Origin of the sequence: Martelella sp. NC20, from assembly GCF_013459645.1 — a bacterium.
In the GTDB taxonomy this organism is placed as follows: domain Bacteria; phylum Pseudomonadota; class Alphaproteobacteria; order Rhizobiales; family Rhizobiaceae; genus Martelella.
In genome coordinates this window covers 346,441-574,175 of the sequence record NZ_CP054861.1, presented here as the reverse complement: position 1 = coordinate 574,175, position 227,735 = coordinate 346,441, and the positions used below count along the sequence as shown (strand labels likewise).

The window sequence follows — 227,735 nt, the reverse complement described above, 5'->3', positions numbered from 1 at the left end:
CTCTTGTAGAGCATCCTCAACAAGCAAGAATGCGGCAGACGAAAAAAAGTTCCCGATTCAGGGAACATTTTATTTGCGGACGCGTTTTCGGCATGAATGGATTGAAGTGCAATGAGGCAAAAACTGGTGAAAAACAATAGCGGCCTTCAGCAAGGCTCGAACATGCCCGGTACGGCCAAGAGCCCCGAGGAGGCGATCAGCAGACGCCTCAAAGCTCTCTACAATGCTGTCGAACAGGAGGAAATTCCGGATCGGTTTCTCGATCTGCTCGAGCGTCTGGACGCGGCCGAGGCCGCATCCACGGCCAAAGCGAAGGGGTAATCGCCGTGACCACAGACGACAAATCGAGTTTCAAGCGGGATATGCTGAAGACCGTGCCAAGCCTGCGCGCCTTTGCGGTGTCGCTTTGCGGCCATCAGGATCTCGCCGACGATCTGGTCCAGGACACGATCATGAAGGCCTGGGCCAAGCAGGACAGCTTTGCCGCGGGCACCAATATCAAGGCCTGGCTGTTCACGATCCTGCGCAATGAGTTCTACAGCCAGATGCGCAAGAGCGGGCGTGAAATCCAGGATACCGACAACGTCTTCACCGAGCGGCTTTCCACCCATCCCGCGCAGTATGGCGCGATGGATCTGAAGGATTTCCGCGAGGCGCTGAACAAATTGCCGAGCGACCAGCGCGAGGCCATCATTCTGGTCGGCGCATCGGGTTTTTCCTACGAGGAGGCGGCCGAAATCTGCCATTGCGCGATCGGCACGATCAAAAGCCGGATCGCCCGCGCCCGCGGAAAGCTGCAGGAATTGCTGGATATTACCGGCGACACCGAGTTCGGCCCCGACGCCAATTCGGCAAGCGTGGTCAGCCGCTCCTTCGTATCGCGCCCGGGCTGATCAAGACAGAAAAAAGTAGTGTTTTCTATTGCCATGGGGCCGGTCTTTGACCGGCCCTTTCGGTTATTTCTCTCGGGCTTATATATAAGCCGCAGCCATGCCCGTTCTGCCGCTCAGAGCGGCTCGCCGGCCAGCAGTTTCGGCAGCTCCCGGGCGGTGCGGCCGGCCGCTTCCTCGATGAAATAACGCTTCAGCCCGGGCATGCGATCGACGACGCCGAGGCCGAAATCGCGGGCCATGCGCAGCGGGCCGATATCGTTGGAAAACAGCCGGTTCAGGATATCGGTGGTCATGCCCATGCGCACCGTGTCGAACCGCCGCCAGCGCTGATAGCGCTCAAGCGTGTCCAGCGCGCCGATATCCAGGCCGTTGCGATCGGCATCGACGATGGTTTCGGCAAGGGCGGCGACATCCTTGAAGCCGAGATTGAGGCCCTGACCCGAAATCGGGTGGATGCCGTGGGCGGCATCGCCCGCAAGCGCCAGCCGCGGCGCGATGAAGGAGCGCGACAGCGTCAGGCCGAGCGGAAAGGCGCGCCTTCCGCCTGCAAGCGTGAGCTTGCCGAGATGATGGCCGAAGCGGCGCTCCAGTTCGGCCTCGAATACCATGTCGTCGCTTTCGACGAGGCGCTTGGCATCATCCGTGCGCTCGGTCCACACCAGCGAGGACCGGTTGCCGGTGAGCGGCAGGATGGCGAACGGTCCGGCGGGCAGGAAATGCTCTTCCGCCCGCCCGTTATGCGGGCGTTCATGGGCGACGGTGGTGACGATGCCGGACTGGCCGTAATCGAACTTGACCGTCCTGATCCCGGCCATGTCGCGTAGCCGCGAGCGCGCGCCATCGCAGGCAACCACCAGCCGGGTCGTAATCTCCTCGCCGCCGGCAAGCGTGATTTTCGCGTGGCCGCCCTCCGCGGAAAAGTCGGTCACGGCGGCATCGTGGCGGATCTTGATGCCGAGTGTGGCTGCCGCCTTGCGCAGCGCCCGCACCATGGCGACATTCGGGATCATGTAGGCAAAGGGCGCGTCGCTCTCGCCGCGTTCGCCGAAGGTGAGGAACACCGGCTTGACCGGTTCGCCGGTCTGCGAATCGGTGACGATCATATCGTTGATCGGCTGGGCGTGCTCCTTGATGTCGTCCCACAATTCCAGCGTTTTCAGCATGTTGATCGCAGCGGCGATAATCGCCGAGGCCCGCTCGTCCTTTTCCCACACATGGTCCGGGGCCGCCTCCATCAGCTCGATCTCAAGGTGGGGCGCCGCTTTCTTGATCGCGACCGCGACCGAGAGCCCGACATAGCCGCCGCCAACGATGACGATATCCTTCATATCCCGATCCTTCCTGCGTCTCGCCACATCTCGCTCCGTCTCAGCAAAGCTGTTATAGGCCATTGCGTTACTCATGGGATATATAGGGACCGCGTTCAAATGTCACAGCCCGGCAACAAACAAGGCGGCGTTCAAGGCGGGAGGGCGCTCGCCGCTCTCCTCGATCTGGAGCGGCTGGAGGAGAACCTCTATCGCGGTCAAAGCCCCGCGACCACATGGCAGCGCGTGTTTGGCGGGCAGGTGGTCGCCCAGTCACTGGTTGCAACCCAGAGAACAGCGCCGGAGGGCCATCTGGTCCATTCGCTTCATGGCTATTTCATGCGTCCCGGCGATACCGAGGTGCCGATCATCTTCCAGGTGGAGCGGCTGCGCGACGGACGGAGTTTTTCGACCCGCAGCGTGCGCGCGATCCAGCACGGCCAGCCGATTTTCATCATGACCGCCTCGTTTCAGGTGGAGGAGGACGGCTTCCAGCACCAGGATAGCATGCCGGATGTTCCGCCGCCCGAAGAACTGGCATCGAGCGATATCATGAATGATGCCGAAAACGCGCCCGCCCCGGTCCGCAATTACTGGATGCGCGAGCGGCCGATCGAGATCCGCCCCGTGGATCTGGAAAATTTTCTCTGGCGCAAGAAGCCGGGCGGCCAGCAGAATATCTGGATCCGGGCCAACGGCCAGTCGCCCCACGGGCGCGATTACCAGACCGCCTTTCTGGCCTATATGTCGGATATGACCCTGCTCGACGCGACGCTTTATCCGCATCAAAGCTCTGTTTTTTCCGATCGGGTGCAGGGGGCAAGCCTCGACCACGCGGTCTGGTTCCACCGGCCGTTCGATATCGACGACTGGCTGCTTTATGCGCAGGAAAGCCCTTCGGCGAACGGCGGCCGGGGTTTTGCCTATGGCCGCATCTTCACGCGTGACGGCACGCTGGTTGCCTCCGTCGCGCAGGAAGGCCTGATCCGCATTCGCGATCACGCGCGACCGTTCTACATCAAGACGTAACCCTGCGGGTCCCGGCGGTGGGGATGGATATGCCTATATTGCGCGCATGGTGGGCCTTCCGATCGACGGTCCGCAACGGCGCGGCTGATTTCCATACCGGCATTTGCACATAAAAAAGGCAATTGCCGAAATTAGCGCACGGAATCGCCACAACTTTGCGGCGGGCGCCATCCAGTCTGCGTTCCCCCAGAAATGTCACAGTTATATCAATGAGTTGTGATGCCAGTTCGAAACTGGCACGGACTTTGTATGTCTGCGATAAGCCGCCGACGAATTTTGATTTGAAAGCGGTAAGGAGAACCGGCTTTTCGAAGCTGAGGGTAACAAAGGATGGGAAACCAGATGAAAATTGTGATGGCCATCATAAAGCCGTTCAAGCTGGATGAGGTGCGTGAGGCCCTCACCGCCGTCGGCATTCAGGGCCTGACCGTGACCGAAGTGAAAGGTTACGGCCGGCAGAAGGGGCACACCGAGATCTATCGCGGCACCGAATATGCCGTCAGCTTCCTTCCCAAGCTGAAGATCGAAGTCGCGGTCGCCGCCGACGTGGTCGAAAAGGCTGTCGAGGCGATCGCCTCCTCCGCCAAGACCGGACAGATCGGCGACGGCAAGATCTTTGTCTATTCCATCGAGCAGGCCGTGCGCATCCGCACCGGCGAAACCGATTCCGAAGCGCTGTAAATCAGCAGGGGGTAATCAGTCTATGTCTTCCAAACTCAAACTTTTTGCGGGCGTCACTGCGATTGCAGCAGTCTCTCTCGCCTTCCCCGCTCTGGCGCAGGAGGCAACGGTCGAAGTCGAAGAAGTTGCCGGCATGTCGGCTGCGGCGACCGAGGTGTTCAACACGTTGCTGTTCCTCATCATGGGCTTCCTGGTCATGTGGATGGCCGCGGGCTTCGCCATGCTGGAAATGGGCCTGGTGCGCAAGAAAAACGCATCGATGCAGGGCCTGAAGAACGTTGCCATCTATGCGATCGGCGGCCTGATGTTCTGGTTCACCGGCTACAATCTGATGTATACCGGCGTTGACGGCGGCTTCATGGGCTCGTTCGGCCCCTATGTCTTCCCGGGCCCTGGCATGGATGACGGCTCCGCCGGCTATTCGGTCGCATCCGACTGGTTCTTCCAGATGGTGTTCTGCGCGACCACCGCCTCGATCGTGTCCGGTACGGTTGCCGAGCGCATCAAGCTCTGGCCGTTCCTGCTCTTCACCGTGATCCTGACCGGTATTCTCTATCCGATCACCGGTTCCTGGCAGTGGGGCGGCGGCTGGCTTTCCGAAATGGGCTTCTCCGATTTCGCCGGTTCGACGCTGGTTCACTCGGTCGGCGGCTGGGCGGCTCTCGCCGGCGCGCTCGTCCTTGGCGCCCGCAATGGCAAATACGGCGCCGACGGTTCGGTTCATCCGATGCCCGGTTCCAACATTCCGCTCGCCGTTCTCGGTACCTTCATCCTCTGGCTCGGCTGGTTCGGCTTCAACGGCGGTTCGCAGCTTGCTCTGGGATCGATCGCCGATGCCGGTGACGTGTCCAAGATCTTCGTCAACACCAACATGGCCGCCGTCGCAGGTGCGCTTGTCGTGCTCGTGCTGCTGCAGATCATCTACAAGAAGGTCGACGTCACCATGGTTCTGAACGGTGCGCTGGCCGGTCTGGTGTCGATCACCGCTGAACCGCTGACGCCTTCCGTTCCGGCGGCCTTGTTCATCGGCGGTATCGGCGGCGTGCTGATCATCGTGTTTGTCCCGCTGCTTGACAAGCTGAAGATCGACGACGTGGTCGGCGCGATCCCCGTCCACCTGATCTGCGGTATCTGGGGCACGTTCATCGTGGCGCTGACCAATGACGGCACCAGCTTCGTCACCCAGATCATCGGCATCGTCGCCATTGGCGCCTTCACCTTCATTGTGTCGCTGGTGGTCTGGTTCATCCTCAAGGCAATCATGGGCATCCGTGTTTCGCCGGAGGAAGAAGAAATCGGCCTCGACAAGTCCGAGGTCGGCGTCGAAGCCTATCCGGAATTCATGTAATTCCATCCGGGTGCGCCGTACGGCGGATCCGGATGATTTCAAGACACATCGCAGAACCCCGCCGGTCCGCCCGGCGGGGTTCTGTATTCCGGAGTATCTCGCGGCGGGCTGAATCGCCGGATGTCCACAGAGATGCGCCAAAGCTGACGGATAGAGTGAACCTGCTTCAGTGAAAGGCGCATTCCTTCCGCGCCTGCCCGTACGCAACGCCGGTATCCACTGTTGCCGGATGCGCTCCGGCGCAGCCTGAATCGTAAAAATGGCATCAAAAAATTAAGCGAGTTCAGCTGGCGGAGCTTGTGCTGGCTTGCAGTTGTGACAGTCATGAAGCCGAAATATATGATAGCGTCATCACAATAGGGGCCGAAATTCCGCACAGGAATTTCCCAAGCCGAGCGGATGTTTCTCGACCTGACGCTCGGCTCGAGCGGGAATTTTTCCGACGCAGGAGTCGTTGAGCGCTGGCGTATCTGTTGCAACCGATGATAATATCTCGGTTATATCGTGGATGAGTGATTGTTTTTATGGCGCGCGCCGGTTACCTGAAATACCAAAAAAAGTCTGGAGAAGAGGCAGGACCGGTTCCTGCCGGTATTGGAAACACCGCAAGATTTGGACTGAACGTGAAAAATCTCAGACTCTTCAACTGTTCCTGCCATCACCCCTTGCGGTTTGGAAGGAAGACCTGCTCGTATTGCTTCAGACCCACGCCGTTCTACAACCGCGTTCCGTTCTGGATCGCGCTGCTGCTCATTGGACTTGTATTGTCATCACAACTGTTGGGGTTCACGTTCAACGGTGCATTGAATGCGATGGAGTCCGGCCCGTAGAGACCTTCAGCTCGAATCATCTGACCGCAGATGTTCGGGCGACCGTGTTAAAGGCACCATAAAAGCACATTTCCGCTCGTTATGTTCTTGTTTTTATTGCTTTCGAGCATGACTGCACTTTTTGCAGGTATCATCAAATTCACCGGATGAAAGCATCGGATTCGCCAAATTCGTCCCATTCCCGCTTTCGGGGCAAGCAATCATTGACGATGCCGATCGCGTGCGGCGCCTTTCTGCTCCGAAATTGAAGAAGCACTTTCATCCAGATTGTCGACGAGCCGCCCCAATTCGCCTCGTTCGTAGAGTTACGCTCCCATCCAGGCACTGCTGTCCGGCTTAAATTTGTAGACAAGGCGCATGACATTGATTCTACTTGTTTTCAGACGTTTCGCGGCGTTCTGGACACGAGCAGAAGGTCAATGCCATGCATCATCAAAATAGCGTTTTCCATCAGATACAAAAGCATGGGAGCTTCCGAAAATGCCGTGCGCATCCAGATATGCGTGGCGCTCATCGCCTATCTCGTTCTGCGTGCCGCACAAGCCTGCCAGAACGTCATCAGTCAGCCGCTCGCATTCACCCGCCTCATCCGCATCAATCTCATGCATAGAAGACCAATCGATGCGCTGAGAAAGCAAAGGCAGCCACCACCAATCAAAACGCCGCAACTGTCTCTCTTCAACAAAGAAAGTTAAACTGGACAGTAGTGGATTGAGGCCCTGGTTCAAGCGTCTTGAATGCCAGCGATTTGATACCATGCTTGCATGGCTGTTGTTCTCAATTCGCGATGATGGGTGGATGGAATGTCGTGGCGGGAAATGTGAAAGAGGTTGGCTGTCAATCGGATCGTGGATGGAAACGTACCGTTGAAGGTGCCTCGCTGGCTTGAAGCGCCTCATAATCTTTTCACGCCGTCGGACAGCCTGCTGAGAATTCTCGGCCCGATTGTTCAAGCCCTTATAAGAGCGATGTTCGACGCCGGGCATGATATCGCGCTTCACCGCGCGATAGGAGCGAAGCTTGTCGGGATAATCACACGAGGCGAACGGGCAGCCAGCATATCCTCGACCATACGCAGTTCGCCCTGAACAACTCGGAAGCTTTTGAATTTTCAGGGTCTGAGGATGGTGGCGAAGTATTTGTTTATGCGATTTTGGCTTCTGCGCTGCGGATGGCAGCGAGAATAAAGGCACCCAAAAGGCGATAGAATGAGGCGCAGATTGTGGGCGGCGGCCACAAGCATGGCGCTGATGGCATAGCCATCATGTCCAGACAAGAAGTTTCTGTCGAGGCGACCGTCGGTTTTCATGTGACCGATGGTGGCCTCGATGGCGGATCGCCGCCTGAGCTCGCGCCGGATGGTGGGGGTGAGGCCGCGCCGGTTTCCGGCAATGAAGACGGTGGCCGGGCCTTTGTAATCATGACCGCGATAGCCCTTGTCGACATAGATGCGCTCTGGCTCGTCACTGTCCTCGCCGCTGCGATAGGCCCACATATACGATGCGCTGGTGGCTTCTCTGTCCTTTTCCTTCAGCACCTGGACCGTCGTCTCGTCGCCATGGATGAGGGGCTGAGATCTGAGCTGCAGCTTCAGCGCGTCATAGATGCGGGACAGATGCTTTTCGCTCGAGCCGATCACCCAGTGCCCCAGAGCGCCATGGCTGACGGGAACGCCGGCGCGCTCGAATGTCTGCGCCAGGCGGTAGAGCGGCGTGCCGTCGACATATTTGTGAACAAGGGCGAAGGCCAGCGTCGAGGCCGTGGCGATACTGCCCGGCAAGGGCTGCGCCGGCATCGGCGCGGTCACGACGGGCGTGTTGATCCCGGTGTGGTCGCGATGGCGGCAGATCCCACGGGGAGTGGATCGTGGCCCGCACTCTAGCAGAGTGGGCCATCGCAACTCGCTCTTTGGAGGCCCTTCATGAATTCTTCGACCACCGATCGACTCGAGCTACACGCTGCTGTCCGCGTGGATCTTGGCGCAATCTTCGTCTCGCTGGAGCTGTCCAGATCGACCTGGCTCATCACCTCGATTGTACCGGGTAGCGAAAAGATGTCGCGTCACACGGTCGCTGGCGGTGGCAGCGCCGGGCTGCTCGCCTGCCTCACCGGGCTGCGCAGCAAGGTCGAGGCGCGCACGGGCAGGCTTTATCCGTTGGTGGTGATCCAGGAGGCGGGGTTGTCCGGCTTCTGGATCGACCGGGTGCTGAACCGCGAGAACTGGATCGACCGGGTGCTGAACCGCGAGAACTGGATCGAAAGTCACATCGTGGATGCGGCATCGATCGCGGTGTCGCGCCGCCACCGGCGCGCCAAGACAGACCGGCTCGATGGCGAGGCGCTGATCCGCGCCCTGATGGCCTTCAAGCGGGGGGAGCCGCGGGTCTGCTCGATGGTCCGGGGGCCGACGCCCGAGAATGAGGATCGCCGCCGGATCAACCGCGAGCGCAAGGTGCTGGTCGCCGAACGGGTTGAGCACGTCAACCGCATCAAGGGCCTGCTTTTCAGCCAAGGCATCCGCGACTACGACCCTTCACGCCGCGACCGGCGCGATCGCCTGGGAGAACTGCGGACCGGCGATGGCCGCGCGCTTCCCGCCCATATGAGAGCCCAGATCGGACGCGAGTTCGACCGTCTCGAGTTGCCGCTCGGCCAGATCAAGGTGGTGGAAGCCGCGCACGATGCGCTGCTCGCCGCGACGGCGGTGGACGCCTCAATGCCGGCGGCGATGTTGCTCAAGCTGCTGGTGGCGCTCTGGAAATACGCGACCGCCGGCGTCATCATCGAGGGGGCGCTCATGAAAACCGCATGACCATTTCCACCACCCTTTCCCTCCATTCCGCAAAGGCCTGATCAGCTTTTCGGATCCAGGCGGGCGGACCGAAAATATGTGTGTCCAGATGCGTAAGGTTGACGGCCGGGAAACCCTTTCTCAGCCTATCGAGCCTATGGCTCTTGACCGCGCGGCCTGAATGGAGCCAACTTCACGTGCCCGTAGCTCGCCGCCAGGGAATTTCCACCACATTCGAGACACGATCCCCGGGCCGGTATCAGAAGATATCTAACCTTTTACAACAGCCGATGTCCGCATTCATTGCTTGACCGGAAAATAATGGATCAGGTCTACCCCAATGCGCTGCCCGGAATATCAACTGCAGCATAGTTGAGGCCAGTGATCACCGAGGCACAATCTGCATCTATTCAAACAAATAGAGCCAATTAAAATTTCTTTTTTTCAATTAGGCTGTTATATTATTCAATATGTTCACCGATGAGGGGATTTCTTGATGTGGGTGTCTGCTAGCGGTCCGAATCCAACATTTGGTTCCCATCGCCGCAACCTCATCAGCAAATGTTGGAATCACAGGAACCATTAGCAAGCGTATGGTTTCTAGTGGAGTTTTAGAATTTGACATTTGATGAACGAGGTCGCTGAAACGGAACTCAAATGTCAAATTAATTCCACTAGATTTGATGGTGGCTTAAATGCCGTGATGAATGACGTAGCTGCACTGTTTGAGTATTTTACAAAGAAACAAGCTGACGAGGCAAAAATTGTAGTTAGTGAAGCTTCAGGGACTCGGATTGTTGTTGTTTTTTACAGAATGTAATATGGGCGCCACCTGGGGTTGGTGATAGGCGGTGCTGCGGCACATCGTGTGTAAATTTTCACCGCCTCTTACTTAGGCGACTTTATCGAAGACAAAATGGGCAGGAGGTTGGGGCGTTGAAAAGCATTCACACTCTGTATCGAGTTGTATTTTTTGTCATAGCGCTGTCTTTGAGCTTGGTTTCTCGACCCGGAGTTGCCCAGGTTAGACTCTTTGGTGAAGAAGTAGATGTGGTATCGAGGGCCGAGCGGGCGGGGCTGGGAGCTGCAGATTTCTTTCTTGCAACAAATGGTGCCCTCTTACACCAACTTCAGCCATCCCATTTTTTCGATCCATCCGTTGAAGGAAAAATTGCCTTTGCCAATCAGCTGATTGCGAAAATTGCGCCGGGCTTTTCATATGATAGTTTCGGTGTTGCCAAGCTTGTTTATGCAGAGACTGAGATCACGCTGACTTTTACCGAGCTTCCGCCAAGCTATGTCATAGTTTTCGTCGATGCCCAAGTGCCCTTGACGGCTGGTGAGATTGCAGATGCCTTAGCCACCTCAGATTTCGAGCAGAGTTTTGAGCATTATGAGCCGAACTTCTTGGCCAGCTTTGATGATTTTCAGTACCAGGAAGAATACTCAGTCCAGCAATGGGCATTCTCGAACATCGGAGATGGAAGGCCACATCTGGGCGCTGTCTTTGATGTCGATTCAGATATTGTTGATGCCAAAGCTCTGGCGCGTCGGTTTCATACAGAGCAAGTCGTCGTGGCTGTGTTGGACAGCGGACTCAGACCCAGCCTAAAAGCATTTAGGGATCGGCTGTGGACCAATCCAAAGGAAATTCCCAGCAACGGTATCGATGATGATCGGAACGGCTACGTTGATGACGTCAATGGCTTCGATTTCTTCGCCAATACAGGTGAACTGCGGGACAGGAGTGGGACCAGTGGAGGCCACGGCACTTCCGTTTCTGCAATCATTGCCGCGAATTCACTTGGCTCTTCCAACGGCTACGTCGGTGTCGCCGATAACGCACGAATTTTGACCGGCGTCGTAGCTACAGGCATAGGAAACTCATTTGATATAGCATCTCTGATTGAAGGGATTCACTATGCTAAAGAGCAGGGTGTTCAGGTGATGAATCTATCGTTGTCGACCTCTGGGTACTCTCGTGGATTGGATGATGCGGTCTACAGCTTCATAAACACTGGTGGAATTGTTGTTGCCGCTGCCGGGAACTCGAGCGTTGATGTTGTGAAGGAAAATATCTACCCCTGTAAGTGGTTAGAGGTTCTGTGTGTTGCGTCTACTAATTTTAAAGACGAGCTCTCGTCTTTTTCGAACTACCAGACCTCTCAGCTCCTCAACCTTCCAACGGTTCAAATTGCCGCGCCCGGCGAAGGTGTACGCTCAATTAATGCTTATGGCAGAGTATCCTTTGTGGACGGCACCTCTTTTGCCGCGCCGATGGTGACCGGAACAGTTGCTTTGTTAAAGGGAATTCGCCCCTCCGAAAACAGTGATCAGATATGGAGGCGTGTACTTTTGGGGGCTGAACCCGTTCGAGAATTATACGGGAAAGTTGGGTCGTCAAATGGGAAATATTGGGCCGGGGCTCGATTGAATGTTTATCACTCGCTGCTTCTTCAAAAGTCACTTTTCGGTGCGACCCAATATTGCGATGGACGTGACGACCAAGGCTACCTGCGTCGAAACAATTGGCCATATGCAAATTCTGGAGACCTCGGAGTTGACGGGAACAGCGTAGCGACAGCCTATCGTATTTGCACCAAGCGGCAACTGCTGAGCATAAGAGAGCAAGACGCCGAAAAACATTTTGCTCTCATGGAGAGTATTGATTGGAACGAACGAACCCATCTTGGCAACGAGATGATTGGACAGTATTGGAATAATCCCAATTTCAACGGCACGTTTTACGGTCTCGGGCACACAATATTTGGCTTAAAAATAGATGTTAAATGGTCTTGGGGACTCTTCAAGGCGCTTGGCCGAAATTCCTCCGTGTCCCACCTTTTCGTTAGAGGTGCCGATATCAAATCAGGATCGGATGCGGGTGCTATCGCTGTTAAATCAAATGGGTTGTTGAATTTCGTCGAAGTAGAGGGCGTAATCCAAGGGAATGGCACCGTTGGTGGCCTGGTTGGATTTCAGGATGGGGGAACGATAAGACATTCCTACTACGAGGGTGGAATTCACAATTCCTCTGGGAGTACCGGAGGCCTGGCTGGAGTAATGAAAAACAACGCTAAGATCACAAATTCCTCCGCCCGGGTTTTAATAACTGGCGGTAATTCTGGTGGGTTTGTTGGTTCTATGAAGTCAGGAGCCTTGATTGAGAAAAGCTATACCAATGTCCAGATTTCAGGTGATAAGAGCGGGGGCATGGCTGGCCTCCTTGAATGCGGCGCAACGATTTCGAACTCCTTATCAGAGGGTATTGTCTCGGGTACGGAAACCGCAGGGATTGCCTATCGCCAAAGCAACGCCAATTTGTTTAATGTACTTTCCATGGTTGGTGAATTTGATCGGAATGGTCGTTCTGGTGCCGTATACGATACAGTTGAAAACCTAGAGGTTCATATAATAGATCATCCTTGGTACTATGTGTGTACTGGCACTCAAACGCCGGCGCCCGCCTCTTTTGTCGTAGAGTGCCTCTACCAAGATGATAGCCTGAAGCCAACACGGGACAACTGCAATCCAATGATGATGAGGCAACTGAAAAATGCTGGGAGCTATCGGAGCTGGAACTTGACCTCTATTTGGTTCAAAGGGCCGCAGAATCCAGCTATATTGCGTAACATCCCACGGTCTCGGGCCTATTTTCATCCAAGTCAATAGCTTTGGTTGTGAGCTACCTCAGTGATTCCTACATTCGACTTGAGCTTCTGCGGGTTTGAGACCAATAGTTTGGTCGCTGCGCGTCGACTGACCGGAATCAATGTCTTTAAATCTTCCCGCCTACACCCTTAAATTTCTCAACGAAGGCCGAAGCTTTTTGAAAGACGCTCTGCTTCTTCGCCCTGTGTTTTGGGTTAAGCGGACTCATTATCGGCAGAACAGAATTGAGTTCATCGCCGTTCTCGCTCGCGAATTCACGCTTCAGAGATGCCGCTATATAGCGCCTCGCAGCAGTTGAATGTTGATTGCCACTGAGAACTGACCCGGCATTTCCACCGAGAAGTGACCCGCCTCTTAGGTATGTTTCGGGTCTGCTGTCGTGGTCAAGTTTCTCTTTTTCTCCTTCGTCGTTTTGGTGTCGTGGGCAGAGCTATTCTTGAAGCGGAAGCTATCGTTTCCGGTTTCAAGGATGTGGCAATGCTGGACGCCTCTAAATACCTACCGTTTTCCTTCGTTTCATGATTCGCTTCGTGCCGGTGATTTTTCGGAGAATGACGATGCGTGAACAGCCTGGTTTCTTTGATGTTGATGAGCGTTACGCGCGACTGAGCGCAGTCGGCGATCCTCTGGAAAAACTCAACAGCATTAATTCCGTGGCTGGTTTTCGAGAAGCCGCTGACCAAAGCCTTGAAGCGTTCGGACGGATCGAAAGGCGGTCGTCCGCCTTATCCGGCGATCATGATGTTCAAGATCCTGGTGCTGCAGGCGCTTTACCATTTGTCCGATGACTAGGCCGAGTTCGTCATTCAGGCCCGACTTTCCTTCATGCGGTTTCTCGGCCTGTCGCTTTCTGAGAAAGTCCCGGACGCCAAGACGATCTGGTTGTTTCGCGAAAGCTTGGTGCGGGCCGGCGCCATCGACAACCTGTTTGCCCGTTTCGACAGGCATCTCTCGAAATCCGGTTATCTGGCCAGGGGCGGCCAGATTGTCGATGCGACGATCATTCAGGCACTGAGACAGCGCAATACCCAGGACGAAAAGGACGCGATCAAGCGCGGGGAGATCCCCGAACTTGCTCGCGCAGCGCTTTGTCGCCCCAGCGCCGAACCGCATCTGGCTGGCGGATATCACCTATATCGCCACTGGAGAGGGCTGGCTCTATCTGGCGGCGGTGCTTGATCTGGCGACGCGGAAGATCGTCGGTTGGGCGATGCGCGACCATATGCGTACCGAGTTGCCGCTGGCAGCATTGATGATGGCCGCGCAGCGGCAAAGACCAGCATCCGGCTTGATCCACCATTCGGACAGGGGATCGCAATACGCGGCCGGGGCCTATGTCGAGCATCTGGCCTCAATCGGCGCAACGCCGTCGATGAGCCGGACCGGCAACTGCTACGATAATGCCCCGATGGAAAGCTTCTTCCACACTTTGAAGGTCGAACTGGTCTATCAATGCCGCTGGACGACGCACGCCGAGGCGCGCCAGGCGCTGTTCGGATACATCGAAGGATACTACAATCGGCACCGCATGCACTCGGCCCTCGGGTATCTCACCCCCGAACAGGCCGAACAAAGCATGACGGGCTAACCCAAAGTGTCCGCGCAATCGGGGGATGATCAATCAGCGCAGGCCGCTTTCCGATCGCTCACAGGACGCTCATCGCAACGGTAACAGAGCTGGCTACCAAAGTCCGATTGCGGCGTCTGGTTGTCAACCATCAAAAGAGCGGCTTCGAAGTTCCTATATCGCAAGTGGCGCACGCTTTTAATCACGCCTAGGCCAAGCGGCGCGTTAGGAGAGGCAGACCGCTGCTTTCGGGAAATTTTCGGATTTTTCCGGCCGCGATGTCACATCCGGCTGGACCATCTCGTCAACGCGGTGTCAGATAACAATGGAGTTTACCATGACATCCCGTATGACCGACCATATGAAACGCGCCAAGGGTGGCTTCGAGCCGCTGTTTGCAGCCGAAGCCGCTATCAAGAGCAGCACGCTTGAGCCGCTTCTTATTCATCTCGTCAAGCTGCGGGCGAGCCAGATCAATGGCTGTGCCTTCTGCATCCAGATGCATGTCGCCGAGGCACTGACGGATGGCGAGACGCCGCTTCGCCTGCACATGCTGCCGGCCTGGCGCGAAAGCCCGCTTTATTCCGAACGCGAGCGTGCGGCTCTCGCCTGGACCGAAGCGCTGACTAGACTGTCCGAAACCGGTGCGCCGGATGCGGACTGGGCGAAAGTCGAGGTGGCCTTTGATGTTGACGAGCGGGCCTGGCTGACGCTGGCGATCGGCGCCATCAACCTGTGGAACCGGGTTCAGGCCGGGTTGAGGGTGCCGCACGGCATCAGGCTTCCCGAGGCGCGGGTCAATGCAGCCTGAGGCCACGGAAATCTTTGAAGCGCAGCGGCCCCGACTGCTGCGCCTCGCCTACCGGATGCTTGGCAGCAATGCCGAGGCCGAGGACATGGTGCAGGAAGCCTTCCTGCGCTGGCACAGGGCGGAAGGCATCGACAATCCCGCCGCCTGGCTCACCCGCACGGTATCGCGCCTTTGTCTGGACCAGATGAAATCGGCCCGGTCCCGACGCGAGACCTATCCCGGCACATGGCTGCCGGATCCGCTGATCGAGGCCGAAGACGACGCACTTCGCCCCGACAACCTGACGCTTTCGCTGATGATGGCGCTGGAACGCTTGTCACCCCTGGAGCGTGCCGCTTTCCTGCTCCACGACGTCTTCGGCCAGCCGCTGGACGAGGTGGCGGCGACCATCAATCGCTCTCCTGCCGCAACCCGGCAGCTTGCAAGCCGCGCGCGTGCCCATGTGCAGGCCGACCGGCCACGCTACGAGATTCCGCGCGACGCCGGCGCCGAGCTTGCCCGCGCCTTCTTCGAGGCGTGCAAATCGGGTGACGCGTCCGTACTTGGAGCGATGCTGGCAGAGGGCGCGATGCTGCATTCCGATGGCGGCGGCAAGGTTCTAGCCTATCCCAATGTCATCAGGGGCGCCGACAATCTCATCCGGCTGCTGCTCGGCCTGCAGCGCAAGTTCGGCGACCAGATGACGTTTCTGGAGGCAACCATGATCGACGGCCTGCCGGGTTTTGTCAGCCGCCTCGACGGCAACTTGCAGACGACGGCGATCGAGATCACCGACGGGCGCATCACCGCGCTCTACATCACCCGCAATCCCGACAAGCTGTCGGGGGTTGTGAAGCACTAGCAAATGCAACGCAATGCCTAAGACCGGCGCCCTTTCGGGCGAACGATCCCGCATGCCTGGAGACATCACCATGAAGTCTGTCCTTCTTCTGAATGCCAGCCCGTTTGGCGCAAACGCGCGCGGCTATCAGCTCGCCCTGCAGGCCATTTCAAACCTGCAGGCGGCCATCCCGGCATCGATGTCATCGAGCGGGATCTTGCGCCCGCGGACTTCGGTCGCGTCACCCCGGACTATGCCCGGGCGATCATCAGCCGGGCCGGGCATGACAGTCCGGCATTTTTCCAGTCCGAACGACTGATTCGTGAGCTTGAGCAGACTGATGCGCTGATCATCTCGACGCCGATGCATAACTATACGGTTCCGGCCAATCTGAAACTGTGGATCGACCTCGTGCTGAGGGCGGGAAGGAGTTTCGGTTTTCGCAACGGCCGCAAGGTCGGGCTGCTGGGCGATCGTCCGACGGTGGTGATTGCCGCTTCGGGCGGAACTGTCACCAGCAAGGCGACCCAGCCGGATCATCTGACCGGCTATCTCGCCGATGTGCTGGGAACAATCGGCATCACGAATCTGCGGTCATTCACGTCCAGGGCCTTGCCGAGGACGGCAATGCCGCGCACGCCCTGTCGCTGGGGCAGCGCGCGCTTGACGCCGATCCGCGTTTCGGCCGCGGGTTGAATGCCGATGTCAGCGTCGGCTGACGATGGTGCCTCTGCAGGATCAGGCGAACGCTCTGGCAGGCAAGTGTTGAAATGACGGGCTGCGACATCTGACGCAGCCCGCCGTTTACTCTTGGCTCACTCAGGCCTTTGCGAAGGCGAGGAGCTCGGGGTTGATGACGTCCGGGTTGGTTGCGAACAGGCCGTGCGGCAGCCCCGGATAGGTCTTCAGCGTACCGTTTCGCAGAAGGTCGATGGACCTCAGTGCCGAGTCGGCAATCGGAACGACCTGGTCGTCTTCGCCATGCAGCACCAGAACCGGCACGGTGATCGCCTTCAGATCCTCGGTGAAATCGGTCTCTGAGAAGGCGGCAATGCAATCATACTGCGGCTTGGCGCCACCGGCCATGCCCTGCCGCCACCAGTTGTCGATCAGCCCCTGGCTGATTTCGGCGCCCTCGCGGTTGAAGCCGTAGAACGGGCCGGTCGGGACATCGATGTAGAACTGGGCGCGGTTTGCGGCGAGCGCGGAACGGAAGCCGTCGAACACCTCGATCGGAAGGCCTTCGGGGTTCCTTTCCGAGCGCACCATCACAGGGGGAACGGCAGCGATCAGCACAGCCTTGGCAACGCGGCCCTTTTCGGCGCGGGCGACATAGCGGGCAACTTCGCCGCCGCCGGTGGAGTGGCCGATATGGATCGCGTTCTTCAGGTCGAGCGCGCTGGCGAGTTCGGCGACATCGGCGGCATAGGTATCCATGTCGTTGCCCGTGTCCGTCTGGTCCGATCGGCCGTGGCCGCGCCGGTCATGGGCAATGACGCGGTAGCCATTGGCGAGGAAGAACAGCATCTGGTTGTCCCAGTCGTCGCCCGAAAGCGGCCAGCCGTGGTGGAAGACAACCGGCCGGGCGTCCTTCGGTCCCCAGTCCTTGTAGAAGATATTGGTGCCGTCTTGGGTGGTAATCGTAGACATTCTGAATTCTCCTTGTGTTTGAGCGAATGTGAGGCGGGGCAGAGCCGAAAGGGCAGCGACAGTTGTCGCCGTCTTCAGCACCGCGCGCCGGGTAATTTCGGTGTGCATCGCTTGTCCTCTTGATTTCGACATGGACAAGATAGGTCGGCGGACGCATAACGGGACGTGGCGAAACGGACACTTATCGAGGCAAAACAGACAATGAACAAGAAAGCTGAGCAGGTCGCCGAAATCGGGCTGCTGATCTATCCCGGTTGCCAGCTTGCGGCGATCTATGGCCTGACCGATCTGTTCCGCATCGCGGCCGAATGGACCGGCGAAAACGCGCGCTTCATACGGGTGTCGCACTGGGAGGCGACGGCAGATGATGTCGCCTGCATCTGGGACAGCCATCCCGGTTCGCCGCATCGCCTGAGCCATGCGATCGCGCCGCCGAGCATCATCATGCCGGACCGCATGGCGCCAGCGCCGGCGGCTGCCGCGTGGCTTAGGAACCAACACACCCAAGGCACAGTGCTCTGCTCCGTCTGCGCCGGCGCCTTCGTGCTGGCCGAAACCGGCCTGATCGACGGGCGGCGCGCCACGACGCACTGGGCGTTTGCCGAGCAGCTGGCGAAACGCTTTCCCGCCGTCCGGCTGGCCGAGGAGCATATGGTGCTGGATGAAGGGGATATCGTGACGGCGGGCGGTATACTGGCCTGGGCCGATCTGGGGCTGACGTTGGTGGAGCGTCTGCTCGGGCCGGCGACGATGCTTTCGACCGCGCGCTTCCTCCTCATCGATCCGCCACGCACCAGCCAGCGACCTTTTGCCCAGTTCATTCCGCGTTTCGATCATGGTGACGAAGCCGTTCGCAAGGCGCAGTACTTCATTCACGCCCACGCGCATGAGCCGATCAGCATGGCCGATCTGCATGACATTGCCGGCATGACCGAACGCACGCTGCTGCGCCGCTTCAAGGCTGCGATCCATCACCGCCCGAATGAATATCTGCAGCTTGTGCGCATCGCCAAGGCACGCGAACTCCTGGAGCGCACGCTGCTGCCGGTCGACCGGATTGCTTGGAATGTCGGCTACTCAGACCCGGCGGCGTTCAGGAAGACGTTCCAGAAATTGGTCGGCATCCGCCCGGCGGAGTATCGCGCGCGTTTTGGAACCACCTCGGTCCATCATGATGAGGAAGACTGAGGACGCTTCCGGGCGGCGTTTCGCCGCCCGACTTTTTACTTATCAGTGCGGCTCTGTTTGCCTAAGGCTGATCGAGATGTTGCCTGAGGATATGGTGGCAATTCCGGTCGGCGGCGAACAACAGCACGTCGTCGTCGCGGCGCCATCCTATCTCCGTGATGCCTCCGCACCTTCAACGCCGGCTGACCTGAAGGCGCATGACTGCATCCAGTGGCGATTGGCCGGGGCGGCGCGTTATCGCTGGGAGTACGAACGCCATGGGGAGAGGTTCACCATCGAAACGCAAGGACGTCTCATGCTGGACGATGCCCGGCTGATCGCGATTGCAGCCCGCGCCGGCGCGGGTATCGGTTATGTTGCCAAAGCTGCGATCGCGGATGATCTCGCGGATGGCACGCTGGTTCAGCTACTCCACGAATGGACGCCCCCATATCCGGGCCTGACCCTATACTATACGAAAAACCGGCACATGAGCGCTGGAATGCGTGCATTGATCTCATTCGTTCGGGAATTGAACAGGCGGGGTGGCGGGGCCGAACACTAAGCTCGGAAATGCCTGTCAGAGTGTTTCGCGGTGCTCCGAAGACCTCGCAATCTTTGCGGCTTTGTCAGGTGCGACGTTGCTGTCGACCTTCGTCGGCCTCAAGCACCTCCTGAAAAACCGAAAGCCGCTCAAGCACGGCCGCTCGCTTTGTCTCGAGCTCGGCCTGAAGCCGGTCGATATGCTCAAGCTTGGTGAGAAGCTGAGCGACGCCGCCCGCGCACGGTCCGGCACCGTCGTCCGAAAGGCAGGCCGCCATCGCCTGGACCTCACGCGTCGAGAAGCCGGTCGCGATGAAATCCCGGATCCGGCCGGCGCGCCGCAGATCGGCTTCGCTGTAGCTGCGATAGCCGTTTTCCAGCCGCCGGGTCGCAATCAGGCCCGACCGCTCATAGTGACGCAGCATACGCTCCGTAATGCCGAGCCGTTCGGCTGCTTCCTTGATCTGCATTTCGGCACCTTTCGGCAAATCTTCTTTGACGATCATGTCAGATGACGCGCCTGCCTTTTCAAGGCTCGAAATGCATGCAGGCAGCAGCCTCCGGGCAGGGACGTCGCGGCAAGTCCCGCCCGGAGGCAACGACCGATAGGCGCTTCAGCGCCTCTGTGACCATCCGCCGTCAATCGCGATAACCTGACCGGTCAGCCATTCATTGGCGGAACTGCCGAGCTGCAATATCCACGGCACGAGATCGGTTGTCGCCCCGCGACGGCCGAGCGGGATTTCAGCGGCTTCGGCCTCTTCGATCGTGCTCGCCATCTCCGGGGATAGCCCCATCATGCCGGTCAGCGCACCGGTCTTCACCGGCCCGGGCGCAATGGCATTCACGCGGATGCCATCGCCCGAAAGTTCGATGGCCCAGGACCTCGTCAGGTGTTCGAGCGCGGTCTTGGTCGCCGCATAATGCGCCAGGCCCGGTGCGGCATTCTGCGAGACGGCCGTGCCGATGTTGACGACCGCGCCTTTGGTTTCGCGAAGCGCCGGCAAAGCCTCCTTCAGGAGAAGCGATGGCCCGGTGATGTTCACCGCGCAAATCTCGGCAATCGCCTCGCCATCATAGGCGTCGATCGGAAGCGGCCTGCCGGCCCCGGCATTGTTGACGACCAGATCGAGCCGACCCCAGCGGCTGAGCGCGGCCTCAACAATGGGCCGGCTGCCCGTGGGGTCAGCGGCATCGGCCCTGACGGTCGCGACGGCTTCGCTTTTCGCGGCCACGCCGGCCAGTTTCGCCTCATCACGACCGGTTATGACCACATTGGCGCCCTGCGCTGCGAGAGCCAATGCCGTGGCCTCCCCGATGCCCGAACTTCCGCCCGTCACGATGGCAACCTTGCCCTGCCAGTCTTCACGCATCTTGATTTTCCTTTCCAATTAACGTGCGCGTTCTTGCGCTTCGCGACGTTCCTAGCGGGTTGACGCTAGTGTCAGGGTCAAGGGCAATCCCGAAGGCTGGTATGCAAGGGCAACTGAACGCCCGAACGGCAGACGGGTCTCCAACGGGCGGATTTGCTTTCGCTAAGTCACGCCTTGTCTCGAGCGCGACTTAACCACACCTATTCCCGACGGAGGAAACAGCGTTCAGGCAGTCTCGATTTGATTTCAGTGACGGATCTCGACGAGACGCTCGACCAACGCAGGCAGTTCGGCGACCGTTTGCCAGACAACATGCAGGTCAATGTCGAAGTAGCCATGCGCGATCCTGTTGCGCATGCCACGAATGCTGCGCCAGGGAACAGTGACCTGTGACTGCGCGAACTCCGGGTGGTCCGCGAGAACCCGGCTTGCGGCCTCCCTGACGATCATCAGGCTCATGACAACGGCACGCTGCGTCTTGAGGTCAGCCAGAAAGTCGTCTTCGTCCATACCTTCCCGTGAAGGTCACGGCATCGGTCGCGTCCTGGATCATCTGATCGAGGTAGTCGGGCAGCCTGTTTGCTGCGCTCATACGGCCACAGCCTGACGCAGCACATCGTTCCTGATATGAGCAGGAAGGTCGCGCAGGGTCTTCACATCGACCCTGACCCCTAGGGCTTCTTCGAGAGCTTCCTGAAGTCCGCCGAGATCAAACAAGGTGGTTTCCGGCAAGGGGTCGACCAGAACATCAAGGTCGCTGTCTTCGTGATCGCGCCCGGTCAGCGCCGAGCCATAAATGCGAGGATTAGCCGTACGGTAGCGTTCGGCAAGACGCCGGATGACATCCCGATCCTGCAGCAGAGCTTGTGACGGCTTTTTTTCCGGCATGACCTTGTCCTTCTTCCTCTATATAATTCATTTCGGGTGGCGTTCACGGAGCTTTCAGCGCCGCTCTCGCGTTGCATGCCCGTCGAATATCTGAGGCCCTGTCTGGACGCGAACTGCCGCTGGCGGCAATTTGCGGCCTTCATTCCAGAATCACACGAAACGCCTATGCCGACCTTTCCGCCACTTGCGCCGGCACTCGTGCCGCGTGATTCCATGCTTTCTTATCTGCCACGGCTCGCCGCGACCAAGGGCGTCAGCACGGCCGACCTTTGTTACGATATGAAAGCGGCGTGCAGGCGCGTGCTGAACTTTGAAGACGAGCCGCTGGCTGCCGTGGCGGAGTTTTGGTGGACTATCGTCGGAGCAGATTGAGGATTTGGTGTTGTGGACTGGCAAACCTGTCGGCGATATCAGGTCGATCTTGCGCGGTGAGGTTTTCGTTTCGCGTGCTCTTCGCAACCCGACGAGCCCTATCCCCAAAATGAATAGCGCGCCTTCTGATCCGGCCTTGAGCTATCGATACTTTGGTCATAGCGAACGCGGCGCAAAATCGCTGAACCGAGCACATTTGAGACCCCATGTCCCTGATCGGCATGGTGGCTCGCGTCGCAATATGTTGGCAACGAGGGTTAACTTTGCAGCCAGAGCCTCAAACATAGGAGACGATCCGTGACCGATGATACAGCACTTTACGTTGGTTTGGATGTGAGCAAAGAAAAAATAGCCATTGGCCTGGCGGAAGCTGGCCGCAAGGGAGAGGTGCGTTACTACGGCGAAATCGCCAACCGTGCTGATGCAGTGCGCAAATTTGTCGATAGGCTTGCAGGACGTCACAGACGCCTGTGCCTTTGCTATGAGGCTGGCCCGACAGGCTACGGACTGTATCGCCAACTTCGCGATCTTGGCCATGAATGCCTTGTCGTTGCACCATCGCTCGTTCCGACCCGTCCGGGACTTCAGGTCAAAACGGATCGGCGCGATGCTGTCGCGCTTGCCGCCTTGTTGCGTGCAGGCGAACTGTCATCCATCTGGGTTCCCGACGAGACGCATGAGGCCATGCGCGATCTTTGCCGGGCACGGGAAGCGGCCGTCTCGGATTTACGACGAGCCCGCCAGCATCTCTTGTCATTTCTGCTCAGGCACGGCAGGGTCTTCGAAGGTCGCTCCCACTGGAGCAAAGCTCATCGAAACTGGTTGGCGACACAGCGCTTTGATCATCGCGCGCAGCAAATTGCCATGGAAGAATATATTCGTGCCATTGAGCAGATCGAGGAGCGGCGCGACCGGCTGACACGGCAAATGGTGGAGCTCTTGCAGGATTGGTCGCTTAACCCGATCGTCGAAGCGATCCAAGCCCTGCGTGGTGTCGCGCAGATCTCGGCGATGACATTGGTATCGGAGATCGGCGACTTTAGACGCTTCAGTAATCCGCGTCAGTTCATGGCCTGGCTGGGGCTGGTTCCCAAAGAGCATTCGACCGGTGCCAGCGTGTCGCGTGGGTCGATCACGAAGGCCGGCAACATCCGTGCGCGACGCATGCTGGTCGAAGGCGCTTGGACCTACAGACTGCCCGCGCGTGTAAGCCAGGAAATCCTGAAGCGAACGGAGGGGCTGCCTGAAGCAATCAGAGCGATCGCCTGGAAAGCGCAAGTGCGGCTATGCCAGCGGTATCGGCGCATGCAAGCCAGCGGTCGCCCCACCAACATTGTCATCGTCGCCATCGCGCGCGAGCTTGCGGCTTTCGTCTGGGCTATTGCGACAACAGTTCCCATTCCCCCAACAAAGACAGCCTGACGAAGAGGCATCAACGCGAAGGAGAGAAAAACAAGTTCAATTCCATCACGCTGCTTATTGCCGGGCGTGGCGGCCGGTCAGGGCAACCCTCGTTGTGATTCTGCGAGCCTGAAATGGCGACACGCGCTATGTGAGACAGAGGAAGGCCCGAGACGAACCACGGTCTTGCGGTATCCAACCCGCGCATCAGAGTCTGATCAACCGTCGTCTCAGCGCCGCCGCGCCCTGCAATAGGCAGCATATCCCCCCTCGTCGACGCTGAAAAAGCGACGCGAAATACCTATGCCAAAAATCTTGAAAACGGACATGAGAATCATTGCAGGCTCGGTCCGCGAGGCCCTGCCGTTTCACCCCTGCTGACTGAATGACACTCCGGCTGCCGCGGGCTGGTTTCTGTCCGCTTACTCGTACTGCATCAGCTTTTCGTTGACCGCGTCAACTCTTCGTAGCCGATCGCGGCCCGTCCTTCCGGCTTTCAGCGTCGCGCGCACCACGATCTGGTGGCAAAGCGCCAGCACGGCCGCATGGTTGAACTGTGGCCCGTCCGAATGGATCCGGCAGTGAAAATGCCAGTGAGCGGCGGGATGGCGGGCCATGTTCTCATCCGAGATCAAGGCAAGGCGCGCACCGCTTTCCACGATCGTATCCAGCAATTGCCGTGTGCCGGCAATGCGACGGCGCAGCGTGATCGCGATCACCAGGTCGCCTTCCTCGATGCGGGCGACATGCTCGCCAAGCGTCTCGCCGCCTTGTGGAAAGACAACGACATCGCCGACGATCTTGGTCAACTGCCAGTAGAGGTAATGAGCGAAGGACTGGCTGATGCGCTGGCCGGCGATCCACACCTTGCGGCTTTCGACCACGGCGGCGGCGAGCCGATCGAGTTCGTTCGCATCGAGATTGGCAAACGTCCAGTCGAGATTGTCCTTCTCCTCGCGCATGTCGAGGGCGAGCGCTGCGGCATTGGCCTCCGGTTCGGCATGGGCGAAGAACACGCGCGAACCGGTCTGGCGCTCGTCGCGCACCGCTTTTTTCGCCTGATCATAGCTTGAAAAGCCGAGCTTTCGGATGAAGCGCGAGACGGTGGCCTTTGAGACATCACAAAGCCGCGCGAGTTCCTGCGCGTCATAGCTGCCGAGTTCGCCCGGAAAATCCAGAAGAAACTCGCCAAGCTTGCGCTCTGCCGGGCTCAACTGCGGCAGCACGCGCTGCACGCGGGTGAGGAAGGGAGCCTCATCGGCGGGGTTTGGAAATTCCGATTTCATAATTTCTCATTAAGGGCGGGACCGCAGAAAAGGCAAGGGAAGCCGTTTGAAATCCTGATTTCAGTTTGTGCATTCTGGCCGATGCCTCGAAAACTGCCGGATTGGCGAGCTTTTCACCAATCCCGGTGCCCAAGACAAAACCAAAATGCACAATAAATAGACAGTATTTATATATGCCTATTTTTTGCTTGCGTCGCTCATGAAACTGTAGTTTCTTTTTCTGGAACTTGAATTTCGTCAATGCATCCGCCCCGATCCAAGCCAGCAGAAACTGGAGTTCCGACATGCCGGTCCTACCGCTGAAATCTCTGATCCTCGCCGCCACAACCCTTGCGGCTCTCGCACCCGCCGCCCTTGCCGCCGATTATCCCGAGCGGCCCGTCCGTATCCTGGTGTCGTTCCCGCCGGGCGGTTCGAGCGACCTCGTCGCCCGCCTTCTCGCCGAGAAGCTCGGGGCCGAGCTTGGCCAGCAATTCGTTGTCGAGAACAAGCCGGGCGCTGCCGGCACGGTCGCCGCAACCGAGCTGAAGAATGCCGACAATGACGGCTACACGTTGATGCTCTCCAACCTGACGCCCTTCAATGTCGCGCCGACGAGCTTCCCGGATACGCCGTATGATCCGGTCACAGACTTCACGCATATCGGCTATATCGGCGCCGTCCATCTCGGCATGTTCGTCTCGCCCGCGCTTGAAACGCCGGACATGGCCGCCTTTGTCGAAAAGGCCAAGGCCGAACCCGGCATGCTCGACTACGGCTCGTCCGGCGTTGGCTCCTGGGGCCATGTCGTGGCCGTCGCCTTTGAAAACGAGGCAGGCGTCGAACTCTCGCACATTCCCTATAAGGGCTCCGGTCCCATGCGGCTTGATTTCCGCGCCGGCGTCATTCCGGTGATCTTCGACGCCGTGCCGCAGAACCTGCCGGCCGTTGCCGAGGGTACAGCAGTTCCGCTCGCCGTCTCCTCGCCCGAACGGCTCGAAACCCTGCCCGACACCCCGACCTTTGCCGAACTCGGCTATGATATCGTCGCGGAAAACTGGCTCGGAATTTCCGGTTCGGCCGGGATCGATCCCGAAATCGTCGCTACGCTTCAAGATGCGCTCGACACGGCGCTCGCCTCCGACGAGGTTATCGCCCAGTTCGAAACCTGGGGCATTGTCGGCGGCAAGATGACGAGCGAGGAATTCACCGACTATGTCGCGGAAGGCGTTGCCGAATGGGAGCCGCTCGTCAAACAGGCGAACCAGTGATGCGCGTCAGTCCGTTAGCCGCGGACAAATCAGATCTGCCGCAGATCGCCGTTGTCGTCATCGGCGAGGCGGACGATGCGGGCTTCAATGCCAGCGGTCTTGCCGGTGCGCGCAAGGCAGCGCATGCAGGCAAGGCCCGGATCAGCATTGTCGACGGGCTTACCTATGACACGGCCGCAATCCTGGAGAACCTCGGCGGAATACTGCCGGATTTCGACGGGCTGGTTTTCATCGGCGGGCAGGGAGACCGGGTCATGCCGGTCCTCGCGCTCGACTGGCCGGACAAGCCCTTCGCCATCGTCCAGGGCCATGCCCATGCGAAAAATCTGGCAAGCTATGATGTCGCGCAGGAGCATTCGGCCTATCTTGCCGGATGCCTGGCGGCGCTCACGACGAAGACCGGCACGGTCGGCCATCTTTCCGGCCATCGCGTTCGCCCGGGCCTCAAGGGCCGCGCCGCCTTTGTCCACGGGGTGAAGGCGACCGATCCTGACGTCAACGTGCTGACGGCTTTTTGCGGCTCGCAGGATGACAATGCGATCACCCGCAAATGGGCCGATGCCGAGATCGCCGCCGGGGCCGATATCATCTTCACCATGCTGAACGGCGCCAGGCAGGGCGCGATTGATGCCTGCCGGGCAGCCGGCACATTGCAGATCGGCAACGCGCTCGACTGGACGGCGCTGGCGCCGGATGTGTTTGTCGCCTCCGCACTCGCGCGTATCGATCTCGGCGTCGAACGCGCCATTGCCGATGTTGCAGCCGGACGCTTGCCGCAAAGCCCGGTTGCGCTGGGGCTTTGTGACGGCGACTATGCCTCGCTCGCATTGAGGCCGGACGTTCCCGAAACGGTGGCGGAAAGGGTCGCTGCTGCGGCAGAGGCCATTCGCTCCGGCGCCATCACCGTCTCTGCCGCCTATGACGGCAGGGAATTCGATCTGGAAAAGGAAAACGGGCGATGCTGAAGCGGCTTTCGGCACAGGCGGGCACGCTTCTCATCGGCGCAATCGCACTCGTCTTTATCGTCGGTTCGCTGACGGTGCTCGACCTCGGCACGCCGCGGCGCATGGGTCCCGGCGCCTTTCCGCTGATAGCCGGCGGCATTCTCGCTATCCTTGCAGCCGTCGCTCTTGTCGGCGATATCAAGGCGGGGGCCGAACACCTGAAGGTGGACTGGCGAGCGGTCGTGCCAATCGCGCTCGCGGTGGCAAGTTTTGCGCTGGTGACACCGCGTTTCGGGGTACTGCCGGGCGCTGGCATCTGCGTGCTGATTGCAAGCTTTGCCGTCGGTGCATTGTCTCCATGGAGGCGCGCCGGCCTTGTCATTGGCGCGGTTTTGGGTGTCTGGCTCGTCTTCATTGTCGGTCTCAGGCTGCCGCTCGAAGCCTTTCGGGGATTTTGATCCATGCTCGACAATCTCGCCCTCGGCTTTGCCACCGCCACCACGGCTTCCAACCTTCTCTACTGTTTTGTCGGCACGTTTCTCGGCACCTTCATCGGCGTTTTGCCCGGACTTGGTCCGCTGGCGGCCGTCGTCATGCTGCTGCCGGTCTCCTTCTACCTGCCGCCGGAAACCGCGCTGGTCATGCTGGCCGGCGTCTATTACGGCGCTGAGTATGGCGGCTCGATCGCCTCGATCCTGCTCAATATTCCTGGCACGCCGTCTTCCTCGATCACCTGTCTCGACGGATATCCGATGGCGCGGGAAGGTCGGGCGGGCGTGGCGCTCCTGATGACCGCGCTTGCCTCCTTCTTCGGCGGCGTGTTCGGCATTCTGGTGATCGCCGCGCTTGCGCCGCTGCTCGCGGATTTCGCGCTTCTTCTGGAACCGGCGGATTATTTCGCGGTGATGCTGCTCGGCCTTGTCGCGGCATCCGTGGTCTCAAGCTCCGGCACGCTCAGGGGCGTGATGATGGTGACCCTCGGCGTGCTGCTCGGCACGATCGGGGTCGATGTCAACAGCGGCGCCACGCGCTTTACCGGCGGCGTTCAGGACCTGCGCGATGGCATCAATCTCGTGGTCGTTGCCATGGGCCTCTTCGGCGTGTCGGAGGCGATGTATTCCGCGCGCGGGGCATCCGCCTCCTATGCCACGGAAAAAGTCTCCTTGCAGAGTTTCCTGCCGATGCGCGGCGAATGGCTGCGTTGCTTCGGCCCGGCGCTTCGCGGCAGCCTTGTCGGCAGTTTCTTCGGTACATTGCCGGGTACGGGCCAGACGGTCGCCTCCTCGATCGGTTACGCAATCGAAAAGCGCATCTCGCCTAACCGCGCCAATTTCGGCAAGGGCGCCATCGAAGGCGTGGTGGTGCCGGAATCGGCCAACAACGCCGCAGCCCAGACCGCCTTCATCCCGACCCTGACACTCGGCATACCGGGCTCCACGACGATGGCGCTGATGATCGGCGCGCTGATGATCCACGGCGTCACCCCCGGGCCGCGCCTGATCTCAGATCACCCGGCGCTGTTCTGGGGCCTGATCGTCTCCTTCCTGTTCGGCAACCTCTTCCTTCTGGTGCTCAACATTCCGCTGATCGGCATCTGGGTCAGGCTGCTGCGCATCCCGCATTACTTCCTCTATCCCACCATCGTCGTGCTGATCTCGATCGGCGTCTACAGCCTCGACCATTCGCTCTTCGATGTCTGGGCCATGCTCGGCTTCGGCGTGCTCGGTTATGTGCTGAGGCTCTACCGCTACGAACCAGCACCGCTTCTGATCGGCTTCATCCTCGGGCCGATGATGGAAGAATATCTGCGCCGGGCCATGCTTCTGTCGCGCGGCGATCCGATGATCTTTCTTCAGCGCCCAGGCAGCGCCGTTATGATCACGATCTCGGTCCTGCTTCTGGCGCTGACCGCCCTTCCGGGGCTGAAGCGGCTGGTGAAATCTATCGGCTGAGCGCTGGTAATCCTCCTGTTTCTACGTGATGGCATCAAGCGCGGTACGGGGGGCGCTGAGTCCGATTTAAAAGTTCATGATGGGAAATAGCAGCTTACGAGCTGTCTCGTCATGATCCTGATGCTGGCAATGTTGACCCATGCGGTGGCGCTTGCGATGGACCTATGCCAATCCTTCGCCAGCCGACCGCATCGTCCGCAACCCGCACTTTCGGTGGTCTCGATACGCTATCCGTCGATGGCATGGACTGAACCGCATTTTTCCCAACGGAACGATATAGGTCTGCAGCTCGAGCGGCTTGTTGAAGAGAGCAGGCGCGGAGCGTTTGAACGCCTGCGTATCGAAGTCTCCGGCTACGATCTTTGGCTGGATCAGAGGTTGGAGAGCGGAAAGGATTCGAGCTGGTTTGCGGATCAGCCACTCTCGGCCAGCGTCATCATGTGCTACAATTTTGGTGTCGGGCTGCTAAGGCTCGATCAAGCCGGGATTGCGGATAATTCCGGCCCGAACAGGGCCGCACGAGCGGTTGGTTTTGAGGTGTTGAGCCGCGGCGAGGCGACGATCCGCCCCGCAATACGAAAATTGGCGGCAGTGGGGGAGGACGGCTATGAAGAGCCATCCGGCGCTTTCGGAAAAATCTATTCCGTGTTGGCGTATGAGCACTTGAAAGATCCTGGTTTCGACCGAATTCGGCGTATCTTCCGCGAAATCATTCTGGACACATGGCCTATCGAGCCCGGCACTGATCTGCTTGGCGAACATGTCGCCACGAGAAAACTGCATTCCGTGACAACGGCGGCCCGTAAGGCCGGTACGGAGCCAGAGCTGATGCGGAAATTGCTCATCGATGCCGAAGTGATCGATGCGAATGGGGTTTTGCCGGACCGCCGAACCACATTCTCGGCGGAGGTCGCCCGCCCGGTTCTGGCTCGGATCTCGGATGTCGTCTCTTTGAGGACCATGCGCGACGTGCTGGGAGCGACCCGCACAGAGCTGGAAGCCTTGGTGGAGGAGAATATTCTCATCCCACTCGCTTCTTCCCCTGAAATCCGGAAGTGCTGGCGCCGCGAAGATGGCGTGAAATTGATGGAGAAGATCACGCGCGGGGCGACGCCCGTCGCGGCAGATGATTCTGCCTGGGTGGACCTGCTGCATGCGCGCATGCGCACCGGAACGTCATTGCGTGGCCTGATGAAGCTGATCGGCGCCGGACATTTTCGTGTCGGGTTGAGAGAGGGCAAGCCATGGTTTCGCAACGTCGTTCTTCAGAAGACTGAGCTTGATCTGCTCGGTCGGGCACAGGACGATCGGCCAGTCGGTGAAATGTCGGCCTCCGAATTCGGACGCGCTGTCGGGCTTCGGCACAATGGAGAGTTTATTGCCCTGATCGAAGCTGGCCACACGCCGGCAACACGCTCTCGGCATCCGGTAACACGGTAAGACCAATGGCGAATGACGAAAGAAGATATCGCTGCATTCCATCGTCGTTTCGTGACGATTGCGACTCTCAGGCAGGAAACGGGGCGGTCGAGCAACGCGCTACGAATGCAGCTCAAGAAAGAGAAGATCGAGCGCTTTGCACCGGATGGCGGGGATTTCGGTAGTTTGTGGCTGAGAACTGCAGCTTTGCAGATTTTGTGATCGGAAGCCGTTTTCTGTCCAGGATCATTCGATGGGGTATAAAGATAGAGGTTCAGCTGGACGACATGCTACTGCGCTCGTGAAGATGCTGCCGAAAGGCTCGATGATTTTCAAAAAAACGGTAGCATTGTACAGACGCGCCAACTGAGAGCGGCATGAAGCGCTTTGAACATATCCAGCTCCAACGCCGCGAGGCCCATCTGGCCTCTGCAAACGCGGCCTGGGCAGAACTGCGTGCAAAGCTCGATGCTCTCGGAGTGGAGTATCGGCTGTTCGGCTCATATGTGGAAGGAAGCTTCCTCGAGCATTCGGATATTGATCTGATGATCATGGGGGATCTCGGCACTGACACCCGTCAGCGTGTTAGCCGGGCAGCCAGCGCTGCACAGGCATCCTGGAATATCGAGTTCGATATGTACTTCGCCAAGGATCTGACGCCGCAGGCATGCGAGGCCCTCCTTGAGCATTGAATTCTTCTCCCCACTCTTCCCCGTGAGATCGGGACTCCGACGATAGATCCAAAACGTATCTGTTCGCGCGCTGTGACCTGCCGCTGACTTTCATCCACCTGCGATTCTAAGCCCAGCGGTCAATGCGACGTAGAAAAGGCGGAGCTCTTCGGCAAACGCATAGGTTTCCGGTGGCAGTATATACAGGTCGGGTCGTTCGTCGCCCTCATGGTGTGGTGAACGCACATCAGTTTGGGAACGATGGTGAAGAGGACCCCATCAAGGCGCAGTTTTGGCCGTCAGGTCGATATCGATCCAGCCGCCTCGTTCCAGGCATATGAAGCGTGTCGCCCCGATTTTCTGATCGCGCCTTTTGTGCCAATGACCGAAAACCCAGAACTCGGGTTGATGACGGTCAAGCATCGCCTGAAGCGCACGCGTCGTGCGGGATGGACCAGGCGAGGGATCAATGATTTGGAAGAGCTCCTGGCTGACGCGCCACGGACAATCATGCGAGACCATGACGCGTGGCCGCCTGTTGGACCAGGCTTCGAAAAGCAGGTCCAGATCTCTCTGACTATGCTCTTCGTCTGGCCACCAGTCCTTGTTCTCCTCGCGATCGTCCTGATCAATCGACCAGGCCCCGTTCACGAAAAACATGTCGCCTTCGGCGCCGCTTTCAATGAATTGCGGATGATTTCGGCATACGGACGGGTTGTCATGGTTGCCGCGTATGAAGCGATGGCCGCTTCCAGGTTGGCAGGGCCATTTTCTGACGTCTTCCTCCCGAGCAATCCCAATTTCGAGATCACCGACCTGAATGCTCTCATCAACCCCGGCGACTGCGGATGCATAAGCTGTGCCGTCTGCATGGATGTCACCGATAAAACGCACGAGCCCACCTGTATCTACCTTCGAATCTCGACGGCGGGACAATGAAGAATGTTTGGTGCTTTCGCAACCAGCGCAGGCCTGCGATGCAATCGAAGTGACCAAGAGAACGGGTGTAGGCTCAGCCCGGTACCCCTTTAATTCGGCCTGCGAAATCCCTGCGGGAGAACTGGGCAGACCTAGTCTTTCGTCCAGTTCGCAACTGAGTTGGATGACCGCTTTCAGCGGTCTCGGCCTGTCGGGGAACCATATAGATCATGGCGCTTTGCCGAACCGCAGCAATAACCATTCAAGTTATAGACAATTCCGCTTTTTTGTCTATAACGCGCGGCCGCTGAGCTTGTATGGAGCAGCGGACAGTCAGGAATGCGCCCCTTCACGGCCGTTCGATGGGTCGATCAACAATCCTGAAAGCTGCCGTTCGCCGCAGCTGAAAGATGACCGGCCTGAAGGACGAGGTCTGGGACAAACCCGACTTTCGTTCGCTACCGGTCGAACGGCAGCTTCTGTCTGAACCCGACGCTCAATTTTAGCTCGTCGATCCTACTTCAATGACATACGATCCAAATGCCTTGTGAAGTAGTTCGATCGTCGAAGTGAGGTATTTGAGATGAAAACAGCTGCCGGAATTCATGAAGCGTCATCGGCCGAGATAGCCCTATGACGGTCTTGTACTGGTACCTTGGAGAGGACGAGGCCGCGACGTCTTTCGTGCTGTCGAAGCTCAAAGAGCGTAGTGCAGACCCTTCGCACATAGTAGTCCGCCCCCCACTGATCGCGGTCGAGAATCCCGATGAAGGTGTTCTAGCACTCACGCTCGACCTGATTGCGCGCCGTTCTCTCAGAAGTGCCGCATACATGGCTACGGCGCTTCCGGACAATCTCCTCTGGGTTCCAGGGGAATGGTGGCACCTTCTCGTAGCGAGCCCTGAGCTTGCTGCGACGGTCGAAAAACTTGGCGGACTCATCCAGCCTGACAGGAGGAGGTCCGAGAGGCCCCCCTTGGACATATTCAAGCCCGTGACGAAGAGCCGGTATATCATTGGCGGCCGTCCGGTGGCCATAGATCAGGTCCTGGAAGCGCCCTCTCAGTACTTCGGCAAGCTCGCAGATCCGGACATCGGGGGTGCAAACGCGCTCTATGCGGCCGGCATCGAAGCAGCAAACGCAGAAGGACTGTCTGATCAGATTGTCGTCGCCGGTCCTGAGGCGCTCGGGTTCAAAGTGGATGAGGGCGAGGAGGGCATTGTCTCTTGGCGGCAGAAAGGCGTTATCGCCGCCCATGCGGTCGGCTTCAGTCTTGGGTCGTCCAGCGACCTTGGTGAATTTTTCGCGATGCACGAGCTCAAGTTCGACGCCGCCGCACATCTCGAGCAAGCGATTGGATGGCGGGAGAAAGACATCCAATTCGGCATCGGCCTGATCCTGGAGGGGCTGGAGGATCCACCGGTTGTCATTCCGACCGGTGCGGTTTTCCAGCAGCCTGTGATGGGGACAACCCAGCAAAATCTCGCAATTGCGCAAGGGGCAAGCGCGATGGTGGCCGCCGGTGCGACCGTTCCGATCATCCTTCCTGCGTGGTGCCTCAATCCCACCTTTCATCCACCCAGCGGTCCAATGACTGCAACACCCCTCGTTTCGACGAGTGCCGGCGGTAGCCAAGGTGACGTCTGGTCACGCATCCGAACCCGCTATGGAACTCAGCCATGAGTGGAAAACCGACAACGGTCGATCTGGAGATCGAGGCGGCAATCGCGCAGGCAAGCGCGATCGGCTACGCAGCTAATGCCGCCCCGGGACGGGGACCGAATGAAAGCCGAACGGTTATTAAATACACCGGGGCGAAGCATGGCGGCCGATATCCACCGGGGCCCAACAGCAAAGGGGCGGTTGGCCTATATGTGTCGCCAAGCCCCGGATTTACCTGGGGGCCGGGTGTCTACGCATGCCCAATCGCGTATCCGATATCGGGTGCGATCTACGGTCGATGCGGGATCGTCGCCCAAATCCCCTCGACGCATGGTTGGAAAATCTTCGACGCGACAGATCAGGCGATTGCCAATCTCTACGTGGCATGGGCTCAGCAGCAGCCGCTCTATCCAATGCTGACCCTGACGGCCCACGCCAATTGGGCCAATCATCTGTTGCGGACCTTGTTCAAGGAGCGCTTCGGCATCGACGTCGTCGTCTTCCGACCCGACGAGTTCCACAATCGGTACACCAACCGGGTTCATGATCGATGGCTCGCCATTTCGGAATGGTCAGCGCCCGGGAAACTGGCAAGCGGAGTCACTGCGACGAGGGTTGTCCAGGCTCAGTTGACCGTCATCCTCGCCGAGGAGTTCGAGCCGACCCTGTCAGGTATTCGACGCAACGCGTTGATCGGCCCGACGCCAACTCTGGCCACGATGTTGCCGACCCCGGTCGACATTCTGAACGCATATGTCTCGCAACAGCTTCTTTGGGTGGGCGCATGACAAGCGAACTTCTCCTCGGCCGTCGCCTTCTCGAGGCCCTCGTCGATCCAGATGCATCGCGCGCAGAGTCCGACGGAGCCGGCATTGAATTCGCTGAGCTTGCAACGCGGCTTAGTGTGGAGCCTGGTCATACCCTTCCGATAGAGACCTTTGACGGCATGAGGTCGGACGACCTGTCTCCGTCGGCTTGGTTGTACCTTCTCGAGAACCGAGCGAAAGAAGAACCGGAAGTTCCAATTCCGATCCTGCACGATCTTTTTGTGGAGCATAGCGATCCGGCTGTTCGATTTAGGCTCATCCGGGGAGCCCTATCTCAGCCGCGAGTTCGAAATGCCCATCTCGACACGCCCATCGGATCCACCCTCAAGGAGCTGCCGAACTCGTTTCCGAGACAGCAGATCGAAGGGCTGACCGAACTCGCTCTCGAAGGAGAGGGGCCCATGCGCGAGGAAGCGGCTCGGGCTCTGGTCGAGATCGCACTCTACCTGCTACAGGACGGCTCATATGCCGCCCTCGTCCTTGCTGCGGCAGCGATCACGCCAAAGGAAGACTGGCGCCGCGAGGCGCGGCAAGTGGTCGGCGCGACCATTCGCACACTGGATTCGGCCTCACACTACGCTGTACCCTTCCGCGAGGTTCCGTTCGAGAGGTTCTTGTGATCGACCGCTCGGCATTTGACGGCCTCTATGACATGATCCGTATAACCTCGGCGAGGAGTCCGTCGAAATAGCCGTCCAGGGGCGTGATCGCCTTCGCGGGGAGTTCGACATTTGTACGGCGTGCGTCAGAGACGATCGGATGCCAACGGAAGCTTTCGTGAGTAGCAGACATTTGTGCTAAGAAATCGAAATGACTTCAAGTGGCCGGCAGCCGACAGTGCAGCGCGATGGCCGAGATCGGCGGCTATCTCTTTTCAAGTACTCTGAACCGGACGGTCACCTCTCGGCCCCATTTGAGTCATTTCGATGAGGCCTGGCTCGTGCCCGGACACGAGAATTTCACGCGAATGAATCTCACGGCGACGGGCACGAACGTGCATATCCCGTTGAGCCCCCAAAGTTGTCGCGATGCTCCATCGCGAGCAATCACATGCCGCCTCGGCTGCACCAGTCCGACCTGGCCTATATCGAGCCGACAGTCGCCAAAGTCATAGATCGCTATATTTAGGAGTGCTTGCAAGAAGAGGTCAAAAAACGCAATGTTGGCCTTACTCCGAGCAATGCGTTGAAAGTGGACTTGCAATGAGTGAGGTGGGGGCGAAATTCTGGAAGTGTCTGGCAGTTTTATTCGCTGGCGCGGTGATCTGGTTTGCGCCGATAGCTAACGCAGAAGAACTTTCTATTCGAGAACTTCAGAGTTTCCTGGCCGAAAATGGGTACAGGCCGGGGACGGTGGACGGAATCGATGGTCCCAAGACACGTGCCGCACTGAAAGCGTTCCAGGCAGATCACGGTCTGGCAGAGACCGGCATGCAAGATGCGGCCACGCAGGCGGCGATCGGGAAAGAGGCCGAGCCAGATCCGCCCGCAATAGCGACGGTCCCGGCTGTCAGTGAGGAACCGGTCCCTTTGAACCAAGCAGAGACGGCGCCGATCAATGCCCTTGGAAACTCCGAGTCTGAAAGCAAAGAGGAATTCCCTGCCGAGGACACAAGCGCCACGTCGCCTCCCCTTGAGAGCCCGGCTCCTTCATCTGCGCCGGAGCTTGCGGAGGAAGGGCGAAACGGTGATAGCGCCGACACTCTTCCGCCTCCGCCGTCAGCCCGGACGGAGGTGCCGAAGGCGGTTGTCGGAGAGAGCGGTACGTCTTCGTCAGATGACCCGCTTGAGACCGCTCTTGTAATCGCAATTCCCGCTCTGTTGATTTTCATCTGGCTCCGGCGCAGACGTATCAAGAGAAAGATCGCGCAAGCTAATGCGAGAAACTACGCCGTCGAGGGCAATTTTGTGTCCGCAAATCGTTCGGCGTCGGCGTATTCAACTGCGCCACTCGGAAAACAGGCAGTATCGCCGCCTAGCGAAGTAGTCCCCGCCGGAATGAACCGTGTCGGTGGCGGAGCCACATCGGGGTCAACCTCTGCGAAGCGCAAAGCAGATGACAGTCATTTCAGACTGGCGAATGCCAATCCTGCAGCAGGTCTCTTTGCTTCAAAAAGCCATCCTGTTTCGTCCCCTTCTACGGTCTCTGACCGGCGAAGCGCTGGTGGGCTGCATGTCGAGACCGGCTCCGATCGCCTGACCAGCAAGCGCGAAACCTCCGATCGTGGGTGGTTCGCAAAGCAGGGCGCCTGGCTTCCACCGGGAGAGACCGTCAAGATTGCCGGGCGCACGATCGCGGGGATGGTCTATGTCGGCACGCCGCCAAGGGCCGGTCGCTATCAGGAAAAATGCCGGGCGTATATCGATCCCGGTTTGAAAGCTTCATCGGGCAGCGGCGACATCGCTGGGGGGAGCATGCCGTACTGGCCGAATTATTCGGAGATGTCGCCGATCGCCCGTGGGACATATCTCGATTGGCTCGCGTCGGGCCGCAACGATGCCCGATATGACGCCGGTTACATGTTTCTCTATTTTTACAGCCTCGAACGCCGGTTCTTCGTCGACAAGCCCGGTATGTCTGAAAAGCTTGAGATATTGCGCGAGGTCGAACGTCTTCAGGCGCTCTATTACGAGAACCATTCGGCGCGGCGCTATCTTGGCCTTTTTCTGGAAGCCGCAGCTCCTTTTGTGGAGGACGCGCGCCCGCTTGAGCTGGCATTCGGGTCGGAAAGCGGCGAGCTGCCGCTTCCGGTCAAAATCCTGCTGGGCACGACAATCGCTGAAGGAGGGCGACTATCGGCCGAACAGCTGCTGAGCTTTTGGCATTGCCACCCGGAATGTTACGGACGCACCCCGGCACAGCGTTGTGCGGAGGAGTTCCGTGCACTGTTCGGCCTGAAATTCAACGAAAAATATCCGGACGGGCTTAAGCTCCGCAAGCCCAAACGCGATCTCAAGGTTACCTACCGGGCAGCGTCTTCGGAGTTCGAGGTTGAGCTCCTTCCGAAAGCAAACGGTCAGCCGATCCCGGATATATCCAGCCTTGGAACGCCTGTTACCGCAGCAAAGTCAATCGCGGACGAGGCCATCGACGAACTCGATAAGCTGAGCCGCTATCTCGGTCGAAATCCTGAAGGGCGCGGGAGCGTCGAAGCGCATGCCTTGCTTCCGCCAACCCTCTGGCCGCTGTTCCCCTCCGCCGATCTTGAGGAGATCAGGCTTTGGGCACACGGTATCATCGACGGCGGCGGCCTGGTGCAGCTGGTCGATCTCGTCGCCAAACTGGAAGGTTCGGTTCCTGACAAGATCGGAAAGAAACAGCTTGTGAGCGCGGCCGATGCGCTTGCGCGGCTCGGCATCGGCTTTTCTCCCGATCCGCGCTTTGCCCCGCGCGGTCCGAAGATCGGCGATCCGGTGATGCTTTTTGAGCAAGCTGATGGCGATCTCGAGAGTGTCAGCGACGGATATAAACAAGCGCTAACCGAACTAACGGTCGGCGCTTTCATCGCGCATGCCGACAACGAGATTGCGCCAGCCGAACGCATGGCACTGCAGCGCCTGATCGACGACAAACCGTTGAACGAGGCGGAGCGAAATCGCCTGACAGCCAATCTTGCCTGGCAACTTTCCGTGCCGCCTGACGCAAGGGGGCTGCGCAAAAGCCTGCAGAACGTCTCTCCGGCCGAGAGCGGCGCGATCAGAAGGGCCATTGTGGCAATGGTTCACGCCGACAATGTGGTCGCAGCCGATGAGGTCTCCGCGATCGAGAAGATCTACAAGTTTCTCGGCATTTCCGAAGCGGAGGTCTACTCCGACATTCACGCGCTTTCAGCCTCAGATGAACCGGTCACGCTGTTGCGCGCGCAGCCGACCGAGCCGGGCGAAGCGATTCCTGCCGAAGCCCGCCCCGATTTTCTCGACAGCGGCAGAATTGCATCGATCCGCCAGGATACAGAACGCGTCTCCTCTGTTCTGGGCGCCATCTTCGCTTCCGATATCGACGATGATCTCGATGATGAGCCACATGATGACGTGCAGCAGCACGTTCTGCCTGGCCTCGATCCGGTTCACGCGGGTTTCGTGATCGAGCTTGTCACCCGCGATCAGTGGTCGGAGATGGAATTCAACATGCTGGCCAGTCAGCATGGCCTGATGGCGGCCGGTGGACTGGAAACGATCAATGAATGGTCATTCTCGCGCTACGACGATGCGCTTATTGAGGAATACGAAGGTTTCGAGTTGAATACGGATATCGTCCGGCGATTGCAGTTGCCGGCTTAAGGGGGAACAGATGGCTGCCATAAAGCGACGAGAACGCGACACGATCATCCAGGCATTGCGGGCGGGCGTGGTCCCGCGACTGGGGCTGCAACACATTCAGGTCGGGCGCGCCCGCGAAATCGAGGAACTTGTCAGGGATATGGAGCGGATCGCGGAGGGCGGTTCGGCGATCCGTTTCGTCATCGGCGAATATGGCTCCGGCAAAACCTTTTTCCTAAATCTCATCCGCCTCGTTGCCCTCGAAAAGGGGCTGATCGTGATGTCGGCCGATCTGGCGCCTGATCGGCGGCTGCACGCGACCGGTGGTCAGGCACGTAGCCTTTACAGCGAGATGGCGCGGAACCTGTCCTCGCGCACCAAGCCGGATGGTGGTGCAATGGCGAGCGTCGTCGAGCGCTTCGTCAGCCAGTTGCAGCGGGATGCGGAAAAACAGGACAAGGCGACAGGCGAACTGATCCGGGAGCGGCTGGCGCATTTTGAGGAAATGACCAACGGCTTCGAATTCGCCGAAGTGATCCGCAATTACTGGGAGGGACACGAGACCGGTGACGAGGAACTCAAGTCGGCAGCGCTTCGCTGGCTGCGTGGTGAGTTTGCGACACGAACAGACGCCCGAAATGCGCTTGGCGTGCGCACCATCATCGATGATGCCAATGTCTATGATCACCTGAAACTGATGTCCGCATTCGTCTGCGAGGCGGGATATAGCGGCCTGCTGGTTTCTCTCGACGAAATGGTGAACCTGTTCAAACTGACATCCTCTCAGGCGCGCAATGCCAACTACGAGCAGATTTTGCGAATATTGAATGATGTTCTGCAGGGCAGCGCCAGCCATCTCGGCTTCATCATGGGCGGCACGCCGGAATTCCTGATGAACACGCGGCGCGGGCTTTACAGTTACGAGGCGCTGCAATCCCGGCTTGCCGAAAACAGCTTTGCCCGCGATGGCCTGGTCGATCTTTCCGGGCCTGTGGTCCGGCTTTCCAGCCTGACCCCCGAAGATCTCTTCGTGTTGCTGAGCAAGGTCAATCTGATTGCCCATGACGAGGGGCAGCAGTTGCCGGATGCCGCGCTTGAAGCCTTCATGCGCCATTGTTCCGAAAGGATCGGCGAGGCCTATTTCCGGACACCGCGCAACACGGTGACGGCCTTCGTCAATCTTGTCGCAGTGCTGCAGCAGAATCCGGGCACGGAGTGGAGCGACCTGATCGAGGAGATCGAGATCGCCAATGACACCGGCGATGACATGAGCGACATTGAAGATGGTGCAGGTGTGGCGCCCCAATCGGATGACGAACTGAGCAGCTTCAAACTCGGATGAACGCTTTCGACCAGCTTGCACCCCCGCTTCAGAAATGGATACGGCAGCAGGGCTGGCCCTCGCTGCGACCGGTTCAGACGGCAGGCATTAACGCCATTCTCGGCACGAATGACGATGTCATCATCACTGCGGCAACGGCAGGAGGGAAGACTGAAGCCGCTTTTCTGCCGTTGATTTCAGATGTCTTGCTTGAAGAACCCGCTCAGGACCACGGCTTCGACCTGGTCTATGTCGGTCCGCTGAAAGCCTTGATCAATGACCAAACCCGGCGCCTTGAGGATATGTGCAGGGAGGCCGAGCTTGCGGTTGTTCCCTGGCATGGCGATATCGGCTCCGGTGTGAAATCGCGCGCGCTTAAAGCACCCCGTGGGGTTCTGTTGATCACACCGGAATCACTTGAAGCGTTGTTCGTTCGCCGCGGTAGCTCGATCGCGACCTTGTTTGGCGCAACGCGGGCAATCGTGCTGGACGAACTGCACACGCTCCTCGATTCGGAACGCGGCATTCAACTCCGCTCCCTGATGACGCGTATGGAAATCTCCACGGGACGGCAAATCCGACGGGTCGGGCTCTCTGCCACGCTCGGCGACACCGGTCTTGCTCGTCACTTTCTGCGAAGAGAAGCCCCCGATGATGTGGTTCTGTGTGATGCAGCGGGCGGTGGCGCGGAATTTCAGGTGCAGCTGAGAGGCTACCTCACGGGTGGAAAAGTGCCTGAGGATGAGGTTGCGGCGAAAGATGATCGTTCCGCCGAAGCGGCGATCGCCATGCATCTGTTCGAGAAGTTGCGCGGCTCAAACAATCTGGTGTTCGCCGGCTCCAGAGGCAAAGTGGAACTCTATGCCGATCGGTTGCGCCTGCTCGGCGAGGCTCAGGGGCTTCCGCAGGAGTTCTATCCCCACCATGCATCTCTTTCCAAGGAACACCGTGAATTCGTCGAAAAACGCCTGAAGGATGCGAGCCTGCCGACGACGGCGATCTGCACATCCACACTCGAACTGGGCATCGATATCGGTTCGGTGACTTGCGTCGCGCAGATCGGCGCCCCGTTCACGGTTGCATCGCTGGCGCAGCGGCTGGGGCGGTCAGGCCGCCGTGCCGGCCAGCCTTCGATCCTGCGCCAATATCAGATCGAGGCGCGACTTGAGAAGGGCAGTCACCTTGCTGACCGGTTTCGGCTCGGTCTGGTGCGGGCCATCGCCATGATCGAACTCTATCTTCAGAAATGGTATGAGCCCCCGCGCTCGTCAGCGCTTCATCTTTCGACATTGGTTCATCAGATCCTTGCGGTGATCGCCGAACGCGGTGGCGCGAGCGCGGAACGTCTTTACGCCACGCTATGCCGCAAGGGGCCGTTTTATGCTGTCGATACCACCCTGTTCCTCGCCGTGTTGCGACAGATCGGAAGTCCCGATATTGCGCTGATCGAGCAGTCCGACAACGGCCTGCTTCTCCTTGGTCGACAGGGCGAGAAACTGGTTGAGCATTACAGCTTCTACGCCGTGTTCAAGACGCCGGAGGAATTTCGCCTTGTCGAACAGGGCAAGGATCTCGGAACCTTGCCTGTCGACAACATCCTGGCGCCCGGCATGACCATCATCTTTTCGGGACGGCGATGGGAAATTGTCGAGATCCACGAGAGGGAAAAGGTCATCCTCGTAACAAGATCGAGGGCAGGTGCGCCGCCATTGTTCGGAGGCGATCCCGGCGAGATCGATAACCAGGTGGTGGAGAAAATGTTCGAGGTTCTGGAAGGCCAAGCCGTGCCGATCTACCTCGACAAGCAGGCGGCGGCACTTCTTGCCGAAGCACGTGGGAATTTCGCGCTGGCAGAAGCAGGTTTCCACCGCATTATTGCCACGGGGGAGGATGGCCATCTCATTGCGACCCGCAAGGGCAGTGTCGTGACCAACACACTGGCGCTCGCGCTGGGAGGCTTCGGATTTGAAACATCGATCTATGACGGGTTTATCGAGGTTCGCACGAAAGAAGCTGAACTCGGGCTTGAGGATGCGCTTGCGTTGATTGCAGAAAGCGAGAGGCTTTCCTTGTTCTACCGGCAGGCAGAACCACAGTCTGAAAAATTTCACCCGTTTCTGAGCGCAGACCTGTTGCAACAGGATGCGCTTTCCTGCCGGCTGGATGAGACTGGCGCGATCCGCCTTGCATCTGAAATTCTGGCTTCGATGCAGCGGCAGTTCGCACGAAATCGATGACCGGCAAAAATATCGAAACGCTCATGGCCCTGGATTTCGAAGCTTCGTCTCTCTCGGCAGAGAGCTGGCCGATCGAAGTCGGCATATCATGGATTGAAGGCAACCAGGTTCAGACATGGTCGTCGCTGATACGGCCAGCATCGGTTTGGGAGCGCGCGGATTGGTCGAAGCAAAGCGAGGCTGTGCATGGAATTTCGATATCGGATCTGGAGACCGCCCCGACCGTTGAAGACGTCGCCCAACAGCTGATGCCCAAAATCGAGGGCTTTATCCTTGTTTCAGATGCTCCAAGGCTCGAACACCACTGGCTAAGCCGTCTTCTTAGCGCCGCAGGCTGGGCACCTTCAGCGATCACCGTCGAAGACTACGATGCTGTGAGCTTCACTCATTTCGATGGTCTCGCCCTTGATTTTCTATACGAAAAGCTCGAGCGCATGCGTGTGCCTCATCGGGCCGGCGCCGACAGTGCTCGCCTGGCTTGGGGCTGGCTCAAGGCTTTGCAGGTACGCGAGCAACAGCAATCTGGATAACCCCTCGAATCGCAGCGGTTGCCAATTTGCAGGTTGAAATCGCAGGTCTGCCGAAGGCAGCCATTCTGAACAACAGTATGCAGAAATCGACCGGCTTTTCGTGCGGGAGGATGCACCTCAATCGTTCTCAGTGCCGTGTCACGGGTTGAACGAGGTCGTCCGTCTCGAGTTTCAGGCCTGAGCGCCACAGGGCTGTTTTGGTAACGATGTATTCCAGCTTGTTATCCTGGTCGCGAAGCTCTTGCACGGTGATCAAGCCGCTCCATTCCAGAGGCTTGAGCACACAAGCACCGAATGCATGAACTTCACGCCAGCGCCGGTCATTACCGGTCTCTGCCTCGCCAAAAAAGCAGCTGAACAGATTGTCTTCGCTCGCCCCGTCTTCGATCTCGACATTCATGACATTGAGCCAGACATCCCAGTTGCCGAACACGCCTTCCCCGAGGCGGGAATAGGCCGCGTGATCAATATTGAGCACGAAAAAGGATATGAGCCGTTTGAACAGCTGCCCGGGATGTACCCCGAGTTCTTTGCCTTCGGAGGTGACGCGGAACATGCCCTTGTAATGACGTCCCAGACGGAGGCGGATCAGCAGGAAGTGCAACATATCGACGGGTGGAAAGTCAGCTTCATTGATGACCGACTGATAGCGGAACATCTCTTCGGCCGATTTGCCTGGCCATTCAAAATTCTCCACCGCCCACCTTACGAAATCTCGCTTGAACGCCTTGGTCGCAGTCAAGCCAATCCCGCCATGTTCCGCGGCATAGGTGAGTATCAGGCAAGCACCGCGCAGCAGGGGCGGCAGGGCGAGATCAGGATGGTCGTCTGGCAGGGTTTGAAACGCGATCATGGGCTTTGCTCTGTGTCGGAGGTCGGTGCCAAACTAAACGTTCTGATCGCTGCGGCAAGACTGGCGAACAATCACCAATCCTTTGCCGAGTGCACCGAATGATCAGTCGTTCGCTTCAAACCGTCGCTCTTCGCCGTGCCGGCGAGATCAGACATCGATCATGCCTCGCATCAAGAGGTCAGCTTCTTGCCCAGCTTCCACTTCCGAGGGATAGCCGAGCGACACGTTGCGGACAATCGTGTCGCCTTCAACGGTTTCACGCTGTCGATGCGTATGGCCGAATAGCCACGCGTCAGGATTGTGCTTCGTGATCATTGCTCGAAGATCCGAGCCGTAGATCGGATCGAACTCGCTTGGCGTATCTGACAGCAGCTCCGGGTGTGGGCAATGATGCGTGACCACCACCGTCTTGCCAACAAACGGCGTCGCCAACTGGTCTTCCAGCCAGCGCCGATGATCACCATGAACGAGCACCGTGTCTGATGGCTGGATTTTGCCGTAGCGGGGTGGTTTACGGATATAGCGGTAATCATTCATCCGTGTTCTGGCGAACGCCATGGCCGCAGCAGGCGCCCCATGAAGCGCGAAGTCGGTCCAGAGCGTGCAACACAGAAACCTTGTATTGCCGACCGTGATTGCTGCTTTCTGAACAAATTTGGCGCCAGCCTGAGCTGTCAATTCGGCAAGACGGTCATCGCCATCAATGACGTGGTGGTAGTAGTCGTGGTTTCCTGGGAACACGTGAATACGTGCCGGGCCGATATGACGCCCGAGATGCCGGAGCATTCTTGGCCATCTCGTCTTCGGTTTGTCCGCCAGATCTCCTGCGATGATGAGTGCATCCAATGTGCCGAGGATCTCAGTAGGCAGCGCGGCGAAGGGGTCACGTCCTTCTCCAAGCCATTGGTCGAGATGCAGGTCGGCGGCGATCAGAACGGGCATGAGAGGTGTTATCCGAAGGAAGCAACAAGGGGTCTGGCTGCGTTCTTACACGATGGCGCCCCACTTACAATGCTCTGTATTAAAACGATAAAATGCGAAAAACAGAGTGGCGATCTGTTATTCGGGACAGCCACCTCTCCGAACGCTTTCCGGCACTGAACCTGGAACCAGAAGTATCTGAAAGTACATTGAGGCCGCCCGAGCGCAGGGGCAGCCAAAAAGACCACCGTTTGCTCGGCCTTATTGAAACCCCAGATAGTCCGGAGCCACCCATTTCGTCAGCCAGACGCCATTGTCGGCGACCCAAAAGGAACACTGATCTTCGTGCATGCGCTGCGCATCGATGCTCAACACCACGGGCTTGCCATGACGCTGGCCCACCTTCTCGGCAGTGGTGGCGTCCTGAGACAGGTGGACGTATTGGCGGCGGCCCGGCTTGATGCCATCTGCAAAGATGGCGTCTAAGTTGGCGCGGGCGGTTCCATGGAAAAGCACCGGCGGCGGCACTGACAATGAGAGCCCAAGGTCCACCGCGATGCTGTGCCCCTGCGCCGCCCTGATCATCTGGCCGTTCTCCGAAAGGGTGAAACGCTGTTTGTCGTTGTCAGCGACCAGCTGTTTCAGCTCTTCCACATTCAATGGACGGCCAGCTTTTTTCAGGCCGCGCAGCAGGTCAGAAACAAGTACCCATCCGCCTGCTCGCAGCTTCAGCCCCAGAAGCTCTGGTTCGTGCCGGAGCACGCGGGAGATGAATTTGCTGTCGCTGCTCATTGCATGACCTTTGAGTAGTTTCCGGCGCAGACGTTCCCGCGAGGCAAACCGTTCCTGGATAAGCGATCATCGATATGGCGCAATGGCGTGGGATTGGCAAATTCGCTGCATAAATCGCATCAGAAGTGAGCATTATATGATCCGTGGAATGCCTTATGACGCATATAAGTCTCGAATGTTTGCGTTTCGTCTATCTTGGACTATAATGAGCCTTAAAATACTCATAGACGGCCAAAAGGATTTTAAATGATCCTCTCAACGGAGCTATCATGAAACGAACGCGCAGCTACTCCCGTGCCACAAAACAGGCCCTGTCCTTGTTCGGCAAGCTGATCAGGGCCGCACGCGTTGAGCGCGGCCTGACCGCTGTCGAGCTCTCCGAGCGTGCCGGCATCACCCGCAAGACGCTGCGCAGGATCGAATATGGGGAACCGGGGCCGGAAATCGGCACGGTCTTCGAGGTCGCCACTCTGGTCGGCATCCGCCTGTTCGATCTGGATGATCAGACACTGGCCATGCATAACGCCCGCCTCGATGAGAAGCTGGCGCTTCTGCCCAAGAGCGTTCGTCATAGCCCACAGGAGGTCGATGATGACTTCTAGGCTTTCGCAGCACAAGGAGGCCTATGTCTGGATCTGGCTGCCTGGGCACACTGAACCGGTTGTTGCCGGTCGCATCACGCATGATGGCAACCGCTATGTCTTCAACTATGGCGCCAGCTATCTGGGCCGAGACAAAGCGATCCCGATATATGAGCCCGAGCTTCCGCTCCGTCGTGGCTTGATCGAGCCCGACGCCGGCTTACCTATGGCAAGCTGCCTGCGGGATGGCTCGCCTGACGCGTGGGGTCGCAGGGTCATTCTCAACCGTCTGGTGGGCGGCAGGCCCGCCGAAAACGACACCGGCGATATCACCGAACTGACCTATCTGCTGGAATCCGGTTCCGATCGGATCGGCGCACTCGATTTTCAGCAATCGGCAACGGAATATGTTCCGCGTCTCAAGGCCGAAGCCTCCTATGAGGAACTCATTGAAGCCGCCGGCCGGATCGAGCGGGGCGTTCCGTTGACGCCGGCGCTGGATCAGGCGCTCAACCATGGCACTTCGATCGGTGGCGCTCGACCGAAGGCACTGATCGATCGTGGTGACCGAAAGCTGATCGCCAAGTTCTCTTCGAGCAACGACCTTTATAGCGTGGTGAAGGCCGAGTTCATTGCGATGCGGCTTGCGGCCGCCTGCGGTCTGAACGTTGCGCCGGTAACAATGACATCTGCGGCGAACAAGGACGTGCTGCTGATCGAGCGCTTCGACCGCGTCAAAGGAAACAATGGCTGGCAGAGAAAAGCCATGGTCTCGGCCCTGACCATGTTCGGCCTCGATGAAATGATGGCCCGCTATGCCTCCTACGAGGACCTCGCCGAAATCATCCGCCACCGTTTCACGCGACCGAAGGAAACGCTGAAGGAACTCTTCGGACGGCTCTGCTTCAACATCCTGTGCGGCAACACCGACGATCATGCCCGCAATCACGCCGCCTTCTGGGATGGTAAGATGCTGACGCTTACACCTGCCTATGACATCTGCCCTCAAGGCCGAACGGGAAATGAAGCAACGCAGGCTATGCTGATCAGCGGAGACAACCGCATGAGCACGCTGAAGAGCTGCATCGATGCGGCTGCCAATTTCCTGTTGAGCGAGGTCGAGGCCGTCGTGATCGTGGAGGGCCAGATCACGACCATCGCAAACGAATGGCATCGCGTTTGTGAAGAGGCGCGACTGAGAGAGACGGACGCGAAGCTGTTGGCCGGACGTCAGTTCCTAAACGCGTACTGCGTTGATGGTCTCGGAGAAAGTCGTGTGGCTCTGGCAAAAGCGTTCAGCCACGCACGAAGGCGGATCGCCAACACCTGATCCTGATTGGGTGGCGATTAATCAATTCGGCTGCGTACTGTCTGAATTGGGGCCGACGGGGGACTGGCGGCTATTGGGCAACAGGTGATCGAGAACGGACTTTGGCATCCGCCCAGTTTATGTGGCCGGACGCGCACGCTCCATGGCATGCGCCAGCGCTGAGCCCATGTGTTTTAGTGGGGGGAGGCCACATGTGGCCAAGGTCGGCCACTGCAAATATCAGGGTGTCTCGGCTCATCCTCCGTGGCCCCATATTCCTGCCGGATCATATCGATGCGGGTCAGGTAGTCTGCCGCAAAAGCCGCCTGGTCCTTGTCGGGAGATATCGTCAATGCGAACAACTCTCGTCGAAGCGCGGAGGCGTTGCGCGCCCTCAGCTCGTAGGATGTTCCGTCAGGGCTATGCGGCTCTTTGGTGTATATCATCTCCTCGACACCGCGTTCTCCTTGCCGACGGATGACCTGCCGCCCCACAACGGATCGTGCCGCGGCCAGCAAGCCGTCTACGGAAGAAGTTTTCAGAAGAACAGAGAAGACCAGCCCTTCGCTTTGTCGGAGCGAGCTTGGGCCAGTCTTTCGAAGAGGTAAGTTTCATCGCCGTCTGCCATGGCGTAGGCGAGCTGTTCAGTTAGCAGGAAATGGCCCGAGCTCATGTCGAAGCCTTTACCGAGGTCTCCCTCGGCTCCTTGGAGTAGGAGGTCCATCGCCGCGCGGAAGCCGAGTTTTCGTACTTGATCGAACCACTCATGCTCCGACAGCATGTCAGGAAATTTGAGAGCAAACTCGCGCACCATATGCGCCCTTGTTTCGACATCCAGGAGCCTGAGCTGGGGCAGAATATCTCGGATATGCCACCTCGAAAGGTTCTTTTCAGGTACGAGTGCCAAGGCATCAAAAATAGAATCGGGGCGGTCGGTGTTCGGAAACACTTTCAGCCAACTGAACATCACATACGATGTCTGATCGTCCCACCACCTGTCCTCCTTCTCGGCCAAGACCTTTCCTAATTCTTGAAGAACTAAGTCGGCCGGAGGCAGCAGACCACCCACGATCATTCCGTTGAACAAGTCGAGTTTTATGTGAGAATTGACCTCGAACCCCGCAATCTTTGTCATCAATTCTGGTCGGGCTATATGCGGCATGACGACGGCAATCGCGGCCATTGCCACGGCACGCCCGTGTGGCGGCTTGGCCGAAGCTAGTTCCGTCGCTACGTCAAGCATGCTCTCGGCAGCATCAAGCGACAGTTCAGGCTGGCTTGACCTTCTTTCACGTGCGGACTGGGCGCGATCCAGATCGGGCCATACATTTGCACGCTTCTCCAAGAGAGCCGGCATAGCGATGAGGCGAAGTGCGATGGCCGCGTCATGGCCAAACTCGGGATGTCGCAGCAACGACCTTGCAACCTCGTATGCTTCGTCGGAGCCGATCTCGTAAAGCGCCTGCCGGTATGACAAGGCATGAGAGGTGCGCCATTCGTTCAGAGCCTCACGGTCACGGCCCTTCGTGGCCAGCTCCTTGAGTGCATCCCGCTGATTGAGGTCCTCTTGAAGGAATGCCGCGACCCACTTCATTTGTGACGGGTCCGGCACCCGCCGCATGGCATCCACTACCTCTGCCATGTCGTGCCGTGACGGTGGTCCGGACGCCATTAGGCAATCCGCCCAGCCGTTCAACGTTTCAACGAGCTGGCGGCGCGCTTCTGCCGGAATGTCGTCCATGCGCTCGTTTGTGCCGTGCTTGCCGTGGACGGTGACGAGGTCGGCGAGTGCCTCGATATCGTTTGGGTTCTGGATGGTCGAGAATGACGCGATTGCTTTGACGAACGCCTCGGGCCGCGTAGCTGATATCTTGTCTCGCAGCAGCGCCAAGGGGGGCATATTGCTGCGAGGTCGGCATGCCGTTCGCATAGATTTGGGGCTTGAGCGCCAAGAATTCACGTATCATCCGCGAGATGATGCCGGGTCCCGCTAGGAAGAGTGCGCCGCCGGTGCGCTCATCAACCTCCGCGCTACCATCGATGATGCTCGTGAGTTCCGCGGCCTCGCTGACTGGCTGGGGTGACAGATAACCCTGTACTCTAAAGGGCAATGAGAGGTCGGCCAGAATCCGATCCTGCAGCGCCGTTGCAACGACTGCAGGAAACGCGCTTGCAGCCTGATGGAACGTGGCCATTGTATTTTCGGCATTGAGGTCCAATTTTTTGTCGCGCAGGACTCCTTCGAGTTCCGCGGCGTCCCCTGTGATCTGGGCCCTGCGGGTATAGCGCGCAAATCGGCGGGGAGCGCTTGGGTTGGCCTTGGCATCCTCCTGCTGCAGTGCTCGTAATCGCCTCAGGACGTTCGGGGCCTTTAATCCGTCGAAATAGTCCCGTTCGGCGACGCGTTGCCAAACTGCATCCTCCGCGCCATCCAGCACTTCTATCGCTTGCCGGGGTGCGCCGCGGAAAAGCAACGCCTCGATTGCTTCGGACTTGACCTCGACGCTGCGGTCCCGCTTGGCGAGGTCGAGTGCTGTCTCCAGCGCTTCCATGCCGCCCCCGAGGATCAACCCTGACGTGAGTCTTTCCCGAACACGCTCCTCTAACTGCTCGTAGTCCTTCTTCAGGTGATCCCCGAAAACAGTCGGACGGATACGGTCACCGAGGCGGAGAGCTTCGGCTTGGATTTGGTCACTAGAGCTGGATAGGAGCGGCCAAACAATGTCGGCAAAATCAGCACGACCGGTCTTCATCATGAAACCGACGGCCAGATCCACCTTACCGGCTTGGTGCCACGCCCGGGCAAAGACCTGCACCTCGGCTGAGACCAAGGCCCAAACGGCGTCTCCTGTCCGATATACCATTTCCGCCGCGAGCATCGGTCCGACTGACATCGCAAGTGTTACCGCCTGGGCGACGATGGCGGAACCAGATGCATCCACCGCAAGACGCTCGCACGCAAAGAGAATAGCTTCTTCCCAGAGCCGATCATTGAGAAGCTCCCGGGCGAAGCTGCTATCGAGGCCAGCGTCCTTGGGAAGGTCACGCATTCGTGCCTCGACATGACCGGCGGCGTACCACTCCTGAAATTGCTGGTGCTGAAAGGCGTAGGTGTCGCCTTCGCCACTTACCAGCACATGGGTAGCGACTAGGTTCTCCAAGACGCTGGCTGGTTCAGGGGCGTTCTGGACCAGTCCTTCGGCCAACAACTTGGCGTTTGTCGCCCTCAGGGACTGTCGTGCTGCCGTGTCATCCAGCACCGTAGTCCGTGCCTGCATCATGGCAACAGCCAGGTCACTCAGATAACGCCGGTGTTGCCCCAACATGCTTTGTCGGAGTTGCTCGGCGCGTTCTGGAATGTCTTCATGCTGTTTCACTAGCAACGCAATCGTGCCCTCCTTGGACGTGGGGAGTGCGCCGGAATCTCCAACCTGCAGGAGGGCCTCAAGATAAAATGGTATCCGGGCGAGGTCACGGACACCAGAGGTCCTGCGCACGCGGTCCAACAAGTCCTGCCCGACACTTCCGTGCCTTGATGTCATCTCCTCCTGCTGTTCGTCAGAAAGCGATTCGACGTGGATCGTCCGCGCAACGAATGGCACCGCAGCGGCCTGCGGGCGGGTGGTAATGCAGATAACGAGGAGCGGAAATTCACGCCTGAGCGCCCGCATGGTCTTGATGAGCGCCAGCCGCGCGGCCGGAGTTACCTCGTTCCATCCATCTAGCAGGAACGCTATTTCGCCGTGCGACGCGAGGAACTTGAGATGATCTGACCGGATTCCCGTAAATGCCTGACGTGCAGCCATCCACGCAAAGAGGTCATCGACGCTATGGCCGACTTCGGCGAGAGGGACCAACAATGGCAGCGGTCCGCTTCCCAACAGTGTGGCACCGAGCTGTACCAATGTCGTTGACTTGCCCTGACCCGGTTCGGCCACAAGGTCGAGGATGCCACACGACCGGAGTGCTGCGGCCATTTCGACGAGCGTGAATGACCTTACCCGGGATGAGGCCGCTGTCAGGTAGAGTGAAACAGCATGGGCGGGACCCTGTTCAGAAAATGTCTCTATGTGGCGCTGAGCTGCCGAACGCACTCTTTCAAATAAGGCTGGCAGGCCCTCGCTCTCTGGAAGACCAAACTGCTGGCGGAGATATCCAAGGGCCTCCGCTAGGCCGTAAACCCATAAATGGGGTTCACATGGGTGCGATGACTTGATTCAATGGTTTCTGGAAAGGAGACCATTGATGCGCCGACGTTTTGACCTGACGGATTTCGAGTGGGCGGTGATCGAGCCGCTTCTGCCCAATAACAGCCGCGGCGTACCGCGGGTCGATGACCGCCGTGTGATCAACGGCATACTCTGGCGCTTTCGTACCGGCAGCCCATGGGCCGATGTTCCGGAACGCTATGGCCCTCACACCACCTGTTATAATCGCTTTGTCCGCTGGCGGCGGGCTGGTGTCTGGGATCACCTTCTCACGGCGATTTCTTCCGCCTTCGACGGCGATATTCAGATGATCGACTCGTCTTGTGTTCGCGTGCATCAGCATGGCGCCACCGGTAAAAAGGGGGCGCCAATCGAAGCATGGGACGTTCCAGAGGCGGCCTGACAACGAAGATCCACGCTCTCGTCGATGCCGATGGGCTGCCGATTGATCTTCGCCTCTCAGAAGGTCAGCATGCTGATTGTCGCTACGCCGAAGATCTGCTCACCAGACTTCATGCCGGAACGACGCTTTTGGCAGATCGTGGCTATGACACCAACGCCATCCGCGCCACGGCAACTCAGGCGAAGGCATTCGCCAACATCCCGGCGAAGCGAAACCGAAAAAAGACCTTCGCTTTCAGTTCGTTCCTCTATCGCTATCGAAACCTCGTCGAGCGGTTCTTCAACCGCATCAAAGAAGCGCGTGGAATTGCAACGCGTTACGACAAACGCGCCGACAACTATCTCGCGGCAATCAAGCTCTTCTCTGTGCGACTATGGTTAAAGCGTTACGAGTCTACGGCCTAAGATGGAAGGACACATAACTCCGCGCGGAACCCCTCAAGCGTCTTCCTTTGTACACCCTCGGCATCAAAGTTCTCCGGCGCAAGCCAAGCCTCATAGGCAGGCCGTAGCTTAGTCCAATCTGTGTCGAGCATCGCGAACCATGCGGTGTCTCGGTTCCGGCCCTTCACGATCAGGTGCTGGTGAAATACCCCCTCGTGCTGGAAACCGAAACGGTGTGTTGACCGTTTGGACGGCAGGTTTTCGTTGTCGCATTTCCACTCGAAGCGGCGATAGCCGAGGTCGTCGAAGATGTGACGGGCAAACAGGAACAGGGCCTCGGTTGCCGCTGGCTTTCGTGACATCAATGGCCCCCAGTAGATATGGCCAATCTCTGCCACACCGTTTACCGCCTCGATCCGCATGAAGATTTGCCGTCCTGCAACCTTGCCCGATACTTTGTCGATCACAGCAAAGAACAGCGGATCCTCGCTTGCTGCCGACTGCTCCACCCAGGTGCGAAAGACGTCGCGGTCGGTTGGCGGGACATTGGGCAACCAGCGGAACCGCTCGTCCCCATCCGGTTGGGCCGAGGCATCGAACAGGCCGTCCGCATGCCTTGCCGGATCGAGCTTTTCCAGCCGGACGAACCGTCCGTTCATCGGCCCGGTTCCGGGTTTGGGGCGCTGGGTCCATGTGGACAGGTCTTCTGCCATTTCAGGCTCCTTCTTAAATGTTCGACTGGCTGATCCGGCACCTTCAGGCCTCGGGACCAGCCACGTTTTCCAGCGTCTCGCCCTGGCCGATCCTGACGAAGACATACCGTACATCATCCCCGCCCTGCAGCATCTGCGCCCGATGAATCATACGGCGCGGGAAATAGGCGTAGTCACCCGCTCCGAGTTCGAAAGACTGCTTCCCGCCCGGGCCATGATCGACGCGGATGCGGCCCGAGAGCATATACATGACGCTGTCGAAGTCATTGTGGTGGTGCCACTGGCTTGGTTGATCCAGCGCAGTAACATGACATTCGCCTACCCAAAGCTCCCCAACTTCCAGCGCCTTGCGCCGGATTTGCCCTGGCGTGATCGGCCCCTCTTCAAGGTCCGCCGCGCGGATGATGCCAATTTCGGAAAACAGTTCCTTGCCCATAAGACTTCCTCTCGATGCAGTCATGGTCTGTCATGCAGTATCGACGGTTCGTCTGAAAAACAGAAGGACAAGTTTTGTTGCGAAACGGACAAAGACTAGGGCTCGTCAAGATGCAGTTTCCGGGCTTGTGCCGGGGTCATGCCAAAGGTTCGGCGGAAAGCAACCCCGAGCGCGGATTGACTGCTGAAGCCGACCTTCTGGGCGATGCGGTCTATTTCTCCGTCGGTCATCAGCAGGGCGAACGCCGCGTTCAGGCGCGCCTGTAACCGCCATTGCCCAAAGGTCATCCCGGTATCGTGAAGAAACAGCCGCGCCAGCGTCCGCGTCGATGCGCCACAAACTTCGGCCCAGTCATCAAGCTTTCGTGGATCGGCAGGATTTTCGACGATGGCTCGCGCGATCCCGGACAAACGCGCTTCCTGCAGTTGCGGCAGGCGGGTCATCAGGGTTTTGGCACGTCCGACTTCGTCGATGATAAGGGCGATGATATGCGGGCATCGCCCGTCAGGAGACCAGGCCACCGATTCGGCACAGATTGCAAGGATCAGTTCCCGCAGCAGCGGATTGACCGTCAGCACCCGCGGTTCCTGGACGAGAGCCACAGCCATGGTTCGTTCGATGAACAATTCGCGCATCGCGACATCGCCCTCCATGGAGATGGAATGCGTTTCGTCCGCAGGCAGAAACAAGGCCTTGGTCGGTGGAAGCAGGAACAAAGCGTTTGCGGTTTCCACGCGCATCAACCCCGAGATCGCGTAGACAAGTTGCGCTTTGGGATGGCTGTGCCTCCCCGAGGAAAGCCCATGTGGATAATCCATGGCGAAGCCGACGACACTGCGATCAGCGCGTTCATACTCATCAATAAGCGCCTGTCGTTCTGGCGAAAGAAATATAATTTCTGTCTTCATGCGGCCACGTTATTCGCCACGTCAATCGCTGGCAATTGCGCCAGTGGAAAGCCCGCCTTCGGGTTTCGTAGATCCGAGACCCGAACGGGAGCTTTGGGCAGGTCGCTCCGCGTGCGAACTGGTGCTGACTGATGGCCTCGCATCACTGATGGTTCGAGAACCGCAGTCCTAAATGTGCCCTGCTGGTCTCCATCGGCGATGCAATCGACAAGCGCCTGCATCTTCGTTTTGCCAGCTCGGAGAACACCTTCGACTATCTGCATGCGAGGAAGGCTTATGCTGTTTCGTCTGCTGGAATGAAAGATAATGAATGCGGACTGCGATTGGAAACAGAGCGGAGAAGAACCGGTCCGCACTCAGGTATCCCTAGACCTACCAAGTGTATTTCAATTGCCTAATTGACGCTAGGTTTATTTAATATACTACTTCGTCGACAATGCAGACGGAGTATTTGTTGTCACAACGAACCCTCATCCAAAACAGCCATTCCGTCTCCAAATCGTCGATAGATCTCGCTCAGGCTGCCGAAATGGGCTCCAGGGCACTTTTAGTGTGGATCTGAGCATTTCCTGGAATGAATGCAAATGGTGACTTCCGAATTGCGACTTGAGACCATTGCTATTGGTTCAAAGTCAACGCCAGCCAGTCGCCCTGGCAGACCTGTACATCACAAATGGCCGCGTTCGGGATCCCCGGTTTCATTCAGATATTCAACCAATCGAGAAAGCAGAATCAGAGAGAAAACATGCCAACATCTAAGCTTCTAAGTGCCGCAGGCAACGCCGAACTCACATTTAAAAATCGCGTCTTCATGGCTCCGATGACAAGAGCGCGATCGAAGGATCATGTAGCCAACGAATTGACGGCGACATACTACGCACAGCGTGCGTCCGCCGGCCTGATTTTTACCGAAGGAACCCAGATCAGCTCTCAGGCGATCGGCTGGACCAACACACCGGGAATCCACACCGCCGAGCAGATCGCGGGATGGAAAAAAGTCACGGAGGCTGTTCACAAAGCTGGAGGCCTGATCTTCGCCCAGCTCTGGCACACAGGCCGTGCGTCCCATCCGGATTTTCACGGCGGCGAACTCCCTGTAGCGCCGTCCGCGATTCCCTTTGACAGCCAGGTGTTTACTGCAGAAGGCCCCAAGCCGACGGTCACACCGAGAGAGCTTACAATCGTTGAGATCAAATCCACGATAGCAGACTATGAAGCCGCGGCGCGGGCGGCGAAGGAAGCAGGCTTCGATGGCGTCGAAGTCCACGGTGCCAACGGATACTTGCCGGCCCAGTTTCTGGAAGATGGCCCAAACAAAAGAACCGACGAATATGGCGGTCCGATCGAGAACCGAGCGCGGTTCCTGCTTGAAGCCACGGACGCTGCCATCAGCGTCTTCGGGCCGGAGCGCGTCTCGGTCAGGCTTTCGCCGCGCATTCCGTATAACGACATGGGCGATTCCAATCTCGAGCAAACATATATGTTTGCTGTTGAGGCACTTGAAAAGAAAAAGGTCGGCATCCTCCATTTCATGGAGTCCGCGAACCTGCCAGAGGGAGCGAAACCCTTCGCACCAGAGGCCCGGAAGCGGTTCTCAGGCCTTTTCGTGGTGAATGTCGACTATGATCAGCAGACTGCGGAGCAGGCCATCGAATCGGGCCTGGCTGATGCCGTCACGTTTGGAAGGCTCTTCATCAGCAACCCGGATCTGCCGGAACGCTTCCGCACGAATGCGCCTTTGGCACCTTCGGATCATGACACTTACTATAGCGGCGGCGAAAACGGATACACTGACTATCCCAATCTGTCGTAGTCAGTGTACCCAGCCAGATGCGCATTTGCCATACCCGACGGTACGGCAAATGCGCCGCCACCTGAGCGGAAAAGTCGGAAGAACGCCGATCGTGAACGTTTCTTTCGGGTATCCGGAAAACGTCAGAGCTGGTGCGGAAGCGTATGTTTTGCTGCGGGGTCTGATTGACACAGACAAAGCCGGTCTGTTGGCGCGGGAAGCGTAAAACTGGCGGGGCTGCGCTGCGCGGCATCTATTTTTCAATTCATGGGTAAGGGGCGAAATCAGCAGGCGCCCGATTCGGAAGGCGACGAGGCCTCCGAGGCATCGCCGTCGGTGGCTTCACAAAAAACCGACTTTTGTCGCAAAGTCGGCGTTTCCGTGTCGGACGACAACAACTGTCAAAATTCAAAAATGGTGGGCCTGGAGGGACTCGAACCCCCAACCAAGCGGTTATGAGCCGCCGGCTCTAACCATTGAGCTACAGGCCCTGTCCGCGGCCGAGACAGGCAGCGACGGTCCGCGCGGGCAATGGTTCCTTGCGCGGACCCTCCGACTACTCCAAATTGATGGGCATCGCAAGTTCCCGCCGCATTGGCTTCACAATTGCTGGTCAAGAGGAGGGGACGCACATTTCAAGGAGGGATTTCCATGGCCAATCTACCTGTCCGCCTACCTGTCCGCATTGCCGCCGCGGGCCTGCTTTTCGCCTTGCCGCTTGCAGGCACGGCAGCCTTCGCCGACAGCACCCAGCCGCCGGCCGTCATCAATGTCTCGGCCGATGGCGATGCCACTCTGGTGCCGGATATGGCGACGGTCTCGCTCTCCGTCGTCAGCCAGGCCGATGACACGGCGACAGCGCTTTCGCAAAACTCGGCCGCCATGCAGAAGGTGATCGACGCGCTGAAACAGGACGGCATCGCTGAGAAGGACTTCCAGACCAGCAATTTCTCGGTGAGCCCGCGCTATCAGCAGGTCAAGGCCGATGACGGAACGATGACCAGCGAAATCGTCGGCTACGAGGTGCAGAACGGCCTGAATGTGCGGGTGCGCGACCTCGCCAAGCTTTCCGCCGTGCTCGACCATGCGGTCAAGCTCGGGGTCAATTCCGGCGGCGGGATTTCGTTTTCCAACAGCGATCCTTCGGCGGCCGAAGACGAGGCGCGGCGCGAGGCCGTCGCCAATGCGCTTGCCAAGGCGGAAACGCTCGCCGAGGCCGCCGGCGTCACGCTCGGCAAGGTGATGTCGATTTCCGAGCAGAGTTCGATGCCGCAGCCGATGATGTTTCGAGCCGACGTGATGATGGCGAAAGCGGAAGGCGCGCCGCCGATCGCTGCCGGCGAAAACACCTACAATATCACCGTCAACATGACGCTGGCGATCGAGCAGTAGTACCGGCTTCGGCCCGGTTCGGCGCGCTCTCAACATCGGCAGCGCGTTCACCGAAGAGATGGAGGCGGAAAACCGAGCCACTTGCACGGCTGTTGACAAAGCGGCTGTCGGAACGCAATCTCGGCACATTCACCCGGGGGGTCCCGACAAGGGGCTGAGATTCTGATAGCCGGTCCGAAAGGTCCGCGCAGCGCAGTGACCCGATGAACCTGATCCAGTTCATACTGGCGTAGGGATGGTGTTCGGGCTGCGCGGCTTTGGCCGAGACTTTTACGGCGTGTTTCACGCGGCCAATCTCCATTCATTACCGGGAACTGGGTCTCCACGCTTCGAGCACTGGAGGCTCCAACCAATGAAAGATCTTTTCCCAACCGTCACCACGGGCCCGCTGCCCGCCTCGCGCCGCGTCTGGCACGCGGGCGTTCTCCACCCCGAGATCCGCGTTCCCATGCGCGAGATCGACCTGCACCCCACGGCGGGCGAGCCGCCTGTGACCGTCTATGACAGCTCCGGCCCCTTTACCGACCCGCAAGTCGAGATCGCCATCGAGCGCGGCCTGCCGTGTCCGCGCGAAGCCTGGATCGCCGCGCGGGGCGACACGGAACAATATGAAGGCCGCCATGTGAAGCCCGAGGACAATGGCTTTGCCGAGGGCAAGCGCCTGACGCCGGAATTTCCGGTGCGGCACCAACCGAAGCGCGCGAAAAATGGCCGCGCCATTACCCAGATGGCCTATGCCCGCGCCGGGATCGTCACCCCGGAAATGGAGTTTGTCGCCATCCGCGAAAATCTCGGCCGGCAGGCGGCAAGGCAGGCGCGAGAACGGGACGGCGAGGCTTTCGGCGCCGAAATCCCCGATTTCATCACGCCTGAATTCGTGCGCGACGAGGTGGCGCGCGGCCGGGCGATCATCCCGGCCAACGTCAATCACCCGGAACTGGAGCCGATGGCGATCGGCCGCAATTTTCTCGTCAAGATCAACGCCAATATCGGCAACTCAGCCGTCACCTCCTCGATGGCCGAGGAAGTCGAGAAGATGGTCTGGGCGATCCGCTGGGGCGCGGATACGGTGATGGACCTTTCCACGGGGCGCAACATCCACAATATCCGCGACTGGATCATCCGCAACGCGCCCGTGCCGATCGGCACGGTGCCGCTCTACCAGGCGCTGGAGAAGGTCGGCGGCATCGCCGAGGAACTCTCCTGGGAGGTCTTTCGCGACACGCTGATCGAGCAGGCCGAGCAGGGGGTGGACTATTTCACCATCCACGCCGGCGTGCGGCTGCACATGATTCCGATGACGGTGAACCGGGTGACGGGCATTGTATCGCGCGGCGGCTCGATCATGGCCAAGTGGTGCCTGCACCATCACCGCGAGAGCTTCCTCTACGAGCATTTCGACGAGATCTGCGACATCGCGCGGGCCTACGATGTCAGCTTCAGTCTTGGAGACGGATTGCGGCCCGGGTCCATCGCCGACGCCAATGACGAGGCGCAGTTCGCCGAACTCGAGACGCTGGGTGAACTCACGCAGATCGCCTGGGCCAAGGACTGCCAGGTGATGGTCGAGGGGCCGGGACACGTGCCGATGCACAAGATCAAGGCCAACATGGACAAGCAGCTCGAAGTCTGCGGCGAGGCGCCGTTCTACACGCTCGGACCGCTGACGACAGACATCGCGCCGGGCTACGACCATATCACCTCGGGCATCGGTGCTGCGATGATCGGCTGGTTCGGCACGGCGATGCTCTGCTACGTGACGCCCAAGGAGCATCTCGGCCTGCCCGACCGCGACGATGTGAAAGTGGGCGTCATCACCTACAAGATCGCTGCCCACGCCGCAGATCTCGCCAAGGGGCATCCGGCGGCGCGGACCCGCGACGACGCGCTTTCGCGGGCGCGGTTCGAATTCCGCTGGGAGGACCAGTTCAACCTCTCGCTTGACCCGGAAACGGCGCGGTCGATGCATGACGAGACCCTGCCGAAGGAGGCGCACAAGGTGGCGCATTTCTGCTCCATGTGCGGACCCAAATTCTGCTCCATGCGCATTTCCCACGACATCCGGGCCGAGGCGCAGAAGGAAGGGATGGAGAAGATGGCCGAGAAATTCCGCGACGGCGGTGATCTCTACATGCCGCTGGAGGATGCGCAATGACCTAGAGCAGCGGGCGATTGGTTGGCATCGCCACGAGGTGGCGGCCTATCTGTCCGCCAACGGGCGGGTGTCCTGTCACCGCTGGATCGTCTTCATCTGACCGTTGACGGCGATCCGGTCGGCCCGGCTTTCGGCGGTGCCGATCCGGGTTGCCGTATCCATGCCGCTCCTGCCTGCCTGTTTTGCCATAGCCAGAAAGCGCAAATACGCTTATTCAGAGGAAAGCATCATAATTCACAGATTAACTGTGACCGATCCTCGCTCGCGCATGTTTCATCTGCGCTGCTTTCCGGAGGCGGCCCGCCGTGGCTCGATGAAATCCTGGCCAGCCGGAGGAGAGGCGAGCCTGCGGGGGAGGAAAATTTGAGATGACTGCATTCAAGGCGCCCGTCGAGGATATTCTGTTCTCGCTCGTCAGCGTTGCCGGAGCGGGCCGGCTGCCGGATTTCGACCAGGACATGGCGCGCGATATCGTCGGCCATTTCGCGGGTTTCGCCGAAGGCGTGCTGGCGCCGCTCAATGCGCGGGGCGATGCCGAGGGTTGCCGTCTTGCCGATGGCCGGGTGACCATGCCCGATGGATTTCGCGAGGCCTTCGCCCAACTGGCCGAGGGCGGATGGCAGGGTCTTACCGTACCGGAGGAATTCGGCGGCATGGGGCTTTCGCCCGTCATCGGCTCCGCCGTCTCGGAGATTTTCGCCGGCGCCAACCATGCCATGCAGATGGTCTGCGGCCTGGCGCCCGGCGCCGTCGCAACGCTGCTGCGCTACGGCAGCGATGAGCAGAAGCAGCGCTGGATCGCGCCGCTGGCGACAGGCGCCGTGCTCTCGACGATGTGTCTGAGCGAAGCGGATGCGGGGTCCGATCTGGGGCGCATCAGGACAAGGGCCGGTCGTGACGGCGACATCTGGCGTCTGACCGGCGAGAAGATCTTCATTTCCGGCGGAGATCAGGATCTGAGCGACAATATCCTGCATCTGGTTCTTGCCCGCACGGGCGATCCCGCAAGCGGCGTCAGGGGTCTTTCGCTGTTTGCCTGCGACAGGCAGAGCAAGGGCGCGACCCTCACGATCGCCCGGATCGAGGAAAAACTGGGGCTGCATGCCTCCCCGACCTGTCAGATGGTCTTCGACGCGGCGCCTGCGGAACTGATCGGCGTGGAGGGCGAGGGGCTGAAAGCCATGTTCACGGTGATGAACCACGCCCGGATCGACGTCGCGCTGCAGGGGACGGCCCATGCCGCGCGCGCCGCCCATATCGCCGCGGCCTATGCCGGCGAACGCGTGCAGGGCCGCAAGGCCGACGGCGGACCTGCCAGGCTGACGGACCATGCGGACATCCGGCGAATGCTGAACGAGCAGCAGGCTCTGGCGCTTGGAAGCCGGGCCATGTGCCATATCGCGCTGGTGGAGATGGCGCTCGGCCAACGCCCGGAACTGGTCGATTTCCTGACGCCGCTATGCAAGCTGTTTGCCTCCGAAGCCGGGATCAGGGCGGCCGATATCGGCATTCAGGTGCTTGGCGGCTATGGCTATCTCACCGAATACGGCCTTTCCCAGGTCTGGCGCGATGCCCGCATAACATCGATCTATGAGGGCGCGAACGGCATTCATGCCCAAGCTATCGCCACGCGCGGCCTGCGGACAAACGGCGGAAAGGGGGCCGATGCCTTTGCCCGCCTGATTGCCGAACTTGCCGGCGGAAACCGCGCGGTCGCCAATCTGCTCGACATCTGGGAGGCGAGACGGCTTGCGCTTCTTGAAGCGGAGGATCCGGCCGGCGACGCCCATGATTTCGCGCAACTGACCGCGACGCTTTATTTTCGCGCCGCGTGGTGCCGGATCGCCGATGCGGGCGTGGCGACCGGAAATGAACGGCGCTACCGGGAACTGAAAGCGCATGTGATGGCTGCGGCGCTGCCGGTGGCCGTGTGAGCGCGCTTCGGGGCGCTCCCGCCGTGCGCGCCGCTCAGCGCAGGAGATCGGGCAGGAACATCACCACGGAAGGGACCGCGATCACCAGCGCGATCACGAACAGATCCATGACGATAAAGGGCAGGACGCCGGCAAACACCTGCGCGATCGAGACATATTTCCCCGCGACATTCTTGATGACGAAGACATTCATGCCCACCGGCGGCGTGATCATGCCGATCTCCAGCATCTTCACCACCACGACGCCGAACCAGACAAGGCTAATGCCCTCGGCGCGCAGGATCGGCAGGAAGATCGGCAGTGTCGTCAGCATGGCGCCGAACGGTTCCATGAAGGTGCCGAGCGCGAGATAGATCAAAACGATGATCAGCATCAGCTCGAAATAGCCGAGATCTGCGTCCGCCACGAAGGATGACAGGAAGTGCGACAGCCCGCTGATCCCGAGAAAGCGGGTGAACATCGCGGCGCCGACGCCGATGATGAACAGCGCCCCCGTCGAGGTGACCGTATCGATCAGGGAATGGGTGACGCTCGATTTCGTCAGCCTGCCGGTGACGGCGGCGAGCACGATGGTGCCGAGCGCGCCGACCGCGCCTGCCTCGGTTGCCGTGAAAAGACCGGAGAACATCCCGCCGAAGATCAGCAGCACCAGCACAGTGATCGGGACCACCTGGAGGATGGCCGCACGGCCTTCCTCGCTGACCGGCGCGGTATCGCGGGCGGGAACGAGATCGGGACGGAAAAGGCTGATGCCGATGATCACCAGGCAATAGCCAATGGCGGTGATGACGCCGATGCCGATGCCGCCGATGAAGACCTGGGTCACGGAGGTTTCCGCGAAGACGCCGTAGATGATCATCAGGATCGAAGGCGGGATCAGCGCGCCGATCGTGCCGCCGGCGGCAATCGTACCGGCCGCGATCGAGGGCCGGTATCCGGCGGCGATCATTTCGGGGATCGCGATCCGGCCCATGGCCGCCGCACAGGCGAGCGACGAGCCGGAGACGGCGGCAAAGCCGGAACAGGCGAAGATCGAGGAGACCGCCAGCCCGCCGGGCAGGCGGCGCAGAACCACCTTGGCGGCGGCGAACAGGCCGCCGGTCAGGCCGGTGTGAAAGGCGACGAAGCCCATCAGCAGAAACATCGGCACGGCCGACATCGTCCAGCTGGCGACGAAGGAATAGGGCGTATTCGACAGAATGCCGAAAGCGGGCGTGACGCCGAGAAGGGCGGTAATGCCGCCGAAGGAGACCGCGATCAGCGCCATGGCCACCGGTACGCGCAGAAGCAGAAGGACGATCAGGACGGCAATGCCGACAAATCCGACCTCGGGGCTCATGCGGTTTCCTCTGGCGCTGTCGGCTGAAGATCCCGGAATGTCAGAAGCAGGCAGGTCAGCGCGGCGATCGCAAAACCGAGCGGCGGCAGGAAATAGCTGTGCCAGACGGGCATTTTCATGGCTGCGAGCTCAACATAGGTGCCGCTGCGGAAATTGGAAAGCGCCGTATGCCATGTGGTCCAGGCAAGGCTTGAGTAGACGATGGCGGACAGAAGACACACCATGGCATCCGAGATGCGCCGGAGGGGGCGGGTGAGGGCGAAGTCGAATAGTTCGACCGACACCATCTCGCGGCGCAGCTCCAGCCAGGACAGCGGCAGAAAGGCGGTGGCGACCATATAATAGCGCGCGACCATCTCCGTGGTGACGGGGATCGAGACGCGAAAAAGATTGCGCAGAGCCACATCGAGGCTGATGTGGATCATCATCGCCACCACACCGGCCGCGCCGATGAATGCCAGAATGCGCGCGACCACGGCGGCAAGCCGAAGGAGTGCGGTCATCGAAGGGCTCCAGAGCGAATATCTTCGGGCGGAAACACGGGGTCGGCCCCCGGAGCGCGACAGCCGTTCGGCCGGCGCGCCCCGACGGGATTTCATGGGTCAGAGACCGTAGGTCGCAAAGTCGATCCTGCTCCAGACGTCATCGATCATGCGCTGGGCCAGAGCGTCCGGATCATTGCCGACTTCGTCAGCGATCGCGGTCCATTTCTCCACCAACTCGGTAAAGTAGACGGCTTCCTCGCCCGATAGCGCGGTGCGGGCAGCCACATCCTGCGCGGCAAAGGCTTCTGACGCCTCCATGAAGGCCGGATCGGGCGTGATCACCTCGATATCGGTGTTCGCCAGCGCCTCGGTTGCCGCAGACGGCAACTGGAAGGCCCAGCGGTCGGTCAGGTCGAAATTGGCGCGCGCGGCGGTCATGCCGATCTCCGCGCGCTCCTCCGTCGTGAGCGCGCGCCAGGTGTTGAGCCCGACCGTGAAGTTCGAGGTCACGTGATAGGTGCCGATCGGCACCAGGGTGACGCTCCCGGCGATGTCGATCAGACGGAACGACAGAAGGTCGACGGTCGATGCCATCGTGCCGTCGATCGTGCCCTGGCTCATCGCCTCGAACGTATCGCCCACGCCGATATTGACCGGCGTGGCCCCGAAATGCTCGGCCCAGCGGGAATAGGGCGCGCCGCCGGTGCGAAGGCGAAGTCCCTTGAGATCGTCGGCGTTATGCACGGGCCTGGTGGTGATCAGGTTATAGACATTGGACGAACCGGCGCCGAGGAAAACCATGCCGAGTTTGGCGAATTCCTCCTGGCAGGGTTCGCAGGTCAGGCCGTATTCGGTCATGGCCATGGCCATGGCGTGCGGGTTGCGGCCGATCAGGGCGAGATCGCCGGCAATGCCGGTCACTTCCATGTCGGCCGGAAAATAGAGCGGCAGCACATTGCCGACATCCACCAGGCCGGTCTGCAGCGCATCCTTCATCTGCGGCAGCGAGACGACCTCCGGCCCCAGAATCATGCCGGTCATGGCGCCATTGGAGTTTTCGGCAATATTCTCGGCGAAATGCTCGTACATGTAATAGGCCGGATGCGCCGGCGGCCCGGCCGGTGCAAGGCGCAACTCGCGCGCCGATGCGGTGCCTGTCACCATCAATGCGACGGCGGCCAATGATGCGAATTTGTGTATGCGATTCATGAATTCTCCTCCCAAAAAATCCGAATGCCAAGTTTCGTCAGGTCAGTTACAGCGCCAGCAGCTTCCTCGCATTCTCCTTCAAAAGCAGCGGGCGAACCTCGTCCTTGATGTCGATCTTCTCGAAATCGGCGAGCCAGCGGTCCGGCGTGATGGCGGGCCAGTCGGAGCCGAAAAGCAATTTGTGCTTCAGCAGCGAATTGGCGTATTTCACCAGGATCGGCGGAAAATATTTCGGGCTCCAGCCCGACAGGTCGATATAGACATTGGGCTTGTGCTGGGCGACGGCGAGCGCCTCTTCCTGCCAGGGAAAGGACGGATGGGCGGCGATGATCTTGAGATCGGGAAAGTCCACCGCCACATCGTCCAGATGGATCGGGTTGGAATATTTCAGCCGCATGCCCATGCCGCCGCGCATGCCCGAGCCGACCCCCGTCTGCCCGGTATGAAACAGCGCGATGCCGCCTTCTTCCTCGATGACCTCGTAGAGCCCGTAGGCTGACCGGTCATTGGGATAGAAGCCCTGATAGGTCGGATGAAACTTGAAACCGCGCACGCCGTGATCGCGGATCAGGCTCTTCGCCTCGCGGATGCCGAGCTTGCCCTTGGCCGGGTCGATGGAGGCGAAGGGGACCATGATGTCGCTGTTCTTCGCCGCGATTTCCGCCACTTCGTAATTGGAGTAGCGCCGGAAGCCGGTTTCGCGCTCGGCATCGACGGGAAAGATGATGCAGCCGATCTTGCGCTCGCGGAAATAGGCGGCGGTTTCCTCCACGGTCGGCAGCATGCCGTCCTGGCCTGCGGGATTTTTGAAATACTTCGCCATGCCGGCCTGGAATTCGAGATAGCCGTCGTCACGATGGGTGCAGCACGGCTCCTCCGCATGGACGTGGACGTCGAAGGCGATCAGGTCGTCGAAATTCATGGGTCCTCTTTCGCCTCCAGTCCACAATAGCGTTTGAGCAGATGCGCGAGCGTGGCTGCCTCATCCGCGCTCAGGCAATGGCTGTTATAGGCGTCTTCTCCAAAGAAATTGCCGCGGTTGGCGGCAACGAACGCCTCGCCTCTCTCCGTCAGTCCGAGCAGTACGGACCGGCGGTCGTGATCGGGGATCTCCCGTTCGATCAGGCCCTGATCCTCGAACCGGCGCACGGTCTTGGTCATGTGGGCGGGCTTGATCCGCAATGTATGGGCGAGCAGACCCTGCTTGATGCCCGGGTTCAGGTGGATGATCCAGAGCATGGAGAACTCGCCGGGACGCAGGTCGTCGGCGCCGAAGCGTTCGTAGAACTGGTCATAGACGCGCACCTGGGCCACGCGCAGCAGAAAACCGAGCGAGGCATTGAGCTCGCCGAGTTTGACCTCATCGGTAAGTTGTGGCGAAAGACGCGGTTCCTGCCCCATGTCAGCCTCCACCGGGCGCCGCCACCTTGGCGGCGCGCTTTTCGAGGAAGGCGATCAGCCGCTCTTCGGCCTCGGGCGAGGTGGCGGTAAAGGCGGAAACGAAGCTTTCCATCAAAAGGCCGTCGTCGCGGCCCATCTCGCGCATGCGCGGCAGGGCGTTGATGACCGCATAGTTGGAGAGTTCCGCGTTCGAGGCGGCCCTGGCTGCCAGTTCCACCGCCTTTTCGACGGCTTTGCCGGCGGGGACGACATATTGCGCGAGATTCCAGCTTTCGCCGGTCGCAGCGTCGATCGAGCGGCCCGTCAGCATCATGTCCATCATCCGCGCCACACCCATCAGCCGCGCGGTGCGCACCGAACCGCCGCCGCCGACGAAGATGCCGCGCTGGCCCTCGGGCAGGGCGAAGAAGGCGGTCTCGTCTGCGACCCGCACCTGCGCGGCGGAGGCGAGTTCAAGGCCGCCGCCGACAACGGCGCCGTGAAGCGCGCAGAACCATGGAATGGGGCCGAACTCGATCCGGCCGAAAACCTCATGCCAGCGGCGCGAGCTCTGCACACCCTCGAAAGCGGATTTCTTGACATGTTCGGAAAGGTCCAGCCCAGCGCAGAAATGCCTGCCATTGCCGAAGATCACACCAGCCCGGGCCTCATGCCGCGCTCGTTCGATGGCGGTCGCCAGCGCTTCGACGAACCTGTCGCTGATCGCATTGCGCTTTTCCGGACGGTTGAGCCCGAGAAGCGCGACATCGCCGCGCATTTCAAAGGTTACCAGATCCGCCGTATTCCCTGTCGTCACTGCAGACTTCCTTATTGCGTATTCCGATTTTATCTATACGAGAAAACATTTTCCTTGTAAACAATACACCAGAAAACTGTATGGTATGAAATTACCCGGACGGCGTCGGCGCCGAAGGCCGGACAGGCATGACTTCGGAGGGAACGGGTCTTTTCGCAATCCGGGCTGGTTGGGTAAGCGGAAAATCGAGGAGGGGCCATGACGGACATGGGGAAGATACGTCCGGTGCGGGTATGGGAGCCGCGCATCCGGACCGAGGAGCGCGCCGACGGCAGCCGGCTGATATGGCAGGAGGAGGAACTGGGACCTTATCCCGTTCGGCTCGCCGACCGCATACTGCATTGGGCCGAAGCCGCGCCGGAACGGGTGTGGATGGCCGAGCGCGGCGCGGACGGTGCGTGGCGCGAAATAACCTTCGGCCAATTGCGGGACCTGATGCGCCGCGTCGGCACGTTTCTTCTCGACCATGCGCTTTCGGCCGAACGCCCGCTGATGATCCTTTCCGAAAATTCGCTCGAACACGCGGTGATCGCGCTTTCGGCGCAATATATCGGCGTGCCCTCGGCGGCCGTGGCGCCGGCCTATTCGCTGATTGCGGAAGGCCGTAGCAAGCTTCGCGACATCGTGGGCGAGGTGACCCCCGGCGCGGTGTTCGCGAGGGATGCGGCGCGCTTTGCCCCGGCGATTGCCGATGTTATCGATACCGGCGTGCCGCTCATTCTGGCGGGCGGGGCGGTTCCGGGGCGCGCGCATCATGACTGGGAGAGCGTGATCGAGACCGAGCCGTCGGAAGCTGCCGACGCAGCCTTCCGCGCCACGGGGCCGGACACGATCGCGAAATTCCTGTTCACCTCCGGCACCACCGGCAAGCCCAAGGCCGTGATCCAGACGCAACGGATGATGTGCGCCAACATGGCGCAGGTGCTCGACTGCTACCGCTTTCTCGGCGATGCGCCGCCCGTTCTGGTGGACTGGGCGCCATGGAACCATGTGGCGAGCGGCAACAAGGTGTTCAATATCGCGCTTTATAACGGCGGTACCTATTATATCGACGCCGGCAAGCCGACGCCCACGGGCATGGCCGAGACCATCCGCAATCTGCGCGAGATTTCCCCGAGCTGGTATTTCAATGTGCCGGCGGGCTACGAGGTGCTGTGCGAGGCGATGGAGCGGGATGCGGTCCTGCGCGATAATTTCTTTCGCAATCTCAGGATGATCATGTATGCGGGCGCGGGCATGGCCAGCCACACATGGCATCATCTCAACGTGCTTTCCGAACGGTCCACTGGCGCGTGTACGCTGATGGGCTCGGGGCTTGGCTCCACCGAAACCGGCCCGTTCGCCATGTTCTGCACCGAGCCGCAGGACGAGCCGGGCAATTGCGGCGTTCCGGCGCGCGGCGTCACCATGAAACTGGTGCCGGTGGGCGGCAAGATGGAGGTCCGTTTCAAGGGGCCGAACGTCACGCCCGGCTACTGGCGAAGGCCCGATCTGACGGCAGCGGCTTTCGATGACGAGGGGTTCTACAATATGGGCGATGCCCTGCGCCCGGCGGTGCCGGAGGAGCCGGCCCGCGGCTTCCTGTTCGATGGCCGGACGGCGGAGAATTTCAAGCTTCAGACAGGCACCTGGGTTGCCGTCGGCGCGATGCGGACGCGGCTGGTCGATGCCATGGACGGGCTGGTCCGCGACGCGGTGATCGCCGGAGAGGGAGAGTTCGAACTCGGCGCGCTGCTTCTACCCTTCCGTCCGGCGATCGAGCGGCTGGTGGAGGGCGGAGCCGGGATGAGCGACGAGGCGCTTTATGCGCATCCGGCGGTTCTCGAACGCCTCGGCGATCTCCTGACGGATTTCGCGGCGCACGCAACCGGTTCGTCAAACCGGATCGCGCGCGCCATGCTGATGACCGGGCCGCTTCGGATGAGCAGGGGCGAGGTGACCGACAAGGGGTCCGTCAACCAGAGGGCCGTTCTTGCGAACCGGGCCGATCTCGTGGCCGCGCTCTATGCGGGCGGTCCGCAGGTGATCGTCGCGGGCAAGCCGTCCGGAAGAAAGGCCGGTTGACGATGGAAATCAACGGTATGGCCGCACTGGTGACCGGGGCGGGTTCGGGGCTCGGCGCGGCGACGGCGCGCGCGCTTGCCGCAAAGGGCGCGAAGGTCACGGTGCTGGACAGAAATGGCGAGGCCGCGGAAGCGATGGCCGCGGAGATCGGCGGGCTGGCAGCCGCCGGCGACGTCACCGAGGAGGCGGATGTCACGGCCGCGCTCGATGCCGCCGAGGCAGCGCACGGCACGGTGCGTATTGTCGTCAACTGCGCCGGGATCGGCACGGCGGGCCGCGTGGTCGGCCGGGAGGGGCCGATGCCGATGGCCGATTTCGAACGGACGCTGAGGGTCAACCTGTTCGGCACCTTCAATGTCGTGAGGCTTTGCGCCCACCGGATGTCGCTTGGCGAACCGGTCGGCGAAAGTCGCGGCGTGATCGTCAATACCGCGTCGATTGCGGCTTTCGAAGGTCAGATCGGGCAGGCGGCCTATGCCGCGTCAAAGGGCGGCATCGTTTCCATGACGTTGCCGCTGGCGCGCGAATTCGCGCGGTTCGGCGTCCGGGTCAACACGCTGGCGCCGGGCGTGTTCGTGACCCCGCTGCTTCACAACCTGCCGGAGGAGGCGCGCCAGTCGATCGCCGCCGGCATTCCGTTTCCCGCCCGTCTCGGCGATCCGGCCGAATTTGCCCATGCGGCGGTCTTCTGCGTCGAAAACGACTACCTTAACGCAGAGGTGATCCGTCTCGACGGCGCCAGCCGGCTGGCGCCGAAGTAATATCGCCCCTCCGGATGCTTGCCGACGACAGCGGCTTGGCCGGCCCGACGGCCTGCCTGTGCTTGGCGCGCACATGGATGATGCGCCAGCATCGTCAACCTGACCCGAGGCGCGGGCTCATCGGCGCGCCGATCCGGTCCGCCTGAAAGGTTGCGGGCAGCGGGGTCACCTCGACTGTTGCGACAATGCCCGCCACGCTGAACGGGTCGCCGTTTGCGAAGGCCTCGGCATCGGCGCGGGTCTTCGCCTCCAATATGCCGAAGTTTCCCGATGAACGCCCCGCCTCATCGATCAGCGCCGATCCGATCAGTACGGATACGAGGCCCCGGCCGCCGCCGCCGACCCATTCCCTGTGCCGCGGGCGCATTTCATCCCGCAACAAGTCCATATCGGGGTGGTGCAGGCAACGCATCAGGAAAAACGGCATCACGCGTTCTCCAGCACGACCATGCCGGCGCCGGTGAGCGAGGCGGGCGCGTAATAGTGCCTGTGCCTGATCTCGACATGCGGGTTCATGGCCGCGCGCATCACCAGCCACATGATCAGTTCCGCTCCCTCCGACCCGAACTGGTCGACATAGTCCTTGCGGCTCATGGCGCGGTATTTTTCGTAGTCATTGGCGATGCCGTCGAGCCATGCTTCGTCGGCTTCGCGGTTGATGAAACCGGCGCGGCTGCCCTGAAGCTGGTGCGACAGGCCGCCGGTGCCCATGATCACGACCCGGTCGTCACCGGGAAAGCTCTCGATCGCCTTGCGCAGCACCACGCCCATCTCCCAGCAGCGCTGCGGGGTCGGGATCGGATACTGGATGGTGTTGACCCAGATCGGCACCACCTTGACCGGCCATGTTTCCGTCCGGCCGAAGAACAGTTCGAGCGGGACCTGAAGCCCGTGGTCGACCTCGATTTCGCGGCAGACCATCGGGTCGAAATGGTTTTCGACCAGGGTGTCGACAATGTGCCAGGACAGGTCGGCGGCGCCTTCGAAATCGGGCACGGCGCGCGGCCCCCAGCCCTCGTCCACCGGCTTGTAGCTGTCGGCAACGCCGACGGCGAATGTCGGCACGCGGTCGAGGAAGAAGGTGTTGCCGTGATCGTTGAAGATCACCACCGCGACATCCGGCTTCTTGTCCGCCATCCACTTCCTGCCCGGAATGTAGCCGTCGAAGAACGGTTTCCAGTCCGGCGTGTCGTCAAGGCCCTTGTCGAGCGCCACGCCGATGGAGGGGACATGGCTGGTGCCCACGCCGCCAATGATTTCGGCCATCACATTTTCCCCAGTCTTGTCTTCAGGAAATCTTCCCGGCTCATCTGCGCCTGTGCCGCGCCGATTTCAGCCATGCTCACCGGATCGATCGCCGCGATCTTCAGGATGAAGAACAGATTGCCGCCAAGCGCCACCATCCTGTGCCAGTCGCGCGACATCACCGCCTGCTTCTCGGCGTCTGCCAGTCCAAAGCTGTCGAGGAACGCTTCCTCGTCTGCCCGGAAGGCCGCGCGGTTTTCCGGCCTGCCCAGCGACATGGCCATCTTGTTCATCAGGTAGCCGTTTTTGGCGCGTTCCCGCTCGAAAAGCGGCGTTTCGGGGATTTCAAGCGCATCGGACATCCAGTTCCTCCCTGTGTGCATCGAGCCAGCCGGTTATCGCGGCGGCGGTTTCCTGCGGGCGCTCCACCGGCAGGAAATGTCCCGCCCGGTCGATCACCAAAACCTCGGCCCCCGGCACCTCGGCGGCGATCTCGCGATGTTGTCTTTCGGGTGACCAGCCATCCTCGGCGCCTGTGATCAGCAGGACCGGGCAGGCGATCGCGGCAAGGTATTCCCTGGCGTCCGGGCGCGCCATCAGCGCGCGGACCTGCCGTTCGTGGATTTCCGGCCCGGCCGCGATCACCATTGCGGTAAGGTCCTCAACGAGCGCGGGATCGGGATCCCGCCCCTCGGCCAGCATCGGCGGCAGCCATTCGGCGGCAAGGCCGGCCATGTCCTCGTGAGCGCGCGCGATCCGGGCAAGCCGTTTGGGCGCCTCGTCCGGCCGCCGTCCGTCGTGCCCCGTATTGGCAAGCACGAGGCCGCGTATCCGCTCCGGCGCCTGCCGGGCCATTTCCAGCGCTACCCGACCGCCCATGGAATGGCCGACCGGGATCAGCGGCCCCGCGGTTTCACCGAGCAGCCGGGCGGCCATTGCCTGGATCGTCGAATCGCGGGTGACGTCGGCATCGGCGAGATCGAGCCAGTCCGGCGCGGCGGAGGCCAGCGCGTTCCAGACGCGGGCGTCGGAAACCAGGCCGGGAATGAGAAGTAACGTCGTCATCAGCGGCCCTCCCGATACCGTCGTGAATACATTGATAAGACAAATAGCGAATAAAATTGCCAATATCAACAAAAAATGCTCAATAATGTATACATTATGATGGGGCCAGTCGCCGGCTTTCCGGGGCGGGGCAGGTCGACTTGTTGCTCGCGCGCCGCCCGGACTTGCCCGGAGCGGTTCCCTGTATACATTTGGTGTGTTTAGAGCCGGCGATGCCGGAGCGACGTCAGGCGAGGAGATGATGATGGACAGGCAGGCAACAGCGAAAACCCACACGATGCGGGCACTGGTGGAGTTGCGCAAGCGGATCCTTGACGGGGCCATTCCGGGCGGAACCCGGCTGTTCGAGGTGGCGCTGGCCGAGGATCTGCAGATTTCGCGCACGCCCGTGCGCGAGGCGATGTCGCGGCTGGCCGAGGAGGGGCTGCTGGAGCGCGCCCGCAGCGGCGGCTTTCTTGTCCGCAGCTTTGCCTATGCCGATGTGCTGGATACCATCGAGTTGCGCGGCGTGCTGGAAGGCACGGCGGCGCGGCTTGCGGCCGAGCGGGGGGTGACGGAAAAGGCGCTGGTGGAAATTTCGGGGATCGTGCGGGCGCTCGACGGCTGCGTCGGCGTTCTGCCGGAGGACGTCGATTTCGAGAGCTATTCGGAGCTGAACGGCGAATTCCACGATGCGCTTGCGGCACTTCCGCGTTCGGCCACGCTTGAGCGAGAACTGACGCGGGCCAAGCAATTGCCGTTTGCGTCTCCCTCGGCCTTCCTGCCCGACAAGACCAAGCTCTCCGCCTTCCGGCGGTCGCTGCAGGTGGCGCAGGAGCAGCATCGCGAAATCGTCACCGCGATTGCCCAGCGTCAGGGCTCGCGGGCCGAAGCGCTGGCGCGCGAACACGCCTGCGCGGCGCGGCGGAACCTCGAATATATCTTCTCGAAGGACCGCAACCTCGTAAGCGCCGTTCCCGGCCTCGCGCTCGTGGCGCCGGACGAGAACGCTCTGTCCTGACTTCAGGCCGGGCCCTTCCGGGAATTCGCGGGCGGAGAGATTTTCCGCTTGCATTCCGAAGGCTGACTTGCAAAGATATGTATACATTTTTGCGAGCTGGGAGGAGCGAAGAAGTGTCAGGTCAAAGTCTATCATCTGTATTGAAGGGGTTTTCGAACCCTGTTGAGCTTCTGCGGAATTCGCGCGCTGGCATATATGTATACCCCGTTGTGGCGCCGGAGTTTTCCAACTGGCGCAGCGAGCAGGTGGCGTGGCGCAACACCGCGGTGCTGTTCGACCAGACCCATCATATGGATGAATTGATCGTTGAAGGGCCGGATGCGGTGGCGTTTCTCGCTTATGTCGGGATCAATGCTTTCGGAAATTTCGACCTGAACCGGGCCAAGCATTTCGTTCCGGTCACCCCGGCGGGCCATGTCGTCGGCGACATGATCATCTTTCGCGAGCGCGACGACAAGTTCATCCTCGTCGGCCGTCAGCCGACCGCCAACTGGACCAAGTTCCAGGCCGCCATCGGCAAGTGGAATGTGCGGCTGGTCCACGATCCGCGTTCGGATTCGCGCCCCGAGGGCGAGCGCGTGCTGCGCACTCATTACCGCTACCAGATCCAGGGGCCGGACGCGAACAGGATCCTCGACGCCATCAATGGCGGGCCGGTTCCCGAAATCAAGTTCTTCCATGTCGACTGGATCAATGTCGGCTCGAAGCGGGTGCAGGCGTTGCGTCATGGCATGGCCGGCGCGCCGGGCCTGGAAATCTGGGGACCTTATTCCGACAAGGCCTATATCCTGTCGACGATCCTCGATGCGGCGGCGAAAACCGGCGTGGATCTGCGCCGCGTCGGCTCCAGGGCCTATTCCACCAACACGCTGGAATCGGGATGGATTCCCTCGCCGCTGCCGGGCATCTATTCGGGCGACGGCATGATGGCGGACTACCGCGACTGGCTCGGATCGGACGCCTATGAGGCGGTCGGCTCGATCGGCGGCTCCTTCGTCTCCGACAATGTCGAGGACTATTACACCAACCCCTTCGAGCTCGGCTATGGCTTCTACATCGGCTGGAAGAAGGATGATTTCATCGGCAAGGATGCACTCGCCAGGCTCAAGGACGCGCCGTCCAACCGCAAGAAAGTGACCTTCGAGTGGAATCCGGAGGATGTGCTGAAGGTGATCGCCTCGAGCTTCGAGGAAGGCACGCCCTTCAAGTGGATCGACTTCCCGCAGCCGAACTATGCCTCCTCGACCGCCGATATGGTCATGAACGGGGACCGGATGGTCGGCATGTCGATGTTCAACGGCTACTCCTACAATGAACGCCGCGTGCTGTCGCTCGGCGTCGTCAGTCAGGACGTCAATGTCGGCGACGTGCTGACGCTGAAATGGGGCGAGCCGGAAGCGACGCAGAAGACCTCGGTCGAGCCGCACAGGCAGGCCGATATCCGCGTGCGCGTGTCGCCGACGCCCTATGCCGCCGAAGCCCGCGAGAATTACGCCGACAGTTGGCGCACCAAGGTGGCCGGCTGAGCCGCCGGCGGCTTTCGCGAACCGGCCTGAATTCGGGAATTGGAGCGTGGCCGCATTCCGGCGGGCGCGTTCCGGCTTTCAGTCATGAAACCTGGGGAGGATAATCATGATCCGCAGATCACTGCGCCATCTTGCCGTATCCGCCGTGCTCATTGCCGGCGCGACAACCGCTTCGTCGGCGGAAGAACTGTCTTTCGCCCATTTCGTTCCGCCGCAGCACACGCTGACCGGCTCGGTCATCGAGCCGCTGCGGGAAGGGCTTGCCAGCGAGGTTGGCGACGAGCTGACGATCCGCGTCTATCCGGGCGGCGAGCTCGGCAAGGGGCCGCTGGAACAGTATGTCCGCGTCCTTCAGGGCGTGGCGGATATCGTCTGGGGCCTGCCCGGCTATACCTCGTCGCAGTTTCCGAAAACCATGATTGCCGAAATGCCGGGTGTCATCGCGCTGGGCGAACCCGGCTATCCGGCGATCTGGCGCTCCATGGACATGATCAAGGACGAGTTTCCCGGCACCAAGCCGCTGGCGCTCTGGACCTCGGAGCCGAACATTTTCATCATGAAGGACAAGGACATCCGCACGCCGGATGATCTGAAGGGCCTGAAGATCCGCGCGGCCGGCTCGACCACCGCCGCCGTTCTCGAGGCGCTCGGGGCGACGCCGGTGCAGATGCCGGCGGGCGAGATCTACAACGCGCTGCAGACCGGTCTGATCGACGGCGTCGTCACCGGCGCTTCCGCGGTAACCGACTTCAAGCTTTCGGAGGTCGCCGACAGCTATACCATCGGCGCGCCGCTCGGACGTCTGACCTTCTACGTGGTGATGAGCCAGTCGCGCTATGACGGGTTGAGCGACGACCAGAGGGCGGCCATCGACAAATATGCCGGCGAATATCTGTCGCAAAGCGCCGAAACCGCATGGAACCGTGTCGCCGGGGAAACCATTGCCGGCCTCAAGGCCGATCCGGACAAGACCGTGATCGAACTCGACGCGGATGAGGCGGACGCCTTTGGTGCGATCACCGTTCCGGTAACTGAAACGATCGCGACCGAGCTTGGCGCCGAAGACGTTCTGACATCGATGCGTGGCGAGTAGGGCGATGCTTGCCATGCTCCGCAAGGTGGCGGACGGGCTTGTTTCGCTCTCCGCGCTTGCCGGTACGCTCGGTCTGATCTTCGTGACGCTGGTAGTGCTGGCGGATGTGATCGGACGGGCGGCGGGCGCGCCGCTTCGCGGCGCGCAGGACTTCTACCAGATGGGCATGGTGATCATCGTGTTCGGCGGCATGGCGCTTTGCGACAGGCTTGGCGGTCATATCGCCGTCGACATCTTCGAGAACCACTTTCCCGACGCTTTCAATCACTGGCTCGATATCATCGCCGCGCTCCTCGGCGCGGCGATCTTTGCCGGCATCGCCTATACCGTCTACGACTCCTCGAAACTGTCGCAGATGCTCAAGCTTGCCACCAATATTGTCAGCATGCCGAAATGGTATTTCCAGTGGGCATTGTCGGTCATGGCGCTGATCACTGCTTTCGGCATGGCGTTGCGCGCCGTCGAGCTTGCGCTTTCCGGGCCATCCGGCCGTGACAGGCGGGAGATCCGGGAATGAGCGGTGAACTGGTGGGTCTTGTCGGCCTAGTCGTGCTGCTTGCCCTGCTGGTTGTGCGCGTGCCGGTGGCGCTGGCGATGTTTTCGGTCGGCTTTGCGGGTATCTGGGTGCTGCGCGATCTGAATTCGGCGATGAGCCTGATGGCCTCGGAGAGCTTCACCCTTGCCTCTTCCGCCGAACTGGTGGTGGTGCCGCTGTTTATCCTGATGGGCAATGTCGCCTCGGTGACCGGCATGAGCGGCAGGCTTTATGATGCCGCCTATGCCATTGTCGGGCGGTTTCGCGGCGGCCTGGCCTCGGCCACGGTTCTGGGCTGCGCCGGGTTCGCGGCGCTTTCGGGCTCATCGGTCGCCTCGGCGTTGACCATGGGCAAGGTCTCGATGGCTGAAATGGCCCGCTTCAACTACGATAATCGGCTGTCGACCGGGGTTGTCGCCGCCGGCGGCACGCTTGGTATTCTGATACCGCCGTCCACCGGTTTCGTGATCTATGCCATTCTGACGCAGCAATCGATCGGGCGGCTGTTTCTGGCAGGCGTTCTGCCCGGAATTCTGCTGCTGTCGATGTTCATCGCCACGATTACGCTTCTGTGCTGGCTTCGCCCGGGTTTCGGCCCCGCCGGCCCGCGCACCACGATGGGCGAAAAGACGAGAAAACTGGTCGGCGCCCTGCCGGTGCTGTTCGTGGTCATCCTGACGATCGGCGGTATCTATGCCGGCATTTTCTCGCCGGTCGAGGCGTCGGCTGTCGGCGCCGGTCTGATCATCGCCATCGGCGCGGCGATGGGCCGGCTGACCTTCAAGACTTTCTGGATGGCGGCCAGGGACTCGGTCGTGACCACGGCGACGGTGATGCTGATCCTGATCGCCGCCCATGTCGTAAACCCGTTTCTGGCCCTCACCCATATTCCCGATCTGGTCGGCGCGTTCCTCGCAGGCCTTCAGGTCGGGCCGATGACCGTCCTCGCGCTGATCCTGCTGAGCTACCTGATCCTTGGCTGCTTCCTCGAGGGTTTCGCGATGCTGGTGCTGACGATGCCGATCTATTTTCCGGTGATCACGCAACTGGGGATCGACCCGATCTGGTTCGGCGTACTGGTGGTCCTGACGCTGGAAATGGGCCTGATCTCACCGCCGGTCGGAGTCAATGTCTTCATTGTCAAGTCGGTGGCCCGGGACGTGCCGCTCGCCCGCATTTTCGCCGGCGTGACGCCGTTCTGGTTCGCGATGCTGGCAACGCTGATCGTGCTGATCGCCTTCCCGCAGATATCGCTGATACTGCCGGACACGATGATGAACTAGCATGCCCGCAGGGCATGTCGCGAAAGGAAAAATCAGGTCGTGTTGTCCGCCGGCGCAGGTTATGCGCCCGCGGCGCGAGACCGCTTGCGTCCGCGAGCGGGACCGTGGGGCGGCCCGCGTCCTCGGCCTGACCCGGAGGAGAAGAGAGTGATGAAGTCCTATGTTCTGACGATCAGATGCGACAATCGTCCCGGCATCGTCGCCGCCGTCGCCAGCCTGCTTGCCCGCGCCGAAGGCGATATCACGGAAGCCCGGCAATTCGATGATCCCGCAAGCGACACCTTCTTCATGCGGGTCGTCGTGGCATATCCGGGCGACGAGGCCGTGCTGCGGGGCGAGATGGAAAAACTCGCCGGCGTCTATGGCATGACGTGGGAGCTGTGGGACGTCTCGGTGCGGCCGAAGGTCCTGATGATGGTCTCGAGGTTCGATCATTGTCTTGGCGATCTGCTCTATCGCAACCGCATCGGCGAACTGGACATGGATGTCGTCGGCATTGCCTCCAACCATCCCAAAGAAGCGCTGAATCTGACGCTGATGGGCAATATTGCCTATCACCATCTGCCGGTCACCCGGGCTACCAGGCCGCAGCAGGAGGCCCGGATCAAGGCTCTGGTCGATGAAACCGGCGCCGAACTGGTGGTTCTGGCCCGGTACATGCAGATCCTTTCGGACGATCTGTCGGCTTTCCTGTCCGGCCGCTGCATCAATATCCATCATTCCTTCCTGCCGGGTTTCAAGGGCGCGAAACCCTATCACCAGGCCTTCGAGCGGGGCGTGAAGATGATCGGCGCGACGTCGCATTATGTGACGCAGGACCTCGACGAGGGACCGATCATCGCCCAGGACGTCGAGGCGGTTTCGCATGCCGACACGCCGGAGGACCTGGTCCGCAAGGGGCGCGATATCGAACGGCGCGTTCTGGCGAAGGCGGTGACGCTGCATCTCCAGCGCCGGGTGATGCTGAACGGCAGGAAGACCGTTGTGTTCGAGAAATAGAGCGTGTCGCAGCCGGAGGCTGCCGGCGCTGCTGTAACGCGCGGAGGTATCGATGCGCGGATGGATACACAGCGACGGCGCCATCGCCAAGAAACGGCCTGTAAGCTTGCCAGAGGATGGATATATGTATACATTAAGTCGATGCCTGGCTGGAGGAGGTGGCGCGGTATGGTTGGATTTCTGAGGAAGGCGAACAGGAAGACCGCTCCCGAAAATGTCCTCATAGGGCCTTTTTTACAGGGGTTTTCCATTGAGGTCATGCCGCGTACGGCGGCGGGCGTCGACGACTTCAAGACCCTCTTGCCTATCGGCACTCCTGTATACATTGCTCATATCGAAGGCACACCGATTGAGGATATGATCGCGACCGCCCGCCGGCTGGCGCGGGACGGCTTTCCGGTCATGCCGCATTTTCCGGCGCGTCTCATCGCCGACAAGGTCATGCTGGAGGACTGGATTGCGCGTTATCGCGGAGAGGCGGGCGTCGACCGGGCCCTGCTTCTGGCCGGAGGGCGTTCGGCGCCGGCCGGCGCGTTTCAATCATCGATGCAGATGATGGAGACCGGCCTTTTCGATAAATACGGCTTCACGCGACTTCATGTGGCGGGGCATCCGGAGGGCAACAGGGATATCGATCCCGATGGCTCGACCGCAAATGTCGATGCCGCGATCCGCTGGAAGCAGCAGTTTGCGGAGCGTAGCGACGCCGAAATGGCCATCGTCACGCAATTCGCTTTCGAGGCGCGGCCGGTGCTGGACTGGATCGCCGGCCTGCGCGAGGCGGGCGTGCATCTGCCGGTGCATGTCGGGATTGCCGGTCCCGCAAAACTGCAAACGCTGATCCGGTTCGCGATCGCCTGCGGCGTCGGCTCCTCGCTCAAGGTGTTGCAGCGCCGTGCCGTGGATGTCACCAAGCTGATGTTGCCCTATGAGCCGGCGGATGTGCTGTCCGATTTTGCCCGCGCGGCGTCCCGGGATGAAACTCCGGCAATCGCGCAGGTCCATTTCTTTCCGCTCGGCGGGATACGGGCTTGTGCCGAATGGGCTGCCCGGCACGTCGTTTCCGAGCGCGGCCAGATCGCTGCCGGAGGCCGGCCCTCGCCGTCGGCCGCATCCGGCCGGTAGACCCCGGCCGCAAGGCGGCGTCATCGAGGCGCGCCGCCCGGTCATGTTGCCGGTGGCCGATCGGCCCTGGCGAATGCGGGGAAGCGTCGAATGGCGGTTAAATGTATACGTACAATGTTGAGGCGCTTGTTCTAAAATAGCTATAAACTTCAATTTTCCGGCGAAAATGCTCCGAATCTATTTATTTTCTCTGTATTGTAAGGTAAACTATCACAACAATCAGATCCGATATTTGTGACTGCGTATACATTTCTGATGATGCTTTCCGCAATGCCTGTTCGCTCGGAGGTCGGGCAGGCGTTTCGGGCAGAGGCGCGGCCGGATCTTTCCGCCGGCACACAGGGCATGCCCGGTCGGAACGGGCGAGAAGAGCCGCGGCGCCGGTAGGAGCGCAGATTCAATAAGTTGGAGCATCCTTTGTGGGTCCGGGGGGACGCATGGCGCTCTGGCGGGAAGCGGGGACAGAGGAGGTCTTCGTTCCCGTATCACTTGATCCAAGAGGGAGGAGAGCAGATGGAACTGAACGGGATTATCAGGTCCGGCATGGTTGCGGCCTCGGCCGCGGCCTTCGTGCTGGCGGGCGCCTTGCCCGGTCGCGCCGAGACGATCGACCTTGCTGGCCGGACGGTCACGCTGGTGCACAATGTCTCGCCGGGCGGCGCGACGGCCATCAGCGCCCAGGTTCTGGCGGATGCCTGGTCGAAAGCCATCGCTGGACACCCGACGATGGTGGTGCAGTCGGTTTCCGGCGGAGCGCTGACCAAGGGCATCGATTATGTCATGGATGCGCGGCCCGACGGCAGGACGCTGGGTTACCTCGCCTGGCAGGGCACGACCCGGATTCTCGATCCTGAAGCCCTTCAGATTCCGTTTGAGGATTTCGGCGTCATCGGCGGCATTGGCGGGTCCAACTTCCTTGTCCATGTCAGAAGCGATGTCGGCGGCGGGCTCGAAAACCGCGATGACTTTGCCAATCTCGACAATATCACCATCGGCGTCTATTCGCCGCGAATGACGCAGGGCATGCAGACGGCCGCGGCTCTCGATCTTCTCGGCGTCGACTGGCAGTTCGTGTCGGGCATGCTGGGCGACGGGCCGCTCTATGCGGCACTTCAGCGCGGGGAGATCGACGGCTATCCGGCGACCACTACCCAGTACATCGCCGAACTTGCCGACGGTCCGATCGCCGGCGGCGACACCATGGCGATCTGGCAGATGGGGCCGCTCGAGGCTGACGGCTCGATGAAGCGCGACCCGGCGCTCGAAGGCGTGCCGACCGTCAAGGAATACATCGAAAAGGCAACGGGAAAAGCGCCCGATGGGCCTCTGTGGGAACTGATCCAGTATCACGCCCGGTCGTCCGCGTCGGTGAACTGGATCGTCGTGGCCCCGCCGGGAACCCCCGAAGACCATCTTGAGATGCTGCGCGCAAGTTTCGATGAAGCGACCGCCTCGCCGGAATACATGGCCGCGGCGACCAAGGTCTACGGCTCGCCGCCGAACATCGTTCACTGGCAGGAGATGAGCGACATCATCGCCGAGGTTCAGAATACCTCGGAAGACATCAAGACCACCATGCGCGGACTGGTCGACAGGATCGAGCAGTAACGGGGCTGGCGCGGGATGCCCGGGCAGGCGCGCCTGCCCGTTCCTTCGCATCGTATTTGCGTCCTTTCCCGAGAGCCGGGTCGTGTTTTTAGAACCGGAATGCAATTTGGAAGGTGTCCGGCGTCGCAGCCTTTACCTACAGGCGACGCGTTGTTCCGGCCACGCCGATCCGGAGTTGAAATTTCATGTTCGATTCATTCATGACGGGACTGTCGCTGGTTCTGTCCTTTCCGGGGTTTCTGTATCTTCTGGCAGGGATCGCCGTCGGTCTGTGGCTGGGGATCGTGCCGGGGCTCGGCGGCGTCACCGGCATGGTCGTCCTGCTGCCGTTGACCTTCGGCATGGACCCGGCGTCAGGCCTTGCCATGTTGCTGGGCATGTTCGCGGTGGTCTCGACCTCCGATACGATCACATCGGTCATGCTGGGCATTCCCGGCACCATCGCAAGCCAGGCGACCGTGATCGACGGCAATGCCATGGCCAAGCGCGGGCTTGCGCAGACCGCCTTCGGCGCCGCATTCGCCAGTTCGGCATTCGGCGGGGTTCTGGGCGGCTTCGCCATGGCGGCCTCGCTGCCGTTCGCGCTGTGGATCATTCTTGCCTTCGGCTCGCCGGAATTCTTCCTTTTGTCGCTGCTCGGCCTGCTGATGGTGGGCGCCGTCAGCGGTAATGCGATTTCGAAAGGGCTCGGTGCGGCGGTCCTGGGACTGATGCTTTCCCAGATCGGCTATCCGGTCGCAAGCTCGATGCCGCGGTATTTCTTCGGTGAGCGGTCGCTGCTCGACGGTCTGCCGCTGGTTCCCGTCATTCTGGGGCTGTTCGGCCTGCCGGAAATGATGGATCTGGCCGCGCGGCGCAGCGCCATCGCCCATATCAGCGACGAGCGCGCCGATGATGACGGCATTCTCAACGGCGTTCGCGCCGCGATCCGCAACCGTTGGCTGGTAATCCGCTGTTCGCTGCTGGGGGTTTATATCGGCATGCTGCCGGCCATCGGTTCATCGGTGGTCGACTGGCTGGCCTATGGCCACGCCACGCAGAGTTGCAAGACCGATCCGCAGTTCGGCAAGGGCGATGTGCGCGGCGTGATTGCGCCGGAAGCGGCCAATAATGCGGTGCTCGGCGGCTCGCTGATCCCCACGCTCGCCTTCGGCATTCCCGGCAGCGGCGCGATGGCGGTGCTTCTGGGCGCGATGACGATCCACGGCTTCTCGCCCGGCCGCAACATGCTGAGCGACAATCTCGACATCACCTTCTCGATGGTCTGGACGATCATCATCGCCAATATCATCGGCGCCGCCGTGCTGATGATCTGGGGACGCCAGGTTGCGCGCGCGGCCTTTGTCGACGGCAATTTCATCGTCCCCGCCGTGATCATGTTCATCTTCATGGGGTCCTGGGTCTGGGAGCCGGGCATGTTCACCTGGATCACGCTCCTTGGCGTCGGGCTGCTGGGCTATGTCCTGAAGGCGGCCGGCTGGCCGCGTCCGCCCTTCATTCTCGGCTTTGTGCTCGGGCCGGTGCTGGAAGACGCCCTGTCGATCACATGGCAAAGCTACACGCCGATGGAGGTGATTGCGCGCCCGACCGTGATCGGCCTCGTCGCGGTGGTGGCGGTTGTGTTTTTCTTCGCCCTGCGCTCGACCCGCCGCAGCCTGGCGGCCCATTCGATCGAGGATACGACCGAAACCCGCGCAAGCCTGATCCTGTCGAACACGCTGGCCGTCTGCCTGATCGTGGTCTTCGCCGCGGCAATCTGGATGGCGCGGGACTGGAAGCTTCTGGCAAAGATTTCCCCGATCGGCATCGCAATGGCGGGCCTTGTGATCATGGGTTTCGTGCTGCTGCAGGACCGCACCCGGCTTCGACTGATCGCGGCGGCGCGGCGGGCGGGCGACACCGAGGCCGGCGGCACGACGGCGGCATTCGTTGCCGCGCACCGGCGCCAGATCGTCACCTTTCTGGCGGTCGCGCTGATGGCCGGCGTCACGCCCTTCATCGGCACCTATGCCGCAATCCTGGGCTTTGCGGCCGTCTATACGGCGGTCTGGGGCCGGTTCCGGTGGTGGGTCGTGGCGCTTTACACCGCCGGCCTCGGGGCCGTGCTCTATTTCCTCTACGACCGCGTTCTTCATGCCCCGTTTGAAATTCCTTTCTTCATGTGAGCAGCAGCAAAGGAGACCGAAACATGCTGACAGAGCTCGATCCGAAGACAAAGACCAGTCCCGCCTCGGGGATTGGCGCCATCGACTGCGATGTGCATCCGCGCAGTCCCGAACAGGCCGATCTGCTGCCATTCGTCGACAGCTACTGGAAGGACATGATGCCCTACCGCGATATCGGGCACATGGAACTGATGTCCTACCCGTTCTCGACGAAGCCGTTCAGGGCCGAAGGCGCGGATGGCGGCGTCGCAAGTCCCGAGCGGCTGGCCGAGGCCCATCTCGATCCGATGGGGATCTCGGCGGCGATCCTGAACGTGGTCAACGGCGTTCAGGCGCTGTTCGACCCTTATATGCAGACGATGATGTGCCAGGCCACCAATCGCTGGCTGGCGGCCGAATGGCTGTCGCGCGATCCGCGTTTGCGCGCCTCGCTGCTGGTGCCGTTCCGCCATCCCGAGGAGGCGGTGGCGGAGATAAGGCGTTATGCCGACGACCGGCGCTTCGTTCAGGTGCTGGCCATCTGCATGGGGGATGCCACGCTTGGCCAGCGTCAGTTCTGGCCGATCTACAGGGCGGCGTCCGATGCCGGATTTGCGCTTTCGGTGCATCCCGGCAGCAATTATCGCCACGCGCCGACGCAATCCGGTTTCATGTCGTATCTCGTGGAAGAGCAGGTCAACTGGTCGCAGGGTTTCGCCAGCCAGGCCGCAAGCCTCCTGACGGAAGGCGTGCTGAGCGAATTTCCCGACATGAAGGTGGTGATGAGCGAAAGCGGGATTTCCTGGCTGTTCGGCGTGTCCTGGCGGATGGCCAAGGACTGGCGCGGCTGCCGCGTCGAGGTGCCGTGGCTGAAGGAAGGGCCGGACCGGATCATGGAACGCCAGTTTCGCTTCACCCTCCACCCCTTCGATCTGCCGGTTGAACCGGAAGAGGTCGCGGCCGTCATCGAATGTATCGGCGGGCCCGAAATGCTGCTGTTCTCGTCCGATTTCCCGCATGACCACGGCCCGGCCGCCGCTATGTGGCCACCGGGGCTTTCCGCCGATCTCGCCACGGCCATCTGCCGCGAGAACGTCCTTTCCACCTATCCGAGACTGGAGGTTTGACATGACTGTTGCCGAATTGGAAAGGCCCGAAACGGCCAGAACGAAACTCGGTATCGTGGACTGCGATATCCATCCGGCCATGACCGACAGGAGCGAACTTGCGCGTTTTCTGCCGCTGCGCTGGCGCGAGCATGTACGCGACTGGGGCATGCGCTCGGGCGGCCCGTTTATGGGCATGCTGCAATATCCGCGCCTGAACCATGGCGGGATGCGTCAGGACGCCTATCCGCCGGAGGGCGGCCCGCCGGCTTCAAGCCTTCTATTCCTGCAAGAGCAGTTGCTGGACGAACTGAATATCGAGTTCGGCCTGTTGCAGGCGCTGAACCCCGGGCCGTCGCTGCAAAACCTCGAACTGAGCGCCGCCGTCTGTTCTGCCGTGAACGACTGGCAGGTCGACAAGTGGCTGGCGGACGAACCGCGCCTGAAGGGCGGCATATCGATTGCCCAGGAAGATGGCGATGCCGCCATCCGCGAAATCGAGGCGCGCGTCGGCGACAAGCGGTTCGCGCAGTTGCAATTCGTGCCGCGCAGCCTGGAGCCCGCCGGCCGCAAGCGCTACTGGCCGATCTATGAAATCGCCGAGGCCCATGACCTGCCCATCGCCGTCCATCCGGCGGCGACCGGATGGCATGCCAATACCGGCGCGGGCTGGTCATCCTTCTATGTCGAGGAGCATTACGCCTTCTCCCATTCCGTCCAGACCGTCCTGATCTCGATGATCTTCGAGGGCGTATTCGAGCGGTTCCCGAAGCTCAAACTGGTACTGGTGGAGGGCGGCTTTGCCTGGCTTCCCTCGCTGATGTGGCGGATGGATCGTGAGTGGGCGCGGATGCGCGGGGAGGTGCCGCATGTGAAGCTTCGCCCCTCCGACTACATCCGCCGCAATGTCTGGGTCACGACGCAGCCGATCGAGGAACCGCCGAACGTCAGGCATATGAACCACCTGCTCGACTGGATCGGGCCGGACCGGCTGATGTTCTCCACCGACTATCCGCACTGGGATTTCGACCATCCGGACCGGGCGTTCCGCGTCGGGATGAGCGATGAGGCGAAACGCGGCATCCTGCGTGACAACGCTGTTTCCGTTTACAATCTGGGCTGAGGGGGCATGTGATGACCGATCACATCATCTGCAGGGTCGACGAAATCACTGAGGGCAAGGCAAAGCGGGTCGAGATTGCGGGTCGCGTTGTCGCGATCTTCAACCTCGGCGACCGGTTTGCCGCCATTACCAACACGTGCCCGCATGAAGGCGCGGAACTGTGTCACGGCAGGATCGCGGCCCTCGTCAACGCCGACGCGCCCGGCGCATATCGCACGGAGGATGAGCAGATCATGGTTCGCTGCCCCTGGCATGGCTGGGAGTTCGACCTTGCCAGCGGGCGCTCCTACTGCGACCCCAGCCGGATGCGGGTCAAGATTTTCGACGTCAAGGTGACGCCGGGCGAGCGTCTGGCGGAAGGGCCTTACAGCGCGGAAATCTTCGAGGTCCGGACCGAGGACGATTATGTCGTACTCACGATCTGACGGCAAAGCCATGCCGGCGCTGCCGCTCGAAGGCGGCTGCCAGTGCGGGGCGCTTCGCTATCGGGTAAGCGGGATGCCGCTCACCTTCTACCTCTGCCACTGCAGAAACTGCCAGCGCCAGTCCGGCAGCGCGTTTGGCGAGAGCCTGATGCTCAGATGCGAGGACCTGACGATTGACGGCGCTCAGGAGGTGCGGTGGACGGCCGGCGGATCGGGCGTGCCCGTACGGCAGACCTTTTGCGGTCGGTGTGGCGGAAGGCTCTCCCATCAGCGTGAGAAAAGCCCCGTGCTGGTGGTGAAGCCCGGCACGCTCGACGATCCGTCCTGGCTTGTTCCGGTGGCAGAGATATTCACCGCCTCGCGGCAGCCCTGGCTCCCGGCGCTGCCGGGGGCGGCGCAATATCCCGGGGCTCCGGACATGGAGCGCATCAAAGGCAGTTGGGCAGACTGGATCGCCCGGTTCGAGGAGAAGGACCGCTGAGCGGAACCGTGGGCGCCGGTCAGGCGGGGCTGGCGCTGGCGGCGGTCTGAAATCCTGGCGAGAGGAGACATTCGAAATTGGTGAAAATCGTCTATATCGAACATGCCGGCAAGACCCATGAAATCGAGGTTGCCGAAGGACAGAGCGTTATGGAAGGCGCGCGCGACAACGGGGTCGAGGGCATCGTTGCGGAATGCGACGGCTGCTGCTCCTGCTCCACCTGCCATGTCTATGTCGGGCCGGACTGGTGGGACCGGCTGGTCCCGATGGAGCCGGTGGAGGAAGACATGCTGGATTTCGCGCCGGGCATGGAACCGGGCCGTTCGCGGTTGTCCTGCCAGTTGACGGTTACCGAAGATCTCGACGGGCTGACAGTGCAGGTGCCAGCCGAGCAGGCCTGATCGTCAGGAGGGCCGGGCCAGCGATTGCGCGGTTTCGCGCAAGAGCTTCAGGAAAAGCGCCTGTGCGGCGGTCGGCAGAAAACCGGATCTCAGGGTGAGCCCGATCGGGCGCTCGCTGCCCGGAAGGTCGAAGGGGAGGGCGACCATCAGCCCGTGCGCGATTTCCGCCTCGGCCTGGCGTTTCGAGACGCAACCGAGGTGATCGCTCTTTTCCAGCAGTTCGCGCATCAGGATCACGGATCGCGTTTCCACCAGCGCCGGCGGCACGGCGCGTCCGAAAATGCGGTTGAAGTGATGGCGGATCGGCGTGCCCTCCGGCGCGACCACGAACGGATATTGTGCAAGCGCCTCGATCGCGGGCTGCATAAGCGCCCCCCGCCTCGCCGACCGGACAAGCGGATGTTGCGGACCGGCGACCAGAACCACGCTGTCGCAAAACAGCATGTCCTGAACGATATCGCCGATCGGCGCCGGTTCCCGCAGCGCGCCGATCAGAAAATCGGTTTCGCCGCGCCGCAGCCCCGCCAGCAAGTCGTCATAATCGCCTTCCAGCACATCGATCGGGATTGTCCGTCCGGATGCGCGGAAGCGGACGATCGCGTCGGGCAGGACGCAGGCGCGCGACAGCGGCATGGCGCCGATGACGATCCGCCCCGTCTCCCGGCTCATTGTCTCCGCCATGTCGGCGTCGGCCTGGGCGAGTTCGGCGAGGGCAAGCCGGGCGGCCTGCGCCAGCCCAGCCGCCGCGCGCGTGGCGACGATGCCGAAGGCGGTGCGTTCGAACAGCGGCCGTTCCACCTCGCTTTCAAGCTGGCTGACGGCGCGGTGGACAGTCGGCTGCGCAAGGCCGAGCCGCTTGGCCGCCAGTGTGAAATTCTGGGTCTCGCAGACGGCGATCAGGGCCTGCAACTGCGACCGGGTGGCGGTGACCTTCAGGCGCGGAGACAGGGCTGAAAGCGCCGGATCGAGATAGCCGAAACAGCGTCTCACCCGTCCGGTGAGCGTGGTGCCAGCCGCCGTCGCAAACAATCCCTGAGGGGTGCGCGCGAACAGGGGAAGGCCGGCAAGGCGGGCAAGTCGGCCAAGCGCCTGCGTGACGGCCGGCTGCGAGACAAAACAGATTTCGGCGGCGCGGGTGACCGAGTGGGTCTCGACCACGGCCAGAAAAACGCGCAGATGACGAAGATTGTAGGGCAAGAGCGCCTCCGCAACATGTTCGCAGGCGTTATAGCATGTGCATTGCCGGCCGGGGCGCTTCTGTTGTCTGCGACCGGGCGCGCGGGTCCGGTCAGGATCAGTCCGCTCCCCGGTCCTGGTCCGCGGCCTCGAGGATCTGCGCCACGCGCCCGGCGAACCCGTCTTCGACCGTCCTGATGGCGAGGTTGCCGATTGCCGCCTGCCACTCCGCGGCTGCGGCGCTCATTCTCGGCGCAAGGCCGAGATCATCGAGCGTGGCGGCAACTTCACGCATCTCGGCGGCACGCCTGTTGCCGTGGACCATCATTCGTTCAAGGCAATAGCCGGCCTTCGCGGGCCAGTCGATCGCGGGGTCGGAGGCGGCGAGCGAGGCCAGAACCTGTGCGCTGACGCCCGCTTTCTCCGCTGCAAGAAAACACTCCGCCATCAGCGCTTCGGTTCCCTTGATCATGACCGAACGGATCATCTTGATCGAGGACGCATCGCCGATTTCCGGCCCAACGACAGTGACGTTCATGCCGAGGTCGGCCATGGCTTCGGCCGCTTCTGCGCCATCGGGGCCGGAAACCAGGCAAGGCGTTTTGTGCCGCTTCGGAAAGATCGGGCTCATGATCGCGACATCGACATACCGTCCGCCCGTATCGCCGATGAGCCCGGCCGCGCGGCGCTTGGTCCCGGGAGAGCAGGAATTGCCGTCGAGATAGAGCGTGCCGGGTTTCAGCGACGGGGCCGCCGCTTCCGCCGCCGCCAGGGCATTGTCGGCGGTGACCAGGCTGAAGATGACATCGCTTCTCTCGCTAATCTCGGCGCAGGAGGATGTGCAAAGGACGTTTCGCGCAGTGCATGCCCGGGCAACAGCGTCCGCCTCGTTGCCGTTCAGCGTCTTGATGTCGAATGCCGCGCGGACGCCTGCGAGGCCTGCCTCGGCCCAGCCATCCGTGATCGCGCGCGCGGCCTCGCCGAATCCGATGAACCCGACCGTTTTCATGGCGCTTCCTCCAGACATTTGTCCCGTCCCAACGGTTCGGCACGGGGGCGAGCCGAACGAGCCCGCAATTCGGGCCACGGCCCAGCTTAAGCCAGAACCCGGAGCGCAAGACCATTCGGAAGGGCGGCGACCCTATAAGAAATAGCTATAGCTTGTTGGAGAAATCAGTCGAGACGCTGGTGTGTTTATAGTCACTATAGCTATTTCTTATGCCGGGAACACCAATCCGAATTGTCATTGTAGATCCGTCGGCGCGAGACTGAGACAACGAGGAAAGGGAGGGAGCCATGCCGGACAACAAGACCGCGCTGGTCATCAGCGCGCATGCCGCCGATTTCGTCTGGCGCTGCGGCGGCGCGATCGCGCTTCATGCGGCGAAGGGTTATGACGTCACGGTGCTTTGCCTTTCGTTCGGCGAGCGCGGCGAAAGCGCGAAGCTCTGGAAGCAGGAGGGCATGACGCTCGACAGGGTCAAGGCCGCGCGCCGCGACGAGGCTGAAAAGGCCGCCCGGGCGCTCGGCGTTCACGACCTCGTCTGCCTCGATCTCGGCGATTATCCGCTGGAACTCGGCCGCGACGACAAGAACAAGGTGGTTGAGGTCATCCGCAAGGTGCAGCCTGCCTTCATGCTGTCGCACTCGCAATACGACCCCTACAACACCGATCATATGTACGCCACGCAGGTGGCGCTCGAATGCCGGATGATTGCCCAGGCCTTTGGGCATAATCCGGGCGAAAAGGTTCTGGGCGCGCCGCAGCTCTATCTGTTCGAGCCGCACCAGACCGAGCAGATGGGCTGGAAACCGGACACTTTCCTCGACATCACGCCTGTGTGGGAAAAGAAGCGCGCGGCGATCGAGTGCATGGACGGTCAGGAGCATCTCTGGGAATATTACACCCGCGTCGCCATCAACCGCGCCAATCACTTCAAACGCAATTCCGGCGGTCAGGCGTCGGGGCGCGACTGCAAATATGCGGAAGGGTTTCAGTCGATTTTTCCGCGCACGGTCGATGAACTCTGACGCTGCGCGGCTTTGAAAAAGACCGCCGGCGCACAATCAGGAGGAGGAGCATTCGTGACGCAGGAACCGACCAATCCAGGCTTCGATATCGCCCATCTCGGGCATGTGGAAGTGTTGACCAACAGGTTCGAGGAAAGCCTGGACTTCTTTACCCGGGTCTATGGGCTGAAACTGTCCGGCCAGGATGAGAGCTCGGCCTATCTCAGGGCCTGGGACGATTACGAATATGCGACGCTGAAGCTGACGAAATCCGATACCACCGGCGTTGCCCATATCGGATACCGTGCCGCGTCCCCGGACGCGCTGCTGCGCCGGGTCGCGGCCATCGAGGCCTCGGATTTCAAGGTGATCGGCTGGAACGACGGCGATATGAGCCACGGCCGGGCCTTCCGCTTTGCGGACCCCTTCGGCCATGTGTTCGAAATCTACTACGACACCAACTGGTATGCCCCGCAGGAGGAGGCAGAGCGGGCGGCGCTGAAGAACACGGCCTCGGCCTTTACCGGCGCGCCGCCGCGCCGCCTCGACCATATCAACCTGCTTTCGGAAGACGTCAGAGAATTCCGCCGCTTCATGATCACCTGCCTCGGCGCGCGGGTGACGGAATATATCCAGCTCGACAATGGCCGCATCGGCGGCTGCTGGTTCACGATCAACAACAAGAGCTACGACCTTGCCTGCACCGAGGAACATGGCGGCGGCAAGGGCCGGCTGCATCATGTGACCTACGCGACCGACCAGCGCGAGGACATTCTGCGCGCCGCCGACATTTTTCTGCAGAATGGCGTTCACATCGAGACCGGGCCGCACAAGCACGCCATCCAGGGAACATTTTTCCTCTATGTCTGGGAACCGGCGGGAAACCGCGTCGAACTTGCCAATGCCGGCGCCCGCCTCGTTCTGGCGCCCGACTGGCAGCCGGTCTGCTGGACCGAGGCCGACCGCAAGAAGGGCCAGGCCTGGGGACTGAAAACCATTGAAAGTTTCCACACCCACGGCACGCCGCCGGCCGAAGGCGGGGACTGATCGATGAGCACGGACAATCTCAGACTGGCGCCGGGAACACCCGGTTATGTCATCCAGAACGTGCAGCGTGCATCCCCTGCCGTCGTCGATGCGCTTGGCAGGGCCGGCGTGGCGACGGTGCACGAGGCGCAGGGCCGCACCGGTTGCCTTTCCGCCGCTCTCCGGCCGATCTACCGGGGCGCGCAGATCGCCGGTTCCGCGGTCACCATTTCCGCGCCGCCCGGCGACAACTGGATGATCCATGTGGCGATCGAGCAGTTGCAGGATGGCGATATTCTGGTGCTGGCCCCGACCAGCCCCTGCGATAACGGTTATTTCGGCGATCTGCTCGCCACCTCCGCCAAGGTGCGCGGCTGTCGCGGGCTGATCATAGACGCGGGCGTGCGCGATACCAAAGACCTCGCGGCGATGGGTTTTCCCGTGTGGTCGAAGGCGGTCAGCGTTCAGGGTACCGTCAAGGAGACGCTTGGCTCGGTCAATGTGCCGGTAATCTGCGGCGGGCAGCTGATCGATGCGGGCGATATCGTCGTTGCCGATGACGACGGTGTCTGCGTCGTCAAACGGGCGGACGCCGAAAGGGTGCTGACGGCTGCAAAAAGGCGCCTCGCCAACGAGGAGGCGAAACGCAAGCGGCTTTTGGCGGGCGAGCTCGGCCTCGATATTTACGACATGCGGCCGCGCCTTGCGGAAAAGGGCCTGAAATATGTCTGAGGACGGTATTGCCTGTCTCTGGATGCGGGGAGGGTCGTCCAAGGGGGCCTATTTCCTGGCGTCCGACCTGCCCGGCGATCCGGCGGCGCGCGATGACCTCCTGCTCAGGATCATGGGCTCGCCGGATGCACGACAGATCGACGGGATCGGCGGCGGCGATCCGCTGACGTCCAAGGTGGCGGTGCTGTCGCCGCCTTCGCGCGACGATGCCGATGTCGATTATCTGTTCCTGCAGGTCTTTGTCGACCAGCCGCTGGTCAGCGACAGGCAGGGTTGCGGCAATATTCTGGCGGGCGTCGGTCCGGCGGCGATCGAGCGCGGCCTTGTGCCCGTCACTGGCGACCGCACCAACGTCAGGATACACATGGTCAACAGCGGCGAGGTCGCGGTTGCCCGCGTCGAGACGCCCGGCGGCAGGGTCTGTTATGCGGGCGATGCCGCAATTGCCGGGGTGCCGGGCCATCATGCCGCCATTCCGCTTCTGTTCACGAACATCGCCGGGTCCATGTGCGGCGCGCTTCTGCCCACCGGTCATGCCGCGGACGAGATCGATGGCGTTCAGGCAACGCTGATCGACAACGGCATGCCCTGCGTCATCATCCGGGCGGAAGACTTCGGCCTGACCGGCAGGGAGCGCCCCGAAACGCTGGAGAAGGACGCGGCGCTCAAGGCGAGGCTCGAGGCCATCCGGCTCCAGGCCGGGCCAATGATGGCGCTCGGCGATGTCAAGGATGTATCCGTGCCGAAGATGACCCTCGTGTCCGCGCCGGACAGCGGCGGATCGATTGCCACCCGCTCCTTCATTCCCCATCGCGTCCATGCCGCCATCGGCGTCTTCGCCGCCATATCGGTGGCGACGTCCACCCGTATCGAAGGCTCGGTGGCGCAAGCGCTGGCCGTGCAGCCGGCGGACGGCAATTATGTGATCGAACACCCGGGCGGAACGCTGGATGTGTTCCTGGATATCGGCCCCGGTGGCGAAATCCGGGGCGCAGGCAACCGCCGCACCGCCCGCAAGCTTTTCGATGGCCGGGTCTTTCCACGATCCGGCTAGGTAGGCATGTCGATCTCCACTTCCGGCTTGCCGCTGAACTTCATCCTGCCGCGGTTGGCGACCCGGCGTTTTTTATACGCTGAGCGGCCCGCGGCAGGAGCCGTCGGTGGAAACACGGCGCTTCCTTTCGGCCTTACTGGCGATCGGGGCGGGGGCAGCCTATAAGGACAGACCACGCGGCAGCGTGATCCGGAAGAAGTCTCGGGCGACGGGGGATATGGAAAGAACATCGCTATACCAAAACGGGAGTGTCGCGGAGGTGCGGGCGCTTCTGAGCAGAGGCAGTCCGCGCGCGAGCGGCTTCATCGTAACGCTGTATGGTGATGTCGCCGCCCCGCGCGGCGGCACCCTGTCGATGACGACGCTGATCGAAAGCTGCGCGGTGCATGGCCTTTCCGAGAGCCTGGTGCGCACGGCGGTTTCGCGGCTCGTTGAAAATGGCCGGCTTGTTGGCGAACGTCTCGGGCGCAAGAGCTACTACCGGCTGACGAAAGCCGCCGAGACAGAGTTTTCCGGCGCGGCCGAAATCCTCTATTCGCCGCCGCCGCGGCCCAGGCGCTTCCTGCTGTCGCTCGGCGCGCGCGCGCTGTCCGAGGGCTGGGTCAGGATCGGTGCGGAGGCCGCCCTTGCCCCGGAAGGGGCAACGCGACCGGACTGCGCGATCCTTGCGACCGAAGCACTCGCCGGCGTCGACAATCTTGCGGAATTCGCCGGCCGTTACTGGCCGCTTGACGCGGTCGCTGCCGCCTATCGGGATTTCATCGAGACGTTTTCAACGGTCGAGGCCGCTCTTGCCGGCGGTTCGCCGCCCGATGGCGCCACATCGCTGGCGCTGAGACTGAGGCTTGTTCATCTGTTCCGCGCCGCCGCCCTTGCCGATCCGCGCCTGCCGGCCGATGCATTGCCCGAAGACTGGCCGGGAGATGCGGCGCGCAGGCTTTTCGTCATGCTCTATCTTCGGGTGGCGGCCGCCGCCGACCGCCATATCGGGCTGACCTTCCGGAACAGCGACGGTTTCCTGCCCGAGTCGACCACAATGACGGCCTTCCGCTGCGATGCCATGCGGCGCGAGATTGCCGAACAGGAAAAGGCGGCGGGCCGATGAGAGGTCTGCTGCCGGTCGTTGTCCGACGCTTCTTGCCGGGGCGTCGCCCCTGGGCCTGACCCGGGGAAGGCATCGCGCTTGTCCACCGGTCGCAGTCGATCGGACCTGAAACGTTCAGTTTGAATTTAAAATAAACAAAATCAATGGATTGATAGATTTCGACCTAAGATATCACACTAAATGCGAAGAAATTACTTTTTGTGTGATGTTTTATGCGCTATATAAGTGACCGATCGGTCGACGAATTGAGGAGTCCCGGTCGAATGTCCGGCGGAGCGAGATAAGAGACCGTTCGCCCGGACAAGGGAGTTTTGCCGCGGCAGTTGGGAATTGCCGCCGAAGGAGGAGCATTCATGGCGCAAGCCTTTATCTGCGATGCAATTCGTACGCCTGTCGGTCGCTATGGCGGAGTGCTCTCGGCCGTGCGCGCCGATGATCTTGCCGCCGTGCCGCTTGCCGCGTTGAAGGCCAGAAACGGCAAGGTCGATTGGGAAAGCGTGGATGACGTCATCCTCGGCTGCGCCAATCAGGCGGGCGAGGACAATCGCAATGTGGCGCGTATGGCGGTGCTCCTGTCAGGCCTGCCGGTCGGCGTTCCGGGCACCACGGTCAACCGGCTCTGCGGTTCCGGCATGGATGCGATCGGCCTTGCCGCGCGCACGATACGCGCTGGCGACGGCAGCCTCATGATTGCCGGCGGCGTGGAAAGCATGAGCCGTGCGCCTTTCGTCATGGGCAAGGCGGAAACGGCCTTCTCCCGCAAGGCGGAAATCTACGACACCACCATCGGCTGGCGCTTCACGAACAAGAAGCTCCGCAGTGAATTCGGCACCCATTCGATGCCGGAGACAGCCGATAACGTGGCTGCTGATTACAATATCTCGCGCGAGGACCAGGACCGGTTCGCGGCCATGAGCCAGGCGCGCTGGAAGGCCGCGCAGGATGCAGGTGTGTTCGGCGAGGAAATCGTGCCGGTCACCATTCCCCAGAGAAAGGGCGAGCCGGTGGTCGTCGACACGGACGAACATCCGCGTCCGGGCACCACGGCCGAGGCTCTGGCAAAGCTGAAAGGCGTCAACGCGCCGGAGCTTTCCGTTACCGCCGGCAATGCCTCGGGCGTCAATGACGGCGCGGCCGGGCTGCTGATCGCTTCGGGAGAGGCGGCGAATGCCAACGGGCTGACCCCGAAGGCGCGGATCGTTGCCATGGCTTCTGCCGGCGTTCCGCCGCGCGTCATGGGCATCGGTCCGGTTCCCGCCACCCGCAAAGTGCTGAAACTTGCCGGGCTTTCGCTTGCCGACATGGACGTCATCGAACTCAACGAAGCCTTTGCCGCGCAGAGCCTCGCCGTGCTGCGCGAACTCGGCCTGCCGGATGACGCAGCCCATGTGAACGCCAATGGTGGGGCAATCGCCATCGGCCACCCGCTCGGCATGTCCGGCGCCCGGCTGGTGCTGACGGCCGCAAACCAGCTTCACCGCACCGGCGGGCGCTACGGCCTTTGCACCATGTGCATCGGCGTCGGCCAGGGCATCGCCATGATTATCGAACGGATCTGACCAAGGAGGCCTCAAGACCATGTATGCACAAATGGTGAAATCGGAAGGCATGAAATCCCGCGAAGATATGTCGCCGGAGGAACAGGCCTTCCAGGAACGCATCGACCGCGGCGAGAAGATCGAGCCGAAGGACTGGATGCCGGAAGGCTACCGCAAGACGCTGGTGCGCCAGATCGGTCAGCATGCCCATTCGGAAATCGTCGGCCAGCTTCCGGAAGGCAACTGGATCACCCGCGCGCCCTCGCTGGAGCGCAAGGCGATCCTGCTTGCAAAGGTGCAGGACGAGGCCGGCCACGGGCTCTACCTCTATTCCGCCGCCGAAACGCTTGGCGTGTCGCGCGATGACCTCATGGAAAAGCTCCATGACGGGCGGATGAAATATTCCTCGATCTTCAACTACCCGACGCTGAACTGGGCCGATATGGGCGCGGTCGGCTGGCTGGTTGATGGCGCCGCGATCATGAACCAGGTGCCGTTGCAGCGCACCTCCTTCGGGCCCTATTCGCGGGCGATGATCCGCATCTGCAAGGAAGAGAGCTTCCACCAGCGCCAGGGCTATTCGATCATGATGAAGATGGCCTTCGGCACGCCGGAGCAGAAGGAGATGGCGCAGGATGCGCTGAACCGATTCTGGTATCCCTCGCTGATGATGTTCGGACCATCCGACAAGGACAGTGTTCATTCGACCCAGTCGATGGCGTGGAAGATCAAGATCAACACCAATGACGAACTGCGCCAGAAATTCGTCGACCAGACGGTCCCGCAGGCGAAATATCTCGGCCTGTCGATCCCGGACGACAACCTTGCCTGGAACGAGGAAAAGGGCGGCTACGACTTCTCCGAGCCGGACTGGTCGGAATTCTTCGAGGTGATCAAGGGCAATGGCCCCTGCAACCGCGAACGCATCGCCGCCCGCCGCAAGGCCTGGGACGACGGCGCCTGGTTCCGTGACGGGCTCCAGGCCCATGCCGAAAAGGAAGCGCGGCGCGCGAAAGCGCCGGTCGCAGCCGCAGAATAAGCGAGAAAGCGTTTCTCAAGGGAGGAAAACATGTCCAAGGAATGGCCGCTCTATGAAGTCTTCATCCGGGGGCAGCACGGGCTGAACCACCGCCATGTCGGCAGCCTGCACGCGCCTGACGCCGAAATGGCGATCCGCCACGCCCGCGATGTCTATACCCGTCGCAAGGAAGGCGTGTCGATCTGGGTGGTGAAGTCGAATGATATCACCGCATCCTCGCCGTCGGAAAAGGGCCCGCTCTTCGATCCGGCCGAAAGCAAGGCCTATCGTCACCCGACCTTCTTCGATATCCCGGAAGAAGTGGGGCACATGTAATGACCGCGACCGTCGAACATACGGGCAATGTCACGCCGATACCGGTGTCGGCAACGCCTGACCCCTTTATCGGCGATGAGACCCTGCGTCCGGCCTTTTTCGAATGGCTCTGTCGCCTCGGCGATTCCACGCTGGTGCTCGGTCACCGGGTTTCCGAATGGTGCGGTCACGCGCCGGTTCTGGAAGAGGATATCGCCTTCGCCAATACCGCGCTTGATCTCATCGGCCACACCCAGATGTGGCTCGGGCTTGCCGGCGAGGTGGAAGGCGAGGGCCGCAGCGCGGACAATCTCGCCTATCTGCGCGACGCCGCCAGGTTCCGCAATCTGCTGATCACCGAACTGCCGAAGGGCGACATGGGCGTGACCGTGATGCGCCAGTTCCTGTTCGATACATGGCATTTCGCGCTGCTGAAACAACTGACGGAATCCAAAAGCCCGCGCGTTGCCGAAATCGCGGCGAAGGCGGTCAAGGAGGCGGCCTATCACTTCGAGCGTTCCGCCGATCTGGTGATCCGTCTCGGCGACGGAACCGAGGAAAGTCACCGTCGCATGCAGGAGGCTCTCGACTATCTCTGGCCTTATACCGGCGAGATGTTCATCACCGATGATGTCGACCGCAAGGTGTCTGATGCCGGCATCGCGCCTGCGCCCGACACGCTGAAGGCCGGATGGGAGCGGACGCTCGCCTCGGTGTTTTCCGAAGCGACGCTGAAAGCGCCGGAAGACGACTATGCCCATACCGGCGGCAAGACCGGCCGGCATACGGAACATCTGGGCTTCATCCTTGCCGAGTTGCAGTTCCTGCAGCGGGCCTATCCGGGAGCGGAATGGTGAGCGCGAGAGCCGCCGTTCTGGCCTCGCCGGAAGAGGTGATGGGCTGGCTTTCCGAAGTGCCCGATCCCGAAATCCCGGTGATCTCGATCACCGAGCTCGGCATCGTGCGCAAGGTCGGCCATGACGGCGAGACGCTGGTCGTCACCGTGACGCCTACCTATTCCGGCTGCCCGGCCGTCTCGCTGATCAATCTGGAAATCGAGGCCAAGCTTTTAGAAAAGGGCATCGTGAAATTCCGGATCGAGCAGCAGCTCTCCCCGCCCTGGACCACGGACTTTTTGTCTGGGGAAGCGCGGGAGAAGCTTCGGGAATACGGCATCGCCCCGCCGATCGATGGTACCGCCGCCGATGGACGGCTTGTCGCCCGCGCGGGCCGTCTTTCCGGCCGCTCAAATCTTGTCATTGCCTGTCCGCGCTGCGGTTCGGGCAATACGGAACGGGTTTCCCAGTTCGGCTCGACCCCCTGCAAGGCGTCCTGGCGCTGCAAGGATTGTCTGGAGCCGTTCGACTATTTCAAGTGTATCTGAGGAGGAGTGATCAGATGGCACGTTTTCATCCGCTGGAAGTGACCGATATCCGCCGCGAAACCAGCGATGCGGTGGTTCTGACGCTGAAGCCCCGCGACGAGGATGCGGGCGCCTTCGGCTTTACGCAAGGCCAGTATCTGACCTTCCGCCGTCTGTTTGACGGCGAGGAGGTGCGCCGGTCCTATTCGATCTGCGCGGGCCTCGACGAGGGCTGCCTCAGGGTCGGCGTCAAGCGCGTGGAGGGCGGCGCCTTTTCCACCTTTGCCAATGAAGAACTGAAGCCCGGTGACGTCATCGAGGCGATGCCGCCCATGGGCAAGTTCTTCACCGCGCTCGACGCTGCGGTGGGCAGGGACTATCTCGGCTTCGCCGGCGGCTCCGGCATCACGCCGCTCTTGTCCATCGTCAAGACGGTGCTCGCCCGCGAGCCGCGATCGCGCTTCACGCTCGTCTATGCCAACCGGCAGATCAAGTCGATCATGTTCCGTGAGGAGCTGGAAGACCTGAAGAACACCTATCTCGGCCGGCTTTCCATCATTCACGTGCTGGAATCCGACAGCCAGGAGATCGACCTCTTCACCGGCCGGATCGACGAGGAAAAGCTCGAAGCCTTCTTCGATCTCTGGATCGATCTGCCCTCCGTCGACACCGCCTTCATCTGCGGGCCGGAGCCGATGATGCTGACCATCGCCGCGGCGCTGAAGAAACACGGCATGAAGGACGAGCAGATCAAGTTCGAGCTGTTTGCGTCCTCTCAACCCGGCCGCGCCAGGCAGAAGGTCGTTTCGCAGGCGGCCGCGACCGCCGGCGAGAGCGTGGAAATCCAGATCACGCTCGACGGCGCCACGCGCTCGTTCACCATGCCGCGCGATGGCACGGCAGTGCTCGACGCCGCGCTCGCCCACGATATCGACGCACCCTATTCCTGCAAGGGCGGCATCTGCTCGACCTGCCGCGCCAAGGTCATCGAGGGCGAGGTCGAGATGATCTCCAATCACGCGCTGGAGGATTACGAGGTCAGGGCCGGCTATGTGCTTTCCTGCCAGTGTCTGCCGCTCTCGGAAAAGGTGGTGATCAGCTATGACGAATGACATGTCGATTGCCGACTATCTGACGGAAGGCGGCAAGCTTTCCTCGCCGGACAACGCTCCGCCGCTCTACCGCGCGGAACTGATGCGGATGATGTCCTCCTTCGTCGACAGCGAACTGGCGGGCTCGGCGGGTTTTGCCGCCGCCATCAACTGGGCGCCCGGCATTTCCGAACGCATCGCCGCCAGCCGCATCGTGCTGGAAAAGGCCGATCACGCCGAGCGCGTGCTTGATCTGATGGGTGACTTCGGAACCGATACGGCGCTTTACAATCGGGCCCATAGCTGGGCAGCGAGGCTTTCCCGCGACGCCGTGGTCGATCCGCGCCGGATGGGCGGCGACATGCGGCTTTCCGTCTTCCACTATCCCTTCGAGGACTGGACCGATGCGGTGGTGATGAACGTCTTGATGGGGCTTGCGAGCGTCATCCAGCTCGAAGAGATGACCCATGCGTCCTACACGCCCTATGCCGAGGTGATCCGTGCGGTACTGCCGCGCGAAAGGCGGCATATGGAGCTCGGGCTCGAGGGGTTGCGCAAGCTTGTCTCGACCGGGGATGGCCACAACGCCGCAACGGCGGCCGTCGCCTACTGGCATCCGCGCGTTGCCGAGACCTTCGGTCCGGCTATCTCCGAACGCTTTGCCCGGCTGTCGCGCTTCGGCCTGCGCCACACCGAAAACGAGGCGCTCAGGTCTCGCTGGCGGAGCGAGGCCGAAAGCATGCTCGAAGACTGCGGGCTGAAGACGCCCGTCGCGGCCTGACGGCCACAGCTCTCAACATTTTGAGGTCCTGTCGCCGACAAACGGCCGGCAGGACCGAGAAGGAAGGATATCCCCATGACTGAAACGGCCGCACGCCGCCTTGAGAGCTATGTGCTCGGCGCCTGGCAGACGGGATCGGGCGCCGGCAAGCCGCTTGCCCATGCCGCGACCGGCAAGACCATCGCGCTGATCGGCTCGGACGGGCTGAACTTCGCGGACGCGCTGGCCTATGGCCGTGAAAAGGGCGGCAGCGCGCTTCGGGCAATGACCATCCACGAGCGCGCGCTGATGCTGAAGGGGGTCGGCGTGGCGCTGATGGAGCGCAAGGAAGAATTCTACGTCGAGAACTCCTGGACCGGCGCCACCCGCCGCGACGGCTGGGTGGATATCGATGGCGGTATCGGCACGCTTTTGACCTTTGCCTCCAAGGCAAGGCGCGAACTGCCGAACACGAAGATCCTGAGCGAGGGCGATGTCGAGCCGCTGTCGAAGGACGGCAGCTTCGTCGCCCGGCATATCCTGACGCCGATGAAGGGCGTGGCGATCCATATCAACGCGTTCAACTTTCCCGTCTGGGGCATGCTGGAAAAGATCGCGCCAGCGCTGATCGCCGGCATGCCTTGCCTCGTCAAGCCAGCCTCGCAGACGGCCTATCTCACCGAACGCGTCGCCCGTGCCATCATCGAGACCGGGCTTCTGCCGGACGGCGCGCTGCAGCTCGTCTGCGGCAGCGCCGGCGACCTTCTGGATCATGTCGACGGTCAGGATGTCGTTACCTTCACCGGATCGGCGACGACGGGACGCAAGCTGAAGACGCAAAAGGCGATCGTCGAAAATGCGGTGCGCTTCAACATGGAGGCCGACAGCCTCAATGCCGCGATCCTCGGCGCCGACGCCGGACCGGGCACGCCGGAATTCGATCTGTTCATCCGCGAGGCGGCCAACGAGATGACCTCGAAAGCCGGTCAGAAATGCACCGCCATCCGCCGCATTCTGGTGCCGCGCGCCCATGAAGGCGCGGTCGTCGAGGCGCTTTCCGCACGCCTTTCACAGACGGCGATCGGCCTGCCGGATGACGGGAACGCCCGCATGGGCGCGCTGGTTTCGCTTGCCGACCGCGACGGCGTGCGCGAGAAGGTCGCGAGCCTGCTTGCCGATGGCGAGATTGTCTACGGCGATCCCGATCATGTGACGCTCGTTTCGGGAGACGCGGAAACCGGCGCGTTCATGAGCCCGGTTCTTCTGCGCTGCGCCAGACCGTTCGATGCCAGGGCCGTGCACGATCTGGAAGCCTTCGGGCCGGTCGCGACCGTCATGGCCTATGATGAGGCCGAAGAGGCGGTGGCGCTTGCCGAGCGCGGCAAGGGTTCGCTGGTCTCCTCGCTGTTTACCAATGACGGCGGCATCGCCGCCGAGATCGTCACCGGACTTGCCGCCCATCACGGCCGGGTCATGATCGGCAATCGCGGTTCGGCCAAGACCTCAACCGGCCACGGATCGCCGCTGGCGCCGTTGGTCCATGGCGGGCCGGGGCGCGCCGGCGGCGGCGAGGAAATGGGCGGCATGCGCGGGGTGAAGCACTTCATGCAGCGCACCGCCGTCCAGGGCACGCCGGACATGCTGGCCGCGATTACCGGCGAATGGGTCGAGGGCGCGAGGAGCCAGGCCGGCAAGCATCCTTTCCGCAAGTCGCTGGAGGAACTGAAGATCGGCGATCAGGTCGTGACTGAGACCCGCACGATCACGCGCGAGGATGTCGAGCATTTCGCCGAATTCACCGGCGATACCTTCTATGCCCACATGGACAGCGACGCGGCCAGGGCCAATCCCTTCTTCGAGGACCGGGTGGCGCATGGCTATCTGATCGCCTCATTCGCGGCCGGTTTGTTCGTCGACCCGGATCCCGGCCCCGTGCTTGCCAATTACGGCGTTGACAATCTGCGCTTCCTCACGCCGGTCTATTTCGGCGATAGTCTCAGGGTGCGGCTCACCTGCAAGGCGATCAACCCGCGCGAGAATGCCGGCCATGGCGAAGTGCGCTGGGACTGCCGCGTGACCAACCAGAAGGACGAGGTCGTCGCCCAATATGACGTGCTGACCATGGTGGCCAGGACCTGGCCGCTTGCCGCCGAAGCGCTTGCGGAAATGGCGGGCTGAGACATGCCGGTCTATGCCTATGACGATATCGTGCCGGTGATAGATCGGGATGCCTATGTTCACCCGGACGCCGTGCTGATCGGCGACGTGATCGTCGGTCCGCAGTGCTTTGTCGGGGCCGGCGCCGTCCTGCGCGGCGATTTCGGCCGGATCGAGATGCATGAGGGATCCAATATTCAGGAGACCTGCGTGTGTCATTCCTTTCCGGATCGCGATGTCGTGGTCGGTCGATATGGCCATATCGGCCATGGCGCGGTGCTGCATGGCTGCCGGGTCGGCGAGAACGCCATGGTCGGCATGAATGCGGTGGTCATGGACGAGGTGGAAATCGGCAAAAACGCCATCATCGGCGCCATGACATTCCTCAAACAGGGTTTCGTCGTGCCCGACGGTATGCTTGCCCACGGCAATCCGGCACGGGTCATCCGGTCGCTCACCGAAGAGGAAATCGCGTGGAAGAAGAGCGGCACGGATATCTATCGCCAACTCGCCTTCGAGGCGCGCGGCCGCACGCGACCGGCTGAGCCGCTGGCGCAAGTCGAAGAAAACCGTCGCCGGATCGAAGCCCCGCGCTACGATCCGCTGATGTTTGCCCGCAAGAATAAAGGTTGAGGGCGGCTACCTGACCGCCTTGACGCCTTCCAGAAGCAGCGTCGTGGCCATTGCCGCATAGTCTTCGCGCGTGATCTTGCCGCCGTCGCGGAACCACATATAGACCCAGTTCATCATACCGAAGAGCGACATGGTGACGGGCATGAGCAGGGGACGTTCGGGGCGGTCAAGCTCCGGATGGATTTCGCGAATTATGGCCGAGAACCGGCCGACAATGCTGCGTTCGAGCGCCCGGATCTGCTTGGCCTGTTCGTCCGAGAGGGCAGGGGCGGCGTTGAGCTGCACCTTGTGCTGGTCATCAGCGCCGCGATATTCGTTCAGCACCGTCATCACCAGCTTCTCAAGCCTTGCCTTGTGTTCCAGGCTCGGGTCGTCGGCCGTTTCGAGGGCGGCATCGAGGGACTCCAGATGCGTGGCAATGATCGCGAAGATCAGCGCTCCCTTGGAGGGGTAGTAGTGATAAAGCAGCGCCTTGGAGACGCCGGCCTCGCGCGCGATCTGCGCCATCGAGGCCTTTTCCATGCCCTCAGTGGCGAAAACATGGGCGGCATTCAAGAGCAGGCCGTGCCGCTTCTCCTCGAAATCATTAGCCCTTGTTCTCGCCATGGTTCTCTCAAAACTCCTGATGGGCAGGCAGAAGGGGCGATTTCGCCCCTTCTGGAACTTTTCCGGTGAAAACGGCACTATCACCGGTTAATCCCTTGACCAACCGGCCGGTGATTATTTCGGTCGGTTGTCAACCACGCGTTTCGCCTTGCCTTCCGAGCGGGCAACGCTCCCGGGATCGCGGATATCTATTTTCGTCGAGACGCCGATGACCGACTTGATGTGGTGCGCCAGTTCCTTCGCCGAGGCCTGACGGGCTTCCTCGGACGATCGCTCCGGCGTGCACTCCACATGAACGGTCATCACGTCCATGCGTTCCTTGCGGGTCAGCTCGATCTGGAAATGCGGGCTGAGGCCTTTGCATTTCAGGATCATCTCCTCGATCTGGGTCGGAAAGACGTTGACGCCGCGCAGGATGATCATGTCGTCGGAACGGCCAGTGATCTTCTCGATGCGGCGCATTGAGCGCGCGGTGCCGGGGAGGATGCGGGTGAGGTCGCGGGTGCGATAACGCACCATCGGCAGGCCTTCCTTGGTCAGCGTGGTGAACACCAGCTCGCCCATCTCGCCGTCCGGCAGGACATTGCCCGTCGCAGGGTCAATGATTTCCGGGTAGAAATGGTCTTCCCAGACATGAAGTCCGTCCTTGGTCTCCACGCATTCATTGGCAACGCCGGGTCCCATGATTTCCGACAGACCGTAAATGTCGACGGCATGCATGTCGAAGGCATCCTCGATTTCCGCCCGCATGGCATTGGTCCATGGCTCGGCGCCGAAAATGCCGACCTTCAGCGAGCTTTGGCGCGGATCGACGCCCTGCCGACGGAACTCATCGAGGATCGAGAGCATGTAGGAGGGCGTGACCATGATGATCTGCGGCTTGAAGTCGCTCATCAGCGTCACCTGACGCTCGGTCATGCCGCCGGAAATCGGAACCACTGTGCAGCCGAGGCGTTCAGCGCCGTAATGCGCGCCAAGCCCGCCGGTGAAAAGGCCATAGCCATAGGCCACGTGACAGATGTCGCCGGCGCGCCCGCCCGAAGCGCGGATCGAGCGGGCCACCACATCGGCCCAGACATCGATGTCGTTCTTGGTGTAGCCGACAACGGTCGGGCGTCCGGTCGTGCCGGAGGAGGCGTGGATGCGGGCGAGATTTTCGCGCGGCACGGCGAACATGCCGAAAGGATAGGTGTCGCGCAGGTCGGTCTTGACCGTGAACGGGAATTTGGCGAGGTCGGAAAGCGTCCTGAAATCGGACGGATGCACGCCGTTGTCATCGAAGCGCTTGCGGTAGAACGGCGAGTTCTCATAGGCGTGGTTCAGCGACCAGGTCATGCGCTTTTGCTGAAGCGCCGAGATTTCGTCGCGGCTCGCCACCTCGATCGGGTCGAGGATTTCACGGGACGGTTTCAGGTTGTTGATGGCGTTCATGGTTTCCTCCTCGAAAACGGCTGCCGCTCAGGCTGGCAGCAGCGTGCCGTTAATGGTGCGTGAATGGCCGCGAAACTCGGCAATCACCGTTCCGTCCTCCCGGCTCACGCTTATATCATAGATGCCGGACCGGCCCTTGCGCGAGACTTCGCGCGCGGTGGCGGTCAACCGGTCGCCGAGCGCGCCCGGAGCGGTGTAGGTGATCGAACAATGCTGGGCGACGGTCAGTTGGTTGTATGTGTTGCAGGCAAAGGCAAAGGCGCTGTCGGCAAGCGTGAACAGATAGCCTCCATGAGCATTGCCGTGACCATTGGTCATCGCCTCCGTCAGCGTCATCGACAATGTCGCCTCGCCGGGCGCGATATGCTCGAGCCGCATGCCCAGGCGCTGAGAGGCGTTGTCGTCGTTCCACATCACCCTGGCGCAGGCTTCTGCAAGCGCCTGCGGGCTCATCGCGTTGATCGTTGCTTCCATGCTCATTTTCCCTTGAAGACCGGTGCGCGCTTTTCCAGAAATGCGGTGACGCCCTCGGCATAGTCATCCGTGCGTCCCGCCTCGCGCTGGCAGTCGCGTTCCATGTCGAGATGGCTGGAAAGGTCGTTGGCGGAGGCTGCCTGGATCAGCCGCTTGGTCAGTCCCAATCCCCTGGTCGGACCAGCGGCAAGCTTTGCGGCAAGGCCGGAAGCCTCTTCCATCAGCTTGTCGTCATCGACCGCCTTCCAGATCAGGCCCCAGTCTTCCGCCTTTGCCGCGGAAACCGGTTCGGCGGTCATAGCCAAAGCCTTGGCGCGCGGTTCGCCGAGCACCCTCGTCAGCGACCAGCTTCCGCCAGCGTCCGGTATCAGACCGATCCTGGAGAACGCCTGAATGAATTTTGCCGATTTCGCCGCGAAGACGATGTCCGTGGCAAAGGCGATGTTGGCGCCCGCTCCCGCTGCAACGCCGTTGACGGCCGAGATTACCGGCTTTTCCAGCGTGCGGATCAGCCGCAGGGTCGGATTGTAATAGGTATCAAGCGTTTCGCCGAGGTCCGGCTTTTCCGTCATCTTGCGCGGATCGCGGTCGCCGAGGTCCTGGCCCGCGGAAAAGGCGCGCCCGGCGCCCGTCAGCAGCACGGCGCGGATATCGGCCTCGTCGTGGGCGCGTTCCAGCGCGGTGCGCAGCGCCAGATGCATGTCGACATTGAAGGAATTCAGCTTTTCGGGGCGGTTGAGCGTCAGGGTCAACACGCCGTCTTTCAAGGTGACGAGCACGGTTTGATGATCGGTCATTTTCTCCTCCCGCCGCACTTTCCTCAAACACGGCTGATAATTGTTGTTGCATAAACCGTCCGGTCGGTCAATAATAGTCTTGTGAATTTGGGAGGAGACATGACCAACCTATATGATCGCCATTCCGCGCTTCTGGCGCGGGCGGCGGAAGCGCTGCGGACCCGCGTCTTCTGGACGCCGTTTCCGGAAGTGCCGTCGGGCAAGATCTATGGCGAAAGCGCCATGGCCGATGGCACCGCCGCCTTCGAAGCGCTTGTCGGTAACGCTTTCGACATTCCGGGACATCCGGAAACACGCCGGGTTGGCCGCGAAAACGCGCCCTGGGGCAAGAGCCTCTCCATCTCATATCCTTCGGCCGATCCCGCCACGCTGATCGCGGCATCTATCAAGGCTGCCGATCGCTGGGCTTCGGCCGATCCGGAAACCCGTTCCGGTATTCTTCTGGAAGCGCTGACGCGGCTCAACGCCATGAGCTTTCTCATCGGCCACGCCACCATGCATGCCACGGGCCAGGCCTTTCCCATGGCGTTTCAGGCCGGTGGGCCGCATGCGCAGGATCGTGGGCTGGAAGCCGTCGCGGCGGCCTTTGCGGAGATGACCCGCAGCGCGGCTGCAGCCACCTGGGAAAAGCCGCAGGGAAAGCGCGAGCCCATCACGCTGGAAAAACGCTGGCGCATTGTGCCGCGCGGCATATCGCTGATGATCGGCTGCCAGACATTCCCGAACTGGAATGGCTATCCCGGTCTGTTCGCCAGTCTTGCCACCGGCAATACGCTGATCGTGAAGCCGCATCCCGGCGCAATCCTGCCGCTGGCGCTCACTGTCAAAGTGCTGCGCGAGGTTCTGGCGGAAGAGGGCTTTTCGCCCGATGTCGTGCTGCTCGCCGCAGACGAACCGGGTGCGGAGATCACCAAAACTCTGGTCGAAGCGGGCGTATTTTCGATCATCGATTATACCGGCTCTTCCGTTTTCGCCGCATGGCTGCGTCAGAATGCGGGCAGTGCCCTCGTCTTTACCGAGGAATCCGGCGTCAATTCGATCACGATCACCGGCACGGATGATTTTGCCGGCATGTGCGACAATATCGCCTTCTCGCTGTCGCTTTATTCCGGCCAGATGTGCACCTCACCGCAGAACCTCTACCTGCCGCAGGGCGGGATCGAGACGAACGAGGGCCACAAAAGCTTCGACGACGTGGTTGGCGGTATTGTCGCTGCCGTCGACAGGCTGCTGGAAGATGGCACGCAGGCCTCTTCCATCTGCGGCGCGATCGCCAGCCCGGCGACGTTCGAACGCATCGAAAAGGCGCGTCACGCCGGCCGCGTTGTGCGCGAAAGCCGGGAAACCGGGCTCGGCGCTTCGGCAACGCCGCTTCTCGTGGTTTCCGGCGAACACGAGGACGGACCCTGGAACCATGAATGCTTCGGCCCGGTTTCCTTCTTCATCGCCTGTGCCGATGCCCATGCCGCGATCGCCAGGGCCGCAGCCATCGCGCGCGAAAAGGGTGCGATCACGGCCGCTCTCTATGCCACGGACGGCGCGCTGATCGATGAGGCCGCGACGGCCTTTGCCAGGGCCGGCGTCAATCTCTCGGTGAACCTCACCGGCAATATCTATGTCAACCAGTCGGCGGCCTTCTCGGACTACCACGTCACGGGAGCAAACCCTTCGGGCAATGCCAGCCTGACCGACACAGCCTTTGTCGCGCCGCGTTTCCGGCGCGTCATGATCCGCTGGCCCAAGGCTGCCTGAGGTGCAGCCGGTCAGTTTTTGTTCTGGATAAATCAGGGAGGAGTATCCAATGAAATTCATGTCAACCACGGCCCTGGCGATGCTTGCCACACTCGGCCTTGCAACCGCCGCCAGCGCCGAGATCAAACTCGGCGCCAGCCTGTCAGCGACCGGACCGGCCGCATTCCTCGGCGATCCGGAGGCCAAGACCATCGAAATGCTGGTCGAGGAACTCAACGCCAAGGGCGGCATCAACGGCGAGAAGATCAAGCTCACGCTTTATGATGACGGCGGCGATCCGAACAAGGCGCGCACCTTCGCCACGCGCCTGATCGAGGATGACGAAGTTGTCGCCATTATCGGCGGCACCACCACCGGCACCTCCATGTCCATTCTTTCCGTCGCCGAAGACGAAGGCATTCCCTTCATCTCGCTTGCCGGCGCCATCCAGATCGTCGATCCGGTGAAGGAATATGTCTTCAAGACGCCGCACACCGACCGCATGGCCTGTGAGAAGATCTTCGACAACATGAAGAAGAACGGCATCACCAGGATCGGCATGATCTCCGGCACGGACGGTTTCGGCGCCTCGATGCAGGCGCAGTGCAAGGAGGTTGCCGGGGATTACGATGTCGAGATCCTCGCCGACGAGATCTATGGCCCGAGCGATGCCGACATGACGCCGCAGCTCACCAAGATCAAGAACACCGAGGGCGTCGAGGCGATCCTCAATCCGGGCTTCGGCCAGGGCCCGGCGATCGTTACCCGCAATGCCAGCCAGCTTGGTATCGAACTTCCGCTTTACCAGAGCCACGGCGTGGCCTCCGACAGCTTCATCGAACTGGTCGGACCGGAAGCCTCCGAGGGCGTGCGTCTTCCGGGCACCGCGCTTCTGATTGCCGATATCCTGCCCGAAGACGACATCCAGCGCGATGTCGTCATGGCCTACAAGACCGCCTATGAGGACAAGTACGACCAGAACGTTTCGACCTTCGGCGGCTATGCCAACGATGCGTTCCTGCTGATGGTCAATGCCATGAGCACGGCCGGCGGCGAGGACCCCGATGCCATCCGTGCGGCACTGGAAGCGACTGACGGCCTCGTCGGCACGACCGGCGTCTACACCATGGGTCCGGACAATCACCTCGGCCTCGACCTTTCCGCCTTCCGCATGCTCGAAATCGAGAATGGCGGCTGGAAATCGATCGACTGACGATTTGAAAGGCGTCCCGCGCCCCTGACGGGCGCGGGGCGTTCGCCGCGGGTGATGATGCCCGCTCCCCAGCCTGTCACCGTTCGGGATCCATCCATGGACGCTTTGATGCAATTCATATTGTCGGGCTTCACGGTCGGTGCGGTCTACGCGCTGGTCGCGCTCGGCTTCACGATCATCTACAACGCCTCCGACGTGGTGAATTTCGCGCAGGGCGAGTTCGTCATGCTGGGCGGCATGATCACCGCCTTTACCTATGCAGCGGGCCTGCCGCTGCCGCTTGCGGGCCTGATCGCCATCGTCATCACCGCTGCCGTCGGCGTCGCGCTTGACAAGCTCGCGATCGCGCCCGCGCGCGGTGCGCCGGTGGTCTCGCTGGTGATCATCACCATCGGCGCCTCGATCTTCATTCGCGGCGTCGCGCAGCTCGTCTTCGACAAGCAGCTTCACCGTTTTCCCGCCTTTTCCGGCGACGATCCGATCCACATTTTCGGCGCAACCATACTGCCGCAAAGCCTGTGGGTCATCGGCGGGGCCGTCTTTGTCTTTGTCGGGCTGTGGGCCTTCTTCACCAAGACGCTGACCGGTAAGGCCGTGCTGGCGGCTGCCAACAACCGGCTTGCCGCCCAACTCGTCGGCATCAACACCAATTGGGTGATGACGCTGTCCTTCTCGCTTTCGGCGGCCATTGCCGCGCTTGCGGGCGTGCTGATCACGCCGATCACGCTTGTCAGCTACGATGTCGGCGTGGCGCTGGCCTTGAAGGGCTTTGCCGCGGCCATGCTCGGCGGCATGGGCAATCCGAAGGGCGCGCTTGTCGGCGGCATCGCGCTCGGCCTGATGGAGGCGCTGACGGCTGGCTATATTTCCTCGCAATACAAGGAAGCGGTCGCCTTCGTCGTTATCCTCTGTGTGCTGTTCGTCATGCCCCAGGGCCTGTTCGGCGCCAAGTCGACAGAGAGGGTCTGAAGCCATGTCCGCACATTCGAAATGGATCCAGATCGCCATCGTGGCGGTGCTCGTCGCGGTTCTGCCCTTCTTCTTTCCGTCCGGCTATTACTACCGCGTCGGTGCTCTGATCTTCGTCAATGCGCTCTCGGTCATCGGCCTGGTGATCCTGATCGGCTATGCCGGGCAGATCTCGCTTGGCCATGCGGGCTTTGCCGGCATCGGTGCCTATTCCTGCGCGCTTGCGCCGGAATATCTCGGCCTGCACCCCGCCCTTGCCGCCCTTCTGGGCGCGGTGATCTCGGGTGGCGTTGCCGCACTCATCGGCAGGCCGATCCTGAAGCTCAAAGGCTATTATCTGGCGGTCGCAACGCTCGGCTTTGGCATTCTGGTCTCGCTGGTGCTCACCAATGAGCGCCAACTGACCGGCGGGCCGGATGGCATGGCCGTGCCGGAACTCGGCCTGCGCGACCTTCTGCGCGACATGGGCTGGCGGATCTCCGGCGGCGCGTTCTGGTACGGTCTCTGCGGCATCGTCCTCATCATCGGCGTCTGGATTGCGCTGAACCTCGCCACAAGCCCGACGGGCCGCGCCATGCGCGCGTTGCACGGTTCGGAAGTCGCCGCCCGTACGGTCGGCATCGATGTCGCCCGCGTCAAGCTGCAGGCCTTTGTCATCTCGGCTGTCTATGCCTCGGTGGCCGGTTCCCTGCTGGCGTTGCAGAACCGGTTCATCACGCCCGACGTGGCCGGTTTCATGCATTCGATCGAAATGGTGTCGATGGCGGTGCTCGGCGGTGTCGGCTCCATTCTCGGCGCCATGCTGGGTGCTGCGATCCTGACGCTTCTGCCGCAGGTGCTGACCGTGTTTGCCGAATATGAACAGCTCGTCCTCGGCGCCATCATGATTTCGGTGATGATCTTCCTGCCGCGCGGGCTTCTGCCTTCGATTGCAAGCAAACTGAAGGGGAGGGACGAATGAGCCTGCTCGATGTTCAGGGGCTTGGCATCTCCTTCGGCGGCCTGCGCGCCGTCAACAATGTCAGTTTTTCGGCCAGGGCCGGCGAGATCGTCTCGGTGATCGGGCCGAACGGTGCGGGCAAGACCACATTGTTCAACATGATTTCCGGCGTCTACGTGCCCAGCCAGGGCAAGGTGATGCTGGAAGGCCGGGACATTACCGCAAGGCAGCCCGATCAACTCGCAACGCTCGGCCTGACGCGCACCTTCCAGAATCTGCAGATATTCCAGGAAATGACGGTGCTGGAAAATGTCATCGCCGGCTTTCATCTTCAGGAAAAGGGAGCGCTCGTCGCCGATCTCCTCGCGCTTCCAGCCGCGAAAAGGCGGGCGGCGGAAGCGCGCCGGGGGGCTGAGGCCCTGCTTGAACGCGTCGGGCTGCAAAAGGCGGCCGAGCGCCAGGCGGGAAACCTTTCCTATGGCGCATTGAAGCGTCTGGAGATTGCCCGCGCGCTTGCGGTTTCCCCGCGGGTTCTGCTGCTTGATGAGCCGGCAGCCGGCTGCAATGCGGTGGAAACGGAGGAGATCGACCGGCTGATCGCCGAACTCGCAAGGACGGGCATCGCCATCCTCCTCGTGGAGCACGACATGAAGATGGTGATGCGGATTTCCAATCATATCGTGGTGCTCGATCACGGCGAGAAGATTGCCGAGGGCGACCCGGAAGCCGTGTCGCGCAATCCGGCGGTCATTGCCGCCTATCTCGGAGCAGAAGAGGAGGCCGCCGATGCTGACGGTTAAGGGCCTGCGCTCGGCTTATGGCCGCATCGAGGTGCTGCACGGCATCGATCTCGAGGTGAAATCCGGAGAGATCGTCACCGTCGTCGGCGCCAATGGCGCCGGCAAGACGACGCTTCTGAAGTGTCTTTCCGGTCTCCAGCGGGTTACTGACGGCGAGATGATCTTCCGCGGCGAGGTGATGACCTCCGTTCCTGCCTATAAAAGGCTGAAGCACGGCCTTGCCCAGTCGCCGGAGGGCCGGCAGATATTCACCAATCTCTCGGTCGAGGAAAATCTCAGGCTCGGCGCCTTCCTGTTCACCGATGACCGGGTGGAACGCGACATGGAAGATGCCTATGCGATGTTCCCGATCCTGAAGGAAAAGCGCAACCTTGTGGCTGGTGGGCTATCGGGAGGTCAGCAGCAGATGCTGGCGATCGCGCGCGCTCTTATGGGCCGACCTGCCTGTCTCCTGCTCGATGAGCCGTCGATGGGGCTCGCACCGCTGCTCGTTGCCCAGATATTTGACGTGATAAAGGCCCTGAAGGCGCGCGACGTGACCGTGCTTCTCGTCGAGCAGAACGCCTTCGGCGCGCTGAAGATCGCCGATCGCGGCTATGTCATGGAAACCGGCCGCATCGCCATGGAAGGGCCGGCGGCCGCCCTGATCGCCGATCCGCAGGTGCGCGAGGCCTATCTTGGAATCTGACATGCCGATCCTGGAATCCGATATGAATGTGATGACCATCGACCGCCGCGGCTCCGTTGCCGTGGTGACCATCGACAATCCGCCCGTCAACGCATTGTCGAATGCCGTGCGCGCCGCGCTGGTCTCTGCCGTCGAAACGCTTGATGGCGATGATCAGGTGAAGGCGGTGGTTCTTTCCTGCGCCGGACGCACCTTCATCGCCGGCGCCGATGTGCGCGAGTTCAACCTGCCGCCACAGGAACCACACCTGCCGGATGTGGTTGCCGCGATCGAGGACGCGAAGAAGCCGTGGGTGGCCGCCATTCATGGTTCCGCGCTTGGCGGCGGTTTCGAGATTGCGCTCGGCTGTCGCTTCAGGATCGCCGACGCCATGGCCTCCGTCGGTCTTCCGGAAGTGACGCTTGGCCTTATTCCCGGCGCCTCGGGCACGGTGCGCACGCCGCGCGTGGCGGGCGTCGAGACAGCGGTGAAACTCGTCGTCTCCGGCCGTCCGATGAAGGCAAAGGCGGCCCTTGCGGCTGGACTGGTCGATGCGATTGCCGAGCGCGATCTCGTTGAAGAGGCCGTTTCCTTTGCCGAACGGATACCGGAGAAGGCGCTGCCGCTGAAATCCCGGGAGCGTGCGGTCGCGGCACCTGCCGAGGATTTCTGGGCAGCCGCCGAAAAGGATGCGAGAAAGCCTGGCTATCGCGCGCCGCAGGAAGCGTTGGCCTCCGTCCGCTTTGCCGTGGAAAACCCGTTCGATGTGGCCATGAGGCATGAGCGGGAAAAATTTCTTGAACTGCGGGCCTCGAAAGAAGCCGCCGCCCTTCGTCATGTGTTCTTTGCCGAGCGTGCCGCCTCCCGCCCTGAAAGCCTGAAGGGCATCGAACCGGTGGCGCTGTCGTCCGTCGGCGTGATCGGCGGCGGCACGATGGGTGCCGGGATTGCGGCCGCAGTGCTCAATGCCGGGTTGTCCGTCACGCTGATCGAGCGCGACGAGGAGGCGGTTGCGCGCGGCCTCCGCACGATCGACGGCATCCTCGCCGGGTCCGTCAAGCGCGGCAAGCTGACGGAGGCGGGCCAGGCGGCGCTGATGATGTCGCTGGGCGGCGTCACGGATTACGGTGCGCTCAGCGATTGCGATCTGGTGATCGAGGCGGTGTTCGAGGAAATCTCGGTCAAGCGCGCCGTCTTTGAAAAGCTCGGCGAGGTCTGCCGCGCCAATGCGGTGCTTGCAACCAATACCTCCTATCTCGATCCTCGCCTGATCGCCGAGGGCCTGGCGCACCCCGAACGTTTCATCGGCCTGCATTTCTTTTCACCCGCCCATGTGATGAAACTGCTGGAAATCGTGCCGACGCCAGAGACCTCTCAAACGGTGCTGGCGACGGCCTTTGCGTTTGCCAAAAGGCTCGGCAAGGTGCCGGTGCGCGCGGGCATCTGCGAGGGTTTTATCGGCAACCGTATCCTGAAGCGCTATCGCGCGGCGGCGGAAGAACTGGTCGGGCAAGGCGTCGCGATCGCAGATATCGATGCGGCAATGCGCGGCTACGGCTTCAAGATGGGTCCGTTCGAGGCCCAGGACCTCGGCGGCCTCGACATCGCCTTCCTGCAGCGCGAGGGCGCGCGGGCGAACGGTGAGAACGTGCCGGAAGCGCTGGGCGATATTCTGGTGCGCGCCGGGCGCAAGGGCCACAAGACCGGCGGCGGCTGGTATGATTACGCGCCGGGAAACCGGAAGCCGATCATCTCGGAGACCGTGCATGCATTGTTGAAAAGCCGGATCGCCGGGCACGCAGCCCTGAGCGCCGACGAAATCGCGGCAAGGCTTGTCGGCGCGATGGCGGGTGAGGGGCGGGCAATCCTTGCCGAAGGCATTGCCGAAAAGCCTGCCGATATCGATCTCGTCGAAATCCACGGCTACGGCTTTCCGCGCCACAGGGGCGGACCGATGTTTGCCGAAGGCGGCTGAGCCCGGGAAGCCGACATCAACCTCTTGCGCCGCGACCAACCTGATCGTTCTCGCGCCGGCCTCTTCATCCGTGCTCGCGGGCGAAACGCGGGTGGTCTCGGACACAACGAGTTTTCGCGAGCACCGAATCCGACATATTCAGCCTGACCGCGCCAAATTTCGCTCGCTTCCCGGGGCACATGCAAATCAGCTTTGTAAGGTCCGAGATACGGAGACGACATGCCGCATTGTCACGATCTTTCCGCCCGATAGGATGGAAAGAGTGTTATGGCTGTGTCGGGTGAAATATCACGCCGAAATGGAGGATGACAAAGTGCGGACAGGTTTGGGTAAATGGGTCGCAATCATCGTCCTGGCGGCCGTCGCGGCGGGCAGCTATGCCGCGTGGCGCAATCTCAACGGCGACACTCTTCCTGAAGGCATTGCCAGCGGGAATGGCCGTATCGAGGCGACGGAAATCGATATCTCCGCCAAGTCCGCCGGGCGCATCAGCGAGATTTTCGTCAATGAGGGCGATTTCATCCAGGCCGGCGAGAAACTGGTGCAGATGGACACCAGGCAGATCGAGGCGCAAAAACGCGAGGCCGAGGCCAATCTGCGTAGCGCCCGCACCGGCGTTGATGCGGCCAATGCGACGATTGAACAGGCGAAGGCGGAAAAACGGGCCGCCGAAGCCGTCGTCGAGCAGCGCAAGGCCCTGCTCAATTCCGCCGAGGCCACTTATGCGCGCATACAGAGGCTGGTGCAGACAAACGTCACCTCCAGGCAGACGCTTGAGGATGCCGAGGCGGCGGCGTTGCAGGCGAAGGCCACCATGGCCGCCGGCGAAGCCTCATCCGCCGCCGCAAGCGCGGCCATCAGTACCGCCGAGGCGCAGCTTACAAAGGCAGAGGCGGCAATCGATGCCGCTGAGGCCAGTATAGACTATATCCAGTCGATCATTGACGACAGCACCCTGACCGCGCCGCGCCCCGGACGCGTGCAGTATCTTGTCGCCCAGCCGGGCGAGATCGTCGCGGCCGGCGGGCGTATTCTCAACGTCGTCGACCTGACCGATGTCTACATGAACTTCTTCCTGCCGACGGAACAGGCGGGCCTGACGGCAATCGGCGCCGAGACCCGGCTGGTGCTCGATGCCGCGCCGCAATTCACCGTCCCCGCCAGCATTTCCTACGTTTCCGACGTCGCCCAGTTCACGCCGAAGACCGTCGAGACCGAGGTGGAGCGCCAGAAGCTGATGTTCCGGGTCAAGGCCCGCATCGACCCGGCTCTGTTGCGCAAGTATATCGACCTCGTCAAGACCGGCCTGCCGGGCGTCGCCTATGTGCGCTATGACCCCGATGCCGCATGGCCCGCGGCGCTTGAAGGAAATCTCGCCCAATGAACGCCGCGGATAAGCAGGATGGCGCCGCCACAGTCGCCCGCCTTGAGGGCGTCAGCCTGCTTTTTCGCAAGACGACGGCGCTGAACGGCATATCGCTTGAGATTCCCGCCGGCTGCATGGCCGGCCTCATCGGCCCGGACGGCGTCGGCAAGTCGAGCCTGCTGTCGCTGGTGGCCGGCGCGCGCAAGGTGCAGACCGGCACGGTCACCGTGCTTGATGGCGATATCTCCGATGACGGGCACCGCCGCGCCGTCTGCCCGCGTATCGCCTATATGCCGCAGGGGCTTGGCCGCAATCTCTATGCCACGCTGTCCGTCTACGAGAACATCGATTTCTTCGGCCGGCTTTTCGGCCATGCCCATAGAGAGCGCAGGCGGCGCATCGAATCCCTGCTGAAGAGTACGGGACTGCTGCCCTTTGCCGACAGGCCGGCCGGCAAGCTTTCAGGCGGCATGAAACAGAAGCTCGGGCTTTGCTGCGCGCTCATTCACGACCCCGATCTTCTGGTTCTCGACGAACCGACGACCGGCGTCGATCCGTTGTCCAGACGCCAGTTCTGGAGCCTGATCGCAAGTATCCGCGCCTCGCGCCCCGGCATGAGCGTCGTCGTCGCGACGGCCTATATGGAAGAGGCCGCGCGCTTCGACTGGCTGGCGGCGATGAATGACGGCAATGTTCTTGCCACGGGAAGCCCGGCCGAACTTCTGCACGCGACCGCCACCGACAATCTCGACGATGCTTTCGTGGCGCTGCTGCCGGAAGCGGTCCGCCGCGACCGGCCGGCGGTGGACATTGCCCCGCGCGAGGACGACGATGCCGGTGATTGCGCCATCGAGGCCGAGCATCTGAGCAAGCGGTTCGGCGATTTCACCGCCGTCGACGATGTCAGCTTCCGCATCCGCCGGGGCGAGATTTTCGGCTTTCTCGGCTCGAATGGCTGCGGCAAGACCACGACCATGAAAATGCTGACCGGGCTTCTGGACGCGAGCGAGGGCACGGCAAAGCTGTTCGGCCAGCCGCTCGATCCCGGCAATCTCGATGTGCGCCGGCGGGTCGGCTATATGTCTCAGGCCTTTTCGCTCTATACCGAGCTGAGCGTAAGGCAGAACCTGTATTTGCACGCGCGGCTTTACCGGCTGCCGGCGGAGACGATCGGTCCGCGCGTTGCCGAGATGATCGCGCGGTTCGATCTCGCCGACGTTGCCGACAGCCTGCCGGATGCGCTGCCGCTCGGCATCCGCCAGCGCCTGTCGCTGGCGGTCGCGATGATCCACAGTCCGGATATCCTGATCCTGGACGAGCCGACCTCCGGTGTTGACCCGGTGGCGCGGGACGACTTCTGGCGCATGCTGATCGCGCTTTCGCGCAACGACAATGTCACGATTTTCGTCTCCACCCATTTCATGAACGAGGCGGCGCGTTGCGATCGGATTTCGCTGATGCACGCCGGCAGGGTGCTGGCGAGCGACCGGCCGGCAGCGATCATCGAGGCCAGCGGGAAGGCAACGCTCGAAGAGGCCTTCATCAGCCATCTGGAAGCGGTGACGGACGGGGCGGAAGGGACGGAAGGACCGGTTATCGCCGAAGATACCGGAAAGGATGATGCCGACGACAGGGTCACCGAAAGGGCGCTGAGACGTCATTTCGATTTTCGCCGGATGATGGCCTATTCCTGGCGCGAGACGCTGGAACTGCGCCGCGACCCGATCCGCGCCACCATGGCGATCATCGGCAGCGTCATTTTGCTGCTGGTGATCGGCTACGGCATCAATCTCGATATCGAAAACCTGAGCTATGCCACGCTCGACCGCGATCAGACCGTGACGAGCCGGGACCTGACGCTCGATATTTCCGGATCGCGCTATTTCGACGAGAAAGACCCGCTTGTCGATTACGCCGATATGGACAGGCGCATGCGCGACGGGGAAATCAGTTTCGCGATCGAAATTCCGCCGAATTTCGCCGCCGATCTGGCGCGTGGTCGCGATGTCGAAGTCGGCGTCTGGCTGGACGGCTCGATGCCGCAGCGCGCATCGTCGGCCAGAGGCTATATTCAAGGCGTCTATGCCACATGGCTTACCCGCAAGATCGCGGAAATCTACGGGGCGGGTGCGGCTGATCCGGCCTATTCGGTCGCCGCGCGCTATCGCTACAATCCTGATATCCGCAGCCTCGTCGCCATGGCGCCGGCGGTCATTCCGATGCTGCTGATGCTCATTCCCGCCATTCTCACCACGCTTTCCGTGGTGCGGGAAAAGGAACTGGGCTCGATCGTCAATTTCTATGTCACGCCGACGACCAGGCTCGAATTCCTGCTTGGCAAACAGGTGCCCTATGTCGTGCTTGCCATGTTCAATTTCGCCCTGCTGCTGGCAACCTCGCTGATGGTGTTTCAGGTGCCCTTTACCGGCAGCATGCTTGCCTTTTCGCTGGCGGCCCTGCTTTTCGTCATCATTTCCACCGGCATGGGCCTTCTGGTGTCGACCTTTACCAGCAGCCAGATCGCAGCGCTTTTCGCCACCGCTCTTCTCACCCTCATTCCGGCAATCCAGTATTCCGGCCTCATCGATCCGGTCAGCGCGCTTCAGGGCTTCGGCGCCTTTATCGGCGAGATCTACCCGGCCACCTATTTCGTGACGATATCGCGCGGCACCTTCACCAAGGCGCTCGGCTTTGCCGACCTTCAGGCTGCCTTCGTGCCGCTTCTCATCGCCATTCCGGTTCTGACGATTGCCAGCACGCTGCTGCTCGGCAAGCAGGCGAGGTAGGTCATGCGGTTTTCCAATATCCTCCAGCTCGGCATCAAGGAATTACGGGGGCTTGGCCGCGATACGCTGATGGTCGTTCTCATCGTCTACGCCTTTTCGCTGTCCATCTACATGGAATCCTCCGCCATGCCGGAAACGCTCAACCGCGCGGCCATCGCGGTTGTCGACGAGGATCGCTCGGCGCTGTCGTATCGCATTATCGATGCCTTCTATCCCCCCTATTTCATCGAGCCTGAGATCATTGACACCGCCGAGATGGACGCCCGGCTAGACACCGGAACATCGACCTTCGTGCTCGATATTCCGGCGAATTTCGAACGGGACGTTCTGGCCGGGCGAAAGCCGGAACTGCAGCTCAATATCGACGCCACGCGCATGACGCAGGCCTTCACCGGCAATAACGACATCCAGCAGATTATCGACAACACCGTCAGCGAATATCTGAACCGCTTTCCCGGCGGCAGCGAAATTCCGGTCTCTCTCGATATCCGCGCCCGCTACAATCCGCAGCTCAGCCAGATGTGGTTCGGTTCGATCATCAACATCATCACCAGCATCACCATGCTGTCGATGATCCTGTCCGGCGCGGCGCTGATCCGCGAGCGCGAGCATGGCACGATCGAGCACCTTCTGGTCATGCCGGTCACCGCCCTCGAAATCGTGGTCAGCAAGATCTGGTCGATCGGCCTCGTCGTCCTCGTCGCCTCGACGCTTTCCCTTGTGATCGTGGTCGAAGGCATTCTCGGCGTGCCGGTCAACGGTTCCATGCCGCTGTTCATGGCCGGCAGCGCGCTGATGCTGTTTTCGATGTGCTCGCTCGGCATTTTCCTGGCGACCGTGGCGGGCTCGATGCCGCAGTTCGGTCTGTTGCTGATGCTGGTACTGATGCCGTTGCAGGTGCTTTCCGGCGGAATGACGCCGCGCGAAAGCATGCCGCAATTCATTCAGGACATCATGCTGCTGGCGCCCAATACCCATTATGTGACGTTGTCGCAGGCCATCCTGTTTCGCGGCGCGGGCTTCGATGTCGTCTGGCCGCAATTCGTCTGGCTGGCTGCCCTCGGACTGGCGCTGTTTGCCATCGCCCTGCGCCGTTTCCGCGGGTTTATGCAATAGGTGCGTGTCCGCTGTTCATTGTCATTTATTAAGACGTGATCAGGGGTATTTCCACGCATCCTCTGTCAGCGTTCTGAACGCTCCCTCTCCGGCGTCAAAGGCAAGGGCGCTGGTGGTGCCTTCGTGCCAGCCAAAAACTCGGAGTTGGCGTAAATGACGCCGGAAACGTCATCGACGCTGACAAAGGTCGGGTTGTCGACCGTGCCGGCAATGCGCCGCGCCGTCAGCGTTTCCTCATGGGGTTTTGATCGTGTCGGCGCGGTCCTTGCTATTTGCCGGGTACAGATATATCAAATCATGAAATTGATATCTAAGGAGAGGCTGTTGACAGACGAGGGGCAGAAAGCGCGCATCGCGTTCGGTTGCGCGGCATTGGCCGGTCTTTATGCGCCGGTCTCGGTCGCAGATGCCCGCGATGTGCTGGAGGCGGCATGGGATGCGGGCATCCGTCGTTTCGACACTGCGCCGTTTTACGGCCTGGGTCTATCCGAGCAGCTTGTCGGCGATTTCCTGCGCGAGAAGGCGCGCGCGGACTTTACCCTTTCAAGCAAGGTCGGCAGGCTGCTGGAAGCGCCTGATGACGATGCGCCCGACCCGCCGTTCGGGCATCTGAGGCACAGCGTGCGCTTCGACTACAGCCATGACGGCATCATGCGTTCCTACGAGCAGAGCCTTGCCCGCCTCGGCCTTGACCGGATCGATATTCTCTACGTTCACGACATCGGCGAATTCGCGCACGGGCCGGAGGCCAATGCGCGGCATATGAGAGACCTGACCGGCTCCGGCCTGAAGGCTCTCGAAAGACTGAAGGCCGAAGGGGCGATCGCAGGCTTCGGCCTCGGCGTCAACGAAACGGCGGTCTGTCTTGATCTGATGGACCATGCGGAGTTCGACGAGATCCTGCTTGCCGGGCGCTATACGCTGCTCGACCGCTCTGCCGAAGAAGCGCTGCTGCCGCGCGCGCGCGTCGCGGGAACCCGTCTTGTCATCGGCGGCGTGTTCAACTCCGGCATACTGGCGACCGGGCCGGGGCCGGACGCGCATTTCAACTATGAGCCGGCAACGCCCGACATTCAGGAAAAGGTCGCCGCGATTGCCGCCATTGCCGGGCGCTACGGCCTGGCGCTGCCGGAAGCCGCGATCAACTTTCCGGCGGATCACCCTTGCGTCTCGCATATCCTGATCGGGACGGGTAAACGCTACAGCCTGATGCGCAATCTGGAACAGTTCGGCACGGCGCTGCCGCGGGATTTCCTCAGCGAGATCCTGCCCTTTACGATCCGCTGATCCTCAATAAAGCCCCATATGGCGGCGCAGCGCCGCTTCGAAATGGGCTCGGACCGCGTCTTCCGCCCCCTGAACCGCGCGCGCCCGGCAGGCCTTGAGGATCGTCATGTGCTCGTTGAGCGAGCGCTGGGCGAGCGGCGGCGTCATCTTCCTGTCGAGCCGCACCAGCCGCAGATAGTTGTGCATGCGCTTGTAGCTGGAATTGATCAGCGGGTTGTCGAGCGCGCCGATGATGGAATCGTGCAGCGCCGCCTCGAGCCGCTCGATCTCCGCGAGAGCCTGATCGTCGAGACCGGTCCGGCCGATCGCCTCCGACAGCATTTCATGCTGCGTCAGAAGCGCGGCGATCTCCTCGTCGCTGGCCGTTTCGGCGAAGACCTTCACCGCCGCGCATTCCAGTATCGTGCGGTACTGATAGGTCGAGCGCGTCAGTTCCAGCCCCGGCTTGACGAACTCGATGCCGGAACGCGGATGGATGGTCAGCACCCCTTCCACTTCCAGAACCCGCAAGGCGTCGCGCAGCGGCGCAACCGGAATGTCCAGCATCTCGACGAGCTGGTTTTGCGAGACGAAGGCGCCTGCCGGCAGCTTCTTCGCGAACAGATGTTCGAGAATCCGCTCATACGCAACGTCGCTGAGGCGTTTCGCGCCATGGGGCGCGGCAGCGCCGGAATTCGACAATTTCGAAGAAACCACTTGTCTCTCACTCTCGATAAGTATATTACGTCCGCCATCTGATATATCAATCATCGGGAATAGTCTACCAGATGCCCATGCCCATAGCGAGCTTTCGTATCACACGCTACCAGTTTCGTCGCCATCGTCCGATCGGCGACAGCCAGGTGCGTGCCGATGACGTGCATGTGGCCGCGCTGGAACTGATTGCCGAGGACGGAACCGTCGGACTGGGCTTCATCCAGTCGCTGTTCTTTCCGCTGCCCTCGGAGCAGGAGCTGACGCGCGTTTTCGCGGCGGAAGTTTTTCCCGCGCTTGAGGGCGAGCAGGCGGGTGCGCTGGTGCATCGCGTTTCCCGGCCGCGCGGCGGCAAGCAGCGCGCGGCATCCATTCCTGCCTATGAAGCCGTGCAGGTCGCGCTCTGGGACATGTTTGCCAAACAGCTCGGCCTGCCGCTCTACCGGCTGCTGGGCGGCGGGCACAAGGACCGGATCCGCGCCTACGCCTCCGGGCTTGATTTTCATCTGAGCGATCACGAATTCACCGCGCTTTTCGGTGCGGCGGACGCGCAGGGCTTTTCCGCCTTCAAGATCAAGGTCGGGCATCCCGATTTCGAATGGGATCTGCACAGGCTTGCCCTCCTGAAAAAGGCCGTGCGGGCCGATGCCCGGATCATGATCGACGCCAACGAGGCGTGGGGCGCCAAGGAGGCGCTGATCAAGATCAACGCGATCGAGGCGCTTGGCTATCGCCTCACCTGGGTCGAGGATCCGATTTTGCGCTCGGATTTTTCCGGTTTGAAAATGCTGTGCGAGGCGACCGGCAACACGATGATCAATTCCGGCGAATATCTCGACGCCTCCGGCAAGCGCGCGCTGATGACGGCGGGGGCGACCGACATGGTCAATGTCCATGGCCAGATCACCGACGTCATGCATGTCGGCTGGCTTGCCGCCGAGCTTGGCGTTCCGGTTTCGCTCGGCAACACGTTTCTGGAGGTTGGCCTGCATCCGGCGCTGGCGCTGCCGGAGGTCGAGTGGCTCGAATATTCGTTCCAGAATTTCGACCACCTCGTCGAGGAGACCTACGAGATCCGCGACGGCTTTTTCATCGCGCCGGAACGGCCCGGCCACGGTCTCGTCCTGAACGAGGCGACGCGCAAGGAATGGGCCAGACCGGAGATTGTCGCGGCTGAGGCCATCGGTCCGGTGCCGCCGGGCTCGGCGCCCGAAATCCTGGCCGTACCAGCCTGAGCCAGCGACCGGCCGTCGGGAGGGCCGATGCCGCCGGAAACAAACGAACAAAGGGAGGAGAGAATGATGCATATCGTGAAACTATCCATGGCGGCGGCGGCAATGACCGCCATTGCCGTGCCCGCGCTTTCCACTGAGTTGACCGTCTGGGACTGGAAGTCCGGCGATCCGGCTGCTGCGAGCTATATCCAGACCGCGAAGGAAAAGTTCGAGGCGGACAATCCCGGCGATACGGTGAAATTCGTCATGCAGCCGCATGACCAGTATTACACCATCCTCGGAACAGCGCTTGCCTCCGGCAAGGGGCCGGATGTTTTCCTGCTGCATGGCGGCGCGCAGACCCGCGCGCGCATTCCCGCCCTGGTCGACCTTTCCGCGCACAATGAGAACCTTGTCGGCACGGAAGAATTCGAGGGCGAGGACGGCAAGCTCTATGCCTTGCCGGTCACCATCCAGGGCTTCGTCGTCTATTACAACAAGGAACTCTACGCCGATGCCGGCCTCGATCCGGAAAGCCCGCCGCAGACCTTTGACGAGCTGGTCGCGGTCTGCGAGGCGATCAAGGAAAAAGGCGATGTTCCGTGCTTCGCGATGGGCAACAAGGAAGGCTTCGGCGCCGAATTCCTGTTGTCGGCGATCGCCGCCTCCATGCTGACCGACGAGCAGCAGCAGGCCTTCGCCGACGGCACGCTCAAATGGTCGAGCCCCGAGATCAGCGAAATCCTGCAGACCTGGGTCGATACCGGCGCGATGGGCTGGTACAACAAGGGCGCGAATTCGCAGGCCAAGTTCATGGACGAATACGAGCAGTTCATGCGCTCCGACGCGGCCAATGTCATCGGCCTTGTCTCCGACATTGCCCACTGGAAACAGTTCGACGATTTTCTGGGTGCCGACAATCTCGGCGTCTTCATCCATCCGGCACCCGACATGGTGTTCGACCGGCCGCACATGCCGGTCTCGGGCGGCATCGGCTATGGCGTCAACAAGGATAGCGAATCTCGCGAACTGGCGGAAAAGCTGGCGGCAACGCTCGCCGATCCCGGCCCGGTCGCCGTTTTCGTCAATGACGCCGGCGTCGTTCCCGCCAGCACCGTGGTCGACACGTCGAGCCTTTCGAGCCCCTCGGCCGTCAGGATCCTCGGCTTCCTGAACGAAGAAAGCGCACCGATGGCGCATTCCAGCGTCACGGCCGAGGAACTGGCCGAATGGCATCGCCAGAGCCAGCTTCTGCTCAATGGCGACGCTTCGGTCGAGGACGCCGCCAGCCGCATGGACGACGTACAGGCGAAGGCGCACGGCGGCTGAGCGCCATTCAAGACAACCAATCGATCCGCGGGGCCTGTCGAAGGCCCCGCGGCCATGACCATCTGAAATCAGGAACAATGCCATGGGCAAGGACAGGACCGCACCACGTCACCGCCGCCGTCTCGGCGCGGAACGGCGCTTTGCCTATTTCTGCATCCTGCCGCCGATCATCCTGGTGCTCGTGTTCCGCATCATGCCGCTGATCTGGGGCTTCTTCCTGTCGCTGACGGATTCCACCGGCTTCAACGACGCTTCCTTCATCGGCCTTCAGAACTACCGCGAAATGGCTGCCGATCCCAATGTCCACGCCGCGGCCCGCAACACCGGCATACTGATCCTGTCCCTGCCGGTCTGGATCATGCTGCCGATGCTGCTGGCGACGCTGATCCATGTCGGGGTGCCCGGCGGCAAGCTCTACCGGTCCGTCTATTTCTTCCCCGCCGTGCTCTCGAGCGTGATCGTCGGTTCGATCTTCAACATCGTGCTGCGCTATGACGGCGGGCTCAATGCTTTCCTCGACATCTTCGGCATCGAAGGGGTCGACTGGCTTGGCAGCGGCTCGACCGCGCTTCTGTCTCTCTTCACCGTCCAGCTATGGGCGACCTTCGGCATGAGCCTGCTGATCTTCCTGGCCGGCCTGTCGACGCTGTCCTCGGAAATGCTGGAGGCGGCAAGGCTCGACGGCGCCAAGCTCTGGCAGACCTGGGTTTACGTGATCATTCCGGCGATGATGCCGATCATCGAATTCGTCGCGGTCGTCACCACGATCGGGGTGCTGACCAACATGTTCGGCCTGATCTATGTGCTTACGGCCGGCGGGCCGGGGACGGCCACGACGCTGCCGGAATTCCTGATCTGGCTCGAACAGGGGCAGATGAACCGTCCGGGCTATGCCGCATCGCTTTCCATGGTGCTGTTCGCGCTGATGGGCGGGATCGCCTACCTCCAGATCCGCATCATGAACCGCAACGCCAACGTCTGAAGAAAGGGCAAATCAGCATGGCTCAGGCCGGCAACAAGCAGAAACGGCTGCTCTGGGTATTTTCCGTGCCCATGGCGCTTCTGGCGCTCAGCTGCGTCTATCCGATGTTCTTCGCGTTCAACAACGCGCTGAAGACCGAGAAGGGCTATATCCTCGACCGCTTCGGGGTGGTTTCGGAGCCGACATTCGCCAATTTTGTCAATGTCTGGAGCCGTTCGGGACTGTCGGCCTATTTCTTCAATTCCGTCGTCGTCACGCTCGGCGCGGTGCTTGTCCTTCTGGTGATCTCCTCGCTTGCGGGCTTTGCCTTCGCGGTGTTGCGCTTTCCGCTGCGCAAGCTGATCTTCGTGGTCATCCTCGCCTCGCTGATGATCCCGGTGCAGGTGGTGCTGGTGCCGTTCTACCAGACGATCATCGGCCTCAACCTGCTGAACACGCGGATCGGGCTGATCATTTCATACACCGCGTTCTTCCTGCCGTTCTCGGTCTATCTGATGACCTCGTTCTATGCCGGCCTGCCGCGCGAACTGGTGGAGGCCGCCCGCATCGACGGGGCGAAGCTGATCCAGATCTGGTGGCATGTGATGGTGCCGATGGGCAAGCCGGCGCTGATCACGCTCGGCATCCTCAACACGCTTTACTGCTGGAACGACGTGCTGATCTCGCTGCTCGTTCTGCAGGACAAGCGCACGCTGATGGTCGGCATTGCAGCACTTCGCGGCGAATACACCACCAATGTGCCGCTTCTGTCGGCCGGCATTGTGGTGGCCGCAGCACCGATCGTCATCCTCTACATCGTTTTCCAGCGCCAGATTGTCAGCGGCATCGCCGTCGGCGCGGTGAAAGGCTAAATCAATGGCTCAGCTTGCTCTTCGCGATATTCGCAAGTCCTACGGCACGGTCGACGTGATCCACGGCGTCTCGCTGGATGTGGAAAAGGGCGAACTGGTGGTCTTCGTCGGCCCCTCCGGCTGCGGCAAGTCCACGCTGTTGCGCATGATCGCCGGACTTGAGGACATCACCGGCGGCGAGCTGACGATCGGCGGCAAACGCATGAACGACATCGAGCCGGCCGATCGCGGCGTGGCGATGGTGTTCCAGTCCTATGCGCTCTATCCGCATATGAGCGTGTTCGACAATATGAGCTTCGGCCTCAGGATGACCCGTCACCCCAAGCCCGAGATCGAGAAAAAGGTCAAACACGCCGCCGATATCCTGCAACTGACGCCGTATCTCGACCGCAAGCCTTCGCAGCTATCCGGCGGCCAGCGCCAGCGCGTGGCGATCGGCCGGGCGATCGTGCGCAATCCGGAAGTGTTTCTGTTCGACGAGCCGCTGTCGAACCTCGACGCCGAGCTTCGGGTGCAGACCCGCGTCGAGATCGCCAAGCTGCATGCAGCCCTTGGCAATACGATGGTCTATGTGACCCACGACCAGACCGAGGCGATGACGCTCGCCGACCGGATCGTGGTGCTGCGCGGCGGCCGGGTCGAGCAGATCGGCGCTCCGGTGTCGCTCTATCATGATCCGGACAACCTGTTTGTCGCGGGTTTCATCGGGTCGCCGCGCATGAATTTTCTCAAGGCGGTTGCAAATGGTGACGGCTCGTTGCGGGTTGCCGGCGTCGATGTCCGGTTGCCGAGCCTGCAACGCCCCATGGTCGCCGGCGAGGAGGTCACCTTCGGCATTCGTCCGGAGCATCTCGACGCCGCGTCGGGCATTGAACTGTCGCTCACCGTCGACGTGTCGGAGGAGCTTGGCGTCACGACCTATGTCTACGGCACGGTTGGCAACGGCGAGGCCATCATCGCCGAGCGCCGGAACCATGAGACGCCGCGCCACGGCGACAAGATCACGCTGCGCTTCGACCCCGCCCATGTCCGGCTGTTCGACAACAGCGGCGTCAGGATTCGAGCAGCCTGATATCCGCGCTTTGGCGCGGCAAAGAACGCGGCGTGCCGGTGACCCTGGGTAACCACGGCACTTCCTCCTCTCCCCCGTGCTCCGATGAAGGTCGGGCCCCTCGGCAGCCGCTCTCCCCTCCATTTGCGTCATGCTCGGGCTTGACCCGAGCATCCAATCACGTTTGCCGCGAGAAGAGTTGGCGGACTTTTCGCGCGGTATTGCAAGGACTTCACGACAACCGCAGACGCCTGTCGCAGTGCGAGGTGCTTGGATCCTCGGCACAAGGCCGAGGATGACGCCGAACAGGGGAGAGGGCGTGCTTCAACAACCTGGGTTTCGGCAGGTTGACCCGGCATGGTGATGAAATTGTCCCTTGCCCAGCGTGAGGTCGGCCGAGTCATTTGCATCCATCAAGGCATGCTGCCCGCTTTCTTGCACAGAGCGGTGGCGGCGACGGTCTGATGCAAAATGATGGATTTTGATGACTAATGTTGATTTGTAACGGGAGCGAGACGACCTAATTTCCTTCGCGAGGCATCACGGCCACGACGCCGTGGGGAGTTTGAAGAAGAAGGGGAGGAGGATGGTCCAGCTTTATGGAAAGTCCTTGTCGCGCGCCGATCTGGCTGCGTTGAGCGGAAATCTGAGCCATGCGGCGGGCGTGCGGCTGATGCAGCTTGACGACGGGGTCGAACGCGGCATCCGCATGCTGGAATTCCGTTCCGGCACGGGGCTGCGGTTCACGGTGTTGGTCGATCGCGCCATGGATATCGCCGATTGTGAGTATCGCGGCCAGGCCATCGGCTGGCACAGCCCGACCGGCTTCCGCCATCCGGCCCTGCACGACTATGAGGGCGAGGGCGGTCTCGGTTTCATGCGCAGTTTCTCGGGCCTGATGGTCACATGCGGCCTCGATCACATCCTGTTCATGAATGACGCCGAGACCAGCTCCTATGTTTACGGCCCGCGCGAAAAGGCCTCCCATTCGCTGCATGGCCGTGTGGGCACGATACCGGCGCGGCTGACCGGATATGGCGAGCGCTGGGACGGCGACAGGCTGATCCTCTGGGCCGAAGGCGTTGTGACGCAGGCGGCGGTGTTCGGCGAGCATCTCGAACTGCATCGCCGGATCGAGGTCGAGGCCGGCGCCAACGACATCCGGCTCAGCGACCGGGTGGTCAATGCCGGCTTCTACCGTACGCCGCACATGTATTGCTACCACATCAATGTCGGCCATCCGGTGCTGGAGGAGGGCGCGCGCTATCTCGCGCCGATCCGCGACGTGGTCTGGGCCGCCCATGCGGACAGCTATCGGAAACAGGGCGTCGGCTACCGCACGCTCCCCGGCCCGCGGATGAATTTCCACGAACAGGTCTGGCAGCACGAAATGGCCGCTGACAAGACCGGCGCCGTCCCGGTTGCGCTCGTCAACGACCGGCTCGGCCTCGGCTTCATGGTGACGACGCAAAAGAACCAGTTCCCCTGCCAGTATGAATGGCAGAACCTGCAGGCGGGCCAGTATGCGCTGGGGATCGAGCCCTCGACCCATCATGTTCTCGGCAACAATGCCGCGCGCGAGCGCGGCGAGATGATCTGGCTCGAGCATGGCGATGAGCGCCGCTATGACACGGTGTTCTCGATCCTGCCCGATACGCAAACGATTGCGGCGGCGGAGGCCGAGATCCGCGCGATCGCGATCCAGCCGGAGGCCGACTATCCCGCCGCTAGCGGCAATTTCCAACCGATCGAGGGGCGCGGAGCATGAGCGTCAGTTTCGATATGAGCCAACGCAGGGTGCTTTACACCGGCGGGGCAGGCGGGCTCGGCGCGGAGACGACCCGCGCGCTTCTTGTCGCCGGCGCCGAGGTGCATGTGCTCGATTTCGACGCCGAGAAGATCGCGGCGCTTGAACGCGACACGCCGGCAGGCGCCGGCGACCGGCTTCATACCCACCAGATCGACCTTCTGGACAAGCCGGCCCTTGCCGGGCTTCTGGCGAGGCTCACCGCCGACCGGCCGATCGATGTCGTGATCAACAATGCCGCAGTCTATCCATCGAAGCCATTTGAGGATTACAGCGACGCCGAGCTGGCGGCGGTTCACGGTGTGAATGTCGAGGCGGCGCATCTCTGCACGCGCGCGGCCCTGCCGGGCATGCGGGCGCAGAATTGGGGCCGCATCCTGAACGTCACCTCGATCACCCTTTCCGGACAATGGGAAAATCTCGTTCCCTACGTCCAGTCGAAGGGCGCTCTTCTGGGCCTGACGCGGGCCTGGGCGCGGGAATTCGGCAAATGGGGCGTGACTGTCAACGCGATCTCGCCGGGCGCGTTTCCGACTGATGCGGAGAAGATCCACCCCGATCCGGAAGGCTACAACGCCATGGTGCTCGACCGCCAGGCCGTCAAGCGGCGCGGCAACCCGATGGATATCGCCGCCGCTGTCATGTTTCTGGCGTCGGAACAGGCGGGGTTCATCACCGGACAATCTCTGGCCGTCAATGGCGGCTGGGTCATGGAGTGAGTGATATGGGAATTCTGAGCGGATATACGGTGCTGGACTGCTCGATCGCCATGGCGGGCCCGTTCGCGGCGCAGCGTCTCGGCGATCTCGGCGCCGACGTGATCAAGATCGAGCCCGTTACCGGCGAATGGCAGCGCCATGCCCCGGCCGGCGGGGCGACCGGAAACGAGGTCAATGTCAGCTTCCTGTCGCTCAACCGCAACAAGCGGTCTCTGGCGGTCGATCTGAAATCCGATGACGGGCGCGCGATCATCCAGAGGCTGGCGAAGACGGCGGACGTGTTCATCCAGAACTACCGTGCGGGCGTGGCCGGGCGGCTGGGCGTGGACTACGAAACGCTGTCGGCGATCAATCCCGGCCTCGTCTATGTGTCGATGACCGGCTTCGGCGAGGACGGTCCCTATGCCAGGCGGCCGGGTCAGGACCTGCTGCTGCAGGCCATGTCCGGCGCTATGATGTCGACCGGGCGCGCCGGCGAGCCGCCGCAGGCCTCGGGGCAGTATATCGTCGACGCGGTGACCGCCTACACCGCCTTCGAGGGCGCGCTGGCCGCCCTGCTTCATCGTGAGCGAACCGGGGAGGGTCAGAAGGTCGAGGTCAACATGCTCGACGCGATCACCACCATCCAGATGCAGGAATTGTCGGTGTTCACCGTCGGCCACAAACCGCAGACGCGCAGCGTCGAGCCGCATGCCCATGTCTATATCCGCTCGCCCTATGGCACCTTTGCCACCACGGACGGCTATATCGCGCTCGCCATGCCGCAGTTCGACGCCATGGCCAGGGCGCTCGACGAGCCCCGCTTTGCCGAACTCGACGAGATGACGGCAGGCTGGGAGGATCGCGACGGCGTCTTCGCGCTCACCCGCGAGGCGATTGGCAAATTCTCCACCGTTGAGGCGCTGGAACGCCTCTCCGCGCACGGCATCTGGGCCGGGCCGGTCTATAGCTATGCCGATCTGTTGGCCGATCCGCAGATCGCCCATAACGGCACATTCGTGGAATATGACCACCCGACGGAAGGCCGGGTGAAGACGCCGGGCTTCCCGATCCGCTTTTCGCGCACGCCGTCAGAGGTTCGCTACGGCGCTCCGCGCGTCGGCGAGCATACGCGGGAGGTGCTGGCTGGCGCCGGGTTTTCCGATGCCGAGATCGCCGAGATGGAGAAGGCCGGCGCCATCAAGGGAATGGAGGAATGAAATTGCGCGGCCCGGCGGAGCTATCCGCCCGGTCACGGGAAAAATCACTGGAGGAGGCCAGGATATGAACGAGCCCGATACACGGGAACTGACATTGCACGTGTCTGAACATGTTGCCGCGATCACCTATAACCGGCCCGCCAAACTGAACGCGATGACGCCGGAAATGGCGCGGCTGCTCGAGGAAGCCGTTGCCGCCTGCAACGACGCCGACGATGTGCGCGTGGTGATCCTGACGGGCGCCGGCAAGGCCTTCTGCGCGGGCTCCGACATCGCCTTGCTTGAGACCTACGAGACCCCCTGGGCGTTTCGCAACCGTACGGAATATTGCGACATACTGCGCGTTTTACGCAAACCCTCGATTGCGGCGATCAATGGCTATGCCTTTGGCGGAGGCCTGGAAATGGCCATGTCCTGCGATATTCGGGTGGCCTCGGCAAATGCGAAGCTGGGCGCGCCGGAAATCAAGCTCGGCTGGATCGGCGGCGGCGGCATGACCGCGTACCTCGCCCAGTCCATCGGTCCCTCGAATGCGGCGCTGATGGTGATGACCGGAGAGCCGGTTTCCGCCCAGCAGGCCGCCACGTGGGGGTTGGTCAGCGAGGTGACCGAGCCCGAGGCCCTGATGGAGCGCGCCCGCGAAATTGCCGGTCAGATCGCCGCCCGCGCGCCGATTGCCGCGGAGACGGCCAAGGCCAATCTCAAGGCGGCCTTCAACATGCCGCTGGAACAGGCGGTCGCCTATGAACGCGACCTGCAGACGATCTGCTTTGCCACCGAGGACGCGCAAGAGGGCCGCGCCGCCTTCGCGCAAAAACGCAGCCCGACGTTTGCAAAGAGGTGATGCCATGATGACCCGTCTCAAAACGCTGGTGAAACACCGTGAATTTTCGGTTTTCGCGATGCTGCTTCTGGTCGCGCTCTACCTGAGCTTTTCCAACGACTATTTCCTGTCGCAGCGCAATCTGATGAATGTCGGCCGGCAGGGTTCGGTGGTGGCCATTGTCGCGCTCGGACAGGCGCTGGTGATCATCGCGCGCGGGATCGATCTTTCCGTCGGTTCGGTGATCGGCCTGTCTGCGGTCTGCGCGGCAATCACGCTGCAGACGACGGGTTCGGATATTCTCGCTTTGGCGGCGGGTCTCGGGGCCGGCCTTTCTGCCGGTTGCCTCAACGGGTTGATGGTCACCCGCTTTCGCATCAACCCGTTCATCGCGACGCTCGGCATGCATTCTCGCCGGCAATCTGGCAAGCGCCGACCCCAATCTGGGCATGGGCTACGAGCTCGACGTCATCGCCGCCGTGGCGCGATGCTCAGGGCGCTGTTGAACAACGCATTCGTTCTGCTGGGCATTTCGGCCTACTGGCAGGTCGTAACCAAGGGGCTCATCCGGCGTATCCAGAGGCCGGTCTGCTACCGGAACCTTCCCGAAAGCGTTCCGCCCGCTGGCCTGAAATAGTCCGGCGGGCGGTGCTGCCCGCCATCTGTCATGCTCACCGCATCGGGATATTTTCGCGGAAGATGACCTGGAGGCGTGGCGGGTATTCCGGCTCCATCTCGCCGCGAACGGCCGCTGACAGCATGCGCAGGATCTCGCGCGCCTCGATGCGCGGGTTCTGGTCGATCACCGCATCCATGGTCCGGTCCAGAAGCGCTGTACGGGTGGTGTCGGTCAGGTCGTGGCCGATGAACACGACATCGCGGCCCTTGCGCACCTCCTTGAGCGCCTGGACGATGCCCTGATTGCCCGCGCCGATGCTGTATATGCCGTCGATATCCGCTCTTTCCAGCAATTGTCTGGTTTCCTGATAGGCCTTTGCACGGTCATCGCCCACTTCGGCGAAATGGATGATCTCGAGTTCGGGGAAATCCTCGGCGAGCATCGAGCGAAAGCCCATCTCGCGCTCCTCATGGCCGCGATAGGCGAGCGAACCGATGAACACGGCGATCTTGTAGCGCTTGCCCGCATTCAGGAACCGTCCGAGCAGAAGCCCGGCAAGCCGGCCGGCGGCGCGGTTGTCGATGCCGACATAGCCGACCTTGGAAATGGCCGAAATGTCGGAAACGAGCGTGGCGATGCGGATGCCTTTCCTGGAAAGCTGCGTCAGTTCCTCGCGCAGCATCGGGTGATCGGGCGCCACGATACCGATCGCATCGCATTTTCCCTCGACGGCGCGCAGCGCCGCGACATAGGCCTCGGGCCTGGGATTGACGACGTCCTCCACCTGAACCGAGACATCCTTGCGCGCCTGAGCCTCCTCCAGAAGCTGGGTGCGCAGCCCGCGCATGAAGCTGTTGGGCCCTTCCGGCAGGAAGAAGACGATGCGGACGGCCTTGCCTTTCTGCGTTTCGGACAATCCGAAATAGCCGAGTTGGCGCGCGGCCTCCATCACGATCGAGCGCGTGCGTTCGCGCACGCCCGCCCGGTCATTCAGCACGCGGTCGACGGTCGCCGGAGAAACGCCTGCAAGCCGTGCGATCTCCGACATTGTGACGCGCATGACGAAGTCCTTATGAAGACATCAGAAAACAAATCATTTTCAATCATCATAAGGCGATGATCAACGGGCTGACAGCCCGGAGACCGCATTATCTTCTGCCTTTTTGGGTAGGCAAGGCGATGCCGGCGATAGCTGGCGGATCGCCGTCATCCCAAGGTGTCTTCAGGATGGTTCTACTCGCGCGTTCAGGCGGCCCGGCGCTGCACCAGGTAGACGTGGTCGCAGGCCATCACCACCTCGTCGCGCTGGTTTCTCACCCGCACCTCCTCGATGACGCGGCCGTGGCCGGGGCGCTTCGGGTCGTCCTCGCAGCGGGCGATGGTCAGTACGGTGTGGATCGTGTCGCCGATGAACACCGGTTTCGGGAACCGCAGGCGTTCATAGCCATAGGTGAAGGAGAGCGGGTTGATCTCCGACGCCGAGAGGCCGATGCCGATCGCGAATGTCATCGTGCCATGGGCGATGCGCTGGCCGAAGGGGGTCGACTTCATGTGTTCGGCGTCCATGTGGTGCGGAAAGAAATCGCCGGTATGGCCGGCATGGACCACGAAGTCCGTCTCCGTGATCGTGCGGCCATAGGTGCGGCGCTCCTCGCCGACGGCGATATCCTCGAAGTGGCGCGGTCGCTCCATCAGAAACTCTCCGTAAACAGTCTGTTGATCCGGGCGATTGCGGCGTGGGGCGTGGCGCCGTCCCTCAGCGCCTCGTTGAGGGCATCGGAAGCGTCGGCCTGGAAGCGCATATAGCCGTTGTGACGCGGGCGCAGGAAGGAGGTCTCCAGCGTTTTCCGGGTGTTGCGGTAGAAATCATGGGTCCTGACATTGACCGCATCGTCGGTCCAGCCGGCATCATGGCCGGGCTGGCCGCCGGCTTCGGGGTAGAGCCCGGACTGAACCGCGCCGCATGCCACCCAATAGGCATAGTCGATGGCGGCTTTTCCGTTCTGCGAAAAGGCCGAAACGGCAATCCCGGTGCCGCCAAGCGCGGAGCCGCAGGGGCCGTTTTCGCCAAGCGCGGGAATGTCGGTGAAGGTCAGCCGGTGCGGGCGGAAGCCGTCGATCGCGTAGTTCACATAGCCGTAGATATAGGGCGAGAGGACAGCCGTTCCCTCTGGCGCGGCAAGCGCCTCGAGCACGGCAATGGGGTCCATGGCGAAATTATTCGCGGGCACCAGGCTGGCAAGCTCTGCCAGCTTCTCATAGACGGCAATTCCCTCCGCCTCAACGATCAGCGGGCCGGGGCCGTCATTGCGGCAGGGCGTGCCGGCGTTGGCGGCAAGTGTGTAGAACGTCATCAGATTGTGCGGCGGGCGAAGCGGCAGCATGACGCGGCCCTCGCGGGCCAGTTTGAGCAGGCTTTCCCAATCGTCGGGAAGCGTCGGAAGCAGGTCTTCGCGACAGGCCATCACCTGGGCGGCGGCATCCAGCGGGAAGGCCCATTGACGGCTATTGTAGTTGTAGCTCGGGTAGGAGGCGCCGACGGAGCCCTCTTCAAGGGCCGCGCGCTCATCCTCGCGGCCTTCCACATCAAGCGGCGCCAGGCAGTTTTCCGCCGTGATCTGGCCCACATGCGGGTGGTCGATGACGATCATGTCGTACTGCCGGGCCAGTTCCTCGACGGGAAAGCTTTCGAAGTCCTGCAGGCTGCGCTTGTCCCATTCGATCGAAACGCCGGTTTTTTCCTGCCAAACGCTGGCGCTTGCCGCCATCGGATCATAGCCGCGCGGATGGCTCCAGGTCATGCCTTTCAGTTTGATCGTCACAGTCCGAACTCCGCGCGTATGGCCGCGCTCTGCTCGCCGATCCTCGGCGCCGCGCGGTGTGTCTGCATGCGTTTGCCGTCGACCCTGAGGGGTGAGCGCGTGGTCTGGATTTCAATACCGTCCTCGCGCGTTACCGTCTGCAGCATGTCGAGCACCTTGAAACCGGCGTGATCCATCAGTTCCGGCCAGTCCAGCACTCTGGCGCACCAGATATCCGCCGGTTCGAGGATAGAGAGCCAGTGGTCGGTAGTCTGTTCCTTCAGCACGCCTGCAATGATGCGCTTGATGTCGTCGCGGGCGGAAAACCAGAGATCCGGCTTGCCGCGATAGGGGTCGAGCGCTGCGATTTTCAGCACGTCGGCAAGCTGGTCGATCGGCATCATCGCGAGCGCCAGATAGCCGTCTGCCGTCGGATAGACGCCGTACGGCGCGGAAAGATAGGCGTGCGCCGAGCGGAAACCGGAGCGCTTCGGCGGACGCTTGCCATCGTTGAGATGGGTGGTCAGCACCTCGAACTGGAAATCGATCAGCGCTTCGAGAAGACTGGTCTCGACATGGGCGCCCCTGCCGGTGCGGCCCTTTTTCACCAGTGCTGCAAGCACGCCCTGGCACAATGCCGCGCCCGCCAGCATGTCGGCGATGGCGAGGCCGAAGGGGACGGGGCCCTGGTCCTCGTCGCCGTTCAGCCACATCACCCCGGAGCGAGCCTGGGCAAGCAGGTCCTGTCCCGGCCGGGAGACCCATGGCCCTTCGTCGCCATAGCCGGTGATCGAGCCGTAGACGACGCCCGGATGAAACGCCTTCACGGTGTCGTAATCGAGACCGAGCCGGGCGATCACGCCGGGGCGGAAATTCTGCAGCACGATATCGGCCCTGCCGATCAAGGTCCTGAGCGCTGCCAGATCCGCTTCGTCCTTCATGTCGATGGCGAGGCTTTCCTTGGAGCGGTTGATGGCGTGGAAGATGGTCGAATCGCCGCCGATCTCGGTGTCGGAGAGATAGAGCCGGCGCGACAGGTCGCCAAGGCCGGGGCGCTCGATCTTGATCACCCGGGCGCCGAGATCCTGCAGGCGCAGCGAACAATAGGGGCCGGAGAGGAACTGGCACATGTCCAGCACCAGCACGCCGGCAAGCGGCAGGTCGTCATTCTCTGCAGTCATGGTTTTTCCTTGATGGGCGTCGCGGGCGAAGCGCTCGACCGGTAAGCGGCCTCGACCAGCGCCATGGTGTTCCAGGCGTCCTCGACCGAGGTGACCAGGCGGGCATCATCGCCGGCGACGAAACGCTGGAGATTGCTCATCACGCCGATGAAGGCATGCGGGAACCAGGTGCCGGCAAGCGGGATCTGCTGCCATTCGCCGCCTTTCTCGCAGAACCACAATTCATCCGGCACGCCTTTGGGATAGTCGAGGTTGACCCCGAGCGTGGTCGTCGCGACGCCCTTGGTGCCCTCGAAGCGGAAATAGCAGTCCTGGAATTTCGGGCCGAAATCGTGGTTGTGGTTGATCGAAAGCACGGCGCGGACCGGCTCGGGATAATCCAGAATGGCGGATGTGCGCGACTGCGCCACCGTCGATTGCGGATGCCCCAGTGTGCGGGCGTGAACGCCGGTCGGATTGCCGAGGAAGTGGCGGATCACGTCGAGATAATGGATCGAATGCAGCAGGATCTCGACCCGGTCCATGGTCTTCAGGAAAGGCCACAGGTCCCAGGGCGTCATCATGTTGGCATGCATCTCGACATCGACCAGTTCGCCGAGCGCGCCGCTTTCGTAAAGATCGTGGATGGCGAGCATCATCGGCGAGAAGCGGAGTTGGAAATTTACCGCCGCCGTCAGGTTTTTCGCCCGGCAGATTTCCAGAATGGCCGTTGCTTCCTCAAGGTTACGGCCCATCGGCTTCTGCATCAGCACGGCCGCGCCGTCGGGCAGGCGCTTCAATATCTCTACATGCGCGACCGGCGGCAGCGCGAGGTCGAAAATGGCGCCGGGGACGGCTACCGCCTCCTCGACGCTTGCAAAAGCGGCGATATCCCATTCGGCGGCGAGTTTTGCCGTGCGCCCGGGATCGATGTCGTAGAGGCCGGCGACCGGCAGGCCCGCCATGCGGTAGGCGGGCATGTGGGCGTCGCCCACGATCGAGCCGCCGCCGAAGATCACGATGGGGCGCGGGGCGCGAACCGCCGCCCAGCTTTGCGCCGGGTTGCGAGATGTTTGTGACAACCTGCTCCTCCTTCAGGCGAGAGTGTCATTCTTATGTAAATAGATTATTCAAATTTGGATTGATTGCAAGGGGGACGCTGTGGCGCCGTGTATTTTCCTTCCGGTTGCCGCCTTTCATCCTGCGGCCGCGAAACCAGCCGTCCGCCCTCGACAAGCCTTCCGTTTCGCACTACGACGCTCGGGTCTTTCGATCACCGGAATATCCGTCGCGCGGTCTTCCTGGTGCTATCCTGCTCATTGCAGCGCCAACACTATGAGGATGATCATGAGCGAATTGCCTCCCTGTCCCAAATGTCAGTCGATTTACACATATGAAGACGGCGCGCTGTTGATGTGCCCCGAATGTGGTAACGAATGGACGCCCGGGGCGGACAACAGCGGCGAACCGGAATTCAAGGACGCCAATGGCAATCTACTGGCCGATGGCGATACGGTTACCGTCATCAAGGACTTGAAGCTCAAGGGCTCCAGCCAGGTTCTCAAGGTCGGCACCAAGGTGAAGAACATCCGCCTTGTGGAAGGCGATCACAATATCGACTGCAAAATAGATGGTTTCGGCGCCATGAAGCTGAAATCGGAATTCGTGAAGAAGATCTGAGGCCCGCTCCGGCAGCCGATGTACCGGCCAGACACCTGCAGGCAGGTGGTTGATCGAGGCTTCGAACAGCTCCTGATGTGGCCGCCTTCAAGCGAGATGGAAAACGTCTTCCATCTCGATCCACCATTCGCCTTCCTTCGCGGTGTCGAGCGGTTTCTGGCAGGGCATGCAGACCGACCACCATTCCTGCGTCTTCGGATCGGCCGCCATTTTGGCCTGGTCGGCCTCATAATCGTCGCCGGTATATTCGTAATAGGAGAAGAGCAGGTTTTCCGGCTCCCGGAGGAAGATGGTGTAGTTCTGGATACTGCACGCCTTGATCATCTCCAGCACGTCCGGCCAGACATTGGCGTGAAGCTTCTTGTATTCGGCAACCTTGTCGGCGTTGAGCCCGATGACCATTCCGATGCGCTGCATGGGTTTTCTCCGTTGTGATATTTTCTAGAGGCGATAAACGCGCATGGCGTTGCGGGAGAACAGGTTTTCCTGCTCTTCCGCCGTCGCGCCGGCGACGATTTCCTTCGTGCTCGACACCCAGTCCTCAAGGCTTGCGTGGATCGTGCAGACCGGAAAGTCCGAGCCCCAGACGACGCGATCGAAGGTGAAGGCGTCGAGGACGCGGGAGACATAGGGCCGGAGTTTTTCCGTGCTCCAGCCCACGCCGGCATAGGCGATCACCCCGGAAATCTTGGCGGTGACATTCGCAAGTCTGGCGCATTCCGAAATATACTCTGCCCACGGTGAATATGCATCGTTTTCGATGTCGGGCACGCCGCAATGGTCGAGCACGAACTGCACGTCGGGGCATTTCCGCGCGAGCGCGACAGCGAGCGGAAGCTGGCGCGCGGAGAAGCACAGGTCGAAGGTCAGGCCGTGGGCGGAAAGCCGGCGGATGTTTTCGGCAAAGAGCGGCGCCTCGGAGACATCGTCCGGCATCGTGTGAAGCACCCGGCGAAGGCCGCGTACGCCCGGAATGGCGGCAATGCGCTCGAGATAGGCCGGGAAGTCCGGGCTTTCCGGCCGGCAGGCGGCGATCGCGCCCGCGATCTTTTCATGAGCGCCGACCATGAACGCGGTCTCGGCCTCCATGTCCGTCTCCGCGACATCGACTTCCATATGCAGCGCCATGTCGATGCCGAGCTTTTCGGCGCGGCCAAAATAATCGTCCGCCGTCAGCTGGCGGTCGAGCGCTGGGGCATCCTTCAGCCAGGGATAGGAAAATCGGTCCTTGTAGACGAGATGAAGATGGGTATCGATGATGCGCATTGTTCCTCCCTTGCCCGAACGGGCCATGATTTTGCGGCGGTCGGGTCCCTGCACTCACGGCGCGGGGCGGCCCTTCGACAGGTTTGCGGCGGCCGCGCGCACAAGTTCCAGCGTGCGCGCCCGGTCGTCCGCGATCATGCGGTCGAGGCGCTCGGTATAGGGCGAGGTGACGACCGCCATCACCGAGCCGAGCGGTCCGATGACCGGCGCCGAGAGATTGGTAACGCCGGCGATCTGCTCGCTCGGCATCATGGTATAGCCCGCGTTGCGGATCGGCTCGAGGCGCGCTTCCGTCTCCGGCGTCAGCGTCTCGCCCGCGCCCTTCAGCATCAGCGCCCGGTTTTCCGGCGAGGAGAAGGCGAGGAAGACGAGGCCGGAGCCGGTCGAGGTGAGCTTCAGCCGGGTGCCGACGCGAACGGCGAGGCTCCAGTAGCTCGGCGCGTCGACCTGGGCGACCACGACGGCGGCGTTCCTGTCGAAGACGACGATATGGCAGGACTGCCCCGCCTCCTGCGCCACATGCTGAAGCAGCGGCATCGCCTGGTTGACCAGCCGGCGCAGCGGCGGCCGGGCATGGACCAGTTCGAACATCTTCAGCGTGATCTCGTAGCGGTCCTCCGGGGTGCGGCGGATATATTCGCGCCGCACCAGCCGGTCGAGCATGCGGTAGATCTCGTTCGGCGTCCGCCCCAGCGCCTTGGCGATTTCCGCCTGGCTCAGCGAACCGTCGGTCCCGGCCAGAAGCTCGAAAATGTCGAGGCCCTTGTCGAGGGCGGGGGCGCGGTAGCGCTCGGAATCGTCTGAAGCCATGTTTTTTCCTCGGGGCAGGGAGAATCTTCACCCTGAAATTACTGCGAAACTGACGCTGTTCCTGTCCGATATCAAGAGCGGCGTTGACGCCATCGCCGAAATGATGCTTATATACGAATAGACTTTTCAAATATGGAGGATCAAGTCTTTTCTGGGCTTGAGCGATTGAGGAGGACAGTCATGCGACGGAATTTTCTGAAAACAGCACTGATCGCAACCTGCGCGATCGGCGGCCTTGCCGCTGGCGCACAGGCCGATGATTTCGATTACGGCAATTTCCCGGGCTACACGCTGCAGGTAAAGCTGATCGGCGGAACCCAGTACGAGAAGCTCTACACCCGCATTCCCGAATGGGAAGAGATGACCGGAGCCAAGGTCGAGATCGTCTCGTCGAAGAACCATTTCGAACTCGACCGCGAGATCAAGCAGGATATCGCTACCGGTGGAATTTCCTGGTGCGTCGGTTCCAACCACACCAGCTTCGCTCCGCAATATGGCGATCTCTATATCGACCTTTCGGAAGCCATTCCGCAGTCGGAGCTCGACAAATATGTTCCCGGCACGCTCGAATCGGCCATGGTCGACGGCCGTCTGGTCCAGCTTCCGCGCGTCACCGACGTTTCCAACCTCTACTATCGCAAGAGCCTCTACGCCGATCCCGCGAACCAGCAGGCCTGGAAGGAAAAATACGGGACCGAGCTCGCTCCGCCGAAGACCTATGACGAATTCCGCGATCAGGTGATCTTCTTCGCCGATCCGCCGATCCTTTATGGCACTGCCTTCGCCGGCAAGGATGAGGGTATGTCGGGCCGGTTCATGGAGATCCTGCGCGCCAATGGCGGCGACATGTTCGATGATGAATTCCACCCGGCCTTCAACTCGCCGGAAGGCGTTGCCGCCCTGCAGTGGTTCATCGACGTCTATGACGCCGGCGCGGTGCCGGCCGGCACGGTCAACTATACCTGGGACGATATCGGCCAGGCGATGGCCGCGGGCCAGCTCGCCCTCGATCTCGACTGGCCGGGTTTTGCCGCCTTCTTCGCCGACCCGTCATCCTCGAAGATCGCGGATGATCTCGGCTACGCGGTCGCCCCCGTCGGGTCGTCGGGGAAACGCGGCGGCTGGTCCGGCTCGCATTCCTTCTCGGTGACGCAGGATTGCGACAACAAGGACGCCGCGGTCTCCTTCGCCGTGTTCATGACCAATGACGAGAGCGAGCTCCTGGAAGCCATGGCCGGCAACCTGCCGACCCGCACGGCGACCTATGACGAGGTGATCGCCTGGTTCAATGAGAACGGCAAGGAGAACCTCGCCGAGATGTTTCAGGTCTGGCAGCAGTCGCTCGCCGATGCCCGCACCCCGCCGCTGATCCCTGAATGGATCCAGGTTTCCAACGTGCTGTGGCCGGAGCTTCAGGCCGCCATCGTCGGCGAGAAGACCCCGCAGGAAGCGCTCGATGATGCCGCCGAAGAGGCGACAATGATCATGGAAGACGCCGGCTACTACTGAGTGGTCTCGCATGACGCCGCCGGCCATGGCCGGCGGCGTCACCGGTCGCGGCCGGACATCCCTCCCGATTTCGCAATTTCCGAAGGCGCGACATGAAGTTTTTCAGGTCCCCGCAGGCGACGCCCTATCTTCTGCTGATGCCGGCCATTCTCGTCATTCTGGCGGTCGTGCTGGTGCCGCTCATCGTGTCGTTCTGGACCAGCTTCACCAGCTACAATCTGGTCAAGCCGGACTCGCTTTATAATTTCGTCGGCCTGCGCAATTACAGGCGTCTGATCGGCAATGAGGATTTCTGGTGGGCGTTCGGGCGCACCGTGGTGTTCATCACCATCGCGCTCAATCTGGAAATGATCCTGGGGCTCGGGCTGGCGCTGCTGGTCAACCGCATCACCTGGGGCCAGCGCACGCTCAGAACCATCATGATGTTTCCGATGATGTTCTCGCCCATCCTGGTGGGCTTCCAGTTCAAATACCTGTTCAATGATTCCGTCGGTCTGGTGAACAATGCGCTGTTCGCGCTTCACCTCATCGACAAGCCGATCCCGTGGCTGGTGAACGGCTGGCTTGCCAATTTCTCGATCATCGTCGCGGAAATGTGGATGTCGACCTCGATCTTCGCGATCCTGCTGATGGCCGGCCTGCTTGCCATGCCGAAGGAGCCGATCGAGGCCGCCAAGGTTGACGGCTGCAACGCCATTCAGGTGTTCCGCCACATCACGCTGCCGTTCCTGATGCCGTTCATCTGGATCGCGATGACAATCCGCTCGCTCGATGTCGCGCGCGCCTATGACATGGTGAAGATCATGACCAATGGCGGCCCCGCCGGCCGCACCGAGCTGATCTGGACGCTGATGACGCGCACCGGCTACCAGAACGCGCAGATGGGCATGGCCAACGCCATGGGCTACATCTCGATCCTGCTCTCGATCGCCTTCACCATCATGTTCTACCGCAACCTGTCGAAGGCCCGAATCTTCATGGGAGGCGCCCAATGACGACCGGAACCATCGAAAAGCCCTGGCAGCGCTGGCTGCTCCGGATCACGCTGTTCATCGCGATGATGATCCTGGTCGTGCCCGGCGCCTGGGTGGTGCTGACCGCCTTCCGGCCCAATGTCGAGGTCATGGCCCGCCCGCCGGTCTGGATCCCCGAGGTCTGGACGCTTGATAATTTCCTCGGCATTTTCGGGCTGCTGCCGGATCGCCAGCAGGGCCTGCCGGTCGAGCGCTACTTCATCAACTCGCTGGTGATCTCGCTCACCTCCACCGTGGTCGCGATCCTGATCGGGATGATGGGCGGCTATGCCTTCGCCCGCTACCGGTTCAGGGGCAAGGGCGCGCTGTTCCTCTCCTTCATGCTGTCGCGCACCGTGCCGGGCGTGGCGCTGTCGCTGCCGCTGTTCATTCTCTGGAGCAAGATCGGCCTGATCGACACCAAGTTCGGGTTGATCCTGGTCTACATGGCGATCAACATCCCGTTCACGATCTGGCTCACCGACGGCTTCTTCCGCCAGATCCCGGCCGATCTCTCGGAGGCCGCGCAGATCGATGGCTGCACCCGCTGGCAGGCATTCTGGAAAGTCGAGTTTCCGCTCGCCCGCTCGGGGCTCGCGTCTGCCGGCATCTTCGCCTTTCTGACCGCCTGGAACGAATTCGCGCTCGCAAGCCAGCTCACCCGCACCACCGCATCGAAAACCATGCCGGTCGGGCTGATGGACTTCACCGCCCAGTTCACCGTCGACTGGACCGGGATGAGCGCCATGGCCGTGCTGATCATCATCCCGGCGCTGATCCTCACCTTCATCGTACAAAAGCATCTGATTGCCGGACTGACGTTCGGCGGCGTGAAAGGATAATCCCGTGGCCGAAGTGCACCTTTCCAAAATCGTCAAGCGCTATGGTTCGCTTGAAGTCGTCCACGGCATCGACCTCGACGTCGCCCACAACGAGTTCGTGGTTCTCGTCGGCCCGTCGGGCTGCGGCAAGTCGACGACATTGCGCATGATCGCGGGTTTGGAGGATATCTCCGGCGGCGAACTGCGCATCGGCGACCGCGTCGTCAACACGCTGCCGCCGCGTTCGCGCAACATCTCGATGGTGTTCCAGTCCTACGCGCTCTATCCGCACATGACGGTTCGCGACAATCTCGGCTTCGGCCTGAAGATTGCCGGCATGACGCCCGAGGAGATCAGGCCGCGCGTCGACGAGGCCGCCGGCATTCTCGGCCTCGAACCCTTCATGGACCGGCTGCCGGCCAATCTTTCCGGCGGCCAGCGCCAGCGCGTCGCCATGGGCCGCGCGATCGTGCGCCATCCGGACGTGTTCCTGTTCGACGAGCCGCTGTCCAATCTCGATGCCAAGCTGCGCGGCCAGATGCGCGTCGAGATCAAGAAGCTGCATCAGCGGGTCAAGACCACGGTCATCTACGTCACCCACGACCAGGTCGAGGCGATGACGCTTGCCGATCGGATCGTGATCATGCGCGACGGCTATGTCGAGCAGGTCGGCACCCCCACCGACGTCTTCGAAAACCCGGCCAACACGTTTGTGGCCGGCTTCATCGGCTCGCCGCCAATGAACCAGCTCGAGGCCGTGGTCGAGGACGGCGCGGCCAGGCTTGCCGACGGCACGCTGGTGCCGCTGCCCGCCGATATCGCGCCGAAGGTTTCGGCCGGCAAGAAGGTCGTGATCGGCTTCCGCCCGGATGCCTTTGCCCCGAAGGGACACTCGCTGCATGCCGAGGACCGGTCGCTGGGGGTCAGCCTGCCGGTGCTGATCTCCGAGCCGCTTGGCACCGAGACGATCATCTATACAGAGCTCGGCGGCAAGGAGGTGCAGGCGAAAATGCTCGATCCACGGCCGCTGACCGATGGCGAGACGCTGACCTTCACGCTCGACCTCGACCGTCTGCACGTCTTCGACGGCGCGACCGGCAAGAGCCTGAGGACCTGATCATGGCGAAGATCGTCCGCGCCGAAATCGTGATGGTCGACCTCAAGCCGAAGGTCAAAAGGGTCGATGCGATCCAGTCCTTCGTTAGCCAGGAAACCCCGATCGTGCGCATCACCGATGCCGACGGCGTCACCGGCACGGGCTATTCCTACACGATCGGAACGGGCGGCCCGTCCGTCATGGCGCTGCTCGAAAAGACGCTGCTGCCGGCGATCATCGGCCGCGACGCCTTCGATATCGAACGCATCTGGCGCGACCTGAGCTTCCTCACCCATGCGACGACGGTCGGCGCGATCACTTCGATCGCGCTTGCCGCCATCGACACCGCGCTCTGGGACCTGAAGGCGGTGAAGCTCGGCCTTCCCCTGCACAAGCTCGCCGGCGGGGCGAAATCGGACATTCCGCTCTACACCACCGAGGGCGGATGGCTGCATCTCGAAACGGCGGCGCTGGTCGAGGACGCGCTGCGGGCGCAGGCGGAAGGCTTTTCCGGCTGCAAGCTGAAGGTCGGCCGGCCGCTATTCGAGGATGCGGCCCGTATTTCCGCCGTGCGCGAGGCTGTCGGCCCGGCCTTCGAGATATTCACCGATGCCAACCAGGCCTTTACCGTCGACGAGGCTGTGCGTCGCGCCGCCGTTTACCAGCGCCTCGATATCGGCTGGCTGGAGGAACCGCTGCCGGCTGACGATATCGAGGGTCACGCCGTGCTCTCGCGCCACACCTCCGTGCCGGTCGCCGTCGGCGAAAGCCTGTATTCGGCCTCGCATTTCCGGGAATATCTCGAACGGCGCGCCTGCTCCATCGTTCAGGTCGATGCCGGCCGGATCGGCGGCATCACGCCGTGGCTCAAGGTCGCCCACATGGCCGAATGCTTCAATGTCGCGGTCGCGCCGCATTTCCTGATGGAACTGCATGTGTCGCTCTGCGCCGCGGTTCCGAATGCGCGCTGGGTCGAGTATATTCCGCAGCTTGAGGCGATCACGCTCTCGGGCATGACCATCCGCGCCGGCCGCGCCGTGCCCTCCGATGCGCCCGGCCTCGGCATCGCCTGGAACTTCGAGGCGATCGACCGCATGGCCGTTGACGGTTCGAAAAAGACAATCGCATGAAGGAAACGCCCATGACCGATCTTACCGGAAAGACCTGCCTGATCACAGCCGCTGCCCAGGGCATCGGCGCTGCCTCCGTCAAAGCCTTCGCCAAGGCTGGCGCGCGGGTGATCGCAACCGATATCAATGCCGAAAAACTGGCCGAGCTCGAAGGCATCGAGGGCGTCACCACCCGGCTCCTGAACGTGCTGTCGGATGAGGCCGTTGCCAGTGCCGCGTCCGAAATCGGGCCCGTCGACATCCTGTTCAACTGCGCCGGCGTCGTCCATAACGGTTCGGTGCTGGACATGAAGGATGGCGATCTCGATTTCGCCTATGACCTCAACGTCCGCGCCATGGTGCGCACGGTGCGCGCCTTCCTGCCCGGCATGCTGGAGCGCGAATATGGCGTGATCATCAACATGTCCTCGGTCGCCTCCTCGCTGAAGGGCGTGCCGAACCGTTTTGCGTACTCGACCACAAAGGCCGCCGTCATCGGCATGACCAAGTCGATTGCCGCCGATTATGTAACGAAGGGCATTCGCTGCAATGCCATCTGCCCCGGCACGGTCGACAGCCCGTCGCTGCAGGACCGGTTGAAGGCGACCGGCGACTACGAAAAGGCCCGCGCCGATTTCATCGCCCGCCAGCCGATCGGCCGCATCGGCACGCCGGAGGAGATCGCCGATCTCGCCGTCTACCTTGCCGGCGCGACCTACACCACCGGCCAGGCCCATGTCATCGACGGCGGCTGGACCGCCTGAGCTGCAGCAAGACCGAGTGCACCACATGACCACCATTACCGGAATTTCCGTCCACGACCTGCGCTTCCCGACCTCGGCCAAGCTCGACGGTTCCGACGCGATGAACCCCGATCCGGATTATTCCGCGGCCTATGTCATCCTGAAGACGGATGGCGGAACTGAAGGCCACGGCCTGACCTTCACCATTGGCCGCGGCAACGAGGTCGTCTGCGCCGCGATCCGCGCGCTCGAAGCGCGGGTGACCGGGCTTTCGCTCGACTGGATTGCCGAAAACCCCGGCCGGTTCTGGCGCCATGCCACCGGCGACAGCCAGTTGCGCTGGATCGGGCCGGACAAGGGCGCGATCCATCTGGCGACCGGCGCCGTCGTCAACGCCGCCTGGGACCTGATGGCAAAGGCGGCCGGCAAGCCGGTCTGGCAGCTGGTTGCCGACATGACCCCGGAGCAGCTCGTCTCGATCGTCGATTTCCGCTACATCACCGACGCGATCACGCCGGAGGAGGCGCTCGAAATCTTCCGCAAGGCCGAAACCGGCAAGCAGGAGCGGATCGCCGAGCTGAAGGCGAACGGCTATCCCTGCTATACCACCTCCGCCGGCTGGCTCGGCTACAGCCACGACAAGCTCCGCCGTCTGGCGCAGGAGGCGGTCGATTCCGGCTTCACCCATATCAAGATGAAGGTCGGGCAGAACCGTGACGAGGATGTCGCGCGGCTGAAGATCGTGCGCGAGGTGATCGGCGAGGACCGCACGCTGATGATCGATGCCAACCAGGTCTGGGAGGTCGATCAGGCGATCGACTGGGTCAGGGCGCTCGCGCCCTTCCGCCCGTTCTTCATCGAGGAGCCGACCAGCCCCGACGATGTCGCCGGCCACCGCAAGATCCGCGAGGCTGTCGCGCCGGTGAAGGTCGCGACCGGCGAGATGTGCCAGAACCGCATCCTGTTCAAGCAGTTCATCGCCGAGGGCGCGATTGACATCGTCCAGATCGATGCCTGCCGGCTCGGCGGGCTGAACGAGGTGCTTTCGGTGCTGCTGATGGCGGCGAAATACGGCCTGCCGGTCTGGCCCCATGCCGGCGGCGTCGGGCTTTGCGAATATGTCCAGCATCTGTCGATGATCGATTATCTGGTGGTCTCCGGCACCAAGGACGACCGCGTGATCGAATATGTCGATCACCTGCACGAGCACTTCGTCGATCCCTGCCGGATCGAGCGCGCGGCCTACATGCCGCCGGAAAAGCCGGGCTTTTCCATTGAGATGAAGCCGGAAACGCTTCATAACTTTGCCCATTCGGCGGCCTGAGCCGCAAAAAGGAGTAGAACATGAAATTGCTACGAGTTGGCGCCAGGGGCGCCGAGCGCCCCGCCATCCTGCACACCGACGGCAGCTATCGCGACATCTCTTCCGTTGTTGTCGACATCGCAGGCGATGCGCTTTCCGCCGACAGCCTGTCGCGGATTGCGGCTGCCGATATCGGCAGCCTGCCGGTGCTGCCATCGGAAAGCCGCATCGGCCCCTGCGTCGGCAATGTCGGCAAGTTCATCTGCATCGGCCTCAACTATGCCGACCACGCCGCCGAGACCGGCGCGGCGATCCCTGAGGAGCCGATCATCTTCATGAAGGCGACCAGCGCCATCATCGGCCCGAACGACGATGTCCGCATTCCGCGCAATTCGAAGAAAACCGACTGGGAGGTCGAACTCGGCGTCGTCATCGGCAAGGAAGCCCGTTATGTCGACGAGGCCGATGCGATGGATCATGTCGCCGGCTACTGCGTCGTCAACGATATGTCCGAACGCGAATTCCAGACCGAGCGTTCCGGCCAGTGGGTCAAGGGCAAGAGCGCAGACACGTTCGGCCCGATCGGCCCCTTTCTCGTCACCCGCGACGAGGTCGAGGACCCGCAGAACCTCGCCATGTGGCTTGAGGTCGATGGTCATCGCTATCAGGACGGCTCGACCAGGACGATGATCTTCGGCGTGCAGCACCTCGTCAGCTACCTGTCGCAGTTCATGAGCCTGCAGCCCGGCGACGTCATCACCACCGGCACGCCCCCCGGCGTCGGCATGGGGCAGAAGCCGGAACCGGTTTATCTGAAGGAAGGCCAGACCATGCGCCTCGGCATCGAAGGCCTTGGCGAGCAGAGCCAGAAGACGATTGCCTGGAACGCGTAGGCATCCCTTTGCCGTATTCATCTGCGCCATGGCGACAGGGCGGAGATGAAACCAATGTAGCCTGAAGGTTGCCAGCCGAGGACATGGTTGTCAGCGGCATGAGTTCGCCCCTTTCGGGGCGCACTCGTTCTATTCGGCGGGCGCGTGGTGCGCGACCGGCTCGCCGTCCTCAGGGATCGCGATGTGCTGTCTGAGCGGCCGCTCGCCGGCAAGCTTGCGCAGCAGCACATAGAACACCGGCGTCATGAATATCCCGAAGAAGGTGACGCCGATCATGCCGCAGAACACGGCAAGCCCCATGGCGGACCGCATTTCCGCCCCCGCGCCGGTCGACAGCACCAGCGGCACGACACCCATGATGAACGCCATGGAGGTCATCAGGATCGGCCTGAGGCGCAGCCTGCTCGCCTCGATCGCCGCCTGCATCGGGCTTCGCCCCTCGAACTCCAGTTCGCGGGCGAATTCCACGATCAGGATCGCATTCTTGGCCGATAGCCCGACAAGCACCACGAGGCCGATCTGGGTGAAGATGTTGTTGTCGCCGCCGGTATACCAGACCCCGGCGAGCGCGGCGAGCACGCCCATCGGCACGATCATGATGATCGCTATCGGCAGCGTCAGGCTTTCATACTGGGCCGCCAGCACCAGATAGACCAGCAACAGCGCGAGCGGGAACACGACAATGCTCGAATTGCCGGCAAGGATCTGCTGGTAGGTCAGGTCGGTCCATTCGAAATCGATCCCGACCGGCAGGGTCTCGTCGGCGATCCGCTCAATGGCGGCCTGCGCCTGTCCCGACGAGAAGCCCGGCGCCGGGCCGCCGTTGATATCGGCCGACAGGAAGCCGTTGTAGCGCGTGGTCCGCTCCGGACCGGTGGTGCTGTCCACCCTCAAGAGCGCCGAAAGCGGGATCATCTGGCCGGACCGCGAGCGGACCTGCAATTGACCGATGTCCTCCGGCTCGGCACGAAATGCGGAATCGGCCTGCACGCGCACGCTGTAGGTTCGGCCGAAGGCGTTGAAGTCGTTGACGTAGAGCGAGCCCAGATAGATCTGCAGCGTCTCGAACACATCGCTCACCGACACGCCCAGTTGCTCCGCCTTGGCGCGGTCGAGATCGGCATAGAGTTGGGGCACGTTGATCTGGAAGCTGGAGAACAGCCCGGCGAGTTCCGGCGTCTGGTAGGCTTTGGCGAGGAACGCCTTGGTGGCCCCGTCGAGCGCCTGATAGCCCAGCCCGGCCCGGTCCTCGATCTGCAGCTTGAAGCCGCCCGTCGAGCCCAGACCATTGACCGGCGGCGGCGGGAACATCGCGATGAACGCATCCTGGATGCCGGCGAACTTCTGGTTCAGCTGCATCGCGATGGCTCCGCCCGACAGTTCCGGTGTCTTCCGGTCCGCGAAATCATCCAGAACGGCGAAGACGATGCCCGAGTTGGAGCCGATCGTGAAACCGTTGATCGACAGGCCCGGAAAGGCGATCGCATGGGCCACGCCCGGCTGCTCAAGCGTGATGTCGCTCATCCGCTTGATCACGTCTTCCGTCCGGTCGAGGCTGGCGCCATCCGGCAATTGCGCAAAGCCGATCAGATACTGCTTGTCCTGCGCCGGCACGAACCCGCCCGGAACCGCGTTGAAGACGGCATAGGTCGCGCCGATCAGGCCGAGATAGACGATCATCACCAGCGACTTGCGCGACAGCAGCCCACCGACGCCGCGGCTGTAACCGTGGGACGCCGCGCCGAAGCCCCGGTTGAAGCCACGGAAGAACCAACCGAACAGCCGGTCCATGACGCGCGTCAGCCAGTCCTTGGGCGCGTCATGTCGCTTCAGCAAAAGCGCCGCGAGCGCCGGAGACAGGGTGAGCGAGTTGATCGCGGAGATCACCGTCGAGATCGCGATGGTCAGGGCGAACTGGCGGTAGAACTGGCCGGAAAGGCCGCTGATGAAGGCGAGCGGCACGAATACCGCCACCAGCACGAGCGCAATGGCGACGATCGGACCGGACACTTCCCGCATGGCGCGGTAGGTCGCCTCGCGCGGGTTCAGGCCATTCTCGATGTTGCGCTCGACATTTTCGACCACGACGATCGCGTCATCGACCACGATGCCGATGGCCAGCACCAGCCCGAACAGCGTCAGCGCGTTCACCGAAAAGCCGAACGCATACATCACCGCGAAGGTGCCGATGATCGATACCGGAACCGCGATCAGCGGAATGATCGAGGCGCGCCAGGTCTGCAGGAACAGGATGACCACGAGAACCACGAGAGCGATCGCCTCGAGCAGGGTGTCGACCACCTTTTCGATCGAGGATCGCACGAACTCGGTGGTGTCGTAGACGATTTCGTATTTGACCCCGTCCGGCATGGCGAGTTGCAGTTCATCCATGGTGGCATGGACATTGTCGGCGATCTCGATGGCGTTGGAGCCCGGAGCCTGAAGAACGGCGATGGCAACGGCAGGCTGGCCGTCGAGAAGCGAGCGCAGCGTGTAGTCGTCGGCGCCCATTTCGATGCGGGCAACGTCCCTGAGGCGGGTGATTTCGCCGCCTGCGCCCGACTTGACGATGATCTCGCCGAATTCCTCAGGCGTGCTCAGGCGGCCCTGCGCATTGACGTTGAACTGCATGTCGACGCCAGCCGGCGCTGGCGACGCCCCGATGATACCGGCAGCGGCCTGGGTGTTCTGCTCGCGGATGGCATTGGTGATGTCGCTGGCGGCAAGCCCGTGCTCGGCCGCCTTCTGCGGGTCGATCCAGACGCGCATGGCGTAGTCGCCCGCGCCGAAGACCTGGACCTGCCCGACCCCTTCCAGCCGCGCAAGGCGGTCCTTGACGTTGAGCGTGGCATAGTTGCGCAGATAGGTAATGTCGTAGCGGTCCGTGGTGGAGATCAGGTTGACCACCATGATGAAGTCCGGCGAACTCTTGACCGTCGTGACCCCGATCGCCCGCACTTCGGACGGCAGGCGCGGCTCCGCCTGGGACACCCGGTTCTGGACGAGTTGCTGGGCCTTGTCGGGGTCCGTGCCGAGCTTGAAGGTGACGGTGAGCGTGAGAACACCATCCGAGGTTGCCTGGCTGTTCATGTAGAGCATGTCTTCAACGCCGTTGATCTGCTCTTCGAGCGGCGTTGCCACGGTCTGCGAGATGACCACCGGATTGGCGCCGGGATAGACGGCGCGCACCACGATCGATGGCGGCACGACATTGGGATATTCCGCGATCGGAAGCATGCGCATGCCGATCAGGCCGGCAAGCACGATCAGGATCGACAACACGCCTGCGAATACCGGTCGGTCGATGAAAAATCTGGAAATGTTCATGTGAGGGCCCGGTTCAAAGAGGACAAAGAAAACCCGCTGCCGGAGAAGCGGGTTCCGCGGCGGTCATGTGTTTTTCGGATAAGGCGGCGGAGCGTTGCCGCTCCGCCCTGTCATGTTACTGCGCGGCGGCGAGCGGGCTTTCGCTCTGCGGATCGACAAGCGCGCCGGAGCGGATGTGCTGCAATCCGTTCACGACCACCCGGTCGCCATCGGCAAGGCCGCTTTCGATGATCCGTTCGCCACCGTCGCTGCGCCCCAGTTCCACCGGGCGATAGGCGACCTTATTGTCGGCGCCGACCACGAACACGAATTTCTTGTCCTGGTCGGTTCCGATCGCGCGTTCGCTGACCAGGATCTTGTCCTCCGGCCGGGGCTCGCCCATGCGGATGCGCACAAACTGACCGGGGATCAGCCGCCCGTCGGGATTGTCGATCACCGCGCGAACGGCGATTGTTCCGCTCGCGGCGTCAACCTCGTTGCCGATGAGCTGGACCTTGCCGGAAATCGGCGTGCCGTCATCCAGCAACGTCCCGATCTCGACGGGGATCTGGTCGATCGGCGGCAAGGCGCTGTTCGTTGCCGGCAGTTCGGAAAGGATCCTTGCGACCACCTCTTCGCTGGCGTTGAAGCTCGCATAGATCGGATCGGCGGAGACCAGCGTCGTCAGCGCCGGGGAGGCGGTTCCGGCGGAGACGAGATTGCCGACCGTGATCTCGACCCTGCCCACGCGTCCTGAAACCGGCGCCTTGACCTTGGTATAGTCAAGCTCGAGCTGAGCGGATTGCAACGCGGCCTGGGCCGTCTTCAAGGCAGCATCGGCCTCGGCTACGGCATTCTTGCGCTGGTCCATCTCGCTCTCGGAGATCGTACGGTTGTCGGCCAGACGGAGACCGCGATCTAGCTGCTGCTTTGCGAGATCGACCTTGGCCTCGGCCGAGGCGACCTGCCCTGCCGCCTGGGCGACGGCCGCTTCATAGGGGGCGGCGTCAAGGGTGAAAAGCAGATCGCCCGCCTTGACCAGCGCCCCCTCGCGAAATTCGACCGACTGGATTGCCCCGCCGACGCGGGGATGCACCTCCACGCGATCGACAGCCTCCAGCCGCCCGGAAAACTCCTGCCAGATCGTCACCTTCCGGCTTTGCACATCGGTGACGGTGACCGGCGTCGCGGGCGGCGGTGCAGCCGGCGCGCTTGCCTCTTCCGTTGCGTTCGCAACCAGGCCGACCGGCAGATCGAAATAGAATACGGCAGCTGAAATGGACGCAGCCAGCCCCAGGCCGGCGCCCGCGAGGGCCCAGCGTTTCAAAGTCGTCGTCATGGTCTTTAACTCCTTGCGGCTGGGAGGGCCGCTCCAGATCAGTTCATCTTCCAGTTGATTCAGTGAATGGAGATATCGCGAACGAATTCAGCAAACTGGCCACCAACACTCTCCTGCCAGTCTGGTGTCTCCCCGGTCTTCCCGCCATAAACCGATGGCCAGCCTGACCCGGCGGGAAGAATGTGCTTCTTAACTTTCACGCCTGCAGCTTCCAGCCGCTTGGCGTAAGACATCGTTTCATCAAGGAGCGGGTCGTCCTCGGACGATAGAACGAGGGCAGGCGCGATCCCGGCCAGCCGCGAGCAAAGCGACGGCGCGGCATAGGGATGGCACATGCCGCCGCTCATATAGTGGCTCCAGCCTTCGGCCCAGCGTTCCCGCATGCCGATGCAACCGGCATTGCGCGAAGACGACGAGCCCATGAACGGATCCAGAAGCGGCGACGCCAGGACCTGTCCATCGAGCTCATTGGCGAAATGATCCCGCGCCTTCAGCGCGACCGCCGTGGCAAGATTGCCGCCAGCCTCCTCGCCCCCGATGATCAGCAGCGATTTCCGATCGCCGAACCCGGCCCGCTTCTTCGCCATGTAGGAGAACACGGAAAAGCCGACCTCCAGCGGCTTCGGGAAAACCGAGCCCTGAACATTGTAATCCGGCACCACCACGATCGCTCCCTGCCCGGCCAGGCACTCGGCCATCGGGCAGGCGGTGAGACCGGTATGGCGAAAAGCGCCGCCCTGGAAATAGATCAGGACCGGGGGACCCTTGGCGTATTCGGCGCCCTGATAGACCCGGACCTCGACCCGGCCGGTGCCAACATTATCCAGAGACATGTCCTTGATCTCGACGGTCATTGTCCTTTTCCATTCCAGACAGAGGCAGTTGGGGTGCGCCCTGATGACGCTTTTCCTCGGGTCGGTATTGTAAACGACAAATCACGCTTCGCCATGGCGATCGTCGAACAGATTTGCAAATCCCTGTCCCTGAAATTTCCGCACTCCATCCAGCACGCCCTTGCCGGCGGCCGCCTGCACTGCAATTCTCAAAAAACAATTTAGTTTATTCAAAATCCCGAACAAGCACCATATTACGAGTACACTGTTCGAAATTTCGAATAATACCGCATTGCACAATGTTCGGGAAAACCACATGGACCAGCTATCCGCCATGCGCGCCTTCGTCAGGGTCGTGGATATGGGCAATTTCACCCGCGCCTCGGAAGCATTGAATATGCCGAAAGCGACGGTCACCAACCTCATCCAGGGGCTGGAGGCGCACCTGCACACCAAGCTTCTGAACCGCACCACCCGTCGCGTCGTGGTGACGACCGACGGTGCGCTCTATTACGAACGCGCAACCCGCATCATCGCCGAAATCGACGAACTCGACACCAGCCTTGCGGCTTCCTACACCCTGCCGAGCGGCCGCCTGCGCGTCGAAATGGCCGGAGCCTTTGCCGACTGGATCGTCATTCCCGCGCTCGGCGATTTTTACCTCAAATTCCCGGAAATCCATATCGACATGGGCGTCGGCGACCGTACCGTCGATTACCTCGCCGAAAACGTGGACTGCGCGCTGCGCGGCGGCGTGCCGACCGACCAGTCTCTGATTGCGCGTCGCGTCGCGGAAGTCTCGCTGATCACCTGCGCCGCGCCCCGCTATATCGAAAAGCACGGCGCGCCCATCCATCCGTGCGAACTGGAAACGGACCATCAATGCGTCAGCTATTTCACCGCGCTGAACAATCGCGCCGTGGCCTTCGATTTCCGGAAGGATGGAGAAATGCTGGAGATCAACGCCCGCCACAACCTGGCCGTCAACGACGCCAGGAGTTTCCTGTCGGCCGCTCTGGCCGGGCTTGGCGTTGCCCCATTGCCCTATTTCATGGCCGCCGAGCCGCTCGCCAGAGGGGAACTGGTCCGGGTCCTCCCGGACTGGCAGATAGACCCCATCCCGCTCTACATCGTCTATCCGCCGAACCGCCACCTGAGCAACAAGGTCAGGGTATTCGTCGATTGGCTGGTGCAGTTGCTGGCTGATAGAAAGCTGGATGTCGCGCCTTGACTCCGCCTTGCTGCTCAGGATCCACCTAAAACGCCGTGGGCCGAAAGCAGGCGACGCACGGCATGAAAAAGCCCGGCACAGGGGCCGGGCTTTCGAAATTGGTTGAAGGCAGTGGCCTTACTTGGTGGCGCCTTCGTAGAGTTCGGCGACATAGTCCCAGTTGATCAGGCTGTCGACGAAGGCTTCAAGGTATTTCGGGCGGGCGTTGCGGTAGTCGATGTAATAGGAGTGTTCCCACACGTCGACGCCGAGGATCGGCTTGGCGCCGTGGACCACCGGGTTTTCGCCGTTCGGGGTCTTCATGATTTCAAGCTTGCCATCCTTGACGGCGAGCCAGGCCCAGCCGGAGCCGAACTGGCCGACGCCGGCGGCGATGAAATCGGCCTTGAACTTGTCGTAACCGCCGAGATCGGAGGAAATCGCGCTTTCGAGCGCGCCCGGCAGCTTGGTGCCGCCGCCATCCTTCTTCATCCACTTCCAGAAATGGGTGTGGTTGAAGTGCTGGCCGGCATTGTTGAACAGCGGCTGGTTGGAACCGTAGGCCTTGACCATCACCTCTTCGACGGACAAGCCGCCGAGGCCTGCTTCTTCTGCCAGCTTGTTGCCGGTGGTCACATAGGCGTTGTGGTGCTTGTCGTGGTGGAATTCCAGCGTCTCGGCCGACATGAAGGGCGCGAGGGCGTCGTAGGCGTAAGGCAGTTCGGGAAGTTCAAAAGCCATGTTCAATACTCCTCATTTAATAAATTGACGCTTGCGAATTACATAGGAAACCCTCGGGAGAAGGGCAACCGCAAATCAGGGAAATATCCGGACAAATTGCCGGAAGGAAAGGGCGTTCGGGTAAATACCGGTACGCCCTTGCCAAGCTGGCGGGGCCGCCAGCGGGCCTATCCTATCCCTCCGGCAGCTTGTAGGCCAGAATATAGTCGCCGGTCTTGGTGCCGACAGAGCCGTGGCCACCGGCGACGATCAGGACATATTGGGTGCCGTCCGCGGTTTCGTAGGTCATCGGCGTTGCCTGGCCGCCGGCGGGAAGCCGGGCTTCCCAGAGCTGTTTGCCGGTGGTGACGTCGTAGCCGCGGATGTAATTGTCCATGGTCGCGCCGAGGAAGGCGACGCCGCCCCGGGTCATGATCGGGCCACCGATGCCGGGGACACCCATCCTGATCTTCAACGGTATGGGGGTCATGTCCTCGATCGTGCCGTTCCTGTGTTTCCAGACGATGTCGCCGGTCGTCAGATCCGCGCCCGCGACATACCCCCATGGCGGCGCCTGGCAGGGCACGCCGAGCGGGCCGAGCAGGGTGGAGAAGGCGACGGCGTAATCGGCGCCATTGTTGGAATTGATGCCCTGGGTCGGAACGCCGGGCGTCGTCTTCGGCACCAGCGTCGAGGTATAGGCCATGTAGACGGGCATGGCGAACATCACCTGCCGTTCCGGATCGACGGCGACCGAACCCCAGTTGAGCGTGCCGAAATTGCCGGGATAGACGATCGTGCCGTTTTCCGATGGCGGCGTGTAGCGGCCTTCGTAGTTGTACTGCTTCAGCTTGATCCGGCAGACCAACTGGTCGAGCAGGCTCGCGCCCCACATATCCTTGCCCGTGAGTTTTGGCGGATTGAAGGAGAGTGCCGAGACCGGCTGGGTCGGCGACAGGTTTTCGCCCGCAAGACCGCCCTCCTGCGGCGCGGGCACCTCCTTCACTGGCAGGATCGGCTCGCCGGTCTCGCGGTTCAGCACGAAGACCTCGCCCTGCTTGGTCGCCTGCACCAGCGCCGGCACGGTCTCGCCATCGATGGTGAGGTCGAGAAGCGCCGGCTGGGCGGGCACGTCCATGTCCCAAAGGTCATGGTGGACGCCCTGGAAATTCCAGACCGGCTCGCCGGTGTCCACATCGAGCGCCACGACGGAGGAGGAATATTTCTCGACCGAGGGCGAGCGGTTGAGGCCGATCTGATCCGGCGTGCGGTTGCCGATCGGGGCGTAGATCAGGCCGAGCTCGCTGTCGCCGGACATCACCGACCAGCTGTTGGGCGAGTTCTTGGTATAGGTCTCGCCGGGGCCGAGCGGCGCGGTCCGGTCCGGATTGCCGGTGTCGAAGTTCCAGATCAGTTCGCCGGTGTCGATATCATAGGCGCGGATCACGCCGGAGGGGCTGTCGGTCGAGTAATTGTCGTTGACCGAGCCGCCGACCACGATCTTGCCGCCAATCGCCAGCGGCGGTGACGTCGAATAGTAGTAGCCCTGCGTCTTGTAGGGCATGTTGGTCTGGAGGCGCAGCGTGCCGTTGTCGGCGAAATCCTCGCAGACCGTGCCGTCCGCGGCGTTGAGCGCGATCAGGCGGGCGTCGGAGGTCGGCAGATAAACCCGTTCCTTGCAGCGCTCGCCCTCTGCGATGTCGGGGTCGTCGTAATAGGTCACGCCCCGGCAGGTCTGGTGCTGGCGGTTGCCGTCGACCGGAACCTTCGGGTCGAATTTCCATCTCTGCTCGCCGGTCCTGGCATCGAAGGCCATCGCCCAGCTATGCGGGGTGCACACATAGAGCGTGTCCTTCACCATCAGCGGCGTGTTTTCATAGGTCGTCTCGACGACATCGTTCGGCCCCTTCATGTCGCCGGTCTGGATCTGCCAGGCAAGCTCAAGACTGCCGACATTGTCGGGCGTGATCTGGTCGAGCGGCGACCAGCGCTGGCCCCTTTCGCTGCGGCCATAGGCATGCCATTCGCTCGCGGGCACACGGTCCGCCGTTGCGGCGCTTGCGTTGCGCGCGCCCGGCAGCGAGCCTTCGATCGCATGCGGTTCGGTAAACAGCGATACCGCCGCAACGACGATCGAGGCGGCGATGACCGCGACCAGCGGCCACGGGCCGGCACGGGCGGCCGGGACCTTTTCGGGAAAACCGTATTCATCGCGCAGGATCGGCCGGCGAACCCAGGGCAGCAGCATCCACAGGCCGAGCAGCACGACGAGACCGCCGCGCGCGCCGAGTTGCCACCAGTCGAGGCCCACTTCGAGCAAAGCCCAGATCAGCGTCACGAGAATGGTGGCGGCATAGACCCAGTAGGCCAGCGCCGAACGGATGAGCAGAAGAACAGCGGTCGCCAGAAAGGCGGCGCCCGCGATCAGATAAAACCAGCTGCCGCCAAGCGTGATCAGCCAGATGCCGCCGCCGCCCAGAAACAGGCCGATCACGGCGAAGATGAATGTCGTCAGTATAAGCATGGAACAGGTCCCCGTACAGTTCACGCGTGTCTTCTGGCGGACGGTTCCGGCGCGCGTCCGCAGACATGGAAAGCCGCCCCGAAATCGGAGCGGACCAGTAGAGGTAACGACGACGGCAGCGGAATGTTCCCGCCTCAGCCCGTCAGATGGCCTTTTCTGGCCGATGCTTCGAGACGTTTGATATCATTCTCGAAATCGAGCATTTGTCGAGCACGGTCCAGCGTCTGGGCGGAATAGCTGCGCGCATTCGCGCCGTAACCCTCAAAGGGAAGCAGCGACAGCGAGCCGAAAGCGTGCTGCAGCCGGAGCCCGACCTCCACCTTGTCCGCGCCGTCCCGGGAAATGCCCGTAAAAGCGGCATCGAAGAAATCGTCGGTTTCAATGGCCGGGATGAAGACGCGGCCGTGACGCACGTCCGCGTCGGCCTCGCTGCCCGAGGCCATGATCCGCACGAGATTGCCGATCACATCGATGGCGGTTCCCGGGTCGTTGATGCCGGGCGACAGGGCCCGCATGGCGATCTGCGAGAGCACCGTCAGGCCGTAAAGCGGGTCCTGGTCGTAGCTGCGGGCATTGCCGACGGTGAACGCGCCGCGCAGGGCTTGCCGTGTCTCCTCATCGGTCGCGCTTTCCCGAGGAAGCGCGATCCCGGCGATATGGCGGCCCGGCGTGACAAAGGCGCCCGGACGCTCAAGCACGTGGATGTTCGCCTTGAGCCGCTCCGCGATATCATCGAGTGCCGGAACGTCGATGAACCGCAGATAGCCGATCTTGTCGTGCTCGATCATGTCAAGCCCGGCGGGGCGTTTGTCCTTCTGCGGGTGGGCATGCAGATAGGGAGCCCGGCGATAGTGCTCCATCGAGGGGGTGGCGGCCGCCTCGACCTGTGCGACCGTCTTGGTGATCTGGCCGAGATGGCCGAGATAGTTGATCCAGCGCACGAGCGTCACCACGATCAGGACGATCACCGCGATGGTGGCGACAAACAGCACCAGCCGGCCGCCGCCGCCATAGAGCGACGTGTTGAGCGCGATCAGGCCGACAAGGCTGAAGATGAAGGCGCCGAGGAAGGTGGAAAGCGCCGACTGGGCTATCCGGTCCTGCAACAGCGTACCGACGGCGCGCGGCGTGGCGTTGCTGGCGGCCGCCGTCGAGGCCTGGACCAGCGTGTTCAGCGAAAACACCAGAACGGACAGCATGCTGGTGGCGATGATGGTCAGCAGGCTGTCGACCGCGCCGCGGCCGATAATGTCCTGAAGGCTTTTCGGAATGACGGGGTCGGCCATCACGCCGAGCAGGGCGGTCAGCACAGCGGCGACGCAGTAGAGCGAGGCGACAAACCACACCTGACGCGTGGCCTGGAGCACAATCCACCAGCCCTTTGACATTTCGAACTTCATTCAGCGCCGCCCCTTCCTGCGAGAACATGAAACGTGCGGCGAAGCCTGTTGGTTCCGCTCGGGGCAGCGTGCGAGGCCGATCCTCAGCTTTCGGCCTTGCCCGAAACCTTCAGCGCGAAGGCGTATTCCAGCGCGATTTCCTCAAGCCGCTGGAACCGTCCGGACGCGCCTGCGTGTCCGGCGTCCATATTGGTTCTGAGCATGATCGGCGCCGTGCCGGTGGTGGCCTCGCGCAGCTTTGCCACCCACTTTGCAGGCTCCCAATAGGTCACTCTGGGGTCGGTAAGGCCGGCCAGCGCCAGAATGGCAGGGTAGGGTTTTGCGTCGATATTGTCGTAAGGGCTGTAGCTTGCGATGTAGTCATAGGCCTCCTGCGTGGCGATCGGGTTGCCCCATTCGTTCCATTCCGGCGGCGTCAGCGGAAGCGTGTCGTCCAGCATCGTGGTCAGCACATCGACGAAAGGAACGCCGGCGATGATGCCGGCGAATTTCTCCGGCGCCATGTTGGCGATCGCGCCCATCAGCATGCCGCCGGCGGACCCGCCCTCGGCGACGATCCTGCCGTGGCCGGTAAAACCTTCGGCCACGAGGGCATCGGCGGCGGCGATGAAATCGGAGAAGGTGTTCTTCTTGTTTGCCATCTTGCCGTTTTCGTACCAGGCGAAGCCCTTGTCCTTGCCGCCGCGGATATGGGCGATGGCATAGACGAAGCCGCGATCGACCAGCGACAGGCAATTGGTGGAAAACGAGGCGGGAATCGAAATGCCGTAGGCGCCGTACCCGTAAAGCAGGGCAGGCGCGGTGCCGTCGAGCGGCGTATCCTTGCGATAGACGATGCTGACCGGCACCAGTTCGCCATCGGCGGTCTTTGCCTGGATGCGGCGGGTGACATAGTCGTCCGGGTTATGGCCGGAGGGCACGTCCTGGGTTTTCAGCAGGGTGCGTTCGCGCGTCGCCATGTTGTAGTCATAGAGCTGGCTCGGCGTCGTCATCGAAGAATAGGAAAAGCGGATCGTGTCGGTGTCATATTCGGCAGCGCCCTGAAGCCCGAGCGAATAGGCTTCCTCATCGAAGGCGATGGCGTGTTCCGCGCCGGTTGCCCGGTCGCGGATGACGATGCGGGGCAGGCCAGCAAAGCGCTCCAGCCAGATCAGATGGCGGGCGAAGGCCATATGGGCCAGGATCAGCCGCCCCGGCTGATGCGGCGCGACTTCTTTCCAGTGCGCCTTGCCGGGCGTGGCGACCGGCGCTTCCATGATCTTGAAATCCTTGGCCCCGCCGTCATTGGTCAGAATATAGAAAACATCGCCGCCCTCGGTGACGTCGTATTCCACCATGGTCTCGCGCTCCGCCACGATTTCCGGCGCGGCGTCGAGACGTGAGGTCGGGATGATGCGCACTTCGGAGGTCTGGTGATCGTGAATGTCGATATAGATGAAATCATCGAGCAGCGAGCCCGAGATGCCGACGAAGAAGCCGGGATCCTTCTCCTCGTAGACCAGCCGGTCGTCAGCCTGTCTGGTGCCGATCACGTGATGGAAGACCTTCGAGGGGCGGTGGTTTTCATCGACCTCGGTATAGAAGAAGCTCCTGCCGTCCGGCGCCCAGACGCCGCTGCCGCCGGTATTTTCGATGCGATCCTCAAGTTCTTTGCCGCTTTCAAGGTCGCGGACCTTCAGCGTGTAGAATTCCGATCCCTTGTCGTCATAGCTCCAGATCGCGCGGCTGTGGTCGGTGGACTGGTCGAAGCCGCCAAGATCGAAATAGGCCTTGCCCTTGGCCTCCTTGTCGCCGTCGAGCAGGGTTTCGCGCAGGCTTTCGTCATTGACGTCGCCATCGCGCGGTATGCGGAAGAAATAGGGCTGTTCGGCCCCGGTGTGAAAGGCCGTGCCGTAGGCATAGGGGCCCTCCTTCATCGGCACGGAACTGTCGTCCTCCTTCATGCGGCCGCGCATTTCGGCAACGAGCTTTTTCTGCAGCGCCTCGGTGTCGGCCATCGCGGCTTTCATATAGGCGTTCTCAGCCTCCAGATGCGCGCGGATGTCCTGTTCGAGGATGGCGGGGTCCTTGAACATCGCCTGCCAGTTTTCAGCCCTCAGCCAGGCATAGTCATCCGTGCGGGTCCTGCCGTGGCGGGTATCGTCGAGGGGCTTTTTGATCGCTTTCGGAGCATCGGGCAGCGTCTTGAAGGGGGTCACGGGCAGGCCTTTCGGGTAAGTCATGTCGGCGCAAGATAGGTGGCGCGCGGAGCGACATCAAGCTTGGGCCTCAGACTTGCCGTATTCGGTTGCTCTGTGTTCAAAACATGTAAAGCGCTTCCGGGAAACCCGGATGGCCCGTCCGCAGGCGCGAAAAAACAAAATTCACGATCGGAGATATGGATTTGACCAAGGCTTTCCTCGCGCTGATAACCCTGACGCTCATTGCCACGCCGGCCCTTGCAATCAACCAGCGGGTCGAAAACGAGCTCGACCGGCTGGATCCCGAGGAAAAGCTGGAGCAGCGCTGCGATATCGAGGCGATGGGCCGGATTGATGAAGCGCGCAAGGACATGAGCCCCGACAAGGTGATTGCCTACACCTTCGCGCCGACGAAAGTGAACGGCACCACGCTGGACGCGCCGGGCGCCGCCATGCGCTCCCATGGCCACTGGTACAAGCTGTCCTATCACTGCGCGGCGGCGAGCGATGAACTGGCGATCAAGTCTTTCAGTTTCAAGATTGGCAACGAGATCCCGCGCAAGGCCTGGGACCGGCTTTATCTTTATCCGTAATGTCGGTCCGCTTTTCCGGGACGCGCTCTTGCGCCAAACGCTTCAGGATTTCGCGCACATGAAAACGCCCACCGGGGGAGGAGGATCCGGTGGGCGTCATCGTGGAGATCGGCGACTTGGGAGGAGGAGGAGGATCGCCGATCCTGATCGAAGGGGGCCGGGAGGAGGATAGCACCCTTCGAAAGCTCTGTCAGATCGCGTCCTTGCGGGCGACGCGACGGATATCAGCGCGGCTGATACCGAGGTCGGAAAGTTCGCGATTGCTCATGCGGCCAAGTTCGGCGACGGTCTCGCGATACTTGAGCCAGTTGTTGAACGAGCGTTGAATGTTCATGTTGCGGCTCCTTTCGTGTGTTCGGTGCGCTGTTGTTGATTGGATATATACAGAGCCTGCGCGGCACGAGGCAGGGGGGTAACAGCATTGCCCCTATGCAAAAAACGCAGGGCTCGAAATGGAAGCCTTTTTAATGGGCAGTGTGCTGAACGCGTGAGCACAAGACGGGGCAAAGCAGGCTGCGTTCGCGTGTCATTGGCTGTTATGGGCTGGCGTTCAGTCCTCCTCCACGAACACTTCCGCGCGGCGGCGGTTGACCGAGGGTATCAGCACGATCACCAGCACGATCGCGGACGCGATCAAAAGCCCCAGGCTGATCGGGCTGGTGAAGAACACGCCGGCATCGCCGCCCGAAAGCAGCATGGTGCGTCTCATATAGACCTCCATCATCGGCCCCAGCACGAAGCCGAGCAGCAGCGGAGCGGGTTCGCAGTCGAGCTTGCTGAGCGTGTAGCCGGCAGCGCCCGAAACCGACATGACGATCAGATCGAACGGATTTTCGTTGATCGAATAGACCCCGATGGCCGAAAAGCCGACGATTGCGGGGTAGAGGAAATTGGCGCGCACGCTCAGGAGCTTTACCCAGAGCCCGATCAGCGGCAGGTTGAGGACGACCAGCATCAGATTGCCGATCCACATCGAAACGATGACGCCCCAGAACAGCGAGGGTTGCTCGTTGATCAGGTTCGGTCCGGGCGTAATGCCCTGGATGATCAGCGCGCCGACCATCAGCGCCATCAGCGGGTTGGACGGAATGCCGAGCGTCAGCATCGGCACGAACGAGGTCTGCGCGCCGGCATTATTGGCCGATTCCGGCCCGGCGACGCCGGCGATCGCGCCCCGGCCGAAGGTCTCGGGCTTTTTCGAGACCTGCTTTTCCACCATGTAGGAGGCAAACGACGACAGCATCGCGCCGCCGCCCGGCAATATGCCGAGAAACGATCCCAGCAGCGTGCCGCGCAGGATCGGCATACCGGCCTCCCTGAGGTCGCGGAGGCTCGGCAGCAGGGCCGAGATGTTGGTCTTGAGCGGCTCGCGCGGGGTTTCGTCCTCCAGGCCCTTGAGAATTTCGGCCAACGCGTAGATGCCGACCCCGAAGCCGAGAATTGGTATGCCTTCGGCCAGATCGTAATTGCCGAAGGTGAAGCGCGCCTGTCCGGTATAAAGATCGGTGCCGACCGTGCCGAGAAGCAGGCCGAACACGATCATGATGATGCCCTTGAACACCGATCCATGGGCAAGCGCGATCGACGCCACCAGCCCCAGCACCATCAGCGAGAAATAATCGGGCGGGGTGAATTTGAGCGCAAGCATTGTCAGCGGGATCGCGAAGATCGCGATCAGCAGCGTGGCGAAACAGCCGGCGACGAACGAGCCGATCGCCGCCAGCGCCAGCGCCGTGCCCGCCTTGCCCTGGCGGGCCAGTTGGTAACCGTCAATGGCGGTCACCGCCGACGAGGCCTCGCCCGGCAGGTTGATCAGGATGGCGGTGGTGGAGCCGCCATATTGCGCGCCGTAATAGATGCCGGCGAGCATGATCAGCGAGGCCTCCGGCGGAAAACCGAAGGTCACCGGCAGGAGGATGGCGATGGTGCCGAGCGGCCCGATGCCCGGCAGAACGCCGATCGCCGTCCCGAGGAAAACCCCGATGAAACAGAACAGCAGGTTGATGGGCTGAAAGACGGTTTCCAGTCCGAGAGAAAGATGCGCGAAAAGGTCCATGGATCAACCCGTGAAGACGAAACCCCAGAGGGGAATGGTCATGTTCAGCAGATAGTGAAAGACGAGTACGCAGAACAGGCTGAAGGCGGCGGAAAGCAGCGCGGCCTGCCGCAATGTCGTCACCTGGCTTGCAAGGCAGGACACGAAGATCGACAGGAAGACCGCGATCAGCAGGCCGAAAGGCTCGATGGCGAAGCCGAAAATCATCGGGCAGACGATGATGATCAGGGTCGCGCGCGGCGGCGCCATCACAAATGGCTCTGTCTCGGGCGGCGCCGGCAGAAACAGCACGATCAGCGAAAGCGCCGCCAGGATTGCCGACAGCACGACCGGAAAGAAGGCCGGCCCCATTCTGTCCAGCGTGCCCATGTTCATGGTCGTCAGCGCATAGCCGCCCATGGCGACGGAAATGACCAGGAATATGCCGGAGAAGATGATGTTTTTCCCGCGCGCACCGCCTCCACTCATGTCGATCTCCTGCGTCTTAAACCTGCTGCGTGCGGCCCGATGGAATGAAGCGCGAATTGCCGCGCCCCTCTAACCCCGGCGTTGATCCTGCTCTATACAACGGGAACCGCATATGGCCTCGCCGCACAGCCCCCCCAACCTTCTCGCCCCGGAGGGGCGAGTAGCCAAACGGGCACCCTCCCGGAAACGTCCTAGTTGTTGCGGATATCGTACTTCTTGATGATATCGCGCCAGGTGGCTTCCTCGCGGACTGCCATTTCCTGCAGTTCCTCCGGCGTCGACGAGGTCGCGCGCTGGTAGTTCCTGGCGAAGGCCTCCTGCGCCTCTTCGCTGGCCAGGAAGGTCGCGATTGCCTCGTTCATCGCCGCGATCACCTCATCGGGCGTTCCCTTGGGCGCAAGAACGCCGGACCAGAGCGGCGCGACCAGATCGACGCCGGCCTCCTGGAAGGTCGGGACATCCGGGAAATCGGGGTTGCGTTCCGCCGAGGCGATGCCGAGCGCCTTCATGCTGCCCGACTTCAGGTGTTCGGTATAGGCCTCCGACAGGAAGTCGATCGAGATATCGAGGCTGCCCGACAACAGGTCGACGAGGATCGGCGAGGTTCCCTGATAGGGCACGATCTTGAGGCCGGCCTCGGCCTGTTCGCTCACCATCAGTTCGATCATGTGGCCGTAGGAGCCGATGCCCGGATTGCCGGCGCTGACCTCGCCCGGATGGGCCCTGGCATAGTCCAGCAGTTCGCCGAGATCGTCGGCGGGAAAATCCGCCCGCGCCACCACCACCATGTCGCCATGGGTGATCTGGCTGACATAGTCGAAATCTTCCAATGGCGCGTAGGGCAGGCCGGTATAGGTGTTGGTGTAATTTGCGGACGGGCCGGGAAACCCGACCACATAGGTATAGCCGTCGGGTTTGGCGTGGGCGACCGACGCCATGCCGATCGTGCCGCCGGCGCCGGGCTTGTTGTCGACGATAACGGTCTGGCCGAGTTGTTCCTCGAGATCGGCGGCCATCATGCGCACCAGAAAATCGGGCCCCGCCGGAAACGGAAAGACGATCCGGATCGGCTTGTCGTTCGGCCAGTCCCTGGCCTGGGCGACGGTTGCCGGGCCAAGCACGGCGCAGATCGCTCCGGCGGCGGCGATCCCGATGGTTTTAAGCAATGTCCTCATGTGTTCCTCCCCTCAAACGCGATGCGGTTCTCCCAAACTGCATGATGTAGGCTAGCCGGATTGTCCATCTTCGGCCAATCCGATGACGATGCGTTTCAACGCGTGAAATGGGACGTGCTCCCGCCCACCGCAGTCCGGCGGCGGCGTTTCCCGGCCCCGTGACCGGCAAGGACCACGCCCGCCAGACATGACAATTTCGTCATCTTCTTGAAACGCTATGGGCGGCACACCAGTTCAGCATTCTCTCTCGCGGCCAAAGCCGCATTGCCCGGTCGGCCGCAAGCCAGGCCGGGCTTTTTTTCATACGCGCCGGCCGCGCCCGATTCTCGCGAGCGTCGGCTCGGCGGCAAGCAGGCGGCTTGTATAGGCGGCGCGCGGATTGTCGAGCACCTGGGGGACCGGCCCTTCCTCCACCACGCGGCCCGCCCGCATCACGACCACGCGGTCGCAGATCTCGTCGACCACGGCGATATTATGGGTGATCAGCAGCACCGAGACGCCGTGATCGGCGCGCATCGTGAGGATCAGTCTGAGGATCTGCGCCTGCACCGTCACGTCCAGTGCCGAGGTCGGTTCGTCGGCGACCAGCAGTTTCGGGCGGGTGATCAGCGCGCGGGCGAGCGCGATCCGCTGGCGCTGGCCGCCGGAAAATTCGTGGGGGTAGAGGTCGATATCCCGCGCCTTCAGCCCGACCTCTTCCAGAAGTGCGGCAACCCGCAACCGCCGGGCCTTGCCGGTGGGGGCATCGGGGTCAACCGCCAGCGGTTCGGCGACGATGCGGCCGATCGTCTGGCGCGGATCGAGCGCGCTGTAGGGATCCTGAAACACCATCTGGAAATGACGCCGCATCTTGCGGAGATCGCCCGACGACTGCGAAAACAGGTCGGTGCCGGTAAACAGCACCCTGCCGGCGGTCGGGTGGTCGAGCGCCATGACCAGCCGGGCAAGGGTCGATTTTCCGGACCCGCTCTCGCCGACAATGCCGAGGATTTCGCCGGGCTCCATGGCGATCGAGACTCCGTCCAGCGCGGTGCGCTCGCCATAGCGCCGGGTCAGTCCGTCGGTTTCGATGAGCGCGGTCATGATCCGGCCTCCAGTCCTGCCCGGACCCGGCGGGGCAGGGCTGCCAGCAGCGCGCGGGTATAGGCGTGGGCGGGATGGCGCAGCACGTTTTCGGTTTCCCCCTGTTCCATCCGTTGCCCGTCATGCATCACGAAAACCCGATCCGCCATCCGCGCGATGACGCCGATATCGTGGGAGATCAGGATCAGGCCGATGCCGAGTTCTGTAACGAGATCGTCGATGATGTCCAGTATCTCGGCCTGCACGGTGACGTCGAGCGCGGTGGTCGGCTCGTCGGCGATCAACAGTCTCGGTTTCAGCGCAAGCGCGATCGCGATGCCGACCCGCTGGCGCTCGCCGCCGGAGAGTTCGTGCGGATAGGAATTTATTCTTGTGCTTGCATCGCGGATACGGACCATGTCCATCAGACGTCGCGCTTCCGCCCTGGCTTCAGTCCGTGACAGCGGGCGGTGCAGCCGGAGCGCTTCGGCAATCTGGCTGCCGGCGGTCATGGCCGGGTTCAGCGCGGTCATCGGTTCCTGAAAGATCATACCGATTTCCGCGCCGCGCATGCGGGTGAGCCGTCTTTCCGGCAGCGCCAGCAGGTTTTCGCCGTCGAGCAGGATTTCGCCTTCCGCCCGCGCCGTCTTCGGCAACAGGCCGATCACCGACAAGGCCAGCACCGATTTGCCCGAACCGCTTTCACCGACAATGCCCAGCGTTTCGCCCTTTGCCAGCGACAGGTCGAGGTCGCGCACCACCGCCCGTCGCCCGCCGCGTCGGTCCGCAAAACTGATGGTGAGATCGCGGATATCGAGCATCATGCCGTCTCGCGCGGATCGGTCAGCCGGCCAAGCCCGTCGCCCAGGAGATTGAGCCCGAGGACGGAGAAGGCGATCGCAAGGCCCGGCGCCAGCACCAGATGCGGGGCGGTCGCGAGATAGGTCTGGGCATCGGCCAGCATCCGCCCCCAGCTTGGCGTCGGCGGCGCGACGCCGAGGCCCAGGAAGGAAAGGCCCGCCTCGGTGAGGATCGCAAGCCCGGTCTGGATCGCGACCTGCACGATGATCTGCGCGGCGATGTTGGGGAGCACGTGTTCGAGCGTGATCGTCAACCCGGTCTTGCCGGCCATGCGGGCGGCGAGGATATAGTCGCGCGCCCAGATCCGCAGCGCCGCGCCCCGGCAGACCCTGGCAAACACCGGCACCATGAACAGCGCGATCGCGGTGACGGTGGTCGCCGGCCCGCCGCCCAGCACCGCGGCCAGCAGCAACGCCGACAGCACCGGCGGGAAGGCGAACACGATATCGTTGGCGCGCATGATCGCGGCCTCGGCGGCGCCTCGCCTTGCGGCGGCCGCCATGCCGAGCGCCGCGCCGGCGGCGCCCCCGATCGCAACCGCGGAAAACGCGATCGACAGCGAGGTCCATGCGCCGGCCATGATCATCGACAATTCGTCGCGGCCGAACTGGTCGGCGCCGAACAGGCCGCCGGGGCCGGGCCCCTTCAGGCGGACGGCAATGTTGATCGCGGCGGGATCCATCGGCGTCCAGAACCGGCTGAGGATCGCGGCGGCGACCAGCACGATTGTGATCGTGGCCCCGATGATCAGCGGCAGGCGTCTCATCGCGCCGCCCTCAGGCGCGGATCGATCACCGCATAAAGCGTGTCGACCAGGAAATTGAGGCCCATGACGATGACGGCGAACAACAGCGCGACATTCTGGATCACGATCAGGTCGCGCTGCGACAGCGCCTGATAGGCGAGCGTTCCAAGGCCCGGCAGGGTGAACACGTTTTCGACCAGCACGGTGCCGGCGATCAGCACCGAGACCTGCATGCCGAGCATGGTGACGACCGGGATCAGCGCGTTCGGAACCACATGACGCCACAGCGCCCGCATCCGGCTTGCGCCCTTGGCGCGCGCGGTACGCACGAAATCCTCGCGCGCCACTTCGATCACGGAAGTCCGCGTCACCCGCGTCAGCACAGCGGCCTGGGGGATGGCAAGCGCGATCGCCGGCAGCGTCAACGCGTTGATGGCGGGCAGGAAGCCTGCCTGCCAGCCCGGAAACCCGCCCGTCGGAAACCAGCCGAGCGTCAGCGCCACGCCGAGAATCAGCAGCAGGCCGATCCAGAAGCCGGGCACGGCAATGCCGATCTGGGAGAAGAATGTCGCCACGATATCCGCCGGTCCGCCCGGCCGGGCCCCGGCGCTGACCCCGAGCGGAAGGGCGATCAGCAGCGACAGCGCCACGGCGTAGAAGGCCAGCGGCAGGGTGACGGCGAGGCGTTCGCCGATCAGTTCGGCAACCGGCGTCGAATAGGTGTAGGAAAGCCCGAGATTGCCGCGCGGGAGGCCGGCCAGCCAGTCGCCGTAGCGCAGGAGGAAAGGCTGGTCGAGGCCGAGCTGGCTGCGAAGTGCTGCAAGCGTGTCGGGGGCCGCCGAAGTGCCGAGCATGATTTCCGCCGGATCGCCCGGAACCGCCGCCATCACCGCGAAGATGATGAAGGAGACGGCCAGCAGGCTTGTGACCATAAAGGCAAGATTGCCGGCGATGCGCCGCACCGCCGGACGGGTTTTCCACACGGTCTACTTGCTCCAGTGCACGCCGGTCATGTCGTTGGAGGGCACCGGCTCGTTGACCCACAGCCCTTCGAGATCGGCGTTCCAGACCCCGATCTTGGGCCAGGCATAGAGAAACAGCGCCGGCACGTCCCCGGCGAGAATTTCCTGGGCCTTCCTGTAGCCGGCAAGCCGTTCTTCGGTGCTGGTCGCATCGGCAATCGCCGTCATCGTCGCGTCGAAATCGGGATTGTCATAGTTGAAGTAGTAGGGATGGCGGGCATAGATGCCGATATCGAGCGGCTCGGCATGGCCGATAATGGTCATGTCGTAATTGGTGTCCTTGAACACGTCCTGCAGCCATTTCGCCGGAAATTCGGAGGATTCGATCGTCGCCGTGACGCCGATCTGGGCGAAATAGGCCTGCATGATTTCCGCCGCGCGCTCGGCATAGCCGCGGTTCGGCGCCTTGATGGTGAACTGCAGGCCATCGCCATAACCGGCTTCCGCAAGCAGCGCCTTCGCCTTGTCCGGGTCGTAGGGCAGTACGCCGGTCAGGTCCTCATAGCCGGCATCCGAAGGCGAGAAATGGCTGCCGATCGGGGTGCCGTAACCGGAATTGGTGGCGTCAATGATCGCCTGCCGGTCGATCGCCATCATCAGCGCCTGGCGCACCCGGACGTCGTCAAAGGGCGGTCTGGCATTGTTCATGCCGGCGACCACTTCCATGCCGGTGGTGCCCGGCACGACCTTGAAGGCGTCATTGGTCTCGAACGTGCTGACGAGTTCGGGGGCTCCAAATTCCGGTATGGCATCGACCCCGCCGGAGGTGAGCGCTGCGGCCTGCGCCTGCGCGTCGGAAATGAAGCGGAAGGTCACGGTTTCAAGCGCGGGCTTTTCGCCCCAGTAATCCGGGTTGCGGGAGAGCGTGACCTGATTGCCCTTCTTCCATTCGCCGAATTCGAACGGGCCGGTGCCGACCGGAGCGGTGGCGTTGGTCGCTTCGCTGTCGGGTTCCACCATCACGGCGGCGGGAAAGCCGAGCCAGTAGAGAAGGTCGTAGGCGGGGCGGGAAAGGGTGAGCGCCAATGTATGATCGTCGGGCGCAGCGACGGCGTCGATCGCGCTGTAAAGCGCCTTCTGCGGGTTGACGCTGTCTGCCGCAATGATGCGGTCGATCGTATATTTCGCGGTTTCTGCGGTGAACGGCTTGCCGTTGTGGAAGGTCACGCCCTCGCGCAGTTTGAACGTATAGCTCAGCCCGTCTTCGGAAACATCCCATTCCTCGGCAAGCTGCGGGGCGATATCGCCATCCTCATCGACCGTCACCAGTCCCTCGAACAGGTTCTTCCAGACCACCTGGCCGATCGCGACGGGGGCGGCGGCGGTTGGGTCGAGCCCGGTCGGCTCGATCCCCATGCCGACAACGACATCGCTGCGCGGGGCGGCAAGCGCCGGCGCGGCGATCAGGCCGGCGACAAGCGTGGCTGCGGCGAGTGTGGTGAAAATGCGGGTCATGCGCTCCTCCAAGCGTGTTCTGGTTGGAGCGTCTATAACGGGAGTGCCGGACAGGTGTAAATGTTTCAGGGAAATTCTGCATTTTGTGTAACGATTATAGTTACACACATTTTCGATGTGTCCCTCTGCTCTATTCACATCCGGTCCGGGTCTCGGCTTCGAAGATCGTGCCGACAAGCTCCGTCAGGTCGAGGATCGAATATCCGTGCCGGCGATCAGCGGAAATCGAAGGCCGACAGGCCTGCGACCATTTCGTCGAGGCCGAGCGGCTTGGTCACCGGCGGTTCGGCGCGCGACAGGCAGCCGATCCGCTCGCAAAGCCGGCAGACCGGGCCGATGGGCGTGGCGGGCTCTTCCGGCTTCGCATAGACCGTCGCGGCGGCATGCGCGTAGGGCAGGCCGAGTAGCAGCGCGGTCAGATGCGGCCGCTCGCCCGACGCCGGTTCCGGTCCCTCCACCGTTCGCGCCACCACCAGGAACCCAGCGCCATCCGGCATCTCGGCGCGCTGAATGATCAGCCGGCCGGCTCTGGCGAAGGCGTCATAGACGTCGAGCCTCGGGCATTCGCCGCGAAAGCCGCCCTCGCCGATCCGCCGCAGGATGTTTCCGGCCGCATCGATTTCCATGGCGAAAAACGGCAGGCCGGTATTGTCCGGCCGTTGCAGGCTGACAAGCCTGGTCGCGGCCTGTGAAAACGACACGCCGAACCGCCCGGCCAGAAGCGAAAGATCGAACCGGTCCCTGCGGGCGGCCTCCACGAACGGGCCGTAGGGCATTATCAGCGCATGGGCGGCGTAGCGGGCAAGCTCGAACCGGGCGATCCGCCGCGCCTCGTCGCCGGAAAGCGCAAGCGCCTCGATCACCGCGGCTATCTCCTGCCGGAAGGCCAGCAGCGCCGCCTCGATCGCGATTTCGCGCTGGCGGTCATGGGGCGAGAACCGCGCCGAGATGAACAGCCGCATGGTGTGACGGTCGAAACGGCGGCCGAGATTGACCATGGCATGCGGCGGCAGCACCCGGACGGCGATGCCGTGCTTGTTGCGCAGCCATTCCTTGAGCGCGGCCGAGATTTCATCGCCCGGCGCAAGCTCCGCGTGCAGCGCCTCGGCGGCGCGGTCGAGGGCGTCGAAATACCATGGACGTCGCGAAAGCGCCTCGCGCACCTCGTCGTGGGGCAGCTGCCGGCCCGCGAGATGTGTCGGGCGACCCTCCTCGGCCAGCAGCGCGGTGAGGTCGGAAAGGCGGGCGGCCTGCTCCTGATAGGCGCGGTAGAGCTTCATCATTCCGATGGCCGCATTGGGGGCGGCCTCGGCCACCTCGATCAGTTCCTGATCGCCAGGGAGCTCGCCGGCGAGAAGCGGGTCGGCGAATACCGCCTTGAGCTGACCGATCGTGCCGCTGCTTGTCCCCTGCAGCGAGGCGATATCGACGTCATAGACGGCGGCGAGCTTCAGCAGCAATTGCACCGTCAGCGGCCGCTGGTTGCGCTCGATCAGGTTGAGATAGGAGGGCGAGATCGACAGCGCGTCGGCCATCGCGGTCTGCGTCAGTTCCATCTGCTTGCGCAGCCTGCGCAGCCGGGGACCCGCGAATATCTTGCTTTCCGCCACGCGAGAAATCCTTTTACAATATTTACTGATTTACAGAGGCATCCTGTAAAGCGACCGACAGTATAACCCGATTTCGTGCGGATGTAAGCCAATTTCAATGGATTACTCGAAGTAATACCGTTAATCCTGTCACAGCGACAGCAAATGCCTCGGATCGAGGTTGCTGGGAATAGTGAAGTGAGGAGAAAGATATGTCGGAATTTTACAAGCTTGTCGAAGGCGCGGTCGAGGGCCGGTTTGACGGGATAGAACGGCCCTACAGCGCCGAGGACGTGACCCGCCTGCGCGGCACCATGGCGATCCGCGCCACTTTGGCGGAGGAGGGCGCCAAGCGCCTGTGGACGCTGATCCATGACGAGGATTTCGTCAACGCGCTCGGCGCCCAGTCGGGCAATCAGGCCATGCAGATGGTGCGCGCCGGGCTGAAGGCGATCTATCTTTCCGGCTGGCAGGTCGCCGCCGACGCCAACACCGCCTCGGCAATGTATCCGGACCAGTCGCTTTATCCGGCCAATGCCGGCCCGGAACTGGTCAAGCGCATCAACAAGACGCTGCAGCGCGCCGACCAGATCGAGGTTGCGGAAGGCGAGGGGCTTTCCGTCGACACCTGGTTCGCGCCGATCGTCGCCGATGCCGAGGCCGGTTTCGGCGGTCCGCTCAACGCGTTCGAGATCATGAAGGCCTATATCGAGGCGGGGGCGGCCGGCGTCCATTTCGAGGACCAGCTTGCGTCGGAAAAGAAATGCGGCCATCTCGGCGGCAAGGTCTTGATCCCGACGGCGGCCCATATCCGCAACCTGACGGCCGCTCGGCTTGCCGCCGACGTCATGGGCGTGCCGACGCTGGTGATCGCCCGCACCGATGCCGAAGCCGCCAAGCTTCTGACCTCGGATATCGACGAGCGCGACCGGCCCTTCGTCGATTACGATGCCGGGCGCACGCCGGAAGGCTTCTATCAGGTCAGGAACGGGATCGAGCCCTGCATCGCCCGCGCGGTTGCCTATGCGCCCCATTGCGACCTGATCTGGTGCGAGACATCGAAGCCCGATCTGGAACAGGCGAAGCGCTTTGCCGAGGGCGTTCATCGGGCGCATCCGGGCAAGCTTCTGGCCTATAACTGCTCGCCGTCGTTCAACTGGAAGAAGAACCTCGACGAGGCCGATATCGCCCGCTTCCAGCGCGAACTCGGCGCCATGGGCTACAAGTTCCAGTTCATCACGCTGGCGGGCTTCCATCAGCTCAATTTCGGCATGTTCGAGCTCGCCCGCGGCTACAAGGAGCGCCAGATGGCGGCCTATAGCGAGCTGCAGCAGGCGGAATTCGCGGCAGAGCGCCACGGCTATACCGCGACCCGCCACCAGCGCGAGGTCGGCACCGGCTATTTCGATGCGGTGTCGATGGCGATCACCGGCGGCGCCGGCTCCACCACGGCGATGGGGGGCTCCACCGAAACCGCGCAATTCGAGGCAGCCGAATAGGCAAGGGAGGATAACGCAATGACACCGAAACTCAACGTCAAGGAGCGCGCCGAGGCGCAATCCGGCGAAATGTCGGCCGAACAGCAGGCCGCCATCCGCATGGTCGCCAATGATCTCCACCGGCTGAACCAGGCGGTGATGCGCGCGGTCGATGCCGGCGTATCGGTCGAGATCATCCGCTCGGCCCGCCACCATGGCGGCGGCCGGTGGGGCGATCTGCTGGTGCCGATCATCATCGCCGGCGCGCCGTCGGTGCCTGAGGAAAACCACAGCGCGGCTTGATTTGCGCTGATTTCGACGAGGCGCGCCCCTTTACCGAGGGGCGCGCTGTTTCTTGTCGACGCCGCCCTTCCCACCGTCATCCCGGCCCTGAGCCGGGATCCAGGGCGATGCGACGGATGCATCATAAAAAAATCTGTCGCAGAGGCGTTGCCACACAGCCCTGGATGCCGGATCAAGCCCGGCATGACGGAGGCGCGTGGGAAGGGCGGCAAGGTTGCGATTCTCAAAGCTTTCGCGCGACGGAAGTCGCAACCGCGCCAAAATCTGCGAATAAGGGCTTTTTTCTGACTCAGTTTTGCTCCAATGAGACGGAATGAAGTTCCTCAACAGCCTGAGCATCGCTGCCCTTTTCTGCCTCGGCGTGGCCTCGCAGGCCAGCGCCCACCCGCATGTCTTCGTCGATGCGCGGCTTGAAGTGGTGGCCGATGATGACGGCAATGTCACCGCGCTGCAGAATGTCTGGCGCTTCGACGAGTTCTTCTCCTCGTCCGTCATTCTCGATTACGACGCCAATATGGATAACCAGTTGACCGGCAAGGAACTGACGGATATCGGCGAAACCGTGCGGCAGTCGCTTGCCGAATATGGCTATTACACCCAGATCAGCGACAATGGCGAGGATGTGCCGCTGGCCGAGCCCGACGTCATCCACGCCGACATGGTGGACGGGCAATTGCTGCTGATCTTCTCGGCAAAGCCCTCCAGACCGGTCAGGCTTGCCGGCCATCTCACCTTCGGCATCTACGACGCCAGCATGTACACCGCGATCGACTTCCAGCGCGACGAGGATCTGGTGACGGTCGGCGAGGCGTTCGAGCGCTGCAGGTCCGCGGTCGTGCGGCCCGATCCCGATGAGATCATCTCCGAAAACAGCGATGCGCTGACGGCGGCTTTCTTCAACGACCCGACAGACATGAGCAAGCTGTTTGCAACCCGCCTGGACCTGACATGCACCGACTGATCCGCCCGATCGCGCTTATCCTGCTTCTGGCGCTGGTGGCCTACATGATATTCGGCCTGAGTTCGAAGTCGTTTTCGGCTTCGCCGCTCGGCATCGGCTCGTCGGAACCGTCGTTCTCCACCTCTTTCGGGCCGCTGCAACCGGTGCTGTTGAAGATAAACCAGTATCAGCAGCAATTCTACCGGGCGCTGACGGCGGCGCTGAAGGCGATGCGGGACGACCCGGTGAAGGTGCTGGGGCTCGTCGGCCTTTCCTTTGCCTATGGCGTGTTCCATGCGGCCGGTCCCGGCCATGGCAAGGCGGTGATCTCCTCCTACATGATTGCCAATGAGACCGAACTCAGGCGCGGTATTTTGATCTCTCTGCTGGCCTCGCTGGCGCAGGGAGTGACGGCGATCCTGCTGGTGGGGACGGCCTACCTGTTCCTGCGCGGCACCGCCGTTTCGATGCGTGACGCGACGCTTTACATGGAGCGCGCCAGCTTTCTGCTGATTGCCGGTTTCGGGTTGTGGCTGCTCTACGGCAAGTCGCGGGCGATCCTGTTTTCGCCTGCCGCGGCGCATGACCATCACGCCGATCACCACGAGCACCACCATGCGCATGACCATCATGCCCACCACCACGACGGGCACGATCACGAACATGGCCCGGATTGCGGCTGCGGCCATGTGCATATGCCGGAGCCCTCGGCGCTCGGGGGCCGGGAATTCGACTGGAAGGGCGCCGGATCGGCTATTCTCGCCATCGGCATGCGGCCCTGCTCCGGGGCGCTGATCGTGCTGACCTTCGCGCTTTTGAACGGGCTGATCCTCGGCGGCATCGCCTCAGTCTTCGCCATGGCGATCGGAACCGCGATCACGGTGTCGGTGCTGGCGATCATTGCCGTGTCGGCCAAGGGGCTTGCCGTCCGCCTTGCCGGTCCCGGCTCCAGACGCGCGACCCGGATCGGCTACGGCATCGAAATCGGCGGCGCGCTGCTGGTCACGCTTCTGGGCCTGACGCTGTTTGCCGCCTCGATGGCAGGATAGCTTGTCTTTTCGCGCGTCCGGACGGAAAACCGGTGGCCACTTTTCCTGGATGCGCTCTCATCAGATCCCGGCGCCCTGGCTCTGGTAGTTGCTCATGCCCTCCAGGAATTCCGCAACGAACGGCGTCGCGGGCCTGCGCAGCAATTCCTCCGCCGTGCCGAACTGTTCGATATGGCCCTCCGACATCACCGCGATCCGGTCGGCGATCTCGAACGCCTCCTCCTGATCATGGGTCACCAGTATGGCGGAAATCCCGACCTTTTTCTGCAGGTCGCGGAGCGCGCCCCTCAAACCCTTGCGGATCTTGGTGTCGAGCGCGCTGAATGGCTCGTCGAGCAGCAGCAGGCGCGGCTCGATCGCCAGCGCGCGCGTCAGCGCCACGCGCTGGCGCTGGCCGCCGGAAAGCTGCGAGGGGTAGCGCTCGGCCAGATGCCCGATCTCCGCCATGTCGAGAAGATCGCGCACCCGCGTGGCGATTTCCGCGCGTGACGGGCGGCTGGACCGCGGTCGCATCCTGAGCCCGAAGGCGGCGTTTTCGGCCACCGTCTTGTGCTCGAACAGCGCATAGCTCTGGAACACCACGCCGAAGCGCCTCAGTCGCGCCTCAAGCCCGGTAATGTCCTCGCCATCCATCGTGAGCCGGCCTTCTTCTGCAAATTGCAGGCCGGCAATGATGCGCAGCAGCGTGGTCTTGCCGGAGCCGGAGGGGCCGAGCAGCGCCACGAACTCACCGGGGCGGATATCGAGGTCGACGCGGTCGAGCACGCGGCTTTTGCCGTAGGATTTGGAAATGTTTTCGACTGTGAGGGCCATTGTCGGTCTTTCTCAGTGCGCTTGAGGGCTCAGTGCGCTTGCGGGTGGCGTGATTCAATCACCGATCTCAGGACCAGCGTGATCACGGCGATCACCGTCAGAATGGTGGCGGCGGCAAAGGCGCCGGTCACGTTGTAATCATCATAGAGCAACTGCACCTGCAGCGGCAGCGTCATGGTTTCGCCGCGAATATTGCCGGAGACGACGCTGACGGCGCCGAACTCGCCGATGACGCGGGCATTCGCCAGGATCGCGCCATAGAGCAGCGCCCAGCGGATATTGGGCAGCGTCACATGCAGGAAGGTCTGCCAGCCGCTGGCGCCAAGGGTAAGCGCTGCTTCCTCCTGATCGCGTCCGACCACCTCCATCAACGGGATCACCTCGCGGGCGACGAACGGGCAGGTGACGAACAGCGAGACAAGCACGATGCCGGTGAGGTTGAACATCAGCTGGATGCCGTATTGATCGGCATAGCTGCCGACAAGCCCGGTGGAGCCGTAGACCAGCAGATAGCACAGCCCCGCGACGATCGGCGAGATCGAGAACGGCAGTTCGATGATCGTGATCAGCGCCCGCCGGCCCGGAAACCGGAAGCGGGTAACGGCCCAGGCCGCGCATATGCCGAAGGCGATGTTGACCGGCAGCGCGATCAGCGCCGTGATCACGGTGAGCTTGATCGCATGCAGCGTTTCCGGCTGGATAATGCCCGAGGCATAGACGCCGATGCCTTCCGAAAAGGCCCGCACGAAGATTGCCAGGCTCGGAAGGCCCATGACGAGGGCTGCAAACGCGACGGCGACGACAACCAGCGCCGTTCTTTTCATCCGGCGTCTGCGCATCAGGGCTCTGACTTGCGGATGGGTCATGGCTCAGCCTCCCCTCGACATGTGCCGCGCGGCGCGGTTCTGGGCGATATTGGCGAGGATCAGCACGGCGAGCGCCAGCGCCAGCACCGTGCCGGCGATCGCGCTTGCGGCCGGCAAGTCGTATTCATCGAGCCGGATCATGATCAGCAGCGAGGTGATCTCGGTCTTGAACGGCATGTTGCCGGCAATGAAGATCACCGCCCCGAATTCGCCGAGTGAACGGGCAAAGGCGAGCGACGCGCCCATGATGAAGCTCGGAAACAGCTGCGGAAACACGATATGGCGGAACACCTGGAAATCGGTGGCGCCGAGCGTCTGGGCCGCCTCTTCGAGGTCGACGCTCAGGCTTTCCATCACCGGCTGCACCGTGCGCACGCCGAAAGGCACGGAGGTGAACGTCATCGCCAGCGCGATGCCCCACCAGGTATAGGCGACCTTGATGCCGAATTCGGAAAGCAGCATGCCCATCCAGCCATTGCGGTCGTAAAGCGCCACCAGCGCAATGCCGGCAACCGCCGTCGGCAGCGCGAACGGCAGGTCGATCAGCGCATCGAGCAGCCGCTTGCCGGGGAAGGTGTAGCGCACGATCACCCAGGCGAGCAGCAGGCCGAAACAGGCGTTGAACACGGTCGCAAGGGCTGCCGCCGAGATCGTGACCCTAAAGGCCGCGAGCGTGCGCGGATTGGAGATGATCCGCCAGTAATCGGCAAACCCGAGCTGGCCGATCTGCCAGAACAGCGCGGAGAGCGGCAACAGGATGATCAGGGCGACAAACAGCAGCGTGGTCCCGAGCGTCAGCCCGAAACCCGGCATGACGCTGCGGTTCGCGCGTCTGGTCGCAGTCGTCATAATGAAAGTCATGGCGGCCTTTTGCAGGTGATGCCGGAGGCTATAGCAATTCTTGTCGGGTTGAACACGGGGTTTTGTCGGCGGCAAAGCGTTTCGCCTGCACCGGGTCGCTTCAGGCGTCAGCGAGTTGGTATGCCCTCGCCACACGCCGATCTCCCCCCTTGAGGGGGAGATGCCCGGCAGGGCAGAGAGGGGTGAACCCTGTCCGATAGCACGGTGTTTGCAGCTTACGTCCCATACCCCTCTCTGTCGCTTTCGCGACATCTCCCCCTCAAGGGGGGAGATTGGGGCGGTGAGGCCGAGATTGGCGTTACGCCATGCTATCCGGCTCAGTCAGGGGTTGAAGACCTCGCCACGATTACCGCGCCGACTGGATCTGATCCAGCACGCCGCCATCGGCGAAATGGGTCTCGTTGGCATCAGCCCAGCCGCCGAAGACGTCCTCGACCGTGATCAGCTTCACCTCCGGGAACTTGTCGGCATATTCGGCCTTCACTTCCGGATTGTGGACGCGGTTGTTGAAGGAGGCGACGATTTCCTGGCCCTGCTGGCTGTAGAGGAATTCGAGATAGGCCTTGGAAACCTCTTCCGTGCCGCGCTCGCTGGCGACCTTGTCGACCACGGCGACCGGGAATTCGGCCAGCAGCGACATCGAGGGCACGACGCGTTCATAATCGTCCTCGCCATACTGGGCGCGGATGTTTTCCACTTCCGCCTCGAAGGTGATCAGCACGTCGCCGATGCCGCGTTCGACGAAGGTGGTGGTGGCGCCGCGGCCGCCGGTATCGAACACGGCGACATTGCCGAGGAAATCGCCCACGAATTCGCGCGCCCTGGCGTCATCGCCGCCGAATTTTTCCAGCGCGTAGCCATAGGCGGCGAGATAGGTGTAGCGGCCATTGCCCGAGGTCTTCGGGTTCGGGAACACGAGCTGCACGTCATCGCGGGCAAGATCGTCCCAGTCCTTGATGTTCTTCGGATTGTCCTTGCGCACCAGGAAGGCCGGCAGCGAATAATAGGGCGAGGCATTGTTCGGCAGCGCCTGCTGCCAGTCGGCGGCGACAAAACCCTTGTCGGCCAGGATCTGCACGTCGAGCACCTGATTGAAGGTGACGAGATCGGCCTTCAGCCCCTGCAGGATCGCGCGGGCCTGCTTGGAGGAGCCGGCATGCGACTGCTTGATGTCGACATCCTGTCCGGTCTCGGCCTTCCAGTATTCGGCAAAGGCCGGGTTGATCGTGGCGTAGAGTTCGCGCGCGATGTCATAGGAGACGTTGAGGATTTCCACCTGATCGGCCTTGGCGGGCGCGGTGAGGATCAGGGCGGCGCCGAGCGCGGCGAGGAGGGTCTTCTTCATGAAATGAACCAATCTGCTGAATGGAAGGATCGTGAGGCGGAGATTAGGAAAAGTGGCGAATTTGCGCCAAGAAAACCCTTCGCATCGAGGCTGCTTCTGTGGAAAATTGCGGTCGAACTTCGGCCTGAAACCGGCTTTTGTTTTCGCGAACCCGGATCGGCCTGCCGGTCATCGCCTGAAAATTTGCCCGCGTCCGGTGCGGATATGCGAACGCGTGCTATAGGTTGGGAGAACCCGTGACAAGGTCTCTACTATCGCGAAGGAACAGTTTCATGAAAATCGGATTTATCGGCCTCGGCCTGATGGGTCGCCCGATGGCGGCGAACCTGATTGACGCCGGACACGAGCTCTTCATCAACCGGGTGAAGCCAGTCTCGCAATTCCTCGTCGAAAAGGGCGCGACGGCCTGCGACACGCCGAAGGCGGTCGCCGAAGCCGCCGAGATCGTCATCACGATCGTATCGGATACCCCCGATGTCGAGGCGGTTCTGTTCGGCGAGAATGGAGCGGCCGAGGGCCTCGGCGAAGGCAAGATGGTGATCGACATGAGCACGATCTCGCCGATGGCAACACGGGCATTCGCTGAAAAGCTGGCCGCGATCGGCTGCTCCTATCTCGATGCCCCGGTTTCCGGCGGCGATATCGGGGCGAAGAATGCGACGTTGACGATCATGGTCGGCGGTTCGGATGAGGATTTCGCCCGCGGCAGGCCGCTGTTTGAGGCGATGGGCAAGACCATCACCCATATCGGCCCGGTGGGCGACGGCCAGACCGCCAAGCTCGCCAACCAGATCGTGGTCGGGCTGACGGTGGAGGCCGTTTCCGAGGCGTTGCTGTTTGCTAAAAAGGCAGGCGCTGACCCGGCCAAGGTGCGCGAGGCGCTGATGGGCGGCTTTGCCGGCTCGCCGATCATGAAAATCCACGGCGAGCGGATGATCAACCGCACATTCGAGCCCGGTTTCCGCATGGTGCTGCAACGCAAGGACATGGCGCTCGCCGTCAACGCCGCCCGCGAGATCGGCCTGTCGCTCCCCAACGCCGCCTCGACCGAGCAGTTGATGAACGCGGCGGTCGCGCGCGGCGATGGCGAACTCGACAATTCCGCGCTGATCCGGACGCTGGAGGCGCTGGCGGGGGTGTGACGCGGGGCCGGAACAGGGTTCCGGGCCTTGCCGCTTGCTCCAAATACTCTCTCCCGCCTGCGGGAGAGATACCCCCGAAAGGGGGAGTGAGGGTGAAGCAGCATGTCATTCCGTGAGGGCGTTCGCGGGGATGGACTCGCCCCTCACTGCCCCTTTCGGGGCATCTCTCCCCTCCGGGGCGAGAAGATTGGGGGGCTTTGCGGAGAGGTCTGCCGAAAAGGGAATTGTTTCCTCGCCGCTGTGGCAAATCCTGTCGGACATCGTGCCGCTCTCCTCTCAACTCCGTCATGCCGGCCTTGAGCCGGCATCCAGGGCGATTCGAAGAGTTTTTCGCGATATGAGTGTCATCGTCAGTGTCCGTCGTGTGGCCCTGGGCCCCGGGTCAAGCCCGGGGTGACGGTGGGAGAGGGAGCGATTTTGTCGGTGGCCTTTGTCGGCAACCAAGGAATTTATTCCTGCTCGAACTCCACCAGCGCGCCCTGGAAATCCTTCGGGTGGGCGAACAGGACCGGTTTGCCATGGGCGCCGGTCTTGGGCTTGCCGTCGCCCAGTATCCTGATGCCGAGTTCATCAAGCTTCTCCGAGGTCGCCCCGATCTCCTCCACCTCGAAACAGAGGTGATGGATGCCGCCGCTCGGGTTCTTGTCCAGAAAGCCGGCGATCGGCGAGCCTTCGCCCAGCGGATGCAACAGCTCGATCTTGGTGTTTTCCAGCACGACGAACACCACGGTGACGCCGTGTTCGGGCAGGTCCTGCGGCTCGGAGACCGCAGCACCCAGCGTCTGATAGCGCGCCGCCGCCTCGGCAAGGTCGGGCACGGCGATGGCGACGTGATTGAGACGAGTGATCATGCGGGCCTCTATCTGTTGCGCCTCTTGCCCTCGATGAGGTCGAGCAGCGAATTGGCGGAATCGAGCACGTTGGTGCCGGGGCCGTAGACGGCGGCGACGCCGTTTTCCAACAGGAAATCGTAGTCCTTGCGCGGAATGACCCCGCCGACGACCACGATCACCTCGTCGGCGCCGCGCTTCTTCAGCGCCGCGATCAGTTGCGGGGCAAGCGTCTTGTGGCCGGCGGCAAGCGACGACATGCCGACGATGTCCACCTTCTCGCTGACCGCGAGATCGGCGGCTTCCTCGGGCGTCTGGAACAGCGGGCCGGCAATGACGTCGAAGCCGATGTCGCCATAGCCGGAAGCGATCACCTTGGCGCCGCGATCATGGCCATCCTGGCCGAGCTTGGCGACCAGAATGCGCGGGGCCTTGCCCTTCGTCTCGACATAGGTCTTCAGCCGTTCGGTAATGACGGCGTATTCCGGATCGTCCTTGTAGGCCGCGCCATAGATGTTGCGCACCACCTTCGGCGTTGCGGCGTAGCTGCCGAAGGTCTCCCGCATCGCATCGGAAATCTCGCCGACGGTGGCGCGCGCCCGTGCTGCCTCGACGGCTGCCTCCAGAAGATTGCCCTCGCCGGTCTTCGCGACCTCGGCAAGCCGGGCCAGCGTCCTTTCCGCCGCCTTCGGGTCGCGCTGGCGGCGGGTCTCGCCGATCCGGCGGATCTGGGCGGCCCGCACCGCCGAATTGTCGATGTCGAGCGTTTCGATCGGCTCCTCGTTTTCAAGCCGGAACCTGTTGACGCCGACGATCACCTCCTCGCCCTTGTCGACGGCGGCCTGGCGACGGGTCGCTGCCTCCTCGATCAGCTTTTTCGGCAGGCCGGCGTCAACGGCGGCGGTCATGCCGCCCTGTTCCTCGATTTCGCTCATCAGCGCCCAGGCCTTTTCGGCAAGCTCGCTGGTCAGGCTCTCGACATAATAGGAACCGGCCAGCGGATCGACCACTCTGGTCACGCCGGTCTCGTTTTGCAGGATCAACTGGGTGTTGCGGGCGATGCGGGCGGAAAATTCGGTCGGCAGCGCCATCGCCTCATCAAGGGCATTGGTGTGCAGCGACTGTGTCCCGCCAAGCGCCGCCGACATCGCCTCATAGGCGGTGCGGACGACGTTGTTGTAGGGGTCCTGCTCCTGCAGCGACACGCCGGAGGTCTGGCAATGGGTCCTGAGCATCAGCGAGGATGCCTTTTTGGGCGCGAATTCCTCCATGATCCGCGTCCACAGGAGACGCGCGGCGCGCAGCTTGGCGGCCTCCATGAAGAAATTCATGCCGATCGCGAAGAAGAACGACAGTCGCCCGGCAAATGCATCGACATCGAGGCCCTTGGCGATGGCCGCGCGGACATATTCGCGGCCGTCGGCGAGCGTGAAGGCGAGCTCCTGGACCAGCGTCGCGCCCGCCTCCTGGATGTGATAGCCGGAAATCGAGATCGAATTGAACTTCGGCATTTCCTTCGCGGTATATTCGATGATGTCGGCGATGATCCGCATCGAGGGTTCGGGCGGATAGATATAGGTGTTGCGGACCATGAACTCCTTGAGGATATCGTTCTGGATGGTGCCGCTGAGCCTGTCGCGGGAAACGCCCTGTTCCTCGCCGGCGACGATGAAGCTTGCCAGGATCGGGATCACCGCGCCGTTCATCGTCATCGATACCGATATCGCCTCGAGCGGAATGCCGTCGAACAGGATCTTCATGTCCTCGACCGAATCGATCGCGACGCCGGCCTTGCCGACATCGCCTTCCACGCGCGGATGGTCGCTGTCATAGCCGCGATGGGTGGCGAGATCGAAGGCGACCGAGACGCCCTGCTGGCCGGCGGCGAGATTGCGGCGGTAGAAGGCGTTGCTCTCCTCCGCCGTCGAAAAGCCGGCATATTGGCGGATGGTCCAGGGGCGGCCGGCATACATGGTGGCGCGTGGACCGCGCACGAACGGGGCGAAGCCCGGCAGACTGCCGAGGTGATCGATGCTGTCAAGGTCTTCCGCGGTATAGAGCGGCTTGACGGCGATCCCTTCCGGCGTGTTCCAGGTCAGGTCCTCGACCGGCTTTTTCGCCTCCTTTTCGGCAAGCGCCTTCCAGTCCGCGATGGTCTTGTCGTTCGACATCGTCATTTCCTCCCGCCGGTCATCATTCGAACTCCATGATCATTTCATCGACGGCGAGGTTCTGGCCGGTCTCGACGGCAACGGCCTTCACTACGCCGCGCCTTTCGGCGCGCAGGATGTTTTCCATCTTCATCGCCTCGACGGTTGCCAGCGCCTGGCCGGCCTCCACCGTATCGCCGGCTGCGACCGACAGCGCGGTGATCACGCCCGGCATCGGGCAGAGCAGCATTTTCGACGTGTCCGGCGGCTGTTTTTCCGGCATCAGTCTGGCAAGGGCGGCAACATGCGGCGAGCGCACCCGCGCCATGACATCCATACCGCGCCAGCGCAGCCGGATCGCCGGCCCCTTCAGATCGACCTTGATGCCGGCGGCGCGACCATCAAAATCGAAGCGCGCATGGCTCATGCCCGGCAGCCAGTCGCTGGCAACGCTCAACGTCTTGCCATCGGCAAAGGTGATCGTGGCCATGCTGCCGGCGGCGATCGTCAGCGTGAAGGCGTGGCCGGCAAGCGTCACCACCCAGTCGGCGCCGATCGCGCGGCGGTGATTGTCGATGGTGCCGGAGATGTGCGCGGCGCGGTCCTGAACCCGGTAATTGATCAGCGCCGCAACCGCCGCCAGCATGCGCGCGGCATGGTCGTCGGGAGCAACGCCCGCAAAGCCGTCGGGAAACTCTTCCGCGATATAGGCCGTCGTCAATTTTCCGGACCGGAACCGCTCCTGGCGCATCACCGCCGACAGAAACGGCAAATTGTGGCCGATGCCCTCGACCTCGAAATTGTCGAGCGCATCGCTCATCGCATCGATCGCGCTGGCGCGGTCGGGGGCGTGAGTGCAGAGCTTGGCGATCATCGGGTCGTAATACATCGAGATCTCGCCGCCCTCGGTGACGCCGGTATCGTTGCGCACCAGAGAGCCATCGGGATAGGCCCCCTCTTGCGGCGGACGATAGCGCGTCAGCCGGCCGATCGAGGGCAGGAAATTGCGATAGGGATCCTCGGCGTAAAGCCTGCTCTCGATCGCCCAGCCCTTGAGCGCGACATCGTCCTGGCCGAAAGACAGCTTCTCGCCGGCGGCGACCCGGATCATCTGCTCGACCAGATCGAGCCCGGTGACCAGTTCGGTCACGGGATGCTCCACCTGAAGGCGGGTGTTCATCTCGAGGAAGTAGAACTTGTTTTGCCTGCCGTCGACGATGAACTCGACCGTGCCGGCGGAATGGTAGCCGACGGCCTTGGCAAGCGCCACCGCCTGCTCGCCCATCGCCTTGCGGGTGGTCTCGTCAAGGAACGGCGAGGGCGCTTCCTCGATGACTTTCTGATTGCGGCGCTGGATCGAGCATTCGCGCTCGCCGAGATAGAGGCAATTGCCGTGCCTGTCGCCGAGCACCTGGATTTCGATATGGCGCGGCTCGGTCACGAATTTCTCGATGAAGATGCGGTCGTCGCCAAACGCGTTCCTGGCCTCGTTCTTCGAGGACTGGAAGCCCTCGCGCGCCTCGGCGGCATTCCAGGCAATGCGCATGCCCTTGCCGCCGCCGCCGGCCGATGCCTTGATCATCACCGGATAGCCGATTTCGTCGGAAATCCTCACCGCTTCGTCGGCATCCGCGATCAGGCCCATGTGACCCGGCACTGTCGAAACGCCCGCTTCTGCGGCAAGCTTCTTCGAGGTGATCTTGTCGCCCATCGCCTCGATCGCGCCCACTGGCGGGCCGATGAATATGACGCCTTCTTTCTCCAGTGCGGCGGCGAAGAGCGGGTTTTCGGAAAGAAAGCCATAGCCCGGATGCACGGCATCCGCGCCCGTTTCACGGATCGCGTCAAGAATATTCTCGATGACGTTATAGGACTGGTTGGACGGGGCCGGGCCGATATGCACCGCCTCGTCCGCCAGCTTCACATGCAGCGCATCCCGGTCGGCATCGGAATAGACCGCGACGGTGGCAATGCCCATCGTCTTCGCCGTCCTGATGACCCGGCAGGCGATTTCGCCGCGATTGGCGATAAGAATTTTCTTGATCATGACTGCGGGCCTCAAAGCGGAATGGTATCGTGTTTCTTCCAGTGCGTCGCGGCCTGCTTGTTGCGCAGCGAGGCGAAGGCGCGGGCGATGCGGCGGCGGGAGGAATGCGGCATGATCACCTCGTCGATGAAGCCGCGTTCGGCGGCGACGAAGGGGTTGGCGAAGCGCTCCTCGTATTCGGCCACCTTGGCGGCGATCTTTTCAGCATCGCCGAGATCGGCGCGGTGGAGGATTTCGGTCGCCCCCTTGGCGCCCATCACCGCGATTTCCGCCGTCGGCCAGGCATAATTGATATCGGCGCCGATATGTTTGGAGGCCATCACGTCATAGGCGCCGCCATAGGCCTTGCGGGTGATCAGCGTCACCATCGGCACGGTCGCCTGGGCATAGGCGAACAGCAGTTTCGCGCCGTGCTTGATGACGCCGCCATATTCCTGGCCGGTGCCCGGCAGGAAGCCCGGCACGTCGACCAGCGTCAAAAGCGGAATGTTGAAGGCATCGCAGAACCGCACGAAGCGGGCCGCCTTGCGGGACGAGTCGATATCGAGGCAGCCGGCCAGCACCATCGGCTGGTTGGCGACGACGCCGACGGTCTGGCCTTCGATCCGCAGAAAGCCGGTAACGATATTGCGCGCGAACGCCTCCTGAAGCTCGAAGAAATCGCCCTCGTCCGCCAGCGCATGGATCAGCTCCTTGATGTCGTAGGGCTTGCTGGAACTGTCGGGGATCAGCGTGTCGAGGCGTTTTTCGAGGCGGCCCGGATCGTCATGGAACGGGCGCACCGGCGGCTTTTCGCGGTTGTTGAGCGGCAGGAAATCGAACAGCAGCCGGACCTGTTCCAGCGTCTCGATATCGTTTTCATAGGCCCCGTCGGCGACCGAGGATTTTTTCGTATGGGTATCCGCGCCGCCGAGTTCTTCCGCCGTGATCACCTCGTTGGTGACGGTCTTGACCACGTCCGGGCCGGTGACGAACATGAACGAGCTGTCGCGCACCATGAAGATGAAATCGGTCATCGCCGGCGAATAGACCGCGCCGCCGGCGCACGGCCCCATGATCACCGAAATCTGCGGGATCACGCCGGAGGCCTCGACATTGCGGCGGAACACCTCGGCATAGCCGGCAAGCGAGGCGACGCCTTCCTGAATGCGCGCGCCGCCGGAATCATTGAGGCCGATCACCGGCGCGCCGTTCTTGACCGCCATATCCATGATCTTGCAGATCTTCTGGGCATGGGTTTCCGACAGCGAACCGCCGAGCACGGTGAAATCCTGCGAGAACACATAGACCTGACGGCCGTTGATCGTGCCCCAGCCGGTGACGACGCCATCGCCCGGCACCTTCTGGCCGGCCATGCCGAAATCGACGCAGCGATGGGTGACATACATGTCGTATTCTTCGAAGGAGCCTTCGTCGAACAGGACCTCGATGCGCTCGCGCGCCGTCAGCTTGCCCTTGGCGTGCTGGGCGTCGATGCGCCGCTTCCCGCCGCCGAGACGGGCCTCCTCGCGACGGCTTTCCAATTGTTCCAGAACTGATTGCATGCCTCTTCCCCATTGCCGGACGAACCGTGGCCATATCGCAAAGCCGAACCGCAGAATATGATTGAACGCGTGAGTTTGTTAAATTATAAAATGGCAAATCTGAAATTGCGAAATTGCAAACATGGCCGCAGGAAAACTCTTCATCGGGCGCAAGGTGCGCGACATCAGGCTTCATGGCAACATGACGCAGAGCCAGTGCGCCGAACGGCTCGGCATTTCAACGAGCTACCTCAACCAGATCGAGAACAACCAGCGCCCGGTTTCCGCCGCCGTGCTGCTGGCATTGGCCGAGAAATTCCAGCTCGATCTCAGCGAGTTGTCGTCAGGAGAAGGCGATCGCCTGCTGTCGGCGCTCACCGAGGCGCTGACCGATCCGGTGTTCGAGAACTATACGCCAGGGCTGCAGGAGCTGAAACTCGTGGTCCAGAACGCCCCCGGCTTCGCCCATGCGCTGGTCGCCGCCCATCAGGCCTACCGGCGGATGAACGAGCAGCTTGCAAGCTTCGACGACACGATTTCGCGCGCGAGCCCGCTGGAGGCGACGCCCTATGAGGAAGTGCGCGATTTCTTCCATTTCGTCGACAACTATCTTCACGACCTCGACATGGCGGCGGAGACGCTTGCCGCCGGGATCGGCATCGGCGAGGCCGACGACGCCGCGCTGCTTGCCGGTCATCTCGAAAAGACCCACGGCGTCAGGGTGCTCCGTATCGGCCCGGAAAGCGCGCTGATTCGGCAATACGACCCCAAACAGCGCACGCTTGCGATCAACGCCTCGGTGCCGCCATCGACCCGCAATTTCCAGATGGCCCTGCAGATCGGGCAGTTGCATGCGGCTGATCTGATCGACCGGATCGCGGCGGAGGCGGGCTTCCGCTCGCCCGAGGCGATCGATATCTGCCGGGCCGGACTGCAGAATTATTTCGCCGGCGCGCTGATGATGCCTTATCGCAAGTTCCTGACCGCCGCCCACGAATTGCGCCACGATATCGAACTGCTCTCGGCGCGCTTCGGCTCTTCGCTGGAGCAGGTCTGTCACCGGCTTTCGACGCTTCAGCGCCCCGGCCAGAAGGGCGTGCCGATCTTCTTCGCAAGGGTCGATCGCGCCGGCAACATCACCAAGCGCCACAGCGCGGCCAAGCTGCAATTCGCCCGTTTCGGCGCGGCCTGTCCGCTGTGGAATGTCCATCAGGCCTTCGAACAGCCCGACCGGATCATCCGCCAGCTTGCCGAAACGCCGGATGGCGCGCGCTATCTCTGTCTCGCGACCCAGATCACCAAGGGCGGCGGCGGGTTCTTTGCGCCCAAGCCCACCTATGCGATCGCGCTCGGCTGCGAGATTTCCTATGCCGGCTCCTTCGTCTATGCCGACGATCTCGACGCCGAAAACCGCGCCGCCTTCAACCCGATCGGCATTTCCTGCCGGATCTGCGAGCGCACCAGATGCTTGAGCCGCGCCGTGCCGCCGCTGAAGCGCAAGATCACCGTCGACCAGAACCAGCGGCATTTCCTGCCGTATGAACTGATGTGAGAAGGCCGCCGGCGCTTTGTTTTACGGCGCAGTTTTCGGGCCGGCTTCGGTGCAGTTGCTGGGGAACCATTTCGACAGGAAATCGACGAAGGTGCGCACCTTCTGCGGCAAATAGCGGCGGTGAGGGTAAATCGCGTAGATCGCCGCGCTGGTCGGCAGATGGTCGTCGAAAAGGGTGACGAGCGCTCCGGAGGCGACAGGTTCGCGGGCGATGAAATCCGGCACCAGCGCCACGCCCAGCCCCGCGATCGCGCCCCGCATGGTCGCGATCGGCGAATTGACCGAGACCGGCCCGTGGATCGGCACGGTATAGACCGTGCCATCCTCGGGGTTCCTGAACCTGAGCGAGCCGTGGGATTTCGGATTGGTGTCGACCAGGAACGGCACATGCGCCAGATCGGCGGGCTTTTCCAGCGGCCGGTCCAGCGCCGCAAGCCATGTCGGCGAGACGCAGATCAACGACTTGAAGTCCGACAGCTTGCGCGCGATCAGCGTGGAGTCCTCCAGGCTGGTGATCCGGATCGCGATATCGTAGCCTTCCTCGACAAGATCGACGAACCGGTCCTCGGCGACGATGTCCAGCGACAGGTCGGGATGGGCGGCGGTGAAATCGAGCAGCGACCGGCCGACCGGCGCATCGATGAAGGTGCGCGGAACCGAAACGCGCAGCTTGCCGCGCAGGTCGGAATTATTGGCGCGCACGGTATCGGAGAGGTTGTCGACGTCCTGGATGATGTCGATCACGCGGCGATGATAGAGCTGTCCGGCCTCCGTGAGCGAGAACTGGCGCGTCGTGCGGTTCAAAAGCAGCACGCCGAGATCATCCTCCAGTTCACGCACATATTTCGACAGAAGCGCCTTGGAGCGGCCGGTTTTGCGGGCGGCGGAGGAAAAACCCTCGGCCTCGACCACGTCGATGAAGGCCCGCATTCTCGTCAAAGTGTCCATTGCCGCTCCTCAAAAGGGCTCGAGAAAAATTTATTTCAGTTTTGTCAATCAGATAGCATCTTCAACGGGATGCCGGGGGAAATTTTGGGGTGCGCCACTTGATTTTCAAGGCCGGATTCAATATCTCTCCGGTTGCCCAAAGTCGCGCGTGCCTGTGGGTGTCCGCCGAACTCTCGAATGGTGAGGGTCACGGTAAGGTACCTGGAACTAACCCCTCCAGTCGCTTCCCGGCCAACCGGTCAAGCGAGGACATCTTGAAGCAACGACGGTGCGGGCCTTTCTGGTGTCTCCCAGCTTTCCATCGGCCGGGGTACTAAAGAGGCACATACCATCATTGCCGGAAGTGCGGCGGGTTACCCCCACCAATCCAAGGCAGACAAAGCCGGATCATCCTTGTCATCAGGGGTGGTTCACACTTGAGCGTTCGCCGCAATCGTTCCCCGGGGTCTCCACCGGCCGGGATCGTGCGCGGGTCGATGCGCCCTTTGTCATCCGGAAAAACTCCGGATCAGAATGCTTCAGAAGGGGTTAACAATGACCACCGAGCGTATTGCCGAATTCTTCCGCACCCGCCGTCCCGAAGGGCCGTGCCTGGTTGTCGACCGCGAAATCGTGCGCGACAACTACACCGCCTTCCGCCGCGCGCTGCCCAACAGCGACATCTTCTACGCGGTCAAGGCCAATCCCGCGCCGCAGATCCTTGAGCTGCTCGCCAGCCTCGGCTCCAACTTCGATTGCGCGTCCGTCGCCGAAATCGAAATGGCGCTGGAAGCAGGTGCTACCTCCGACCGCATTTCCTTCGGCAACACCATCAAGAAGGAACGCGATATCGCCCGCGCCCATGCGCTCGGCGTCAACCTGTTCGCCGTCGATTGCCATGAGGAAGTCGAAAAGATCGCTCGTGCCGCCCCCGGCGCCCGGGTGTTCTGCCGCGTGCTGACCGATGGCGAAGGCGCCGAATGGCCGCTGTCGCGCAAGTTCGGCTGCGTCCCGGCCATGGCCGTCGACGTGCTGGTCTATGCCCATCAGCTTGGCCTCACAAGCTACGGCGTATCCTTCCATGTCGGCTCGCAGATGACCAAGGTCGAAGCCTGGGACGCGGCGCTTTCCGACGCCAAGCGGGTGTTCGCCCAGCTTGCCAAGCAGGGCATCCACCTGCAGATGGTCAATATGGGCGGCGGTTTCCCGACCAAGTATCTGCGCGACGTGCCGACGGCGGAAGCCTACGGTCAGGCGATCTTTGCCGCTCTGTCGCGTCACTTCGGCAACCAGCTCCCGCGCACGATCATCGAGCCGGGCCGCGGCATGGTCGGCAATGCCGGCGTCATCAAGTCGGAAGTCGTGCTGATCTCGAAGAAGTCCGACGATGACAAGCATCGCTGGGTGTTCCTCGACATCGGCAAGTTCGGCGGTCTCGCCGAAACCATGGACGAGGCGATCCGTTACCCGATCCGCACGGAGCGCGACGGCGACGAGATGGAGCCTTGCGTTCTCGCCGGCCCGACCTGCGACAGCGCCGACGTGATGTACGAGAAGAACATGTATCCGCTGCCGATCACGCTGACGATCGGCGACGAGGTTCTGATCGAGGGTACGGGCGCCTACACCACGACCTATGCGTCGGTCGCCTTCAACGGTTTCGAGCCGCTGAGGTCCTACGTCATCTGAGGATTTTCTCCTTTCGCGAACCGGTGCGGCTTCGAAGGCCGCGCCGGGGTGAACCGGCCGGACGTTCCGACGCCTCCGGCCATTTTGCTGCACCTTAAATTTGGGGGGATGTTCCGATGGCCCCGGTTGTTGCTGAAATCGCCGTTCAGTTCGCTGTTCAGTCCTTTGTGATTGCCGAAGAGGCCCATATTGACGGGCGCGCCCGCGAGGCGCTGCTCGATCGCGCCATGGGCCCGATGCGGAAGAAGAAATCGTCCGAAAAACTGCGCCGCAACCGTTTGCCGGCCGATGGGCTTGCGCTCGTTGCCCGCGATGACAACGGCGCGCTGATCGGCACGGTGCGCCTCTGGCACGTCGACGCCGGCATTTGCGCAGAAGGGCGCGGCCTGCCCGCACTGCTGCTCGGCCCGCTGGCTGTCGAGCCGGGCTTGTCCGGCAAGGGCGTGGGCGCGGCGCTGATGCGCGCCGCGATCGAGACCGCCCGCGAGCGCGGCCACGGCGCGATCCTGCTGGTCGGCGATCCGGAATATTACGCCCGCTTCGGCTTTTCGGCAGACAAGGCCCATCACCTGGTGATGCCCGGCCCGTTCGAACGGCATAGGTTTCTCGGCCTGGAGCTGAAGGATGGCTGGCTTACGGGCGCTGCGGGCGTTCTTGTCGCCACCGGCAGGAAAATCCCGTCCGCCCGCGTCAAGCCGTTTCGCCGCGCCGCCTGAGCCTTCCGCAATGCAAAAATCTCCGCCGATCTGCGGAGATTTTTTGTGCCGGCGCATGTGTGTTGCCAACAGTCATTCTCAATGACCCAGACTGCTGACAAAGCTATCCTTTTTACGGACGTCATCCTCGGCCTTGTGCCGAGGATCTAACCACGGTCCCGCACGAGCGGCGTTGGCGTTTCGTAAGGGCCCGTAAAGGATTGTATTTGAACTGACTTTTCGTCCGAGACGCCTGTCGAGTAGATGCGTGCTTAGATGCTCGGGACAGGCCCGAGCATGACGGCGGAGAGAGGGATAGGCTTTGCCAACAAACTGAGTCATTTTCAATGCCCGTTGGTATGGTTTCCCATCCGCGCAAAAAAGAACCCGGCCACATGGGCCGGGTTTGCTCAAATTCGTATCTCCGACCGATCAGCCCGCAGCGCGCGACTTTTCGAAGCGCTTGCGTTCGTTGGAGTCGAGATACATCTTCCGGAGCCGGATCGACTTCGGGGTCACTTCCATCAGTTCGTCGTCCTGGATCCACGACAGCGCCCGGTCGAGGGTCATGCGGATCGGCGGGGTCAGCTTGACGGCTTCGTCCTTGCCGGCGGAGCGGATGTTGGTGAGCTGCTTGCCCTTCAGGACGTTGACCTCGAGGTCGTTCTCGCGGGTATGGATGCCGATGATCATGCCGGCATAGACCTTGTCGCCGGGCTCGATGATCATCGGGCCGCGATCTTCCAGGTTGAACATGGCGTAGGCCACGGCTTCACCCGACTGGTTGGACAAGAGAACGCCCTGGTTGCGTCCGCCGATCTCGCCCTTGAAGGGCTGGTAGGCGTGGAACAGGCGGTTCATGATCGCCGTGCCGCGCGTGTCGGTCAGAAGCTCCGACTGGTAGCCGATCAGGCCGCGGGTCGGCGCGAAGAACACCAGCCGGACACGGTCGCCGCCCGACGGGCGCAGTTCGACCATCTCGCCCTTGCGTTCGGCCATCTTCTGCACGACGATGCCGGAATGTTCCTCATCGACGTCGATGACGACTTCCTCGACCGGTTCCATCAACTGGCCGGTTTCCTCATCCTTGTGCATCACGACGCGCGGACGCGAGACGGCGATCTCGAAGCCTTCGCGGCGCATGGTCTCGATCAGCACGGCAAGCTGCAGTTCGCCGCGGCCGGAGACGTAGAAACTGTCCTTGCCCTCGGCTTCCTCGATCTTCAGCGCGACATTGCCCTCGGCTTCCTTGAGCAGGCGGTCGCGGATCACGCGGCTCGTGACCTTGTCGCCTTCGGTGCCGGCAAGCGGGCTATCGTTGACGATGAACGACATGGTGACGGTCGGCGGGTCGATCGGCTGGGCGGTCAGCGGCGTGGTGACGGCCGGGTCGCAGAACGTGTCGGCAACCGTGCCCTTGGAAAGGCCGGCGATCGCGACGATGTCGCCCGCATGCGCTTCATCGATCGGCTGGCGCTCGATGCCGCGGAAGGCGAGGATCTTGGAGACGCGGCCGGTCTCGACGGTCTTGCCATCCTGGCCGAGAACCTTCACCGCCTGGTTCGGCTTGAGCGAACCGGAGTTGATGCGGCCGGTGATGATGCGGCCGAGATAGGGATTGGCTTCCAAAAGCGTGCCGATCATCGAGAACGGGCCTTCGGCGACGGTCGGGGCCGGAACATGGTCGATGACCAGGTCGAGAAGCGGGCCAAGACCCTGATCCTTCGGGCCTTCCGGGCTCGTGCCCATCCAGCCGGCGCGGCCGGAGCCGTAAAGGATGTGGAAGTCGAGCTGCTCGTCGGTGGCGTCGAGCGCTGCGAACAGGTCGAACACCTCGTTGACGACTTCGTCCGGACGGGCATCCGGGCGGTCGATCTTGTTGATCGCGACGATCGGGCGGAGGCCGACCTTCAGCGCCTTGCCGACCACGAACTTGGTCTGCGGCATCGGGCCTTCGGCGGCGTCGACCAGAACGATGGCGCCATCCACCATCGACAGGATGCGCTCGACCTCGCCACCGAAATCGGCGTGGCCGGGGGTGTCAACGATATTGATGCGGGTATCCTTCCACACGACCGAGGTCGCCTTGGCGAGGATGGTGATGCCGCGTTCCTTTTCGAGATCGTTGCTGTCCATCACGCGTTCGTCGACGCGCTGGTTTTCACGGAAAGAGCCGGACTGTTTCAGAAGCTCGTCGACAAGGGTCGTCTTGCCATGGTCAACGTGCGCGATGATCGCGATGTTGCGAAGTGCCATGTGTAAAATCTCTGGGGCTGGGGCGCAGTCAATGCTTTGGGAGGAGGCGCCCGATACTCATGGGGGCGCTCATACACACATTTTGACGAAAACGAAAGAGAATGTTTTGTGGCAGCGGCGCCGGCCGCTCGGCTGTGTGCTAGAGAGGGGCCGCAACGGAGGGTTCGCGATGCAGCGCGACAGGCTTGTTCTTCTGTCACCGGGGTTTGCGGATCCCGCCTATCCCGGCCGGATATTCTATTGCTGGCATTGTGCGCTGATGGAAGGGGTTCTGGCTTCCTTCCCGGCGCTTGCCGCCCGTCTCGACGTCGAGCGCATCGCATGGCCGCGTCCCCGTCTCGAGGCGATCGCTCTGGCGGGGATCGAAAACCAGTCTCTGCCCCTGCTGGTGCTCGCCGATGGCGCGACCTCGCCAATACAGACCGGCATCCATGAAGGCCACGCCTTCGTATCCGACAAGGATGCGATCCTTGCCGTCCTGTCCGAACGTCACGGTTTTCCGGTTCCGCATCCGTAGCGCAAGTCCGGGATGGGCGAACCGCTGCCTTCAGCCGGCCGCCGCCGTCGCGCATTGCCCGAGCCTCTGTTCCAGAAGATCGAACAGCGCGCCGCCGGTCTGTGGTCGGCCGTCACGGGATTTGAACGGCGCGCGGATCCCGTCTTCAGGCTTGAACACCGGCAGATGGCCTTTGGGCGCGTCCTCGGGCGAGAATGTCATCGCATCATAGGTCAGCCATTCGCCGTTCTTGCGCCAGCCGACCGCATCGCCGAAAGCGACAAGCCGATCCGGTGTTTCCGACAGGCGTGCGCCGTCCGCGCCGCCCGCCGGAAGGGTTTCCAGCACATCCCGCTGGGCCGAAAGCCCGAACCTGCCGCCGGAGGCTTCGGAAAACAGCCGGTCGATATAGAGGATATCGGCGCAGGGCAGGCGGTCGACGTCATCCCTGCCGAGCCAGCCTTCATTGGTGCGGTTGGCAAGGATCAGGGCGATTTCCGAGGCCTCGGTATTGGCAGCGCGAAAATCGCCTGTGGCGAGATCGGCGCGCATATCTTCGTAACGGCGCGCCGGATCATGCGCGGCCGTTCCCTCGAGAAAGGTCAGCGCGCTGACGACAATGACCGCGATGACGGCGCAGACGGCGAGAAGGGTCTTGTTCCTCAAAAGCCTGTTCATCGCCCGCTCCTATTTCCAGCCCAGCAGAAGGGCGCCCTGGTAGAAGGCGAAGGCGACCAGCCATGCATAGATCAGCGAGACGACCAGCGAGAAGATCATGAACCACCATGACCGGCTTTCCGCCTTCACGGTCGCGACCGTGGTCAGGCAGGGCGTGTAGAGCAGGCAGAACAGGCAGAAGGAATAGGCGGCGGCCGGCGACACCGTCGTCGCGATCTGGTGGGCGACGAGGCCGGAGGACATGGCGTAGATGGTCGACAGCGACCCGATCACCACTTCCTTGGCGATGAAGCCGAAGATCAGCGCCAGCGTCAGATAGGGATTGATGCCGATCGGCGCCATGACCGGTTGCAGCAGTTCGCCGAGCTGTCCGCCCCAGGTGTCGAGGCCGGTGGCGTTGGTCGGGAAGTTGGTGAGGAACCAGACCGCGATCGTGCCGATGATGATGAAATTGGTCGCCCGGTGCAGGAATTCGCGCAATTCGCCATAGCCGCGCAGCCAGACCTGACGGATGGTCGGAACCCGGTAGGGCGGAAGCTCCAGAACGAAGGGCTCGGTATTCTTGAATTGTTTTGACCGGCTGAAGATGGCGGCTGCCAGAAAGGCTGCGGCAAAGGAAATGACGTAGAAGGAGAACAGCACGAGCGGAGCCTGTGCCGGCGGAAAAACGGCGGCGATGATGAACACGAACACCGCCAGCCGCGCCGAACACAGCGAGAACGGGATGATCAGCATCGACAGCAGGCGCAGGGGCTGCGAGCGCATCACCCGCGTTCCCATCAGCGCCGGCACGTTGCAGCCGAAGCCCATCATCTGCATCACGAAGGAACGCCCGTCGAGGCCGATGCGGCGCATCCAGGTGTCCATCAGATAGGCCGCGCGCGACAGGTAGCCGCTGTCCTCGACGGCCGCCATGCAGAAGAAGAACAGCATGATCAGCGGCACGAAGGATGCGACAGTGGCGACGCCGAGCCAGATGCCGTTGATGACGAAGTTCTTCAGCCATCCCGGCCCGAGGTCGAGCACCGGTTCGAGAATGCGGCTCTGGATCCAGCCGGTGATCGCGCCGACCCAGTCCTGCGACGGCAGGCCGATGATCCAGACGATATAGAAGACCAACAGCATCACCGCGAAGAACAGCGGCAGGCCGAAGACCGGATGCAGCAGGAAGCGGTCGAGTTTCGCGGTCAGCGTCTCGGGCGGGTTTTCGGGATAGACGACGGCGCCGGAAAGCGTTTCGGCAAGGGTTTCCTCGCTCATCAGCGTGGCGCGCAGCCCTTCATAATCGGCAAGGGCGGGGGGCGTGTCGGCGCGGGCGGCGAGCGCGGCGTCAACGCTGGCGATCGCCTCCGGATAGCCCTCGCCATATTTGGCGCTGATGAGGTGAACCGGCAGGCCAAGGCGGACGGAAAGCGCTTCCGTATCGATCTGAATGTCGGCCTTGCGGGCCTCATCCGCCATGTTGAGCATGACGACGGCTGGCAGGCCGAGCTGCTTGACCTGCAACGGCATCAGGATCTGGCGGTCGATCTGGCTGGCATTGATGACGATGATGACAAGGTCGACCGCATAGGTCTTCAGAAAGTCGGCAACGACCGTTTCATCCTCGGAAAAACCCTCGAGATCGTAAATGCCGGGGAGGTCGACGAACTCCAGTTCGCGGCCGGAAAGGCTTACCCGTGCATTGGAAAGCGAGACGGTAATGCCGGGCCAGTTGCCGACATAGGCGCTTGCGCCGGTAATGCGGTTGTAAAGCATCGACTTGCCGGTGTTGGGTTGGCCGATCATGGCGATGCGTGGAATGTCGTTGCGGTCGAAATTGGCTTCAGCGGGTGCGCAGTGGCTCATCGAAAATATCCGTTCCCGATCAGGCAGGGCGGTCGGCCCTTGTCCGGCGTTTCAGTTCAGCGACTGATCCGATGTGCCTTTGCGGCCTCTTTCGGTGTTGCAGCCCGTGCTGGACGCGCGGGCTGCAAGGCTTTCAGATCTTGCGGACCTTGACGAGTTCCGCTTCGGCGCGGCGAATGGCGATCTCGGTGGCCTTTCCGGCGCGCACCACGAGCGGGCCTCCGAACCATCCGCGCCGCACCATGGAAACCTGATGGCTGCTGCTCAATCCGAGCGCGCGCAGCCGCACCGAAAGCCCGTTTTCGAAACTGCCGGCCTCGACGATCTCGACAATGCCGCTTTCGCCGGGCTGAAGGCTTTCAAGAGAGACGATGCGACCCTCCAGCGCCGTCTCCATGGTCGGATCGTTCATCGCTATTCCTTTCTGGAAGAACCGATTTCCCGGTCGATGAAATAATTGGAATGCGGGCCGTCGCCGATCAGGTCGATCTTGTCGAGGATGGCGGAAAACAGGGTTTCCTCCTCGCGCTGTTCGCGCACGAACCACTGCAGGAACTCGAAGGTGGCGTGGTCGCCTTCCTCCTCGGCGCGGGTGGTGGCGGCGTAGATGTTGCGGGTCACTTTCCTTTCGGTTTCGAGAATGGCCGCAAACAGCTCGCGCGGCGTCTGCGCCTCGATTTTCGGGGCCTGCATGTCGGCAATCCTGACCGCGAAGTCGAGGTCGAACAGATAGGCCAGAAAGCGGTGCATATGGTCCAGTTCCTCGGTGGCCTGCGCCAGAAGAAAGGCCTGGCAACCGGCCATGTTGCGCTGGTTGCACCAGGCGGCGGCCTGGAAATAGAAACGCGCGGCCTCCATTTCGCCGTTCAGCAACTCGTTGAGTTGCGGCGCAAGCGCTCCTGAATTGGTGACTGTCATGGGATGTCCTTTCGTTCGATGGCTATTTGTGGCACACGTCAAGCTTGCATGCAATATACCTGACTCCAATTTACAACTTTTATTAAGGTTCTGTAATCAAAGAGGTAAATACATGAGTAAGATAAGAAGCTTATCGTTAATGTGCGATGAAACTTACGTTAATCCGGTGTTCATGTCCTTCACCGCGTGAACGGCGCTCATCGCTTTCTTCCCAAACTGCGGACAAAACAAGGCTGGCATGAATGCGCACCTGCCTGCTTCCAGTCGGCGGATGGCCCCAACGGGGCATGTACGGCTTCCTGACGCTTTGCATTTGGCCGCGACTCTAATATGTTAGTATGCGAATTCTCTTCACGGAGCCCGCGTGACAGCCAGTATCGAACAAACCCGGCAAACGGTGACCGATCTCATCTATGACAGGCTCTATCGCCAGGTCATCGAGAATGATCTGCCGCCGGGCACGAAGTTGTCGGAAGCCGAGGTCGCCCGCAAGCTGGGCGTCTCGCGCCAGCCGGTGCGCGATGCATTCTACCGGCTCTCGCAACGCGGATTTCTGCTGGTCCGGCCGCAGCGCGCCACGCTGGTGTCGCCGATCTCGGTCGAGGCGGTGATGCAGGCGCTTTTCATTCGTACCGCGCTGGAAGCGGCGACCGTTACGGCTGCGGCGGAAATGGGCACGGACGCCGATTTCGCCATGCTTGACGGGTTGCTCGATAATCAGCGCAAGGCGGTGGAGGCCGACGACCGCATGGGTTTTCACCGCCTGGATGATGCGCTTCATCACCGGATTTGCGCGCTGGCGGGCCATGACTACGCCTGGACGTTGATCCGGGAGCACAAGGCCCACATGGATCGCATCCGCTTCCTCTCGCTGTCCTTCACGGCCCATGATGCACTGGCCGAGCATCGCGATATCGTCAGCGCGATCAGGGCGCGCGACGCGCATGCCGCGGTTGCGGCGACCCGCCATCACCTTTCCCGGATCGCCGCCAGCATAGAGCGTATCCATGAGGACAATCCTAACCTTTTCGATCAGGACCAAGAATGAAAAACATCCTCAGTATCGGCGAATGCATGGTCGAGATGGCGCCGCGCACCGATGGCGCCTATATGCGCGGCTTTGCCGGTGACACCTTCAACGCCGCCTGGTATCTGGCGAGACTTCTGCCCGAGGATGCCACGGTCGACTATTTCACCGCCGTCGGCACGGACACGGTTTCCGACGAGATGCTCGCCTTCATGGAGAAATCGGGCGTCGGGACCGGCAGCGTCCGCCGTGTCCCGGATCGCACGGTCGGGCTATACATGATCGCGTTGAAGGATGGCGAGCGTTCGTTTTCCTACTGGCGCGGCCAGTCCGCCGCCAAGCGGCTTGCGGCGGATCGAGCGGCACTGGAGGCTGCCGTGCGGGGCAGGGAGCTTGTCCTGTTTTCCGGCATCACCATGGCCGTGGTCGACGAGGCCGATCACGGGACGCTTCTGGATGTGCTGGCTGAGGCGCGCAGGGCGGGCACGGTGATCGCCTTCGATCCCAATATGCGCCTCAGGCTATGGCCCTCGCGCGAAGTGATGGCCGAGACCATCATGAGGGCCGCCGAAATCAGCGACATGGTCCTGCCATCGTTTGACGAGGATAGCGCGGCGTTCGGAGATGAAAACCCGCAGGCCACGATCGCGCGATACCGGGCAAGCGGCGTGAAGTCGGTGATCGTCAAGAACGGCGTCGATACGATCCATGCCCAATCAGGCGCGGACGGCGCGATCACCTTCCAGCCGACGCCGGCTGCAAAGGTCGTAGACACCACGGCCGCGGGTGACAGCTTCAACGCCGGATTGATCGCGGCGCTTTCACGGGGCGAAAGCCTCACTGACGCCATCGGGCAGGCCGCAGCGCTTTCCGCCCGCGTCATCGCCGCGCGCGGCGCGCTGGTGGCGGAGGCGGTTGATTGATCCCGTGACAGGGGCGGTTGCCGCTTCAGGCCTGATAGGCGAGGCCCGCGCGTTCGATGCCCGCCACCGCCGCCTTCTCGTCATTATCCGGCGCATCGCCGGAGACGCCGACCCCGCCGATCACCGCGCCGTTTCCATCCATCAGAAGAACGCCGCCGGCCGCCGGAAACAGCTTGCCGCCGAAGGCGGCGCCAGCCGCGGTGACGACGCCGGGGTTTGACGCGTTGAGCGCCGCAAGCGCGCGCCCGCTGACGCCGAGCATCACACAGCCGCTGGCCTTGGCAAGCGCAAGCTCGAACCGGCCCGGCGCCGCGCCGTCATCGCGATTGAAGGCGATCAGCCGGCCGCCGGCATCGACGATCGCAACCGCCATCGGCTTGAAACCGGATTTGCGCGCATGCTCGAGCGCGCCTTCCGCGATTATCCGTGCCGTCGAAAGTGCAATCTCTGTCATGCGCCGCTCCGGGCTTTGGGGTAAGTCGGGTTCAAACGACCCTGGCCGCGGTCACCTCGACCTCGACCAGAAATTCCGCGCGGGTGAAGCCTGAGACGATCAGCAGCGTGGAGACCGGCAGGGGATCGGAAATGAAGCGGTCGCGGACTTCCATATAGGCAGGAAAGTCCTCGCGCATCGTCACATAACCGTTGATGCGGATCACATCCGCAAAGCTCATATCGGCCTCCGCGAGTATCTTGCTGATCGCCTCGAAACAGAGTTCCGCCTGTCCCTTGACCGAACGCGGAATGACCTCGTCCGCGCCGATGCCAAGCTGGCCGGACGTCACCAGCAGCCCCGCGCCGGGCGGCACGTAAAGGCCGTGGCTGTAATTTCCGAACGGTTTGCGCACGCCGTGTGGGTTGATGCTCTTTTTCATGAAACCGTCTCCGAAATTGCCATGACCCATGATCGCAATAATGCCCGGCTGTCAAGCCACAGCCGGGCGCGCCCCAATGTAGCGTCTCTTTCGGGAATTTTAAGCCGTGTAGCCGCGTATCCCCTTGATTTCGAGAAAATCATGCATGCCCCAGTCGGCAAATTCCCGACCATTGCCGGATTGCTTGTAGCCGCCGAAGGGAATGGCGGTGTCCCAGTCCGGATCGTTGATCGTTACATTGCCGGCCCGAAGACGTGTCGCGACATCGCGGGCATGGTCGATATCGTTCGACTGCACATAGGCGGCAAGGCCGTAGGGCGTGTCGTTGGCGATCTCGATCGCTTCCTCCTCGCTCTCGTAGGACAGCACCGACAAGACCGGGCCGAAGACCTCCTCGCGGGCAATCGTCATGGCGTTGTCGACATTGCCAAAGACGGTGGGCTTCACGTAATAGCCGCGATTGATGCCGTCGGGTCGGCCGGGGCCGCCGGCGACAAGGGTCGCGCCCTCGGCAATCGCCGTTTCGATAAGCCCCTGGATCTTGTCGTATTGCTGGCGGCTTACGACCGGGCCGAGATCGGTATCCTCCTGGCGTGGGTCGCCAACCTTGAGGGAAAGCGCCGTGTTTCTGGCGATCTCCAGCGCCGCTTCATGCCTGGCGGCTGGCACCAGCATCCGCGTCGGCGCATCGCAGGACTGGCCGGAATTCTGGAAGCACGAGCGCACGCCGCTTGCGACCGCCTTTTCAAGGTCGGCATCGTCGAGCACGATGTTCGGCGACTTGCCGCCAAGCTCCTGGCACACGCGCTTGACCGTGTCGGCCGCGGTTTTCGCGACGATGATGCCGGCCCGGGTCGAGCCGGTGAACGAGACCATGTCGACGTCTTCGTGGCCGGCCATGACCTGGCCGACATCCGGACCGGTGCCGTTGACGAGGTTGAAGACGCCGGGCGGAACGCCGGCCTCCTCCATGATCTCGGCGAAGATGATGGCCGAAAGCGGCGCGATTTCGGAGGGCTTCAGCACCACTGTGCAGCCGGTGGCCAGCGCCGGCGCGACCTTGGCCGCGATCTGGTTCAGCGGCCAGTTCCACGGCGTGATCAGGGCGCAGACGCCGATCGGCTCGCGCACGATCAGGCCCTTGTTGCGCTCCTCGGAGAATTCGAAAGTCTCAAGCGCCTTGCGGGTATTGCTGATATGGGAGGCGCCGACCGGAACCTGCGCGCCGCGCGCCAGCCTGACCGGCGCGCCCATCTCGCTCATGACGGCCTCGACCAGATCGTCGGCGCGCGCACGGTAGCATTCCAGCACCCGCTCCAGCAGCGCCAGGCGCTCCTCGCGCGTCGTGCGCGAGAAGCTGTCGAATGCGCGCCGCGCGGCCTTGATAGCCTTGTCCACGTCGGATGCCTGGCCGAGCGCGATCGCGGTGATCGCCTCCTCGGTCGCCGGATTGATGACATCCAGCGTTTCCTGCCGATCCGGTTCGACCCAGGCGCCGTTGATGAAGAATTTCCTGTGGTGCGACATCGATATCTCCCTGGGTTTTCGTTCGCGGCTGTGTTGTAGCGCTTAGATGTGTTGAAGGTCCCGGCGCGGCAAGCGTCCGAAACCAGCTTTTTCAGCTTTGTTCGGGGTTTTTCGGCAATTGCCAGTCGATCGGCTCGATGCCGTTTTCCAGCAGGAACTGGTTGGCCCTGGAAAAATGCCGGCAGCCGAAAAAGCCGTTATGGGCGGAAAGCGGGGAGGGGTGGGGCGCCTTCAGCACCAGATGCCGCTTGGTGTCCACGAAACCGGCCTTCTTCTGGGCATAGGCGCCCCAGAGCATGAACACCACATGCGGGCATTCCGCGTTGACGATCCGGATCACGGCGTCGGTAAATTCTTCCCAGCCCTTGCCGCGATGGGATGCGGCAGCGGCCTGACGCACGGTCAACACCGAGTTCAAAAGCAATACGCCCTGCCGCGCCCAGTGCTCCAGAAACCCGTGGTCGACCTTCTGAAACCCGACATCGGCGGCGAGTTCCTTGTAGATATTGACCAGCGAGGGCGGCGTGCGCACGCCGGGACGCACGGAGAAGCACAGCCCGTGGGCCTGTCCCGGCCCGTGATAGGGGTCCTGTCCCAGAATGACGACCTTCACCCGGTCGAGCGGCGTCAGGTCGAGCGCGCGGAAATATTCCTCTCCCCTGGGAAAAACCACCTGCCCCTGCCGCTTTTCATCCACAAGAAAAGACCGCAGACCGGTCATGTAGGTGCTTTCGAACTCGGGTTGAAGCCGCTCCTTCCAGCCCGGCTCGAGTCTGATTTCGCCCTGCGCCATGCGTCTCTCTCTCCCGTCCGTTGCCTGCGACAATTGTCGCACTTGTATAGTAATGAGGTCTCACCAATTCCAGGAAAGGCAGAAGGAGGCCCCCAACATGCAAACCACAGCTTTCGTTGCAACAATATTTGACGGCAAATCCAATCCGAACAAGGTCACGGTCGCGTTTACCACCGCTTTGAATGCGCTCTTGAAGGGCCACAGCGCCACGATCATCCTGATGGTCGAGGCCGTGGAACTGGGCAAGCCCGGCGCGACCGACGGCATCGATATCGGCGCGCCGTTCGAGCCGGTTTCAGACCTTCTCGCGAAGTTCCGCGAGGGCGGCGGCAAGATCGCCGTCTGCGGCGCATGCATGAAACATAACGGATTCAGCGCGGAAGACATGGATCCGGCCTATGAGATCATCACCGCTCCGGATGTCGTCGATCTTCTGATGAACGCCGAGGGCACGCTGCAGATTACCTGACGGGTGCGAGCCGGACGGGTCACAGGTCGCCTATCCGGCCCGGCTGCGGGATTGTCATATTGGCGGCAGCGCCGGCAAATAAAGTCGCAAGCGGCTTGGTTCCGGCGTTGACCGGCGCTTTGGCACAGGCCAAACTGCCGCGCGTGATCAATTCGCGCAAAGAACAATCCTGACAGGGGGTTTCGAAATGCTCAACTTCAAGAAGACGGTGTTCGCCACCGCGGCGCTTGCCGCTTTTGCCGGCTTTGCCGCGCCGGTGGTGGCGCAGGACACCAAAACCGTTGCCATCACCTATATCGTGGAACACCCCGCCCTTGACGCCGTGCGCGAAGGCATCATCGAGAGCCTTGCCGAGAAAGGTTACAAGGAAGGCGAGAACCTGAAGGTCGTCGCCCGCTCCGCGCAGGGCAACATGACGACGCAGAGCCAGATCGCCGATGAATTCGCCGGCATCAAGCCGGACGTCTCGGTCGGCATCTCGACGCCGTCCGCCCAGGCGCTGAAGAATTCCATGGGCGACGCCCCGGTCGTGTTCGCCGCCGTCACCGACCCGGTCGCCGCCGGCCTGATCGAGAACCCGGAAAAGCCGGAAGCCAACATCACCGGCACCTCCGACAAGCAGCCGCCGAAGCCGGCGCTGGAACTGATCCAGAAGCTTGTTCCGGGCGTCAAGACCATCGGCGTGATCTACAATCCGGGCGAGGCCAACTCGGTCGTGCAGGTCGACGAGATCAAGGCCGGCGCGGCCGAACTCGGCCTGACCGTCGTCGAAAGCCCCGCCTCGCAGTCGACCATGGTGCCGGATGCGGCCCGCAACCTCGTCGGCAAGGCCGACGCGATCCTGCTGCCGACCGACAATTCGGTGATCTCGGTGCTTGAAGCGATCGTCACCGTCGGCGAGCGCGCCAAGCTGCCGGTGTTCACCACCGACACCGATTCCGTCGAACGCGGAGCGGTCGCGGCTCTCGGCTTCAACTATGCCGAAATGGGCAGGGTCACCGGTGACATGGTCGCTCAGATCCTTGAAGGTACGGCAATCGCCGATATCCCGGTCGTCGTTCCCGGCAATCAGGACCTGTTCCTGAACCTCAAGGCCGCCAAGGCCATGGGTATTGAAGTCCCCGCCGATGTTGTTGAAAGCGCCGCGAAGGTCATCGAGTAAACATGACGCTTTTCGCGCTCGCCGGAGCTTTTGAGACCGGCCTGCTCTTCGCTCTCGTGGCGTTGAGCATCTTCATGTCCTTCCGGGTGCTGGACTTTCCGGACCTGACGGTGGATGGGAGCTTTCCCCTTGGCGCGGCGGTTTCCGCCGCCGCCATCATCCACGGCATCGATCCGTTTATCGCGACGTTTTTCGGCTTGATGGCGGGTGCAGCCGCCGGCTTCGTCACCGGGCTGCTGAATGTCCGTTTCGGCATCATGAACCTGCTCGCCGGCATTTTGTCGATGGTCGCGCTGTTTTCGATCAACCTCCGGATCATGGGCCGGCCGAACCTGCCGGTCTATGGCCAGGACACGGTGTTTTCCCGCTTCGAGGATCTGGTGGGCGCGGGATTGTGGAGCAACACGATCCTGCTGCTGATCATCGCTATCGGCGCCAAGCTGATCATCGACTGGTTCCTGAAGACCGAGATCGGCCTCGGCCTGCGCGCCTCCGGCGAAAATCCGGCCATGGCGGAAGCCCAGGGCATCAGGAACGGCGCGATGACGCTGCTCGGCATGTCGATCGCCAACGCGCTCTGCGCGCTCGCCGGCTCGCTGTTCGCGCAGATGCAGGGCGTCGCGGACGTCACCATGGGCGTCGGCACCATCGTCACCGGGCTAGCGGCGCTGATCATCGGCGAGGCCATTCTCGGCCGTCGCACGGTGTTTCTGGCGACGCTCGGCTGCGTCATCGGCGCGGTGGTCTATCGCCTGTTCATCGCCTTCGCGCTTTCCGCCGGCTTCATCGGCATCAAGCCGCAGGACCTGAACCTGATCACCGCCGTCGTGGTCGCCGTCGCCGTGGTGCTCTCCCAGAGCCGTGGCAAGAAGGGGCGCAAGTCGCTGTTCAATTTCAGGCTGGTGCGCGGCGCCCAGCAACCGGACGAAGGGCAGGACTGATGTTGAGACTGTCGGATATCCACATCACCTTCAATGCCGGAACGGCAACCGAAGTGCGGGCGCTGCGCGGCATCTCGCTTGATATCGCCGAGGGCGAGTTCGTCACCGTGATCGGCTCCAACGGCGCCGGCAAGTCGACGCTGCTGTCGACCGTCGTCGGCACGGCGAAGCCCGATACCGGCACGATCCACCTTGCCGGCAACGACGTCACCGACTGGCCGGCGGCCAAGCGCGCCCGCCTCGTCGGCCGGGTGTTCCAGGAGCCTCGGCTCGGCACCTGCTCGTCGCTGTCGATCGAGGAGAATCTTGCGCTCGCCGCAGCCCGCGGCAAGAAGCGGGGCTTGAGCCTCGCGCTCGGCAGGCGCGGTCAGAAGCAGCTCTTCGCCGAACATCTGGAAAAGCTCGGCCTCGGCCTCGAACACCGGATGGCGACGCCGATCGGCGCGCTGTCCGGCGGCCAGCGCCAGGCCGTCAGCCTGCTGATGGCGACGCTGCTGCCGATGAAGATCCTGGTGCTTGACGAGCACACCGCCGCCCTCGACCCGTCGGCCGCCCACAAGGTGCTGTCGCTGTCGGCGGAGATCGCGGGCGAAAGCCGGCTGACGACGCTGATGGTGACCCATTCGATGAAGGATGCGCTCGCCTACGGTTCCCGCACACTGATGATGAATGCCGGCCAGATTGTGCTCGACATTGCCGGCGAGGAGCGCTCGAAGCTGAAGGTTTCCGACCTGCTCGAACGCTTCGGCCGCGCGGCCGGTACCGAGATCGATGACGATCAGCTGATGCTGGCTTGACGAACCATGTCGAAGTGCTTGGATTCTCGGATCAATCCCACGGCTGTCCGGTTTGAATCCGGATTCTGCCGATAAGTAGTTGAAATGGCTATAATTCTGGCTTCTCCGCTGCGCCGACGCCTCATGCTGAGCCGGCGGTCATCGATCTCCCCCCTTGAGGGGGAGATGCCCCGACCGGGGCAGAGGGGGGTGCAGCGCAAGCCGTGCATTCTGAGTCCGTTGAGAGGGCTCACCCCTCTCTGTCGCTTTCGCGACATCTCCCCCTCAAGGGGGGAGATTGTGAGCGGCGGCGGTTCCGCTCAATTCTGAGTCCCGACGAAAAGGGTAACCCATAAAAGGGAACATCGGGGCTGGGATATAGAACACAACTTTAAACCGGACAGCCGTGGGGCAAGGCCGAGGATCACGCCGGATAGGGCGCGAGATATTGTCCGGCCGGCGTTGATCTGTCTTCCCGCCTGAAGCCGCGGCTTCAAAGCGCCAGCGCCCACACCTTCGCCGATCGGACGTCACCGTGGCGCAGCCGCATTGAATGGACCGGGTCGAAACCGGCGATGCGCTTGGTGCCGGTCCAGCGGCCGTTGTCGGCAAAAACCTCGACCGAGCCGATGTCGAGAAAGATCCGGATATGGCTCGGCTTCGCGCCGGGCGCGATATAGCGGGGCGTCGGCTTTTCGGCGTCATCGCGATAGATCAGGCTGAGACCTTCCTCGTCCAGCGTGATCACGATCTCGATATTGTTGTGATAGAGATCGAGTTCGAAGGCCGGGCCGTCGAGTTCGATCACGATTTCCGCCTGCCCTGTTTCGAGCGTCACCAGATCGCCGTCCGAAAGCGCCGTTTCATCTATCAGGTGGTCACGCAGGGCTTCCACGCCTTCGATCGGCGGCGTCAGTAGGGTGTCGTCGGCGGCGTCATAGACAAGGTTGCGCGGCAGCGTCATCGCCGTCGGGAAATCGATCTCGGGTGCCGCATCCGCCCAGTTGGCAAGCCAGCCGATGCCCACCGGCGTGCCCTGGTCGATAAAGGCCTGAAAGGCGTAATTGTCGGTGACGAAATCGAGTTCCTGCTCGAATTCGGGGGCAAACGTCGTGCCGTCGAACTTGCCGACGGTCGCCGTGGTCAGGTTCTTGCGCCCGGTTTCCTCGTGGTGGCTGTGCATCAGGCCGCAGATCAGCGCCCAATGGGTGGTGGGGTCGCCCGCAGGGCCGTCGAGCGGCAGCAGGCAGGGACATTCGATGACCTGGGTGTTGAACCGGCCTTCCGAATGCAGGACGGAGACGAATTCCCAGCCGCCCGCCGCCGTCACATCCGCGGTCTGGTAGAGCAGCACGACGCCCTCTTCGCCCAAGCGGCTGCCGAGCAGCATCTTCCAGTAGCCGTCGGGTCCACGGAATACGTAAGGGTCGCGGAAGTCGAGCGTCAGGCCTTCAAGGTCGGGACGGGTGTCGATCAGCGGCTTGGCCGCGCCCGCGAAGATCAGCGATTGCGAGATCGCCACCATCTGGATTTCGCGCTCGGGGGCGCGGTCGATCATGTGCTCGGTGAAGAACACCCTCACACCAGCGGAATTTTCAAGCGGGATCGCCGAGCCGGAAAACGCGCCGCCGCGCTTGTCGGGCTTGGCAACCAGATCTTCGGAGGGAAACAGGAAAATCGGCAGATGCCGCCAGTGCAGGAAATCATCCGATACCGCGTGGCCCCAATGCATCGTGTTCCATTTCAGCCCATGCGAATAGTGCTGATAGAACAGATGCGCCGAGCCGTTGAACCGCCCAAAGCCGTTCGGATCGTTCATCCAGCCGAAGGGCGGGCGGAAGTGATAGGAACCCGGCGCCGGCGCCGGCGCATTGGCGGCATGGGTGCGCAACACGGTGATGCCTTCTTCCAGCACCCTGGCATCGGTGAACCAGTAGGCGACCGAGATCGTGGTGGTTTCGGGATCGTAAGCGCATTCGAGTTCTCCGCCATGCGGGACGAAGAACATCCGGAATTCGTATTCCTCGGAATTCTGCACGAACACATTGCCGAAAACCCGGTCGTTGAGCGAGAGCCTGAGTTCGGCGGGCGCATGCGGGTGCACGGCTTTCAACCAGACATGAAGCACGGCATTGACCGGCACATTGCCGCGCAGCTTGCGAAGGCGGGTTTCGTCGGCGGTGGTCAGATCGTGCATGCTCGTTCGGCTCCGTTCCTGCGCGTTACATACCCGATTGCCCAGCGCTTCGCTGCGCCGAACAGCCCGGGATTACAGACATACGCATCGTGGCGAACGTAGTACGTGGCTAAACCAATGCGCTATCCCGCAAAGCCCGAGAGCGGCGGAATAGCCTTAGACCTAATGCACTGAGACGGGATGTAAAGGGCGATAAGGCTAGAAAGCCTCCATCGCCGATTTCACCTTGGCGAGAAACCGGGCGCGGGTCTTTTGGGGAAGGCTTTTATGTCGTATTGGATAAAAATGGATTCTATTCAATGAGTTAGTGGAACTCCTTAAGGTACTGAAAAATAATTGTGATTTTCAACGATGGGGTTGATTCTTTCAAAGAAAAGTTTATATTGATCTTGGTAGCCATGCGCCGGACAAACCCAAAGCATTCGAAAGTCTGCAGGCGAGCGATCGCAATTATGGGCCGGGGGGCTACCATTTCATTTGAATAGGTCAATGGTGCGTCGTTGTTCTTCGTTGAGGTGTGGCTTTAATTCTTGAAGTGGCTTAATAAATTTCATTCCGTAACTGAAATAGTTATGTTTGCGGCAATAAGTTATTGGTTTGAGTGTCTCCGCGTAGCGGGGCTCACAGTTTCCGTAAATGTCTATTTCCAGCCCATTCGCGACGGCGGACGCGACGGAATCTACAAGTTGTAAGCCAGCCAACTTAGAATGATCTTTGGCATCGATACTATCGATGTCGATAACTGGCCAATGAATTCGGATATCGTTCTGGGTATCCCGCTTCAGGTGTCGAAGATATTCTCGGAAATCGTCGTATTGCATCCCACCACGTCTAGAGAACGTTATTTTTACCCTGCCATCTCCCTCAGGGACTGTCGGGCGTAGATCACGGCAGAGCCATGATAATCGTTCTAGAAGATATCGGGTCAAATAGAAGTAATGTTGGTTTTTCTCCTCAAACACACTGTCAGGAACTAATGGTTTGTAATCAATGACGCTAATGCAGCGAACGGGTAACGCTGATAAACTCTTAACGGTCAAAAGTTTCTGACCATGATTCATATCCGCAAAGTGAAGAGTGCGCGTTTTCTTTTTGGGCATGTTGGCGACGATTTCGTCTCTCCAGCGCACAGCTTCCAGATCATTCTGAAATCTGTAAACAATCGCAGATAGAATCAACCACTTTGATGCTCCTCCGCGCTTGCCCGGCTCGCGAAAATTTCCGATGCCTTCGTCGCCAGATTCATCGATGTATGCGACATATGAGTGTGTCATTTCTTCAGATTAGCAAAGCTACATCTCTTAACAAGAAAAAACAAAAATCCAATTATACTCAGAAAGCCTCCATCGCCGATCTCACCTTGTCGAGAAACCGGGCGCGGGTCGCGTCGGTGCAATTGTTCATGTCGTAATGGGCCATGAAACGCACCGGCGCGCCGAGCCTGATCTGGGCGCGCAGTACGCGCCTGATCATCTTCTTCGGCGGATTGCCGGCCAGGAACGCCCGCATCGGCGTCGCGCCATAGGTGAAGACGGCCGCCGCTCTGGTGATGTGGCGCAGCGTCGGCTTCAGCGTGCCATCCTCAAGAGCGAAGGATACGCCCGGCAGCCAGACCCGGTCGAAATAGCCTTTCAGGATCGCCGGATAGCCGAAATTCCAGATCGGCGAGACGATCACCAGCGCCTCGGCCTTTTGCAGGCGTTCGACGTAGGAGGCGACCGGCGCGGTGTTCTCCGGATAGTCGTGATAGCCGATCCGTTCCTCGCGGGTCAGCACCGGCTGGAAATTCTCGGCATAGAGGTCGCAATCATCGACCTCGTGGCCGGCCTTCGTCAGGCTTTCGACAACCTGCCGGTGAAGCGCCGCGCCATAGCTGGTTTCCACGGGATGGGCGAACAGAACGAGGACCCGCATCTCACTCCGCTCCGCTCTCTGCAAGGCCCTTGAACAGAAAATTCCTGCCCGCCTTGAAATCGAAATCCGGGTTTTCCCAGGCGATCATCTTGCCGGGGTTCATCAGGCCTTTCGGGTCGGTTTCCTTCTTGAAGGCGAGCTGCAACGCGTCGGTCTGCTTCATGCCGCCTTCCTCCAGCGTGTAGCGGTGCGGATTGAACACCGGGCAACCATGGGCTTCGTGGATTTCGATGATCTCCTCCAGCCGCTCCGGCGTGGTGTAGCGCACCAGCGGTAGGCCGGAACATTGCACCGCGCCGTCGAAGCGCAGGAATTCCAGATGGCCGATCACCTCGTCGCCGAAAAGCGCGGTCATTTCGCGCACTTTTTCGACATGGTCGGGGCCGGGATACTGCACCTGAAGATAGGTGAAGGCGTCGGGCTCCATCTTCAGCGCGCGCAGCGTGGTGTGGTTCCAGCCAAGCTCATAGGCGCGCGGTATGCCGCGCAGGTTCTCCTCCTGATCGGCGCGGAACCGGATTTCGCCCTTCATCAGTTTCACCAGCGCCTCGAATGGGGCTAGCGCATGCGGGGCGACCATGACCACGGTGACGGCCTCGCCCTCCTTCAGCCACGGCTTGTGGCGGGTGAAGAAGGCATGCGGCACAGGGGCGGCGATCGGGGCGATTTCCTTGACCAGAATGCCGGAGGATTTCGCCAGCCGGTCGGAAAAGCGCACCGCATCCATGAAGCTCTCGTGGCCGACGATGATATCGACCCAGTCATAGGCCGGCGCCAGCGGCATCTCGACCTCGGTGATGATGCCGTTGGTGCCGTAGGCGTGGGAGACCTTCAGCAGGTCGCGCGCCGTCAGCTCCATCACGCGCGGCTCGGCCTCGAGCGTCACGATCCTGAGGCGCAGCACATTGCCGAGATCGCGAAGACCGCCCCAGTGGATCGAGCCGACACCGCCGGAACCGCCGGCAATGAAGCCGCCAAGGGTCGCCTGACCGGTGGTGGAGGGGTGGAAGCGCAGTTCCTGACCTGACTTTTCTTTCAGCTCCCTGTCGAGCTGGGCGCAGATGATGCCGGGCTCGGTGATCACCCGGCCGGGATGGATTTCCCTGATCCGGTTCATCTTGGTCATGTCGAGCACGATCCCGCCCGAAAGCGGCATGCACTGGCCATAATTGCCGGTGCCGCCGCCGCGCGCGGTCACCGGCACATCGTGGCGAAAGGCGACCTTCAGCACCTTGATGACCTCGTCCTCGCTTGCGGGTGAGACGATCAGGTCGCCGGTGACATTTTCGAGCTGGGCCTTGAGGATCGGCGAGTACCAGTAGAAGTCCCGGCTCTTGCGGATGACCAGATTGGGATTGTCCTCAACGGCGATGCCTTCCAGTTCGGCCTTGATCTGTTGATAGTCGGGCATGTTCACATATCCATCAGCGGGTCAAGTTCGCGATAATCCGGCAGGCTGCGGTCGATGCCCATGCCATTCCGCATCACGATGCGGTCAGCCTGCGGACGGGAAAGAAATTCGCTCCAGCGGCGCGCGCTGAAAAGCACCAGATCGGCGGGGCCGTCCACGGCGATCATGCCGCGCTCCGGTCTTCCCAGAATATCGGCGGGGGTGCGGGTGATGGTGCGGGCGGTGTCGTCCAGCGGATGGTCGAGCTGGAGAATGCGCACCGCCTCGCGGATCACCTCGACGGGGTCGAGATCGCCGTAAGCGTAGAACGGATCGCGGGTATTGTCGGAGGCGACCGCCGTCTTGACGCCGGCGGCGGCGAGTTCCTTGAACAGCGTCACGCCCCGCCAGCGCGGGGTGCGCCCCTGGTGGCGGTCCTGGAGATACATGTTGCACATCGGCAGCGACACCACCGCAATCCCGGCTTCGGCGACGCGCTCTATGGTGCGCCGCGCCGTCTCCTCATCCTGCCGCGCCAGTGAACAGCAATGGCCGACGGTGACGGCCCCCGCAAAGCCGTTGCGGATTTTGGCGTCCGCGATCGCCTTCAGCGTCAGCACCTCGCGATCCTCGGTCTCGTCGACATGGAGATCGATATCGAGGCCGGCCTCGCCTGCGGCCTGGAACAGGCGGTCGAGGCGGGCATCGAGGTCCGGCAGCATCTGGGTCACGCCGCCGATCAGTCCGCCACGGCGCTTCAGAAGCGCGATCAGACCGTCGAAGAACGGCTCGAAGATCATGTCGATGGCAAACAGCGCCACGGCCTGCACTTCGATGCGATCCGCCCATCTTTCCCGAAGGTCGGAGAACACCTCGAAAGAGATTTCGTGCTGGGGCGGCAGGCTGTCGAGATGGGTGCGCAGCAGGCCGGTGCCGTGGGCGAAGGCGCATTTCAGCGAGAATTCCATCCGGGCGGCGACATCATCGGCCGACCAGTTGGCCTCGCGGTCGGCGCGGACGTTTTCGAGCGCGCCCATGAAGGTCCCGTCGGGGTTGCGGCGGCGCTCCCAGATATGGCCCTTGTCGATATGGGTGTGCATGTCGGTGAAGGTCGGCCATGCCATGCCGCCGCGAAGATCGGCAGCAGGCAGGTCGGCGGGTGCTGTGCCCGGGGCCGAGATGGCGGCGATCCTGCCGTTTTCGACGGTGATATCCGCCAACACCAACCCCTCCCGCGCCTCGAAGCCGGAGGCGTTGTCGAGACAGATCGCCGGCACGGTGGCATTCTTGAGAACGAAGGCCGGGGCCTCGGGAAGCGTGACGAAGCCGGTCATCAGTTTTCTCTCTTGAGACTGCTTTCATGCCAGCGATGCAGGAACAGCCAGGCGATGAAGGAGGTCAGCGCGAAGATGGCGACGCCGAGACAGGCAAGCATGAAAAGGGCCGCAAACAGGCGCGGAATGTTGAGCCGGTATTGCGATTCCAGCAGCCGGAAGGCAAGGCCGGAGCCGGCGCCGGCGGAGCCTGCCGCGAACTCCGCGACCACGGCGGCGATCAGCGCCAGCCCGCCGCCGATCCTCAGGCCCGTCATGAAATAGGGCAGCGATGCCGGCAGTTTCAGGTGGATCAGCGTCTGCCAGCGCGAGGCGCCGTAAAGCTCGAACAGGTTCAGGAGATTGTGGTCGACGCTTTTCAGCCCCTGCGCCATGTTGGACAGGATCGGGAAGAACGCCACCAGAAAGGCGCAGATCAGCAGCGCCACCTGCGTGGTCGGCGTGTAGATCAGGATCAGCGGCGCGATCGCGACGATCGGCGTCACCTGCAGGATCACGGTGATGGGATAAAGCGCGGTCTCGATCCAGCGCGACTGCACCATGATCACCGCAATGCCGACGCCGCCGACAAGCGCCAGCCCCAGCGAGATGAAGGTGATCTTGGTGGTGACCCAGAGTGCGGGTGCCAGCGTGCCCCAGTCCTTGATGAAGGCTTCGGCGACGAGGGCGGGGCCGGGCAGGATATAATGCGGGGTCTGGTAGATGACCACGATCGCCTGCCACAGCGCGATCAGCAGTGCCAGCACGCCGATCGGGATGATGATCCTGAGGATGGTTTCGCCGTTGCGGGCAAAGAAACCGGGGGGCGCATAGGTATCGTCCGTGGTTTCGCCTTTGGTTTCGACAATATCGCTCATCAGTGGTCGCCCCCCGCTGCCTGAATGGCGCCCTGAAGCGAGCGGGAAACCTTTTCGCAGGCGAGCCGGTATTCCTCGGAGGTGCGGTAGCTCTCGTCGCGCTCCTGGCTGGTATCCAGCGGAAAATCGTCGAATACCTGTCCCGGCCGCGCCCGCATCACCACGATGCGGTTGGAGAGATAGGCGGATTCGAACACCGAATGGGTCACGAAGATCACGGTAATGCCGGTCGCATGCCAGAGCCGCAGCACATCGTCGTTGAGCTTCTGGCGGGTGATCTCGTCGAGGGCCGCGAACGGCTCGTCCATCAGCAGCAGCTTCGGCTTCGTCACCAGCGCGCGGGCGATCGAGACCCGCATCTTCATGCCGCCGGACAATTCACGCGGATAGGCATCGGGGAAATCCTCAAGGCCGACGGTCGCAAGCACCGCCATGATCTCGTCGCGGACACCCGATTTCGACTTGCCGCGCAGCTTCAGCGGCAGGTAGACATTGTCGAACACGGTTGCCCACGGCATCAGCGTCGGTTCCTGGAACACGAAGCTGATATCGCCCTCCGGCTTTCCCGTGGCGGAAATGCGCGAGTTCGGCCAGTCGATCGCCCCGCGGGTGACGTCGCCGAGCGAGGCCATGATGCGGAGCGCCGTCGATTTGCCACAGCCGGACGGCCCGAGCAGGCTGACGAACTGCCCCTGACACACGGTCAGACTCATATCCTTGAGCGCGATCGTGCCGTTGGAGAAGATCTTGGTGACATGCTCCAGCTTCACCAGCGGCTTTTGTAACAGTGCCTCGGCGGGCGCCATGCGGTTTTCCTGAATGAGTAAACTGGCCGCCCCGCGACGAGGCGGGGCGGAGAAAGCGCGTTTCGACTTATTTCATCAGGTCCTTGCCAACGCCCTTGCAGACGAACTGGGTCGTATAGGCCTTGGTATAGTCGAGGTCTGCTTCGTACAGGCCGATATCGACCATGTCGTCGAAGAAGGTCTTGAAGTGTTCATCGGTCATGCAGCCGATGCCGCCGTCCTCGGCCTCGCCGGACACGACAATGCCGTATTCCTTCATCTTCTCGATGGAATAGGCGATCTGCTCATCCGTCATTTCCGGATTGTCTTTCTTGATCAGATCGTTCGCGGCCGTGTTGTCGCCATAGAGGTAATTGTACCAGCCCGTAACCGAGGCATCGACGAAGCGCTGGACGAGGTCGGGATTGTCATCGACCATTTTCTGCTGGGCGGTGATCATCGTCGAATAGGGCGAGTAGCCGCTGTCTGCGAGCAGGAACACCTTCGGCGTCCAGCCCGCTTCCTTCTCCACCGAATAGGGTTCGGAGGTCAGATAGCCCTGCTGTGCCGACTGGGGATCGACGATGAACGGGGCCGGGTTGAAGGTATAGGGCTTGTACTGGGCGTCGTCGAAGCCGTCGAAATTGGCCTTCATCCACTGAAAATAGGACAGAAATCCGTCCTTGCCCATGAAGATAGTCGGCAGCTTGGCGAGATCGGCGAACTCCTCGATGCCCTGATCGGGATGGGCCATCAGGATCTGCGGGTCCTTCTGGAAGATCGCGGCGACATCGATCAGCGGAATGTCCTCGACCACGGCATCGAACTCGCCCTGGGGCGAGCCCATGTAGAAATCGACCTTGCCGGCGATCAGAAGCGCGCGGTTGGCGGCCTGCGGCCCGCCCTGCACGATGGTGACGTCGAGCCCGTATTTCTCATAGGTGCCGTCGGCAACGGCCTGGTAGAAGCCGCCATGCTCGGCCTGGGCCAGCCAGTTGGTGCCGTAGGAAACCTCGTCGAGCGCAAGCGCCGGTGCTGTGGCGAGCGACAGACCGGCCAGTGACAGACCGGTAAGAGCCGCAAGCCCTCCCATCCTCGATTGAATTGACATGTTCGTTCCCCTTCGCGTTTGCTGAAGCCTTATGATTGGTATTTGAGCGGTATAACTGCTGTTTGAGAAGTATCAATTTTCGTGCGCATCGCTGCCTTTTTTGCACAGGTTGCGGGAATGATGTAATTGTAGTCGCACTGCGTAAAATTTGGTCATCCGAGGCAAGTTTAACCCCCATGCTGCATTCCCGAAAGCTGCAATATATCGATGAAATCGCCCGTTGCGGATCGATCCGCAAGGCGGCGCAAAGGTTGAATGTCGCCTCCTCGGCGGTCAACAGGCAGATCCTGGCGCTGGAGGAGGAATTCGGCGCGCCGCTGTTCGAGCGGCTGCCGCGCGGACTGAGGCTGACGGCGGCCGGCGAGATGTGCGTCGAGCATGTCCGCGAGGTGCTGAAAAGCTATGACCGGCTGGAAGCGCGCATCCGGGCGCTCAAAATGCCGCAGGCCGGCAAGGTCACGCTGGTCACCACCGTCGGGCTTGCGGCCGGGCCGCTGCCGGAAATCATCGCCCGCTTCGTGGCCCAGAACCCGCGCATCCGCATTCACCTGCGCTCCGATATCGGCGATACCACGATCGCCTCGGTGGTCACCGGCGATGTCGATCTCGGCCTCGGCTTCAACATTCCGCCAACGCCCGGCATCCGCACGGTCGCATCATTCGACGCGCCGATCGGGGCGGTGCTGCCACCCGGCCATCCGCTTGGCGAACAGGAGCGCGTCAATGTCGCCGATGTGGTTCAGGAGCCGCTGGTGCTGGCGCAGACCGGCACCAGCCTGCGCAATATCATCAATCTCATGTTGTCGCCGCTGCCGCTGCCGATCGAGCCGGTGGTCGAGACCAATTCCTCGGAAATGCTGAAACAACTGGTCAAGCGCGGCAGCGGCCTGACCTTCCTCAATCCGCTCGATGTCTATGATGAGTGCAGCCGGGGCGAACTGATCTTCCGCCCGGTCGCCGATCCGCATGTGCGCCACCAGCCGATGAAACTGTTCGCCCGCGCCCGCGCGCCGCTAGATGCGGCAACCAGCCTGTTCGTGGATTATCTTCTGCAGGAACTGGCAGCGATGATCGCGACGCTGCAACAGCGCCGCCACTTGCCGGAGACGCCGCAGTAGGGGGGGCTGCCTGACCGTTTCATTCGAAACTTGATATGAAGCAAAAGCGTAGCCGCCATCAATCTCTCCCCTTGAGGGAGAGATGCCCCGAGAGGGGCAGAGAGGGGTGAACTCTTTCCGGGAGCACGGAGTATGCGGCTTATGCCCTTACCCCTCTCTGTCGCGTTCGCGACATCTCCCCCTCAAAGGCAGGGCTATTGCATATGACTTCGCTGTACAGCCCCCCAATCTTCTCGCCCCGGAGGGGAGAGATGTCGCGACAGCGACAGTGAGGGGGGAGCCCAACCCCGCGAACGCCCTCACGGGTCGATATGCTGCATCACCCTCACTGCCCCTTTCGGGGCATCTCTCCCGCAAGCGGGAGAGAGTATCTGGAGCAAGCCGCTCTCCCCATATGCAATGGCCCTGCCCTCAGGGGGAGAGATTGTGGGGCGAGGTGTTGCCGCCCCGCATACCCGCTCACGCCGGCGAATAAAGCCTGTCCAGCGGATAGTCCCGCAAATCCTCGATCAGCTCGATAAACCCAGTGATCTGATGCCTTGCGATGGCCTTGCCCTTTTCTGCGGTGCCGGCGCTGGCATTGCCGACGGCGCCCTTGGGGTTGAGATCGTGGGCGATCCAGGCGAGCGAATTGGGCGGGATCGGCTGCAGATGGCGGGTGTTTTCCTTCTGCCATTTCGCGAGCGACGCAAAGTTTTCCGCATGTTCCATCTTCACGAGTTCCGGGCGGAAATGCAGCATCAGCGAGGTTTCGACCTCACCGGCATGGATGCCATAGGCGCGCTCCTCGTCGCTGATCATGCCTTCGGGGTGGCCGAAGCGGCCCCACTGGGTGGAGACCACCGCCATCGAGAACCGCACCCGCAGCTCGCGCGCCACAATGTGCATGACATCGAGATTGCCGCCATGGCTGTTGACGATGATCATCTTTCTGAGGCCCGTTTCGGCGACCTTTTCGCCGATCGCGGTCCAGGCCGGGATCAGGATGTCGGCGCCGAAGGAGAGCGTGCCGGGGCCGTAGACATGTTCGTTGGCCTTGCCGATTTCCTGCACCGGGAGCACCAGAACGTCGAGATCGTCAGGAATATTTTCCTGAAGCGTATCCAGCATGCCGCGCGCGATCGCGACGTCGGTTGCGACCGGCAGATGGGGGCCGTGCTGCTCGGTGGAGGCGATCGGCAGGATCGCGATCGTCCGGTCGGCGTCAAGCGCTGAAAATTCCGGGCTCGTCAGTTCATTCCAGTAGAAGCGCTTGGCCATGTCTCACCTGTCTGATGTTTCCGCCGCTTTACGACGCGGCGTCTCTGACAGGTTTAGGCAAAGGGCGTGTCCGGCAAAAGCATCGTTTTGCGTTCCGGCCGCTCTCTTTTTGCGGGCGCTTTCAGGCCGGCTTCGGCTTTCCCCATTCGGCAACGGCGATCCCGCCGAGGACGAGAACGAAGGCGAACGCGTGGAAGCTTGCCAATTGCTCGCCGAGCAGGGCCACGGCGATGATGGTGCCGAACACCGGGATCAGGTTGATGAAGATGCCGGCGCGGTTGGGGCCGATAATATCAACGCCGCGCATGAAAAACGCCTGCGAGATGAGCGATGGAAACAGGCCCGCATAAAGCACGACGCCGAAACCGATCGCATCATGGGGAAAAATCGCCGTCCCGGTAGCGATTTCGGCGGCTGTCAGCGGCAGCGAGGCAATCACGGCGCCGCAGCAGAACGACATCACCATGACCCGCCAGTCCAGCGGCGGCTTCCAGCGCAGGCAGACGGTGTAGCCGGAATAGCAAAGGGCGGCGGAAAGAGCGAGCACATCGCCGAGGTGAAGGTCGAGATGAAGGAGCTTCTGCATTTCGCCTTGCGACACAACCACCGCGACGCCGGCAAGCGTCAGCACAAAGCCGGTCATCTGCAGCATGGTCGAACGGGTGCGAAACAGCGCGAAATTGATGACCAGGATACAGAATGGCAGGATCGCCTGGATCATCGAAACATTGATCGCCGAGGTCAGCTTCAGCGACGAATACAGAAAGGCGTTGTAGGCGGTATAGCCGACCGCGCCGAAGGCCAGGATCGCGGGCCAGTTCCTGCGCACCACCGGCCAGTCCTTGCGGATTTGCGGCATCGAGAACAGTCCGATGACAAGGGCCGCGATCCCCCAGCGCAATGAATTCAGCACCATCGGCGAGACATGACCCACAGCCAGCTTGCCGGCTGTCATGTTTCCGCCCCAAAGGAATGCCGTTATGGTCAAAAGCAGATAGGCCTGCCATTGCAGGGCGTTTGTTGCTGTTTTCATGTCATGCATCAATCTGTTTCAGCTCGGCATAGTCTGTCGTCCATGCTGTTGTCACGAGAAAATTTGCGGTGCGGGGTTGCAGGGGATCGCAATATGACAACGGTATGGTTATAGATGCTGCGGCTCAGACTAGGAATTCCAGGTAGGTGATATGACAAATGTTGTAGTGGTCGGTTCGCAATGGGGCGATGAGGGCAAGGGCAAGATCGTGGACTGGCTTTCCGAGCGCGCCGATATCGTGGTGCGCTATCAGGGCGGCCACAATGCCGGCCACACGCTGGTGATCGACGGTGTGAGCTACAAGCTGTCGCTGCTGCCCTCCGGCGTCGTGCGCGAAGGCAAGCTCGCCGTCATCGGCAATGGCGTCGTCGTCGACCCGCATGCGCTGATCGCCGAGATCGGCCGGCTGGAAGCGCAAGGGGTGAAGATCAGCCCCGAAAACCTCCGGATTGCCGACAATGCGACGCTGATCCTGTCGCTCCACCGCGAGCTCGACGGCATGCGCGAGGACGCCGCCTCCAATTCCGGCACCAAGATCGGCACCACGCGGCGCGGCATCGGCCCGGCCTATGAGGACAAGGTCGGCCGCCGCGCGATCCGGCTGATGGACCTTGCCAATCTGGAGAGCCTGCCCGCCAAGATCGACCGGCTGCTGACGCATCACAATGCGCTCAGGCGCGGTTTCGGCGCGCCGGAGATCGAGCACAAGACGATCATGGATGAACTGACATCCGTCGCCGATCAGGTTCTGCCCTACCGCGAAACCGTGTGGCTGCTGCTCGACAAGAAGCGCCGCGCCGGCGCGCGTATCCTGTTCGAGGGCGCGCAGGGCACGTTGCTGGACATCGATCACGGCACCTATCCGTTCGTGACCTCGTCGAACACGGTCGCGGGACAGGCGGCGGCCGGTTCCGGCATGGGGCCGGGCTCGCTCGAATATGTGCTCGGCATCACCAAGGCCTATACGACACGCGTTGGAGAGGGACCGTTCCCGACCGAACTCCACGACGAGATCGGCAATTTCCTCGGCGAGCGCGGTCATGAATTCGGCACGGTCACCGGGCGCAAGCGCCGCTGCGGCTGGTTCGATGCGGTGCTGGTGCGCCAGGCCGTCGCCACCAACGGCATCACCGGCATCGCGCTCACCAAGCTCGATGTGCTGGATGGTCTCGATGAGCTGAAAATCTGCGTCGCCTACGAACTGGACGGCGAGCGGGTCGAGGCGCTGCCGGCAAGCCAGGGCGCCCAGGCGCGCGTCAAGCCGATCTATGTGACGCTGGAAGGCTGGAAGGAATCAACCGTCGGCGCGCGCAAATGGGCGGACCTGCCGGCCCAGGCGATCAAGTATGTACGCCAGGTTGAGGAACTGATAGGAGCACCCGTGGCGCTTCTATCCACAAGTCCTGAGCGCGAAGATACCATTCTCGTGACCGATCCATTTGAAGATTAAGAAAAAATCGTAGTATTGTCGCGGCACTGACCCGCACAATAGGGGTGATTCATGGCGGATTTCACAGCAGTCATTCGGCGCGCGGTCGAAGGCCTTCCGGAGCAATCTCCGGAATTGCGCGCCCGCGTCTACGACAAGGCGCGCTCGGCTGTCGTCCGGCAGATGGAAAACATGAATCCGCCGCCGCCGGAAGCCATGATCAAGCGGCAGATCGACAAGATCGATGCCGCGATCGCGGAGGTCGAGAGCGATTTCGCCGTAGCCCTGCCCTCCGATGAAGAGGAGATCGCGGAGGTCGAGGCTTTTGGTGACGAGGCGCCGGTCGAGGATTATGCCGAGCCGGAAGCGCCCGCCGAAGAGCCATATCCGACCGAAGAGCCATATGACGAGCCGCCCGCCGACGAGGTCGCGCCGGAACCCGAGGCTGAATTCGAGCCGGAACCCGAGCCGGAACAACCGCCGCAGACGTCGGGCTTCCTCCAGGGGGCGACGTTCGAGGCGGTCAACCGCCCCGATCGGGTCGTCTACGAGCGTGCGTCCGAACCCGAGGACGAAACCTCCTATTCCTTCGATACGCCGGAGGATGACGAGGAAAGCGATTCCGGATCGGTTGTGGTCGAGTCCGACGATCACCGCGCCGACTACGACGACTGGAGCTATGAGGCGGCGCCCGCCGACGCGGTGTCCGCTGAGCCGGCTGTTTCCACAGGTGCGCGGCCCGTTTCGGAAAAGGACTGGGCCCATGTCGACAACCTCCTCGGGCTTGAACCGGACGAGCAGAGCTATGAGGACTACGAGCGCGCCGCCGGATACGGTCGCGATGGCGACGAGGTTGATGCCGGACGGGGCGGCGGGGCGAGACGCATCGGCCTTGCGATTGCCGCTGTCGTCATTCTGGCGATCGTCGCGATCGGCGGCTATTTCGTCTGGGATAGCCGTGACACGCTGACGGCGCTGGTTGAGCCGGGCGACGAGGTCAGCGAGACGCCGGCCGAGCCCGTGACCACGCCGGCGGCCGAACCGGAAACCGCCGGGACCCCGGTGGAAGAAACCCCGGCGGAAGGCGAAGCGGCGGGCGAGAAGCAATTCACCCAGCGGCTGCTTCCGGATGGCACCGAGGTTGACGAGGGCCTGCCTGCCGCAGGCGCAAGCGCCGGGCCGGCGCGCACTGTGGCAAACCAGACCTCCGGCGCATCGGCCTCGTCCGGTGCCGCGCAGGACGTTGCCGCACCCGCGCCGCCGGTTGGCGCCGCGCAGAAGATGTATCTCTATGAGGAGCAGCTCGGCCAGTCGGTGCCGTCTGCCTATCAGGGAACCGTTGCCTGGGAACTGAAGCAGGAGAACACCGGCACGGCGGTGTCCGAACCGGTGATCGAGGGCGTCATGAACGTGCCGGAGGCGGGGCTTTCCGGTGTGATCACCTTCCGCCGCAATGACGATTCCTCCCTGCCGGCAAGCCATCTCATCGATATTTCGTTCACGGTCGGCGAGAATTTCCAGGGCGGCGCGATCGACAATGTCCAGCGTATCTCGCTGAAGAACACCGAAGCTGCCCGGGGCGATCCGCTGATCGCGGTTTCGGCCAAGATCACCGACGATCTCTACATGCTGGCGCTGAACGATTTCGATCAGGCGCGCGGGCAGAACCTGGCGCTGCTTGCCGAGCGCAACTGGATCGATATCCCGATTACCTATCGCAACGGTCGCCGGGCGCTGCTGACGCTCGAAAAGGGCACGACCGGCATGGCGATCTTCGACCGCGCCGTCCAGGAATGGCAGGCGCTCGGCGACATCGGCGACAACAACTGACGGCAAACCTATCCTCTTCACGGGCGTCATCCTCGGGCTTGACCCGAGGATCCAATCACGCCACCAAACGAGCGGTGCTGGTTTCTCATAAAGGTTTGTTTGACCTAAATATTTATCCCGATACGCCTGTCGCAACCAGACGTGGTTAGACCCTCGGGACAAGCCCGAGGATGACGGAAGTGTATGGGGACAGGTTTGTCAACAAACAGAGCCGCGGCAGTTTCCCGCCGCGGCTCTGTTCATTCACGTGCCGATATTTCCGGATAAATCAGTCGTCGACGCCCTCGCGCACGGCGCGGACCGCCTTGGCGTTGGCGGCGACCTGTTTCTGGACGGCGTCCTGGACCTTTTCGAAAGCGCGGACCTCGATCTGACGCACGCGTTCGCGCGAGATCGAGAATTCGCCGGAAAGCGATTCCAGCGTTTCCGGATCCTCGGCGAGGCGGCGGGCGACGAATATCCGCTTTTCACGGTCGTTCAGCACATCCATAGCCGAAGACAGCATGTCGCGGCGGTTTTCGAGCTCGTCCTGATTGACGAGCATGTCTTCCTGGCTGTCATGGTCGTCGACAAGCCAGTCCTGCCACTGGCCGGATTCGCCCTCGGTGGCGCGGATCGGCGCGTTCAGCGAGGCGTCGCCGGAAAGCCGGCGGTTCATCGAAACCACCTCTTCCTCGCTGACATTCAGCTTGGTCGCGATTTCGGTGACCTGTTCGGGCTTCAGATCGCCATCCTCGATCGCCTGGATCTTGCCCTTGAGGCGGCGCAGGTTGAAGAACAGCCGCTTCTGGTTGGCGGTGGTGCCCATTTTGACGAGCGACCACGAGCGCAGGATATATTCCTGGATCGAGGCCTTGATCCACCACATCGCGTAGGTGGCCAGCCGGAAACCGCGTTCGGGGTCGAATTTCTTGACGGCCTGCATCAGGCCGACATTGCCTTCGGACACGACCTCGCCGATGGGAAGCCCGTAGCCGCGATAGCCCATGGCGATCTTGGCGACGAGGCGCAGATGGCTGGTGACGAGCTGGTGGGCGGCGCCACGATCGTCATGCTCCTGATACCGCTTTGCGAGCATGTATTCCTGCTGCGGTTCGAGCATGGGGAATTTGCGGATTTCTTCGAGATAACGGTTGAGACCGTTTTCTCCGGCACGAATGCTGGGAAGCGTATTGGCCAATGCTTTCACCCCCTTGGTGTTGCAATCCTCATCAGATCAACGGCGATTACCGGGGCGAGGCCCCGCAACCCGATCCATCGATTTTCTGGAGGGAAAACCCGATTTAAGTATGGCAGGCAGGGCTTTCAAGAGATTCAAGCGATAAACACTCCATCAACTGGAATGTTTACGGCCGTGGCCGGCGCTCAGCCCTCAAAGGCCGCGCAGAGGGCGGCCATATCGGCGGGCAGGGGGGCTTCGAAATGCATTTCCGCGCCGCTCGTCGGGTGTTCGATCACCAGCAGGGCGGCATGGAGTGCCTGGCGGGGGAAGGCGCGCACCAGCGAGGCGGCCGGCTCTTGCAGCAAATTGGCCTTGGTCTTGAAGCCGGCGCCATACATGTTGTCGCCGATCAGCGGGTGGCCGATATGAGCCATGTGAACGCGGATCTGGTGGGTCCGTCCCGTCTCCAGCCGGCATTCGACCAGGCTCGCCAGCGCGCTGCCATCCTGCTTTTCACCGAAGCGGCGTTCGACCGTGTAGTGGGTGATGGCGAAATCGGCATCGGCGCTGTCGGCCGGCTTGACGGCCCGGCGGATGCGGTCCGGCGCGCGTCCTAACGGGGCGTCGATCGTGCCCTGCAGCATTCTCGGCCGGCCCCAGATCAGCGCCTTGTAGGCGCGCTGCAACGGCCCGGTTCGTCCATGATCGGCGAACTGGGCGGCGAGCGCGTGGTGGGCGGCGTCGTTCTTGGCGACCACCATCACGCCGGTGGTATCCTTGTCGAGGCGGTGGACGATGCCGGGACGCCGGACGCCGCCAATGCCTGAAAGGCTGTCGCCGCAATGATGGATCAGCGCGTTGACCAGCGTACCGGTCCAGTTGCCGGCGCCCGGATGCACCACGAGGCCCGCCTGCTTGTTGATGACGATGATGTCGTCGTCCTCGTGCAGGATTTCGAGCGGAATGTCCTCGCCTTCCGGTTCGGCGTCCTCGATTTCGGGCATGATCAGGGTGATGGCCTCGCCTGGTCTGACCTTGCGGCTCGGTTCGGTGACCGGTTTGCCGGCGATCGAAACGGCGCCGGCATTGATCAGGGCCTTGACGCGGGTGCGCGACACGCCGTCGCCCATCGCGCGGGCTATGAAAGCGTCCAGACGCTCTTTCGTGCCCTCGGGGACGAGAAAGTCTTTTCTATCGGCCTGTGTTTGTTTAAACGGGTCGTCTGTCATCTGAACTTTGCAAGTGCGGTCCGCGCTTGTTAAGCGAAACCGGCCCGCGGAGCAATGGACAATGTCGCAACATCGCATCGAAGACGAAGAAGAGGAAAAGCCGCTCGATCCCGCAGTCGAGCTGGTGCGGCGACGGATGCTGCGATTGCAGGTCGTTTCGGCGCTGATCATGATCGTCTCGCTGATGGCGGTGTTCGGCGCGATCCTCTACAAGGTGATGAGCCGGCCGGACGAGGGCCAGGTCGCCGGAAGAACCGGCGCGATCGTGCCCGCGGATGCGCCAAGGGCGCTGACGGCGAACCTGCCGCGCGGTTTCCAGATTGCCGATATCAGCTATGGCGACGGTCAGGCGCTGATCTACGGCATCAAGCAAAACGGCGAGCAGACGCTCTATCTCTTCGATCTCCATACCGGCCGCATGGCCGCCGATGTCGAAATCCGCTTCGACTGAGATGGCCGCTCCGGCAATCGCAATCACAGATCCGGACGATCCGCGGGTCGCGCCGTTCAGGGCGATCCGGGAGAAGGATCTGGTCGGGCGGCAGGGCCTGTTCATCGCCGAGGGCACGGTGGTGCTGCGGGTGCTTTCCGAGGCGCCCGCCGCGCGGTTTGAAGCGGAGCGCATCCTTGTGCTGGAAAACCGGCTGGCGGGTATTGCGGGCGTGCTCAAAGCCTATCCGGACAATGTGCCGCTTTTTACCTGCAATGCCGCCGTCATGAACGCGATCACCGGCTTCGACATGCATCGCGGGGTTCTGGCTCTCGGGCGGATCACCGGCCGGCCGGCTGCGGAAGACCTGATCGCGACGCTGCCGGAGGATGCGCTTGTGGTCGTCTGCATCGGCCTTTCCAACCATGACAATGCCGGCGCCATCTTCCGCAATGCCACAGCGCTCGGGGCCGATGCGGTGCTGCTGGACGAGACCAGTTGCGATCCGCTTTATCGCAAGGCGCTGCGGGTTTCGGTCGGGTCGGTGCTGAAAATGCCCTGGGCGCGCGGCGACAGCGGGCCGGCGATCCTTGCGGCACTCGCGCGGGCGGGCTTCGATGTTCTCGCGTTGTCGCCCTCCGGCGGCGAACCGCTCCACCGCGTTTCTCCGGGACGACGGGTGGCGCTCGTGCTCGGAACGGAAGGCGAGGGGCTTCCGGCGGACATCATGGCCGCGTTCCGCACGGTGCGCATTCCGCAGGCTCCGGGGCTCGACAGCCTCAATGTCGGCAATGCGGCGGCGATCGCGCTCTATCAGCTTGCGCTTGCCAGGGGACGTATCGGCTAACGGTTGGCGTCGATCAGCGCGCGGGCGCGTTCGGCAAGGCTGGTCCGGTTGGCGTTCCGGCCCTGATCGCGTGAGAGCGCGGCTTGCAGCGCATCGCGCGCGCCCTCCCGGTACTGGTAGGCGATCATCATGGCCGCAAGCTCGGCAAAGGCCGCCCGCAGCGCATCATCCTCGCGGTCCGAGCCGGCGGCCTCATCCACCTGGCTGCAGATCGCGGCGTATCGGGTTTCGATTTCGCGCTTCAAGTCGCCCAATCCTGCGCTCCGGTCAGAAGGGGTTCCAGGTCGGTTTCTCTGTCAGCTTCAGATAGCCGACATTGATCCCGAGGCGGG

At 61.9% G+C, this 227,735-nt stretch carries 211 protein-coding genes, 1 tRNA gene, 8 pseudogenes and 1 riboswitch (1 of these 221 running past the window's edge); of the genes and pseudogenes, 120 read left to right on the top strand and 100 right to left on the bottom strand.

Annotated features, from left to right (window positions below):
* Positions 1 to 126: 126 nt before the first annotated feature.
* Together HQ843_RS29930 and HQ843_RS02790 are read left to right on the top strand one after the other, a co-directional pair.
* A complete protein-coding gene (locus tag HQ843_RS29930) occupies positions 127 to 321 on the top strand; it encodes a NepR family anti-sigma factor (RefSeq protein ID WP_371822084.1) in 195 nt (64 codons plus the stop codon).
* Positions 322 to 326: 5 nt separating this feature from the next.
* Entirely contained in the window at positions 327 to 893 is a 567-nt protein-coding gene (locus HQ843_RS02790) for an RNA polymerase sigma factor (protein WP_180899928.1), read from the top strand.
* 113 nt (positions 894 to 1,006) lie between these two features.
* Here HQ843_RS02790 and HQ843_RS02785 read toward each other — a convergent pair whose 3' ends face one another.
* Positions 1,007 to 2,221, bottom strand: a complete 1,215-nt coding sequence (locus tag HQ843_RS02785; RefSeq protein WP_180899929.1) for a ubiquinone biosynthesis hydroxylase — start codon at positions 2,219 to 2,221, stop codon at positions 1,007 to 1,009.
* Positions 2,222 to 2,320: 99 nt separating this feature from the next.
* On the opposite strand from HQ843_RS02785, the gene tesB reads away from it, so the two are divergent.
* The 4 genes from tesB (at position 2,321) to HQ843_RS02765 (ending at position 6,088) form a co-directional block, all read left to right on the top strand.
* Complete coding sequence (gene tesB, locus HQ843_RS02780; RefSeq protein WP_180899930.1) at positions 2,321 to 3,229, top strand: acyl-CoA thioesterase II; 909 nt, start codon at positions 2,321 to 2,323, stop codon at positions 3,227 to 3,229.
* A gap of 330 nt (positions 3,230 to 3,559) precedes the next feature.
* On the top strand, positions 3,560 to 3,910 hold the full coding sequence (locus tag HQ843_RS02775; RefSeq protein ID WP_018064835.1) for a P-II family nitrogen regulator: 351 nt from the start codon (positions 3,560 to 3,562) through the stop codon (positions 3,908 to 3,910).
* A 22-nt stretch (positions 3,911 to 3,932) separates the two neighbouring features.
* On the top strand, positions 3,933 to 5,258 hold the full coding sequence (gene amt, locus HQ843_RS02770) for an ammonium transporter (RefSeq protein ID WP_180899931.1): 1,326 nt from the start codon (positions 3,933 to 3,935) through the stop codon (positions 5,256 to 5,258).
* Between the two features lie 524 nt (positions 5,259 to 5,782).
* Positions 5,783 to 6,088 carry a hypothetical protein gene (locus tag HQ843_RS02765; RefSeq protein ID WP_180903392.1) on the top strand — a complete coding sequence of 102 codons (306 nt, stop codon included), beginning with the start codon at positions 5,783 to 5,785 and terminating at the stop codon, positions 6,086 to 6,088.
* A 416-nt stretch (positions 6,089 to 6,504) separates the two neighbouring features.
* Here the strand turns inward: HQ843_RS02765 and HQ843_RS30175 are convergent, their stop codons facing one another.
* The 3 genes and pseudogenes from HQ843_RS30175 to HQ843_RS29280 all read right to left on the bottom strand — a co-directional run.
* Positions 6,505 to 6,756 carry a hypothetical protein gene (locus HQ843_RS30175; protein ID WP_180899933.1) on the bottom strand — a complete coding sequence of 84 codons (252 nt, stop codon included), beginning with the start codon at positions 6,754 to 6,756 and terminating at the stop codon, positions 6,505 to 6,507.
* 56 nt (positions 6,757 to 6,812) lie between these two features.
* Positions 6,813 to 7,113, bottom strand: a pseudogene (locus HQ843_RS30170) (DDE-type integrase/transposase/recombinase); the annotation flags it as partial.
* Between the two features lie 176 nt (positions 7,114 to 7,289).
* A pseudogene (locus HQ843_RS29280) lies at positions 7,290 to 7,934 on the bottom strand (IS66 family transposase); the annotation flags it as partial.
* A gap of 75 nt (positions 7,935 to 8,009) precedes the next feature.
* Here HQ843_RS29280 and HQ843_RS02740 point away from each other — a divergent pair.
* The 3 genes and pseudogenes from HQ843_RS02740 to HQ843_RS02735 all read left to right on the top strand — a co-directional run.
* A pseudogene (locus HQ843_RS02740) lies at positions 8,010 to 8,831 on the top strand (IS110 family transposase); the annotation flags it as partial.
* 676 nt (positions 8,832 to 9,507) lie between these two features.
* Complete coding sequence (locus tag HQ843_RS29180) at positions 9,508 to 9,699, top strand: hypothetical protein (RefSeq protein WP_210280282.1); 192 nt, start codon at positions 9,508 to 9,510, stop codon at positions 9,697 to 9,699.
* A gap of 116 nt (positions 9,700 to 9,815) precedes the next feature.
* The gene (locus HQ843_RS02735; protein ID WP_180899935.1) at positions 9,816 to 12,551 is read left to right on the top strand and encodes a S8 family serine peptidase; all 2,736 of its coding nucleotides are present in this window, start codon (positions 9,816 to 9,818) and stop codon (positions 12,549 to 12,551) included.
* 106 nt (positions 12,552 to 12,657) lie between these two features.
* Here the strand turns inward: HQ843_RS02735 and HQ843_RS02730 are convergent.
* Positions 12,658 to 12,837: pseudogene (locus tag HQ843_RS02730) on the bottom strand (type I restriction endonuclease subunit R, EcoR124 family); the annotation flags it as partial.
* Between the two features lie 68 nt (positions 12,838 to 12,905).
* Positions 12,906 to 13,043: pseudogene (locus HQ843_RS29925) on the bottom strand (ATP-binding protein); the annotation flags it as partial.
* A gap of 65 nt (positions 13,044 to 13,108) precedes the next feature.
* On the opposite strand from HQ843_RS29925, the pseudogene HQ843_RS02725 reads away from it, so the two are divergent.
* The 5 genes and pseudogenes from HQ843_RS02725 to HQ843_RS02705 form a co-directional block, all read left to right on the top strand.
* Positions 13,109 to 13,622, top strand: a pseudogene (locus HQ843_RS02725) (transposase); the annotation flags it as partial.
* Positions 13,615 to 14,139: pseudogene (locus HQ843_RS02720) on the top strand (IS3 family transposase); the annotation flags it as partial. The pseudogenes HQ843_RS02725 and HQ843_RS02720, both read left to right, overlap by 8 nt.
* Before the next feature lie 316 nt (positions 14,140 to 14,455).
* On the top strand, positions 14,456 to 14,929 hold the full coding sequence (locus tag HQ843_RS02715; protein ID WP_180899936.1) for a carboxymuconolactone decarboxylase family protein: 474 nt from the start codon (positions 14,456 to 14,458) through the stop codon (positions 14,927 to 14,929).
* Entirely contained in the window at positions 14,919 to 15,770 is an 852-nt protein-coding gene (locus tag HQ843_RS02710) for a sigma-70 family RNA polymerase sigma factor (protein ID WP_180899937.1), read from the top strand. The genes HQ843_RS02715 and HQ843_RS02710 overlap by 11 nt, the downstream gene beginning before the upstream one ends.
* A gap of 45 nt (positions 15,771 to 15,815) precedes the next feature.
* Complete coding sequence (locus tag HQ843_RS02705) at positions 15,816 to 16,445, top strand: FMN-dependent NADH-azoreductase (protein WP_180901983.1); 630 nt, start codon at positions 15,816 to 15,818, stop codon at positions 16,443 to 16,445.
* A 123-nt stretch (positions 16,446 to 16,568) separates the two neighbouring features.
* Here HQ843_RS02705 and HQ843_RS02700 read toward each other — a convergent pair whose 3' ends face one another.
* Positions 16,569 to 17,399, bottom strand: coding sequence for an alpha/beta fold hydrolase (locus HQ843_RS02700; protein WP_180899938.1), 831 nt, complete (start codon positions 17,397 to 17,399; stop codon positions 16,569 to 16,571).
* A 201-nt stretch (positions 17,400 to 17,600) separates the two neighbouring features.
* Here HQ843_RS02700 and HQ843_RS02695 point away from each other — a divergent pair, with 201 nt between their 5' ends.
* Complete coding sequence (locus HQ843_RS02695; protein ID WP_180899939.1) at positions 17,601 to 18,587, top strand: GlxA family transcriptional regulator; 987 nt, start codon at positions 17,601 to 17,603, stop codon at positions 18,585 to 18,587.
* Positions 18,588 to 18,663: 76 nt separating this feature from the next.
* Positions 18,664 to 19,131, top strand: a complete 468-nt coding sequence (locus HQ843_RS02690; RefSeq protein ID WP_246710255.1) for a LysR substrate-binding domain-containing protein — start codon at positions 18,664 to 18,666, stop codon at positions 19,129 to 19,131.
* A 64-nt stretch (positions 19,132 to 19,195) separates the two neighbouring features.
* Here the strand turns inward: HQ843_RS02690 and HQ843_RS02685 are convergent, their stop codons facing one another.
* The 4 genes from HQ843_RS02685 to HQ843_RS02670 all read right to left on the bottom strand — a co-directional run bounded on the left by HQ843_RS02685 (position 19,196) and on the right by HQ843_RS02670 (position 21,370).
* Positions 19,196 to 19,615, bottom strand: coding sequence for a MerR family transcriptional regulator (locus HQ843_RS02685; RefSeq protein WP_210275260.1), 420 nt, complete (start codon positions 19,613 to 19,615; stop codon positions 19,196 to 19,198).
* 108 nt (positions 19,616 to 19,723) lie between these two features.
* On the bottom strand, positions 19,724 to 20,482 hold the full coding sequence (locus HQ843_RS02680; protein ID WP_180899941.1) for an SDR family NAD(P)-dependent oxidoreductase: 759 nt from the start codon (positions 20,480 to 20,482) through the stop codon (positions 19,724 to 19,726).
* Positions 20,483 to 20,728: 246 nt separating this feature from the next.
* Complete coding sequence (locus tag HQ843_RS02675) at positions 20,729 to 20,992, bottom strand: HepT-like ribonuclease domain-containing protein (protein WP_180899942.1); 264 nt, start codon at positions 20,990 to 20,992, stop codon at positions 20,729 to 20,731.
* Between the two features lie 78 nt (positions 20,993 to 21,070).
* Positions 21,071 to 21,370, bottom strand: coding sequence for a nucleotidyltransferase family protein (locus HQ843_RS02670; RefSeq protein ID WP_180899943.1), 300 nt, complete (start codon positions 21,368 to 21,370; stop codon positions 21,071 to 21,073).
* A 213-nt stretch (positions 21,371 to 21,583) separates the two neighbouring features.
* Between HQ843_RS02670 and HQ843_RS02665 the strand changes: the two genes are divergently transcribed.
* Positions 21,584 to 21,742, top strand: a complete 159-nt coding sequence (locus HQ843_RS02665) for a hypothetical protein (protein WP_180899944.1) — start codon at positions 21,584 to 21,586, stop codon at positions 21,740 to 21,742.
* A gap of 297 nt (positions 21,743 to 22,039) precedes the next feature.
* Complete coding sequence (locus HQ843_RS02660; protein ID WP_180899945.1) at positions 22,040 to 23,164, top strand: IS110 family RNA-guided transposase; 1,125 nt, start codon at positions 22,040 to 22,042, stop codon at positions 23,162 to 23,164.
* Between the two features lie 401 nt (positions 23,165 to 23,565).
* Here HQ843_RS02660 and HQ843_RS02655 read toward each other — a convergent pair whose 3' ends face one another.
* Positions 23,566 to 24,429 (bottom strand): MurR/RpiR family transcriptional regulator, encoded by an 864-nt coding sequence (locus tag HQ843_RS02655; protein WP_180899946.1) that lies wholly within the window; start codon positions 24,427 to 24,429, stop codon positions 23,566 to 23,568.
* Positions 24,398 to 24,715: a hypothetical protein gene (locus tag HQ843_RS02650; protein WP_180899947.1), complete on the bottom strand. Its 318-nt coding sequence runs from the start codon at positions 24,713 to 24,715 to the stop codon at positions 24,398 to 24,400. Before HQ843_RS02650 ends, HQ843_RS02655 begins: the two co-directional genes overlap by 32 nt.
* Between HQ843_RS02650 and HQ843_RS02645 the strand changes: the two genes are divergently transcribed.
* Genes HQ843_RS02645 through HQ843_RS02630 form a run of 4 tightly spaced genes read left to right on the top strand, consistent with a single transcriptional unit; the run spans position 24,714 to position 28,575 of the window.
* Positions 24,714 to 25,679, top strand: coding sequence for a Bug family tripartite tricarboxylate transporter substrate binding protein (locus tag HQ843_RS02645; protein WP_180899948.1), 966 nt, complete (start codon positions 24,714 to 24,716; stop codon positions 25,677 to 25,679). The two genes, HQ843_RS02650 and HQ843_RS02645, sit on opposite strands and share 2 nt — an antisense overlap.
* On the top strand, positions 25,679 to 26,644 hold the full coding sequence (locus HQ843_RS02640; protein ID WP_180899949.1) for a BMP family protein: 966 nt from the start codon (positions 25,679 to 25,681) through the stop codon (positions 26,642 to 26,644). The genes HQ843_RS02645 and HQ843_RS02640 overlap by 1 nt, the downstream gene beginning before the upstream one ends.
* Entirely contained in the window at positions 26,638 to 27,081 is a 444-nt protein-coding gene (locus HQ843_RS02635; RefSeq protein ID WP_180899950.1) for a tripartite tricarboxylate transporter TctB family protein, read from the top strand. The genes HQ843_RS02640 and HQ843_RS02635 overlap by 7 nt, the downstream gene beginning before the upstream one ends.
* 3 nt (positions 27,082 to 27,084) lie before the next feature.
* Positions 27,085 to 28,575 (top strand): tripartite tricarboxylate transporter permease, encoded by a 1,491-nt coding sequence (locus HQ843_RS02630; RefSeq protein WP_180899951.1) that lies wholly within the window; start codon positions 27,085 to 27,087, stop codon positions 28,573 to 28,575.
* 74 nt (positions 28,576 to 28,649) lie between these two features.
* Here the strand turns inward: HQ843_RS02630 and HQ843_RS02625 are convergent.
* Positions 28,650 to 28,781: pseudogene (locus HQ843_RS02625) on the bottom strand (IS5/IS1182 family transposase); the annotation flags it as partial.
* A 1,246-nt stretch (positions 28,782 to 30,027) separates the two neighbouring features.
* Here HQ843_RS02625 and HQ843_RS02620 point away from each other — a divergent pair.
* Entirely contained in the window at positions 30,028 to 30,216 is a 189-nt protein-coding gene (locus tag HQ843_RS02620) for a hypothetical protein (RefSeq protein WP_180899952.1), read from the top strand.
* A gap of 155 nt (positions 30,217 to 30,371) precedes the next feature.
* Positions 30,372 to 30,686, top strand: coding sequence for a nucleotidyltransferase domain-containing protein (locus tag HQ843_RS02615; protein WP_180899953.1), 315 nt, complete (start codon positions 30,372 to 30,374; stop codon positions 30,684 to 30,686).
* A 258-nt stretch (positions 30,687 to 30,944) separates the two neighbouring features.
* On the opposite strand, the gene HQ843_RS02610 is transcribed toward HQ843_RS02615, so the two are convergent.
* Positions 30,945 to 31,559 carry a metallophosphoesterase family protein gene (locus HQ843_RS02610; protein ID WP_180899954.1) on the bottom strand — a complete coding sequence of 205 codons (615 nt, stop codon included), beginning with the start codon at positions 31,557 to 31,559 and terminating at the stop codon, positions 30,945 to 30,947.
* Between the two features lie 999 nt (positions 31,560 to 32,558).
* Here HQ843_RS02610 and HQ843_RS02605 point away from each other — a divergent pair.
* The 7 genes from HQ843_RS02605 (at position 32,559) to HQ843_RS02575 (ending at position 42,419) form a co-directional block, all read left to right on the top strand.
* Positions 32,559 to 33,266, top strand: a complete 708-nt coding sequence (locus HQ843_RS02605; protein WP_180899955.1) for a hypothetical protein — start codon at positions 32,559 to 32,561, stop codon at positions 33,264 to 33,266.
* A complete protein-coding gene (locus HQ843_RS02600) occupies positions 33,263 to 34,033 on the top strand; it encodes a hypothetical protein (RefSeq protein WP_180899956.1) in 771 nt (256 codons plus the stop codon). Before HQ843_RS02605 ends, HQ843_RS02600 begins: the two co-directional genes overlap by 4 nt.
* A complete protein-coding gene (locus HQ843_RS02595) occupies positions 34,030 to 34,692 on the top strand; it encodes a hypothetical protein (RefSeq protein WP_180899957.1) in 663 nt (220 codons plus the stop codon). The genes HQ843_RS02600 and HQ843_RS02595 overlap by 4 nt, the downstream gene beginning before the upstream one ends.
* Positions 34,693 to 35,274: 582 nt before the next feature.
* The gene (locus HQ843_RS02590; protein ID WP_180899958.1) at positions 35,275 to 38,352 is read left to right on the top strand and encodes a TerB N-terminal domain-containing protein; all 3,078 of its coding nucleotides are present in this window, start codon (positions 35,275 to 35,277) and stop codon (positions 38,350 to 38,352) included.
* A gap of 10 nt (positions 38,353 to 38,362) precedes the next feature.
* Positions 38,363 to 39,673 carry an ATP-binding protein gene (locus HQ843_RS02585; protein ID WP_180899959.1) on the top strand — a complete coding sequence of 437 codons (1,311 nt, stop codon included), beginning with the start codon at positions 38,363 to 38,365 and terminating at the stop codon, positions 39,671 to 39,673.
* Entirely contained in the window at positions 39,670 to 41,889 is a 2,220-nt protein-coding gene (locus HQ843_RS02580; protein WP_180899960.1) for a DEAD/DEAH box helicase, read from the top strand. Before HQ843_RS02585 ends, HQ843_RS02580 begins: the two co-directional genes overlap by 4 nt.
* Positions 41,886 to 42,419, top strand: a complete 534-nt coding sequence (locus HQ843_RS02575) for a 3'-5' exonuclease (protein WP_180899961.1) — start codon at positions 41,886 to 41,888, stop codon at positions 42,417 to 42,419. The genes HQ843_RS02580 and HQ843_RS02575 overlap by 4 nt, the downstream gene beginning before the upstream one ends.
* A gap of 127 nt (positions 42,420 to 42,546) precedes the next feature.
* Here HQ843_RS02575 and HQ843_RS02570 read toward each other — a convergent pair whose 3' ends face one another.
* The 3 genes from HQ843_RS02570 to HQ843_RS02560 form a co-directional block, all read right to left on the bottom strand.
* A complete protein-coding gene (locus tag HQ843_RS02570; RefSeq protein ID WP_180899962.1) occupies positions 42,547 to 43,272 on the bottom strand; it encodes a hypothetical protein in 726 nt (241 codons plus the stop codon).
* Positions 43,273 to 43,419: 147 nt separating this feature from the next.
* Complete coding sequence (locus HQ843_RS02565; RefSeq protein WP_180899963.1) at positions 43,420 to 44,214, bottom strand: metallophosphoesterase; 795 nt, start codon at positions 44,212 to 44,214, stop codon at positions 43,420 to 43,422.
* A gap of 240 nt (positions 44,215 to 44,454) precedes the next feature.
* Entirely contained in the window at positions 44,455 to 44,985 is a 531-nt protein-coding gene (locus HQ843_RS02560) for an RNA 2'-phosphotransferase (protein ID WP_180899964.1), read from the bottom strand.
* Positions 44,986 to 45,254: 269 nt separating this feature from the next.
* On the opposite strand from HQ843_RS02560, the gene HQ843_RS02555 reads away from it, so the two are divergent.
* Both HQ843_RS02555 and HQ843_RS02550 read left to right on the top strand, forming a co-directional pair.
* Positions 45,255 to 45,587, top strand: coding sequence for a helix-turn-helix transcriptional regulator (locus HQ843_RS02555; protein ID WP_180899965.1), 333 nt, complete (start codon positions 45,255 to 45,257; stop codon positions 45,585 to 45,587).
* Complete coding sequence (locus HQ843_RS02550; protein ID WP_180899966.1) at positions 45,577 to 46,896, top strand: type II toxin-antitoxin system HipA family toxin; 1,320 nt, start codon at positions 45,577 to 45,579, stop codon at positions 46,894 to 46,896. Before HQ843_RS02555 ends, HQ843_RS02550 begins: the two co-directional genes overlap by 11 nt.
* 173 nt (positions 46,897 to 47,069) lie before the next feature.
* Here the strand turns inward: HQ843_RS02550 and HQ843_RS29920 are convergent, their stop codons facing one another.
* The 3 genes from HQ843_RS29920 to HQ843_RS02540 form a co-directional block, all read right to left on the bottom strand.
* Positions 47,070 to 47,321, bottom strand: a complete 252-nt coding sequence (locus tag HQ843_RS29920) for a hypothetical protein (protein WP_371822086.1) — start codon at positions 47,319 to 47,321, stop codon at positions 47,070 to 47,072.
* A gap of 92 nt (positions 47,322 to 47,413) precedes the next feature.
* A complete protein-coding gene (locus tag HQ843_RS02545) occupies positions 47,414 to 48,616 on the bottom strand; it encodes a hypothetical protein (protein ID WP_180899967.1) in 1,203 nt (400 codons plus the stop codon).
* A complete protein-coding gene (locus tag HQ843_RS02540; RefSeq protein ID WP_180899968.1) occupies positions 48,576 to 50,852 on the bottom strand; it encodes an NACHT domain-containing protein in 2,277 nt (758 codons plus the stop codon). Before HQ843_RS02540 ends, HQ843_RS02545 begins: the two co-directional genes overlap by 41 nt.
* A 265-nt stretch (positions 50,853 to 51,117) precedes the next feature.
* Between HQ843_RS02540 and HQ843_RS02535 the strand changes: the two genes are divergently transcribed.
* A protein-coding gene (locus tag HQ843_RS02535; RefSeq protein ID WP_246710122.1) for an IS5 family transposase occupies positions 51,118 to 51,890 on the top strand; the annotation gives its coding sequence in 2 pieces (ribosomal slippage) (positions 51,118 to 51,448 and positions 51,448 to 51,890; 774 coding nt in all).
* Here HQ843_RS02535 and HQ843_RS02530 read toward each other — a convergent pair.
* From HQ843_RS02530 to HQ843_RS02520, 3 genes are all read right to left on the bottom strand, one after another.
* On the bottom strand, positions 51,887 to 52,582 hold the full coding sequence (locus HQ843_RS02530) for a GNAT family N-acetyltransferase (RefSeq protein ID WP_180899969.1): 696 nt from the start codon (positions 52,580 to 52,582) through the stop codon (positions 51,887 to 51,889). The two genes, HQ843_RS02535 and HQ843_RS02530, sit on opposite strands and share 4 nt — an antisense overlap.
* A 43-nt stretch (positions 52,583 to 52,625) precedes the next feature.
* A complete protein-coding gene (locus HQ843_RS02525) occupies positions 52,626 to 53,018 on the bottom strand; it encodes a cupin domain-containing protein (RefSeq protein ID WP_180899970.1) in 393 nt (130 codons plus the stop codon).
* A gap of 95 nt (positions 53,019 to 53,113) precedes the next feature.
* Complete coding sequence (locus HQ843_RS02520; RefSeq protein WP_180899971.1) at positions 53,114 to 53,926, bottom strand: AraC family transcriptional regulator; 813 nt, start codon at positions 53,924 to 53,926, stop codon at positions 53,114 to 53,116.
* Between the two features lie 673 nt (positions 53,927 to 54,599).
* On the opposite strand from HQ843_RS02520, the gene HQ843_RS02510 reads away from it, so the two are divergent.
* Positions 54,600 to 55,739 (top strand): alkene reductase, encoded by a 1,140-nt coding sequence (locus tag HQ843_RS02510; RefSeq protein WP_246710254.1) that lies wholly within the window; start codon positions 54,600 to 54,602, stop codon positions 55,737 to 55,739.
* Positions 55,740 to 56,133: 394 nt separating this feature from the next.
* Here HQ843_RS02510 and HQ843_RS02505 read toward each other — a convergent pair.
* Positions 56,134 to 56,209, bottom strand: a tRNA-Ile gene (locus tag HQ843_RS02505).
* Positions 56,210 to 56,369: 160 nt separating this feature from the next.
* On the opposite strand from HQ843_RS02505, the gene HQ843_RS02500 reads away from it, so the two are divergent.
* The 3 genes from HQ843_RS02500 (at position 56,370) to HQ843_RS02490 (ending at position 61,199) form a co-directional block, all read left to right on the top strand.
* Complete coding sequence (locus HQ843_RS02500; protein ID WP_180899972.1) at positions 56,370 to 57,110, top strand: SIMPL domain-containing protein; 741 nt, start codon at positions 56,370 to 56,372, stop codon at positions 57,108 to 57,110.
* 124 nt (positions 57,111 to 57,234) lie between these two features.
* Positions 57,235 to 57,364, top strand: a riboswitch (TPP riboswitch).
* Positions 57,365 to 57,462: 98 nt separating this feature from the next.
* Positions 57,463 to 59,265: a phosphomethylpyrimidine synthase ThiC gene (gene thiC, locus HQ843_RS02495; RefSeq protein ID WP_180899973.1), complete on the top strand. Its 1,803-nt coding sequence runs from the start codon at positions 57,463 to 57,465 to the stop codon at positions 59,263 to 59,265.
* Positions 59,266 to 59,633: 368 nt separating this feature from the next.
* Positions 59,634 to 61,199, top strand: coding sequence for an acyl-CoA dehydrogenase family protein (locus HQ843_RS02490; protein ID WP_180899974.1), 1,566 nt, complete (start codon positions 59,634 to 59,636; stop codon positions 61,197 to 61,199).
* 34 nt (positions 61,200 to 61,233) lie between these two features.
* Here HQ843_RS02490 and HQ843_RS02485 read toward each other — a convergent pair whose 3' ends face one another.
* The 6 genes from HQ843_RS02485 to HQ843_RS02460 all read right to left on the bottom strand — a co-directional run bounded on the left by HQ843_RS02485 (position 61,234) and on the right by HQ843_RS02460 (position 66,429).
* Positions 61,234 to 62,538 carry a TRAP transporter large permease gene (locus tag HQ843_RS02485; protein ID WP_180899975.1) on the bottom strand — a complete coding sequence of 435 codons (1,305 nt, stop codon included), beginning with the start codon at positions 62,536 to 62,538 and terminating at the stop codon, positions 61,234 to 61,236.
* The gene (locus HQ843_RS02480) at positions 62,535 to 63,041 is read right to left on the bottom strand and encodes a TRAP transporter small permease (RefSeq protein ID WP_180899976.1); all 507 of its coding nucleotides are present in this window, start codon (positions 63,039 to 63,041) and stop codon (positions 62,535 to 62,537) included. The genes HQ843_RS02485 and HQ843_RS02480 overlap by 4 nt, the downstream gene beginning before the upstream one ends.
* A gap of 99 nt (positions 63,042 to 63,140) precedes the next feature.
* Positions 63,141 to 64,232, bottom strand: coding sequence for a TRAP transporter substrate-binding protein DctP (dctP, locus tag HQ843_RS02475; RefSeq protein WP_180899977.1), 1,092 nt, complete (start codon positions 64,230 to 64,232; stop codon positions 63,141 to 63,143).
* A 46-nt stretch (positions 64,233 to 64,278) separates the two neighbouring features.
* Positions 64,279 to 65,154, bottom strand: coding sequence for an amidohydrolase family protein (locus tag HQ843_RS02470; protein ID WP_180899978.1), 876 nt, complete (start codon positions 65,152 to 65,154; stop codon positions 64,279 to 64,281).
* Positions 65,151 to 65,633 carry a MarR family winged helix-turn-helix transcriptional regulator gene (locus HQ843_RS02465; protein ID WP_180899979.1) on the bottom strand — a complete coding sequence of 161 codons (483 nt, stop codon included), beginning with the start codon at positions 65,631 to 65,633 and terminating at the stop codon, positions 65,151 to 65,153. Before HQ843_RS02465 ends, HQ843_RS02470 begins: the two co-directional genes overlap by 4 nt.
* A 1-nt stretch (position 65,634) precedes the next feature.
* Positions 65,635 to 66,429 (bottom strand): crotonase/enoyl-CoA hydratase family protein, encoded by a 795-nt coding sequence (locus tag HQ843_RS02460; RefSeq protein WP_180899980.1) that lies wholly within the window; start codon positions 66,427 to 66,429, stop codon positions 65,635 to 65,637.
* 198 nt (positions 66,430 to 66,627) lie between these two features.
* On the opposite strand from HQ843_RS02460, the gene HQ843_RS02455 reads away from it, so the two are divergent.
* Both HQ843_RS02455 and HQ843_RS02450 read left to right on the top strand, forming a co-directional pair.
* Positions 66,628 to 68,493, top strand: coding sequence for a feruloyl-CoA synthase (locus HQ843_RS02455; protein ID WP_180899981.1), 1,866 nt, complete (start codon positions 66,628 to 66,630; stop codon positions 68,491 to 68,493).
* Between the two features lie 2 nt (positions 68,494 to 68,495).
* A complete protein-coding gene (locus HQ843_RS02450) occupies positions 68,496 to 69,254 on the top strand; it encodes an SDR family NAD(P)-dependent oxidoreductase (protein ID WP_180901986.1) in 759 nt (252 codons plus the stop codon).
* A 94-nt stretch (positions 69,255 to 69,348) separates the two neighbouring features.
* Here HQ843_RS02450 and HQ843_RS02445 read toward each other — a convergent pair whose 3' ends face one another.
* Genes HQ843_RS02445 through HQ843_RS02430 form a run of 4 tightly spaced genes read right to left on the bottom strand, consistent with a single transcriptional unit; the run spans position 69,349 to position 71,564 of the window.
* Entirely contained in the window at positions 69,349 to 69,681 is a 333-nt protein-coding gene (locus tag HQ843_RS02445; RefSeq protein ID WP_180901987.1) for a YciI family protein, read from the bottom strand.
* Positions 69,681 to 70,520 carry a class III extradiol dioxygenase family protein gene (locus HQ843_RS02440; protein WP_180899982.1) on the bottom strand — a complete coding sequence of 280 codons (840 nt, stop codon included), beginning with the start codon at positions 70,518 to 70,520 and terminating at the stop codon, positions 69,681 to 69,683. The genes HQ843_RS02445 and HQ843_RS02440 overlap by 1 nt, the downstream gene beginning before the upstream one ends.
* Positions 70,520 to 70,861, bottom strand: coding sequence for an extradiol ring-cleavage dioxygenase (locus tag HQ843_RS02435; RefSeq protein WP_180899983.1), 342 nt, complete (start codon positions 70,859 to 70,861; stop codon positions 70,520 to 70,522). Before HQ843_RS02435 ends, HQ843_RS02440 begins: the two co-directional genes overlap by 1 nt.
* Positions 70,845 to 71,564, bottom strand: coding sequence for an alpha/beta fold hydrolase (locus HQ843_RS02430; protein ID WP_180899984.1), 720 nt, complete (start codon positions 71,562 to 71,564; stop codon positions 70,845 to 70,847). Before HQ843_RS02430 ends, HQ843_RS02435 begins: the two co-directional genes overlap by 17 nt.
* 238 nt (positions 71,565 to 71,802) lie before the next feature.
* Between HQ843_RS02430 and HQ843_RS02425 the strand changes: the two genes are divergently transcribed.
* The 14 genes from HQ843_RS02425 (at position 71,803) to HQ843_RS02360 (ending at position 86,413) form a co-directional block, all read left to right on the top strand.
* On the top strand, positions 71,803 to 72,564 hold the full coding sequence (locus tag HQ843_RS02425) for a GntR family transcriptional regulator (RefSeq protein WP_210275263.1): 762 nt from the start codon (positions 71,803 to 71,805) through the stop codon (positions 72,562 to 72,564).
* Positions 72,565 to 72,641: 77 nt separating this feature from the next.
* Positions 72,642 to 74,090 (top strand): vanillate/3-O-methylgallate O-demethylase, encoded by a 1,449-nt coding sequence (gene ligM / locus HQ843_RS02420; RefSeq protein WP_180899986.1) that lies wholly within the window; start codon positions 72,642 to 72,644, stop codon positions 74,088 to 74,090.
* A gap of 106 nt (positions 74,091 to 74,196) precedes the next feature.
* Positions 74,197 to 75,183 carry a TRAP transporter substrate-binding protein gene (locus HQ843_RS02415; RefSeq protein WP_180899987.1) on the top strand — a complete coding sequence of 329 codons (987 nt, stop codon included), beginning with the start codon at positions 74,197 to 74,199 and terminating at the stop codon, positions 75,181 to 75,183.
* A 4-nt stretch (positions 75,184 to 75,187) separates the two neighbouring features.
* The gene (locus tag HQ843_RS02410; RefSeq protein ID WP_180899988.1) at positions 75,188 to 75,700 is read left to right on the top strand and encodes a TRAP transporter small permease; all 513 of its coding nucleotides are present in this window, start codon (positions 75,188 to 75,190) and stop codon (positions 75,698 to 75,700) included.
* Positions 75,697 to 77,001: a TRAP transporter large permease gene (locus HQ843_RS02405; protein ID WP_180899989.1), complete on the top strand. Its 1,305-nt coding sequence runs from the start codon at positions 75,697 to 75,699 to the stop codon at positions 76,999 to 77,001. Before HQ843_RS02410 ends, HQ843_RS02405 begins: the two co-directional genes overlap by 4 nt.
* Before the next feature lie 150 nt (positions 77,002 to 77,151).
* A complete protein-coding gene (gene purU, locus HQ843_RS02400; protein ID WP_180899990.1) occupies positions 77,152 to 78,000 on the top strand; it encodes a formyltetrahydrofolate deformylase in 849 nt (282 codons plus the stop codon).
* Positions 78,001 to 78,258: 258 nt separating this feature from the next.
* Positions 78,259 to 79,125, top strand: coding sequence for a methylenetetrahydrofolate reductase (locus tag HQ843_RS02395; protein ID WP_210280281.1), 867 nt, complete (start codon positions 78,259 to 78,261; stop codon positions 79,123 to 79,125).
* Between the two features lie 513 nt (positions 79,126 to 79,638).
* Positions 79,639 to 80,733 carry a type 2 periplasmic-binding domain-containing protein gene (locus HQ843_RS02390; RefSeq protein WP_180899991.1) on the top strand — a complete coding sequence of 365 codons (1,095 nt, stop codon included), beginning with the start codon at positions 79,639 to 79,641 and terminating at the stop codon, positions 80,731 to 80,733.
* Positions 80,734 to 80,918: 185 nt separating this feature from the next.
* Entirely contained in the window at positions 80,919 to 82,898 is a 1,980-nt protein-coding gene (locus HQ843_RS02385) for a tripartite tricarboxylate transporter permease (RefSeq protein ID WP_180899992.1), read from the top strand.
* Between the two features lie 23 nt (positions 82,899 to 82,921).
* Positions 82,922 to 84,004: an amidohydrolase family protein gene (locus HQ843_RS02380; RefSeq protein WP_180899993.1), complete on the top strand. Its 1,083-nt coding sequence runs from the start codon at positions 82,922 to 82,924 to the stop codon at positions 84,002 to 84,004.
* A gap of 1 nt (position 84,005) precedes the next feature.
* Positions 84,006 to 85,106: an amidohydrolase family protein gene (locus tag HQ843_RS02375; RefSeq protein ID WP_180899994.1), complete on the top strand. Its 1,101-nt coding sequence runs from the start codon at positions 84,006 to 84,008 to the stop codon at positions 85,104 to 85,106.
* An 11-nt stretch (positions 85,107 to 85,117) separates the two neighbouring features.
* A complete protein-coding gene (locus HQ843_RS02370) occupies positions 85,118 to 85,531 on the top strand; it encodes a Rieske (2Fe-2S) protein (RefSeq protein WP_180899995.1) in 414 nt (137 codons plus the stop codon).
* A complete protein-coding gene (locus HQ843_RS02365; protein WP_180899996.1) occupies positions 85,512 to 86,012 on the top strand; it encodes a GFA family protein in 501 nt (166 codons plus the stop codon). The genes HQ843_RS02370 and HQ843_RS02365 overlap by 20 nt, the downstream gene beginning before the upstream one ends.
* An 80-nt stretch (positions 86,013 to 86,092) precedes the next feature.
* A complete protein-coding gene (locus HQ843_RS02360; protein WP_371822087.1) occupies positions 86,093 to 86,413 on the top strand; it encodes a 2Fe-2S iron-sulfur cluster-binding protein in 321 nt (106 codons plus the stop codon).
* A 3-nt stretch (positions 86,414 to 86,416) separates the two neighbouring features.
* On the opposite strand, the gene HQ843_RS02355 is transcribed toward HQ843_RS02360, so the two are convergent.
* Complete coding sequence (locus HQ843_RS02355) at positions 86,417 to 87,610, bottom strand: LysR family transcriptional regulator (RefSeq protein ID WP_180899998.1); 1,194 nt, start codon at positions 87,608 to 87,610, stop codon at positions 86,417 to 86,419.
* Between the two features lie 97 nt (positions 87,611 to 87,707).
* Positions 87,708 to 88,598 (bottom strand): NAD(P)-dependent oxidoreductase, encoded by an 891-nt coding sequence (locus HQ843_RS02350; protein ID WP_210275265.1) that lies wholly within the window; start codon positions 88,596 to 88,598, stop codon positions 87,708 to 87,710.
* A gap of 287 nt (positions 88,599 to 88,885) precedes the next feature.
* Between HQ843_RS02350 and HQ843_RS02345 the strand changes: the two genes are divergently transcribed.
* From HQ843_RS02345 to HQ843_RS02280, 14 genes are all read left to right on the top strand, one after another.
* On the top strand, positions 88,886 to 89,620 hold the full coding sequence (locus HQ843_RS02345) for a PIG-L deacetylase family protein (protein WP_180900000.1): 735 nt from the start codon (positions 88,886 to 88,888) through the stop codon (positions 89,618 to 89,620).
* 54 nt (positions 89,621 to 89,674) lie between these two features.
* On the top strand, positions 89,675 to 90,646 hold the full coding sequence (locus tag HQ843_RS02340) for a VOC family protein (protein WP_180900001.1): 972 nt from the start codon (positions 89,675 to 89,677) through the stop codon (positions 90,644 to 90,646).
* Between the two features lie 3 nt (positions 90,647 to 90,649).
* Complete coding sequence (locus HQ843_RS02335) at positions 90,650 to 91,357, top strand: 4-carboxy-4-hydroxy-2-oxoadipate aldolase/oxaloacetate decarboxylase (RefSeq protein WP_180900002.1); 708 nt, start codon at positions 90,650 to 90,652, stop codon at positions 91,355 to 91,357.
* Entirely contained in the window at positions 91,350 to 92,411 is a 1,062-nt protein-coding gene (locus HQ843_RS02330) for a 4-oxalomesaconate tautomerase (RefSeq protein ID WP_180900003.1), read from the top strand. The genes HQ843_RS02335 and HQ843_RS02330 overlap by 8 nt, the downstream gene beginning before the upstream one ends.
* Before the next feature lie 259 nt (positions 92,412 to 92,670).
* Positions 92,671 to 93,516, top strand: a complete 846-nt coding sequence (locus tag HQ843_RS02325) for a PaaX family transcriptional regulator C-terminal domain-containing protein (RefSeq protein WP_180900004.1) — start codon at positions 92,671 to 92,673, stop codon at positions 93,514 to 93,516.
* A gap of 353 nt (positions 93,517 to 93,869) precedes the next feature.
* Complete coding sequence (pcaF, locus tag HQ843_RS02320) at positions 93,870 to 95,075, top strand: 3-oxoadipyl-CoA thiolase (RefSeq protein WP_180900005.1); 1,206 nt, start codon at positions 93,870 to 93,872, stop codon at positions 95,073 to 95,075.
* Between the two features lie 19 nt (positions 95,076 to 95,094).
* Complete coding sequence (paaA, locus tag HQ843_RS02315; protein ID WP_180900006.1) at positions 95,095 to 96,093, top strand: 1,2-phenylacetyl-CoA epoxidase subunit PaaA; 999 nt, start codon at positions 95,095 to 95,097, stop codon at positions 96,091 to 96,093.
* Positions 96,094 to 96,123: 30 nt separating this feature from the next.
* The gene (paaB, locus tag HQ843_RS02310) at positions 96,124 to 96,408 is read left to right on the top strand and encodes a 1,2-phenylacetyl-CoA epoxidase subunit PaaB (RefSeq protein WP_024708712.1); all 285 of its coding nucleotides are present in this window, start codon (positions 96,124 to 96,126) and stop codon (positions 96,406 to 96,408) included.
* Positions 96,408 to 97,244 (top strand): 1,2-phenylacetyl-CoA epoxidase subunit PaaC, encoded by an 837-nt coding sequence (gene paaC, locus HQ843_RS02305; protein ID WP_180900007.1) that lies wholly within the window; start codon positions 96,408 to 96,410, stop codon positions 97,242 to 97,244. The genes paaB and paaC overlap by 1 nt, the downstream gene beginning before the upstream one ends.
* 38 nt (positions 97,245 to 97,282) lie before the next feature.
* Positions 97,283 to 97,771, top strand: coding sequence for a 1,2-phenylacetyl-CoA epoxidase subunit PaaD (gene paaD, locus HQ843_RS02300; RefSeq protein ID WP_371822143.1), 489 nt, complete (start codon positions 97,283 to 97,285; stop codon positions 97,769 to 97,771).
* Between the two features lie 14 nt (positions 97,772 to 97,785).
* Positions 97,786 to 98,862 (top strand): 1,2-phenylacetyl-CoA epoxidase subunit PaaE, encoded by a 1,077-nt coding sequence (gene paaE, locus HQ843_RS02295; protein WP_180900009.1) that lies wholly within the window; start codon positions 97,786 to 97,788, stop codon positions 98,860 to 98,862.
* On the top strand, positions 98,852 to 99,622 hold the full coding sequence (locus tag HQ843_RS02290) for a Phenylacetic acid catabolic protein (RefSeq protein ID WP_180900010.1): 771 nt from the start codon (positions 98,852 to 98,854) through the stop codon (positions 99,620 to 99,622). The genes paaE and HQ843_RS02290 overlap by 11 nt, the downstream gene beginning before the upstream one ends.
* Before the next feature lie 75 nt (positions 99,623 to 99,697).
* Complete coding sequence (paaZ, locus tag HQ843_RS02285; protein WP_180900011.1) at positions 99,698 to 101,779, top strand: phenylacetic acid degradation bifunctional protein PaaZ; 2,082 nt, start codon at positions 99,698 to 99,700, stop codon at positions 101,777 to 101,779.
* A gap of 3 nt (positions 101,780 to 101,782) precedes the next feature.
* The gene (locus tag HQ843_RS02280) at positions 101,783 to 102,391 is read left to right on the top strand and encodes an acyltransferase (RefSeq protein WP_180900012.1); all 609 of its coding nucleotides are present in this window, start codon (positions 101,783 to 101,785) and stop codon (positions 102,389 to 102,391) included.
* 6 nt (positions 102,392 to 102,397) lie between these two features.
* Here HQ843_RS02280 and HQ843_RS02275 read toward each other — a convergent pair whose 3' ends face one another.
* The 4 genes from HQ843_RS02275 to paaG all read right to left on the bottom strand — a co-directional run bounded on the left by HQ843_RS02275 (position 102,398) and on the right by paaG (position 105,699).
* Positions 102,398 to 102,997, bottom strand: coding sequence for a TetR/AcrR family transcriptional regulator (locus HQ843_RS02275; RefSeq protein WP_180900013.1), 600 nt, complete (start codon positions 102,995 to 102,997; stop codon positions 102,398 to 102,400).
* Positions 102,998 to 103,111: 114 nt separating this feature from the next.
* On the bottom strand, positions 103,112 to 104,428 hold the full coding sequence (gene paaK / locus HQ843_RS02270; protein WP_180900014.1) for a phenylacetate--CoA ligase PaaK: 1,317 nt from the start codon (positions 104,426 to 104,428) through the stop codon (positions 103,112 to 103,114).
* Between the two features lie 27 nt (positions 104,429 to 104,455).
* Positions 104,456 to 104,902, bottom strand: coding sequence for a hydroxyphenylacetyl-CoA thioesterase PaaI (paaI, locus tag HQ843_RS02265; RefSeq protein ID WP_210275266.1), 447 nt, complete (start codon positions 104,900 to 104,902; stop codon positions 104,456 to 104,458).
* Positions 104,903 to 104,904: 2 nt separating this feature from the next.
* Positions 104,905 to 105,699: a 2-(1,2-epoxy-1,2-dihydrophenyl)acetyl-CoA isomerase PaaG gene (paaG, locus tag HQ843_RS02260; protein ID WP_180900015.1), complete on the bottom strand. Its 795-nt coding sequence runs from the start codon at positions 105,697 to 105,699 to the stop codon at positions 104,905 to 104,907.
* A gap of 99 nt (positions 105,700 to 105,798) precedes the next feature.
* On the opposite strand from paaG, the gene paaN reads away from it, so the two are divergent.
* The 11 genes from paaN to HQ843_RS02205 all read left to right on the top strand — a co-directional run bounded on the left by paaN (position 105,799) and on the right by HQ843_RS02205 (position 120,549).
* On the top strand, positions 105,799 to 107,451 hold the full coding sequence (paaN, locus tag HQ843_RS02255) for a phenylacetic acid degradation protein PaaN (RefSeq protein ID WP_180900016.1): 1,653 nt from the start codon (positions 105,799 to 105,801) through the stop codon (positions 107,449 to 107,451).
* A 49-nt stretch (positions 107,452 to 107,500) separates the two neighbouring features.
* On the top strand, positions 107,501 to 108,643 hold the full coding sequence (locus HQ843_RS02250) for an ABC transporter substrate-binding protein (RefSeq protein ID WP_180900017.1): 1,143 nt from the start codon (positions 107,501 to 107,503) through the stop codon (positions 108,641 to 108,643).
* A 96-nt stretch (positions 108,644 to 108,739) separates the two neighbouring features.
* Positions 108,740 to 109,612, top strand: a complete 873-nt coding sequence (locus HQ843_RS02245) for a branched-chain amino acid ABC transporter permease (protein WP_180900018.1) — start codon at positions 108,740 to 108,742, stop codon at positions 109,610 to 109,612.
* Positions 109,613 to 109,616: 4 nt separating this feature from the next.
* Positions 109,617 to 110,573: a branched-chain amino acid ABC transporter permease gene (locus tag HQ843_RS02240; protein ID WP_180900019.1), complete on the top strand. Its 957-nt coding sequence runs from the start codon at positions 109,617 to 109,619 to the stop codon at positions 110,571 to 110,573.
* A complete protein-coding gene (locus tag HQ843_RS02235) occupies positions 110,570 to 111,352 on the top strand; it encodes an ABC transporter ATP-binding protein (protein ID WP_180900020.1) in 783 nt (260 codons plus the stop codon). The genes HQ843_RS02240 and HQ843_RS02235 overlap by 4 nt, the downstream gene beginning before the upstream one ends.
* Positions 111,339 to 112,040, top strand: coding sequence for an ABC transporter ATP-binding protein (locus HQ843_RS02230; protein ID WP_180900021.1), 702 nt, complete (start codon positions 111,339 to 111,341; stop codon positions 112,038 to 112,040). Before HQ843_RS02235 ends, HQ843_RS02230 begins: the two co-directional genes overlap by 14 nt.
* 1 nt (position 112,041) lies before the next feature.
* Positions 112,042 to 113,994, top strand: a complete 1,953-nt coding sequence (locus tag HQ843_RS02225; protein ID WP_246710252.1) for a 3-hydroxyacyl-CoA dehydrogenase NAD-binding domain-containing protein — start codon at positions 112,042 to 112,044, stop codon at positions 113,992 to 113,994.
* Between the two features lie 313 nt (positions 113,995 to 114,307).
* A complete protein-coding gene (locus tag HQ843_RS02220) occupies positions 114,308 to 115,378 on the top strand; it encodes an HlyD family secretion protein (protein ID WP_371824611.1) in 1,071 nt (356 codons plus the stop codon).
* Positions 115,375 to 118,146, top strand: a complete 2,772-nt coding sequence (gene rbbA, locus HQ843_RS02215) for a ribosome-associated ATPase/putative transporter RbbA (RefSeq protein ID WP_180900023.1) — start codon at positions 115,375 to 115,377, stop codon at positions 118,144 to 118,146. The genes HQ843_RS02220 and rbbA overlap by 4 nt, the downstream gene beginning before the upstream one ends.
* Before the next feature lie 3 nt (positions 118,147 to 118,149).
* A complete protein-coding gene (locus HQ843_RS02210; RefSeq protein WP_180900024.1) occupies positions 118,150 to 119,262 on the top strand; it encodes an ABC transporter permease in 1,113 nt (370 codons plus the stop codon).
* Between the two features lie 297 nt (positions 119,263 to 119,559).
* Positions 119,560 to 120,549: an aldo/keto reductase gene (locus HQ843_RS02205; protein WP_371822088.1), complete on the top strand. Its 990-nt coding sequence runs from the start codon at positions 119,560 to 119,562 to the stop codon at positions 120,547 to 120,549.
* 3 nt (positions 120,550 to 120,552) lie between these two features.
* Here HQ843_RS02205 and HQ843_RS02200 read toward each other — a convergent pair whose 3' ends face one another.
* Complete coding sequence (locus HQ843_RS02200; protein ID WP_246710251.1) at positions 120,553 to 121,245, bottom strand: GntR family transcriptional regulator; 693 nt, start codon at positions 121,243 to 121,245, stop codon at positions 120,553 to 120,555.
* A gap of 71 nt (positions 121,246 to 121,316) precedes the next feature.
* Here HQ843_RS02200 and HQ843_RS02195 point away from each other — a divergent pair, with 71 nt between their 5' ends.
* The 10 genes from HQ843_RS02195 to HQ843_RS02150 all read left to right on the top strand — a co-directional run bounded on the left by HQ843_RS02195 (position 121,317) and on the right by HQ843_RS02150 (position 131,854).
* The gene (locus HQ843_RS02195) at positions 121,317 to 122,477 is read left to right on the top strand and encodes a mandelate racemase/muconate lactonizing enzyme family protein (protein ID WP_210275267.1); all 1,161 of its coding nucleotides are present in this window, start codon (positions 121,317 to 121,319) and stop codon (positions 122,475 to 122,477) included.
* Positions 122,478 to 122,540: 63 nt separating this feature from the next.
* Positions 122,541 to 123,785: an ABC transporter substrate-binding protein gene (locus tag HQ843_RS02190; RefSeq protein WP_180900027.1), complete on the top strand. Its 1,245-nt coding sequence runs from the start codon at positions 122,541 to 122,543 to the stop codon at positions 123,783 to 123,785.
* 82 nt (positions 123,786 to 123,867) lie between these two features.
* Positions 123,868 to 124,767: a carbohydrate ABC transporter permease gene (locus HQ843_RS02185; RefSeq protein ID WP_180900028.1), complete on the top strand. Its 900-nt coding sequence runs from the start codon at positions 123,868 to 123,870 to the stop codon at positions 124,765 to 124,767.
* A gap of 17 nt (positions 124,768 to 124,784) precedes the next feature.
* On the top strand, positions 124,785 to 125,618 hold the full coding sequence (locus HQ843_RS02180; RefSeq protein ID WP_180900029.1) for a carbohydrate ABC transporter permease: 834 nt from the start codon (positions 124,785 to 124,787) through the stop codon (positions 125,616 to 125,618).
* 4 nt (positions 125,619 to 125,622) lie between these two features.
* Positions 125,623 to 126,690 (top strand): ABC transporter ATP-binding protein, encoded by a 1,068-nt coding sequence (locus HQ843_RS02175; RefSeq protein WP_180900030.1) that lies wholly within the window; start codon positions 125,623 to 125,625, stop codon positions 126,688 to 126,690.
* A gap of 565 nt (positions 126,691 to 127,255) precedes the next feature.
* Positions 127,256 to 128,437, top strand: a complete 1,182-nt coding sequence (locus HQ843_RS02170) for an aldose 1-epimerase family protein (RefSeq protein ID WP_180900031.1) — start codon at positions 127,256 to 127,258, stop codon at positions 128,435 to 128,437.
* Entirely contained in the window at positions 128,434 to 129,195 is a 762-nt protein-coding gene (locus HQ843_RS02165) for an SDR family NAD(P)-dependent oxidoreductase (protein WP_180900032.1), read from the top strand. Before HQ843_RS02170 ends, HQ843_RS02165 begins: the two co-directional genes overlap by 4 nt.
* 5 nt (positions 129,196 to 129,200) lie before the next feature.
* Positions 129,201 to 130,394, top strand: a complete 1,194-nt coding sequence (locus HQ843_RS02160) for a CaiB/BaiF CoA transferase family protein (RefSeq protein WP_180900033.1) — start codon at positions 129,201 to 129,203, stop codon at positions 130,392 to 130,394.
* Between the two features lie 64 nt (positions 130,395 to 130,458).
* A complete protein-coding gene (locus HQ843_RS02155) occupies positions 130,459 to 131,238 on the top strand; it encodes an enoyl-CoA hydratase/isomerase family protein (protein ID WP_180900034.1) in 780 nt (259 codons plus the stop codon).
* Between the two features lie 4 nt (positions 131,239 to 131,242).
* Positions 131,243 to 131,854 (top strand): ABC transporter permease, encoded by a 612-nt coding sequence (locus HQ843_RS02150; protein ID WP_246710250.1) that lies wholly within the window; start codon positions 131,243 to 131,245, stop codon positions 131,852 to 131,854.
* A gap of 34 nt (positions 131,855 to 131,888) precedes the next feature.
* Here the strand turns inward: HQ843_RS02150 and HQ843_RS02145 are convergent, their stop codons facing one another.
* The 5 genes from HQ843_RS02145 to HQ843_RS02125 all read right to left on the bottom strand — a co-directional run bounded on the left by HQ843_RS02145 (position 131,889) and on the right by HQ843_RS02125 (position 136,879).
* Positions 131,889 to 132,896, bottom strand: a complete 1,008-nt coding sequence (locus HQ843_RS02145) for a LacI family DNA-binding transcriptional regulator (protein ID WP_180900035.1) — start codon at positions 132,894 to 132,896, stop codon at positions 131,889 to 131,891.
* A 185-nt stretch (positions 132,897 to 133,081) separates the two neighbouring features.
* On the bottom strand, positions 133,082 to 133,528 hold the full coding sequence (locus HQ843_RS02140; RefSeq protein WP_180900036.1) for a MaoC/PaaZ C-terminal domain-containing protein: 447 nt from the start codon (positions 133,526 to 133,528) through the stop codon (positions 133,082 to 133,084).
* Positions 133,528 to 134,637 carry an extracellular solute-binding protein gene (locus HQ843_RS02135; protein WP_180901991.1) on the bottom strand — a complete coding sequence of 370 codons (1,110 nt, stop codon included), beginning with the start codon at positions 134,635 to 134,637 and terminating at the stop codon, positions 133,528 to 133,530. The genes HQ843_RS02140 and HQ843_RS02135 overlap by 1 nt, the downstream gene beginning before the upstream one ends.
* 17 nt (positions 134,638 to 134,654) lie before the next feature.
* A complete protein-coding gene (locus HQ843_RS02130) occupies positions 134,655 to 135,818 on the bottom strand; it encodes a CaiB/BaiF CoA transferase family protein (protein ID WP_180900037.1) in 1,164 nt (387 codons plus the stop codon).
* Complete coding sequence (locus HQ843_RS02125; protein WP_180900038.1) at positions 135,815 to 136,879, bottom strand: Gfo/Idh/MocA family protein; 1,065 nt, start codon at positions 136,877 to 136,879, stop codon at positions 135,815 to 135,817. Before HQ843_RS02125 ends, HQ843_RS02130 begins: the two co-directional genes overlap by 4 nt.
* A gap of 265 nt (positions 136,880 to 137,144) precedes the next feature.
* Here HQ843_RS02125 and HQ843_RS02120 point away from each other — a divergent pair, with 265 nt between their 5' ends.
* Complete coding sequence (locus HQ843_RS02120; protein WP_180900039.1) at positions 137,145 to 137,477, top strand: zinc ribbon domain-containing protein YjdM; 333 nt, start codon at positions 137,145 to 137,147, stop codon at positions 137,475 to 137,477.
* Between the two features lie 87 nt (positions 137,478 to 137,564).
* Here the strand turns inward: HQ843_RS02120 and HQ843_RS02115 are convergent, their stop codons facing one another.
* The 3 genes from HQ843_RS02115 to HQ843_RS02105 are packed head-to-tail and all read right to left on the bottom strand — an operon-like array spanning position 137,565 to position 139,553.
* Positions 137,565 to 137,894: an L-rhamnose mutarotase gene (locus tag HQ843_RS02115; RefSeq protein ID WP_180900040.1), complete on the bottom strand. Its 330-nt coding sequence runs from the start codon at positions 137,892 to 137,894 to the stop codon at positions 137,565 to 137,567.
* Positions 137,895 to 137,918: 24 nt separating this feature from the next.
* Positions 137,919 to 138,743, bottom strand: a complete 825-nt coding sequence (locus HQ843_RS02110) for an amidohydrolase family protein (protein ID WP_180900041.1) — start codon at positions 138,741 to 138,743, stop codon at positions 137,919 to 137,921.
* A gap of 54 nt (positions 138,744 to 138,797) precedes the next feature.
* Positions 138,798 to 139,553: an IclR family transcriptional regulator gene (locus tag HQ843_RS02105; RefSeq protein WP_180900042.1), complete on the bottom strand. Its 756-nt coding sequence runs from the start codon at positions 139,551 to 139,553 to the stop codon at positions 138,798 to 138,800.
* 180 nt (positions 139,554 to 139,733) lie between these two features.
* Here HQ843_RS02105 and HQ843_RS02100 point away from each other — a divergent pair, with 180 nt between their 5' ends.
* The 8 genes from HQ843_RS02100 to HQ843_RS02065 all read left to right on the top strand — a co-directional run bounded on the left by HQ843_RS02100 (position 139,734) and on the right by HQ843_RS02065 (position 148,040).
* A complete protein-coding gene (locus tag HQ843_RS02100) occupies positions 139,734 to 141,062 on the top strand; it encodes an ABC transporter substrate-binding protein (RefSeq protein ID WP_180900043.1) in 1,329 nt (442 codons plus the stop codon).
* A 92-nt stretch (positions 141,063 to 141,154) separates the two neighbouring features.
* Entirely contained in the window at positions 141,155 to 142,057 is a 903-nt protein-coding gene (locus HQ843_RS02095; RefSeq protein WP_180900044.1) for a carbohydrate ABC transporter permease, read from the top strand.
* Positions 142,054 to 142,917: a carbohydrate ABC transporter permease gene (locus tag HQ843_RS02090; RefSeq protein WP_180900045.1), complete on the top strand. Its 864-nt coding sequence runs from the start codon at positions 142,054 to 142,056 to the stop codon at positions 142,915 to 142,917. The genes HQ843_RS02095 and HQ843_RS02090 overlap by 4 nt, the downstream gene beginning before the upstream one ends.
* A 4-nt stretch (positions 142,918 to 142,921) precedes the next feature.
* Positions 142,922 to 144,013, top strand: coding sequence for an ABC transporter ATP-binding protein (locus HQ843_RS02085; protein ID WP_180900046.1), 1,092 nt, complete (start codon positions 142,922 to 142,924; stop codon positions 144,011 to 144,013).
* A 2-nt stretch (positions 144,014 to 144,015) separates the two neighbouring features.
* Positions 144,016 to 145,122, top strand: coding sequence for a mandelate racemase/muconate lactonizing enzyme family protein (locus tag HQ843_RS02080; RefSeq protein WP_180900047.1), 1,107 nt, complete (start codon positions 144,016 to 144,018; stop codon positions 145,120 to 145,122).
* 11 nt (positions 145,123 to 145,133) lie between these two features.
* Entirely contained in the window at positions 145,134 to 145,865 is a 732-nt protein-coding gene (locus HQ843_RS02075; RefSeq protein WP_180900048.1) for an SDR family oxidoreductase, read from the top strand.
* 25 nt (positions 145,866 to 145,890) lie between these two features.
* Positions 145,891 to 147,168, top strand: coding sequence for an L-fuconate dehydratase (locus HQ843_RS02070; RefSeq protein ID WP_180900049.1), 1,278 nt, complete (start codon positions 145,891 to 145,893; stop codon positions 147,166 to 147,168).
* Positions 147,169 to 147,188: 20 nt separating this feature from the next.
* On the top strand, positions 147,189 to 148,040 hold the full coding sequence (locus HQ843_RS02065) for a fumarylacetoacetate hydrolase family protein (protein WP_180900050.1): 852 nt from the start codon (positions 147,189 to 147,191) through the stop codon (positions 148,038 to 148,040).
* A gap of 129 nt (positions 148,041 to 148,169) precedes the next feature.
* Here HQ843_RS02065 and HQ843_RS02060 read toward each other — a convergent pair whose 3' ends face one another.
* The 3 genes from HQ843_RS02060 to HQ843_RS02050 form a co-directional block, all read right to left on the bottom strand.
* Complete coding sequence (locus tag HQ843_RS02060; protein WP_180900051.1) at positions 148,170 to 151,367, bottom strand: efflux RND transporter permease subunit; 3,198 nt, start codon at positions 151,365 to 151,367, stop codon at positions 148,170 to 148,172.
* 115 nt (positions 151,368 to 151,482) lie between these two features.
* Positions 151,483 to 152,685 (bottom strand): efflux RND transporter periplasmic adaptor subunit, encoded by a 1,203-nt coding sequence (locus HQ843_RS02055; RefSeq protein WP_180900052.1) that lies wholly within the window; start codon positions 152,683 to 152,685, stop codon positions 151,483 to 151,485.
* A 59-nt stretch (positions 152,686 to 152,744) separates the two neighbouring features.
* Positions 152,745 to 153,539 (bottom strand): alpha/beta hydrolase, encoded by a 795-nt coding sequence (locus HQ843_RS02050; RefSeq protein WP_180900053.1) that lies wholly within the window; start codon positions 153,537 to 153,539, stop codon positions 152,745 to 152,747.
* Positions 153,540 to 153,834: 295 nt separating this feature from the next.
* Between HQ843_RS02050 and HQ843_RS02045 the strand changes: the two genes are divergently transcribed.
* Positions 153,835 to 154,749, top strand: a complete 915-nt coding sequence (locus HQ843_RS02045) for a LysR family transcriptional regulator (RefSeq protein WP_180900054.1) — start codon at positions 153,835 to 153,837, stop codon at positions 154,747 to 154,749.
* Between the two features lie 117 nt (positions 154,750 to 154,866).
* On the opposite strand, the gene HQ843_RS02040 is transcribed toward HQ843_RS02045, so the two are convergent.
* The 4 genes from HQ843_RS02040 to HQ843_RS02025 form a co-directional block, all read right to left on the bottom strand.
* On the bottom strand, positions 154,867 to 155,469 hold the full coding sequence (locus tag HQ843_RS02040; RefSeq protein WP_180900055.1) for a superoxide dismutase: 603 nt from the start codon (positions 155,467 to 155,469) through the stop codon (positions 154,867 to 154,869).
* A 172-nt stretch (positions 155,470 to 155,641) separates the two neighbouring features.
* On the bottom strand, positions 155,642 to 157,972 hold the full coding sequence (locus HQ843_RS02035) for a glucose/quinate/shikimate family membrane-bound PQQ-dependent dehydrogenase (RefSeq protein WP_180900056.1): 2,331 nt from the start codon (positions 157,970 to 157,972) through the stop codon (positions 155,642 to 155,644).
* A gap of 134 nt (positions 157,973 to 158,106) precedes the next feature.
* Positions 158,107 to 159,372 (bottom strand): DUF2254 domain-containing protein, encoded by a 1,266-nt coding sequence (locus HQ843_RS02030; RefSeq protein ID WP_180900057.1) that lies wholly within the window; start codon positions 159,370 to 159,372, stop codon positions 158,107 to 158,109.
* Between the two features lie 83 nt (positions 159,373 to 159,455).
* A complete protein-coding gene (locus HQ843_RS02025) occupies positions 159,456 to 161,570 on the bottom strand; it encodes a S9 family peptidase (protein ID WP_180901992.1) in 2,115 nt (704 codons plus the stop codon).
* Between the two features lie 185 nt (positions 161,571 to 161,755).
* Here HQ843_RS02025 and HQ843_RS02020 point away from each other — a divergent pair, with 185 nt between their 5' ends.
* Entirely contained in the window at positions 161,756 to 162,145 is a 390-nt protein-coding gene (locus HQ843_RS02020) for a DUF930 domain-containing protein (RefSeq protein ID WP_246710249.1), read from the top strand.
* A 190-nt stretch (positions 162,146 to 162,335) separates the two neighbouring features.
* Here HQ843_RS02020 and HQ843_RS02015 read toward each other — a convergent pair whose 3' ends face one another.
* The 10 genes from HQ843_RS02015 to HQ843_RS01970 form a co-directional block, all read right to left on the bottom strand.
* The gene (locus HQ843_RS02015; RefSeq protein WP_018064992.1) at positions 162,336 to 162,479 is read right to left on the bottom strand and encodes a DUF1127 domain-containing protein; all 144 of its coding nucleotides are present in this window, start codon (positions 162,477 to 162,479) and stop codon (positions 162,336 to 162,338) included.
* Between the two features lie 216 nt (positions 162,480 to 162,695).
* Positions 162,696 to 164,201, bottom strand: coding sequence for a tripartite tricarboxylate transporter permease (locus HQ843_RS02010; RefSeq protein ID WP_180900059.1), 1,506 nt, complete (start codon positions 164,199 to 164,201; stop codon positions 162,696 to 162,698).
* A gap of 3 nt (positions 164,202 to 164,204) precedes the next feature.
* Positions 164,205 to 164,669: a tripartite tricarboxylate transporter TctB family protein gene (locus HQ843_RS02005; protein WP_180900060.1), complete on the bottom strand. Its 465-nt coding sequence runs from the start codon at positions 164,667 to 164,669 to the stop codon at positions 164,205 to 164,207.
* Positions 164,670 to 164,860: 191 nt separating this feature from the next.
* Positions 164,861 to 165,844 carry a Bug family tripartite tricarboxylate transporter substrate binding protein gene (locus HQ843_RS02000; RefSeq protein WP_180900061.1) on the bottom strand — a complete coding sequence of 328 codons (984 nt, stop codon included), beginning with the start codon at positions 165,842 to 165,844 and terminating at the stop codon, positions 164,861 to 164,863.
* 300 nt (positions 165,845 to 166,144) lie between these two features.
* Entirely contained in the window at positions 166,145 to 166,927 is a 783-nt protein-coding gene (locus HQ843_RS29270; RefSeq protein WP_180900062.1) for an ABC transporter ATP-binding protein, read from the bottom strand.
* A complete protein-coding gene (locus tag HQ843_RS29265) occupies positions 166,924 to 167,730 on the bottom strand; it encodes an ATP-binding cassette domain-containing protein (protein WP_180900063.1) in 807 nt (268 codons plus the stop codon). Before HQ843_RS29265 ends, HQ843_RS29270 begins: the two co-directional genes overlap by 4 nt.
* Complete coding sequence (locus tag HQ843_RS01985; RefSeq protein ID WP_180900064.1) at positions 167,727 to 168,533, bottom strand: ABC transporter permease; 807 nt, start codon at positions 168,531 to 168,533, stop codon at positions 167,727 to 167,729. The genes HQ843_RS29265 and HQ843_RS01985 overlap by 4 nt, the downstream gene beginning before the upstream one ends.
* Positions 168,530 to 169,495 carry an ABC transporter permease gene (locus HQ843_RS01980; RefSeq protein WP_256432937.1) on the bottom strand — a complete coding sequence of 322 codons (966 nt, stop codon included), beginning with the start codon at positions 169,493 to 169,495 and terminating at the stop codon, positions 168,530 to 168,532. The genes HQ843_RS01985 and HQ843_RS01980 overlap by 4 nt, the downstream gene beginning before the upstream one ends.
* A 3-nt stretch (positions 169,496 to 169,498) precedes the next feature.
* On the bottom strand, positions 169,499 to 170,989 hold the full coding sequence (locus tag HQ843_RS01975) for an ABC transporter substrate-binding protein (RefSeq protein WP_180900065.1): 1,491 nt from the start codon (positions 170,987 to 170,989) through the stop codon (positions 169,499 to 169,501).
* Between the two features lie 215 nt (positions 170,990 to 171,204).
* Positions 171,205 to 172,599, bottom strand: coding sequence for a helix-turn-helix domain-containing protein (locus HQ843_RS01970; RefSeq protein WP_180900066.1), 1,395 nt, complete (start codon positions 172,597 to 172,599; stop codon positions 171,205 to 171,207).
* A 191-nt stretch (positions 172,600 to 172,790) separates the two neighbouring features.
* Here HQ843_RS01970 and aceA point away from each other — a divergent pair, with 191 nt between their 5' ends.
* The 4 genes from aceA to HQ843_RS01950 all read left to right on the top strand — a co-directional run bounded on the left by aceA (position 172,791) and on the right by HQ843_RS01950 (position 176,348).
* Positions 172,791 to 174,077, top strand: a complete 1,287-nt coding sequence (aceA, locus tag HQ843_RS01965) for an isocitrate lyase (protein ID WP_180900067.1) — start codon at positions 172,791 to 172,793, stop codon at positions 174,075 to 174,077.
* Between the two features lie 18 nt (positions 174,078 to 174,095).
* Positions 174,096 to 174,359, top strand: coding sequence for an SMc00767 family acetate metabolism repressor (locus HQ843_RS01960; protein WP_180900068.1), 264 nt, complete (start codon positions 174,096 to 174,098; stop codon positions 174,357 to 174,359).
* Positions 174,360 to 174,672: 313 nt separating this feature from the next.
* Positions 174,673 to 175,320 carry a DUF1007 family protein gene (locus HQ843_RS01955; RefSeq protein ID WP_180900069.1) on the top strand — a complete coding sequence of 216 codons (648 nt, stop codon included), beginning with the start codon at positions 174,673 to 174,675 and terminating at the stop codon, positions 175,318 to 175,320.
* Positions 175,308 to 176,348, top strand: a complete 1,041-nt coding sequence (locus HQ843_RS01950; RefSeq protein ID WP_180900070.1) for a nickel/cobalt transporter — start codon at positions 175,308 to 175,310, stop codon at positions 176,346 to 176,348. The genes HQ843_RS01955 and HQ843_RS01950 overlap by 13 nt, the downstream gene beginning before the upstream one ends.
* Positions 176,349 to 176,408: 60 nt before the next feature.
* On the opposite strand, the gene HQ843_RS01945 is transcribed toward HQ843_RS01950, so the two are convergent.
* The 4 genes from HQ843_RS01945 to cysP all read right to left on the bottom strand — a co-directional run bounded on the left by HQ843_RS01945 (position 176,409) and on the right by cysP (position 180,233).
* Positions 176,409 to 177,161 carry an ABC transporter ATP-binding protein gene (locus tag HQ843_RS01945; RefSeq protein WP_180900071.1) on the bottom strand — a complete coding sequence of 251 codons (753 nt, stop codon included), beginning with the start codon at positions 177,159 to 177,161 and terminating at the stop codon, positions 176,409 to 176,411.
* Between the two features lie 29 nt (positions 177,162 to 177,190).
* A complete protein-coding gene (cysW, locus tag HQ843_RS01940) occupies positions 177,191 to 178,027 on the bottom strand; it encodes a sulfate ABC transporter permease subunit CysW (RefSeq protein WP_210275268.1) in 837 nt (278 codons plus the stop codon).
* Positions 178,028 to 178,030: 3 nt separating this feature from the next.
* The gene (cysT, locus tag HQ843_RS01935; RefSeq protein ID WP_246710248.1) at positions 178,031 to 178,888 is read right to left on the bottom strand and encodes a sulfate ABC transporter permease subunit CysT; all 858 of its coding nucleotides are present in this window, start codon (positions 178,886 to 178,888) and stop codon (positions 178,031 to 178,033) included.
* Between the two features lie 346 nt (positions 178,889 to 179,234).
* Entirely contained in the window at positions 179,235 to 180,233 is a 999-nt protein-coding gene (gene cysP / locus HQ843_RS01930) for a thiosulfate ABC transporter substrate-binding protein CysP (RefSeq protein WP_180900072.1), read from the bottom strand.
* A 272-nt stretch (positions 180,234 to 180,505) separates the two neighbouring features.
* Here cysP and HQ843_RS01925 point away from each other — a divergent pair, with 272 nt between their 5' ends.
* Positions 180,506 to 181,375, top strand: coding sequence for a 2-hydroxy-3-oxopropionate reductase (locus tag HQ843_RS01925; RefSeq protein ID WP_180900073.1), 870 nt, complete (start codon positions 180,506 to 180,508; stop codon positions 181,373 to 181,375).
* 449 nt (positions 181,376 to 181,824) lie between these two features.
* Here the strand turns inward: HQ843_RS01925 and mce are convergent, their stop codons facing one another.
* The 4 genes from mce to HQ843_RS01905 are packed head-to-tail and all read right to left on the bottom strand — an operon-like array spanning position 181,825 to position 187,946.
* Entirely contained in the window at positions 181,825 to 182,226 is a 402-nt protein-coding gene (gene mce, locus HQ843_RS01920) for a methylmalonyl-CoA epimerase (protein ID WP_180900074.1), read from the bottom strand.
* A gap of 8 nt (positions 182,227 to 182,234) precedes the next feature.
* Positions 182,235 to 184,376 carry a methylmalonyl-CoA mutase gene (gene scpA, locus HQ843_RS01915; RefSeq protein WP_180900075.1) on the bottom strand — a complete coding sequence of 714 codons (2,142 nt, stop codon included), beginning with the start codon at positions 184,374 to 184,376 and terminating at the stop codon, positions 182,235 to 182,237.
* Positions 184,377 to 184,398: 22 nt separating this feature from the next.
* A complete protein-coding gene (locus tag HQ843_RS01910) occupies positions 184,399 to 186,402 on the bottom strand; it encodes an acetyl-CoA carboxylase biotin carboxylase subunit (RefSeq protein WP_180900076.1) in 2,004 nt (667 codons plus the stop codon).
* A gap of 11 nt (positions 186,403 to 186,413) precedes the next feature.
* Positions 186,414 to 187,946, bottom strand: a complete 1,533-nt coding sequence (locus HQ843_RS01905) for an acyl-CoA carboxylase subunit beta (RefSeq protein ID WP_180900077.1) — start codon at positions 187,944 to 187,946, stop codon at positions 186,414 to 186,416.
* 121 nt (positions 187,947 to 188,067) lie between these two features.
* Here HQ843_RS01905 and HQ843_RS01900 point away from each other — a divergent pair, with 121 nt between their 5' ends.
* Positions 188,068 to 189,477, top strand: coding sequence for a helix-turn-helix domain-containing protein (locus tag HQ843_RS01900; protein ID WP_180900078.1), 1,410 nt, complete (start codon positions 188,068 to 188,070; stop codon positions 189,475 to 189,477).
* A 21-nt stretch (positions 189,478 to 189,498) separates the two neighbouring features.
* On the opposite strand, the gene HQ843_RS01895 is transcribed toward HQ843_RS01900, so the two are convergent.
* A complete protein-coding gene (locus HQ843_RS01895; protein ID WP_180900079.1) occupies positions 189,499 to 190,425 on the bottom strand; it encodes a LysR family transcriptional regulator in 927 nt (308 codons plus the stop codon).
* A 534-nt stretch (positions 190,426 to 190,959) separates the two neighbouring features.
* On the opposite strand from HQ843_RS01895, the gene odc2 reads away from it, so the two are divergent.
* Both odc2 and HQ843_RS01885 read left to right on the top strand, forming a co-directional pair.
* Complete coding sequence (gene odc2 / locus HQ843_RS01890) at positions 190,960 to 192,093, top strand: ornithine/lysine decarboxylase (RefSeq protein ID WP_180900080.1); 1,134 nt, start codon at positions 190,960 to 190,962, stop codon at positions 192,091 to 192,093.
* Positions 192,094 to 192,209: 116 nt separating this feature from the next.
* The gene (locus HQ843_RS01885) at positions 192,210 to 192,809 is read left to right on the top strand and encodes a GNAT family N-acetyltransferase (protein WP_180900081.1); all 600 of its coding nucleotides are present in this window, start codon (positions 192,210 to 192,212) and stop codon (positions 192,807 to 192,809) included.
* A 411-nt stretch (positions 192,810 to 193,220) separates the two neighbouring features.
* Here the strand turns inward: HQ843_RS01885 and typA are convergent, their stop codons facing one another.
* Complete coding sequence (gene typA, locus HQ843_RS01880; protein WP_180900082.1) at positions 193,221 to 195,044, bottom strand: translational GTPase TypA; 1,824 nt, start codon at positions 195,042 to 195,044, stop codon at positions 193,221 to 193,223.
* 169 nt (positions 195,045 to 195,213) lie between these two features.
* Here typA and HQ843_RS01875 point away from each other — a divergent pair, with 169 nt between their 5' ends.
* Positions 195,214 to 195,561 (top strand): DUF3088 domain-containing protein, encoded by a 348-nt coding sequence (locus HQ843_RS01875; RefSeq protein ID WP_180900083.1) that lies wholly within the window; start codon positions 195,214 to 195,216, stop codon positions 195,559 to 195,561.
* A 30-nt stretch (positions 195,562 to 195,591) separates the two neighbouring features.
* Here the strand turns inward: HQ843_RS01875 and HQ843_RS01870 are convergent, their stop codons facing one another.
* From HQ843_RS01870 to HQ843_RS01855, 4 genes are all read right to left on the bottom strand, one after another.
* Positions 195,592 to 196,218: a GUN4 domain-containing protein gene (locus tag HQ843_RS01870; protein ID WP_180900084.1), complete on the bottom strand. Its 627-nt coding sequence runs from the start codon at positions 196,216 to 196,218 to the stop codon at positions 195,592 to 195,594.
* 9 nt (positions 196,219 to 196,227) lie between these two features.
* Entirely contained in the window at positions 196,228 to 198,066 is a 1,839-nt protein-coding gene (gene feoB / locus HQ843_RS01865; protein WP_180900085.1) for a ferrous iron transport protein B, read from the bottom strand.
* Positions 198,067 to 198,199: 133 nt separating this feature from the next.
* Complete coding sequence (locus HQ843_RS01860; RefSeq protein ID WP_180900086.1) at positions 198,200 to 198,478, bottom strand: FeoA family protein; 279 nt, start codon at positions 198,476 to 198,478, stop codon at positions 198,200 to 198,202.
* Between the two features lie 2 nt (positions 198,479 to 198,480).
* Positions 198,481 to 198,984, bottom strand: a complete 504-nt coding sequence (locus HQ843_RS01855; protein ID WP_180900087.1) for a ferritin — start codon at positions 198,982 to 198,984, stop codon at positions 198,481 to 198,483.
* A gap of 364 nt (positions 198,985 to 199,348) precedes the next feature.
* On the opposite strand from HQ843_RS01855, the gene HQ843_RS01850 reads away from it, so the two are divergent.
* Both HQ843_RS01850 and HQ843_RS01845 read left to right on the top strand, forming a co-directional pair.
* On the top strand, positions 199,349 to 200,032 hold the full coding sequence (locus HQ843_RS01850) for a GntR family transcriptional regulator (protein WP_180900088.1): 684 nt from the start codon (positions 199,349 to 199,351) through the stop codon (positions 200,030 to 200,032).
* A complete protein-coding gene (locus HQ843_RS01845) occupies positions 200,029 to 200,934 on the top strand; it encodes a sugar kinase (RefSeq protein WP_180900089.1) in 906 nt (301 codons plus the stop codon). Before HQ843_RS01850 ends, HQ843_RS01845 begins: the two co-directional genes overlap by 4 nt.
* A gap of 25 nt (positions 200,935 to 200,959) precedes the next feature.
* On the opposite strand, the gene HQ843_RS01840 is transcribed toward HQ843_RS01845, so the two are convergent.
* The 4 genes from HQ843_RS01840 to ung all read right to left on the bottom strand — a co-directional run bounded on the left by HQ843_RS01840 (position 200,960) and on the right by ung (position 204,129).
* The gene (locus HQ843_RS01840) at positions 200,960 to 201,388 is read right to left on the bottom strand and encodes a GlcG/HbpS family heme-binding protein (RefSeq protein ID WP_180900090.1); all 429 of its coding nucleotides are present in this window, start codon (positions 201,386 to 201,388) and stop codon (positions 200,960 to 200,962) included.
* Between the two features lie 31 nt (positions 201,389 to 201,419).
* Entirely contained in the window at positions 201,420 to 201,809 is a 390-nt protein-coding gene (locus HQ843_RS01835; protein ID WP_180900091.1) for a RidA family protein, read from the bottom strand.
* Positions 201,810 to 201,908: 99 nt separating this feature from the next.
* Complete coding sequence (locus HQ843_RS01830) at positions 201,909 to 203,336, bottom strand: aldehyde dehydrogenase family protein (protein ID WP_180900092.1); 1,428 nt, start codon at positions 203,334 to 203,336, stop codon at positions 201,909 to 201,911.
* A gap of 91 nt (positions 203,337 to 203,427) precedes the next feature.
* Positions 203,428 to 204,129, bottom strand: a complete 702-nt coding sequence (ung, locus tag HQ843_RS01825) for a uracil-DNA glycosylase (protein ID WP_180900093.1) — start codon at positions 204,127 to 204,129, stop codon at positions 203,428 to 203,430.
* Between the two features lie 97 nt (positions 204,130 to 204,226).
* Between ung and HQ843_RS01820 the strand changes: the two genes are divergently transcribed.
* Positions 204,227 to 204,598, top strand: coding sequence for a DsrE family protein (locus tag HQ843_RS01820; RefSeq protein WP_180900094.1), 372 nt, complete (start codon positions 204,227 to 204,229; stop codon positions 204,596 to 204,598).
* 19 nt (positions 204,599 to 204,617) lie between these two features.
* On the opposite strand, the gene HQ843_RS01815 is transcribed toward HQ843_RS01820, so the two are convergent.
* Positions 204,618 to 204,758 carry a hypothetical protein gene (locus HQ843_RS01815; protein ID WP_180900095.1) on the bottom strand — a complete coding sequence of 47 codons (141 nt, stop codon included), beginning with the start codon at positions 204,756 to 204,758 and terminating at the stop codon, positions 204,618 to 204,620.
* A gap of 27 nt (positions 204,759 to 204,785) precedes the next feature.
* Between HQ843_RS01815 and HQ843_RS01810 the strand changes: the two genes are divergently transcribed.
* The 3 genes from HQ843_RS01810 to HQ843_RS01800 are packed head-to-tail and all read left to right on the top strand — an operon-like array spanning position 204,786 to position 207,498.
* The gene (locus HQ843_RS01810; protein WP_246710247.1) at positions 204,786 to 205,760 is read left to right on the top strand and encodes an ABC transporter substrate-binding protein; all 975 of its coding nucleotides are present in this window, start codon (positions 204,786 to 204,788) and stop codon (positions 205,758 to 205,760) included.
* Between the two features lie 2 nt (positions 205,761 to 205,762).
* The gene (locus tag HQ843_RS01805) at positions 205,763 to 206,701 is read left to right on the top strand and encodes an ABC transporter permease (protein ID WP_180900096.1); all 939 of its coding nucleotides are present in this window, start codon (positions 205,763 to 205,765) and stop codon (positions 206,699 to 206,701) included.
* Complete coding sequence (locus HQ843_RS01800; RefSeq protein WP_180900097.1) at positions 206,701 to 207,498, top strand: ABC transporter ATP-binding protein; 798 nt, start codon at positions 206,701 to 206,703, stop codon at positions 207,496 to 207,498. The genes HQ843_RS01805 and HQ843_RS01800 overlap by 1 nt, the downstream gene beginning before the upstream one ends.
* A gap of 472 nt (positions 207,499 to 207,970) precedes the next feature.
* Here the strand turns inward: HQ843_RS01800 and HQ843_RS01795 are convergent, their stop codons facing one another.
* From HQ843_RS01795 to HQ843_RS01760, 8 genes are all read right to left on the bottom strand, one after another.
* The gene (locus tag HQ843_RS01795; protein ID WP_180900098.1) at positions 207,971 to 209,674 is read right to left on the bottom strand and encodes a GH32 C-terminal domain-containing protein; all 1,704 of its coding nucleotides are present in this window, start codon (positions 209,672 to 209,674) and stop codon (positions 207,971 to 207,973) included.
* 473 nt (positions 209,675 to 210,147) lie between these two features.
* On the bottom strand, positions 210,148 to 210,948 hold the full coding sequence (locus HQ843_RS01790; protein WP_180900099.1) for a DUF3800 domain-containing protein: 801 nt from the start codon (positions 210,946 to 210,948) through the stop codon (positions 210,148 to 210,150).
* Positions 210,949 to 211,006: 58 nt separating this feature from the next.
* Positions 211,007 to 211,588, bottom strand: coding sequence for an NAD(P)H-dependent oxidoreductase (locus tag HQ843_RS01785; RefSeq protein WP_180900100.1), 582 nt, complete (start codon positions 211,586 to 211,588; stop codon positions 211,007 to 211,009).
* 1 nt (position 211,589) lies between these two features.
* Positions 211,590 to 212,999 (bottom strand): FAD-binding oxidoreductase, encoded by a 1,410-nt coding sequence (locus tag HQ843_RS01780; protein ID WP_180900101.1) that lies wholly within the window; start codon positions 212,997 to 212,999, stop codon positions 211,590 to 211,592.
* A 2-nt stretch (positions 213,000 to 213,001) separates the two neighbouring features.
* On the bottom strand, positions 213,002 to 214,312 hold the full coding sequence (locus tag HQ843_RS01775; protein WP_371822089.1) for a cytosine deaminase: 1,311 nt from the start codon (positions 214,310 to 214,312) through the stop codon (positions 213,002 to 213,004).
* Positions 214,312 to 215,169, bottom strand: a complete 858-nt coding sequence (locus HQ843_RS01770) for an ABC transporter permease (protein ID WP_180900102.1) — start codon at positions 215,167 to 215,169, stop codon at positions 214,312 to 214,314. Before HQ843_RS01770 ends, HQ843_RS01775 begins: the two co-directional genes overlap by 1 nt.
* Positions 215,169 to 215,975: an ABC transporter ATP-binding protein gene (locus HQ843_RS01765; protein WP_180900103.1), complete on the bottom strand. Its 807-nt coding sequence runs from the start codon at positions 215,973 to 215,975 to the stop codon at positions 215,169 to 215,171. The genes HQ843_RS01770 and HQ843_RS01765 overlap by 1 nt, the downstream gene beginning before the upstream one ends.
* 67 nt (positions 215,976 to 216,042) lie before the next feature.
* Entirely contained in the window at positions 216,043 to 217,047 is a 1,005-nt protein-coding gene (locus HQ843_RS01760; protein WP_246710378.1) for an ABC transporter substrate-binding protein, read from the bottom strand.
* 194 nt (positions 217,048 to 217,241) lie between these two features.
* On the opposite strand from HQ843_RS01760, the gene HQ843_RS01755 reads away from it, so the two are divergent.
* Positions 217,242 to 218,183, top strand: a complete 942-nt coding sequence (locus HQ843_RS01755; RefSeq protein ID WP_180900105.1) for a LysR family transcriptional regulator — start codon at positions 217,242 to 217,244, stop codon at positions 218,181 to 218,183.
* Positions 218,184 to 218,642: 459 nt separating this feature from the next.
* On the opposite strand, the gene HQ843_RS01750 is transcribed toward HQ843_RS01755, so the two are convergent.
* A complete protein-coding gene (locus HQ843_RS01750; RefSeq protein ID WP_180900106.1) occupies positions 218,643 to 219,443 on the bottom strand; it encodes a creatininase family protein in 801 nt (266 codons plus the stop codon).
* 121 nt (positions 219,444 to 219,564) lie between these two features.
* Complete coding sequence (locus tag HQ843_RS01745; protein WP_371822144.1) at positions 219,565 to 220,455, bottom strand: DMT family transporter; 891 nt, start codon at positions 220,453 to 220,455, stop codon at positions 219,565 to 219,567.
* Between the two features lie 172 nt (positions 220,456 to 220,627).
* Between HQ843_RS01745 and HQ843_RS01740 the strand changes: the two genes are divergently transcribed.
* The gene (locus HQ843_RS01740) at positions 220,628 to 221,926 is read left to right on the top strand and encodes an adenylosuccinate synthase (RefSeq protein WP_180900108.1); all 1,299 of its coding nucleotides are present in this window, start codon (positions 220,628 to 220,630) and stop codon (positions 221,924 to 221,926) included.
* Between the two features lie 51 nt (positions 221,927 to 221,977).
* Entirely contained in the window at positions 221,978 to 223,735 is a 1,758-nt protein-coding gene (locus HQ843_RS01735) for a hypothetical protein (RefSeq protein WP_180900109.1), read from the top strand.
* Positions 223,736 to 224,003: 268 nt separating this feature from the next.
* On the opposite strand, the gene rpoH is transcribed toward HQ843_RS01735, so the two are convergent.
* Positions 224,004 to 224,915 carry an RNA polymerase sigma factor RpoH gene (gene rpoH, locus HQ843_RS01730; protein WP_180900110.1) on the bottom strand — a complete coding sequence of 304 codons (912 nt, stop codon included), beginning with the start codon at positions 224,913 to 224,915 and terminating at the stop codon, positions 224,004 to 224,006.
* Between the two features lie 185 nt (positions 224,916 to 225,100).
* Positions 225,101 to 226,126 carry an RluA family pseudouridine synthase gene (locus tag HQ843_RS01725; protein ID WP_180900111.1) on the bottom strand — a complete coding sequence of 342 codons (1,026 nt, stop codon included), beginning with the start codon at positions 226,124 to 226,126 and terminating at the stop codon, positions 225,101 to 225,103.
* Positions 226,127 to 226,187: 61 nt separating this feature from the next.
* On the opposite strand from HQ843_RS01725, the gene HQ843_RS01720 reads away from it, so the two are divergent.
* Both HQ843_RS01720 and HQ843_RS01715 read left to right on the top strand, forming a co-directional pair.
* Positions 226,188 to 226,577, top strand: coding sequence for a hypothetical protein (locus HQ843_RS01720; RefSeq protein ID WP_180900112.1), 390 nt, complete (start codon positions 226,188 to 226,190; stop codon positions 226,575 to 226,577).
* Complete coding sequence (locus tag HQ843_RS01715; RefSeq protein ID WP_246710246.1) at positions 226,555 to 227,403, top strand: TrmH family RNA methyltransferase; 849 nt, start codon at positions 226,555 to 226,557, stop codon at positions 227,401 to 227,403. The genes HQ843_RS01720 and HQ843_RS01715 overlap by 23 nt, the downstream gene beginning before the upstream one ends.
* Here the strand turns inward: HQ843_RS01715 and HQ843_RS01710 are convergent.
* Together HQ843_RS01710 and HQ843_RS01705 are read right to left on the bottom strand one after the other, a co-directional pair.
* The gene (locus HQ843_RS01710; RefSeq protein ID WP_180900113.1) at positions 227,400 to 227,657 is read right to left on the bottom strand and encodes a hypothetical protein; all 258 of its coding nucleotides are present in this window, start codon (positions 227,655 to 227,657) and stop codon (positions 227,400 to 227,402) included. The two genes, HQ843_RS01715 and HQ843_RS01710, sit on opposite strands and share 4 nt — an antisense overlap.
* 13 nt (positions 227,658 to 227,670) lie before the next feature.
* Positions 227,671 to 227,735: the 3' portion of a DUF1134 domain-containing protein gene (locus HQ843_RS01705; RefSeq protein WP_180900114.1), read on the bottom strand. The gene runs 526 nt beyond the window's last position; the window shows 65 of its 591 coding nt (coding positions 527-591); its start codon lies off the right edge, out of view; it ends in the stop codon at positions 227,671 to 227,673.

Coding starts and splice junctions, on each gene's coding strand:
- HQ843_RS01790 (WP_180900099.1), bottom strand. CDS start 210,948: ATGACACACTCATATGTCGCATACATCGATGAATCTGGCGACGAAGGC.
- HQ843_RS01870 (WP_180900084.1), bottom strand. CDS start 196,218: ATGAACAGGCTTTTGAGGAACAAGACCCTTCTCGCCGTCTGCGCCGTC.
- HQ843_RS29920 (WP_371822086.1), bottom strand. CDS start 47,321: ATGATATACACCAAAGAGCCGCATAGCCCTGACGGAACATCCTACGAG.
- HQ843_RS02380 (WP_180899993.1), top strand. CDS start 82,922: ATGCTGACAGAGCTCGATCCGAAGACAAAGACCAGTCCCGCCTCGGGG.
- ung (WP_180900093.1), bottom strand. CDS start 204,129: ATGGCGCAGGGCGAAATCAGACTCGAGCCGGGCTGGAAGGAGCGGCTT.
- HQ843_RS01770 (WP_180900102.1), bottom strand. CDS start 215,169: ATGAGCGATATTGTCGAAACCAAAGGCGAAACCACGGACGATACCTAT.
- HQ843_RS01810 (WP_246710247.1), top strand. CDS start 204,786: ATGCTCAACTTCAAGAAGACGGTGTTCGCCACCGCGGCGCTTGCCGCT.
- HQ843_RS02590 (WP_180899958.1), top strand. CDS start 35,275: ATGAGTGAGGTGGGGGCGAAATTCTGGAAGTGTCTGGCAGTTTTATTC.
- purU (WP_180899990.1), top strand. CDS start 77,152: ATGAAGTCCTATGTTCTGACGATCAGATGCGACAATCGTCCCGGCATC.
- HQ843_RS02105 (WP_180900042.1), bottom strand. CDS start 139,553: ATGGCTTCAGACGATTCCGAGCGCTACCGCGCCCCCGCCCTCGACAAG.
- HQ843_RS02565 (WP_180899963.1), bottom strand. CDS start 44,214: ATGCCCGTTCTGATCGCCGCCGACCTGCATCTCGACCAATGGCTTGGA.
- HQ843_RS01910 (WP_180900076.1), bottom strand. CDS start 186,402: ATGATCAAGAAAATTCTTATCGCCAATCGCGGCGAAATCGCCTGCCGG.
- HQ843_RS02330 (WP_180900003.1), top strand. CDS start 91,350: ATGTCTGAGGACGGTATTGCCTGTCTCTGGATGCGGGGAGGGTCGTCC.
- dctP (WP_180899977.1), bottom strand. CDS start 64,232: ATGAATCGCATACACAAATTCGCATCATTGGCCGCCGTCGCATTGATG.
- HQ843_RS29180 (WP_210280282.1), top strand. CDS start 9,508: ATGAACGAGGTCGCTGAAACGGAACTCAAATGTCAAATTAATTCCACT.
- HQ843_RS02175 (WP_180900030.1), top strand. CDS start 125,623: ATGGCTCAGCTTGCTCTTCGCGATATTCGCAAGTCCTACGGCACGGTC.
- HQ843_RS02055 (WP_180900052.1), bottom strand. CDS start 152,685: ATGACGACGACTTTGAAACGCTGGGCCCTCGCGGGCGCCGGCCTGGGG.
- paaI (WP_210275266.1), bottom strand. CDS start 104,902: ATGGAAGCAACGATCAACGCGATGAGCCCGCAGGCGCTTGCAGAAGCC.
- HQ843_RS02410 (WP_180899988.1), top strand. CDS start 75,188: ATGCTTGCCATGCTCCGCAAGGTGGCGGACGGGCTTGTTTCGCTCTCC.
- HQ843_RS02045 (WP_180900054.1), top strand. CDS start 153,835: ATGGACCAGCTATCCGCCATGCGCGCCTTCGTCAGGGTCGTGGATATG.
- HQ843_RS02480 (WP_180899976.1), bottom strand. CDS start 63,041: ATGACCGCACTCCTTCGGCTTGCCGCCGTGGTCGCGCGCATTCTGGCA.
- HQ843_RS02000 (WP_180900061.1), bottom strand. CDS start 165,844: ATGAGGACATTGCTTAAAACCATCGGGATCGCCGCCGCCGGAGCGATC.
- paaD (WP_371822143.1), top strand. CDS start 97,283: ATGGGCTGGCTTTCCGAAGTGCCCGATCCCGAAATCCCGGTGATCTCG.
- HQ843_RS02130 (WP_180900037.1), bottom strand. CDS start 135,818: ATGACTGCAGAGAATGACGACCTGCCGCTTGCCGGCGTGCTGGTGCTG.
- scpA (WP_180900075.1), bottom strand. CDS start 184,376: ATGTCGAACGACAAGACCATCGCGGACTGGAAGGCGCTTGCCGAAAAG.
- HQ843_RS02630 (WP_180899951.1), top strand. CDS start 27,085: ATGCTCGACAATCTCGCCCTCGGCTTTGCCACCGCCACCACGGCTTCC.
- HQ843_RS02585 (WP_180899959.1), top strand. CDS start 38,363: ATGGCTGCCATAAAGCGACGAGAACGCGACACGATCATCCAGGCATTG.
- HQ843_RS02675 (WP_180899942.1), bottom strand. CDS start 20,992: ATGGACGAAGACGACTTTCTGGCTGACCTCAAGACGCAGCGTGCCGTT.
- HQ843_RS01945 (WP_180900071.1), bottom strand. CDS start 177,161: ATGGCCCTCACAGTCGAAAACATTTCCAAATCCTACGGCAAAAGCCGC.
- HQ843_RS02035 (WP_180900056.1), bottom strand. CDS start 157,972: ATGCTTATACTGACGACATTCATCTTCGCCGTGATCGGCCTGTTTCTG.
- HQ843_RS01780 (WP_180900101.1), bottom strand. CDS start 212,999: ATGCCCGACTATCAACAGATCAAGGCCGAACTGGAAGGCATCGCCGTT.
- HQ843_RS02510 (WP_246710254.1), top strand. CDS start 54,600: ATGGCCGCGTTCGGGATCCCCGGTTTCATTCAGATATTCAACCAATCG.
- aceA (WP_180900067.1), top strand. CDS start 172,791: ATGTCGGAATTTTACAAGCTTGTCGAAGGCGCGGTCGAGGGCCGGTTT.
- cysW (WP_210275268.1), bottom strand. CDS start 178,027: ATGACCCATCCGCAAGTCAGAGCCCTGATGCGCAGACGCCGGATGAAA.
- HQ843_RS02635 (WP_180899950.1), top strand. CDS start 26,638: ATGCTGAAGCGGCTTTCGGCACAGGCGGGCACGCTTCTCATCGGCGCA.
- HQ843_RS02655 (WP_180899946.1), bottom strand. CDS start 24,429: ATGAAATCGGAATTTCCAAACCCCGCCGATGAGGCTCCCTTCCTCACC.
- HQ843_RS02685 (WP_210275260.1), bottom strand. CDS start 19,615: ATGATCGTCAAAGAAGATTTGCCGAAAGGTGCCGAAATGCAGATCAAG.
- HQ843_RS01820 (WP_180900094.1), top strand. CDS start 204,227: ATGCAAACCACAGCTTTCGTTGCAACAATATTTGACGGCAAATCCAAT.
- HQ843_RS02405 (WP_180899989.1), top strand. CDS start 75,697: ATGAGCGGTGAACTGGTGGGTCTTGTCGGCCTAGTCGTGCTGCTTGCC.
- HQ843_RS01855 (WP_180900087.1), bottom strand. CDS start 198,984: ATGACAGTCACCAATTCAGGAGCGCTTGCGCCGCAACTCAACGAGTTG.
- cysP (WP_180900072.1), bottom strand. CDS start 180,233: ATGAAGAAGACCCTCCTCGCCGCGCTCGGCGCCGCCCTGATCCTCACC.
- HQ843_RS02690 (WP_246710255.1), top strand. CDS start 18,664: ATGTTGCCTGAGGATATGGTGGCAATTCCGGTCGGCGGCGAACAACAG.
- HQ843_RS02550 (WP_180899966.1), top strand. CDS start 45,577: ATGACTTCTAGGCTTTCGCAGCACAAGGAGGCCTATGTCTGGATCTGG.
- HQ843_RS02230 (WP_180900021.1), top strand. CDS start 111,339: ATGCTGACGGTTAAGGGCCTGCGCTCGGCTTATGGCCGCATCGAGGTG.
- paaA (WP_180900006.1), top strand. CDS start 95,095: ATGTATGCACAAATGGTGAAATCGGAAGGCATGAAATCCCGCGAAGAT.
- HQ843_RS02490 (WP_180899974.1), top strand. CDS start 59,634: ATGACTGCATTCAAGGCGCCCGTCGAGGATATTCTGTTCTCGCTCGTC.
- HQ843_RS02540 (WP_180899968.1), bottom strand. CDS start 50,852: ATGGCCGCAGCACTCCGGTCGTGTGGCATCCTCGACCTTGTGGCCGAA.
- HQ843_RS02450 (WP_180901986.1), top strand. CDS start 68,496: ATGGAAATCAACGGTATGGCCGCACTGGTGACCGGGGCGGGTTCGGGG.
- HQ843_RS02185 (WP_180900028.1), top strand. CDS start 123,868: ATGGGCAAGGACAGGACCGCACCACGTCACCGCCGCCGTCTCGGCGCG.
- feoB (WP_180900085.1), bottom strand. CDS start 198,066: ATGAGCCACTGCGCACCCGCTGAAGCCAATTTCGACCGCAACGACATT.
- ligM (WP_180899986.1), top strand. CDS start 72,642: ATGTATACATTTTTGCGAGCTGGGAGGAGCGAAGAAGTGTCAGGTCAA.
- rbbA (WP_180900023.1), top strand. CDS start 115,375: ATGAACGCCGCGGATAAGCAGGATGGCGCCGCCACAGTCGCCCGCCTT.
- HQ843_RS02165 (WP_180900032.1), top strand. CDS start 128,434: ATGAGCGTCAGTTTCGATATGAGCCAACGCAGGGTGCTTTACACCGGC.
- HQ843_RS02465 (WP_180899979.1), bottom strand. CDS start 65,633: ATGGGGCAGGAACCGCGTCTTTCGCCACAACTTACCGATGAGGTCAAA.
- HQ843_RS02075 (WP_180900048.1), top strand. CDS start 145,134: ATGACCGATCTTACCGGAAAGACCTGCCTGATCACAGCCGCTGCCCAG.
- HQ843_RS02665 (WP_180899944.1), top strand. CDS start 21,584: ATGCTTTCTTATCTGCCACGGCTCGCCGCGACCAAGGGCGTCAGCACG.
- HQ843_RS01715 (WP_246710246.1), top strand. CDS start 226,555: ATGTCGAAATCCGCTTCGACTGAGATGGCCGCTCCGGCAATCGCAATC.
- HQ843_RS02470 (WP_180899978.1), bottom strand. CDS start 65,154: ATGAATTTCGACGACCTGATCGCCTTCGACGTCCACGTCCATGCGGAG.
- HQ843_RS01885 (WP_180900081.1), top strand. CDS start 192,210: ATGGCCCCGGTTGTTGCTGAAATCGCCGTTCAGTTCGCTGTTCAGTCC.
- HQ843_RS02280 (WP_180900012.1), top strand. CDS start 101,783: ATGCCGGTCTATGCCTATGACGATATCGTGCCGGTGATAGATCGGGAT.
- tesB (WP_180899930.1), top strand. CDS start 2,321: ATGTCACAGCCCGGCAACAAACAAGGCGGCGTTCAAGGCGGGAGGGCG.
- HQ843_RS02095 (WP_180900044.1), top strand. CDS start 141,155: ATGAAGTTTTTCAGGTCCCCGCAGGCGACGCCCTATCTTCTGCTGATG.
- HQ843_RS02445 (WP_180901987.1), bottom strand. CDS start 69,681: ATGCCGTTTTTCCTGATGCGTTGCCTGCACCACCCCGATATGGACTTG.
- HQ843_RS02290 (WP_180900010.1), top strand. CDS start 98,852: ATGACGAATGACATGTCGATTGCCGACTATCTGACGGAAGGCGGCAAG.
- HQ843_RS01960 (WP_180900068.1), top strand. CDS start 174,096: ATGACACCGAAACTCAACGTCAAGGAGCGCGCCGAGGCGCAATCCGGC.
- HQ843_RS01765 (WP_180900103.1), bottom strand. CDS start 215,975: ATGGCGCCCGCCGAGGCACTGTTACAAAAGCCGCTGGTGAAGCTGGAG.
- HQ843_RS29265 (WP_180900063.1), bottom strand. CDS start 167,730: ATGATGCTCGATATCCGCGATCTCACCATCAGTTTTGCGGACCGACGC.
- HQ843_RS02390 (WP_180899991.1), top strand. CDS start 79,639: ATGGAACTGAACGGGATTATCAGGTCCGGCATGGTTGCGGCCTCGGCC.
- HQ843_RS02485 (WP_180899975.1), bottom strand. CDS start 62,538: ATGAGCCCCGAGGTCGGATTTGTCGGCATTGCCGTCCTGATCGTCCTT.
- HQ843_RS01740 (WP_180900108.1), top strand. CDS start 220,628: ATGACAAATGTTGTAGTGGTCGGTTCGCAATGGGGCGATGAGGGCAAG.
- HQ843_RS01985 (WP_180900064.1), bottom strand. CDS start 168,533: ATGAGACGCCTGCCGCTGATCATCGGGGCCACGATCACAATCGTGCTG.
- HQ843_RS02435 (WP_180899983.1), bottom strand. CDS start 70,861: ATGTCCGATGCGCTTGAAATCCCCGAAACGCCGCTTTTCGAGCGGGAA.
- HQ843_RS02190 (WP_180900027.1), top strand. CDS start 122,541: ATGATGCATATCGTGAAACTATCCATGGCGGCGGCGGCAATGACCGCC.
- HQ843_RS02135 (WP_180901991.1), bottom strand. CDS start 134,637: ATGACCTGGAGCCATCCGCGCGGCTATGATCCGATGGCGGCAAGCGCC.
- HQ843_RS02700 (WP_180899938.1), bottom strand. CDS start 17,399: ATGTCTACGATTACCACCCAAGACGGCACCAATATCTTCTACAAGGAC.
- HQ843_RS01785 (WP_180900100.1), bottom strand. CDS start 211,588: ATGCGGGTCCTCGTTCTGTTCGCCCATCCCGTGGAAACCAGCTATGGC.
- HQ843_RS02195 (WP_210275267.1), top strand. CDS start 121,317: ATGCCCATGCCCATAGCGAGCTTTCGTATCACACGCTACCAGTTTCGT.
- HQ843_RS02645 (WP_180899948.1), top strand. CDS start 24,714: ATGCCGGTCCTACCGCTGAAATCTCTGATCCTCGCCGCCACAACCCTT.
- HQ843_RS01900 (WP_180900078.1), top strand. CDS start 188,068: ATGGCCGCAGGAAAACTCTTCATCGGGCGCAAGGTGCGCGACATCAGG.
- HQ843_RS02245 (WP_180900018.1), top strand. CDS start 108,740: ATGGACGCTTTGATGCAATTCATATTGTCGGGCTTCACGGTCGGTGCG.
- HQ843_RS02150 (WP_246710250.1), top strand. CDS start 131,243: ATGATGACCCGTCTCAAAACGCTGGTGAAACACCGTGAATTTTCGGTT.
- HQ843_RS01875 (WP_180900083.1), top strand. CDS start 195,214: ATGCAGCGCGACAGGCTTGTTCTTCTGTCACCGGGGTTTGCGGATCCC.
- HQ843_RS02235 (WP_180900020.1), top strand. CDS start 110,570: ATGAGCCTGCTCGATGTTCAGGGGCTTGGCATCTCCTTCGGCGGCCTG.
- typA (WP_180900082.1), bottom strand. CDS start 195,044: ATGGCACTTCGCAACATCGCGATCATCGCGCACGTTGACCATGGCAAG.
- paaK (WP_180900014.1), bottom strand. CDS start 104,428: ATGAACGCCATCAACAACCTGAAACCGTCCCGTGAAATCCTCGACCCG.
- HQ843_RS02555 (WP_180899965.1), top strand. CDS start 45,255: ATGAAACGAACGCGCAGCTACTCCCGTGCCACAAAACAGGCCCTGTCC.
- HQ843_RS02080 (WP_180900047.1), top strand. CDS start 144,016: ATGGCGAAGATCGTCCGCGCCGAAATCGTGATGGTCGACCTCAAGCCG.
- HQ843_RS02375 (WP_180899994.1), top strand. CDS start 84,006: ATGACTGTTGCCGAATTGGAAAGGCCCGAAACGGCCAGAACGAAACTC.
- HQ843_RS02385 (WP_180899992.1), top strand. CDS start 80,919: ATGTTCGATTCATTCATGACGGGACTGTCGCTGGTTCTGTCCTTTCCG.
- HQ843_RS02275 (WP_180900013.1), bottom strand. CDS start 102,997: ATGGCGAGAACAAGGGCTAATGATTTCGAGGAGAAGCGGCACGGCCTG.
- HQ843_RS02530 (WP_180899969.1), bottom strand. CDS start 52,582: ATGGCAGAAGACCTGTCCACATGGACCCAGCGCCCCAAACCCGGAACC.
- HQ843_RS02090 (WP_180900045.1), top strand. CDS start 142,054: ATGACGACCGGAACCATCGAAAAGCCCTGGCAGCGCTGGCTGCTCCGG.
- mce (WP_180900074.1), bottom strand. CDS start 182,226: ATGATCACTCGTCTCAATCACGTCGCCATCGCCGTGCCCGACCTTGCC.
- cysT (WP_246710248.1), bottom strand. CDS start 178,888: ATGACTTTCATTATGACGACTGCGACCAGACGCGCGAACCGCAGCGTC.
- HQ843_RS01975 (WP_180900065.1), bottom strand. CDS start 170,989: ATGACCCGCATTTTCACCACACTCGCCGCAGCCACGCTTGTCGCCGGC.
- paaZ (WP_180900011.1), top strand. CDS start 99,698: ATGACTGAAACGGCCGCACGCCGCCTTGAGAGCTATGTGCTCGGCGCC.
- HQ843_RS02070 (WP_180900049.1), top strand. CDS start 145,891: ATGACCACCATTACCGGAATTTCCGTCCACGACCTGCGCTTCCCGACC.
- HQ843_RS02785 (WP_180899929.1), bottom strand. CDS start 2,221: ATGAAGGATATCGTCATCGTTGGCGGCGGCTATGTCGGGCTCTCGGTC.
- thiC (WP_180899973.1), top strand. CDS start 57,463: ATGAAAGATCTTTTCCCAACCGTCACCACGGGCCCGCTGCCCGCCTCG.
- HQ843_RS02145 (WP_180900035.1), bottom strand. CDS start 132,896: ATGCGCGTCACAATGTCGGAGATCGCACGGCTTGCAGGCGTTTCTCCG.
- HQ843_RS01860 (WP_180900086.1), bottom strand. CDS start 198,478: ATGAACGATCCGACCATGGAGACGGCGCTGGAGGGTCGCATCGTCTCT.
- HQ843_RS02115 (WP_180900040.1), bottom strand. CDS start 137,894: ATGCAGCGCATCGGAATGGTCATCGGGCTCAACGCCGACAAGGTTGCC.
- HQ843_RS02015 (WP_018064992.1), bottom strand. CDS start 162,479: ATGAACATTCAACGCTCGTTCAACAACTGGCTCAAGTATCGCGAGACC.
- HQ843_RS02170 (WP_180900031.1), top strand. CDS start 127,256: ATGGTCCAGCTTTATGGAAAGTCCTTGTCGCGCGCCGATCTGGCTGCG.
- HQ843_RS02365 (WP_180899996.1), top strand. CDS start 85,512: ATGTCGTACTCACGATCTGACGGCAAAGCCATGCCGGCGCTGCCGCTC.
- HQ843_RS02040 (WP_180900055.1), bottom strand. CDS start 155,469: ATGGCTTTTGAACTTCCCGAACTGCCTTACGCCTACGACGCCCTCGCG.
- HQ843_RS02545 (WP_180899967.1), bottom strand. CDS start 48,616: ATGGACGACATTCCGGCAGAAGCGCGCCGCCAGCTCGTTGAAACGTTG.
- HQ843_RS02570 (WP_180899962.1), bottom strand. CDS start 43,272: ATGATCGCGTTTCAAACCCTGCCAGACGACCATCCTGATCTCGCCCTG.
- HQ843_RS02155 (WP_180900034.1), top strand. CDS start 130,459: ATGAACGAGCCCGATACACGGGAACTGACATTGCACGTGTCTGAACAT.
- HQ843_RS02100 (WP_180900043.1), top strand. CDS start 139,734: ATGCGACGGAATTTTCTGAAAACAGCACTGATCGCAACCTGCGCGATC.
- HQ843_RS02580 (WP_180899960.1), top strand. CDS start 39,670: ATGAACGCTTTCGACCAGCTTGCACCCCCGCTTCAGAAATGGATACGG.
- HQ843_RS02425 (WP_210275263.1), top strand. CDS start 71,803: ATGATGATGGACAGGCAGGCAACAGCGAAAACCCACACGATGCGGGCA.
- HQ843_RS02620 (WP_180899952.1), top strand. CDS start 30,028: ATGACGAAAGAAGATATCGCTGCATTCCATCGTCGTTTCGTGACGATT.
- HQ843_RS02650 (WP_180899947.1), bottom strand. CDS start 24,715: ATGTCGGAACTCCAGTTTCTGCTGGCTTGGATCGGGGCGGATGCATTG.
- HQ843_RS02595 (WP_180899957.1), top strand. CDS start 34,030: ATGACAAGCGAACTTCTCCTCGGCCGTCGCCTTCTCGAGGCCCTCGTC.
- HQ843_RS02110 (WP_180900041.1), bottom strand. CDS start 138,743: ATGCGCATCATCGATACCCATCTTCATCTCGTCTACAAGGACCGATTT.
- amt (WP_180899931.1), top strand. CDS start 3,933: ATGTCTTCCAAACTCAAACTTTTTGCGGGCGTCACTGCGATTGCAGCA.
- HQ843_RS02350 (WP_210275265.1), bottom strand. CDS start 88,598: ATGAAAACGGTCGGGTTCATCGGATTCGGCGAGGCCGCGCGCGCGATC.
- pcaF (WP_180900005.1), top strand. CDS start 93,870: ATGGCGCAAGCCTTTATCTGCGATGCAATTCGTACGCCTGTCGGTCGC.
- HQ843_RS01830 (WP_180900092.1), bottom strand. CDS start 203,336: ATGTCGCACCACAGGAAATTCTTCATCAACGGCGCCTGGGTCGAACCG.
- HQ843_RS02430 (WP_180899984.1), bottom strand. CDS start 71,564: ATGACGACGTTACTTCTCATTCCCGGCCTGGTTTCCGACGCCCGCGTC.
- HQ843_RS02250 (WP_180900017.1), top strand. CDS start 107,501: ATGAAATTCATGTCAACCACGGCCCTGGCGATGCTTGCCACACTCGGC.
- HQ843_RS02335 (WP_180900002.1), top strand. CDS start 90,650: ATGAGCACGGACAATCTCAGACTGGCGCCGGGAACACCCGGTTATGTC.
- paaE (WP_180900009.1), top strand. CDS start 97,786: ATGGCACGTTTTCATCCGCTGGAAGTGACCGATATCCGCCGCGAAACC.
- paaB (WP_024708712.1), top strand. CDS start 96,124: ATGTCCAAGGAATGGCCGCTCTATGAAGTCTTCATCCGGGGGCAGCAC.
- HQ843_RS02710 (WP_180899937.1), top strand. CDS start 14,919: ATGCAGCCTGAGGCCACGGAAATCTTTGAAGCGCAGCGGCCCCGACTG.
- HQ843_RS02775 (WP_018064835.1), top strand. CDS start 3,560: ATGGGAAACCAGATGAAAATTGTGATGGCCATCATAAAGCCGTTCAAG.
- HQ843_RS02640 (WP_180899949.1), top strand. CDS start 25,679: ATGCGCGTCAGTCCGTTAGCCGCGGACAAATCAGATCTGCCGCAGATC.
- HQ843_RS02395 (WP_210280281.1), top strand. CDS start 78,259: ATGCCGCGTACGGCGGCGGGCGTCGACGACTTCAAGACCCTCTTGCCT.
- HQ843_RS02370 (WP_180899995.1), top strand. CDS start 85,118: ATGACCGATCACATCATCTGCAGGGTCGACGAAATCACTGAGGGCAAG.
- HQ843_RS02205 (WP_371822088.1), top strand. CDS start 119,560: ATGAAATTGATATCTAAGGAGAGGCTGTTGACAGACGAGGGGCAGAAA.
- HQ843_RS02615 (WP_180899953.1), top strand. CDS start 30,372: ATGAAGCGCTTTGAACATATCCAGCTCCAACGCCGCGAGGCCCATCTG.
- HQ843_RS01755 (WP_180900105.1), top strand. CDS start 217,242: ATGCTGCATTCCCGAAAGCTGCAATATATCGATGAAATCGCCCGTTGC.
- HQ843_RS02455 (WP_180899981.1), top strand. CDS start 66,628: ATGACGGACATGGGGAAGATACGTCCGGTGCGGGTATGGGAGCCGCGC.
- HQ843_RS01895 (WP_180900079.1), bottom strand. CDS start 190,425: ATGGACACTTTGACGAGAATGCGGGCCTTCATCGACGTGGTCGAGGCC.
- HQ843_RS01750 (WP_180900106.1), bottom strand. CDS start 219,443: ATGGCCAAGCGCTTCTACTGGAATGAACTGACGAGCCCGGAATTTTCA.
- HQ843_RS02120 (WP_180900039.1), top strand. CDS start 137,145: ATGAGCGAATTGCCTCCCTGTCCCAAATGTCAGTCGATTTACACATAT.
- HQ843_RS02560 (WP_180899964.1), bottom strand. CDS start 44,985: ATGAGCAGCGACAGCAAATTCATCTCCCGCGTGCTCCGGCACGAACCA.
- paaG (WP_180900015.1), bottom strand. CDS start 105,699: ATGACCGATCATCAAACCGTGCTCGTCACCTTGAAAGACGGCGTGTTG.
- HQ843_RS02225 (WP_246710252.1), top strand. CDS start 112,042: ATGCCGATCCTGGAATCCGATATGAATGTGATGACCATCGACCGCCGC.
- HQ843_RS02525 (WP_180899970.1), bottom strand. CDS start 53,018: ATGGGCAAGGAACTGTTTTCCGAAATTGGCATCATCCGCGCGGCGGAC.
- HQ843_RS02210 (WP_180900024.1), top strand. CDS start 118,150: ATGCGGTTTTCCAATATCCTCCAGCTCGGCATCAAGGAATTACGGGGG.
- HQ843_RS02010 (WP_180900059.1), bottom strand. CDS start 164,201: ATGGACCTTTTCGCGCATCTTTCTCTCGGACTGGAAACCGTCTTTCAG.
- HQ843_RS01720 (WP_180900112.1), top strand. CDS start 226,188: ATGTCGCAACATCGCATCGAAGACGAAGAAGAGGAAAAGCCGCTCGAT.
- HQ843_RS02005 (WP_180900060.1), bottom strand. CDS start 164,669: ATGAGTGGAGGCGGTGCGCGCGGGAAAAACATCATCTTCTCCGGCATA.
- HQ843_RS01805 (WP_180900096.1), top strand. CDS start 205,763: ATGACGCTTTTCGCGCTCGCCGGAGCTTTTGAGACCGGCCTGCTCTTC.
- HQ843_RS02575 (WP_180899961.1), top strand. CDS start 41,886: ATGACCGGCAAAAATATCGAAACGCTCATGGCCCTGGATTTCGAAGCT.
- HQ843_RS01775 (WP_371822089.1), bottom strand. CDS start 214,312: ATGACCGGCTTCGTCACGCTTCCCGAGGCCCCGGCCTTCGTTCTCAAG.
- HQ843_RS29270 (WP_180900062.1), bottom strand. CDS start 166,927: ATGACCGCGCTCATCGAAACCGACGGACTGACCCGGCGCTATGGCGAG.
- HQ843_RS02670 (WP_180899943.1), bottom strand. CDS start 21,370: ATGCCGGAAAAAAAGCCGTCACAAGCTCTGCTGCAGGATCGGGATGTC.
- HQ843_RS02600 (WP_180899956.1), top strand. CDS start 33,263: ATGAGTGGAAAACCGACAACGGTCGATCTGGAGATCGAGGCGGCAATC.
- HQ843_RS02695 (WP_180899939.1), top strand. CDS start 17,601: ATGAACAAGAAAGCTGAGCAGGTCGCCGAAATCGGGCTGCTGATCTAT.
- HQ843_RS02345 (WP_180900000.1), top strand. CDS start 88,886: ATGCCGGACAACAAGACCGCGCTGGTCATCAGCGCGCATGCCGCCGAT.
- HQ843_RS01795 (WP_180900098.1), bottom strand. CDS start 209,674: ATGCACGATCTGACCACCGCCGACGAAACCCGCCTTCGCAAGCTGCGC.
- HQ843_RS02180 (WP_180900029.1), top strand. CDS start 124,785: ATGGCTCAGGCCGGCAACAAGCAGAAACGGCTGCTCTGGGTATTTTCC.
- HQ843_RS01840 (WP_180900090.1), bottom strand. CDS start 201,388: ATGACAGAGATTGCACTTTCGACGGCACGGATAATCGCGGAAGGCGCG.
- HQ843_RS01835 (WP_180900091.1), bottom strand. CDS start 201,809: ATGAAAAAGAGCATCAACCCACACGGCGTGCGCAAACCGTTCGGAAAT.
- HQ843_RS02715 (WP_180899936.1), top strand. CDS start 14,456: ATGACATCCCGTATGACCGACCATATGAAACGCGCCAAGGGTGGCTTC.
- odc2 (WP_180900080.1), top strand. CDS start 190,960: ATGACCACCGAGCGTATTGCCGAATTCTTCCGCACCCGCCGTCCCGAA.
- HQ843_RS02140 (WP_180900036.1), bottom strand. CDS start 133,528: ATGGAGCGACCGCGCCACTTCGAGGATATCGCCGTCGGCGAGGAGCGC.
- HQ843_RS01925 (WP_180900073.1), top strand. CDS start 180,506: ATGAAAATCGGATTTATCGGCCTCGGCCTGATGGGTCGCCCGATGGCG.
- HQ843_RS01760 (WP_246710378.1), bottom strand. CDS start 217,047: ATGGGAGGGCTTGCGGCTCTTACCGGTCTGTCACTGGCCGGTCTGTCG.
- HQ843_RS02500 (WP_180899972.1), top strand. CDS start 56,370: ATGGCCAATCTACCTGTCCGCCTACCTGTCCGCATTGCCGCCGCGGGC.
- HQ843_RS02060 (WP_180900051.1), bottom strand. CDS start 151,367: ATGAACATTTCCAGATTTTTCATCGACCGACCGGTATTCGCAGGCGTG.
- paaN (WP_180900016.1), top strand. CDS start 105,799: ATGACCAACCTATATGATCGCCATTCCGCGCTTCTGGCGCGGGCGGCG.
- HQ843_RS01955 (WP_180900069.1), top strand. CDS start 174,673: ATGAAGTTCCTCAACAGCCTGAGCATCGCTGCCCTTTTCTGCCTCGGC.
- HQ843_RS01735 (WP_180900109.1), top strand. CDS start 221,978: ATGGCGGATTTCACAGCAGTCATTCGGCGCGCGGTCGAAGGCCTTCCG.
- HQ843_RS02030 (WP_180900057.1), bottom strand. CDS start 159,372: ATGAAGTTCGAAATGTCAAAGGGCTGGTGGATTGTGCTCCAGGCCACG.
- HQ843_RS02765 (WP_180903392.1), top strand. CDS start 5,783: ATGGCGCGCGCCGGTTACCTGAAATACCAAAAAAAGTCTGGAGAAGAG.
- HQ843_RS02440 (WP_180899982.1), bottom strand. CDS start 70,520: ATGGCCGAAATCATTGGCGGCGTGGGCACCAGCCATGTCCCCTCCATC.
- HQ843_RS02065 (WP_180900050.1), top strand. CDS start 147,189: ATGAAATTGCTACGAGTTGGCGCCAGGGGCGCCGAGCGCCCCGCCATC.
- HQ843_RS02240 (WP_180900019.1), top strand. CDS start 109,617: ATGTCCGCACATTCGAAATGGATCCAGATCGCCATCGTGGCGGTGCTC.
- HQ843_RS02160 (WP_180900033.1), top strand. CDS start 129,201: ATGGGAATTCTGAGCGGATATACGGTGCTGGACTGCTCGATCGCCATG.
- paaC (WP_180900007.1), top strand. CDS start 96,408: ATGACCGCGACCGTCGAACATACGGGCAATGTCACGCCGATACCGGTG.
- HQ843_RS02415 (WP_180899987.1), top strand. CDS start 74,197: ATGATCCGCAGATCACTGCGCCATCTTGCCGTATCCGCCGTGCTCATT.
- HQ843_RS01725 (WP_180900111.1), bottom strand. CDS start 226,126: ATGACAGACGACCCGTTTAAACAAACACAGGCCGATAGAAAAGACTTT.
- HQ843_RS01845 (WP_180900089.1), top strand. CDS start 200,029: ATGAAAAACATCCTCAGTATCGGCGAATGCATGGTCGAGATGGCGCCG.
- HQ843_RS01950 (WP_180900070.1), top strand. CDS start 175,308: ATGCACCGACTGATCCGCCCGATCGCGCTTATCCTGCTTCTGGCGCTG.
- HQ843_RS02680 (WP_180899941.1), bottom strand. CDS start 20,482: ATGCGTGAAGACTGGCAGGGCAAGGTTGCCATCGTGACGGGCGGAAGT.
- HQ843_RS02050 (WP_180900053.1), bottom strand. CDS start 153,539: ATGACCGTCGAGATCAAGGACATGTCTCTGGATAATGTTGGCACCGGC.
- HQ843_RS01800 (WP_180900097.1), top strand. CDS start 206,701: ATGTTGAGACTGTCGGATATCCACATCACCTTCAATGCCGGAACGGCA.
- HQ843_RS02520 (WP_180899971.1), bottom strand. CDS start 53,926: ATGAAGACAGAAATTATATTTCTTTCGCCAGAACGACAGGCGCTTATT.
- HQ843_RS01905 (WP_180900077.1), bottom strand. CDS start 187,946: ATGCAATCAGTTCTGGAACAATTGGAAAGCCGTCGCGAGGAGGCCCGT.